Source organism: Oceanospirillum linum, from assembly GCF_001995095.2.
Taxonomy (GTDB): Bacteria; Pseudomonadota; Gammaproteobacteria; order Pseudomonadales; family Halomonadaceae; genus Oceanospirillum; species Oceanospirillum linum.
On record NZ_MTSD02000001.1, the window covers coordinates 576,715 to 807,400 of the forward strand.

Below are 230,686 nucleotides of genomic sequence, written 5' to 3' on the forward strand. Positions count from 1 at the left end.
GATACGACTAAAAATAGGCGCCGCCACTTCACCACCATGGTATTCACGCCCTGAAGGGCTATCGACCCAAATAACGGCAACAACCTTAGGGTCCGATACAGGAGCAATACCAGCAAAAACAGCCATATACTCATACTCGTAGCCGGTTGAACCTACCTTGTGAACCGTACCGGTTTTACCAGCAACCCGGTAACCCGGAATAACAGCCCTTGTTCCGGTTCCGCCTGGAAGCGTCACGGTCTCCATCATTTCCACGACACGATTGGCGGTTGATGCTGACAAAATTTGTTCGTCCGGCAGCCTGTCTCCTCCTTTAATCAGAGAGACATATTTTTTCAAACCATGATTGGCTAAGACCTGATAAGCCTGTGCCAGCTGCAGTGACGTAACAGCCAATCCGTAACCATAAGCCATCGTTGCAATCTTAGCCTTCTGTCCTTCCCTGGGAGCGACAAGAGTACCCACTGCCTCACCGGGGAACCCAATACCCGTTCCCTGCCCCAAACCCAACTGCTGCAGAAATGACCACACCGTATCAATGGGCATCGAAAGCGCAATTTTAGCCACACCCACGTTACTGGACTTCGTAATAATTTTCGTCAGATCCATTGCGCCATAATTACGAAAATCACGAATACTCTGATTACCCAACCGCAGATAGCCAGGGGAAGTATTAACGACGTCATCCGCCTTATAATGGCCACTATTGATAGCCGCAGCCACCGTTAGGGGTTTAATAGGCGACCCTGGCTCAAACAAATCAATCAGAGCCCGGTTACGCAGCGCCCTCAAATCAAGCGAACTACGATCATTTGGGTTATAGGAAGGCTGATTGACCATTGCCAGCACATCACCGGACTCTGCATCCAGCAGAACAACCGAACCGGATTTTGCACCATGCTGCTCAACGGCTGCTTTCAGTTCACGATAAGCCATAAACTGCAGCTTAAGGTCGATCGTTAGCTGAATATTCTGTCCGGGTTGCGGCTCTTTCAAAATCTGAAGATCGCGAAAAACATGACCACGTCGGTCTTTCAGTACACGCTTTTCACCAGGCTCCCCTTTTAGTGCCTCATTAAAAGCCAGCTCTAAGCCTTCTTGCCCCTGATCATCAATATTGGTAAAGCCAATCAGGTGGGCTGCCATTTCATGGGCCGGGTAATAACGCTTATATTCCGGTAAGCCATAGACACCTGAAATATTCAGGGCTAAAGCACGGTTAGCATCCTCGGGAACCATATGTCGCCGCAGGTATATAAAGCCTTTCCCCTCCGCCGATTTCAGACGCGCCCTCAACTTTGGCAATGGTATCTGTATCGCATCCGCCAAAAGCGCTAATTGCTCCTCAGAAGCATCAAAGTGCTTTGGGTTTACCCAGAGCGTGGTCACCGGCGTACTGACGGCAAGAGGCTCGCCATTGCGATCCTGAATCATACCGCGGTAACCGGGAATGGGCTCAGTACGCACGCTACGGGCATCCCCCTGCTCCTGCAAAAACTCCCGATCAGATATATGCAGATGTACCATCCGTCCGGCTAACAGCAAACCAGCAACCAGAAGAACAATCAGAGCAATTGGGTAGCGGTAGCCAATAAGAGCTGACTTTTTTCTGTCATCCATCAGTTATCAGCCTTCACAGAGGAATCTGTCGCAAGGGGTGAGGTAACAGCTTTTGAAGCAAGTGAACCCGTCGTAACAGATCTGGATTGCTCTGCACGTATTTGCGAGGCATTAAGTACCTGAATACTCTCTGGCTGTATCTGGCGCATCTGTAGAGATTTTCGGGCAATACTTTCAATACGGCTTGGAGATGCCAAAGTGCTTCGCTCCAGCAGCAGCTGCCCCCACTCAACATCATAGTGCCGCTGACGCTTTTCCAGATTCTGAAGCGCAGCATAAGCAAGGCGATTCTCATAGGCGGCATAAACCACAAGCAGAGAGGAGATCAGTGTCAGAAGACTGAAGCCGATAAAGAGACGAGCGGAGTAGGAAAGAGTCTCCGGCAAAAGTGCCAGAAGCTCTGAACGAACCTGAAGAAACAGCGGCTGACGGGGCTCTGCCCGCCGGGTAGCCCCTTTACCGGATACATCCTTACGTGATGTTACTGGTTCCGAACTCATGGCATTGTGTTCTCTCTAAAGCCTGTGCTCAGTGCAACATAAATCAAAGCGAGCCTATAATCAGGCAACGCGCTCAGCAACCCGCATAACAGCGCTGCGGGAGCGTGGATTAGCCTGAACTTCCTGTTTGGACGGTTTAATTGCTTTGCTCAGCAGTTTCAGGCGAATATTCAGCTGTTCCTGAGTAAAAGGAACACCCGGCGGCAAATGCGTATCACCTTTGGCCATATCCCGCATAAAGCGCTTAACCAAACGATCTTCCAGTGAGTGAAAACTGATCACCACCAGACGGCCACCAACTTTGAGTAGATCCAGTGATTGCTGAAGACAAATTTCAAGGTCTTCCAACTCACGATTGATATGGATCCGAATTCCCTGAAAAGCACGGGTCGCAGGATGCTTACCCTTCTCCCACGCCGGATTCGCTTCTTTAACAATCTGTGCTAAACGGCCCGTTCGGGTAATGGGCTCAATTTTACGTTCCGCAATAATGGCACAAGCCATACGACGGGCAAAGCGTTCTTCACCATAGTCTTTCATCACGCGAATCAGCTCTGCTTCAGGCGCAGAGTTTACCCAGTCTGCAGCAGACTCACCTGCATCAGGGTTCATACGCATATCCAGAGGACCATCCTTCATAAAACTGAAACCACGTTCCGGATCATCCAGCTGCGGGGAAGAAACACCTAAATCCAACAAGATACCATCCAGTTGACCTGAAACGCCTTCTTCTGCAGCAAACTGATCCAACTCCGCAAAGGAGCCACGGAACACTTTGAAACGACTGTCTTCCGCTTCAAGCACTTTGGCTGTTTCCAGAGCCCTGGGGTCTTTATCAATACCGAAAAGCTTTCCCTGCTCGTCCAGATTCTCTAAAAGGAGACGCGAGTGGCCACCCCGACCAAAGGTGCCATCTACATAGGTGCCGGATGGCGTATGAACTAAAGCCTCTACGGCTTCATTCAACAAAACGGTCAGGTGCTGAAAAGCTTGAGTCATGATGAGATCTGATTGTTGATTTGCGGTTAAACCGGACCACCGCCCTGCCAGAAAATGATCTGACAGGGCGGTGTAAATGATGTGGAGTCGGCCGTAAGCCGGGTTCTGTCGTGGACAGTCATTCATCTAGGGCCTGCGTTGCCACAGGCCTCAAGCAACCTACCCGAACCCAGTGCGGGCCGCACCTGTAGGGTTCCTATTTGGTCTTGCTCCGAGTGGGGTTTACCATGCCATGAACTGTTGCCAGTCATGCGGTGCGCTCTTACCGCACCCTTTCACCCTTACCTGTGCTCCGGGGAGCCATCGGCGGTTTACTCTCTGCTGCACTTTCCGTAGGCTCGCGCCCCCCAGGCGTTACCTGGCACCCTGCCCTATGGAGCCCGGACTTTCCTCCCCTTTTACGGCGAACCGTAAAAGCAGCGACTGCCTGGCCAACTCCAAGCGAGCTAGGATATAAGGATCAAAGCCTGCAGACAACCAGTTTTTAAGCAAAAAAAGTTGAAAAGGGTCTCAAATCCTGGGAACCGGCCGCCTACACAAAAAAAACAGGTTAACAATTAACCCCGTCCCGGATGCAAGCCGGGATCACAACTTAATTATTCAGCTTTTTGTAGCTCAAGAGCCTGTTGATAAAGTGCATTCTTTTTCTGGCCGGTGATCTTAGCGCACAGAGCTGCCGCCTGTTTAACAGGTAACTCATCAAGCAATACCTTAAGCACCTTCTCTGCAGAAACCGCTGCCGCTTCTTCATCCTCTTTAGCCGGAGCTCCGGCAACAACAAGAACAAACTCTCCCCGCTGCTGATTAGCATCAGCTTGAATCCAGACCAAAACCTCATCCAGCGACCCTGTATAAAAAGTCTCAAAAGTCTTGGTAATTTCACGGGCAACGGTGATCCTACGATGACCGCCCAACACGTCAGCCATATCAGTTAAAGAATCAACAATCCGATGTGGCGATTCATAAAACACCAGGGTTCTCGTTTCTTCTTCCACCTGAAGCAGCTGCTTTTTACGACCACTGCTTTTAGCTGGCAAAAAACCCTCAAAGCAAAAACGATCCGTTGGCATACCCGCTGCGGATAATGCGGTTACCAATGCACAAGGTCCGGGAACAGGCACCACCTGAAAACCAGCTTGCCGAACCGCTTGAACTACATGAAACCCCGGATCAGAAATCAAAGGTGTTCCCGCGTCAGAAACCAGCGCAATACTCTGCCCCGCTGACAGCTCTGCAATGACCTTCTCAATACGCTGCTGCTCATTGTGATCATGCACTGAAAACAGAGGTTTATTGATCGTGAAGTGCATCAGTAACTGCCGGGTGTGCCGGGTGTCCTCAGCCGCAATCAGGTCAACAGACCGCAGCACCTTAAGTGCACGCTCGGAAATATCGGCAAGATTACCAATCGGCGTAGCAACCACGTACAATATGGACTCAGACATCCTGAAACCCTCTGTTAACGGTTTTGAAAAAGAAATATCGGTTTCTGAACGTAATACCGATCATCATGATTTGCGAAATAAGAGTTTGCCTATGCCAGCCAGTGAACAGCGATACCCTAACCTAACTCCTAAAACATCTATAAAACGTTATCGCTGGCTTGCTGTACCTGTCATTGCTCTACTGGCAGCCTGCTCAGGCGTACAAAAAAATCAGTCAACGTCAGATACCGGAATCGCAGGCTCACAGGAAGTTCAGCTTACTGCAGAAGACCTTTTACTGCTGGCTCAGCAATCCAGCTTTGATCAATCTCAGATCTACCAGCTTCGCGCCGCGGAGATTCTAGCACAGGAAGGCAAGCCAAACGCAGCTCTCGGTATTCTGGCTAAAATCCATGCCTATCGCTTGCCTTTCAGCCTGCAGAAGCGCTTTGTCTTTCTATCTGCCGAATTAAGCCTTGGCACTGGCGAAGGCTGGCAGGCACTTATTGCACTGAACAACACTGGCAGCCTGATTTATGACCGCCTTACCCCTGCAGAACAGATGTCTCTGACAGCTTATCGTGCCCACGCCTACGGCATATTGGGTTACCACGAATCCAGTGCACGTGAGTACCTTGTTCTGGCACGGCAACAAACAGGCCTTCCGGCTCAGCAGGCCTATGAGCAGCTCTGGCAATCGCTTTTGAATATAACCCTGGACGATATTCGTACACTGATGGACAGTGAAGAGGACAGAGAGCTACTCGGGTGGCTTGATCTGGCCCGCGTTCGTAAAGAGGCTGCTAATAATCTGGATCAGTTCAACACGGAACTGAACCGCTGGCTTGGACAGTGGAGCGATCACCAGGGCGCGCAAGCTCTGCCGAAAGATATGGCTTTTCTTGTAGAAATCAGCCGCAACCCTATTCAGCATATTGCCGTTTTCCTGCCTCAATCCGGCTCACTCGCTCGCGCAGGCAACGCCATTCGTGACGGTATTATCGCCACATCAGTAGATGCAAGAGCCCAATCAGCCGCCACGCCCAAGCTAAGCTTTTTTGACAGCAACACCATGAGCCTGGATGAACTTTATCGCTCAGCAATGGCAGCGGGAGCCGAAGTTGTCATCGGCCCGCTCTCCAAGAGTAAAGTCAGCGAGCTACAAAAGCGTGAATCGCTTGCACTGCCAACACTGGCACTCAACTATGGCACCCACGAAAAGACAGTAAATCCACATCTTTTCCAATACGCAATTTCAGCCGAGGATGAGGCATCACAGGCCGCAGTAACCGCCTGGCAAGACGGCAAGAAACGAGCACTGACTCTTACTCCGGGAAGCGACTGGGGAGGACGTGCACTAACTGCCTTTGAAACAACCTGGTCTGAGCAGGGTGGTACGGTGGCGGAAACAGCTATGTACTCCAATAAGACCAACCTTGGTCTCACTATTGAAAAGATGTTGGAAGTCGACAAGAGCGAACGTCGGTGGCGTCGCATAAGCCAGATCCTTGATCAGAAAATAGAGTTTGAACCCCGTCGTCGCCAGGATGTTGATATGATGTTTCTGGTCGCAACCCCTGCCACCGCACGTCAGGTCAAACCTGCACTGGCTTTTTACTACGCAGCAGATCTGCCGGTCTATGCCACCTCACATTTATATAACGGCAAGGCCTCACCATCCCGAGATCAGGATCTTAACGGAATCAACTTCTGTGATATCCCCTGGTTTCTGGAAAACAGCTCCAACCTGAAACATCAGATCACCAAAGCCTGGCCTGAGGAAACAAACCATTACGGCCGACTATTTGCCATGGGGAGTGATGCGCTGCAGCTGGCAGGCCGGTTAAGAATGCTGCAGGCTTTACCCGACAGCAAAGTATACGGAGCAACAGGTGCTCTTTCCATGGGCGCTGATCAGAGAGTTCAACGCCAGCTGGAATGGGCCACCTTTGTCCGGGGCAAACCTGTAATGCGCCAATACCTCGCGTCACCCAGCACAAAAAATGACGGTTAAAGCGGCCCTCTCAAAAAGCTGATAAAAACACTATAGCAAGGATGCTTCCCATGAATTCACCGACACAGAAAATAGGCCAAACCACTGAAGAGATCGCAGAGCATTACCTCATGCAACAGGGGCTCGTCCCCCTAGAGCGTAATGTTCATTTTAAAACAGGGGAGATCGACCTTGTTATGCTCGACAAAGATACTTTGGTGTTTGTTGAGGTTCGCTTTCGTAAAAGCAGTAATTTTGGCAGCGCAGCAGAAACAGTAACCCGAAGCAAACAGGATAAATTGATTCGCACCGCGCTGCTTTACTGTCAGAAAAACAAAATAGGTACGCCCTGGCGCATTGATGTTGTCGCAATGACCCACAACCCGAAAACAGCGCTTGAGATTAACTGGATACCATCGGCCATCACAGCCTGAATTTTGAGAAACCACCATGGACTTACAAGACCGTATCATCGCAAACTTTCATAGCAGTATCGACTCTCAGGCCACTGCCAGCGAGATTCTGCCACCATTACTCGAACACGCCAGTGCACTAATGGTGAACTGTCTGATCAATGACAATAAGATACTAGCCTGTGGTAATGGCGGCTCTGCAGCACTGGCCCAGCACTTTGCTTCAGAGATGCTCAATCGTTATGAGAAAGATCGCCCCAGTCTGCCTGCAATGGCTCTCTCAACAGACAGCTCAACCCTGACCGCTATCGCCAATAGCGGCAGCTTTAATGAGATCTTCTCCAAACAGGTTCTGGCACTGGGTCAACCCGGCGACATCCTGCTGGTCATCACATCCAGCTGCAAGTCCAACAATGTTGTCCAGGCCGTACAGGCTGCCCATGAGCGCGGTATGACCGTTATCGCTCTAACAGGTAGTGACGGCGGTGACGTAGCATCTTTGCTCAGCAGTGAAGATTTCGAGATTCGCATCCCAGCAAGCCAGCCAAGTCGTATTCAGGAGGTTCAGTTACTGGCAATGCATTGCTTGTGCGATCTGATCGACTACCAATTGTTTGGCGCGATGGAGGGTTGATCTAACACCTCTCCGGACTCAATCACTGGATACAAAAAAAGGCGTCTGACGACGCCTTTTTCATTCTTAGTCTGTCAAAGCCAACTTAGCCTGAAAACTATTTAACCACCCGTAGCGATGGCCGCTTACTTTCAGACTCTTTCTCTTCCCTGACAGACTCTGTTTCAACTGCAACAGGCCCTTTTGGCTCCGGGTCCGGTAATTCCGGCTCATGTCCGAAAGCCATTCCCTGACCATTTTCTTTTGCATAAATCGCCAATACCGCTGCAGCAGGCACATAAACCTGCTGCGGCACACCACCGAAACGGGCAGAGAAAGTAACGGCTTCATTAGAGATATCCAACTCTCGCACAGCACTCATAGCAATATTAAGAACAATCTGGCCATCCTGAATATGCTGAGAAGGCACCATCACATTTTCAATGGTGGCATCCACAGCCAGGTAAGGCGTCAAATCATTATCAGCAAGCCATTCGTATAGCGCACGAATCAGATATGGACGACTGGAAGACATAACAAATCCAATTAATTACAGACGCATATCGCGTTCTGCTTCAGAAAGACTTGCCTGAAACGCTTCGCGATTAAAAAGGCGGTTATTCATATAAGAGATCAGTGGTTTAACCTGCTGCTCAGGCAAATCAATCCCCAAAGCAGGCAAGCGCCATAAGATTGGAGCGATGCAGCAATCCACGATTGTGAACTCTTCATTCATGAAGTATGGCAGCTCTTCAAAAATAGGACTGATGCCAATTAAACCTTCACGCAGTTCTTTACGGGCCTGTTCAACCGACTTTTCATCTTTATTAGCGGTAATGATATCCACGTGAACACACCATTCGCGCTGAATGCGGTGCATCCATAAACGACTCTGAGCACGCGCCACAGGATAAACCGGTAATAGTGGTGGATGTGGAAAACGCTCGTCCAGGTATTCCATCATCACATTCGGCTCATAAAGAACCAGATCGCGATCTACCAGAGTGGGCAGGCTGTTATAAGGATTGATATCGGCCAGCTCAGCAGGCTTATTGGCTTCAAGACAATCCAGAATATCAACAGCAACTCCCTTTTCTGCTAGCACAATACGCACACGATGGCTGTAATGATCTTCACCGTTGGAATAAAACGTCATCGAAGAACGCTTGGCTGCTACACCCATTGTCTAACCCCTATCAAATTTTCAGGCTCAATATAAAAGCATATCTTTGCTCTCAGAGCAAAAAAAGCGCGCAACCGCAAAGGGCTGCACGCTCTTCATATCCCTGGCGGACGATTAGTGAATATCGCGCCAGTACTCTTTCTTCAGCAGATATGCGAAGAAGAACAGAATAACGATGAAACCTAACACCCAAGGTGCAATACGGTTGCTTTCCAGCTTGGAAGGCTCACCTGCATATACCAGGAAGTTCGTCAGATCGTAGACCGCTTTATCAAACTCGGCCTTGCTCATCGCACCCTCTTTGGTAATTTTCAGGCAGCTTTCACCAACCTGGTTACCCGTCAGAGGATCGAGTTCTGCTACATGATGGTTCGGATCACAAACCTTCTCCTGAATCCCCTGTAGAGGAGCCAGAACGTTTGGCATACCTACATCAGGGAATACAGTGTTATTTACACCCCATGGACGACTGTCATCGACATAGAAGCTACGCAGATATGTGTAGATCCAGTCCGCACCACGCAGACGCGCTTCCAGACTCAGGTCCGGCGGTGCAGCGCCGAACCAAACGGCTGCATCTTCTTTCTGCATGGAGATACGCATCTGATCGTTATATTTCAGAGAACTGCTAAAAATCAGGTTTTCTTCGATAACATCCTGAGGAATACCCAGATCTTCGGCAGTACGCGCATAACGCTGGAACTGTGCAGAGTGACAACCCATGCAGTAGTTCGTGAACAATTTAGCACCATTCTGCAGTGACGCCTTGTCATACAGGTCAGGTTCCATCTTATCCAGGTGGACATGACCGCCACCTGCTGCAAGCGCCGTAAACGGTACCAGCGCTAAAATCAGTGCAATCAGTTGCTTTTTCATTAGCCTGTCACCCTCTCTGGCACTGGTTTAGTGGATTCAAACTTGGTGTACCAAGGCATCAGAATGAAGTATGCGAAATAGATCGCAGTACACAGCTGTGCCAGTGCGGTTCTGCCCGGAGTAGAAGGCAGTGCACCCAGAACACCCAAAATGACGAAGCTGATTGCGAAAAGAACCAGGAAAATCTTACTGATCCAGCCTTTGTAGCGCATTGAGCGTACAGGGCTCTTGTCCAGCCATGGCAGAACAAACAGAATTGCAATCGCACCACCCATAACAACCACACCCCAGAACTTAGCATCTAAGCCGAACATTGGGAATGTAATCGCACGCAGCATGGCGTAGAACGGCGTGAAGTACCATACAGGAGCAATGTGATCAGGTGTCTTCAATGCATTAGCCGGCTCAAAGTTTGGCGCTTCAATGAAGTAGCCACCCATGGTCGGTGCATAGAAAATAATGGAGCAGAACACAAACAGGAACACCGCCACACCAACAATATCTTTCAAGGTGTAGTAAGGGTGGAATGGAATACCATCCAGCGGTATACCGTTTTCATCCTTGTGTTTCTTAATATCGTTACCGTCCGGGTTGTTAGAGCCCACTTCATGCAGAGCAATGATGTGCAGAACAACCAGAGCCAGCAGAACGATAGGCAAAGCAACAACGTGCAGAGCGAAGAAACGGTTCAGCGTGATACCAGAGATCAGGAAGTCACCACGCACCCACTGAGCCAGGTCAGGCCCGATGGCCGGAATCGCAGTGAACAGGGAGATAATAACCTGTGCTCCCCAGTAAGACATCTGACCCCATGGCAGCAGATAGCCCATGAATGCTTCAGCCATCAGCGCCAGATAGATCGCCATACCAAAGATCCAGATCAACTCACGAGGCGCCTTATACGAGCCGTACATCATGCCACGGAACATATGCAGGTAAACCACTACGAAGAACGCAGAGGCTCCTGTGGAGTGCATATAGCGCAGCAGCCAACCGTATTCCACATCACGCATGATGTACTCAACGGAAGCAAATGCACCTTCAGCGCTTGGGTTAAAGCTCATCGTCAGCCAGATACCTGTCAGGATCTGGTTAACCAGTACCAACAGGGCCAGAGAGCCGAAGAAGTACCAGAAGTTAAAGTTTTTCGGAGCATAGTACTTGCTCAGGTGATCTTCCCACATCGCCGTTGCCGGGAAGCGATCATCAATCCAACCCATCAGGCCTGGATTACCCTTATTACGGTTACCAGCCATTATGCTTTCTCCTGATCCACACCGATGACAATAATATCATCAGACTCGTATTTATAGGGAGGCACTTCAAGGTTTACAGGGGCAGGTACACCCTTATAAACACGGCCGGACAGGTCAAACCGGGAACCGTGGCACGGACAGAAGAAGCCACCTAACCAGTCTTCACCCAGATCAGCTGGAGCTACTTCCGGACGATAGGTAGGAGAACAGCCCAGGTGAGTACAGATACCGATCATTACTGCGTACTCTGGCTTAATAGAGCGTAATACGCCTGTAATATACTCAGGTTGCTGAGGAACTTCTGAATTCGGATCAGCAACCTGATCATTCAGTTTTTCCAGATTCGCCATCATCTCAGGCGTGCGGTTAATAACCCATACAGGTTTACCACGCCATTCAATGGTCATTTGCTGACCCGGTTGCAGCTTAGAAATATCAGCTTTAGCCGGAGCACCCGCCGCCCGTGCTTTCGCACTGGGGTTCCAGGATGCTACAAAGGGAACCGCTACCCCCACAACGCCCACTGCACCAACTGCAGATGTCGCGCCAAGAAGGAAACGGCGACGCCCTTTGTTTACGCCGTCATTACTCATCGTAAGGTCTCTCCCATCAACCAACCCGTTAAATTTCAAAGGGTTATGCAACTTAAATTAAGCAACTTAACCCGTTGCCATTTTTCACGGAAAATAAATGGCACAAATAGTAAAAAAATCAGCACCGCAACACAAGTGAATATAACCCTGTAAAAATAATGCCTTAGTTGCATACCTGCGCGAAGGCTGCAAGATTAAACCCTACTTTCAAAAGCCTCTTGAGCCAGATCAACTTAGAGGTAGATAGTTGTGTTCCGGGCAAAAAAAACGCCCAGACGCAAAGGCCTGAGCGCTTTTTGATAACAAACCCAAAAGGTCTGTAAGCGAATTAACGCTTGGAGAACTGAGGACGCTTACGTGCTTTACGCAGACCCACTTTCTTACGCTCAACCTTACGAGCGTCACGGGTTACGTAGCCAGCTTCACGCAGAGCTTTACGCAGAGTCTCATCATACTCCATCAGTGCACGGGTAACACCGTGACGGATAGCACCAGCCTGACCAAAATCACCACCGCCTTTAACGGTAATATTCAGATCAAACTTTTCAGTGTTCTCTGTCAGCTCAAGAGGCTGACGCACTACGATACGTGCAGTAACACGACCGAAGTATTCATCCAGAGGCAGACCGTTTACAACGATGTTGCCAGAACCCGCGCGCATAAATACACGAGCTGTAGAGGTCTTACGACGACCGGTACCGTAATACTGAGTTGCAGACATGTTTATCTTCCTATTAAAGTTTCAGTTCTTGCGGCTGTTGTGCTGCGTGTGGGTGATTTTCACCAGCGTACACTTTCAGCTTCGCCTGCATTGCACGACCCAGAGGGCCTTTTGGAAGCATGCCTTTAACGGCCAGTTGGATAACGCGCTCAGGAGCGTGATCGATCATCTGGTTGAAAGACATAGACTTGATACCGCCGATGTAACCGGTGTGACGGTAGTACATTTTGTCTTTTGCTTTATTACCAGTAACCTTCACTTTCTCAGCATTAACAACAACCAGGTAGTCACCGGTGTCAACGTGAGGTGTGTACTCAGCCTTATGTTTACCGCGCAGGCGACGAGCCAGCTCAGTAGCCAAACGACCCAGTGTAAGACCTTCTGCGTCGACAACATACCAGTCGCGCTTTACGGTCTCTGGTTTTGCACTAAAAGTTTTCATAATTAATAGCCTATATCGGTCTTACGATCAGAGATTCATTCCCGTCCCGATGGACCCGTTGCCTATTTTTATTGGTTGCAGATCCGTTGCAACGTTGATTACCTTAAAAAAGGAGCGCGAAGTATAGCGACTTCACCTGCTAAAGTTAAGACCCAGGCAGACAAAATATAGAAAATTTATACCGTGACGGCCTTCATTTACGGAAAAATGATTTTCCGTAAACGTTAGCTATGGGCGATGTTCACGGGAGAGATATTCATGGGACTGCATCTCCAGCAACCGGGAAACAGTACGATCAAACTCGAAGCTCAGATTGCCCCCCAAATAAAGATCCGGGATAGCCGCTTCAGCTGAGATAATCAATTTCACATTCCGGTCATAGAACTCATCAACCAGATTGATAAAACGGCGGGCCTGATCATCTGTATCCCGTTTCATTTGAGGTACATCACTCAGGAAAACGGTCTGAAACTCTTTTGCCAGTTCAATATAGTCATTTTGGCTCCGGGGGCCATCGCATAATTCATCAAAGCTGAACCAAACGACATCATCATGCATCCGCTCAGTGGTCATCTGTCGATGATTAACTTCAATTACCTCGGCCAAACGCCCCTCAGACAGAGCAATATTCTTAAAACTTTTCAACAGGCTTTCGTTAGCACTTGCATCCAGCGGATAATGAAAAATCTCCGCTTGCTCCAGCGCCCGCAAACGGTAATCAACACCGCTGTCTACATTCACCACCTCGGTATACTGCTTCAGCAGATCGATCGCAGGTAAAAAGCGTGCACGCTGTAATCCGTTTTCGTACAAACCATCCGGTACAATATTTGAGGTAGTGACCAGCGCAACACCATTTCTGAACAGTTCACCCAGCAGGCCGGCCAGAATCATAGCATCAGTGATATCTTTGACGAAAAACTCATCCAAGCAAAGCACCCGGATTTCAGAAGCCAGATTTGCTGCCACCAGGGTCAGTGGATTTTTCTCGCCATCATATTTGCGCAAATCATCATGTACGCGCTGCATAAAGCGATGAAAGTGCACTCGCATTTTTTCATCAAATGGCAGACTGTCAAAGAACGTATCAACAAGATATGTTTTACCTCGGCCAACCCCTCCCCAAAAATAAAGCCCCATGGCCGGCTCTCTGGTTTCAGGTTTACCAAACAGGCTCTTCAACAGCGACTTTTTAGGAGGCTGATACGCTACCAGGTCATCATATAGACGCTGCAGATGCTTAACAGCCATCTCCTGTGCCGGATCATAACTGAAGTCATCGCGTTCAAGATCTTGTTTGTAGCGTTCTAAAGGTGTCATATGCCTGCTTCCGAGAGAGTTACAGAAAGGGTCGAATATCATCACAATAACCGACAGGTAATACTGTTTACGTTTTTAGTGCTGTTTAGAATTTTCCCTTTTCGGTTCGAAAGAGGATGACAGCGATGACCCAAAAATGTGGGCGGCATTATACCGGTTTGAGTCGCAACCCCCAAACACCAACCTTCGACCTAGCCTAAAGTCACATGTTTTTTTAATTACACCTAAAAATAACGAGTGTGCTGATACGTTTTTAATGAATAAGCGGTTGCCCTCCCCAACCTGTTACCCTGTATAATAATCAGAACGTTAAGACATCTCTGATTTTTTGCTGATGTCATTCAAGTAGTTAAGGAGTCATTTATGGAAGCCAATATCGACTGGACCCTTATTATCCTCACTTTTATCGTGGGCTGTGGTGTTGGTGCGCTTATTTATCACCTACTGAATACAAATACCGGTGAAAACTCGGATCTTAAACAGCGCATGAATCAGAAAGAGATGGAGTTTGTGCGGCTGAATGAGAACGTCAGTGAGCATTTTGCCCGGACCGATGAGCTGCTGGCGGGTATGGAAAAAAATTATCAGAATTTGGTGAGCCATCTGCAAAGTGGCGCCGAGAGCTTTTGTGATGACGCATCTCTGTACAAGCGTATCAGTAAAAAAAGTCGTCAGAACGATAAACAGCAGAATGATTATATGAAAGAAGATCATCATGCCCCAATGGATTACGCGCCCAAGACATCAGGTACCTTATCTGAAGACTTTGGTCTGGAGCGCGAAGAAATACCTGAGCCCCCCTAAAGGCCTCTGAGGCAAACAGCTATGCCTCAGCTCTCAGACAACCCGGTTTTAAACCGGGTTGTTTTCATCCAGAGCAAGATGCTCAATACCAAACTGATCCTGTAACCACCGGCCGAGTGCGAGAACACCGTAACGCTCTGTTGCATGATGCCCGGCAGCAATATAAGCAATCCCCAGTTCTCTTGCAGCATGTACCGTATTTTCAGAAATTTCGCCACTAACATAAAGATCACAACCCGCTTCAGCCGCCCCTTCAATAAACCCTTGTGCAGCCCCTGAACACCAGCCGATTTTGCGAATCTCTTTTGCAGCATCTCCGATCACCAACGGTTCGCGATCCAGCTCGCGGTGAATCCGAGCAGCAATCTCACCCACGGTTTTATCTGTCTTTGCCGTACCAACCAACCCAATACTTCTCGGGTTACCAGCCTCAAGGCCATCGCTGATCTCCCAATCTAAAATACGGGCAAGCTCGACATTATTGCCCAGCTCACTATGCGCGTCCAAAGGCAGGTGGTAAGCCAGTAAGCTAATATCATTTTTAATCAGTGTAGAAAGCCTGCGGTACTTCATACCTGTAACTGTCTGGGATTCATTTTTCCAAAAGTAGCCATGATGCACCAGAAGCGCATCAGCGCCAGCGGCAACGGCCTGATCCAGAATATTCTGGCTGGCAGTGACAGCTGTAGCAACCCTGAGAATCTGACTCCGACCCTCAACCTGAAGTCCGTTTGGGCAATAATCTTTATAGGCCTGTGGTTCCAGCAAGATATCCAGATGTTTCACCAGATCGGTCAATGTCAGCATCAAAAGCTCCTAAATCGAAGAGTAAAGTTAAATCACGTCTCAGCGGGAAACACTCTAACTTCAAAAAACGAAAACACAACGGTCTATAAAGCGACGGGATTAATATGCAGCTGTCGCAACGCCCCCAGTGCTTCCGGACTTATATAGCCTGATAATGAGCATCGCGGATTGAATTTTATGACCGAAACACCATATAGTCAGAACCCTGTCTGAATCCGCAATGAGTTTTGCATGAAAAAAATATTCCACTATCTGTCATGGCCCGTTCTCGCTGGTGTTGTGATCGGTCTCACTATTAATCAGCAACATTCAAACTCTGAGCAGAGTAATACCAAACCGCAGCCCGTCTTTGTGGAGGCTGCTCAGGCAGACAGCACGCCTAAACTCAGTGGCCCCTACAGCTATTCCTCTGCGGTAAAACAAGCATCCCCTGCGGTCGTTAATATCTACACCAGTAAAATTATAGAGCAACGCGCGCACCCCTTGCTTCAGGATCCATCTTTCAGGCAGTTTTTTGGTTATAACGGCGTGCCGCGCCAGCAAAGATTACAATCCAGCCTGGGTTCTGGTGTTATCGTCAGCACTGATGGCTACGTACTGACTAACAACCATGTTATTACCGGAGCCGATGAGATTAAGGTCGCCCTTAAAGATGGCAGAGAAACAATTGCTCAGGTGGTTGGCACGGACCCGGAAACGGATTTAGCCGTTCTTCGCATTCAACTACCAGATCTGCCTGTGATCACTATCGCCCCATCTGATGGTATTGAAGTCGGTGATGTCGTTCTGGCAATCGGCAATCCCTTTGGCGTTGGGCAAACCGTTACCATGGGCATCGTCAGTGCCACGGGTCGCGATCAGTTAGGGATCAATACTTTTGAGGATTTCATTCAGACCGATGCCGCAATCAACCCGGGCAACTCAGGCGGGGCACTTATCAACCCCCGGGGGGAATTATTAGGTATTAATACGGCTATTTTCAGCAAGTCCGGCGGCTCTCAGGGAATAGGCTTTGCAATACCCTCAAATCTTAGCCGACAGATTATGATCGATATTATCCGCGAAGGTAGTGTCGTTCGCGGCTGGCTTGGTGTTGAAGTTCAGGAGCTAACACCGGCTCTGGCCAGCTCATTTGGTTACAGAGAAGAGCGTGGCATTCTGATCGCCGGGTTACTTCGAAATGGACCTGCCCACCTGGCGGGTATGCAGCCGGGGGATATCATTGTTAAAGTCGAAGGTGAGCAGATTATCAGTGGGCGCAGCACGATGAACCGAATAGCCCAGAAGCGGCCCGGAGAAAAAATAAAAATCACCGTCTATCGCTCAGGGCAGGAGATCACACTCGAGGCCGAAGTCGGACGTCGCCCTACTCCGCCCCAAAGCTAAAGACCGTTTAAAGCTGGAGCGCTCAAGTAATAAACAAAACTTGGCGCTTTTCCCATCTTAATCAGAAGTGAACTGTAGCGCTGGCATACCAACCGCTTGCTGTCAGATCAGCATCCAGACCATCAACGTCATCCAGCTCCATATTAAAACGGCGATACCCTAACTCACCACCAACCTCAACGACCCATGGCGCTGCAGCGGCGACATACAGGCGATGGTCAGAAATGGTAGCCCCGCCTACACTTAAATAGTTTATCATTCCGCCGACAGCAAGCGGAAAGGGTGCCATAGGAATATCAAACTGCCCCTTGCCGTATAAAAGGGGCACAGGTACATCAAGTGTTACCGACTCATTAGCACTTCCGGATCTCTCTTTAATACTAATCTCACCATCAAACTGGCGGACCGTGAGCCCGATGTCTGCACTCAACCAGCCAAGCCCATCCAAAATTTCATAATAACCCGTGTAATCGGTATGGCTCAGATCAAGTTTACTATCAACCTCTGCACTTGCCGTATAGGTCTGCCCCTCAAATGAAATCGACTGACTTAAGGTATTCATGCGACTTTCAGATAAGCTGGTGCGTTCCAGACGAAAGTTCGGCAGGAAAGGAACCGGATGCTCGACAGCCACATAGAAGTTATTAGCGGTTGTATCTGTGAACCCGAGATCACGCTCCATATCAACACCGGTCGCCGAAGAATCCTCAGACTGAAAGCTACCACTCAGATCAGGTTGCCACATGCCTGCACCAGCCTGCAGACCAATGAAATCTGCCTGTGCATTTATGGCAACCAATGCCAAGCTTAATGGTGCTAATTTTCTGAACATATTAAAAACCCCTTTCCATGTAGAACGACAAGCAACTGTGCCCACAATGAATTCAGCACTGCTTTGGTATGTGTTTCGTTTCAACCGGATAACCGGAAAACCTGTATTTCTCAATGACGCGCTTACAAAATTTCAATTATCAGAAACCCAGCTTTTTGTACCAAGGTACGGAAACCTCATGGCCATCCACCTTCAAAGTACCTATCGCTTTACGCTGGCCTGTCGGCAAATTAAATACCTGCCGTGCAGAATGACCATCCTGAGCCTCAAAGCTGACCTCAACGCCCGTATCCGGTAAACCACGACCACGCCATCCGGTCAGGTCAAAGTTAAACTCTTCACCGGACTCAGAGCGGATGACCCCTTCCTGAATACCTACATCAAATGAAATGATAACGCCTTGCATAAGAGAGTTCCTGAAAAGAGGCCGACCGGATATAAATTAACAAATACAATAGTCGCCATAAGAGAAAGGGAGGCTCTGGCCTTACAACTCAGACCAAAATGCCAGAGGACGTTCAATGTGTTCCTCCAGCAAACTCAGATTGATATGCCTGAGCTGGCGAGACAGCTCCTGCCCGTCTAACCGGACAACCAGAGTCGGCACAGAAAGCACCTGAAACCGACTGCAGGCTTCAGGAAAGCGTTCAAGATCGAGCCATACGAAACGGGCCCTGTACCCCAATTGTTCAGACCATCCAGGCAGCTTAAGCTTAAGAGACTCGCATACACCACAACCCGGTGTGGAAAAAAGTATAAATACCAGCCCTGATACAAGATCTATTACATCAGGATCACTCATCTCTGTGAAATGCCCCACCCAAACTAATCCCTGTGATCTGACAGTGTTATGGAGACAGAATCAGAGAAACGCAGCGCATGAGGTTTATCCACTTCAACCTGAGCAACCTGAACCTGCTCATAAGACATTGTAATATCCAGAATCTCACGGGTCAGACGCTCAAGCAGCGCAAAACGGTTACTCTCAACATGGGCAATAACAGCTTTAGTAATCGTACGATAGTTGAGCGCTTCGTCAATATGATTAAAACTTACGGCACGATCAGCAAAGTACTGAATCGTAATATTGACGATAATATCCTGTTTATTGACGATCTCATCTTCATTAATACCGATATAAGTTCGCAGCCGCAGATTCTTAATCTGAATCGTCGCCAGATTATGACCGGCGTGAGCATTGCTTACCGCATGTAATGGCATTATAGATCCTTATCCAGCTTTAAAACCCCAAACAAACAGCTAACAGCTCTTTAGTTGCTGATAAGCTGCAGGTATTCCATTCGGGTCGATTGCGACTCACGGAAGGCACCCAGCATAACAGAGGACTTCATCACAGAGTTCTGCTTCTCAACCCCACGCATCATCATACACATATGTTTAGCTTCAATAGTAACAGCAACCCCACGAGCCCCGGTCACCTGCATCACCGCATCAGCGATCTGCTTAGTCAGGTTTTCCTGTATCTGGAGGCGGCGAGCATACATATCCACAATACGGGCAAATTTTGACAAGCCCAGTACTTTACCCGTTGGCAGGTAAGCGATGTGGCACTTGCCAATAAAAGGCAGAATATGGTGCTCACACATAGAATACAGTTCAATGTCTTTAACAATGACCATTTCATCCGTTTCTGATTCAAAAACAGCGCCATTGGTCACGCTTTCTAATGTTTCGTTATACCCCTTGGTAAGGTATTGCATCGCTTTTGCTGCACGCTTAGGCGTATCCGTTAAACCTTCACGTTCCGGGTTTTCACCCAGTTCAGCCAGAATAGTTTCGTAAAGACCGGTCAGTTTTTCTGTCATGGCAATGCCTTAGTGTTAATCAAAATCAAGGTATATAAAATCTAACTGATATAAAGTCTGCCTAAGCCTGATATTCAGGCGCTTATTAAAACTGCAGAAGTCATACAAGGTAGAGATAAGCTGCATACTGAAAAAAAGCAGCAATGATAGCGCATTTTAAAGATTATCCGGGTGCGACAATTTGTCCATTTTACCTGACCGTTACAGTCAAGCATAATCTTTGCGCGCAAAATCCAGCCTTTAACAGTCAAACCTATCGCGGATATCCAAATCCGGTTCAGGCTAAGACGCAAAAGATAAATCAGCCGGATCTGTTATACTGCGCACGCGTTAAGCCAGATCATCAGGTTGTGAGTGTTTGCTTACAGCCAAAATATGCTGACTTATCACTGATAAATCAGCGCTGAACAGCCTTGAATATCTTGTGCAGCCTGACATTGTGAATCCAACCTGTGGTTATACGTTTTAATCTAACCACAGAGATCAGATAACTCTGTACCCATAGGTGTTTAAAGCCGGGTACAAAACCTGTACTGAAGAGACGGTGAGCTATGAAACGATTACTGACATCTGTTGCCCTGCTAGGAGCCTGCCTACCCACGTTTGCTGACACATCCCCCGCGGAAGGTTATCAACTGCCCACAGACACGGTTCTGAAAGTACAGGTTCTGATGGATAAGAACATCTCTCAAGGTGAAACTGTGTCGCACCTGCTGCTGAAATCTACCGGATCAGAAACCGGCGCTACGCTACCCGAGCGCTGCCTGCTTTCTGCGGATGCAGCAATTGATCAGGGTAAACTGTCCCTGCATGTCAATCGTGCTTTATGCGTGGAGCCCAACGGTCATATTTTTGATGGTGTGATGGACGCTGTGATCATCAGTGATTCCGGCAACCAGGGGGTTACAACTCCCTGCGTTGGCTCTTCCTGTAATCAGGCTGTACTACAAGCTGGTGTTGACTACCGCCTGAAGCTGAATAAGTCTGCGGATATCGCCTTGGGTGTGAACCAAACTGAGCAGATTAATATTCAGCGACGCAACCACACACCGGACGCTGCCGCAGCTCAATAGACGAGAAATAACACTCGGATTTAACGAATGAACCATTAAAAAGAGCCCTGGGATCACTTTATTCCAGGGCTCTTTTTGATTTGCTGCTTATAAGTTTTCCCTGTCGGCCTACTCGTTCTGCGCAACAGCCATAGCATCATACTTTTGCTTTGCTTTTACGACTTTCTCGATATATTTACGCGACTCCGCACTGGGGTGACTATGATTTAGTTTCACGTAAACCTGCTGCGGCGTCAGGCTATTAATGACATCGACGGCATGCTTACGATCGCTGGAAAAAGTTTTCAGCACATTACCGGCTCCACCGTTATAAGCCGAGATCACGCAGTACTCACGGGCCAGAGGATGCGTCACGTCTTTCAGGTAAATGTCATCCAGAATACTCAGATAAGCTGTACCGGTATCAATGTTGTTGGTTGGATTGAACAGATAACTCCGGTCTGGCTGGTCATTGCGCTTTTTGATGCGTTCAAATACATCCCGCCCCGCGGTGCTCGGTACAACCTGCATCAACCCATAAGCAGGAATATGACTCGTCGCATACGGGTTAAAATGACTCTCTGTCTCCATAATGCTATAGATCAGTGACTCTGAAATCCCGTACTGCTGCGCTGACTTACGAACCAGAGCTTCATACTTCTGGCCTCGTACCTGCTGGTGGTTTTCCTCCATCGGAATCTCAACGCGATAAACCGTGTGACCATCAGAGCTGACTTTTTGTAGCTTATTTTCGACCAGCCAATCAGCATATCGATTTGCCCGCCACTCCCACTTCACAATAACCCCATCATGATCACGTACCTGCCCCTCTAAGACAGAAGGACCCACGTAACTAATGCCCTGATCAGAGAAAAGGTTCGGATCCCGTGCGTTATCCGGTGTCAGCAATGTTGTCACGATCGCATTCTGCAGCCGCTCTTTATGATTTTGTTCTTCAACAGTTTCCACCACAATATTACCGTTAACAAAATCCACCTCGCCACGGCTTGTGTAGCCAGTACCATACTTCACATACGTATCTGAGTCTGATTCATGAACATTGCCGGCTCCCCAATAGCGGCTGGCCTCCTGCTTCAGATTCTGAACTTTTTGCTCATACTGCCGATACTCTTTTTCCAGCTCCGCCCGATATTGCTCATATTCTTTAGCTAAAGCCGGAAAACGGGATATCCAGGTTGCAGCTTCAGAGCTCTGTACCGGTTCCACCGTTGGAGTGCTTCCCACCGCTGGAATAGACTCCACCACTGAGATATTCTCCACTTTTGGGACACTCTCTTTTGTGATACCTGAACTGATAACAGGAGATGGCGTCGGTATTGCCGGAGCAACCGTTGCAACCGTTGCAACCGGCACAGATGGAACCGCAGGTGGCGACACAACAGCAGGTTGAGACTTTGGCTGAACAACTGAGGCTGAACTTGTATTAAAGAGCGGGCTAAAGCCTCCCGGAGGTGGTTGAGGTACCAGGCTTTTCGGGGGAGTGATCTGGGATGTATCCTGCTGAGCCACCTGATGTCCCGAAGTATTAACACAGGCAGACAGCAATACGACAGAAGACAACAGAGCTGCCGGATGCCAATGATCGGCAATCAACGCCTTAGCCGTCAAAAAAACCGAATGTAAATTCCGCTTACTGACCAATGACATACCCATCCCTGTTTTGTACCTCTGATACAGCTGAATAAAAATATTGGCGGCAAAGTTTAAAGAGATTCATACATTTGTCTATACAGTGATTCGATACCATTACCGGCTGCATATAAATAACGACCAGCTACATATAAGAAGCTAATGTAATCGATGGCTGCCTGAGCAGTATTTTTTGCTGTTCAAGGGCATTTAAATGCTCCAGCCACCAGCTCTCTCCACCAAAGTGACTGAAAGCAGTCATAAAAGCTGGGTCCTTACGGCGCTGCGCCAACCAACCACTGTAATAGATCATACGAAGAGTACGCAAAGGCTCTATCAAAGCCAGCTCACGACGTGGAAATTCCCGATACTCCTCATACCCTTCAACGACCTCCGAGAGCCACTGCTGCTGTTGAGCCCGATCACCGGAAAGCAACATCCAGATATCCTGCATTGCCGGAGCCATACGGCAATCATCAAAATCCAGCAGCATCAATTCACCATCCCGCCAAAGCATATTACCGCTATGGCAATCCCCCTGAACCCTTATTAAAGGAGCGCTAACCTGTTTGAGACGATGGTCACACTCAGTCAGCAGCTCGTCAGTCAAAGCCTGATAGCGGGACTGATAGGATTCCAGTAATCCGCTTTTCAGCACTTCCTGTTGTCCATGACGGGCATAGTCTGCCACATTCAGTTCCGGGCGATGCATAAAGGGTTTCACCTCACCGATACTGTGCATGCGGCCCAAAAAGCGCCCTAGCTCATACAGGTGTTCTTCATTATCCAGTTCCGGGGCATGGCCACCTTTGCGGGAGAAAAGAGCAAAGCGATACCCTTCAAAATAATGCAGGCTCTGATCTTTGCCAGCCCCCTCTGCCGGGCACAATAGAGGGGGAATCGCATTGACACCCAACGCAGCCAACTCCAGAGCAAACTGATGTTCTTCTAAAATCTGAGCATCACTCCAGCGGCCCGGACGATAAAACTTAGCAATCAACGGCTGCGCCTGCTCAATACCAACCTGAAAGACCCGGTTTTCATAGCTGTTCAGTGCCATAACCCGACCATCACAGCAGAAGCCTAGAGACTCAACAGCATCCATTACCCGATCAGGGTTCAACTGGTAGTATGGCGTCACATCCGCCGAATTGTCTTTATCTGTCATCACTGAAGCTTTTACTCCTGATAGATCTATCGCCGTTGATTAGGTGTTCGGGCAATAGCCCAGACTTGCACCGAAGCAGCACCATTATCCCTTAACAGCGATGCAATAACATCTGCTGTGGAGCCTGTGGTGACAACATCATCAACCACTGCTATCTCTCGGCCCTGTACCTCTGTCCCATCCCGTAAAGCAAAACTCTGGTCGAGGTTTTTCAACCGCTGCGCCCGGTTCAAATCATGCTGAGAATGCGTCATCACCGGCTTACGTAAGACCGACATATTTACCGGTATTGCCAGCTGCCGCCCAACAGCATCAGCCAGGCAGGCTGCAGGGTTAAAACCTCGCTGTAATCTTGTACGCCAATGGGTAGGGACAGGCAGAAGAATATCCGGCCGTTTAATCATTTCCGCATCAAGCTGCCCCATCAGATAATCTGACAACAGATCACTCAATAAACGATTCAGAAGCATATGATCCTGGCTCTTAAAACGCTGGATCAGCTCACTCACGGGGTAACAGTAAAGGTAAGGCGCTAAAATCTGATGAAACGCCGGAGGCTTTTTCTGACAACGCCCGCAAAGTAAAGTGCCTGATACAGGCTCAGTCTGAGTCATGGGCTCGGCACAACGGTGGCATGCCTTAGGGTTACATTCAAAATCTCCAAGGCAGTCATTACATAGCAGTCTGCTAACCATCTCATCCCCATCAAGCCTCCCACGACACAACAGGCAGGTGCGGGGAAAAAGCGCATCCTGTATCTGCCGCCAAAATCCTTTATCCATCTGAAGCTCCTTTTCTTTATATCAATTATCTCCCGCTTACCAGCACACCCATCATAGCCGGAAAAAATCGTTATCCATCACCTGTAAACAACCCATACTGTAAACCATTAACAAAATACAAGGTTGACAGGATTTCACTGCTCGCTATGATCTTGGCAACGCTTCTACAGCAACAGGTTTTTTGAATTTAGCACAGGAATTTCCATGACAGTATCTATGGCGCCCTCCCCAACATCCCCCCGTTACAACTGGTCTCTCGAAGAAGTTGAGGCGTTGTTCGCCTTACCACTGAATGATCTTTTGTTTAAGGCTCACAGCATCCATCGGGAAAACTTCGATCCCAACGCAGTTCAGGTCAGCACCCTGCTATCAATCAAAACCGGAGCCTGCCCGGAAGATTGTAAGTACTGCCCGCAGTCCGGGCACTACAACACAGGCCTTGCCAAAGAACAGCTGATGGAGGTTCAAAAAGTATTGCAGCAGGCCAAAGCTGCCAAAGATACCGGTGCCAGCCGTTTTTGTATGGGAGCCGCATGGAAATCCCCCAGCAAAAAAGATTTCCCGGCCGTTCTGGAAATGGTGAAAGGGGTTAAATCCCTGGGGCTGGAAACCTGTATGACTCTGGGTATGTTGGATAAGGATCAGGCCAAGGAGCTCTCCTCTGCAGGGCTTGATTACTATAATCACAACCTGGACACCTCTCCGGAGTATTACGACCAAATCATCACTACCCGCAGTTATCAGGATCGCCTGGATACACTGTCCCATGTGCGTGATGCAGGTATGAAAATTTGTTCCGGTGGTATTCTGGGCATGGGAGAGCAGGAAACAGATCGCGCCAAAATGCTGATCCAGCTGTCCAGACTGGCCCCCCATCCGGAAAGTGTTCCGATCAATATGCTGGTCAAAGTAGAGGGTACCCCGATGGATCAGGTTGAAGACCTCGATCCGATCGATTTTGTCCGCACGATAGCCGTTGCCCGTATCATGATGCCGGAATCCCATGTACGTCTGTCTGCCGGTCGCGAAGAGATGAGCGATGAGATGCAGGCGATGACCTTCTTTGCCGGTGCAAACTCCATCTTCTACGGCGAGCGCCTACTGACCACGGCCAATCCTCAGGCAGATAAAGATCGTCAACTGTTCTCCCGTCTAGGCATTCACCCGGAACGTCGTGAAGCGCCGGTGGATGAAGCCACCCATGAAGCTGCTCTGAAAGAGGCGATCACCGAACAGAAAAACGGTGAGATGTTCTACGATGCGTCACAAACGAATCTCTCGGAAGCAGGCCGTGAGCGCAAGCCCTGCGGTCTGGTGGTTTAAGGCCTCTGTCTGTGTCTGAAATCACAGCCGACCTGCTCACGGAAGCCCTGAGCCCTGAGCTGGAGGCCCGTCGTGCGGCGCACCTCTATCGCTCCCGCCGTACCCTTAACGGGCCACAGCAGCCGCAGACTCAGGTGGATGGCCGCGACCTGCTCACCTTCTGTAGCAACGACTATCTAGGGCTGGCCAACGACCCCCGTGTTATTGAGCGCTTTCAGCAGGCCGCCAGCCGTTACGGTGCTGGCAGTGGTGCGTCACATCTGGTGAGCGGTCACAGTGCCGAACACCACGGGCTGGAAGAGGAACTGGCCGCGTTTACCGGACGGGATCGGGCGCTACTGTTTTCCACCGGTTTTATGGCCAATCTGGGGACGATCCAGGCTCTGGTCGGTAAAGGTGATGTGGTATTTCAGGATCGTCTGAACCACGCCTCCCTGCTGGATGGCGGCCTGCACTCCGGTGCCCGCTTTAAGCGCTATCAGCATAACGATGCCGGACATCTGAATCGTTTGCTGGAGAAAACCAGCCCAGCCGCTTCGGTTAATCATCATAACCGCCGCAAGCTGGTGGTCACCGATGGCGTATTCAGCATGGATGGCGACTGTGCCCCCATGCAGCCATTAATTGAAACCTGCCAACAACACAACGCCTGGCTAATGGTGGATGACGCCCATGGTTTTGGCTGTCTAGGTGATAATGGACAGGGTCTTGGTGCCGGTTTCAGCCAGAATGAGATTCCCATCCTGATGGGAACCCTAGGCAAGGCGATCGGCACCAGTGGTGCCTTTATTGCCGGCTCTGATGCCCTGATCGAAACCCTGATTCAGTTTGCCCGCCCCTATATTTATACCACCGCGATTCCACCGGCGATCGCCGCAGCAACACGCACAAGCCTTAACATCGTGCAGCAGGAACCGGAGCGCCGTCAGCACCTAAACACCCTTATTGCACAATTCCGCACCGGTGCTCAGCAGCTGGGCCTGACACTTATGGATTCGCCAACCGCGATTCAGCCGATTCTGATCGGCGATGACGCAGAAACCCTGAGCTGGAGTCATAAGCTGGAAAACGCCGGACTTCTGGTGACGGCGATCCGGCCACCGACCGTACCTAAAGGCAGCGCCCGTCTTCGGGTGACCCTGAGCGCCAGCCATAGGGCAGAGCAGATCGACCGCCTGTTAGCGGTACTTGCGGATATCGCACAGCAACGGGGTGTGCCTGAGGTCGTTTTGCCATGAGCCGCCTGATAACAAACAAACCGCTTATTCTGCTGCACGGCTGGGGCGCGACACCGGCTATCTGGCAGCCACTGACCGATGCGCTGAACACACTGAATCCCGGGCGGAAGGTTCTGACACCGGCTCTGCCCGGTTATCAATCGGACCAAACAATCTCAGATTGGGCCGGTGATCAGGCACAGCTGCCACAGGTGATCGATCAGCTGCAACTGCCCACCGATGCCCATTGGCTTGGCTGGTCACTGGGCGGTAATCTGCTGCTGGAGATCGCACATTTTCTGGCGGAACAGCATCAGCCACTGCCCCATAGCCTGACACTGTTATGCAGCAACCCCTCGTTTCAACAGCGTGGCGATCACACCGCAGCCATGCCGGAAGAAACCCTGAGCCAGTTCCGATCCGGTTTTGATCTGCAGCCAGAAAAAACCCTGAAGCGTTTTCAGCGGTTACAACAGCAGGGCGAAAGCGATCTGCGGGCAGTCAAAAAACTGTTGGCTGAGCTATCCCCTAAAAAACGATCCCTTAAAGAGCAGTCCCCTAAAAGGCTGCCTGCATCTGCAGAAACACTGGCTAACGGTCTGACCGCGCTATCCGTCCTGGATCAGAGAGCTTATACCAACCTTGCCGAAAGCGGCTGCCCAACCCTTTGGCTGCTGGCTGAAAACGACCCTCTGGTTCCTGCTGCCACGGCTGAGCAGCTGAATCATAAGCTACTGACCGATTGCGGCCATCTGCCGATGCTGAGCCAACCGGAACCTCTGGCACGGCTGATTCACGATACTCTGACCCGGCTTGAATCGACCCACAGGGCATCTCAGCCATGAAGACAATGGCAGCACTGGCGGCTACACCCGCAGCTCCCCCGACGCCCAGAGACAAAAGCAAAATAGCCGATGCTTTCAGCAAAGCTGCCGCTGACTACGATCAGCTGGCCCAGGCGCAAAAGCGTATCGCACAAAAGGTGTTGGATCTCTGCCCGACATCCACCTCAGCCGAAAGCCGCATCGGCCATGCACTGGATATCGGCTGCGGCACCGGCTACTGGACACGCAGGCTGCGGGATCATAGCCAGGCTCAGCAAATCACTGGGTTGGATCTGGCGGAGGGCATGCTTCGCTTTGCTGACGAGCAGCCCGACAACCAGCGTATCCAATGGCTCTGCGCCGATGCTGAGCAGCTGCCGTTACCGGCTGAAAATCTTGATCTGGTGTTTTCCAGTCTGGCGATCCAATGGTGTAACGATTATCACGCCCTCTTTGGCAGTATCGCCAGAACACTGAAACCGGGCGGCGAAGCCCATATCGCCACCCTGCTTCCCGGAACCCTCTGCGAACTGGAACAAAGCTGGGCGAAGGTGGATAACAAAACCCATATCAACCGCTTTACTGACGCACAGATACTGATACACGCGATCCGAAAGGCGGGACTAACCCTAAGCGCAACGGACGCATATTGCGAGACGATGTTTTATCCTGACCTGCGCGCGGTCTTTGATTCCATCAAGGGCGTTGGTGCTCACCATACCGAAGGTGAGGCCGGTCTGACCGGACGACGCAGTCTGCTGAAGCTGAAACAGGCCTACGAAACAAGACGCACCTCCGAGGGCTTACCGGTCAGTTACCAGGTTTTGATTTTATCCCTCAGAAAACCCTGAAACGGCACATCATCTGATCGATTTTCTGAACCGAATTTTGTAGCATCCGGATCAAACTTATCTAACCTCCATCTCAGGCGAAGAGTCTATGAAGACCTATTTTATTACCGGAACCGACACCGATGCAGGCAAAACATTTGCCAGCTGCGCACTTCTCCATGCAGCAGGTAAGCTGGGCTTTAAAACACTGGCACATAAACCTGTTGCAGCCGGTTGTGAGCAAACGCCTGACGGCCTGCGTAACAGCGATGCTATAAATCTGATGAGCGCGATGAATCAGGATGAAGGGTATGACATGGTTAACCCCATCGCGCTCGAACCTGGCATAGCACCTCATCTGGCAGCCCATGATGCTGGCGTACAACTCAGTGTATCCCGCAGTGCGGGTTTTGCCCGGGGGATCATGATGGCCCGGGCTGACCTGCTGCTCATCGAGGGTGCCGGGGGGTGGCGCGTACCGTTAAACAACCGCGAGACCCTGGCGGACCTGGCAAAGAACCTCAACAAACCGGTTATCCTGGTGGTTGGCATGAAGCTGGGTTGTATCAACCACGCCCTTTTAACCGCCGAAGCGATTAAAGCAGATGGCTTGGAGATTGCTGGCTGGATCGCGAACGGGATCGACCCAGAGATGAATCACTACCGGGAAAACCTAACCACACTGGCACAGATGATTCAGGCACCACTTCTGGCTGAGATACCGCCTATACGGAGTGGCAGCTGGAAAGACGCTGCAGAACATATACCTGATGCCGCTGTAAAATTTATCCTAGGCAAAAACTAATATTGCCAAAACATCAATGTGGCTACTGATGCCGCTATAAAAGGGCTCAGAGCTTAGTGAAGCAGCGAGCCATTTTTGTCGCGAAACCCTACAATAAAATGTTATGTTGCAACATATCTTTATTGGAGTTAAAACCGTGACCAGCCTAAACCCACATCCACTAACCGATACGAAATACCCCGCCAGCCACCAGAGCTACTCTGATCTAGCGCAATGTACTTTCTATCCGGTCAAACCCGATCAGGAAACCTTGTACCCAACAGGGGATGACCCGGATGTACTCACTGAAATCTATCAACCCGGAGTTCGCTTAACCTGCTGGCAGCGTACTCCAGGTACCAAAGCGATGCACTACGTTAACTGGCTGACGGAAAGAGGTCACTTACTCCCTTTACGTCTTGTGGCTGCACCAGAGGCGCTGACAGAGCAACTGCAGAAAGACTTGCCAAATCACCCCGACCGGGCAAGCTTTATTGCCGATATTGTCTATCTGACAGAGATGTTCACATGCTTATTTGATATGGAGGAAGTAGGGCTGCGTCTATCTTTACTGACCCAGGCGATGTGCCCCCGATTCCATGTGGATCGTATCGGTGCAAGAATGGTATGCACCTATTCAGGCCAGGGTACTGAATGGCTTCCGAATGAGGCTATTGACCGTACAAAACTTGGCAGGGGCAGTCAGGGACTGACTGACGATCAATCCGGCTTATATCCACTGGAAATAACGCCAAACCAGGTTGATACCGGTGATGTGGTTATTATGAAAGGCGATGCCTGGCCTGGTCACGAAGGACAAGGACTGGTGCACCGGTCTCCTGCATGCAGCCCTGATGAACCACGCTTATTTGTTAGTATGGATGTGATGTGATCAGCATCCGTTTTTTACTTTATCCTATTGATGAACAATAATTTTTTGCTTTTTTCAGGCTTTTGGCTTGACCCCGATAAACACTTAACTATAATACGCTCCGTGCTGCGGGAGTGGTGAAATTGGTAGACACGCCAGATTTAGGTTCTGGTGCCGTAAGGTGTGAGAGTTCGAGTCTCTCCTTCCGCACCATCTTCTCTTCCCTCCGACTTGCTTTCTAATAAAGCAATCAATGAAGATGGCCCAGCACGGTTTTACCGTTTTAGTTAAAACGCTGTAAAACAACAATTGCCCGATCAATGAGATCACCTCCTCAGATCAGCGGCATACGAAAAGATGCGGGAGTGGTGAAATTGGTAGACACGCCAGATTTAGGTTCTGGTGCCGTAAGGTGTGAGAGTTCGAGTCTCTCCTTCCGCACCATCTTTTCTTTTTAATCCCCACCAAAAAATCAATCGTAATCAGATATAAAATCCACATCATGGCCTTTATTTCAGCTGCCTCTACTGGATTCACTCACCGCAATATTAAATCTTATTCACAACCAGGTACTCAATTTTAGCCTGTGGATATCTCAACCCAAACCTTTGCACTTTTGCCGTACAAGCAAAAGCAGCCGTCAGTGAAAATCCAAACACGCATAGTACAAGCCAAAATCAAAAAACCGGCCAGGGTTTTCACCCAAGCCGGTTCTGTAGATCGATCAGAAGATCAGTATCTGTCTAGCAGTTATTACTCACCGTAGAACAGCTCTTCTTCCAAGTCCATCAGGGTTTCTGCGCCAGCATTTACCTGTGCAGCCAGTGCTGCTGCCTTAGGCAGTACACGGGCGTAGAAGAAATTAGCAACCTTCACTTTAGAGCTGTAGAAGCCGCTGGTGTCTTCCGCTGCTTTAGGGGCTGCAACAGCAACCATACGAGCCCACATATAGGCGTATGTCACCAAACCAAACAGGTCCAGATAATCCTGAGATGCGGCACCGATCTCTTCCGGATTAGCTGCAGCCTTCTCAATAACACCTTCGGTCACCTGAACCAGGGTATCCACAGCAGCCGCTAGCTTCGCAAGGTAAGGCTGAACCTGTGCGTTATCAGCATTCGCCTCGATAAAGCTACGGATATCCTGTTCGAACAGTTTTACATACTCACCCTTATTAGAAACCACTTTACGACCCATCAGATCAAGCGCCTGAATACCGTTAGTGCCTTCGTAGATCTGTGCAATACGGGCATCACGAACATACTGTTCTGCGCCCCATTCACGGATATAACCCTGACCACCGTAGATCTGCTGAGCAGAGATCGTGCAATCCAGGCCACGGTCTGTCAGATAGGACTTAGCGACCGGTGTCATTAACGCCACAAGTGCTGCCGCCTTCTTACGAACATCAGCATCTTCATGGAACTTAGACATATCCAGCTGCATGCCCACGTATGACGCAAACGCACGACCCGCTTCGTTGAAAGCACGTACATTCAGAGCCATGCGACGCACATCAGGGTGAACCAGAATGTTGTCTGCGGCTTTCTCAGGGTACTTGGCACCACCCGGCGCACGGGACTGAATACGCTCCTGAGCAAAGTCCATGGCACTCTGATAAGCAACTTCACCGAGCCCCAGCCCCTGAATACCGATAGACAGACGCTCGTAGTTCATCATAGTGAACATGCAGGCCAAACCTTTGTTCGGCTCTCCGATCATCCAGCCCTGAGCACCGTCAAAGTTCATCACGCAGGTCGCAGAACCTTTAATACCCATTTTGTGCTCAATAGAGCCACAGAATGCCGGGTTACGCTCGCCCAGTGAGCCATCTTCATTGATCAGGAATTTGGGCACCATAAACAGGGAGATACCCCGGGAACCAGCCGGCGCATCCGGCAACTTAGCCAGTACCAGATGAATAATGTTCTCGGACAGGTCATGCTCACCACCGGTGATAAAGATCTTAGTACCTGTAATATTATAAGAGCCATCAGTATTAGGCTCTGCTTTTGTGCGGATCAATCCAAGATCTGTACCGGAATGCGGCTCGGTCAGGCACATAGTACCCATCCAGCGGCCTTCGTACATTGCAGGTAGCAGCTGCTCTTTCATTTCATCACTGGCGTGATTATCAAGGCACAGCGTAGCACCTGAGTTCAGCGCCGGGTAGAGAGCAAAAGAAGCGTTTGAAGCATACAGCATCTCTTCAAACAACACGGTCAGCATCTTAGGCATGCCCTGACCGCCAAATTCGATATTACCACCAAGGCCCATCCAGCCACTCTCAGCCATCAGCTGGAACGCTTCTTTAAAGCCTTTCGGAGTGGTTACTTCACCATCATTGAACTGACAGCCTTCTTCATCACCAGTACGGTTCAGAGGAAACAGTTCATTTTCGTTAACCTTGGCGCCTTCTTCAAGAATCGCATCAACCAGGTCAGGTGTCACTTCCTGAGTTGCCGGCATGGTAGACCAAAGCTTGTCAGCTTCAAAAACTTCATTCAGAACAAAACGCATATCGCGTAAAGGAGCTTTATACTTTGCCATGGGGCGTACTTCCTCGATTCTTTATCGTTAATTCCAGCCTGCACAGTGAGCTAATAAGATAACTCAAACTGCATTGCGTCCTGTTACAGGTGCTATTTTCACATAGGATATAGACAGCCTGAAAAGATTCGACCAGATTCTGGTTTTCAGTCATATTACTGAATGAAACGTTAGGCTACCAGCCCACTGCGTGACTTGCGGGTTCAGTTTATACGCAGGCTTCAGCCATTGTGCATCGCAGGGTAGAGCCAGTGCAAACTGCAGGAAAGTCAAGAGATGAGCGCTTTATAGTAAGACCTATAAAACGCTATTAAAAAACGGGCCCTCCATGGCCCGTATCAATCATCAGAACAAATGATCACAAAATAAAATCAGATCTCGAAACCAGCACCAAACTGATCCGCATCCATCGCCATCAGCGAGTCTCCGCCCTCTGCAATCGTCGCCACCAACGATTTGGTGCGCGGTAGTAACTTGCTGAAGTAGAACTCTGCCGTTGCCAGCTTACCTTTATAAAAGGAGGTTTCCGTTGTGCCATTAGCCAGTGCTTCCTGAGCAACCTTAGCGGCTTGCGCCCAGAAATATGCCAGCGTGACATAACCTGAGTACATCAGGTAGTCCACAGATGCAGCACCAACCTCTTCACGATTCTGCATCGCCTTCATACCGATCTGCATCGTGATATCGCCCCACTCCTTGTTCAACTTCGCAAGAGGAGCAACAAATTTCACCATATCGGAATTACCTTCCTCGGTCTGACAGAACTTATGCACCTGCTTAGTGAACTTGCGCAGACTTTCACCCTGGTTCATCAGAATCTTACGACCCAGAAGATCCAGCGCCTGAATACCTGTTGTGCCCTCGTACAAACGAGTGATACGTGCATCGCGTACAAACTGCTCCATACCCCACTCATGGATAAAGCCATGACCACCAAAGATCTGAATACCTTCATTGGTGGCTTCAAAGCCCGCTTCCGTCAGGAAGGCTTTAACAATCGGTGTCAGCAGACCTAATAACTCATCGGCTTCTTTACCCGTCTCACCACCAGCAGATACCTGATCGATCAGTTGTGCAGTGTAATAGATAAGTGCACGACCGCCTTCGGCAAATGCTTTCTGTGTCAGCAGCATGCGGCGTACATCAGGATGGACAATAATAGGGTCAGCCGCTTTCTCAGGTGCTTTAGGGCCGCTCAGAGCACGCATCTGCAAACGATCACGGGCATAAGCCAGGGCATTCTGGAATGAAACCTCAGTCAGTCCCAGCCCCTGAATACCAACACCAATACGGGCAGCATTCATCATCACAAACATGTAGGACAAGCCTTTGTTCGGCTCACCAATCAGATAACCTTTGGCATTATCAAAGTTCATTACGCAGGTGCTGTTACCATGGATACCCATTTTATGCTCGATGGAACCACACTGCACACCGTTACGCTCGCCTGCTTCACCGCTCGCATCCGGAGTAAATTTCGGCACGATAAATAGCGAAATACCCTTAGAACCTTCCGGAGCCCCAGGCAACTTTGCCAGTACCAGGTGCACAATATTGTCAGACATATCGTGCTCGCCGGCCGAGATGAAGATCTTAGTTCCACTGATTGCATAGCTATCACCATCCAGCGGCTCAGCTTTAGTACGAATCAGACCCAGATCGGTACCACAGTGAGGCTCCGTCAGACACATGGTGCCAGTCCAGCTACCTTCAATCATCTTAGTCAGGTAAAGTTCTTTCTGTTCTTCAGTACCATGGTGCAGCAGGGCATCCATAGCTCCGTGTGACAGCCCTGGATACATACCCCATGACAGGTTAGATGAGCAGATCATCTCATTCAGAACCATACCCAGAGACTGTGGTAAGCCCTGACCACCATAACGAGTGTCTTGGGTCATGGAAGGCCAACCACCTTCAACGTACTGCTTATAAGCTTCTTTAAAGCCTTTAGGTGTAACAACCTCGCCATCGTTAAACTGGCAGCCTTCAGCATCACCGCTTTGATTCAGAGGTGTCAAAACTTCTTCAGTAAACTTTGCCCCCTCTTCCAAAATGGCATTCACAATTTCCGGAGATGCCTCATCCCCATTTGGCAGCTGTGCGTAGTGGGCAGGAAAATCCAGCATCTCGTCCATTACAAAACGGATATCACGCAGGGGAGCTTTATATGTTGGCATATTGACCTCGGCTTAACTGTTCTTGTTGTACCAGCCTGTAGCTTCTCAGGAGAATGTCACCCAAGACGCCAGACAGTGTAAATAGAGAAATCTAATTCAAACGTATGTTTGAAACTTAAGTCAGACGAAGATCAGGGTCAAGTGGTATTTTACTTAAATTGATGCCCAGACGGTCGGGCCAGGATATTAGACGTGCAAAAAAAGCCTGTAGCGTGATGCTTCAGCAATTAGAACCGGCTATCAAATCAACACTATAAACCATATAAATCAAACAGTTACTGCAACCTGCTGACCCAATGGCTGAGGTGGAAAACTCAACCCCATGGTGTCAAATCGATCTTTCAGCTGCTGAGCAACCGTCATGCCTGTTGCACTCTCTTGACCACCCACAAAACTCTGAGGAAAGTTCAGACCAAAAGAAAAACTCTTAGGTTCTTTATATATTCCGGAAGGAAACTGAGGGTAGAGTTCATCGGGCTCGTTCTGCGAGGGTTCATCTGTCAAACCGGTATCGTTGGAATCTTTGGTGTTCTCAGATTCTGTAACACGCTCATGAAAGTCCCTCTCCAGAATCTCTACCCGTGCTTCATTCCCCATTGCCCGAGCTTCAGCGGCAACTTTCAGGTCTTGCTCAGACGGCTGCGCCGGGGCCAAAGCAGCCCGCTCAACAACCTGGGATTTATCCAAAGTTGCCTCAGGATCATCGGGAACCGGAGAAGTATCTATTGTCACCTGACCACCAACTGCATACTCACGACCATCAGGGCCTTCTGTCATATCATACGAGGGTGCAGAAGCATAACGACCACCCACCGAAGCATGGGCTTCTTCGTGGGCCCGAACCTCCTGATCACGCTTGCTCAGTTCGGAAATAACCTGATTTTTTTCCCGCTCAAGAAGCGCCTTCTCACTATCAATATCAGCTTGCTCAGCAGCATCGGCATTCACAGTCTCAGCCGCCCGCTCTTTCTCACGGTAATCCTGGACAAGGCGAGTATATCGAGTTGAACTGCTGACAGAAGGCGTTTCCATAAAAATAACCTTTAATGAATGATTAGCCAGATATTAACCAATCGAGTGTTCTATTCATTATGGCGAACTTCTCAGTTTTTTTCATAACCTAATATTGTGAAACAGTTCTGACTTATAACAATTCATTTTAATACAAGAAAAAAACATGTTATTAGTGCATTGATATATCAGGAGTTTTATAAAATTTTATCCAGAAATGGGAAAAGCACCGCTTCATTGATTTTTATTCACAAAAAAGCCTCGCAAATAGCGAGGCTTTCATGTTCATGCAAAGTGACGGCCCTGAAACGTTCGGTCATCACTTTTACTGAGTAATAAATCTACTCATCAATAAAGCTACGAAGGTGCTCAGAGCGCGTAGGATGACGCAATTTACGTAGCGCTTTCGCCTCAATCTGGCGAATACGCTCACGGGTTACATCAAACTGCTTACCCACTTCCTCCAGCGTATGGTCGGTATTCATATCAATACCAAAACGCATACGCAGAACTTTGGCTTCACGACCTGTAAGCCCACCCAGAACAGAACGGGTAGCTTCAATTAAGCCTTCGCCTGTTGCTGTGTCAATCGGTGAATCAGTGCCTACATCTTCAATGAAATCACCCAGATGTGAATCTTCATCATCACCGATCGGCGTTTCCATAGAGATCGGCTCTTTAGCGATTTTCAGCACTTTGCGTACTTTATCTTCCGGCATCTCCATACGCTCACCCAGCTCTTCTGGAGTAGGCTCGCGCCCCATCTCCTGAAGCATCTGGCGTGAAACACGGTTCAGCTTGTTGATCGTTTCGATCATATGCACCGGAATACGGATAGTACGCGCCTGGTCAGCAATGGAACGGGTAATTGCCTGACGAATCCACCAAGTCGCATACGTCGAGAACTTATAACCCCGACGGTATTCAAACTTATCTACCGCTTTCATCAGACCGATATTGCCTTCCTGAATCAGATCCAGGAACTGCAAACCACGGTTGGTGTACTTCTTAGCGATGGAGATAACAAGACGCAGGTTAGCTTCAACCATCTCTTTCTTCGCACGGCGAGCTTTGGCTTCACCAATCGACATGCGACGATTAACTTCTTTAATCTCACTAAGGTTCAGGCTGACATCTTTTTCCACAGCCAGAATTTTGCGTTGACATCGCAAAATTTCAATACGCAAAGCTTCCAGCTTTTCAGCATACTTTGGCTTATCAGCCAGTACATTATCTAACCATTCAAGATTCGTTTCATTGCCTGGGAAAGAGGTAATAAACTCTTTACGCGTCATTTTAGCTTTACGAACACAAAGCTGCATGACCCGACGCTCCTGACGACGAATTTCATCCATACTGTTACGCACACGAGCAACCATGGCGTCAAAGTTTTTAGGCGTCAGCTTGATAGGCGCAAAATAATCAGCAAGCTCCATCTGAGCAGCTTTATATTCGGCGCTGTCAGTACCTTTCGTCTCTGATGCATTCAGAACTGCATCGTGCAGCTCCTGCAGACGGGTGAAGCGAATACGGGCCTCTTCCGGATCCGGGCCACTTTCTGCTTCTTCCTCATCATCAAGATCATCGTCACTTTTGGCACTGGCAACCGGACCTGGCGTTACTTCGCCGTCATCCGGATCAATATAGCCAATAAGCAGATCACTCAGACGACCTTCTTCTGTCTGAGTTTGCTCATAGGTGTCCAGAACCTTCTGAATGGTTCCGGGCAGATACGATACGGCGTGCATAACCTCGCGCAGACCTTCCTCAATGCGCTTGGCGATCACAATTTCGCCTTCACGTGTCAGAAGCTCTACAGTACCCATCTCACGCATATACATGCGAACAGGGTCGGTGGTACGACCAACATCAGACTCCACTGCCGCCAATGCAGCAACAGCTTCTTCGGCGACAACTTCATCCGTTGAGGAATCACCATCGGTCATCAACAGGGTTTCTGCATCAGGTGCTTCCTCAGAAACACTGATACCCATGTCGTTAATCATACGAATAATATCTTCAACCTGATCAGGGTCTGAAATATCTTCCGGGAGGTGATCATTTACTTCTGCGTAGGTGAGGTAGCCCTGTTCCTTTCCGCGGGCGATCAATTCCTTCAAGCGCGACTGTTGCTGCTCATTTCCAGCCATAGATACCCTATCTCAAATGTAGTGCAAAGAACGAGGTGGGAAAAATGCTAAGCGTTCAAATTTAGCACAATTCGGCCTTGACTTCCACCAGATTCTAAATTATTGCGAAACTTAAGTACTATTACCATCTGGTTGGCTTTTCTTATTAGCCAGCAGATTCAGTAACATCACCAACTCTTCATTTTCATTTTTGGTCAGCTTCTGACCAGAACGGCTTTTTCTCGTCAACTCATCAAAACGTTGATTGTGCTGATATTCACGCCGTTTAAGCTCCAGAGACCGGAGCCATTCTTTAAATTCTGAGACAATAAATTCTTCAGCGAGCACTTCTTCCAATGCAATTTGATCTAACAAACGGCCCGTTTCCGTACCATACCAGTGCGCCTGTAGTGAGGAGGTGGTGGCACCTGGAGTACATTTCAAGTACTCGAAGACGAGATCGAAGACCTTTCCCCAGAAAAAATCCTTGTTTTCTTCGATGATCTCTTTTAATTGCTGCTGCTCAACATCGGATAAAGCCTGGCAAATATGGGGGTAGCGTACAGCCCACACAAGCAGTTTATAAGCATATGTGGTGGACAGTTTTACCTCAGGATTCTTGTCGGCCGGTGCGCCGGTTTCTACAGCATAATCCGGAATAATATCAACAGGCTGACTCTGTACTGGCTCATGTGAAGCAGCCACCAGAGAGTTATCAATCTGAGCACGAACGCCATCAGCATCCACACCGACGATCTCTGCCAGCTTCTGAATGAGTAGCGTACGCAGAATGCCTGCGGGAATTTTCTTAAAGTAAGGTATCGCCTTCTGTATCAGCAGCGCCTTACCTTCCGGCTCCAGAGGGTTCAAACTCTGCTGAAGAAAGCGGAACAGGTACTCAGAGAGTGAGTCCGCGCGAACAATACGCTGTTCGAACAGATTCTTACCGTTTGCCCGCACAAGCGTGTCAGGGTCCTGCCCCTCAGGCAGAAACATAAAACGGGCCTGACGACCGTCAATCATATGAGGCAATACGTTATCTAAAGCTCTCTCTGCCGCACGCTTACCCGCTTTGTCACCATCAAAACAAAACACCACTTCAGGAACGACTTTAAACAAGCGCTCCATATGCTCAGAAGTTGCGGATGTACCCAGCGTTGCTACGGCATACGAAATGCCCGCTTCTGCCAGCGCCACCACATCCATATAACCTTCAACAACCAACAGACGCTCTAACTGGCCCGGTGATGTTTTTGCCTCATAAAGACCGTAAAGTTCACGCCCTTTCTGAAAAACCGGCGTTTCCGGGGAATTCAGGTATTTAGGTTTTTCATCGCCAAGAACACGGCCACCAAAGGCGATCACTTTGCCGCGCCAGTCCCGAATCGGAAACATGATACGGTTACGAAAGCGATCATAACTGCGCCCGGTGTCTTCTTTCTGAACCAGAAGACCCAGACTAACCTGCTCGCCCTCACTTATACTCTGACCTGCAAGATATTTTTTAAGTAGCTCCCAACCATCCGGTGCATACCCAATACCAAAACGTTCAACAGTTTCCGGCTTCAGGCCACGATGCTGAAGATAAGCCTGGGCTCGCTGACAACCCTCGGCTACCTGGAGAGAGTTACGATAAAACTGAGCGGCTAACTCAAGAGTTTCAGCTGATTTTTTTGCCGCCTGACGTTTTTTAGCTTCAGCGGGATTCTCATCCCTAGGCACTTCCATGCCCAACTGTTTGGCAAGATCTTCGATGGCTTCAACATAGCCTAAGCCATCATGCTCCATAAGGAAGCCGATAGCATTGCCATGAGCTCCGCAGCCAAAGCAATGATAGAACTGCTTATCCTGACTAACAGTAAAGGAAGGCGTTTTTTCGTTGTGAAATGGGCACAGGCCGTGCCAGTTGCGACCACTTTTTTTAAGCTTAACCGCACTTCCCACTACATCAACGATGTCTGCGCGTGCGACAAGGTCATCGATAAAATATTGAGGAATCCGACCGGCCATAAGGGCACTAACTACCTAACGAAAATAGAATTCAGACAAGAAGCTGCCAGAAAAAAGCAGCTATGATTTTGCAGGCAATGCAAAATGAAAAACGGCCGCCGGTTAAGGCAGCCGTTTTTACCCCTAAAAAGACAACCGTGCAGACCAAGGTCTGCAGAGAGGTTGCTTAGTACAGACGCTCGAAACGTTTCTGCTCGCGCTGTACCTTTTTAGCGTGACGCTTAACAGCAGCAGCTGCCTTACGCTTACGAACCCAAGTTGGCTTTTCGTAAAATTCACGACGACGAACTTCGGCTAAGATTCCAGCTTTCTCACAAGAACGTTTGAAACGACGCAGAGCAACGTCAAACGGCTCATTGTCTTTAACTTTAACAGCAGGCATTAAAGACTCACCACCTTAAAAAGTAATAGGATTGAAATTAGAGATGTCACCAAAAACGGTGACATGCCTTAGGGGACGCATGATTCTATAGGCTTTGATCACCCCATGCAAACGGCTTTAGGGGCTGTGCTTATGCTTTTTTTACCTAATCCTCGGCTTTTAGTGCCATTTTCAGACTCACATAGGTAGAATTGCCCCTAATCTTTCAAGTAGTTAGTGAACCTCATGCGCGTACTCGGAATCGAAACATCCTGTGATGAAACAGGTTTAGCTATTTATGACTCAGAGCTTGGTTTATTAGCCCACGCCCTGTTCAGTCAGATTGATATGCATATCCCATATGGTGGCGTAGTCCCTGAACTAGCGTCCCGTGACCATGTGCGCAAACTGCTCCCCCTGACAAAGCAAGTAATGGCTGAAGCTGACAGTAAAGCTGAAGATATTGATGCGATCTGCTATACCTCCGGCCCCGGCCTTATTGGCGCATTGATGGTTGGCGCCTCTACAGCTCAGGCATTAGCGCTGGCCTGGGACAAACCTTGCCTTGGTGTGCACCATATGGAAGGGCATTTGCTGGCCCCTATGCTGGAAAAAACGCCTCCGGAATTTCCATTTGTCGCGCTTCTTGTTTCCGGTGGGCATACTCAGTTGATCGACGTGCAGGGTATTGGACAATATGAAATGCTGGGTGAAAGCATTGATGATGCAGCAGGTGAGGCCTTTGACAAAGCGGCTAAAATGATGGGGCTCCCTTACCCCGGAGGACCTCATATCGCTCGTTTTGCAGAAAGAGGCACCCCTGGCCGCTATCTTTTCCCGCGCCCGATGACCAATCGCCCAGGTTTGGATTTCAGTTTCAGCGGCCTGAAAACCTTCACCCTGAACACCGTGGAAGCCGCGAAAAAAGCCAATAGTGACGAACTGACTGATGAAGCGCGCGCGGACATAGCATTAGCATTTCAGGATGCCGTTGTTGACACACTGGTGATCAAATGCAAACGGGCGCTCAAGCAAACAGGCCGAAAAAAACTGGTGATCGCTGGCGGTGTTAGTGCTAATAAAGACCTGCGTGAAAAACTTGAAGCTATAATGACCGGCATGGGTGGCCAGGTGTACTACCCTCGAAATGAATTTTGTACCGACAATGGCGCTATGATCGCCTATGCAGGCTGCCAACGTCTGATGGCAGGTCATCAAAATGACAGGCAGATCAAGGTGCAGCCTCGCTGGCCATTAACAGACTTACCTCCGTTAGCGTCATCAGCCAAACAGTGAACGAGCGTCAGTTAACACTACATCAATAATCAGCAGTAAACATAGGTGATGGTTTGGACCGGGTTTTTATTGAAGGCTTGAAAGTTGACGCCCTGATCGGGGTGTACGACTGGGAACGTGAAATTTTACAGCCACTGGAGTTCGATATCGAGATGGCTACAGACATACGCCCTGCAGCAGCATCTGATGAACTGTCACTGACATTGGATTATTTTTCAATCAGCCAGGCCATTACGACACTCGTGAAAAACGCCTCATTCAAGCTGATAGAGTCTCTGGCTGAAGCTGTTAGCCAGCTGATCCGCGAGAAGTTCGGTGTTTGCTGGGTAAAAGTAAAAGTCAGCAAACCTGGTGCAGTACCCAATACCCGGAATGTAGCGGTTCAAATCGAAAGAGGTTCACTGAGCAGCTCTGCAGACCAAATAGTTTCCGGAGTCGCACAATGAGTCGCGTCTATCTGAGTCTCGGCAGCAATATCAACCCCAAACACAATATCCGGGAGGGCATCGCAACCCTTAACCTGCGCTTCGGGCAGATGCAGCTATCTCCCATCATTGAAAGCGAGCCTGTAGGCTTTATCGGTGACCCCTTTATCAACCTGATCACGACCCTTGAAACCGAACTACCCATTTCAGAGCTCAGCAGCCAGCTGCGTTTGATTGAATATGACTTTGGCCGAGAGGATAATGCTCCCAAATTTAGCGGGCGCACACTGGATATCGATATTGTTCTGGTGGATCAGCTTGAAGGGGAACACTTCGGTTTAACACTCCCTCGAAAAGACCTGTTTGAGCATGGCTATATGCTTTACCCCCTGTCTTTGATGGAGCCTGAACTGATTCCACCGGGTCAGGAGAAAACAGTCCAAGAGCTTTGGCAGCAATTCCCCTTCCCGGAACAAAAACTTTGGCTTACAGAGCTCTGAAGGCCTGATCAATCAATTTAAGGCGCTGCGCCTTAATTGCAGCGCCGATTGCCGGTCCTTTTAATCCCTGTTGAACAAATTTTTTAGCGGTGACATTTTCCATTGCCTCAGCCAAGGACTGCCACCACTCTTTTATATCATTTTTATCAGGCTGCCAGAGAGACAACCAGGCTTCAAAAAAACCTCCCTGTCTAAACGCACCGGAACTCTCAAGCAGAGACAAACAAAGCAGGGCATCCTGCTCTGGCTCAGTATTAAGAAGTGACCAGAATTTCTGTACCAGCAAAGCAAAACCAAGATAATGCTTAGGTGCCTTTATCCGGTGACAAAGTGATTCAATCGCATCCGGCGTCAACTCATGCAGTAACCATCCCCAGTTCAGCAACCCGCGCTCAGTTTTATCTTTCTCTGACAAATGCTCAGGCAAGTAAAAATGCTGGCTTGATAGCTCTTTGAACCAATAATTGAGCCCACCAACCCTCTGAAGTGCTGCCAGATATTGCTCAGGATTTCTCTCCTGAAGCGCTTTCTCTGTTTCCGACCAGACACGCTCAGCAGAAAGTTGCTCCAACTCCTCTGCCGCAACCAACTCTGCCATTAATTGCAACGTCTCGGGAGCAATTGAAAACCCCAGCCTATAAAAGCGAGCCAAAAATCTTGCGCCGCGCAATACTCTTAAAGGATCTTCAGCAAATGCAGGAGAGACATGCCGCAAAAGCTTCAGCTCCAAGTCTTTCAGCCCCCCGTAAGGGTCGTGGATATTCCCGTTTATATCCTTTGCCATAGCGTTAATCGTAAAATCCCGCCGCATCAGATCTTCTTCGAGTGTCACATCAGGTGATGTATGGCAAACAAACCCCTGATAACCTTTACCGGTTTTGCGCTCTGTCCTGGCTAATGCATACTCCTCTTTTGTATCCGGGTGCAGAAAAACAGGAAAGTCTTTGCCGACCTGAACAAAGCCTGCCGCTTTTAGCTCCTCTGGTATAGCACCAACAACCAGCCAGTCCCTGTCATAAGCTTCCACCCCCAGCAGCTCATCTCTTACCGGACCACCAACAAGGTACACCTCACCACTTAAAAAAGAAGAATCATCATCAGAAGATAAAAACTGGCTCATTTTTTGCTAAACCTTAGTTATTAAACGAATTAAAGTTTAATTTTCTGCAGGTTAACCTTCAGTCACACTAAACTTTGCGGAAGTGTTGCCGATAATCATCGGTATAGTTTTCGACTCAACTCACATTATAAAGCTGCAAAGCAGAATGTTTGGTTGAATTCGTATCAAAATGTCAGGAAGAACCGATGCTTAAAACTGTAAAAATTATCACAGGGACTTTTTTTCTGCTTCTGATGTCTGCTTGTACCATGCCGTACTACGGCTATCAGCAAAACACTCAGGCACAGGGAAATTATGTCCGCATACCGCCGGCAAAACCTCAACCCCAGCGGCGGGTGATTATCAGAACAGAAACGCACCGGGTTCTGACGCCAAAAATCGTTATGGAGCCCTGCTGTAAAATGCAGTCCAACGTAATCTATAGGCGTTACTAACCTGCCCCTAGATACGTATTTGAATCCATTTTATCTATTTGTGACGGACATCAGGAGTGATGATAATGAAACTTAAACTGGCTTCTCTGGCTATTGCCGGTGCTGTTGTAACTGCTGGCTGTGCGCCAATGAATCAGCATGCTATGAACAATCAAAACAACAATGATTATGTTGTTTACCAACAGGTTGAGCATACTTACAGCCCGAAAGTAGAGCCCATTATTGTTCGTGTGACAGGTTACGGGGCTTACAAAGAAAATCCTCGCCTGTCTCAGGGACAAAATCAGCTGATGGCAATGCGGGCATCCAAACTTGATGCTTACCGTGCAATTGCTGAACGCGTATACGGTACTCGGGTAAGTGGTGGCTCTAACGTAGAAGCAATGGTTCTTCGTGATGACCGTTTCCGCACCTATGTGGATAGCGTCATTCGTGGTGCTAAAGTGGTATCTACATATGAGCTAGCTCACAATAATTACGAGACTACTATGGAGCTGGTTCTGGAACCTACGTTCTATGACTGCATGGGATCAACTGATGCCCTTCAGTCGCCAAGCTGTACAGCGCCCACAGTTCATGGTGAATCGCCGGAGACTCGTGCCATTGCCCGACCTCTGGTTAAAGTTCAGCCAGGACAGTATTATCTGAACTAATCCACTGACTGGATTATCTATGTCAGTTGCCATTAACAGATAAAATGAAAGGAGTGGTCGGTTGTTAAACACCATATTCCGTCACAAGGTGTTGTGGATTTTGTGTCTACTGATTGCTGGACTTCAAATACCACAATCAGAAGCCAAATGGCTAGAAGCAACCGGCCAGGCCAGAATTATGCACCAGGACCTGGTCAGTGCCCGTCGTACCGCGATTAGAGATGCGATCCAGCAGCTCAGTCTTCGCGCCGGGGCTGACGTCAGCAGCTTTCAGCAAATGACCGACGGAGCCATTACCGCTGATAATCTGCGGGTGAGTTCTAACGGTACTGTTCAGGATATCAATATTCTGGATGAAGTGGTTCAGGGTAATATACTTACCCTGACCATTGAGGCTGATGTATTGGTTGACGCTCAGTCCTGTGGGCATGAATCCAGTAATGCTTACCTGAGAAGCGCTGCTGTTGCTTCTTTTTACCTGGAAGATCCTCAGTCGGCATCTTTTGGAGGCTTCTATGATATCAGTCAGAAACTTCCTGCAGATCTTTCCCAGCGCTTAAATAACTTTGAGCATGTTAAAGCTCTGGATGCTTCAGGTTTTCAGGTTTATACATCACCAAAAACCATCCCTACTTCCGTTACGACGACAGGTACGCTTACAACCGCAATTACTGCATCCAATCAGCTTGGCGTGCAATACGTGATAAGCGGTGTTATTCGTGATATTTCCATGGCCCGCCCGGATCTCCTGCGTACTAAATCTTATTTTAGTCAGGTCAAAGATAAGATGGAGCATGGCGACAACCGCTTTGAACGCCGTTTCCAAATGGATATCTATGTCCATGATGGTTTTAGTGGCGCAATGGTCTACAGTCGTCGCTATGAAACTCTTGGTAACTGGAATGTACCTCTTGAAGAGAAACCGGGCTTCGGCTCTGTTGCTTTTTGGAAAAGTGATTACGGCCAAAAAGTCAGCGATGTTTTTGATCGTGTGGTTGACGACTTAAATTCATCTCTGAGCTGCCAGCCATTCATGGCAAAAGTCACCCGTACTGAAGGTAAGAAAATCTATCTTGATGCAGGAGCCGGTGATGGTTTACGCCCGGGCGATACCCTTAACCTCTACCGCCTAAGCACCTTCTACGATGCGAACCAAAATGCTTATACCGAGTTAGAAAATACTAAGATTGTCGTTACTCTGAAAAAGGTACAACCCTTCTTTTCACGAGGTGTTGTCAGTACAGAAACAGACAAGCTGGGTATTCAGCAGGGCGATATTGTCATCGCGTGGTAAGACTCTCTTCGCTTAATAAAAAAGGAGCCAACGGGCTCCTTTTTTATTGCTGTATGACAGGTTTATTAGTGACAGTACTCAGGGCATACCGTTTTCCAAAGCTCATACCCCCCCTGAAGACTATAAGTATCATTAAAGCCTTGCTCCGCCAGAAACTGTGCCGCTGACTGGCTGCTGTTACCATGATAGCAGCAAACAATGACCGGCCTGGATTTATCTGTCTGCTCAATAAATAACTGAACATTATCATTGCTTAATAGCAGGGAGCCTTTAATCGACCCTGCAGCAAAACTACCTGGATCTCGGATATCAACAACAACAATCTCTTCACCGGCTTCAATTTTTGCTTTAAGTTCATCCGGGTTCATAAACTGAAAATTCATAAAACTACCTTCTGTCAGAGTCACTGGATGTCAGTCGCTCCTCCCTGACAAAACCAGCCAAATGTTTAAAAACAGCTACTGATATATTGGTTTCTGTAAACTGTTAACTGAGGTTCGCTCACCACTTTCGAGATGAAGCGCTGTCAGCCGTCCACCCCATACACAGCCCGTATCCAACCCATAGATACCATGAGCATCGACATCACCCTCAAGTGCAGCCCAGTGGCCAAAGATTATTTTTTCTTTGACCTGACGCGGGTAGCTAAACCATGGCGCATACCCTTTCGGGCATTGATCTAAACCCTCTTTACTATCAAAGTCGAGTTTGCCTTTCACAGTACAAAAGCGCATACGGGTAAAATAGTTAGTTATTACTCGCAACCGGTCAACACCACTAAGGCTATCCGACCACTTAGAGGGTTTGTTGCCGTACATATTCTCAAAGTAGTTTCTGTAGGCATCGCCCTGCAGGACAGCCTCAACCTCACCCGCATAGCTGAGCGCCTGTTGAAGATCCCAGATGGGGGGGATCCCAGCATGACTCATCACAAAGCCAAGTTTTTGATCATAGTGGAATAAGGGCTGATGGCGCAGCCAGTCCAGCAGTCGCTCACGGTCCGGGGCATCCAGAACCTTTTGCAGGGTATCGGAGCGCTTAAGGCGCGCACCGGAATACGCGACAGCAAGTAAATGCAGATCATGATTACCCAGTACGCAGCGAACCCTGTCACCCATCCCGGAAGCAAAACGAAGTACTTCCAAGGATTCAGGGCCACGATTAACCAGATCGCCAGCCAACCAGAGCTGATCCTTTTCCGGATTAAAACTTACGGCCTCCAGCAATTGCATCAGTTCACTGAAGCAACCCTGAAGATCACCAACGGCGTACGTACCCATAGCAATACTTTTACCCAGAAATAAATAAGTTCAGGAATTTTGCATCAAAGTATGCAATATCAATGCAGAACATCCTCTTTTGCAAGGCGGAACGCCGGAATATCGACCTGCAACGGACAGTCAAACTCGATATCCTGCAACTCATAATGTCCTTGCATAAATCCAAGAGGCGTCGGAAAAATAGCACCTGAAGTGTAGCTGTAAGATTCACCGGGAGCGATCACTGGCTGCTGGCCAACAACACCTTTCCCTTTCACTTCGTTGACCTTGCCATTACCGTCAGTAACCACCCAGAAGCGGCTCTTAAGCTTCACACTGGTTCGGTTATTATTAGTAATGGTTACCCTATAGCTGAAAACATACTGATCACGCTCTTCAGTGGTGCCATGCTTAATAAACTTGGGCTCTACCTTCAACTCAATCAGATCTGCTATTGCAGGCTTATCCTGATCATTTATTTCAGTCATGCTTACCCAACCTGTCCGCCAAACAATCACTTAACGCAACGACTTCCTGAAGGCTCAGCGTTTCAGGTCGTCGCTGAGGGTCAATCCCAAGGGCTTCAATCTCAGAAACCTCTACCAGGCCTTTCAGGTTGTTGCGCAGCGTTTTGCGGCGTTGAGCAAACGCAGTTCTTACCAGATTATCCAGGCATTCTGCTGACTTTGCCGGATAAGGCAGCTCTTTATGAGGTGTCAAACGCACAATAGCGGAATCAACCTTAGGCATAGGGTCAAAGGCTTCCGGCGGTACAATAAACAAGGCTTCAACATCACAAAGGTACTGCGCCATAATGCCTAAACGGCCCCAGTCGTTCGTGGCAGGAGCAGCCGCCAAACGTTCAACCACCTCTTTTTGCAGCATAAAATGCATATCCTGAATATTCTGGCGCTGCTCTAACAGGTGAAAAATCAGAGGGGTTGAAATATTGTAAGGTAGATTACCGGCAACCCGTAGAGGCTGACCATCATCGATCAGTTCCGCAAAATCAAACTTCAAGGCATCCGCCTGGTGAATATTAAAGCCAGGGGCGTTAAAGAATTTCACCTTAAGTCCCGGAATTAAATCACGGTCTAATTCAATGACATCGAGACGCTCTGCCGATTCTAAAATAATCTCCGTCAGCGCCCCCATACCAGGGCCAATTTCAACCAAATGCTGACCTTTTTGTGGGGCGATGCTGCGCACAATACGTCGAATAATACCTTCATCCTGAAGAAAGTTTTGTCCGAAGCGCTTACGGGCGCGGTGTTGCTGAGGCTTCTTAGCCATTAATTCCTCTCAGTTCTTCAGGTGTTATCGAGTTCTGGCATCTGCCATTAAGGCAGCATAACCTAATGCCGTCCATAGGCTGCCTTCATGGGCGTTGCCTGTGCCAGCCAGATCTAAAGCGGTGCCATGATCCACCGAAGTCCGCACAATTGGCATTCCCAGCGTGATATTGGCCGCACGGCCAAAGCCGGCATGTTTTAAAACCGGCAAACCTTGATCGTGATACATCGCCAAGACTGCATCGGCATTTTTTAAATGGTGCTGCGCAAATAGCGTATCAGCGGGTAAGGGGCCTATTAACGGGATTCCCTCTTGGGCTAAAGCCTTTAATGTTGGGATAATCACATCAAGCTCTTCCCGGCCTAAATGCCCGTCTTCACCGGCATGAGGGTTTAACCCGCAGACGAGTATTCTGGGCTGGCTCAAACCAAAGTCACGCTCCAGTGCACGATATAAAACCCGACTGACTCGGGCAATACGCTCAGGAGTAATCGCATCAGCCACCTCTTTTAATGGCAGATGGGTTGTCACCAGGGCAACTCTCAGACCTTCTGTTGCCAACATCATAACCACTTGTTCAGTCTGTGTTCGCGCTTGCAAGAATTCAGTATGTCCGGTGAAAGGAACCCCTGCCTCGTTAATAACGCCTTTATGAACCGGAGCCGTTACCATACCCTGCCACTGACCTGACAAGCAGCCATCCACGGCAATCTCTAAGGTCTTTAAGACGTAAGCCGCATTAGCTGCATTTAACTGTCCTGCTCTTTCAGGCTCTGCCAAAGCCACAGGAATAACCGCCAAATGGCCCGCCTGCATAATGGGTAAAGACTCATTGGGCAGAACCTGTGTTAGCGCTATCTCCAGGCCAAGCTGTTCCGCTCGCCGTTGCAGTAAATCCGGGTCAGCAATAACCCCTAAGCGAAGTTCACTGCAATCAACCTGACTCCATGCTAAATACTCTTCAGCATGGCCCCAGTCCGCTGCAACTTTTAAAATAACATCCGGACCAATGCCCGATGACTCACCTGCAGTAACAACCAGAGATTGACTCAAACCCAGAACCTCTTTCTGAATAAAGCTCTATACTAGCGAATTTCGATATAAGCAGCTGCTTTCTGTTCCCGTAGCCAGTTATCCAGCTCAGTATCAAACTTACGTTTAAACAGCTGCTGACGTGCCTGGTCACGAGCCACCTGGTCGCCAATATCCTGGCTACGCCGCCCTTCAACCCGAAGAATATGCCAGCCAAACTGCGAACGAAAAGCCGGGCTTATGCCGTTCACCGATGTATTACTGATAGCCGCCTCAAACTGAGGTACGTACTTACCAGGTTTCGCCCAGCCCAGGTTACCCCCTTCTCCCGCTGAAGCCTTATCATCGGAGTAAGTTCGAGCCAACTCAGCAAAATCCTCTCCATCCTGGATACGCTGACGCAGTTTATTAATCAGTACGCGGGCCTGAGCTTCGGTTCTCAGTGCTGTCGGTTTAATCAGTATATGACGCGCAAGGGTTTCCGTTACCAGCTTCGTTGGCCCACCACGTTTCTCCAGTAAACGGATAATGTGGAAACCAGATGGACTCCGCAGAGGGACGGAGGTCTCATTAATACCCATAGCCGGCACCTGGTCAGCTAAAATCACAGGTAACTCACTACCTCGTCGCCAGTCCATCTCACCACCCTGAAGAGCATACTCATCATCAGAGAGGCGTATCGCCAACTGGCTGAAATCAGCGCCCTTTACCAGCTGCTGATAAATATCCTGGGCTTTCTCATCAGCTTCAGCCACCTGCTGTGGCGTCGCTTTTTCAGGAATAGACACTGTAATCTGCTGCAGACGGTAGTCTGTATTGCTAAGCTCTGTTTTCTCCTGAGCCAGAAAATTATCCACTTCCTGATCGGATATACGAATTCGCTCACCCACACGGCGCTGACGCAGTTGGCTTATCAGAAGCTCACGGCTTATCTGCTCCTGAACACTACTAAATGGAACACCCTGACGCTCCAGCACCTGACGAAACTGCTGCAAAGTCATCTTATTTTGCCGGGCAACATTCGTCAGTGCATTGTTCAGCTCCACATCAGACACCCGCATACCAGACTCTTCTGCCTGCTGGATCTGAATGGTATCCAAAATCAGGCGGTCTAATACCTGTCTGCGCAGCGTATCCCGTGATGGTGGTGCAATATTTCTCTGGCGCAAATTCTGATAAACAGAATCAAGCTTAGCTTCCAGCTCAGACTGCATCAGAGCCTCCTGATTGACAACAGCAACCACCTGATCCAAAGACTCCCGACTGGCCTGAGCAGGCAAGATCATACTTACACTGCAGATAGCGCCTATAAAAAATGCAATAAACTGTTTCATAAAATTCTCAATTGATATCACTAATAACCGGCACGAAAACCTGGAATAAATCCGGCAGCCCGCTTATAAGGTTCACCCTGACCAATACCACCAAAGCCTTTCAGTAACAGCTCAATACGTACGCTATTATCAAAGGCCTCAGGGTCATCGTAGTCATCACCTTTATAGTATTGGTGCCGAGCCAGACGGACGGACCAACAACAACTCTCATACTCAATCCCGGCAATACGCTCCAGGTGTCGCCCTTGCTCAATATCCCTTCGAATAACGCCAAACGCTCTCCAGTTTGTGCTCAATGGTGCAATCAGACCAAGATCTGCTGTTTCTTCATAAGACTCCCCACTACCCTCGGCACAGCTAAAATTCAGGCTGCAATCTGTATAGCTTTTAGTATGCCGTAATAAAAAAGACACTCCGGACGGGTGATTCCCTATGATCTTACTCTCTCTTTTTTCCAGAAAAAATAATGTGTTATCAGTATTCCATTGTGTGGAAACATCTAATGTCAGCCAGTCTAAAGGATAATAACTGACTGCAGCAACCAAAGGAGAGACCAGGCGGGTGTGCTGGTAGTCAAGCTCAGCCTGAGGGTCAGCCGAGAGCGTAACAGTACGCTCCTGAGCATAGAAAGCCTGCCCCAGAGAAAGATTTAAAACTTCACGACCAGAAACATCGTCGATGAATCGCGATGTAATACCCAGAGCGAGTTTTTGCAGATCCCCCTGCCGGTCAATTCCTGAGAAACGGGTATCACGAAATAACTGGTTACGATCAAAATCATACTCGGAGGTATCAAAAAGAGGGATATCATGCTGATCCTCAGTCGGAGCGTAAACCAGTTTTACCCTAGGTTCTAAGGTTTGAATATACCCCTTACCGAAGGCGTTCATATCACGTTCAAAAAGCAGGCCGGAATCCACGGAAAAAGTCGGGATAAATCGTTGCTGACGATCACTGATATCATCAGGCTGACCTTCCAGAGCGTATTGGCTGTACCCTCCCCGAAGATCCAGCTGGCTATATCCCCAGAGCGCGTCTGCACGATAACTAAGATAAGGCTCCAGATGCGTACGCTGAGCTGTCAGGTCACTCCCCCAGCTGATCTCACCGGTATCCGGATTAACACTGCCGGTATAATCACTGCCATCATGAATATCCCTCTCAAACCAAACGGCCTGATTACGACTGCCATAACTTAGAGCAGCGTTTCCTGAGGCATAGTTTGCCTGCAACTCCGGTAATTTATAATACTCACGATCAGCATCAGCAAGATCCGAATCAAGCTCCTGAAACCCCTGCAATCGAGCAATATAATGCCAGTTTCCCTGCCGGTACTGAGTTTCCGCTAATTGATCCAGCGACTCGGTATTAGCGTCATCAAAGTTAGCTTCAAACGCATGAAAATAATCATCATCAGAGGCATGGGCATAATCGATACGGTAAATCCAATTATCCGCTAGGTAGCCTTTCGCTTCGTAGGCAAATAGCTCACGCTTTTTATTCTCATAGAGAGGGTCTGAGGCAAGAAAATCATACGTGATCATGCCGAAATGGTTTTCAGGTAAAAGGTAACGCCACTCCGTCCCCAAATGAGTTCCACGCTCCTGATACCAGTGCGGCGTTAAGGTCGCATCATAGTTCGGAGCCAGATTCAGATACAGGGACTGCTTATACTCCTCAACCCCCTCACCACCAACTGAGAAAGTAGGCATCAGCAAGCCCGTATGTCGGCGGTCATCGATAGGAAATCTGAGATAAGGCCAATAGAAAACAGGAATATCAGCCAGCTCAAGACGGGCATGACTGGCAGTACCAAACCCGGACTCATGGTCCAGCTCTATTTCAGAGCCCACCAGTTGCCAGCTGTTATCTCCGGGGGTACAGGAGGTATAGCTCCCATTATCAATAACAACTAAACCCTCATCGGTTCGATGCATACGCTGAGCAACTCCCCGGGCATTATTCTGAAAAATCAGATACTCAGCCTTTTTAAGGTCAAAGGTTTTGGTATTGTTATTCAGTATACCTGACTGGCCATAGATCAGACCTGAAGACTGGCGAACAACAACGTGACCCGATGCTGATATCTGCGTTCGATCAGCACTAATCGTTGCCTGCTCCGCCGTTAAAAATCCATTCGCTGTATCGGCTTTAACATCACCTTCCAATATGACTTTGCCATCGGCCTCATAGCTGGCCTTTCTGGCTGTAATCTCATGATTAGGCTGGTCAATAATATCCGGGTGGACATACAGCCCCTGGCACATCCCTTTTGTCGATTTTCTTTGCTCAGCCGTTAGCTGATGATAGGGCACCCAGTCCAGATAATAACCTTGCTGCCCGATAGGCTCTGCCGCCCGCAACGGCGAAAGTGAGAGACCTATAGCCCATACAAACATACAACCTTTTACCGCCATCCACACCTCAGGTGTCAGAGGCTGCCCAGATAAAAAGGCAGAGCGTACGGCAAGATCTGAAGATGAAGCTGACAATTTCAAACAAGATCCTTACTGTAGAGTTGTTTTCCCGCATGGGCCTTAAAGTTGTTTTCCCGCATGGGCCGTTGGATGAAGCTAAAGGCGAAGTATTATAGCGACTTTAAATAGTCACGGCTTGCGGAGTTTACTTCATTGCCATCGGTAGCCCAACGGGCTCAGCTAAAAGCTTTTCTTTGCCGACGCCGCCCTTTAAATTTTCTGCCCGGGGCGATTCAGGGAAAATAATCAGAATGCCAAGTGTTTACTATTGCGTAATAGCCAACTCAATTCTATGGGCAGCGGCAGGTGCATTTGACATAATACGATGTCAATAAGGAGACCCCATGAACGCACGCTATACTCAGCTTTGCCAATGGCTGACTCAAGTATCGAATATCAATCAACCAGAGCTTGAGAAAGTTGCCGGTGATGCCAGCTTCCGTAGCTACTACCGACTGTCTGAAAAAAACGGGCTCCACTCCGGCAAAGACACCTCTTATATCGTAATGGACGCACCGCCACCAGAAGAGGATTGCGCTCCGTTTGTCCGTATTGCGCAACATTGGTTCCAACAAAACGTCCGTGTCCCTGAAATTATTGCTCAGGATATTGAACAAGGCTTTCTGCTTCTGGAAGATTTTGGCGATAACCAGTTACTCAGCAACCTGACATCGGATACCCAGGCTGCAGGCAGTCTGTACCAGGACGCCTTTGAGGCTTTAATCGCGATTCAGAAAACAACCACACCAGTACTCCCTGATTACAACTATGAGCTGCTGATGCAGGAGATGGAACTGTTTAAAGAGTGGTTCTGCAAACAATGGTTATCGTTAGAACTCGATGAAGAAGAGATCAGTTTACTGGATCAGACCTTCGGGCACCTCTGTCATAGCGCACTGCAACAACCCCAGGTTCCCGTTCATCGGGATTACCACGCCCGAAACCTGATGCTTACGCCGGAACGCCATATCGGTATTATCGATTTTCAGGATGCCGTTCAGGGCCCAATCACCTATGACCTGGTCTCTCTGTTAAAAGACTGTTATCTGCACTGGCCAGCCAGCGCCGTCAACCAATGGCGAAACCTTTATCTGCAACAGGTTAAATCCGAAGGTTTACTATCCCGGGATTATCCTGAGGAACAATTCCGGCAAGAGTTCGACCTCATGGGCGCTCAACGCCATATCAAAGTACTGGGTATATTTTCCCGCCTCTGGTTACGGGATGGAAAAGCAGGTTATCTGAACGATATACCACGCACTCTTCAGCACCTGTTAGAGGCAACCGGTGAGCACCAGAGCCTGAGTCAATTCAACCAATGGCTGCTTGATCGCATTGTGCCAGCGCTCAATGAGAAACAACACAGATCACACAAAACATGGCTACCCGAGGAAAACACCTAGCATGCAAGCGATGATTCTGGCCGCAGGGCTGGGCAGCCGTATGCGCCCGCTCACCGATCACACACCTAAACCTTTGCTCCCTGTGGCCGGGAAGCCTTTACTGGAGTATCAGATTGAGCGCCTGGTTAATGCCGGCGTTGACTCTATTCTGATTAACGTCAGCTACCTCGCCAACCAGATAGATGACTTTATCCATTCCCGGGACTGGCCTATTCCCATTGGCCTCTCCCATGAAGAGCATCCACTGGAAACCGCAGGAGGCATTCAGAAAGCACTTGAGCAGGGAAATCTTGACCCGGGCAAACCGATCCTCCTGATCAATGGTGATATCTGGTGTGATTACAATTTCAGTAACCTTTCTGAACTCCCTCCCCATTCCTCAGGCCACCTGATTCTGACCCACAACCCGCAGCATAACCCTGACGGTGACTTTTTACTGGCAGGCGATGGCACCGTACATCCAAAACGAGCCCAGATCCCATCTCAAGTCGACTCAATGATCCCATTAACATTTAGTGGTATTAGCTTGCTGGCTCCAGAGCTTATCCCTTCCAGCCAACAGCAACCACCGCCATTGGCTCTGGGGCCAATATTAAGATCTGCGGCAGAGTTGGGACTGATTACCGGGGAGCACTTCGAAGGTTACTGGCTGGATGTCGGCACACCCGAGAGGCTGCAGGAGCTGGAAGAAAAAATCCTTAAGGGCAGGGAGTAAACAATATGAAATACCGGTTTCCATTCTCATTAAAAATCACCGGTCTTCTGACTGGAATGCTGACCTGGGGATGGAAAGGAATGATCATAGGTTTTCTGCTTGGCTATCTGCTGGATAGAAAGCTGACAAAGTATTTCAGTAAAAACACGCAGCCCCCTTATGGCAAACGCTATCGTAGCAAAGATGAACAGCTCTTTTTTCAGATCACCTTCCAGATGCTGGGTTACCTGGCTAAAGCTAATGGCAAGGTTTCACAGCAGGAGATCAGCATCACAGAACATATCATGTCATCAATGGCACTATCAGGGGATGAACGTCTGGCAGCCATTACTGCGTTCAACATAGGCAAAAACCAGCAGAGCCCCCCTAACCACCTTCTTAAACTATTCAGAAAACGCTTTAAGCACCGCACGGGCAAAAAAGCGGAATGGTTGCACTACCAGTTTCAGCTACTTTATGCCGAAGGCAGAGCCGAGGTGCGATTAGTGGAAACCCTGGGAATGAGTGCTTTTTACGCAGGAATATCACCGGAACAGTTTCAAACACTACGGCAGCAATACCGAATGGCCTGGCAGGAAAGCCAGCGTCGCCCCTATAACACTTCATTTACCGGCAGCAACACATATCAAGCCGGTGCTGATAAAAGCCGTGAACACAGAGAGCACAAATACCAATACAGGCATCAGGCTTTCAACAACGACGTGTCCCCCGGCGCAGAGCTTGCGGCAGCTTATCATTTGCTTGGGATATCACCTGACGCCGACTCTGCCAGCCTGAAGAAAGCCTTTCGCCAGAAAATATCCAAAGTACATCCGGATAAGCTGGCTGGCAGAAATGCCAGCCCAGAGGAGCAAACCCAGGCCAAAGAGCTATCTCAGCAGCTCCAGTCCGCTTATCAGCGGATTAAAGAAAGTCGCAAGGCTTTGTGACAGTCCACCTTTTGACAGCCCGTTTCAAACCGTTCACTTTTACGATGATCAATAGCGCGAGCGCTCCATACGCTCCTCATACAAGGAGCGAATTGGCCCTTTAATATAGGAATCTTCAGGCTCTCGCTCATCTCCTTCAAACTGATACAGATAATCCAACCATCCCCTCAGGGACTGAACAACCCGACGGTCTTTCGCTTGAGTTTGACCAGACTGTAAGCCTAAACCGCCCAAGCGGGTCTGACGATAGTAGGGGTTCCCCGACCGGCGGGCAAAATTCGCCCTCTCTTCCGCAAAGAGCTTATCGAAACGATTATCATCATAGTAGAGATCCAGTATCGGCCGTTGTTGCGCCAAAAGGAGTGAGGGCAGATCCACCTCAATATTATGCTGAGGCATATGGGGCTGAATCATAACGACCGCCTGCTCTGGTGGTGCAGGATTATCTTTCAGATAATCCATAATCCAGACGGCGCCTACACCATGCCCCACATAAACAATCTGCTCATAGCCCTGGCCTTGCAGATGAGCTACTGCGGCTCGAATTCGTGCATCAATACGATCAGCAAGAGGGCCTTTATCTTCAACCGGTACAAAAGTCGGCTTAGGTGGTGGCCAGTCAGCTTTCGTACCTCCCTCACCTTCTTCTGAATCACCTAACTCATCACCTTCCTCATCAGGCGCAGTTTCCGGCTCAGCAGTATCTTCCACGCCCTCTTCATTAAAGTCGTCGTCACCCTCTGAAGCATCACTCTCTTCTTCGTCTTCCTCACCTTCAGGGAGCCCCATAAAAACCTGGGTAGCCGGTAGCGTTCGCTCCGGAATCTCCGCCGGGCCAGGGCTTGGAATCGCAACCGAAAGCGTTGCCCAACCAAAGTCTGGCATCTGAGTCCGGACAGGGTTAACCACCATAGGCCAGTCAGGATGTCCGTCCTCTATATGAAGAATGACCAGGGCACCATGAGCTTTTGGCGTATTCTCAGGGTGGTAGAGTGCTAAAAACTCTTCCTGGTTTGCCGTCAGCTTCAGCACCTCTCTTGGGTCGGCCTGCTGTGCCAATACCTCAAAACGGGTTTTCTCAGCATCGGGAACCACATAAGGCTTCGGTGGTTCCTTCGGTTTTGCCGGCTCCTCCTGAGCATCTTCACCATCAAAAGGCTCCTCTTCTGCCGCATAAGCAAAAGGGTTCAGAGCAAGAGATGCCAACCCCAGCATCAACAGACTGTAACGCAGAGCTTTAACAGGCTTTATCAGCCTGACTCCTGCCAGCTTTTCAGAGACGCCACCTATCCATCCCGATTGAACCATGCCTTTTTCCTGTTCCGCTATAATTCTCTAACGATAACGCTGGCAATATCAGACACAGTCTGTGTAAAAAAACAGAGTCGTCAGCCAACGATGATAACTGCAGTATAAATAACATCCTGACGATTAAGAACCCGCATCACCAGCAAGGCAACAAAAAGACACGACATACAACATTGGATAAATGTTAATGGTACAGCACGCAATACAACAAGATTGGCAGATAGCACTGACGATCACCTTTCGTTAAAATGGCGCCACCTGAACCTCAGCCCTACGGCTGGCCCGAATATTTAAGACCGATGAGAGTAACTGATGTCTGATTTCAAAATCGCACCCTCCATTTTATCCGCTGACTTTGCCCGCCTGGGTGAAGAAGTCGATAACGTTCTGGCCAGCGGTGCCGACGTGGTTCACTTTGATGTGATGGATAACCACTACGTTCCAAATCTGACGATCGGCCCTATGGTCTGTAAAGCTCTGCGCAACCACGGCGTTACCGCTCCCATCGATGTACATCTGATGGTCTCTCCGGTTGATCGCATGATCAGTGACTTTATTGATGCCGGCGCCAGCTGGATCACCTTCCACCCGGAAGCATCCGATCATATTGACCGCTCTCTCTCAATGATCCGCGATGGCGGCTGCAAATCCGGTCTTGTTTTTAACCCAGCGACACCATTGCACTATCTGGATTACGTACTGGACAAAGTCGATATGATTCTCTTGATGTCGGTAAACCCGGGTTTTGGCGGTCAGAAGTTTATCCCCGGCACACTGGATAAGCTGCGTCAGGCACGAAAAATCATCGACGAGAGCGGCTACGATATTCGCCTTGAGATCGATGGCGGCGTGGGCATTCAGAATATCCGTGAAATCGCTGAAGCGGGTGCTGACACCTTTGTTGCCGGTTCTGCCATTTTCAACACCGATGATTACAAAGCCACCATCGACGCCATGCGGGCTGAGCTGGCCAAAGTAGAACGCTAATTTCCGGCAGATTAAAAAGCATTCCGTTGAGTGCTTTTTTACATTTGCACCATCAGGCGAATCAACCCCAGGTAACCCTATGCACTCTCTACTTTCTGATATTCAGCTACTGGCCTTTGATCTTGATGGTACTTTGATTGATTCCGTACCGGATTTAACCGATGCGATTGATCAAATGCTTATCGGACTGGATCGCCCCAAGGCAGGTCAGGATAAGGTGCGCAGTTGGGTCGGCCAGGGTGCAGTGGTTCTGGTCAAGCGGGCACTGGCAGACGGCTTGGAGATCGACCGGATCGACGAAACCTCAGAGCTGTTTATGCAGGCCCATGGCGCATTCATGACCGCTTACGGTGCCAACAAGGGTGCAAAAACCCGCTGCTATGACGGTATTTTCACGCTACTGGATCATGCCAAAGCCCGGAATATCCCCATGGCACTGATCACGAACAAGCCCTATCGCTTTGTCCCTGAGATCCTTGAGCAACTTAATCTGGATCGCTATTTCAGTCTGGTTTTAGGCGGTGATTCTCTTGAAGAGAAAAAACCATCGCCTCTGCCTCTGCTGTTCGCCGCTGAGCAGCTGAAGGCCGACCCCGCCCAAAGCCTTATGATCGGCGACTCAATTACCGATATCTCTGCCGGACAAAAGGCAGGCTTTAAAACCGTTGCGGTCCGATACGGTTATGACCATGGATTACCAGTAGACCAATGTGGGGCTGATCTTGTGGTTGATTCATTAGCTGAGCTGGTATAACTTAGGCGCTTTAATAGCAAGAATATATAGCTTATCAAGCTGTTAGCGCGTCTGGTTATATAAGCGCGGCAGACTCTCAACATTAACATCCTCTATAAAACGGGCCTGATATGTTTCCTGACAAATCACTGGGATTGATGCGCGAGGTAAAACGCTGGCGATGGTGAAGCTCACACGGCGTGTGTTAGTGCCACTCTTTTTTGCAGAGTTCAGGCCTGCCATACCGCTGCTTTCACAGATATTCGTTTGCGCTTTATTTCCCATTTATACCGTGACAGGAAGAAAAAATCATGACCCCGGAACGCTTCTCTGAGCTGGCCGAGCAAGGCTACAACCGCATCCCTCTGGTACGTGAAGTACTGGCTGACCTCGACACACCATTAAGCACCTATCTGAAACTGGCCGACCAGGCCTACAGCTATCTGCTGGAATCCGTCGAAGGTGGAGAGAAGTGGGGCCGCTATTCCATTATTGGTCTGCCCTGCCAACGCCGCCTCCAGGTTCGGGGCCACGAGGTCACACTATATGAGGGCAATACGGTTCTGGAACAGAGTCACCAGGATGATCCCCTGACTTATATCGAAGAGTTCCAGAAACGTTTCTCCGTGCCGGAGCTGGATAACCTGCCACTGTTTACCGGAGGCCTTGTGGGCTACTTCGGTTACGACACCGTACGTTACGTGGAAAAGCGTCTGGTTAATATTCCGGAAAATGATCCTATCGACGTACCGGATATTCTGCTGCTGATCTCAGAGGAGGTTGTTGTTTTCGACAACCTGAGCGGCAAGTTGTACCTGATTGTTCACGCCAATACAGAACACAAACGCCCGCTGGAGAAAGCTCGCCAGCGCCTGAACGAACTGGAGCGCCAGCTGCGCTCACTTGCCGTTTCCTCCTACAGCGTTGGCACCGGTCGAACAACACTGGAAAGCGACTTTAAATCCGGTTTTACCGAAGAAAAATTCAAAGAAGCGGTCAGCAAAATCAAAGAGTACGTACTGGCCGGCGACATCATGCAATGCGTTATTTCTCAGCGTATGTCGACACCCTTTGAAGCCCAACCGCTGGAACTGTACCGCGCCCTGCGCTGCCTGAACCCTTCCCCTTATATGTTCTTCTTTAATCTGGATGACTTCCATGTGGTGGGCTCCTCGCCAGAGATCCTCGCCCGTGTTGAAGACAATCTGGTTACCGTGCGCCCCATCGCCGGCACCCGCAAACGCGGCGCTACCGAAGCGGAAGACAAGGCACTGGAAGAGGAGCTGCTGGCCGATCCGAAAGAACTGGCCGAGCACCTGATGCTGATCGATCTGGGCCGCAACGATGTGGGTCGTATCGCTCAGACCGGTAGTGTCACCCTGACCGACAAGATGGTGATCGAGCGCTATTCCCACGTGATGCATATCGTCTCCAGCGTCACCGGTCAGCTGAAAGAAGGCATGAGCGCCATGGATGTATTGAAGGCCACGCTGCCCGCAGGAACCTTAAGTGGCGCGCCCAAAGTGCGCGCTATGGAAATTATTGACGAAATGGAACCTGTGAAACGAGGCGTCTATGGTGGTGCCGTGGGTTACCTTTCCTGGAACGGAAATATGGATACAGCCATTGCGATCCGTACCGCTGTAATCAAAGATCAGATACTGCATATCCAGGCAGGAGCGGGTGTCGTAGCAGACTCCGAACCCCGTTTAGAGTGGAAAGAGACCATGAACAAGGGACGGGCAATCTTTAAAGCCGTTGCGATGGCGGAAAAAGGACTCGACAACCCGGATTAGCCCCAGAACCAGACGCTTTATCAGAAACGGTTCTCATATAAACGCTATTCAAAGACTTAAGATAATTCTGACGACCAATAGGTAGCCAGAATACAGGTACAGACCATGCTGTTAATGATCGATAACTACGACTCTTTCACTTATAACGTTGTGCAATATTTTGCCGAACTCGGTGCAGATGTTCAGGTCTACCGTAACGACGAAATTACCATCGAACAGATCGAGGCCCTGAAACCGGATCATCTGGTGATCTCCCCTGGCCCCTGCACACCCAACGAAGCGGGTATCTCTGTAGCAGCCATCAAGCATTTTGCCGGTAAGCTGCCCATCCTTGGAATCTGCCTTGGCCACCAGAGTATCGGGCAGGCCTTTGGCGGTAAGGTGATTCGCGCCCATGAAGTCATGCATGGAAAAACGTCCCCTGTTCACCATATTAATGAGGGTGTTTTCACCAAGCTGGATAACCCGTTCCGGGCTACCCGCTACCACTCTCTGGTAGTCGAGCGGGACAGTCTGCCGGAGTGCCTTGAAGTCACTGCCTGGGTGAATAACGAAGATGGTACTCCCGGTGAGATTATGGGCCTGCGTCATAAAACCCTGGCAATTGAAGGTGTGCAATTCCACCCTGAGTCGATTCTGACTGAACATGGCCATGATATGCTGCAGAACTTTCTGCATCAGACCTTGTGATACGAACAGTCTTAACCTGATTTAAAGACAGAAGCAGCCCAAAGAGGCTGCTCTGAAAGCTGACAGTAATACGGCCTACAAGCCGCGCTATTACAGGACCCTGGAACATGAATATTCAAGATGCCCTGAACAAGGTAGTTGAGAAGCTGGATCTGAGTCGTGACGAGATGCGTGATGTTATGCGCCAGATCATGACCGGCCAGTGTACCGATGCTCAGATTGGAGGCTTTCTCGTAGCACTTCGCATGAAAAGCGAAAGCATTGAGGAGCTCACCGCAGCCGTAGAAGTCATGCGTGAACTGGCAACCCCTGTAGCGCTGGAAATCCCGAATGCGGTTGATACCTGTGGTACCGGTGGTGATGGCTCAAATCTGTTTAATGTTTCCACTGCCTCCGCCTTTGTAATCGCAGCAGCAGGAGGCCATGTCGCCAAACACGGAAACCGCTCTGTTTCATCATCCAGTGGCAGCTCGGACCTGCTTGAAACAGCGGGTATCAACCTGAATCTGAAGCCAGAGCAGATCGGACGAGCGATCAGCGAAGTCGGGGTCGGCTTTATGTTTGCCCCTAACCATCATAGTGCCATGAAGTATGCTATCGGCCCGCGCAAAGAGCTGGGCATGCGGACTCTGTTTAATATGCTCGGCCCAATGACTAATCCTGCAGGTGTAAAGCATCAGGTTATCGGTGTTTTTACCGAAACACTTTGCCGCCCCATGGCCGAGGTGCTCAAGGCTCTTGGCAGCAAACATGTCCTTGTCGTACATGCCAAAGATGGTTTAGATGAGTTCTCGCTCGCCACCAGTACCCACGTGGCCGAGCTTAAAAATGGTGTGGTAACGGAGTACAAAGTTACGCCGGAAGACCTAGGTCTATCCAGTCAAAGCCTGGTCGGACTGGATATTAAAAGTTCGGATGACTCCCTCAATCTGATCAGAGATGCTCTGGGTAAACAAAGCTCAGAGACTGCGGAAAAAGCAGCCGATATGATCGCCCTTAATGCTGGGGCCGCGCTTTATGCTGCAGATATAGCGGACAACCTGAAAGAGGGCGTTGCCATGGCGCAGGACGCGATAGCCAGCGGTCTTGCCGGTGAAAAAATGAAAGAGCTGGCCAGCTTTACCCACGTCTTTACCAATAACCCGTCGTTGTAAACTAATTAGCCAAAGCGATCTCAGGAGACCTCCTTTGAACACCCCGACTATTCTGAAAAAAATTGTTGATCGTAAATGGGAAGAGATCAAAACACGGAAACAGGATATCTCACTGGAAGCTATGCGGGATCTGGCATTCGCTAATCAGGATGCCCCCCGGGGGTTTGCTGATGCACTGGCCCGAAGTCTGAAAGCCGGTCGCTCAGCTGTCATTGCCGAGATCAAAAAGGCCTCCCCCAGTAAAGGCATCCTAAGAGAAGATTTCCATCCGGCAGATATCGCCATCAGCTACGAAGAGGGTGGCGCCAGCTGCCTGTCAATTCTGACCGACCATGATTTCTTTCAGGGCCATGAGGATTACCTGAAGGAGGGTCGCGCAGCCTGTGACCTTCCTGTCATCCGCAAAGACTTTATTGTAGACCCGTACCAGGTATTTGAGGCCCGGGCTATTGGTGCCGACTGTATTTTGCTGATCGCCGCCTGCCTGGATGATGACACCCTACGGGAGCTTAACCTCCTGGCCCATGAACTGGATATGGATGTGCTGATTGAGGTTCACGATGAGGAGGAGCTTATGCGCGCGCTAAAACTCCCCAACCGGCTGATCGGTATTAACAACCGGAACCTTCACACCTTTGATGTCAGCCTTCAGACCACCTTTGATCTGCTGGAGAAAATCCCTGAGGATCGTATTGTTGTCACTGAAAGCGGCATTCTGAAAAAAGCAGATGTCGATGCAATGCGCGACCATAACGTTAATAGTTTCCTTGTCGGAGAAGCCTTTATGCGCACTGACAATCCGGGTGAGACATTAGCAGAATTTTTTGCCTGACCCCGTGGCAAATTAGCTGGAGAGAACGCCATTGGGCATAACTCGCCTATCGTTTTTTCTCCAGCTTCTGCTCATCGGATACCCAACCCACACCCCGTCCCCTCAACACCTAATATCCGGTCTGTCATAGTATCGTCGTGCAGAGTTCATAAACTTTTCAGATGAAAAGACACAACTGCAAAAGTATAAACTACTTGCCTGTTGTGCCTCGGTTTCGCATACTGGGTTCCATATTTGAGGCATTCACCTATCTGAAACAACCTACTCTTTACGAGTTACAGGCCTTGCAGATTTCATGCAATAACGGATGTTTGATTTGAAAAAATCAGCACTACACAAACGGCTCTCATACAGACAGGCTAAGTTTACTGTCATTGTCGCCCTGTTATTGGGTCTGATATTCAGCGGTATTCAAATTGCGATCGATATCAGTCATAGCCGTGAAAGCATGGATGACAAAGTTCAACAGGTCATTTATCTGGTAGAGGAGTCTGCCGTACAGGCCGCCTACAACATTGATAAGGACCTGGCTGAACGCGTTGTAAAAGGCCTGATCAATCATGCTTATATACACTTCGCTCAGATTCGCCTGGATGATAACAGTGTATTAGCGACTTCAGATACACCGACCTATGATGACAGCGTTATGTCTCAAATCATGGAGAAAGACCGCCGCTCTTATGCTGTTCCTCTGGTCACTGTTTTTGAAGAGTCCCCCGTCGGCACCCTGATCGTGGAAACCGACCCGGAAGCATTAAGCCATGATATCTTCGACAGAGGTGTCGTGATCCTCTCTACTGGCTTTCTGCGTAATGTCCTTCTGGCAGTCTGCCTATTCTTTGTCTTCCATACACTCATTAGCCGCCCTCTGACACGCTTGTCTGACAGCCTGATACTGCTCAAAAAAAAGCACCATGCGGATCAACAGATACCCAGACTGAAGGGGCATACCGATGACGAGCTGGGCTTTCTGGTTGACAGTTTTAATGAACTCTGGAATTCACGAAATCAGGCGGAAGAAGCCCTCAGAAGCAGTGAGCAGTTCAATCGGGATGTGATGAACAGTATTGGTGATATGCTGATCATATGTGAAGCCGATTTCTGCATTTACAATGCCAACCATAATGCGTTCCAAACCCTGGGTTTTAGTAAAGAAGACCTGGTCGGCAGCAATATGAGGAACCTGTTCAGCACAGCACAGCTCCCTAAACCCCTAGCAGCACTAACATCCGATACAGATTTAATCCATGAGGTCTCTCTGGAGGGGCAACTTGTCAGCCTCAAGGGCCACCTAATACCTGTTGAAATCAAAGCGCGCCGTATTGAGCTGAATGGTAAAACCTATATTCTGGCTTTATCACGGGATATCTCTCTGCGCAAAGAGCAGGAAGCCCGTATTCATCATTTAGCTTATTTTGACTCTTTGACCAGCCTGCCGAACCGTAGCCACTTCCTCGACCGAATGCATCAGGTTCAATCAAAAAGTCTGCAGCATAATATGTACAGTGCCCTGCTGTTTATCGATCTGGACCGTTTCAAAAACATCAATGACTCTCTGGGCCATGATGTTGGCGATAAACTTCTTATTGTCGTTGCGTCCCGATTAAAAGAGATGATGCGGGAGGAAGATACAGTTGCAAGATTGGGGGGTGATGAATTCGTTGTCGTTCTGCCGGAGTTAGCAGAACAGCAGGAACCAGCGGCACTGAGTGCCCAACGCATCACTAACCGCATTCTGGAAGTGATGGCTAAGCCTTTTCATATCGACCAGCATATTCTGCATATTTCAGCCAGCATCGGTATTCGCTTGTTCCCGGATGATGATAACGACATAAAGAATATTGTGAAGCAGGCAGATACTGCCCTTTACCGGGCAAAATCCAATGGTAAGAACACCTTCCATTTCTACCGTCCCAGCATGCAACTGTTAGCAGATCAGCATCTTGCGATGGAGCGGGCTTTGCACACAGCACTGGAGCACAACGAATTCTACCTGCATTACCAGCCTCAGGTTGACCACAATTTCAGCATTATCGGGACCGAAGCATTAATTCGCTGGCAACACCCGGAGCAAGGGTTTGTACCTCCGGATCAGTTTATAGGGCTGACAGAAGAAACCGGCCTTATCATTCCCATCGGATGCTGGGTACTACAGCAGGCCTGCACACAGCTGGCTCAGTGGCAGGAACAGAAACTATGCCCACCTCACTTCCGCATGGCGGTTAATATCAGTGCCAAACAGTTTGACCACCCTCAATTCCTCAATATGCTTTCTGATGTCATTAACAGAACCGGAGTTGATCCAAATAAGTTGGAGCTTGAGTTAACCGAGAGCTTACTGGTAAAAAATATGGACGCCACCATCATTCGTATGGATGCCATTCGTGCCATGGGGATCGCGCTTTCTATTGACGACTTTGGTACAGGTTACTCCTCGTTGAAATACCTTAAGCAGATGCCGATCAATCAGCTTAAAATCGACAAATCTTTCGTAATGGACCTGCTTACCGATGCAAATGACCGAGCAATTACAGAAACGATTATAGCCATGGCTTCCCATCTGCAGATGGATATCATCGCAGAAGGGGTAGAGGATGCTGCGATTATGGACTTACTTGTCAGGCTGGGCTGTAAACACTTCCAGGGTTATTACTTCAGTCGCCCGGTTAGTGCTGAAAATTGCTCTCAACTGCTTCAGGTTCAAAAGTTACCTTTAGGTAGCTAAGCCTCGTAAAAGATCTTATAGCAGATAGCACCCTGATAGCTTTGATACTGACAGGATACGGCCCTTATCACCGAGTCCCGTACACCACCATTGTTTTACCACTTGCTGTGACCAGCCCCTTTTCTTCAAGGTCTTTGAGCACACGCCCAACCATCTCACGTGAGCAACCCACAATGCGGGCGATCTCCTGGCGGGTTACTTTAATCTGCATACCATCAGGATGCGTCATAGCGTCTGGCTCTTTGCATAGATCCAACAATGTGCGGGCAACCCGGCCGGTAACATCCATAAAAGCCAGATCTCCGACTTTACGGGTCGTATTACGCAAACGGACAGCAACCTGGTTACCCAACACATACAGCAGGCTCGGATCTGTTTTTGTCAGCTCTTTAAAACGGCTATAGCTAACCTCTGCGACCTCAACATCGGTCTTCGCCTTAACCCAGGCACTTCGACGACTGATCTCATCAAAAAGCCCCATTTCACCAAAGAAAGAACCCTCATTAAGATAGGCAACCACCATCTCATGGCCATCTTCATCTTCGATCGATACAGTGACAGAGCCTTTAATCAGATAGAAGAGAGAATTACTCTCATCCCCTGCAGATATCAGTGTTGAGCGTTTAGCGAAACTTCGTCTGTGACTGATCACCAAAAAGTCACTTAGGCCTGAAATCTCCTTTTTTATGGCAGGTAACATAGCAAAAACCCTTTTTTTCTTGCATATATATAATTATGGAGCATGACAATACCCGATCTTTCCTGAAACAACAAAAGCCATTTCCAATAAAGCTGCACTAGTATGCTTTTTTAACGGTAAAACTTGCGCCACCCGGATAGATCAGCGATATTGCCCGTCAACGTTTACCTAAAATGTTAAACCGTAAGCAGGAGAAAACAACAGCATGAAAGCAGTCGTAAAATGGACAGATGGTGTTCAATTTCTGGCGGAATCCGGTTCAGGGCACGCTATTGTAGTTGATGGACCACCGGAAAAGGGTGGGCGAAACACAGGCCCCCGTCCAATGGAACTACTCCTGATGGGCCTTGGTTCATGCAGTTCATTCGATGTTATCGGTATTCTGCAGAAATCCAGACAGGATATTAGTGACTGCTACGTAGAGATTGCCGCAGAAAGGGCAGATACTGTTCCCTCTTTATTTACTAAGATTCACCTGCACTTCGTTATCAAGGGTCGTAGCGTTAAAGAAGCCCATGTAAAGCGAGCCGTGGAACTATCCGCTGAGAAGTACTGCTCAGCGTCCATTATGCTGGCCGCTGGCGGTGTGGAAATCAGCCACGATTACGAAATTATTGAACTGTAAAAGTCTACGAAAACTGCCCTGACTATTTGTATGTTTAAGGGCATTTTTTTTGTGCAATAGGCATTTTTTATAGGCATAATACGCGCCTTTCAAAAATGGCTAGCTCTAGGGTTAGTGGGTACTTAACGAATTTGCACAATGCGAGGTCTCGGGCATGAAGGACAATATTAGGCTTCATGGGTTTAACAACCTTACCAGTTCCCTGAGCTTTAACATCTATGACATCTGCTATGCTAAAACAGAGCAACAGCGTGAAGAATATATCGACTATATTGATGAGCTTTACAATGCTGAACGACTTACGCAGATACTAAAAGATGTAACCAATATTATCGGCGCCCACATCCTGAATATCGCCCGTCAGGATTATGACCCCCACGGTGCCAGTGTCACTGTTTTAATTGCCGAACATGAATTAACCGATGAGTCGGAAAATGAGGTCGGACCAGGGCCACTACCGGAAACGGTTGTTGCCCACCTTGATAAAAGCCATGTCACCGTCCATACCTACCCTGAGAGCCACCCGGACGGCGGTATCAGTACTTTTCGCCTGGATATTGACGTGTCTACCTGCGGTATGATTTCACCGCTGAAAGCCCTGAACTACCTAATTCATAGCTTTGACTCTGATATTGTCACTATGGACTACCGCGTTCGAGGCTTTACCCGGGATGAATCCGGCCGAAAATTATTTATTGACCATCCAATAACATCTATTCAGGACTATCTGTCAGAAGACACCAAGAATGCCTACCAGATGATTGATGTGAATGTTTACCAGGAAAATATGTTCCACACCAAGATGCTACTCAAAGATTTTGCTCTGGATAACTACCTGTTTGGTATCGACAAAAATAAGCTGACCTTTGAGGAGGCGGCAGATATCGAAGCCCGCCTGCGAAAAGAGATGCTGGAGATATTCTATTCCCGGAATATTGAGTAAACGTAACCCCCTCCTCTATACCGGAAACTGTATACGATGGAGGGGATGCTTCCGTTTAATAGCGGTATAGAACACTGTATAAAGAAGTATTAAAGAAAGGATATACCGATTACGCACCTGGCTAACATCAGGCTCGCCATATAAGATCCAGAACGTGAGGCGCCAACAGCATAATCATCAGCCCCGATAAGATAACACCGATAACACAGCCGGTTGCCATAGCTTTACTTCCGGGAAACAAAATTTCCGTTACCCTACCGGCAATGCTGGCCATAACCTGTGAGAAAAAGATCGCGCCATACATCAGTATACTGATCACAACGAACAGGTTGACTGTACTCAGGGCCTGCCACCAAATGCCTTCCGGCTGACTGAAACGGATAAGTGCTTTCACCACTGCCAGGATAATCAGAAAAACACAGCCAACTACAGCATGGTGACGTAACGATAGGGATGCATAAGCGGTTAAGAACGCAGCGATACTGCCGGATACTGATTTATTTAACGAAGCCGTCATCTTAGTTCTCCTTATGAATCAGCACCACATCCTTGCCCATGATGCCAGGGCTGCAGGAGTCAACCGACCTGATAGATCAACGACCCTCCTGCCTTATCTTTAGGACTCTAACCCGAAAAAATCAGAGGTCCGCTAAATCCGGTACACTGACTTCGTCATCACCTTTGACATAAGCTTCATCGCCATCTTAACCGGAACCGGGAAACGTACACCGCCGGCATTCAAAGCCTGGTCCGCGTGCTGTTCTTCATCAATATACATTTGTTCGAGAATAACCCGACTTTTCTGGTCAGCTGAAGGCAACTCCTGCAGGTGGGACTCAAGGTGCTTACACACCTGTTGCTCAGTTGCCGCAACAAAACCAAGGCTGTACTTGTCACCTGCGGCGCCCGCTGCGGCACCAATACCAAACGACAACCCATAAAATACAGGATTCAATAAACTGGGGCGACTACCCAGTTGGCGTATGCGCTGCTCACACCAAGCCAGGTGATCTATCTCTTCCCGGGCAGCCTCTTCCATCTGCTCCCGCACTTCCGGTAGTTTAGCCGTCACCGATTGCCCCTGATAAAGCGCCTGAGCGCAGACCTCACCCGTATGATTGATACGCATCAGTCCCGCCGCGTGTTTCCGCTCAACAGGCGTCATATCCTGCTCTGCTTCAGCCCGAGCTGGGTTTGGGCGATAAGGTTCAGCAGCACCGGGAATCAGTGTTTTCAGAACGGTATCAGCACCAATCAGAATTTTATCCAAAGGTGTATGTTGACGAATATTTTGCATGGGTAAAACCTCACCTGTATCTGCAGAGCATGTTAGCGAATGCCTGCTCGTTCGGCTACGGCTTTATGCGCCCTTTTTAAAAAGCTAATGAGATAAATCAAAATAGATTCAGATGGGATATATCCGAGAAAGCCTGATTATCCGGATAAAAAAGGCATACAGGTGATAACCCTGTATGCCGTACTAAAACAAATTAACAGACTTGTTAGCGCAACAGATAAGACGTGTGCCGGGCAATCATCAACTCTTCATTCGTTGGGATAGCAAACACCTTTACTTTGCTGTCATCAGCACTGATCAGGTACTCATTTGCCATGTTGCGCTCAGGGTCCAGTTTCATTCCTAACCACTCGTTCTGATGAGCCACCAAAGCTCGCACCTCGGCATCATTTTCACCCACACCACCGGTAAAAACGAAAGAATCAACGCCCCCCATCGAAGCAACAAGAGAGCCTGTTTCACGGGCGATTCGATATACAAACATATCAATAGCCTCATGGGCATGCCCTGACCCATTTTTATGCAGCGTCAACATATCACTACTAATACCTGAGACTCCCAGCCAACCGCTTTTTTTGTAAAGCAAACTCTCAATAGCATCAGCATCCATCTTGTGCTCACGCATAAGATACAAGAGAACACCGGGATCAATCTGGCCACAACGACTCCCCATCGGCAGACCATCAAGAGCAGTAAACCCCATGGTTGAAGCCAGGCTTTCCCCGTTCTCAATGGCGCACATACTGGCACCAGCACCAAGGTGAGCAACAACCAACCGCCCCTGAGCAAGGTCACTATCCAGTTGGGCCAGTTTATTATGGATATACTGATAGGAAAGGCCGTGGAAGCCATACCGCCGAACCCCTTCCCGGGTCAGCGTCCGTGGAATGGCAAAATTACGGGCAACATCGGGAATAGTACTGTGAAACGCCGTGTCAAAGCAGGCAACCTGAGGCAAACCAGGTAACAGGTCCTGGCATACCCGAATCAGTTTCAGATTATAGGGCTGATGCAAAGGAGCCAATGGAATCAGAGTCTCAAGTTTATTAAGCACGTCATCCGTAACCACAACGGGCTCAGAATAAAAATCACCTCCGTGCACAACCCGATGACCAACCTGAGTGACTTTAAACTTAGTATTACGCTCTAGCCAGCTCATCACCACTGAAAGCGCCTGGTGGTGCGCCTGACTATGCGCTACATCCAGCTCTTCTGCGGAAAGATCCATCTTATCCACCAAAATACCATCAGTCTTTTCACTATGGTCATAGATTTCAAGATGAGCCGGGCCTGCTAAATTTGCAACTTTCACCCGGAAGTGCTGACGAACCTCACCGGCATCCTCATCAAAAATTGAACATTTCAGGCTGGATGAGCCAGCATTAACAATCAAAATAGAGTTCATGTATTTATATTCCGTTTACAACTGACAACCGGCACCCTTTTAAAGAGTGAGTCCCTGCTTATGAGCAACCAATGATGCCACTGCACAGGAACTTAAGCGTTCCAGTGGTTTCGCTGCCCGGCTGGTCAGTATCACCGGAACCTTAGCCCCCAGGACAATACCAGCTGACTTAGCTCCAGCCAGATACTGCAGTTGTTTCGCCAGAATATTACCTGCCTCCAGATCCGGCACCAAAAGAATATCAACATCACCACTGACATCAGAATCAAGCCCTTTATCCCGCGCGGCCTCTTTTGAGATTGCATTATCGAATGCCAGAGGGCCATCCAGAAGTCCACCGGTGATCTGCTTACGATCAGACATTTTACAGAGCGCTGCCGCATCCAATGTGCTCTGCATTCCGGGTTTTACCTTCTCCACTGCCGCCAGAATGGCCACCTTAGGCTGTTCAATTCCTAAGGCATGGGCACAGTTAATCGCATTCTGAGTAATATCCTTCTTGGTCATCAGGTCAGGATCCACATTAATAGCAGCATCTGTCACTATCAGGGTTTTGTGGTAACTGGGGACATCCATTACAAAGACATGGCTCAGGCGAAACTCGGTACGCAAACCTGCTTTCTTATTAATAATGGCTGCCAACAATTCAGAAGACCCCAGACTCCCTTTCATCAGGGCCTGTACCTCACCTTTACCGGCCATTTCTGCCGCAAGCTCGGCGGACTCATGACTATGGGCTGTTGGCACTATCGTATACTTGCTCAGATCAACACCACACTCCTGTGCCACAGCATGAATTCTGGCTTCAGGCCCCACCAGGTAGGGAATAATCAACCCTTCTTCAGCAGCCTCTATAGCCCCAAGAAGACTGTTTGCGTCACCAGGATGCACGACAGCAGTGGTAATGGGCTCATAAGTTTTAGCTTGCTCCAGAAAAGCATTGAGCTGTTCATGATGGTGATCTTCTACCTTGGGCGCGCCTGGCACCAATATTTCGCGAATAACCTGATCCATAATGCTTTGTTCCTCCATCAATACTGAAGTCTGACAGGCTTCCCGCCTGAACTCAGTATCCCTACTGAATATGACGTTTTACTGATTTCCAGTAAAAACGGCCCTTCCAACATGACGCATGAGTCAAATCAAAATTCTTACAATTTATTTCATCCAACGAAAAACGGGTGTCTTGCGACACCCGTTTGGCAGTAACTTAACCTGGAGGCCAGGCCATTCCCCTGCCTCCAAGAAGGTGCATATGAATATGGTAAACCGTTTGCCCACCATCTTCATTACAGTTCATAACCACCCGATAACCATCATCCGCAATGCCAACTTCTTTGGCAATCTTCTGAGCTGTAAACTGAAGGCGGCCAACCAGAGCGCAATCCTCTTCGGTCAAGTCATTCAATGTAGAGATATGACGCTTGGGAATAATCAGAATATGCGTGGGAGCCTGAGGGGCAATATCACGAAAAGCGATAACATCGTCGTCTTCGAAAACGATATCAGCGGGAATCTCCCGGGCAACTAACTTACAAAACAGACAATCCATAGTATCTTCCGCTTAAGCTGGTAGTAGGTATACTCTTGTTCTTAAAAGAGCATTGTAAACCTCAGCCTGACCGCTTCCTAGTCCAGTACGACTTATGGCTGAGCAGGTCAGGAAGCCCGATAACGCTGAACTCTATCCTGTAACCCTGAAATCGCCTCAAAAAGAGACTTTGAGGCTTGCTCTGCTGCGCAGGCATCCTGCTGAGTTTCAGAAACCATTAGCTGCAATGACTGCATCTGAGTCACTACTTTTTCTGCAGAATCGCTATAAGCATTGGCAGTACGGCTGATATCTGAATTCATTTCGGCAATATCAATCACCGCCTGAGTAATGCTCTCCAGTGCTTCACCGGTCTCTTTTATCTGATCAACACTGGACTGGGCACTGCTTTACCCATGACTCATTGCAGCTACCGCGTCCCTTGATTGCCCTTGCAAACGGTCAATCATACCGTGAATATCTTCCGTCGCCTGACGGGAGCGACTTGCCAAAGTGCGTACTTCATCAGCCACCACAGCAAAACCGCGCCCTTGCTCACCGGCCCGGGCCGCTTCAATCGCCGCATTGAGTGCCAACAGGTTGGTTTGCTCTGCAATACCTTCGATGATGTCCAGCACCTCGCCAATATTCTCTGCCTCACGGGCCAGCCCATGAAGAGTATTACTGACAGTATTCACATCCTCAATCAGCTGGCTAATCCCGGTAATACCTTGCTGAACAACAGTGTTGCCATTTCGGGCATCTTTTTCTGTATGCTGAGCAACACCGGCTGTCGACTGTGCATGAGATGCAATACTTACAACTGCATCCGCCATACTGGCAACAGTCTCATTGATGTGGGCAAGACTCTGATTTTGATTTTCCACATCAGCACGGGTACGCTCGGTTTGGCGATTAAGCGCCTGCATCGAGGTCTGGATAATATCACCACTGGCCTGAATCGCTTCTACCAGCTCCCGCTGGTTCTGATTCATCTGATTAAAATACTGAATAATCTCGCCAAAAACATCATCACTCTGAACCGTACACTGCTGGCTCAGGTCTCCGGCAGCAGCGATCCGAAATACCTGCGCAAGCTGTTCCAGCCGGCTCAGAACCAAGCGTCTGAACAACCAGTAGTTAAAAAGCCCGATGATCAACCCCACACTGAGGCATCCCGGAACAAACCAGGATTGCCCTCCCTCATGCAAAGCCAGGCTACTCTGAGCAAAGAGAGAGAAAGCCCCTCCTATAAGTAGGCCAGCCCCAATAAAGGAGTAAAGTAGCCGCTGCTGAATACTTTGCGTCATGCAACTGTCCTCTGCTCAGGTGTGCGCCGCTTCAATTTAGATGACTTAATAATGCGGCAATAAAAAACCTCCGTCAAAGGAGGTCTTATCATTATTATCTGTTATTTGCAGCAGATCACAGATACAGGTCGAAAGTAAATCAAAAACCAGAGACCTGCTAACGAAAACGCCTGTTTTCCAATAACTCATGGATCCGTGGAGTCAAAATCAACTCCATCGCTAAACTCATTTTTCCTCCGGGTATCACCAATGTATCCGGGCGGGTCATAAAAGAGTCTTTCACCATTGCCAACAGATAAGGAAAGTCCGTGGATAAGCGATCTTTAAAGCGAATAATAACCATGCTCTCGTCATTGGACGGGACATCCTGCAAAGCCAGAGGATTGGAAGTATCCACCGTCGGAATGCGCTGAAAGTTGATATGAGTGCGGCTGAACTGAGGTAAAATATACTGCATATAATCTGACATACGGCTTTGAATCGTATCGATTACCGCCTCTTGAGAATAGCCTCTGAGGTTAGTATCCCGTTCAATTTTCTGAATCCATTCAAGATTGATCGTTGGGGCGACCCCTACCAGTAAATCTACATACTGAGCAATGTTAAACTCATCCGTAACAAGTCCGCCATGCAGCCCTTCATAAAGCAGAAGATCAGTCCCTTCCGGCAGCTCAGTCCAGGGCGTAAATGTCCCTACCCGAAACCCCAGCTCCAGCATCTCTGTATCTTCCGCATGGATATAGTGACGGTAAATACCCGTGCCGTTATCCGCATAAGAGCCAAACAGCCGATCCAGCTCATCCAACATATTTGCTTCAACAGCAAAGTGGCTAAGGGATTTTTTGCGCTCAGGGGCTTCCAGTAATATCTTGTTCATTTCCTCACGGGAATAGCGGTGAAAACTGTCGCCATGGACAAACGCCGCTTCAATTTTTTCCCGGTTGAACATACGCTCAAAGGCATCTTTAATTGTCGTAGTGCCTGCGCCGGAAGACCCTGTTACCGCAATGATCGGATACTCTCTAGACATACTCGTCCCTTAGGAATTACCTGAGTTGGCCAGAGATACCATTTTCTTGAAGGCTTCAGGTACATTTACTGCAGCCCGTACCTGATAATCAAAAAATACGATACCCGTTTTTGCCAGTGCTACCAGACCGCCATCAGATGTCTTGGTCACCCGATAAATAAGGTCTGCCCCTTTGCGGGATAGCTCATCCACTGCAATCTCAATAATCAGTGTGTCGGGATAAAAAACTTCTGCCCGATAACTGATTGCAAGATCAGCAACCACAATGCCGACACCCTCTATATCAATCTCTTTATGTCCATGTGCGATGAACATTTTGGATCTCGCCTCATGTATCAGAGAGATCAGGGTGTCATGGGCCAGGTGGTTACCGTAGTTCATATCGGTAATACGCAGCTCGATTGTCTGAGTATGTAATGGATTAGCTTCCGGGTATTCAATGCGGATCCGGGCCATGATACAGCTCCTAATTTTGTTATTTTTAACCACGGGGTTAGCGACCTTGCGACAGAAAATAAACTTCCTGCCCGCATCATCAGCCAACGGCTGTCATCACTACTTTCACCGGTTAAGGCCAGATAATCTGTAAATCCGGGAAATACTTAAACCGAAAATGGGAAGGCATTGATGACAAACGATGGAAACAGACCGAAAAAGCCGGAGGGTTACTCCGGCCTTGTCAGATCTATGAAGGCTTATTCAGGCTAAACCTGAAAAAATTACGCTTCACCCTGCTCACGGGCGATGGCACGATAACCGATATCCGTACGGTAGAAAGAGCCCTTCCAGCTAATGCCTTCTGCTAGTTTGTAGGCGTTGGCCTGAGCTTCACTAACCGTATGACCTAAAGCTGTCGCACACAGAACACGGCCTCCACTGGTCGCAACCTGACCATCAACCAGTTGTGTACCTGCATGGAATACCTTCATACCATCCTGCTCTAATTCAGGCAGACCGGAAATCAAGTCACCTTTATCATAACTGCCGGGGTAGCCCCCTGCAGCCAAAACCACACCCAAAGCCCGACGCTCATCCCACTCAGCGGTGATTGTATCCAGCGATTCATCAATCGCCGCCTGACATAACCCCACTAAGTCGGACTTCAGGCGCAACATAATAGGCTGAGTTTCCGGATCACCAAAGCGGCAGTTATATTCAATAACCTTAGGCGTACCATCAGCCATAATCATCAGCCCGGCATACAGGAAGCCAGTATAATCATTACCTTCAGCGGCCATTCCTTCAACAGTCGGCATAATGACATCTGCCATCACCCGGTCATGAATTTCAGGTGTCACAACCGGAGCCGGAGAGTACGCTCCCATACCACCAGTATTAGGACCGGTATCTTTGTTGCCCACACGCTTATGATCCTGACTGGTCGCCATTGGCAGAACGTTTTTGCCATCAACCATCACAATAAAGCTAGCTTCTTCACCGTCCAGGAACTCTTCAATAACCACACGGCTACCTGCGTCGCCAAAAGCGTTGCCAGCAAGCATATCTTTAACCGCATCTTCAGCTTCCTGCAGTGTCATCGCAACAATAACACCTTTGCCTGCGGCCAGACCGTCGGCCTTGATTACGATAGGCGCACCTTTTTCTTTCAGGTAGGCCAGAGCAGGCTCAATCTCAGTAAAGTTCTGATATTCAGCAGTAGGGATTTTCTGGCGAGCCAGAAAATCTTTCGTAAAGGCTTTAGAGCCTTCCAGTTGAGCCGCGCCTTTAGATGGACCAAAAATACGCAGGCCTTCATCACGGAAACGATCGACAACACCCTCAACCAGCGGGGCTTCAGGGCCAACAATGGTCAGGCCAATATTGTTGGCTTTGGCAAAGGCCACCAAACCATCAAAGTCCAGCACGTCCAGAGCAACATTTTCCAGCTTAGGTTCAATAGCTGTCCCTGCATTACCCGGCGCAACAAATACCTGTGTTACGGATTCTGACTGTGCTGCTTTCCAGGCCAATGCGTGCTCACGACCGCCACTACCGATGATTAAAACCTTCATCTTTGCCTCATCTCACTGTAAATATTGATGTGCTAAACCGAACTGAATGTCCCGTTTGCTAAAAAATTGGAGGGCATTATCGCAAAAAAAGCGGCAAAGTGGGAGAAACTTCCCTATACCCCCAAGGGGAATCGTCAACTGAGAAGTAAAGTCTAGGGTGAAATTTGGATACTCTGACCCAAGAAACAAAATAAAAGAAAAAACTAATAAACCCAAAAAAGCCCCAGCAAGGGGCTTAACTTACTTTTATCTGAAAGAGGGAGGAAAAAGCAGACAAAAGCAAAAACTGACTATATCAGGCCTACGGCCAGACAGGGAGCAACCTATGTTTAGCGTGTAAAGGCAGTATTGACCTTTTCTGTCATCAACTCACGAGCCTCACCCATAAGGTCCAGGACTGAAAGGTACTGACTGCTGGCCTTAACCTGTTGATCGCAAAAAAAGCTGTAATGGGCCTCTGCGGCGACAACAGGGTCTGTTTTCGACATCATATCCATCATATGTTTACTGAACTGACTCACGGAATCACTGATATACCGGCTTTGCTGATGAACCAGTTTTTCCGCAATTTTTGCTTCAGAGGAAGCCAAATCCCCCATGACTTCAGCCGGCTTCCAATTCGCTGACTCTGACAAGCTTTTAAATGTTTTCTGCAGATCGGATGACCATTGATCGAATAAGCTCATAACGCCTCCATACCGAGTACCCGGTAGTTTTATTGCACCGCAACATTCAGTATCAATATAGTGCAGCGCACAATAAGCTGTCAAACATATTTATTCGCTACCGCAGCATTCATGCGAATGCATGATTGATCAATAACTCACCGCCGCCCTCAAGGTAAAAAAAACCAACCTGACGGCTGGTTTTCTCTTAATAAGGCAACAGACTACTCATCATCTTTAGGAGGCTTGTTCGGCTGAAAACTTTGCCAAAGTTTCATATTTTGCTCAGCAACTCTGCGCATCAACTCCATTGGAGTCGCGGTCATCGCTGTTTGCATCTGCTCACGTAAAGCTTTCTGCTGCTCGAGGAAAGTGTTAATACTCTCCTCGAGGTAATTGCTCATCGTGCCCTGCATACTGTCGCCATAAAAACGGATCAGCTGCTGCAGCACTTGATTACTGAACATAGGATTACCGCCAGCGGTATGCCCGTTCTCCTGATCGGTAATAATCTGCAGCAAAATATTGCGGGTTAAGTCTTCGCCACTTTTAGAGTCTTCCACCCGAAACTCTTCCTTGTTAATCACCAAAAGCTTGATATCTTCAAGGGTGACGTAACGGCTTTCTGACGTGTCGTATAGACGGCGGTTGGCGTATTTTCTGATAACTCGCAAAATTATGACTCTCTCTTCCGGCCTAATGATTGGCTCTTCTCGCCTGCAATATCTATTGTAATCGGTTTAAATGGCTGCACAATGACCCAGTCGTGTTGTTCTGTAAACATCTTGCGAGAAAATTACTTTACCAGACTTATTTTCATAGACCTTGATCAGGCTCATAAAATTTATGCTGCACAACAGGATAACCACTATGCTTAACATGCAAGGGAGGAGTACTGTCACAAAAATATCACACCACTGACTTATTCTCCTTGGAGCCATCAGTACCTGATCGGACAATACCCTTGAACAGGCACTTGAGACTTCGTTTCTGACGTGACAAACAGGAAGAAAAATATGTTTCTGAAGGTTCGTAAAAACTGCGGCATCTACATGCAAAACAATGAAAGCGGTAAAAAAGTTATCGCCCCGGTATCAAGCCACTTTTACATAAACCTGAACCTGGTGACCGAAATATCATCGTATAGCCTGAAAGACCCAAAGGAGAAACAATTGCTGGATGGCAATACGCTGCCTATCCCACCAGGCTCTCGGGTTTTGCACTTCACCATGAGCAGTAATTTCAGCAGCTCTAAAGAAAAAATCAAAGGAGAAGATGGCAAACGGGCCCTTTTTGAAAAGATGTTCTACACGCTGTTTTTTTTGCCCGACAACTATGTCGAGTTTGAACGCCTGAAAAATGCTATTGATCAAAGTACGTTAAATCGGGACTAAGTATTTAAAGCTAATTTTCGACAGCAGATACGGGGCGCTTAATCTAGGACCTTAAAGCGGATTCGCCCCTGACCTGATTGCTGCAACCTTTCAGCTAACAGGTCAGGCTCTTCAACTTCCGCCGTTAACGAAACGAACTGACTGTACTGACAATCAACTTTACGTGCCGAAAGCTCCTTCAGCCAGTGCCGGATATCCGACTCAAAAGCATAGTCAGCCTCAATCTCCACGGCATAATGTGGTCGAACCTCCTCTGTATCCAAGGCGTCCAGGACCATTTGAGTCGCCTGTGAATAAGCCTTTACCAAACCACCGGTGCCCAGTTTAATCCCGCCGAAGTAGCGTACAATCACAACCACTATCTCGCCCAGGCCACTATGCATCAACACATTAAACATTGGTTTTCCGGCTGTACCTGAAGGCTCTCCATCATCGCTCATACCATAGCACTGACTATTGTTCGGCGCTCCGGCAATAAACGCCGTGCAGTGATGCCGGGCATCAGGAAATTCATCCTTCACCGACTGAATAAATGCCTGGCACTCCGCCGTATCAGATACTGGAGCGGCAATAGAAATAAAGCGGCTGCGTTTAATTTCAAGCTCTGTACGGGCTTCACCGGCAGGTTTGTGATAGATACTCATTCGTCCACGCTTCACTCGAATAAAAGCTTTATTGTAACGAATGAGAGCGCTTCAGACCCATAACAATTCCTAACACCTGCACATCTTCATTTTTGAGTGTGATGGGGGACATGCTACTGTTGGCCGGGTCAAGCCTGACACCAGTACGGTCGATATAAAGACGTTTGAGTGTGACATACTGGTTATTGATCATCACAACGCAGGTCTCACCATTTTCAACAGTTTGGCTCTGTTCAATCACAATGATGTCACCATCATGGATATTGGCTTCTACCATTGAATTCCCACGAACTTTCAACGCATAAGTATTCTTTTTAACCAACTGCTTAGGCACTTGTATCTGTTCATGGTTCTCACAGATCTCCATAGGCATGCCCGCAGTCACCCAACCTAAAAGCGGGATCTCACTGAATAAATTGGGGGCAATATCGCCATCATAAACCGCATCCTGCCAAAGCAGATTGTGATTCTGACTATCGATCGCCCGCAACAAAAAAAGAGTTTCATGCTTCTGTTTGCCTGTATCCATAACCGCTCTCTTTATTGGCCTATGGTGCCTGGCACCAAATCTATATATTTATACAGTATTCTATACAGGTAAAAAACTTTTTTTAGCCAGGAAATTAAAGATGTTGCAGGGCAAACAGAGCCCCCTGAAACAGAAACAGATGAAAAGAGTTTATCTTTACGAGAGAGTCCCGGGGCAAACTTCGCCTGAAGCGGAACCAAACTACAATCAACCGTGCATAAACGGCATAATAGTTTCAATAACCAGCGGCTGTTTCATCAGATAAAACAGCTTTTGATAAGCTCTTAAAGCCTTAGGATCAAACGATGACTGTAGAACTGAACCAACCCGTACCCGATTTCACCGCAGAAGCTACGAGTGATGTAACCGTTACCCTGACAGAATTGAAAGGCAAAAATGTCATCATCTACTTTTACCCGAAAGATAATACGCCAGGCTGCACCAACGAAGGCAAAGATTTCCGGGACTTCTATACCGACTTCTCCGCAGCCAATACCGTCATTTTTGGTGTCTCAAGGGACAGCATACGCGTTCATACAAACTTTAAAGCTAAGCATGAGTTTCCCTTTGAACTGATCTCAGACCCTGAGGAAACGCTCTGCAGACACTTTGACGTCATTAAACTAAAGAAGAATTACGGTCGTGAATATATGGGGATTGAGCGCAGCACATTTTTAATTAATGCTGAAGGGGTATTAGTTCAGGAGTGGCGCAAGGTAAAGGTAAAGGGTCATGTGGAAGAGGTGCTTGAAGCAGTCCGTGCACTTTAAATAGGCGTCAGTCATTCCAGATAGAGACAAAAGATCCCGCTGAAAGCGGGATCTCTTTTTGTGACAGGAATAACCAAAAGACTATTTCGCGCGATAAATAATCCCTGGACGACACTGCACCATTTCATAAAGTTCCGGCATATTACTCAATGCCTCAGAAGCCCCCAGAAACAGATAACCACCGGGTTTAAGAACACCATGGATGCGGGTAAGAATATCTTTCTTAAGATCCGCTGAAAAATAGATGAGTACATTACGGCAGAAAACGATATCAAACTTGCCCAGCATCGAATAGCTATGCAGAAGATTCATTGGCCGGAAATCAACTCGCTGTTTAATCGGTGCTTTCACGGCCCAACGACCATCCCCGGTCTGCAGGAAAAACTTCGTCAAACGATCCTGAGAAAGGCCACGGCCAAGGGCCAGCATTTCGTATTCACCGCTTCGGGCAGAATTCAGAACCGTAGAGGAGATATCCGTGGCGACAATACGCTCACCTGCACGGAATGAGCCTGGATTTCTTTGCTTAAACTCATCCAGCACCATGCTAATGGAGTAGGGTTCCTGGCCTGTTGAACAAGCAGCAGACCAGATTTTTAGCTGCTGAGCACCCAACGTTTTACTCAGTTCAGGCAGCAACTGATTCTGCAGGATATTAAATGGATGAATATCACGAAACCACAGAGTCTCATTGGTCGTCATCGCATCAACAACCGCTTCTTTCAGTCCCGAGCGAGGGTTCGAGGTAATCGCCTTAATGAGTTCACCAAGAGTGGTCATTCCATGCTGAGCCATGATCTTATTCAGACGACTGGTGACAAGGTATTGCTTGTTATCACCCAGCAAAATGCCACAAGCATCCTGAAGAAACTTGCGAAAGGCATTGTAGTCTTTGATATCAATGGTTCTGACTGTTGACATTCTATGAACTCACTCAAACAGCGTTACGTTTCTAACAGCTTATCACAAATTAGCAAAAGACAAGTCTTTATCTATTGTTAAGCTGGCTCAACCTGCTGCAACGAATTGATTCTGTTAACAACTTTTCGGGCCAACTCATCAGCGTCATATTTTGCCAAAAAGTCATTTGCACCTACTTTTTTAACCATGGCCTCATTAAAGATACCGCTTAAAGAGGTGTGCAACAGTATCTGTATACGACTCAGATCAGGATCAGATCTTATCTCTGTTGTCAGAGTATACCCGTCCATTTCAGGCATCTCGATATCAGAAATGATCATCAGTACTTCGTCTTCCACTTCTTTACCGGAATCAGCAATACTTCTCAGATATCTGAGCGCCTCAAGGCCGTTTGTCAGACCCGTTGTCTGTACCCCTACCTCATCCAGACAACGAATCACCTGGTTTCGGGCAACACCAGAGTCATCCACAACCACAACATGATACTTAGACGAAATCAACTTCAGGGTATCATCAACAACACCTTTACTGACACGCTCATTCACTGGATGCACTTTAGAGATAACCTTCTCAACATCAATGATCTCAATCATGGTTCCGTTAAGTTCAGTTACCGCAGTCAGATAATTATCTTTACCTGTTGCCTTAGGAGGTGGATGAACATCCTTCCAGTTGAGGTTAACGATTTTATCAACCTTAGATACGAGAAACCCCTGAGTGACACGATTGTACTCAGTAACAATCACAACACTGTCGTCCAGACTCTTAACCGGTGGCAGGCCGATGGCCATCCCCAGGTCAACCACCGAAATTGTTTCACCACGAATACTGGCTACGCCACGAACAATCGCCCCATGATGTGGCAGGTTCGTCAGTTGAGGACAAGGAAGAATCTCCTTAACTTTAAATACATTGATACCATAACTCTGGCGCCCCCTGAGATGAAACAGGAGCAGCTCCATACGGTTACCACCAACAAGTTGCGCCCGCTCTGCAAGGCGGCCTGCTTGCTCATTCATAAAGTCATCCGCTGATAGGAATTCAATTCAGAATGTGTAGACTACCCTTTTATAGATCTGTGGTGAACTGGGGATTTCCCCTTCTTGGATAGTTTAACAATTTCCTACACGATAATTACGAGGCAGTTACATTGGTTTTTTTCCGCTCTATCAGCAACAGCCTAACTCAGACAGGAATTATACGATTTATCGTATGCTCGTTACTGGTCTGGATCACGCCTCCGCTGAGCATTGCTGCAGACCTAGAAACTAAAGAAAGCCTTCAGGCAGCTGTTACCGCCTACCTGAAACCTAAACTGGACGCACTTAACACCAGTCGCATCAATATTGATGTCGGCAGCATTGACCCCCGCCTACGCCTGAAAAAATGCCCGGAACCCCTGGAGCTTGACCAGCTGGGAAACAAAAGCCTGTCAGGCAAAGTCAATATTCGCGTACGCTGCCCATCGGCCAGCTGGGGTATTTTTATTCCCGTTGATATCCAGATCTTTGAACCGGTTGTCATTAGTCGTGTATCTCTTCCCCGTGGCTCAGTTATAAGTCGCGAGCTGCTTGCACTTCGGGAAGTTGAAAGCTCCTCACTCAATTATAGCTACTTCAGAGATATTGATCAGGTAGCAGGTACAGAAGTTGTTCGACCCATCCAGGCGAACAGCGTCATTTTTACCAACATGGTTCAGGCTGCAGATGCTATCCGCAAAGGTGATGATGTAATTATTAAAGCCCAGGTTGGCGGCCTCAGTGTTCGCATCAAAGGCCAGGCACTGCAGGATGGAGCTCTGGGTGAACAAATTCAGGTGCGAAATACACAATCCAGACGTATAATCAGAGCCGTGGTTACAGGGCCAGGTCATGTGCTTGTCCCTATGTAGACGGAAGAATTACCTTTGGAAGATCCTTTTCTGAATGTGAATCTCAGATATTTTGCATTTTTTGTTATACTTGCCTGTAAATCCGTTAATTTTTATTAAAGCTTTCAGAAGAAGTGCCGATAACCAATCCAAGTTATTGATATTTCTCAAAGAGGTCAGTCAAAATGGCTATCGATCTTAACAGCCTGTCCAGCAGCTTAGCAGGGAATCGCGTTCGTACTTCCGGACAGACTTCCGAAAAAAATGAGGTCTCTAAAAATGAGGCTCATTCTGCTGCTTCACAGACAAGCACCAAGAGCGACAGCGTACAGCTGAGTGATGAGGCTCTTCGCCTGAACAGCCGTGCACAGTCTGCTCCCGACATTGATGAAAGCAAAGTAAATGCTATTCAGTCTTCTATCGAAGATGGCACTTACAAAATTGACTATCAGGCACTGGCAAAAAGTATTATTCAGTTTGAAAATAAACTGTAAGGTCAGCCCGTGAGTGAAGCCCTTTCACAAACAGTCAAAAAGCACCTGCTTAACAGCATTCAACATATGAAAGCTGTTAAGCAGTGCATCGAAAATGAAAAAGAAGCACTGAAGATCCGTGATATTAAACAGATTCAAATGATTACGCTTGAGAAGCAGAAACTTCTCAATCAGGTTGAAGCTGATATCAATGATCGACAGGAACTTCTGACGTCCCAAAATCTTGAACTCGATGATGAGAGCATGCTTGCGCTTATTGCCGGTTTTCCTGAAAAAGTGTCAGCCTCACTATCTCAAGGGTGGCAGCAACTTATTTCGTTGCATGACGATGTTAAAGAAATCAACCAGGCAAACGGCATGATCATCAATAAAGGTTTGCAACAAGTCGATGCTATGCTGAGTATTCTTCAATACAATACTGAAGCACGAACTGCACGAACCTATAACGCCAAGGGTCGTTCCATCGCTCAATCATCACGTGATCTCGGCCAGGCCTGAGTCAATTTTTAGCATGTACAGGGTTTCTTTATGACTGGCACTGTTGATTCAGATACCGAAGCCAAGCCACAGGCAACGGCACAAAGAGAGGATAACCGGAAACACCTGGTTACCCGCCAAGCCAGTATTTTTGCTGTACTCCGATCATTACAAAAGCATCGCTCCCCTCTTACCATTGTTTTTCAGGGCCACAACAAGCAGAGCTTTACCAGTATTGTTCTGAAAGTTGACCTGGAAGAAGGCTATTTCATTCTGGATGAAATAGCACCGCCAAGCGGCCATAAAAGAGCCCTGGAAGGCGGTGTTTTCAGTATTCAGGCAAATGATAAGGGTGTGCAGGTTGCATTCGGCAACAACACCGTTGTTGGTGCCGGACGTAATGAAGGAGCCGCTATCTATAAAGTATCAATGCCTAAACAGCTACTTTATAAACAGCGTCGTGATGCCTATCGTGCTCATATTGCAATTGCCGATCAGGAAGATATTAAACTTACGTCCTATAAGCGCCAAAAACCTCTGGTTGGGAAAATTATTGATATCTCTTCTACTGGCTGTAAAGTTGAATTCCCGTATCTGGTAGAGCCAGCCTTTGAGGATATGGAAGTATTTGATGAGGTCAGTTTTGATCTGCCAGAATCCGAGCTTGATACGTCAGTACTCTGCGCAGCAGAAGCTCGACGGGCCGTTTATTTTGAAGATAAAAAAACAACGCAATGCGGTTTCCAGTTTCTGAATCCCGACGGACGCAACCAGAGAGAGATTGATCGTTTTGTTGCCTATCTGCAGCGTGAAGCACGCCGCAAAGGTCTCGAATAGAGCCGATATCAGGCGATTTTCTCCTGCCAACGGCGCCAGCGGGATACATCTTCAGGGTAATCCACATCCCAAAGCTCCGGTAACAGCCCCACTTGTAAGCCTAAAGACGCAGCATTTGACAATGTTTCTGACAGAACCGTTTTGGTTCCCCAATTAACCTGGTCAAACAAAGCATCCGGCAGTCTGTGATTACAACCAATTAATACATAGCCCCCATCTTCTGCCGGGTTTAGAACTAAATGGCACTCGTTATCCAGTGCGGAAAAAGCATTCTCAATAATCACCGGAGAAATAGCCGGGCAATCACTACCAACCAAAATAACCTGCTCAAACTCTTCAAGCCCCTTATTAAGGGCTGCCAGCATTTTCTGACCGAGATCACCTTCAACCTGCTGAATAAGAGTAAAACCCTGAGTTTCAAAAGGAGCCAGAAACGGATGCTCCAGATTACCTGCAATATGCAACTGCCGCGCCTCAGCCTCTGAAGACAGCAAGGCTTCAGCGGTAACTGAGACCAGCTCACAATGCAGGTCAACGGTTTCAGCCGGCTTAAAGCCACCTAACAATCGTGTTTTTACCTTTCCTTCCACCGGCTCTTTAGCAAACTGAATAATTAGCCGTCTTCTTTCTGAACCTTGCATAAAGCATCACCTGTATCGATATCAGAGAGGTTTTCGGAAGAAACGTCCTGCACTCTGACACCTGATTTCAATTCATAGTCGGGATAATAGGAGGCAGCAAGAGTTTCAGCCGGAGTACCCAGAAAATAAGCCAGGCGAAACTGCCACATAAGAAAAATAGTACGCCACACCCCTTTACTCTGCCAACGCCGGGAAGAGGTCAGTACTTTGTCCTTGATACAGACCGGTGAAGCTTTTTTTTCAGCCTCACGCTAAGCTCAATATCTTCCATCAGGGGCTGCAATGGAAAGCCATTAACCTGATCAAAAAGGTCTCGACTGACAAAAATGCTCTGATCCCCAGTAGCGATGCCTGTTACGCGTGACCGAATATTCATCAAACCAGCGATCACCGGAAACATCCAATGACCCGGAGAGAGGCAAACATCAAAGCGCCCCCAGCAGGATCGCGCCCCCAGAGAAGATAAAGTACAAACAGCAGAATCAGGCAGTATTGTATCGACATGCTGAAACAACAGCATATTACCCTTTGCCACAGCAGCCCCTGCATTCATCTGCTGCGCACGACCAGCAGCGGACACCAGCACCCGATCAACCCAGGGAGCAGCAAGGCTGAGGGTAGAATCAGTACTCCCCCCATCCACCAAAATCAACTCATGACCAGATTCACGAAAAGGCTGTAAATGCCTGAGAAAAGACTCAACATTATCCGCCTCATTCAGAACAGGAATAATCACACTAATCATATCGGTCAAATCTGCTAATCACCTAGAGCGCCACCACAGCTACTCCCCTGTCCAGCAGTACAGCCATAGCAATGTTCACCAATGAAAACCTCATCGCCCTCCAGGTCTTCATTTAAAAGATCCGCCAGGTATGTTTCCTTTCGATCCGAAGCAATCAAAGGCATATCCAACATCTGATTAAAATCACAGTCATAAACCCGCCCCTGCCAGTCAATACTGACCAGACTGCGGCACATCAGCCCCGCAAGGTTTTGCTCAGAGAAGTTATCCTTCAGCAACTGCATATAGTCAGCAAACTGACCCTTAGAAAGCAGCATACTACCAAAACGACTAATCGGCATATTCGTGATTGTCAGTAATTCATTGAAAACAATGCCATGGGATTCTTTCAACTCGCGCTGATAATCAGCCTGTAAACCGGCTTGTGCAGGGGGCAGAAAAGGCCCACCGGGGTTATAAACAAGGTTCAGGCTCAGGCCGCTCCCAGGCATGCCAAAGCCCAAATCATTAAGTTTCTGCAGTGCAATAATGCTCTCAGCAAATACCCCTTTGCCCCTTTGCTGCTCCACATTCTGCTCAGAGTAACAAGGCAAGGATGCGGTAACCACTACCTTTTGATCCGCCAAAAACTGCGCCAAATCCTCATAGCCAGGCTCATTCAGAATGGTCAGGTTGCAGCGATCAATCACCTCAACACCACGCTTACGGGCCTCTGTGACCAGATAGCGAAATTCAGGATTCATTTCCGGAGCACCACCGGTCAGATCCAGCACCCTGATTCCCTGACGATCTATAAACTCAAGTACCTGATCAATGGATTCACGGCTCATCAGCTCAGTTCTTTTCGGCCCTGCATTCACATGACAATGCACACAGCTCAAATTGCACAGATAACCCAAATTAACCTGCAGGATAGAAAGTTTCCCCCGGAAAATTCTTGGGAAATCAGTCTCTTCCAGAAGGGGGCGGGTATCAAGCATGATAGATCCTCAGTTTGGTTTTTTTGTTAGAACTCATTATAATGTCAGCACTTTCAAAGTCAGTGCCTCAATAGCTCAGCTGGATAGAGCGTCCCCCTCCTAAGGGGAAGGTCGTAGGTTCGAATCCTACTTGGGGCACCAATCAAATCAAAGACTTACAGGCAAACAGGTGTTTTGCTACATCTCTAATTTTGCCTCATCCTCAACGCTATCCCCAACAAATTGCAGAACTCGCAATCACTCAATATACGCGCCAGCCATCAAGACAGATTCAGCAAAATTTAAAAATCGTCTCGGGATCATTTTACCTGCTGCGTTTTGCTGTACTGCGTACTCGGTACAGCTCTATGATTTGCACCAGCTCTCAGGTAAGCGTGATCTGTTTAACGATTTCTGCTGTGGTCATCATGACCGTAACTGTCCCCCCTTATTTTGAGGGGGTTTTTACTCTCGTTTTGAGGGTATTACCCTTGTTTTGAGAGTGTTTTGTCGTTGGCCTTTACGTTGCTGGTTGATCGGCTCCGGGCTGATCTGGTGGGGGCTTGGGGGCTCGCACTGTTTTGGCACTGCAATAAAACAAGCCGAACCCATTGGTTTTACTAAGAGTAAAAGGTTATCGTAGCTTCTCTGATGCTTAGCAATGGAAATATAACCTAGGAGTAAATATGAACAGCATCTCAGCAGAAGATTTACAAACCGTCACTTGTTCTAAAATAGGCTTAGACTCGGATGATTTGCTACAAATGGCTAATGAGCTGTGGCGATCATTTGAGCCTGAAAAAGTGGATAAAAATGATTTCATCAAGAAATTTAGAGAAGTACTTAAGGATGAAGATGGTTCACTGGAGCTTGTTCAGCCAGCGGCTCTTTTTAGAGCAATCCATAGGAGATTGATAGACAGCGGCATCCATAATTGGAATAGATCCCACTCAGAAAATTTTTCTTATTTCTCACGTAAAAAATAGCTTTAAGGGTGCGATCATTCAGATTATGTAAACCTCAGACTTTCAACCTGCCCCTGCCGTGCTGTTCGCCCAGAATAGAGGGAATGCCTTTGGCATACTGCCTTGGAAGTCTGAAACTCCAGAGAAGATGATGTGAATGCGTAACAGAAAATTTTAGAAAACATCAAAAAAACTGGTTGGCTTGAACAGTTATTACCGTTCATCATCTAACCATCTCGAAAAGCTCAGAATAAAGCTTATCAATTAGTTTTATAATCTAAAATTGCATAGAGGGAAGTATGCTTAAATCAACGTCGAAGTCTGCCTATGGCGAAGGGACATTACTTGGTTTAATTAAGTTTTTCAGTAAGGAAGAACATTATCTGGCATTCCAAGCTGGGATGTCCCTTTTTAGACCCCCTCACTATTACAGAAGCCTAGACACTCCGGGTAGAGGCGACCGTTATGATTCATGTCTTGGATATTGGAATAGATCGCTTGGAGACACCCTACCAGAATTGATCGATCAAAATAGCTTCCCATTAGAGATTGATCTTAAAAATGCTGAAAGCCTTCTTATCCATCCAGTAGAAGAAAAACACGACTCTTGGGTTCAATGCTGGTCAGCTATCGGCTCTCACAATGAGTTTGAAAACTCCTTAGAGAGAATGATAAACGAATTTGGTAAATACTTTGTCATTCTCCCTCCCCAAAATATCGAAGCCTACGCAAAGATCATGGGATGCAGTCGATATGGCTTAGTTAATTACTCTAGTGATCCCCTTAAGCGCTCCTTAATCACCAAAGACTCAAGCTTCAGTTACCAAAAAGAGTTCCGCTTCTTTGTCGGTCAGTGTGCGAAAGAAGAAGTCACAGATAAACTGATTAAAGACTCAAGTATCAAGAGCCTGCTGTGTGCAAATGCTACGACAATAAAATTATCCTGCCCAAGTACTGGCAAGGATTACTTCTTTTCTCAAGGTCAAGAAAAGATCATTATACGACCAAGAATAGCCACACCACCAATAACCCAGTTTTTACGTGACAATGATTAACTCATTGTCCCTAATATAACTTCAGCAGTGTCGGCACTGTAAAACCGCTCTATAATGCGGGTTTGACTGGGGTCCTGCTGACGACGCTAAAGCATCGAAATTTAGCCAAACTCCAGGGTTCTGCATCTCCGTTGCATTGAATACCCTCTTTTTTGCTGCTCCTCTATTGAGTTACCGCCCAAAGAAATGACAGATCCACAGCAGATTTCAAAAATACTCCGACGACTGCCCATAAACAAAAAAACCCAAACCGGCAATCGCTGATCTGGGCTTCTCTTTTATTCACTGATCTATATTGGCGTAACAGCCACAACTGAAACCTATTTATCACTCTCTGCGACAGCAGGGTCAGCAATTCTTCTCAGCCATTCTTCACTGTTTGGGCCAATAACACACTCATTATTTTCCCGCATGGCTAAACGCAGAACACAGCGGGAAGAGACTTCAGCAAAATTACTTTCAGGGAGTGTACGTACCGACTCAACCAGGGCGATCCAATGAGGCTGCTGCTGTTCTGCCAAGGTGTAATAAACCCACTTGCCGCTTTTTTGCTGAGTCAGCAAACCGGATTTATATAACATTTTCAGGTTTCGGGACACGTTATACTGCGTCTCTCCGGTAACATCCATCGCCTCTGCAACAGTCACTCGCTGATCAACATGGATAAGTAACCAAAAAAGACGCAATCTATGCGGTTCTGCAAGAGCTTTTAAAGCATCTATATATTGTTCATTATTCATCAATTCTGCTTTTTTTCTTTAGGCTTACGGCCATTATAGCGACTCCGATCAGGAAAACGATACCCGAATGGGTCCCATGAAAAATAAGCGTTGATCGATCTGCTCCGGATAAAAAGTAGTACCAGAAAATCGGGCAAAAAATGCCAAGCAAGGCGATCTGGCGACCTGCTTTAGTCTGCTCAGACAGGTCACCTCCTTTAATAAGGATCTGAATAATCTGATAGATATAGTGATAGGCACACCATTTCATCAGTTTTCCTGCAGATCTCTTTAGGCTACATACCGTCTTTTCTGTTTTTAACATACAACCTCCGGAGCAGAGTCAGGCTAACGCCCCTAGATTACATACTGAAAGAGAAGGCCACCGATAATCGCGGTAGTTAACACAATCATCACGAAAGCGACAACGGCCTTTGGTTTAAGTACAGCAGATACCAATGCAATCTCAGGCAAACTGGCCCCTGTTCCGCCAATAATAAGCGCCATAGCAGGCCCCATACCCATACCTTTAACAATCAGTACATTAAGCAGCGGGATCGCCATTTCAATACGCAGATACAGGGGAACCCCAATGACAGCCGCGATAATGATAGATAGTACATTGTCACCACCAACGTATTTCTCCACCAGTTCCGACGACAAATAAGCTGCCGATAAGCCACTGATTAATGCGCCAAGCAAAACATAAGGCATGATTTTTTTAAATAACGCCATGGCAAAGCGAAGTGCATTCTGAGCTTTGCTTGACTCAGCACCGGCAGGAGCTGATCCGCATATAGCCGTAGAGTGAGCACCACATAGATCCACTGCTGCTGCATCATTGGCTACTGTAGCCATAGGTTGAGCTTCACAGGCCGATACCGGTTGAGCACCACAATCTGATACAGGCTTAACATCACCACAGCCTGAAACCGGAGCCGCTGCGGAACAGGTAGGTGCTGCCTTTCCGCCCTCCAACTCATCCCCGCGTTTTATCTCATTTCTCCAGGGTGTTTTGGTAATAAACCAGCCACCAACAACAGCCGCAATAAATGTGATCGCAAGATATATCGAGGTTACTTTTAACCCGAAAGTGGCATATATCATCGCCAACACAACAAAGTTACATAAAGGTGCTGAGATCAAAAAACTCAGCACGGTTCCCAGAGAAACCCCCATGGTCGCCATTCCCATTGTGACCGGCACAACGGAGGCACTGCAAAACGGAGTTAACATCCCAATCAGGGCACCAATCAGCGGCCCTTGTTTCTCATGTTTTGTCAGTTTCTGCTGTAGCTTATCCTGGGGTATATATTCCCGCATAAAGCCTGTTAAAACAGAAACCGCTGCAATCACAATGGCAAGTGCGCCACCAACATGCAGAAATTCATTTAGTGCAATCGTAAGTTTGTCCATGCTCTCCCAACCATCTTATTCAGTTGTTAAACGTCGAATTATGGAGGCAATATATTCATAAAAGCACAATCATGCAAGTATGTATTTTGTAAAACACCGAGATCCACCATGGAGATTGCAGATTTTACCGGCATTTTTATGCGACAATATGAATAAAGCTTTCTGCAGAAAAGGATTCTCGTGTCAAAGCAGCGTATATTCCGAACGCCCCCACTCAGATGTCTGACCACAGGATTGCTCTATCTCATCTGTGCTAACTTAGCTTTCCCAGTCTCGACAGCACTAGCAGAAAGCATAGCGGTTTCAGGCCCTGATACCGTAAAAGAAGCGCCTTCTGTTTATCAGGCATATCTGCATTGGATGTTTTTTGTTACAGCTCTGATTGTAGTGGTGGTTTACTGGAACCGCCGCCTCTCTGCGGAGATTGAGACCCGAAAAACGGCCAATCATCTGGCACAGTCCTATCTGGAAATCATCAATCGCTACGTAATCACTTCACGTACCGACCTCAACGGCATCATTATTGATGTCAGCAAGGCCTTCTGTGATATTTCCGGCTATTCCCGGGATGAATTAATCGGCCATCGTCATGGAGTTATTCGTCATCCACAAACGGATAACAAAGTCTATCAGGAGCTTTGGGAAACATTAGGTCAAGGCAGAAGCTGGACTGGAGAGATGTGTAACCGCCGCAAGGATGGCACCACTTACTGGGTATCAGCGACTATAGCTGCGGACTACGACCAGCACGGGAAAAAGATCGGCTATATAGCGGTTCATCAGGATATAACCGATCACAGAATTGTTCGTGAGCTTTCTCTGCGAGACCCGTTGACCGGCCTGTACAACCGGCGACATTTTAATGAACTGTTTGATAAATTCCTGTCATGCAAATTACATTATGAGTCTCAGGCTGGACTGATTTTAGTTGATATTGACCACTTTAAAAAATTCAATGATACCTACGGACATCAAAAAGGAGATACAGCCCTGGCTCAGGTTGCCTTCTGTCTTGAAGAGATCTGTATCCGCCTGAATAAAGAGGCACCCTCAGCTCAGGCCCATGCTTTTCGTTTAGGTGGTGAAGAGTTTGCCCTTCTTGCTTTACTGGATGAGAAAAAAACGGAAGACGCCGCGGAAATGATTCGCCAGCAGGTATTTGACCTACAGCTTGAGCACGTGAACAATGAGGATTTCGGCGTGATGACCTGCTCTCTTGGCAGCTATAGTTTCAGGGTCAATTCCGAGCATAGCAACGAGGTCGATGAGCTGTTCCGCATCGCTGACCAGGCACTTTACCGGGCAAAAGAACAAGGCCGGAATCAGTGCCAGTCCGCTAATAATCAAACCGCAGATATTGAGCTATTCTGAAAAAGTGCTCTGCTATCAGAGCACCTCTTTTTCTGGCTCAGAAGCATCCACAGCCCGGGGCCAGGCATAAAGAATTGCCTTAAGCAGTGTTGCCAATGGAATTGCAAAAAAGATCCCCCAAAACCCCCAGATACCACCAAAAGCCAGTACTGCCACAATAATCGCTACCGGGTGTAGATTCACGGCTTCAGAGAACAGTAAAGGAACCAGTACATTGCCATCCAGCGCCTGAATAACGCCGTAAACCATCAGCATATAGAAGAATGTATCGTTCAGGCCAAACTGAAACATGCCAATCAATACCACAGGTACTGTTACTACGGCAGCGCCAATGTAAGGGACTAATACAGACAAGCCAACTAATACAGCCAAGAGAGCAGAATACTGCACGCCAAAGGAGATTAACCCGATGTAGGTAGCAACGCCCACAATCGCAATCTCAATAAACTTCCCCCGAATATAGTTCGCTAACTGCTGATCCATTTCCCGCCAGATACCGGTCATAAAAACCCTTTTTTCCGGCAGATGGCTGACAAACCAGTTGATCAGAAGATCTCTGTCCTTCAACAAAAAGAAGACCAAAATCGGTACCAGAACCAGATAAATCATCAAACCAAACAGGTTCGGCACAGAAGAGAGTGAAAGCGATACCAGCTTCTGCCCCACCAGACCAATCTCACCGGCAGCAACACCAATTAGCTCCTGCATCTGCCCCTGACTGATCAAATTAGGATACTGCTCCGGCAACAGAAGTAGCAGTTGCTGCCCGGCAGCCAGCATCCCGGGAAGTTCATCAATCAGGGTCATTAGCTGTCGCCAGACCAGAGGGAAAACCACCAGAACCAAAGCTGAAAGCAGGCTGACGAAAATAAGAAACACGAGAACGACAGCCAGCTGAAAAGGTACACGCACCTCTTCAAGCTTTCTTACAATTCCTGCTAACAGATAAGCTAAAACAACACTGGACAGAAAAGGTGCCAGCATGGCCCCCATAAAAATCACAATACTGAAACCGCCAATCAGCAGCAGAAAGAAAATGACCGCTTCTTCATCCGAAAAATATCTCTGAGCCCAATAGCGGGCCACATCCTTCATTGCCATGGCGCTACCTATTCCCCTTTGCGGATACAGTATATAAATTCATCACCCTGTTGTTCCCGATCAAGTAATTCGTGGGGGCTCTGGCGGATAAAAACATCGAAGTCATCCCATGATCCGGCATCGGTCGCCACAACCCTCACAACATCACCTACTGCCATAGAATTAAGTACTAACTTCGCCTTCAGCAGTGGCATCGGGCAGTGCAGGCCTTTAGTGTCCAGTTCTTGGTCGATTGCGTATGCCATCTATTTCCTCGGATTAACTCACTGTTTTTATGGGATTGAATCAGACAAAAATCAACGACTGATTAAAGGGGATGTCAGCATAAAGTGCAAGATAAAAGCCAAAACAGCCCTCCCTCTGCCGGCCGTATAGTTTACCTTATCTGTGCATCTGCTTTTGGATCAGAAACTGATGCTTTATCCTGTTGTCTCAGCAACAGGCAGTACAGCGACAGAATGCTCTCTCGGTTAAATATTTACTTGCTCTCAAGGTAACAGAGTTTCAGACACAGCTGCTGTTTTTCATGACTCACAACAGGGATTCAATGTGCCTCTCTTATCAACATCATCCCGAATCATATCTTTCGGACAATACGGGCTGAAATTTGTTCGGACCGCCACCACAGCCCTGCTGCTGGTAATATCGTCCTTACTGACCCCTTCTGTAATTGCTGACACAGATAAACTGCCAAGTATCGGCAGCGATCAGCCTGATCGGCTGACAATGCATCAGGAGTACAGGTTAGGGCGGGCATGGCTACGTCAGTATCGCGCTGCCAGCCCTGTGATCTATGATCCTATCATGCAAAATTACCTGGAAACTCTGGTCAATAAGCTGGCTGTAGAGGCAGAACTTTATGAGCGCCGCTTAAATCTTATTGCGATCAATGCCAAAACAATTAATGCCTTTGCTGTACCCGGGGGAGTCATAGGGGTTCACAGTGCACTGCTACTGAAAGCCAAAGATGAAGATATGGTCGCATCAGTACTCGCCCATGAATTGGCACACCTTAGCCAACGCCATTACGCCAGACGAAAAGACAATGCTGAAGGTCAGCAACTCTCTCTGCTGACCGCCATGCTGACGGGACTGGTATTGAGTGCGAACGGGCACAGCCAGGCTGGCGTGGCAGCTATTGCCAGCTCTCAGGCCGCAGCCATTCAAAGCCAACTTCAATTCAGCCGACTCCATGAACAGGAAGCCGATGCGGTAGGCTTTCGTGTGCTGAAAGATGCCGGTTTTGACAGTAGTGGCATGGCGCGTATGTTTGAGCTGCTGCAGGCAGAGGCCCGCACGAACGGAGGCAGTGCACCGGAATTTTTACTGACTCACCCGCTGACTCAAAGTCGAATCGCCTTTGCAAAGGAGCGCGAGATAAAAGATGGTACCGAAGCCTTTTACAGCAACCTTGAGTTTCAGTTGATCAGGGTTCGTGCAATGCTGCAGCAAACCCCGATTAAAGAACGTCCTGTAGTGCTGACCGCATTGTTAAAAAGCGTATCAGATAGCATAAAAGAGCCCGTCAAACTCTACGCTGATATTCTGAGTGCCCTTGACCAAGACAAAACCCAAAAAGCCCGGGAGCTTACAGAGCAACTGGCCCTACAGCCGGACCACCTCTACTTTCGCCTGCTCACCGCCAGAGTTTTAGTCATGACAGGTCAAAGTGATCAGGCATTCAGTCTGCTTAAGACACAGCTTAAAGAAACACCTGATAATATGGCAGTCAAAGCTTTTACCGCCCAGACTTATCTGAACGCAGGACAAACACCCCAGGCGATGGAGGCCTTTAAGAAACTCAGTCGGGAGCGCCCGGAAGACCCCTGGGTTTGGCAACAATTGGCAAAAACCGCTGCGGATGGTAAAGATCTGCTGACCGTTTATAAAGCCAATGCGGAGTATCATCAGCTAACCGGCGATATTCCTCAGGGCATTAAAGAGTTGAAGTTAGCCCGGGAGTACGCCAGTAATGATCCTATCGAATTCGCCCGTATCGACCATCGCATTAAAGATCTGGAAAAGCTATTTAAAGAGCTGAACTTTCAATAACTAAAAAACCCGATATTCAGCCGAATATCGGGTTTCATTAATCAGTAACGGCCAACTCAGAAACCGCTCTACCTGGAGGCAGTGAACTGCAGCATCCGGGTCAAAGGTCGCATCGCTTTTTCGCCCAATTCCGCATCGACAAAAACCTCCTGATCACCGGTTTCCAGTACATGTACCAGTGATTCCAGCTCATTCATTGCCATCCAGGGGCAGTGTGCGCAACTACGGCATGTGGCACCATTGCCAGCTGTAGGAGCTTCCAGAAAGGTTTTTTCCGGGCATAACTGCTGCATTTTGTAGAAGATGCCCCGGTCTGTGGCCACGATAAACGTCTGATTCGCCATATCTTTAGCAGCATTGATCAACTGAGATGTTGACCCGACTACATCTGCCAGCTCCACGACAGCCGCCGGGGATTCAGGATGCACAAGAATAGCCGCATCCGGGTACACTTTCTTCAGATCCAGCACACCCTTAGCTTTAAACTCTTCATGAACGATACAGGCACTATCCCAAAGGATCATATCCGCACCGGTCTTCTGCTGCACATAACCCCCAAGGTGCTTATCAGGGGCCCAGATAATTTTTTCACCTTTATCTTTCAGGTGCTCGACAACCTGAAGCGCAATGCTTGATGTTACAACCCAATCAGCACGGGCTTTGACTGCGGCAGAGGTATTCGCATAAACCACAACGGTACGGTCAGGGTGCTGATCACAGAAAGCACTGAACTCATCTACAGGGCAACCCAGATCCAGAGAGCAGGTCGCCTCCAGCGTTGGCATTAGCACCCGCTTTTCAGGACTCAGGATTTTAGACGTTTCACCCATAAACTTAACACCAGCCACCACCAGCGTTTTAGCATCATGGTTAGCACCAAAGCGTGCCATCTCCAGAGAGTCTGCCACACAGCCGCCGGTCTCTTCGGCCAAAGCCTGTATATCGTGACTACAATAGTAGTGCGCAACAAGAACTGCATCCTGCGCTTTCAGAAGCTGCTTGATACGAGCCGTAAGCTCTGCTTTCTTCTTAGCGTTCAGTTCTTCCGGTGTTCCCAGATTGGACAGGTGTTCCCGAACCAGTGCCTGGTCTGCTTGCATAGTCATGGGCTGAATTCAACTCATAGTAAAGATTTCAGCAACCTCGCAAACCCTCGACTTGTCACACCATACATAAAGCTGCGGACAGAGATCAGTCAGGCGAAGCTGCAATCAAACAAAAAGATGGCCGTAAATTTTAGCACAAAACTCTGACAACAGATGAAGCTTTCAGCTGCTATCGGGTGCTTATTTAAGAAAAGTATCTGTGGATAACGTAAAAAGAAGAATAAATTTCAGGCAAAAAAAATCCCGCATGCAGATGCGGGATTTTTTAGAATCTGGTGGGTCGTATAGGATTCGAACCTATGACCAATTGGTTAAAAGCCAACTGCTCTACCGACTGAGCTAACGACCCGATACTCATGACTTTGATAAATACGTGACAACGCAGGATACCAAGCCAGTAAGTAAAATGGTGGGTCGTATAGGATTCGAACCTATGACCAATTGGTTAAAAGCCAACTGCTCTACCAACTGAGCTAACGACCCACGCCTTACTGAAAATAAATGATTAACTATCAGTAAGATAGATAAGTTGAATTGGTGGGTCGTATAGGATTCGAACCTATGACCAATTGGTTAAAAGCCAACTGCTCTACCAACTGAGCTAACGACCCATTCAACTTGGGGCGCATTATACGCAGCTTTTTAGGATGCGCAACCCCTTTTTTAAACTCTTTTTTGTTTTTTATCAGAAACTTAATTCGGCCGGTGGTTTTTATTCACACTCCGAATAGCGCGAGTCTTTTTACGCTGGCGTTCGATGCGGTCATGGCTATCAATACTGCCTTTAACACGACGTTTCTCCAGACCCGCCATCTCAGACAGCTGATCGATCTCCTGCTGAGTCAGCTCGATCCACTCACCGGCACGGGCGCGTTTGTCCAGGAAAATACTGCCATAACGCACACGCTTCAGGCGGCTTACAGTTAACCCCTGAGATTCCCACAAACGGCGAACCTCTCGGTTGCGGCCTTCCATAATCACCACATGAAACCAGGTATTAATACCTTCACCACCAAACTCCTGGACATCGGTAAAGTTTGCCATGCCATCCTCCAGCATAACGCCCTCTACCATCGCTTTAACATGTTCAGGTTTTACATCGCCCATAACACGCACAGCGTACTCACGCTCAACCTGCTGAGACGGGTGCATCAGTCGGTTTGCCAACTCGCCATCGGTTGTAAACAGCAGCAGACCACTGGTGTTAATATCCAAACGACCAATGGAGATCCAGCGCTCACCTTTCAACTTCGGCAGGCGATCAAAAACCGTGCGGCGTCCCTGTGGATCATGTCGGGTACAAAGCTCACCTTCCGGTTTGCTGTACATAATGACCCGGCGCGGCACTTCCTCTTCCGCCACCAGTTTTACCAGACGGCCATGTACGGTCACACGATCATTGATAGAGACACGATCACCCAACTTAGCGGTCTGACCATTAATCGCCACTTCTCCCGTCTCAATCAGGCGCTCCATCTCCCGACGGGAGCCCATACCGGTACGGGCCAGAACTTTTTGTAATTTCTCAGTTTTTACTTCGTTGATATCTTTCACAGAATTAACCTTTTATTCACTATCCGGTATCAGCGGCGATTCATCCGCCGATACAACTTGTTCTGTTTTATCATGGGGTGTTGTTTCAGTAACAGCACCCTCTGAATACGTTGGCTCACCGGGCATATTATTATCAGACATGCCAGTCTGACTTTCCTGTAATGCCCTCTGACTGAGGCGCTCATCAAAACGTTGACTCAGCTCTGAGAAGGTCAGTACCTCCGGCAGATCATCAAGATCCACATCCTGAGTATCATCGGCCTCATCATCGTCATACTCAGCAACCACACCTTGTGCTTCCATCTCAGCCTGGGCTTCTTCCATCATCTGACGACGTTTTTCTTCCTGAGCAGCCAGCATCTGTGCTTCTTCATCGGCGATCGCCTGTTGCTGCTCTTCCTGCATTTTGTCACCAAGCTCCCGAATGACATTAAGAGTAGGCAACTCATCCAGTGTTTTAAGATTAAAGTAATCCAGAAAGTGCCGGGTCGTGGCGTACATCGCAGGACGGCCCGGAGCATCCCGATAACCCACAATCCGTACCCATTCACGCTCCAGCAGTGTCTTCATAATAGAACTACTGACGCTGACACCCCGGATCTCTTCGATATCTCCCCGGGTTACGGGCTGACGATAAGCGATCAATGCCAACGTTTCCAGTAACGCACGGGAATACTTCTGAGGGCGCTCAGTCCAAAGCCGTGCAATGCGGTTTGCATGTTCCTTACGGGCCTGGATACGCCAACCACTGGCCACTTCAATCAGTTCAATACCGCGCCCCAGATAATCGGCACTTAATTGCTGCAGGACATCTCTCAGCAGGCTTTTTGAAGGCCGCTCATAGTCGTCGAACAGCTCGGCAATCTGATCCAGCATCAGAGGCTGATCTGACACCATTAAAATAGCCTCAATAACCGGTTTCAGCTGATCAGTTTTCATCTGCTACCTCTTCAGGCGTCTGGCTGTCCAAGCCCGCATCGCCTTCTTCAAGTTCACCGTCAATCGCCAGGAGACCGTGAGACTCAGCCCCATTCAGAATACGGGGGCGAACATGAATCGGGCTGAACGGCTCATTCTGTACCAACTCAATAGAGCGCGCTTTGATCAGCTCCATCATAGCGAGGAAGGTCACGACAACCCCCGTACGCCCCTCTTCCACAGTAAAGAGGCTTTCGAAAGGGTAAAAACGATCTTCCGTAAGACTGTCCAGAATCTGACTCATCCGCTCACGGGTGGATAGTGGCTCCAGCTCAATATGGTGGTGGGTCTGCAACTCAGCACGCTGAACCACCTGCGCCATCGCCATCAGAATCTCCTGCAGATCGACTTCCGGCGGCGCGCGATAAACCTCAAATTCAGGCGCGGCCAGCTGAACCGGCGTCACATCCCGCTCAACCCGAGGTAGAGCATCCAGCTTCTCAGAAGCCTCTTTCAGCTGCTCATATTCCTGCAGGCGACGCAATAGAGTTGCTGTCGGATCATCCTCATCCTCCAGCTCTTCATGCTGCCGGGGCAGTAAGCTGCGGGATTTAATCTCTGCCAACAGTGCCGCCATAACCAAATATTCACCCGCCAGCTCGATCTGCAGATCACGCATCAGATCCACATATTCCATGTACTGACGTGTTATCTCCGCGACGTTTACGCTGAGAATATCCAGGTTCTGACGACGGATCAGATAAAGGAGCAGATCCAGCGGTCCTTCAAAAGCTTCCAGGAAAACCCGCAACGCTTCCGGAGGAATATAAAGATCCTGTGGCGGCTCGGTTACTGTTTCATCACCAATACGCGCCCAGAAATCAAGCTGTTCAGGTTCAACGGCTATGGACAAAGGCTAAACACTCCGTATTTGCAGATGTTCCATTTTGATCAGAAAGCCAGCTTACGACACAGAGAGAAACGCTCAGAGCTGACCGGAGAGATCTAAAACTACAGACACCATAACACCTCAGCAAATTCAGCTGATAAGTCATCAGAGCTAGCGAGGGTACATATCTGCTGCAGTCAACCATCTCGGCCGTCTGTCTCCCGGTGATGTACTGTCCTCCCGATCATGAATACTCCAGGCCGGAAAGCAGTTTAAAGAAGTGAGTGTGATAATAAATTATAGCGCATTCTAACATACAAAAAGACTCCGGCCAGATCGCCGGAGCCCATCATAGATGAAATAGCCCCAAGACCTGAAATCAAGTGGCACAGGGCTTTTACGCCAGAGTACAGAGATTACTCAAAGACGCTAACATCCCCTTTACCCACACGGATAATCTCCGGCGGCATTTCACGAACATCAACAACAGAGGTCACTTCCATAGAACAGGCTCCACCATCAATAATCAGATCCAATGCATGCTCCAGGTGATCACGAATCTCGTAGGGATCAGTCTGCGGGTGCTCATCATCCGGCAGAATCAATGTCGTACTCATAATCGGTTCACCAAGGTGTTCCAGCAGCGCCAACGTGATTGCATGCTCAGGGATACGTACACCAATAGAGCGGCGTTTAGGATGCAACAACAGTCGCGGTACCTCCGTCGTGGCGCTCAGAATAAAAGTGTAAGGCCCGGGAGTATGCGATTTCAGTAAACGGTACAGGGTATTATCTACCTTCGCGTACGTGGAAATATCTGACAGGTCGCCGCAAACCAGCGTGAAATTATGCTTCTGATCCAGCTGACGAATACGCTTAATGCGCTCAACCGCTTTTTTATCTCCTAAATGGCAACCCAGTGCATACCCGGAATCCGTAGGATAGGCGATAACGCCCCCTTTGCGAATAATCTCGACAGCCTGACGGATCAGGCGCTCCTGAGGATTATCCGGATGAATCTGGAAAAACTGGCTCATGATCATATCCTCATCTTTCGTTGTACTCACACATGTAATCGGCTTAATCCACTCAACCCCATTACACGCCTTACTTCACTAAAACACATTGCACTGTTTTTTTGCTGGCTAAGGGCATAGTTTTTTGCTGGCGAAGGGCATAGCAAAGCGAGCAGCTATTATTTTCTCAAGCAAACCTATGCTCAGATTCTTACTCAGCTTTATTCTGTGCATTTTGCCAAAGCAGCCAAACGGGGTTAACGGTTTCCGGCAGGTGATTCATTTTCCCCGGCTTCTGCCATTGGGTCTGAAAATGAAAGTCGCTGCCCGCACTGGCCGCTAAGTCATACTCTTTCGCCAGTTGCGCCATGTAGTTTGTCTGATCCCTGGATTGTTGAGCACCAGATACCACCTCCATGGCCTCCCCTCCCGCCTCTTTAAAGGCTTTCAGTAAGGCCCGGCGTTTCATATTTGTCATTTTATAGTGTAATGGGTGGGCAACCACAGCAACACCACCGGCAGCTTTAATCCACTCAACAGCCTTATCCACCGTCGGCCAAAGGCTTTTCACATCACCTTTTTTACCAGCCCCCAGATACTTTTTAAAGGCTTCCGGCATGGTGGAAACCACACCTTCATCCACCAGCACCTGAGCAAAATGAGGTCGCCCCAGTTCAGCGCCGTTTGCCTTTGCCTCAGCCTTACCCAGAAAATCCTCCACCCCCAATGCACCGAGTTTTTCAGCGATAATCTCTGCTCTTTTGCGCCGCGCAGACTGCTGTTCTTTTAAACCGGCCATCAGAACAGGGTGATCAATATCCAGATTCAAACCCACAATATGGACGTTACAACCACTCCAGGTAGTGGATATCTCAACGCCTGCGATCAGATCAATACCTGCTTTTAAAGCAGCTTGACGGGCCTCAGGAATTCCCTGCACCGTATCATGGTCAGTCAGGGACAAAGTATGTACACCTTCACTGGAAGCCAGCTGCACCAACTCCGTTGGCGAGAGCCGACCGTCAGAACAGGTAGAATGGCTGTGCAGATCAAATCCGGACCAATATGCGTTCATGGAAAACCTTTTTCAGAAAAAATACTCAAAACGCTCCTGCACCTGATAATAAGTCATTCGAAGACACAAGCGGAACAGCCTTTATTTGAGGGCATTACTGTAAAATAACAGCTCAACGTGCGAAGATTGCTCAAACTTAAACCCTTAGAGATCTGATAAGTGAATCCTTCAGATCTCTTCCTAACTGAGTATGAAAGACTCTCGTCTATAACACCATGAAATTACTCTTAGATTTTTTCCCAATTGCCATTTTCTTTGGTGTTTACCACTACACCAAGGATATGATTCTGGCCACCGCCGTTCTGATTCCTGCAACCATTATTCAGATCGCCATCTCCTGGTTTAAAACCCGTAAGATCGAAAAGATGCACGTAGTGACTTTAGTTCTTATTATTGTGATGGGTGGAGCAACCGTGCTACTACAGGATAAAAGTTTTATACAGTGGAAACCCACCGTCGTTAACTGGCTGTTTGCCGGTGCTTTTCTCGGTAGTTATGTGATCGGCAAAAAGCCGCTGATTCAACGTATGATGGAGAGCCAGATTAGCTTACCTGTAGCCCAGTGGAATACTCTGAATGCCTACTGGATCATCTTCTTTCTGGCTATGGGTGCAATTAATATTGCCGTATTTACCTTTTACAGTGAAGAAACCTGGGTCAATTTTAAACTATTCGGTATGTTAGGACTGACACTGGTGTTCATTATTATTCAGGGCATTTGGCTGACCCGGCATATTAAAACCGACGATCAGCCCGACGGTGAAAAAAATAAAGAACTCCCCTAAAGCCGAACTCAAAAGATTTGGCGGCACTGCAAGCGACAGAGGAATACAAACTATGCTTTACGCATTTATTTGCCAGGATAAAGAAGGCACTCAGGCACAACGGCTGGAAGCTCGTCCAGCTCACCTTGAGCGCCTGCAACAACTGCAGAATGAAGGCAGACTGATTCTGGCAGGGCCACACCCGGCTATCGACAGTAACGACCCCGGTGATGCAGGTTTTACCGGCAGCCTGGTTGTTGCAGAGTTTGCGACACTGGAAGATGCTCAGGAATGGGCGAGCGCAGACCCTTACTTTGCTGCCGGTGTTTATGAACAAGTCACCGTTAAGCCATTCCGCAAAGTTCTCCCTTAACAAAAGACACCTCAGCCTGTGACTAACTGGCTGAAAAAGTAAAGAAGTTTCAAAAACGGGTTTGCTTTTTGCGCCCGTTTTTGCATTCCAGAACCACGAGTTAACCACATGAATTTCTGAACTTTTTTAACTTTTCCAACAGTTTCTGTGGATAACTTTGTGGATCTAAGCAGGATAGGAAGCGCAAACGGTTGTGCGGTATAGCAGAGGCTCAGATTGTCTATTTTTTAACCAACACTCACTGCTTTAATCCTCGCGACGACTCCTGAATTAAGACCTGCTTTTCGCTTATTGAACAAAACGACAGACTCCAACCCGGATCACACATCTATGGCGAATAATCACTACCAAACTCTGAACCAAGCCAAGCTTCACTGGGACGAAAGCCAACGGCCAATCTCTCAGGCTTTCGATGATGTTTATTTTTCCAAAGCCAGTGGTCTGGATGAAACCCGCTATGTTTTTCTGCAACACAATGGATTGCCGGAACGCTGGCAGAAAACGACATTCATACACCGTCCTTTTGTTATAGCCGAAACCGGCTTTGGCACAGGCCTGAATTTCCTCTGTACCTGGCAGGCGTTTATACAACACGCTCCAGAGGACGCTCGCCTGCACTTTGTTTCTGTCGAGAAATTCCCCCTAAACATTAACGACCTTGAGCAGTCCCTTGCCCTTTGGCCTGAGCTAAAGCCTCTTGCAGACCAGTTAATCGCGGCTTATCCACTCCCGATCCCAGGGTTCCACCGTCGCCACTTTGATCAGGGCCGTGTACAACTGACTCTGATCCAGGGTGATGCCAGCGAATGCTTTTCCAGCCTTGAATCCCGGGTCGATGCCTGGTTTCTGGATGGCTTCGCCCCAGCCAAAAACCCAGATATGTGGACACCAGAGCTCTTTCAGTCTATCCGTCGTTTAAGTGACAAGGGCACAACTGTCGCGACATTTACAGCCGCAGGTATTGTACGTAACGGTTTGAAGGCTGCAGGTTTTGAGGTCAAAAAGGTAAAAGGGTTTGGTCATAAGCGCCATATGGTCTGCGGTGAACTTATTCTTGATGCCGAAGGCCAGGCAGTGCAAACGGTTAATCCTGCGCCGGATGTTGTTCCCGTGGAACCCTTGCCACTGGCAAAACCCTGGATGAAAACCCCATGGTTTAAACCGCCCTGCACCGTCAATCACTCCAATAAGCAACATATCGCTATTATTGGTGCCGGTATTGCGGGCACAACCACCGCTCAGGCACTGGCAAGGCATGGTTTTAACATTACACTCATTGAACAGCATGATCAGGCTGGAAAGGAGGGCTCAGGCAACCGGCAAGGCGTGCTTTATATCAAACTGGGCACCGAACCCTCCAGCCACAGTCGTTTCTATCTCAGTGGTTTTGAGTTCTCCCGTCACTATTTTAACAATCTTCAAAAACAGCTCAGCAGAACCGACTTTAAAGAGCTGATCTGGCAGGCCTGTGGCGTTTTACAGCTGGCCTATACGGAGAAAGAGGTGAAACGCCAAAAGCGCTTTATCGAGCGAAACAATTTTCCTGACATGCTGCTAAAAGCTGTTACAGCCGAGCAAGCATCTGAACTGAGTGGCACCCCTCTGCAACAAAGCGGCCTTTGGTTTCCACAGGCGGGTTGGGCACGGCCAGATATTATTTGTCAGCAGCTAAGCCAGCATAGCAATATCAAACGGGTGACCGGCCAGTTTGTGGATAAATTGCAACCGGCAGATAGCGGCTGGTCACTACTGGATAAAGACGGCAAAACCCTTCTCAAAGCAGATCAGGTGATTATTGCCTGTGCTGCCAGCACAAAGCACTTTGCCCAAACGGCATGGTTACCGACTAAAGCGATTCGGGGGCAGACCACCTATCTGCAGACAACAGCGCAAACACCGGAACTTAAAACTGTAGTTTGCCATGAGGGTTATATCGCCCCTGCCCTGGATAATACGCTTTGCCTTGGCGCCAGCTTTAATCTGAAAGATGATGAGAAAGAGCTACGAGAGAGCGATCAGCAACATAATCTGAATCTGCTGTCAGAGGCTATGCCAACCTTTGCCGGACAGTTGAATCACAGTGGTGTGGATACCGGAACGCTATCAGGAAAAGTTGGGTTTCGGTGTGCCAGCCCGGACTATGTTCCTCTGACAGGCCCTGCGCCGGTTTACAAGGAAATGCTGGAGCGCTTTGCTCTGCTACGCCATGACGCAACCAAGGTGCCGGATGCAGCACCAGCATACTACCCGGGCCTATGGCTGAATACCGGCCATGGCTCCCGAGGCTTAGCCAGTGCCCCCTTATGTGCCGAGGTACTGGCCGCTTACATCGCAGAACAACCTATGCCTCTGGAACGGGAGCTGGTCAACGCTCTGCAACCCAGCCGCTTTATAATTCGCGGCCTGATTCGCGACAAGCTTTAATCACCCGTGTCTCTGGTGGTTTTGCAACTGGGGCTTATAGTGCTGGCGATTACCGCTGTACTGAGCATTCTGATCGGGAGTTTACGGGCGGGTATCAGCCCTATGCCCAGCTCCCGAAAGGCTCACAGAGCTGTATTTGAAATGCTGGAGCGGACAACACCGGATAACCAACAAACACTCACGCTGATCGATTGTGGCTCCGGCTGGGGACACTTGCTGTTTAAACTCGCTAACCGCTACCCCAACGCCCGGGTAATCGGTTACGAAATGTCATTTATACCTTGGGTAACAAGCTATCTGCTTGCTCATTTTTTCCTTTTGAGAAACGTGACAATCTACCGGAAAAACTTTTTGTCCCAAGCCCTTCCGGTGTCGTTACAGGAGGGTGATATTTTATTCACCTACCTTTACCCTAAAGGAATGGAAAAACTGGCCAAGCAGCTGGCAGCAGAGCATCAAAACACAGCCCTGAGCAGCACGAATCAAAGTGGCCCATGGCCGCTGCAATTGATCAGTATCTGCTTTGCCTTGCCAGGTTTTGAGGCTACCGAGCAAAAAAACCTGACAGATCTGTACCGTACAAAGGTCTATCGCTATTCACTGGAAAAAGATCCCTCAATCATCCCTGATCGGAACCGATAACCAGCACGTCTGCCGGTCATATCAGACTATGGCAGATTAACGACCTCTAAAAACCGAATGGGCTGACCACTCGGTTCACCCACAAGCTTTTCATTGTGGACAACGACCTGCCCTGCAATAACCGTATGAATTGGCCAGCCTGTCACGGTCTTTCCATCGTATGGGCTCCAACCGCTGCGGCTGGCAATCCAGTCATTACGGATCGTCCGCTTAGCGCTCAGGTCAACCAAGGTCAGATCCGCATCATAACCTAAGGCAATACGCCCCTTACCTTCGATACCAAAAACCCGGGCAGGGCCAGCACTGGTCAGATCTACCAGACGCTGCAGCGTCAGACGGCCGGCATTCACATGATCCAGCATCACCGGAAGCAGTGTTTGTACACTGGTCATACCGCTGGGGGAATCAGGGTAAGCCTTAGCCTTCTCTTCACGGGTATGGGGCGCATGATCGCTACCGATCACATCAACAACACCGCTGCTTATGCCTTGCCATAAAGCATCCTGATGTCTTTTATCCCTAACCGGCGGGTTCATCTGTGCAAAACTTCCCAACTGCTGGTAGCAGTCGGGTGCCTGCAGTGTCAGATGGTGTGGCGTGACCTCTACCGTCACGCGCTGTTTGTGATGGGCCAGAAATGACATCTCCTCAGCCGTGGAGATATGCAGCAGATGCAAACGTCGTCCGACCTCTTCCGCCATTGCAACAATACGCCGGGTAGCATTTAAGGCACTGGTTACATCGCGCCAAAGTGGGTGGTGGCAAACATCCCGGCTCTCTTCCACCAGAGCCTTTCTTGCCCGAAGGCGCGCCTCATCTTCTGCATGTACCGCCATGCGACGCTGCCCATGGGCCAGAATACTCTTTAAGACGGCATCTTCATCAGCCAACAGGTCACCAAATGAGCTTCCCATAAAAACCTTAACACCTGCGCAACCGGGCAACCGCTCTAAGTCCGCCAACTGTTCGGCGTTGATACCGGAGCCTCCGATATAGAACGCATAATGACACCAGGCGCGCCCCTCTGCTGCATTCAGTTTTGCCTGAAGGTCCTCCGGCCACAGCGTCAAAGGATGGGTATTCGGCATCTCAAAAACGGATGTGACACCCCCAAGAACAGCACCGCGGGTGCCCGCCTTAAGATCCTCTTTATGGGTTAATCCCGGCTCCCTGAAATGAACCTGACTGTCAATCACTCCAGGCAGTACATGCAGCCCTTTCGCCTGTATTTCGCTATCGGCCTGCCATTGAGCATCCAATTTGCCCAATGCCACAATACGCCCTTTACGGCACGCAATATCAATCTGCTCTTCACCGTTGGGAGTGATAGCGGTACCACCCAGAATCAGCAGATCAGCCTGAAACGGCAAGCCTGCATCGCCCCCGCTGTCGCCACTTGTCAGCTTATCAGAACCCATACATACTCCTTAAAAGCCTTTGGTGTAGGCCACCGCATCATGGGGATGCAGGCTCTCTAAGTGTCGGACACTCACCTCAACCCCCTGATACCCTTCGGAAAGCGCTTCCTGTATACGGCGGGCAGCATCTTCAACGTACATCAGGTTCTGACCGTTCAATAGTGCAAAAGCCTGCTCATCAGCCCGTTTAACCGCAGTTTGCACCGCGGTCGCCAAAGCCTGCTCCGTCCGGTCGATCAGAGGCATCAGTCCAAAGCCTCCCTCGTTAGCGCCTAACGACACCTGAACAGAAGCAACGCTGCGCTGACTATGGGGGGTTGCGTAAGTTGCATGGGTCTCCAGCCAATCAGAAACCACTTCCGTTGTCAGCTGCTCTCCGGAGAAATGCTCCCTGAAGTGACTGGCAATCAGCTGTCGGGCCAGGGCGGCAGAACAAGGGCAGGTGGAGGAGTATTCAACCTGAACCGCAGCACTGAGCTGCAACACGCCCTGCTGCAGAACCGCTTCGATTTTAACCGGATAGGCTTTCCAACCTGCAAGCCCAGGCGTACTGAGTGCCGACCGCCGGGCAAGCATTTTAAACTCGATCACCAACCGCGCACTATCTGTACCACAGTCGCTATGACTGATGACCATCTGTTCCAGTACCGCTTTCAAATCTACAGGGGTCACGCTGTCTTGCTGTGATAATCCATCCAGCATCCTGTAGATACGTGACATATGGATACCTTTCACCGTCACATCCGGCAGATTCACCTGAGCTTCAACAGAAGCATGAAGCGGTGCAGAGCCCTCCGGCTCGGAGAGACTCAATGGGATATCAATACCACTCATACCGACCCACTCAAGGGGGGTACGTATATTTGAAACCTGATGACGCGCTACATCGGGCAATTCCTGATTCATGTTATGCCTTATAGGTTAAAAAGGATTACTTTGATTGACACTGTTCAAGTGCCGCCATCAGTCGTGTTAATAGTTTGAAGTAATGTTCAGCAGGATCATCAAGATCAACGCCCAGAGGATCCATGACCCCAGTTGTTTCTACAGTAGAGCCTTCAAAAACAGTGCTCACCATCCGGGGATTGTATTGAGGTTCCGTAAAAGCACAGCGTACGCCCCACTCTGCAACCCGGTTTTGGATCTCCCGGATCCGGGCCGGACTGGGGTCTGATGCATCGGACAGAGAGATAGCTCCAGCGGCCATTAGGCCAAAGCGACGCTCAAAGTACTGATAAGCATCATGAAAAACGATAAAGCGAATCCCCTTAAGCTGCTCTGCCCGTTTATTCATGGACACGATCAGCTGATCTAAAGCGGTCACGAGTTCTGCGGCATTACGCTGATAAAGACCGGCATGCTCGGGGTCAATCTCGGCCAGATTTCGGGCAATCTCCTGGGCCCATACTTTAGCATTGACCGGGTCAAGCCAGGCATGGGGATCATATTGGCCATGATGATGCTCATGGTGCGCTTCATCATCATGATGTTCATCAGCTTCGTGGTGAGCCTTATCATCGTGATGGTCGTCATGCGCCCCATCCGAATGATGATCTTCATCTCCATCATCATGGTGGCTGTGAGACTCAAACGTTGCCCCCTGTCTGAATTCATGCCTGATGGTCTCAGACAGCGCCAGCATCTCAACTTTGTGGGCTGAAGGTGCAAGATTCTGCAGCGAGCTTTCCAGCCAGGGTGTAAGATCTTCGCTGATCCAAAAAACGACGTCGGCCTCTGACAGTGCCTTCGCTTCCGAAGGTCTCAGGCTATATCGATGGGGTGATGCTTCAGGCTGAATCAACAACTCAGGTTGCTCAACCCCTTTCATCACCTGACTGACCAATGAATGGAGCGGGGCAATATCAACAACAACGTTCGGAGCTGAGGCCCAGCTGCTAAAAGATATAAGGCTCAAAAAAAAGCCCGCAATAAAAGATGAACGAGACATCAGAAAAGTTCTCCGGTGAACAATATCGAGGGTTAAAACGTGAAACCATTAATGTTATGTTATAACATAACTTAAGAATTAAAAACCGGATGATCTCCTCTTCTTCCGAGAGAACTGAAAAGGTCTTAGATAACTTAAGAAAAAACTGATATATAAAACGTTAAGGGGAAACACTTTAGGCCGCCCTTCAGATCCCCAATAAGACCCTAAACTGAAACCCTCAAACCTAAGCCAAAGGATCATAGATGCTGATTGAAGCCTGTAATATTGATGTTCAAATTGGCAAAAAAATGATTCTGAAATCGATCAGCCTTCAGATTGAAAAAGGGCGCATCATCACGGTTATTGGCCCTAATGGCTCCGGGAAATCCACCTTACTTAAAACACTGATCGGGGCAATAACACCCGTAACAGGTACTCTGATAAAAGCCCCGGAGTTATCCGTTGGCTATGTCCCACAACGTCTGCATATTGACGAAACGCTGCCCATGACCGTCAAACGATTTCTGCAGTTACCCCATAAAATGCCAGCAAAGTGCCTGCAAAATGCGCTGTCAGAAGCGGGGGCTTCAAATCTGATGAATCAACAGCTAAACAGCCTGTCCGGCGGTCAGCTACAGCGGGTATTACTGGCGCGAGCTCTGCTAACGACCCCGAATCTATTATTACTGGATGAGCCGACCCAAGGGCTGGATCGCAAAGGTACTGCGGACTTTTACCGCCAGCTGAATCAACTACGTCAGAAACTTAACTGCGCCATTTTACTGGTTAGCCATGATCTTCAGGTTGTTATGCGCCAATCAGACCAGGTGATCTGTCTGAACGGACAGATCTGCTGCCAGGGTAAGCCAGAAGATGTTGGTAATTCAGACACCTTCAAGACACTCTTCGGCTTAGATGGCGATGGCGACACACTGGCTCTCTATCGGCATCACTCCCACTCCCGAACGACGTATTCCCAGCCTTCAGCCAACCAGGAGATCCATCATGCTGGATGATTTTATCATCAGAGCTGCGCTGGCCGGTATCGGAGTCTCTCTGGCCGCTGCCCCCCTTGGTTGTTTTGTTGTTTGGCGACGTATGGCGTACTTTGGCGATGCCACCGCCCATGCCGCCATGTTAGGTGTTGCCCTTTCACTGGCTCTTTCCACACCGGTTTTTGCCGGCGTACTGCTGGTTACCTTATTGATGGCCGTTACCGTGTCGCTGCTCAGTGGCCGCAGTTATGCCATGGACACCTTACTGGGAGTGATGGCGCACTCAGCATTGGCCATCGGTTTGGTCGCCGTTTCCTTTCTGGAAGGAATACGTATTGACCTGATGGCCTATCTGTTTGGTGATATCCTGGCGGTGGGTAAGCAAGATCTGGCCATTATCTGGGGGGGCGCACTCCTGGTGCTTATCATGGTGGGCTATCGTTGGTCAGCCCTTCTACTCGCCACTTTAAACCCTGACCTGGCCAGAGCCAGCGGCATTTCACCACAGCGGGAGCAGCTCGTGCTGACCCTCGCTCTTGCCATCGTTGTTGCCGTTGCCATCAAAGTCGTTGGCGTTCTTCTGATCGCAGCCCTGTTAATTATTCCGGCGGCCACCGCACGCCCTTTCAGTCAAACACCTGAAGCGATGGCACTGATCGCTGCACTGATCGGTATTTTCGCAAATATAGCCGGACTAGCGGGTTCTTATCACCTGGATACCCCCACAGGCCCAACCATCGTCTGTGTGATCGCTGCTCTTTTTGTTCTGCTAAACCTACTTAAAAGCCTGATCCAAAAGACAGACGCTCTGTTAGCCCGTATGATTCCATCTCGTACATCAGAGCAACCCGGCCTCACTGACACAAGCAAGGATTAGAGCCCGCTATGATCTTCAACAGAGTTCCGTTTTTTACATCACTGCATAAAGTTCTACTTGTCATCGTATGCCTTATGCTGGCACTGGCCGCCATAGCACCATCAGACCCAACAGCCATAACCCTGACCCCCGGTTTATCTGTGAGCACTGACAAAGCTGTCAACGAACCACTCAGCCCACCGGAAAATAAACCAGCTCTTCAGGACGAAACAAAAGCTCAATGGCTGGTGAAGCCCGGGGACAATCTAAGCTATATTTTTCAGCAAAACGGCATACCTGCGTCAGTGCTGCACAACGTTATGCAGGCAGACACCCAGTATCTGGATCTGGAAACGCTGCAACCAGGTGTTCGCCTTGGCCTGGACCTGACCGATGACGGCACCCTGGCCCAGCTAACACTCTATCGCGACCCCGCCCGAAAAATCACGTATACCCGACAAATTGACGGCACTTACCAGCATCAGGAACAGCAAGCGAAAACCTACTGGGTGTCAGAGGTTTACCGGGGAGATATCAAAGGTAGCTTTTATCTTTCTGCAAGAGGTGTCGGGCTGGAGCAATCTCAGATCGCTCTGATCAGCCAGCTATTAAGCTATCAGCTTAACTTCAGACGCGACCTTAGGGCGGGAGATCATTTTACAGCCGTTATCGGGCGGGAGATGACCGGCCAGGTTGAAACCGGCCAAACCCGAATAGAATCCGTATCCTTACAGCGCCGTCAACGCACCCATTACGTTTTCCAGTTTAAAGGCCACTACTATGATGAGAAAGGGGAAAGTATTACTCCGGCATTTCTACGCTGGCCAACCTCAAAAAGATACCGCATCAGCTCAGCCTTTAATAAAAATCGTCTGCACCCGATAACCAAACGCCGAGCACCGCACCATGGCGTTGATCTGGCAACCCCAACAGGGACACCGATTCTCAGTACAGGTGATGGTGTTGTAGCACGTATCGGCAATCACCCTTTCGCGGGTAAATATATCGATATTGACCATGGTGGCAGTTATAAAACCCGCTACCTGCACCTGAGCCGTATACAGGTAAAAAGAGGCTCACAGGTAAAAAGAGGTCAGCGAATTGCACTATCCGGTAATACCGGTCGCAGTACAGGCCCCCATCTTCATTTTGAACTGCATATTGATGGTCGCCCTGTTAACCCCGTGACCGCCAAAATACCAACAGCGGCCGCCATCAAGCCTCAGGATATGGCTGAATTCTCAGCACTACGTGAACAGAAAATGGCGGTTATGGAGCAAGCGGCCAGCATGTCAGAGCTGCAAACGGCGGAGAACAGCCGGGATTTTTGATCCCGGCCAACGGGCAAAGATCATGATATTGCCCAGCACCACCAACCCAAAGCCCACCCGTGAGAGCTCTGTCCACTGATAGCCTTCATAGAAGGTTGAAATGGTCAGGGCCACCGCCGGAAACATCACGGTACTGTAGGCCGCTTTATCCGCACCAATACGCCCAACCAGAATCAGATAGGCCGTGAAACCGATCACAGTACCGGGAATCGCCAGATACAATAACGAGCCGATATAGCGGGTGTCCCAACTGAAGGTCAAAGGCACACCCTGCAGCAAAATAATCACACTCATCATCAATACGCCGTAGAACATACTCCAGGCGTTAGTGGTTGTGGTTTTAAGTCCTTTTTTCTGGTGGCGAACCGATACCATATTGCCACTGGAAAAAAACCAGGTACCCAGTGCGGCAAGCCCCATACCCAACAGCACATCCGCATTAAAGCCTCCGTCTGTGATCTGTGGCCAAAATAGTGCCGCCACTCCCCCAAGCCCGAGGCAAGACCCCAACACCGTACGCAATGCAGGACGCAGGCCAAACCAAAGACGGTTGTTGATCACATTCATCACCGTAGCCATGGAGAAAATCACAGAGGCAAGGCCACTACTGATATAACCTGTGGCGGTATAGATACAGAAGAAGTTAAAACAGAACAGACAACAGCCCTGAATAAAACAGAACAGATGGTCGCTGCGTTCGATCTTCTGTAAACGGCGACTCAACAGCAGCACCGCAAACAGCACCAAGGCCGCCACTGAAAAGCGATAGAGAATCGAGGCCTGAACAGCCACCTCACCTAACTGGAGTTTGATCGCAATCCAGGTCGTTCCCCAGATCAGAACCGTCAGCAGATATAAGCCCGTGTTTACCATAAATGTTACCTGTCAGGTGCTTGCACCGGTTATTAAAGCATGAGTATCTGCGATATCCCTGCCGGAAGATTGCAGATTACTGCGCCTTTATCGGATTCTTGCGCTTTATTATCAAAACCGTAGGATTTCGCCTGACAAGTACGGTCTAAGGCTTGCCCGCCCATAAGGCCGCGAGTAGCATGTCCTGCCAGCAATCAGTATCCCCATAGGCTTTTTGTGTCCGAAAAAATCGATCCAGACACGCTTTCTCTCTCCCAGCCGGTATTCCAGTGCCTGTCCAATACTCAGGCCCGGTTGGAAAACCATACCGAGCTAGGCAATGGTTCCAGTGCCGCCATCTGGCGTCGGGAAGAAAGTGATCTTACCCGCTATCAGCATCCGGGCCACCACACACTGAGTTGTTATTTGGGTGGCGGCCATGCCATTCGCCGCATATTTGCCCACCATACGCAGGGCGGTGGTGGCCCCGGCCGTATCTGTCTGATGCCTGGGGATGGTGATTCTCACTGGGATGTAAATGGCCCGATCCACTTTATGCACCTCTATTTTTCCGAGCAGCAGCTAAAGGCGCTGGCGGGCAGGATTCAAGATAAAAGTAGTGATCATCTGCAGCTGCAGGATATGACCTTTATGGAAGACTGCTGGATCAGCAGCCTGTGCCAGCAGGTGATACGTCCGCTGAACTGGCAGGACAACGCCGACCGCATCGCCCTCAGTAGCGCTAGCGATATGCTGATGGTACATCTACTGAAAAACTATTGTGGGGATTACATCCGTCTGCCGGAAAGTAAGGGCGGGCTATCCCCTTACCTACAGCGACAACTTTTGGACTATATCGAACAGCACCTCGATCATCCGTTAACACTGCAGGAGTTAGCGGCTTTCGCGCAACTGAGCGAGTATCACTTTGCCCGTATGTTTAAGGTGAGCTTCGGGCAGGCTCCCCATCAGTACGTCACCGAACGACGGCTCAACCGCGCCGCCGATCTGATACGGGATAAAAGTCTGTCACTGGCAGAGATCGCCCTGCGGTGCGGCTTCTCCAGCCAAAGTCATTTTAGTCAGCGGTTTAAACAGTATTATCATGTGACACCGGCGCAATATCGGAAGGGGCATTGAAGGAAAGTGCTCACAAGGCAGATCCGGCGAGGATTTTCTGAACTGTTTAAAAAAAAAGTGTTTTATAGCTGATGTAGTGATGCAGTTCAGCCCACGGCTGAGAGTTACCGTCTTCGAAATGACCTTGGACAATCCCAGAGAGCATATCAGAAAACTGGACATTCAAATTTGATGCGCTGTCTTCAGGCTTAGTCGTCAATATGGTAGAAGTCTGTTGTTCAAACCAAAGCTGTGTTTGCAGATAGTCATGTAAGCTATTGCCGCTTTCTACTTTGACACTTCTCGGATCGGGCACAAACAAAACATCTTCGTGACGGGCCATTTCGTCCAGCAAAGAAAGGCTTATCATGTAGTTATACAGCTTATTCGCATCTCTGCGAATATAGGGCTGAACGTTTTCTTTTCGGACAGTGATAGAAATATATCGTATATCCTGAGGATGTTCTTCACGAAGAACAGCTGCTTTCTTTGCGAAAAAAATACGCTCCTCAACAGACATATCAGACCACTTTTTCTCTGAGTCTGATGGCCAGTTAAATTTCTTATAAAGTTTCTTAACAAGACGTTTAGGAAGATGTCTTTTTGAAGGAGATACGACCAAACTAGCAATTGTTATATATCTACTGGAGCCGCCTTTACGATAAGGAGCAGTGAACTTCCATCCCAGGTCGCCACTTTCATCCAGATAAATAATCATGCAACATCACTGTTATTTAGAGTAAAAAAAAGCGTGACCCCTAAGTCCGACGCCTTTACAAGACGCTTACGATACACAAATGTGCGTCGCGGATTCCCTAGGATTTACTCACGCCTCACAATTCTAGCGGTCTATACGCCACATGGCAAGTTTGCCCTCAGGAAATCACCCCCGCTTCCAGCGGTGATATTTCTCCACCCATGCCAGCAGTTTTTCTGGGGCGTGGGCTTTTTTCCACTCCCCTGCAGCAAACTTATTGGCTTCTGCCAAGGTCGGGTAGGTATGAATGGTGCCGAGAATTTTGCTCAGCCCTAAGCCATGCTTCATCGCTAACACATACTCGGCCAGCAGGTCTCCGGCGTGGGTGCCAACGATGGTCACCCCCAGGATTTTATCCTTACCGGGTACGGTGAGCACTTTAACAAAACCTTCGGTACTGCCATCAGCAATGGCCCGATCCAGATCATCCAGTCCGTAGCGGGTGACTTCGAAGGGAATATTTTTCTCCCGAGCTTCGGTTTCCGACAAACCAACCCGCGCCACTTCAGGGTCGATAAAGGTGGCCCAGGGAATCACAGAATAATCCGCTTTAAAGGACTTCCACTCCCCAAACAAAGCGTTAACAGCCGCGTACCACGCCTGATGGGCCGCGGTGTGGGTAAACTGAAACGGCCCAGCCACATCCCCTGCCGCGTAGATATTCGGGTACAGGGTTTCCAGATACTCATTGGTGACAACGGTGCGCTCGGTCTGAATCCCCAGATTCTCCAGCCCGTAACCGGTAAGACGGGCTGTTCGGCCTACGGCACAGATCAGGCGATCAAAGGCAATAATCTCCTCTTCGCCATCGGGATTCTTTACGATCAGCTGTTTTTCGCTCTGGTTTTCACCACCAAGCTGACAGCGAATCGCTTCGTAACCGGTCAGCAGATCGACGCCACTTTTACGCAGGGCATTAGCAGCCAGGACAGAAACCTCAGGGTCTTCACGCATCATAACGCGGTCATTACGCTCCACCTGAATCACGTTACTGCCTAAGCGAGCAAAACTTTGCGCCAGCTCACAGCCGATAGGGCCGCCACCCAGTAAGACCATGCGCGGTGGAATATCATCTTCTTTCGCCAACTCTTCCCATAGGGTATCACTGGTGAGATAGCCCACTTGATCCAGCCCTGGAATCTCCGGCACAAAGGGTTTGGCTCCGGCGGCAACCACAATACTACGGGCGGTTAACCTTTGACTGCTGCCATCATTCAGCTGAATTTCTACCGTCCACGGATCGATAATTTTGCCGTAACCCTGTAAAACCTCTACCCCCAGACTGGTATAACGCTCAACACTATCGTGGGGCTCAATGGCCGCGATCACATCATGGATACGCTGCATCACCTTTTTAAAACTGAATTGAGGCTCTGCGCCTTCTAAGCCGTATTGATCCCCATGGCGCATCTGTTCAGCCACTTTGGCGCTTTTGATCAGAGCTTTACTGGGTACACAGCCGTAGTTCAGGCAATCCCCCCCCATCTTATTGGCTTCGACCAGGGTTACCTTGGCTTTCACCGCTGCGGCGATATAAGCACTGACCAACCCTGCTGCACCACCACCGATCACAATTAAGTTACGGTCAAATTTAGCCGGTTTTTGAAAGCCTTTGTAAACCCGACGCTTTTTCACTGCAGCGACTATTTTCTTAGCAATCAAAGGGAAAACACCAAGCAGCGCAAAGGAGAGCAGGATTTCAGGGGAAACAATACCGGACAGAGAGTCCAACTGACCCAGCTGCGTACCTGCATTCACATAAATCAACGTACCTGGCAACATACCCAGCTGGCTGACCCAGTAATAAGTACGGGTTTTGATCGGCGTTAACCCCATCAAAAGATTGATCAGAAAAAACGGAAACACCGGCACCAAACGCAGGGTAAAGAGGTAAAAGGCTCCCTCTTGCTCTACTCCCTGATTAAAGGCTTTTAACCGATCACCAAAGCGCGCTTGCACACTGTCACGCAGAACAAAGCGCGCCACCAGAAAGGCCAGCGTAGCTCCGATGGTTGACGCGAAGCTCACCAGAATCAAGCCTTCAGCCAGCCCATAAACAGCGCCAATCGCCAGAGTCATAATCGTTGCACCGGGCAGCGAAAGCGCCGTTGCCGCCACATAGATCACAAAGAATACAGCCACCGTAATAACGGGGCTTTGGCTCTGCCAAAGGGCCAGTTGTTCCTGACTATTCTTCAGACTGTCCAGTGTCAGATACTGGTTCAGATCAAAGGTAAAAAAAGCGGCAATCACCGCAGCGATAGTACCCAGTAAGACTAATTTTTTCATAGGTCTATTTATATCCTTGTCATTGTCTGAATCCGATACGTCACCCGCAAGCAGACGGTGATGCAAAATTGCTTTCGTGTATCGATATACGCACCAGTCCATGAATAGGATTCAACCTTAATTAGGTTTCTTAGTTTGATATCTGCACTGTGGAAATCACGACAATGGGGAGCCCCAGACGTAGCTTTATTACTACTGATCCAAGTGGAGAAATTGACTCTTTAGGTAAGAAAAAGGAGTGCTCATCATTAGTAGCACGATAGAGGTCCTGCCACTACTGGCCATGGTCTATAGAGGTACCATGCTAACAGCTTAACTGTCTCGCTGAGATGCCGTTGTGAATAAGAGCCTCAAGCCCCACCCACCCTAATATTGGGTATCCAACTATCGGGGGAAAGGCATTTCATGATCTGAAGGCATTGTTTACTTACCTTGCCTCAAGAACTTTGAAAAAACTCTGGGCTATTGTCTGAGCCATCAAAGGAGGAACAGCGTTACCTACTTGCTTGGCTCGGTCTGCCAAGCTTCCGCAAAACCTATACGAGCGAGGGAAAGTCTGCAAACACGCAGCTTCACGAAGTGACAGCGCTCTATCTTGCTCTGGATGACCAAAACGTCCATTCGAAAGGCTAATACAGCGAGTTGTCAAGCCACTTGCAGGGCGCTTCCAATGGAGGCGGCCATACACATCCGTATGACCTTTATGCTTCTTGTGACAATCGAGAAGCAAATGTTCAGGCCAAGAGTCCCGACTACCACCCTCAGGCGTCGACCTAATCCGCTCAAGATTTAAAGCTGACAGTTTAGCCGCTTGATGATCAGGATCAGACTTGCAAACCTCCCCTGCAGCTATTTCAGGTAAATCTTTGATCCACTCTTCAACTGTTGAATATGGTTGCCCAGCCTCTGGGCCATGAGTAAATTCAGGGAAAGAAATTGAACCCAGTCGTGACGCAAGTAGAACCAGGCGCTCCCTTTTTTGAGGGACACCAAAACTTCTTGCTGGGACAATATTGAAATCGAAAGAGTATCCAGACTTGTGGAGCATTTGAGTAAAGCTCTCAAATGCTCCACCCATGCCTACTTTCTGAATTCCGGGAACATTCTCGATCATCACAAACTCGGGTAGCCAGTACTCGATAAAACGAGAAAACTCACTAAGAAGGTTTCGTCTAGGATCTTCTGCAGACTTATTACCATTCTGTTTTGAGAATGGCTGACAGGGGGCACACCCACAAAACAACAGAGGACTTTGCTTTCTATCCTGAGCCTCTATTAATGGGGACAAAATTGAAGATTCAGTCACACAAATATCACGAGCAACACTCTCCACTTCTGGAAAGTTAACTTGATATGTCTCAATTGCCACAGGGTCATTATCTAAGGCAAACACAATGTCCATTCCAGCATTGCGTAACCCAAGACTTGTCCCGCCACAACCTGAGAAAAAGTCAAAAACTCGTATACTCACTACTGTTTACCTAAAAAGTTATCTATCGCTTCAGTTATCGGTTCAAAATGAACATTGTCTAACTTAGCTAAGTACATTTTCTGAGTACTAAAAATTTCACTCGAACTTACATCTTCAAAGTCTTCTTTGCCTAATAAATGCTGAGTCAACTGCCTAAATTTGGCTTTTGCATCTGGGTCAGGGGAAATTCCCGTCCCTTCAAATGGGTCTTCTTTCAGGTTTTCAAGGATAAATTGTTCCGGCGTACCGTTGCCGGGCAAAAAGGACATGTATTCTAAGAAAAATTTACAAAACTGCCTCTTATATTTTGTTAGATTTTTTTCAATATCAGGATCATTGCCCCCATCCTTAGGAAACTTGATCTGCTGCCCATTAGACAAATCCTGAATAACTTGGTCGAGCTGATTATCAGGAATATCCTGCATTTTGCTCTGACATATATTAGTTCTCGATCCTTCATCTCCGTCCAAAATGAAAAGTGATTTGCACCCATTTGAAAGCGCTTCAGGAAGTACGAATGACTGCCGAAGATCACCAGCACCACCCGGCATAAAAACAACCTCAAACAACTTAAATGTGGCTTCTCCCTTCAAACGGAGTGCTCTAAGCACAAATTCAGCAGCAAGAGCATCTTCGACAAAAATGCGATATTTAGCGTCCGAAGAGCTGCCTAAATGAAAAAAAGCTTCCTCTGGATGGGTTTCTCTCAACGACCTGACTTTTCCTGTTTCATTATCGTTAAACAGAGTTTTAATTGCTTTTTTCGGCAACCCTTTGACAATAAATGGAGAGTGCGTGCCCACCACAATCTGGTGCTTATTTTTTCGGATTTCATCTATTAAAAAGGCAACTAGACGTGTCTGTGCACCCGGATGAAGGGATACCTCAGGTTCATCCAAAATAATCAACGACATTTGTGGGGCTGAAAGTATTTTTTGTACAAGCATTACAACAGCAAACTCACCACTTCCTGCGAAGGCCTCACTATATTGCAGAGCATTTGATTGGAGAATTACAGAGCTGCCATCCATCCCAAAAAAACAATGTTCCACGAGCCGAATAGAAACATAGTCTCTTCCAAGTATTTCAGAAATCACTGCACACTTAGCAGGAGACAACTCTTCATTTTTGCTAACTTGCTCCTTCTTTCCACGATAAAGAGTTTTCGACTGTAAGTTTTGATCAACCACTTTCTTGAGGAAAACTGACTTTTTCCTGATGAAGTCCTGCTTTGACTTAAAGCTGATCCGGCGACCTAGCTCCCCATGATAAAAAAACTTGTCATACGAGCTGATTTCACTCCTAAAATCCAAAAAAACTACATTCTTAACCATCAGTTCCCAACGGGTTTTACTTCTCCCAATGAGATTATCCTCATCTTCGACAGGAGGCATGGCCTCCATGCCATCAGAAATCCGTGGTCGATCAGGCTCCCAATAGTCTGGGTTTATTTCTTTAGAGTTTGGATAGGCCCTTCTAGCTCTCTTTTTAATAACTTCAACATCTCTTTTCGCATCTCCCTGAAAATATCCATAGATATATCGAGGCTGATTTTCCCCTTCACCTGAAATGGGATCCAGATCTGTCGAGAACCAAAAGCTCCCTAAACTGTAATCTTTTGGGCAACCCTGTATCGCTCTGAGAACAGAACTCTTGTTAGTTCCATTCTGGCCAACAATAACTGTTAACGGAAAATCAAAATCTATTCTTGTCCCTGCCTCTAGGTTCTTAAAACATGGGAACCGAATGTAGTTGATATATGGCTCTAACTTTTTGCTTTTCTTCAACTGCTCCAAGGCAGTAATATCCTTTGCCTGCATGCAAAATCCTTATCAATATTAATTACAGATCAGCTTCCTGAACCCGCTTGCGGTATTCCGGCTTGGTAAGAATCGTCACCGACTCAGTTACAGGATCAAATACAATGGTCAGCTCGCCTTTAACCAGCTGCTGACGCACCTGCTGTACCCAGTCTTCAAGACCCACATCAACCTCTGTGGTGTCGTAGCCCTGACGGGTGACAAAATCTTCCAGCAATCCCTGCAGCGCATCCGGTGAAATATCCCGATAGGGAACATCGATCATAAGGTCTCTCTTTTTCGGTTGTCTCTTTCAGGAGCAGGCGTTTATCCGGTGCTTGTCCGGTTTTGCCTGAAATCAGAACACCCACCAGCTAGCTCCACGATCAAGGGTTGACCGGCAACTCTCCAGTTGTTTGTGGTACTCGATTGCACGGTTAGCAACTTTGGTAGAGACATCTTTCAGCCAGGATTTACTCTGCCATTTTTTTTCAGCGTAACCACCATGCCCCTCATGGTAAGCAATGTACATATAGTAGGTATTATTACGCTCAATTCCGTTTCTTAAATACCCCTGATAGTTGTACCAGCCAATAAAGTCCACTGCGTCATGGAAGCGGCCACGACTGGCACGCCGATTACCGGTTTTGTCCTGATATTCCTTCCAGGTGGAATCCAAAGCCTGAGTGTAGCCATAGGATGAGGACTTGCGGGGTCCGGGTATAATTCCCAAAAAGGCGGTTCGTTCCGGTTGAGCATCCGGTTTAAAGGAAGATTCCTGGTGGATAAAAGCGAGCAAAATGGGTACAGCTGTTCCCCACTTTTCTTCCGATTGTTTAGCAGAAATATACCAATCGGGGTACTGACGAAAGATCTCGCAGGCATTGTCCGGCTTTTGCGGCGGAGCAACAGCACACCCTGCCAGTATAAAGGTGATCAACCCCAACAGTGACAGACGTAGTATGCCGCCTTTCCCCTTAACCTGATGTTTACATCCTTTAATCATCTCACTCACAATATCTTATCCATTTCAGTCTTTATCTGCCTAATACCGGTTTGCGTTACAATTTGCCATGCTCATGCAGCAATGCCAGCAAACCCTCTTCATCGGTGATATCAATACCCAACTCCTGTGCCTTAGTGAGCTTAGATCCAGCGGCTTCACCGGCAATGACCAGCTGGGTTTTTTTAGAAACACTGCCGGACACCTTGGCACCAAGTGCTTCCAAAGCAGCTTTAGCATCATTACGTTTCAGCTGATTCAGGGTGCCTGTCAGTACCAGTGTTTGCCCCGCTAGAGGTAGCTCTTCCGCTGATGGCTGCGCTTCAATCTCAGGCCATTCAATACCTTCAGCTAACAGAGCATCCAGCATTTCCAAATTGTGTGCTTGACGGAAGAAAGTAACAATATGATGCGCAACGATGGGGCCTACATCCGGCACTTCCAGCAGTTGCTCTTCGGTGGCGTTACGGATCACGGCCAGGTCACAAAAGTGTTGCGCCAGCTGCTTCGCGGTCACCTCACCCACTTCACGAATACCTAATGCATAAATAAAACGGGGGAGGGTCGTATGCTTTGCCTGCTGAAGTGCATCCAGCAAATTTTGTGCAGACTTAGGCCCCATTCGCTCCAAGGCCGCAACATCATCCACATTCAGGTGAAAAAGATCGGTCAGGCTGCTGACCAGCCCTTTATCAACCAGAGCTTCTACCAGCTTATCACCCAAGCCATCCACATCCAGTGCCTTTCGGGAGGCAAAGTGCTTAATGCCCTCTTTCCGCTGAGCGGCACACACCAGACCGCCGGAACAGCGAACCACCGCTTCTCCCTCAGCCCGTTCTGTTTCCGAGCCGCAAACAGGACATGTCGCAGGAAAAATAATATCCTTCAGATCATGATTCCCTTCACGGCGCTCCAAAACAACAGAAACAATCTGAGGAATGACATCACCGGCACGGCGGACAATAACTGTATCGCCGATCTTAACCCCAAGACGGGCTACTTCATCTGCATTATGCAGGGTTGCATTGGAGACGGTTACACCACCAACATAAACCGGCTCAAGACGGGCCACCGGCGTTATAGCACCAGTGCGCCCCACCTGAAATTCAACATCACGCAGTTTTGTGATCTCTTCCTGTGCAGGGAATTTATAAGCAATTGCCCAGCGTGGCGCACGAGAGACAAAACCCAATGCCGACTGTATCTCCATACGATTGGTTTTGAAAACGATACCGTCGATTTCAAAGGCCAGCTGATCGCGGCGTAACCCAAGATCGCGATAATAATCCAGACAGCCCTGCACACCTGTCACTACTTTTAACTCTGGGTTCAGCCGGAAACCGAGGCCGCTCAGTTTTTGCAGCACATCACTATGGCGCTCAGGCATAAAACCATCGCTGACTTCGCCCACACTGTATGCACAAAACTCCAGAGGACGTTTGGCCGTGATGCGGCTGTCCAGTTGACGCAGGCTTCCGGCGGCTGCATTACGTGGGTTCACAAAGACTTTTTCATCCGCTTCAGCCGCTGCTTTGTTTAGCTTTTCAAAGCCCGCTTTCGGCATATAAACTTCGCCACGAACCTCCAGTACGTCCGGTAGCCCACCTTCAATATCTGCGTCCTTAAGGCGCAGAGGCACTGAGCCAATCGTTTTTACATTCTGGGTAATATCTTCACCTGTGCTGCCGTCACCACGGGTGGCAGCCTGAACCAGAAGCCCTCGCTCGTAGCGAATACTTAGCGCGATACCATCCAGTTTAGGCTCACAGGCGTATTCAATCTCATCCTCAGTTTTCAGACGCTCTTTAACCCTTTGATTAAAGCGCCTGAACTCTTCATCGTCAAAGGCGTTATCCAGAGAGAGCATCGGCACCCGGTGCGTGACCTGAGTAAAAGCGGGCAGAGGTGCGGCTCCTACTCTCTGGCTTGGAGAGTCCGGTGACTGAAGTTCAGGATAACGAGCTTCCAGCTCCTGAAGCTGGCGCATCAGGCGATCGTACTCCGCATCAGGAATACTCGGATCATCCTCCACATAATAACGATAGTTATGGTCGTTAAGTTGCTGGCGCAGACTCTCAATCTGCTGTTCAGAGGATAGTGATTCAGAAGAGGAGCCGGACAATAGAGGCATAACAATCTCGATACAGGGTTTAAAAAATGATCATTGGTATGAGTCGTATCAGAGGTACAAACCAAAAGCAGCAAAACCACCCTCATCGGTGGTTTTGAAACCGGTTGCAGCCACAAGCTGCAACCCAGGTTAGTTGAACCTTAAGGCCATTAAGAAAGAGCTTTCCCCACTCATTCTCTCAGGCCGCTATCACAACGTCAGCGCATACGCGCCAACTGCTTACGGCGCTCAAACTCCTGAATCCGCTGCTTGTAGTGTTCGATAGTCTGCGGTGTCATCACACTACGGTTTTCATCCCTTAGCTCACCACTCATGTGCCGCACAATGACTTTTGCGGTTTCCAGCATCATAGTAAAGCACTCCTGGCTGTTACCAGGGGCCGGTAAGCCCATTACAAAAGAAACGCTCGGAATATAGAGATCATCAAGCTGATCAATATCAAAAACACCTGGCTCCACAGAGCTAAGCATCGAGAACTGAATCTGAGGGCCATCTTCTGTTTTAACAAAACGATGGAATACCCCCATGGCACCTATCTGCATACCGCACTGCATGACGATATGTAAAAGAGCAGCGCCATGGAAACCACGCTCATCCTTACATTTAACATGCATCATCAATAGCTCATCAGCATCCGCAATCTGACCACGCTCTTCGTCAGCACTCAACAGGAACTTACGATTAGCCGACGCACTCTTCTTGCCACTGCCCGGCTCTGCGGGTTGCTCATCAGCAACAGGAGCTTGCTGTGCATTGGCCTGCTCCTGCTTTCGCTTAAGGACATCGGCTTTATGGGCCATTTCCTGCTGCTGTCGATACTGTCGTTCAGCCAAACTCATCTCATCTGCAACCGGTGCCCGCTGCTTCATTCGTTCTAGTGGCCGAGGTCCTGTATGCTTGCCCTGAATACGACGTACTGCTGCCTTAACAGGGTCAGACTCTTCCAGAGCTGCAGCCTCTACTTCAGCTTCTTCCCGTTTCTGCTGTTCCAGCTTGTGCTCTTCTTCCAGGCGGCGGGCTTTAGCAGCCGCAAAGCGCTTCTCTAAAGGCTCAAGAGGCTCCAGATCGCTCAGGTCATCATCAACCGGATCAAATGCCGTTATATGCAGATTATTGTCATCAGATACTGAATCTTCTGTTGATTCGGATTCAAATGAGGCAGCAGGCTCAGCTTCGGCCGGAGAGGCCTCTGCATCAGAGATATTATCTGCCGATGAATAATCTAACTCGGAGTCAGCGGTTGACTCAGGGGTATAAAGAGACGTATCAGGCACATCACTGATATCTGCCAGATCAGACTCCGGAGAAAAATCCGGCTCTTGGTAAATATCTGCTTCTTCATCTTCTGAGGCTTGCAAATAAGTCTCAGCAGCATCAGAGTCGGAAGAGTAGTCATTATCTTCAGCGAAATGCTCCGCCTCAGGCGTTTGTTCATCAAAGAATGGAGTCGAGTCCTGATCATAGGTCTCGTCATGCAATGAGATATCTGAATCAGTGTCAGACTCTGTTTCAATCTCAACTTCGTGGCGCAGGACGGGAATCGGGTCATCATCAAAAACTTCAACATCATGACTCTTTACCACCCGAGCACCACCCGAAGGCAGCTCCCTGCGCAACTGCTCTTGCCGGGCGCGCTCTTCTTCATCGACATTCTCACCTTGAGCATCAGCTTTGCGCATACGCCGGATACCATCGGCTATAATCAGCAACAAAATCAGACCACCCAAAACCATCAGCCACTCACGTAAGCCCATGCAGTTAAAACCCTGTGTAAAATAGTTAATTATTGACTCAGATTCATTGACTTTAGCTATTTTACGCTACAAAAGAGAACATTTATACGTCTACAAGCGCTGTTGCTTCATCAATATCAACGGCCACAATTCGGGATACCCCAGGCTCCTGCATTGTTACGCCCATTAAATGGTCTGCCATCTCCATAGCGATTTTATTGTGACTGATATAGATAAACTGAAGATGCTCTGACATCTCTTTCACAATATTGGCATATCGACCAACATTGGCATCATCTAAAGGTGCATCCACTTCATCCAACATACAGAAGGGGGCGGGGTTGAGCTGAAAAATAGAAAAAACCAACGCAATGGCCGTCAGGGCTTTTTCACCACCAGAGAGCAGATGAATCGTACTGTTTTTCTTTCCCGGTGGGCGCGCCATGATCGAAACCCCGGTTTCCAACAGGTCATCCCCGGTGAGTGCCAGCCAGGCACTACCACCACCAAACACTTTCGGGAAAAGCCGCTGTAGCCAACTATTAACCTCATCAAAGGTTTGCTTGAAACGTTGGCGGGTTTCTTTATCGATCTTACGGATCGCACTTTCTAGCATGCCCAGCGCCTGGGTCAGCTCATCATGTTGCGCATCCAGATACTGCTTACGCTCCAGCTGTGTTTCATACTCTTCGATTGCCGCTAGGTTAATTGCCCCCAGACGTTTAATTTTCTCACTCACCTGGTTCTGTCGCTCCTGCCAGTGATTGGCCGTCGCATCTTCCGGTAAACCACTGAGCAGGTCATCCAGGTCTCCACCGATCTCATCCAGTTGCTCATTAATACCTTCACGCTGAACTGACAGAGCTTGCTGCTGCATGCGCATTTTTTCCAGCTCGGTTCTCGCTCGCTCAAGATCGCGCTCATGCTCGGCCCGGCTTTTTTCCAATTGACGCATGGCATCATTCAGCTGATGTGCTTTTTCACGCACACTTATCAGCTTCTGCTCTTCTTCTGCTTTACGGTCAATCAGCTCATCAAGGAGTAATTCACTACCTTCCTTCGGTTCCTGCGCTTCTTCAAGAGTCATCAGCAACTCTTCACGCTTTTCTCTCAAACGCTCCAGCTGCTGCTCTATTCGCTCAACACCTTTTTCCGCCAGTTGTTTTTGACCCGATAACTCCTGCCGACGAAGTGCTAATTGATGTAACTTATCCCGTTCAAGACGTGCTGACTGACGTTTTTGCTCATAAACTTCTTTTGTCTGGCTACGGTCTGCCTGTAAGTGCTCACGTTCTTCGGAGAATGCTTCAACTTGCTCCAGTGCCAGCTGCCAGTTCTCCCGGGCTTCTTCCAGAAGATTTTGTTCTTCTTCTTCACGGGCCCGGATCTGCGCCAACTCTTCATTCAGGTGCCGTTGACGTTCCTTAAACTGCTCCTGTTTCAATTGGCGGGTACGGATCTGACCATCCCATTCACTTTTCTGCCGCTGAACTGACATACGCTGATCCGCCAACTGACCCGCACGGTTTTCCAGCTCCTGCTGTCGGCTCTTCAGCTGACTCAGTGTTTCGTCCAGCTCTGCCAGACGCTCACGACCGACCTCCAGATCCTGTTCCAACTGTTCAATGTCACGGGCACGATTGAGCACACCGGCAGCCTCGGTATTACCCTTGTGGTAACGCAGCCAGCCATGACCAAGCCAGACACCTTCCGCTGTAATTACCGAATACCCCAGTGGTAACCGGGCCAACCGCCCTACACCTTCCTCCACGGATTCAACAATAATCACCTGTAGCAGACGCTCCGGCAGCTGCCCCTGGCCTATCGATACCTGGGCGGCAAGGGTTTCACTTTCACTGACATTACCGGTCAGCTGGGGCTGTGGATAATCCGATGCGATAAAAGTGAAATCCGCTTTGTCACGCTCAGGCAGCCCCTTGGCCAGTTCCGGCAGTTGTAGCTGCTTGCAGGTTAAGCCCTGCAGCTGAGCTTCCAGTACGGTTTCCACTGCCTGCGCCCAGCGGGGGGCGACCTCAAGATGTTCTGCAAGCTTCGGGGCTTCAGATAAGCCATGACGGGCCAACCAACTCTGTTGGGCGGGATCATCCTCAGCTAAAGCAGCATCCTGCAGAGCCTGTAGTGATGACAGACGACCTGAACTAACCTGCAGCTGTTCCTGGAGGTTTTCACGCTCTTTCTGACGCTCCGCCAGCTGTTCACGACAGGTCTGCAAGGATTCTTTCTGGGATTCGGCGTCCTCCTCCAGAGATTCCAACTGAAGTTCAAACTCCAGTGCAGTTTCCTGCATCAGTTCCAGTTCTTCATCATTCTCTTCCGGTGCTTCCAGACCATTAAGCTGATCATGAACACGGGCATGTCGCTGTTTCAGGTCGTTCAGGGAGCGCTCGTGCTGCTGAATATTGGATTGTGCCAACTCCGCATCACGACGGTACTGCTGGTCTTTCTGGTTGAAGCTGTCCCAGCGGTGCTGCCACTGCTGGACGTTCTCTTCCGCTTCTTCCAGAGCCATCTCCAGAGCTTCACTGGCTTCCTGCTGCATCTCAAACTCAGGCTCCAGCTCTTCCAGCAGCAGCACAACATCCTGCAAGCGTTCTTTATCCTGCTGCTGCTCCTGATGGTTTTCCTGAATCTGCCGATCCACATCCAGGAGATCTGCATGTAGCTGCTGCCCACGCTGTTTCTGATGCGTCATCTGCTGTTCAAGACGGGAGATCTGGTTGCCCAGCTCATAGAAGCTGGCCTGAAACTGCTCCAGCTGTTCATTAGCTTCCTGGTGCTGCTGGCGACTCTCTTCGATCTCGCTTTCCGCTCGGCGCAGGGCAAAGAGATGTTTCTCGGAGCGGATCTCAAGATCGCTGATCACAGCAGCATATTGGCGAACCTGAACATCGAGGTCACGCCAACGAATCGCTCGTAACTGTCCTTTTAAGCGACGCTCCTGAGCTTTCAGCTCACGGTATCGATGGGCGGCTTCAGCCTGGCGTTGCAAGCGCTGTAACTGACGTTCCAGCTCGTCACGAATATCCTGCAGACGCTCCAGATTATCGTGGGTACGGCGCATCCGGTTTTCTGTTTCCCGGCGACGCTCTTTATACTTTGAGATACCGGCAGCTTCTTCGATGGTGTTACGCAGTTCCTCCGGTTTCGCCTCAATAAGACGGGAGATCATGCCTTGTTCAATAATGGCATAACTTCGGGAACCGAGACCGGTACCAAGGAAAATTTCGGTAATATCTTTACGGCGGCATTTGGTGCCGTTCAAGTAATAGCTGGACTGTCCCTCACGGGTCACCTGGCGCTTGAGAGCGATCTCAGCATATTGGCCGTACTGACCTTTCAGAGTACCATCGCTGTTATCAAACACCAGTTCGATAGAGGCCTGTCCCACAGGCTTACGGGCGGTGGAGCCGTTGAAGATCACATCGGTCATTGACTCACCACGCAAGTGTTTGGCGGAGCTCTCCCCCATCACCCAGCGTACGGCATCAATAATATTGGATTTACCACAGCCGTTAGGACCAACGACGCAGGTCATATTTTTAGTGAAAGGTACTGTGGTGGGGTCGACAAAGGATTTAAATCCTGCCAGTCGAATACATTTTAGCCGCATAACCTTCCGTTGCCCGAGACCTTATAACATCTTCTTCTGAATACAAAACAGGGCTAAAAAGCCCTGCTTTGTATCATGCTATTTTCTACTGTCCGACAGCTCTCTCTATGGCAGAGCTAATCAGCCACTTAGATTACTGAATCTGATCTGTGATGACCAGCTTCACAACCTCTTTATGATTGACAGGATAAGGACCACTCACTCCTTGCCAGTCTCCGGGCTGAGGCTCAGGCGTACCAGCTTTAGCAATTCTGGCCGCCAGATTCACCTCTGTTGCACTGGAAAGGCGAACCATAGGCGCCACGGCCATAGAGTCATCCAGAGTAATCGTCACCGGCAGATCCGCAACACTCAATCTTGCCGCAGCCAAAGGCATTGGAGGCCCTCCCTGAGGCGCACGGGCAAAGACAAAGACAGTATCTGCGGGGTTAGCTGCAGCTTTTGCGGCATCGCTCAGGTCGACCTGTATCTTAATCGATGATCCTGCGCTTGCGGTATCAACGCTTTCCCCCTGAGCTTCCAGTCGCCTTGCAGCTTCACTGACACCGGCACGAATCGCATTTGCGCTGTTCGGGTCACCGATAAACTGTAATGCCTGCTGCCAGTAGCCTATCGCTTCACGATAAGCACCCGATTCAAAAGCAGAGATACCACGAAGCCCTAATGCAGCAGCTTCATTTGGGTCTGCCTGCAGCGCTTCATCCAGCAGAGTATCAATCTCAGGCGTCATCACATTCTGATTCGCAAAATAAAGAGCCTGTGCATACTGGGCCAATGCAACGGCGGTACGACCATCGATGCGGATCACTTCTTTGATCGCATCTGCTGCGTCGGCAAAACGTCCCATATTCATATAGGTACGCGCGAGCAGAAACCAACCATCCGCACTATCAGGGTTTTGCTTAAGGCTCTGTTCAAGACGGCCAACCAGCTCTTCCACAGAAGGCATATCACCATTTTGCCGCTCTAAAGCCAGGGCAACACCACCACTATTACCTTTAACAAAATACCAGCCTACAGAGCTCACCAGAATCAGGCTGATCAATACCAGGCTCAGCAGAATACCGGGGCGGGTAGACCTTAGCACTGGGATCTCTTTATCACCCACATCATCCAGCAGGGTCTGTTCCAGCTCGGACTTCATCTGTTCAAACTGTTCCGGCAACAAATTGCCCTGAGCCAGCTCCTGATTCAGCTCTTCCAGGCGCTGGCGGAACATCGCCACATTGTGTTCACTTAATTCCGCTTCGGTCAGACTTTGTGCCTGATTGCGGTTTCTTACCAGCGGCAGCAGTACAAAGATGGCTGCTAAAGCAGACATTGCTGCTATACCGATCCAGAGAGGTGTCATATCTCTAAAACTCAACTATCGGTGAACGAAAGCCGGCATGCCGGCTGCTTGTTTAATACAGGGACTAGTCTGACTTCTTATTCAGAAGTTTATTCAGACGCTCCCGGTCATCTTCATTGATTTGCTGTGCTGCCTGGGCCGCTGAGCGATTACCACGTAACAGGAAGAAAACCACTATCCCGGCCAGAAACAACAGGACAAACGGGCCATACCAGAGAAGATAGGTCAGAGAGTTAACCGGAGGCTCATAGAGTACAAAGTTACCGTAGCGGGCGACCATAAAATCAAGAATCTCATCATCGGTATAGCCCTCGTTCAACAAGCGGTAAACCTGCTGACGGAGATCCGCAGCAATGCCGGCATCAGAGTCAATGATGTTCTGGTTCTGACATTTAGGGCAGCGCAAAACTGCCGCAAGATCCTGATATCGGGTGCGCAGCTCATCATTTTTAAACTCGAAGGCATCGATGGTCGCCTGAGCCGTCGGCGCGTAGGTAAACGCAGCGCCGATGGATACCACAATCAACAGCACGAACCAGAGAGTATTTATCCTGTACCAGGCTATCTGTTTACCTATCTCCATTTGTTAACCTCTGGCAGCAGCTCATTCAACCAAACCTGACGATCAATCACACCAACAAAACGGTAACGGACGATACCGTCTTTATCCACAATATAGGTTTCCGGTGCACCATAGACGCCCAGGTCCAGGCCGACACGACCATCTTCGTCGAACAGGCTGAACTGATACGGATCCATATATTCATCCAGCCAGCGAATCGCTTCAGGGCGGGTGTCTTTATAATTCAGACCAAAAATTTTTAGGCCACTTTCCTGGGCAATACGTACCAACTCAGGATGCTCCTGTCGGCAGGCGACACACCAGGTTGCCCAAACATTGACCAAAGATACCTGTCCCTTCAGGGCATTCTCTGTTATCGCTGCACTTTCATCCTTAACTGTACTCAGTGTAAACGTCGGGAATGGCTTACCAACCAAAGCTGATGGTAGCTCTCTTGGATCAAGCTTCAGCCCCTGCCAAAGGAACAGCCCCATAACAAAAAAAATAACTAATGGAATAAACAGCATCAGACGGCGCTTCATGCAGTCGCTCCTTCTGTAGATAAGTCGCTATGATCAGTCGTTTGTTTGGCTTTCGCATCACGGGCGGCCATACGGCGGTAACGCTTATCCACAGCAGCCAGCAAGCCACCAAGCGTCATCACAACACCACCGATCCAGAGCCAGCGCACATAGGGTTTATGTTGAACGCGCATGGCCCAGGCGCCACCCTCCAGCGGCTCACCCATCGCAACATAGATATCCCGGAAAATCCCCCAATCGATAGCAGCCTCCGTCATCACCTGGTTGCGGGCAATATAACGGCGCTTTTGCGGAAACATAGTCGCCTCGACTGTGCTGTCTTTGTAGACACGGATTTCAGCCTGCTCGGCAGTCCAGTTAGGACCATCAACATGCTTCACCTCTACCATTTCGAAGCGATAATCCCCTGCTTCAGCGCTACCACCGGGTACTAAACGAACGTCACGCTCCAGGGTGTAGTTAGACACCATGGCCATACCAACAACCGTAATTGCCGCTCCCATGTGCCCCAGCACCATACCCCAATAGCTACGCCCTAAGCCTTTAAGACCGGTGTAGTTCCAGCCCTTATTTTTCAGCTTCTCATTCATATCACGCAACTGAGAGAAGGTAATCCAGAACGCCAGTGTCATGCCGATGAAAACATAGGTGTTCCACTCACCGCCTGCGATAAAGGGCAAGGCTATACCCAAGCTTAAGCTCAGTACACCTGACAACCAAATACGCTGCCGCAGTACTCGCCAGCTAATATCTTTCCAGCGGGATACCGGCCCAAGCCCCATAAAGATACCCAGCACACTCATCAGGGGCACAAACACGGCATTAAAATACGGAGGGCCAACCGATATTTTACCCAACCCTAGAGCATCCAGTAGCAGCGGGTACAACGTACCTAACAGTACGGTCACCATGACAATGACCAGCAGGATATTATTCATCAGCAGGAAAAATTCCCGAGACATCCAGCTGAAGCCAATCTTTGCTTTAACATCCGGTGCCCGCAAGGCGTAAAGCACAAAAGAACCGCCGATACAGATCGCCAACAGCGCAAGAATGTAATACCCCCGCTCCGGATCAGTGGCAAAAGCATGCACCGATGTCAGTACACCGGAGCGTACCAGGAAGGTTCCCAGCAAGCTTAGAGAAAATGCGATAATCGCAAGCAGCACCGTCCAGTTCTTAAACACACCACGCTTTTCCGTCACCGCCAAGGAGTGCATCAGAGCAGTACCCACCAACCAAGGCATAAAGGATGCGTTTTCTACCGGATCCCAAAACCACCAGCCACCCCAGCCAAGCTCGTAATAAGCCCACCAGCTACCCAGAGCAATACCTAGTGTCAGAAACGCCCAGGCCACAGAGGTCCATGGACGGGACCAGCGAGCCCAAGCCGTATCCAAACGACCACCAATCAGGGCAGCAATAGCGAAAGCAAAAGCCACCGAAAAACCTACATACCCCATATAGAGCATTGGCGGATGAACAATCAGACCAAAATCCTGCAGCAGTGGATTCAGATCGCCACCATCGGAAGGAAACTGGGGCAGAAAACGATCAAAAGGGTTCGAAGTCAGCAAGACGAAAGAGATAAAGCCAACACTAATCATCCCTAGCACCGAGATCACCCGAGCCAGCATATCGTCGGGTAAGCTGCGACTAAACAGGGTTACGGCAAAACTCCATGCCGCTAATATCCAGACCCAGAGCAGCAGAGAACCTTCGTGCCCCCCCCAAACCGCACTGATTTTATACGCTGTTGGCAGCGCACTATTCGAGTTATTCGCCACATAGGCAACAGAAAAATCATCAGACACAAAAGCATAGGCAAGGATAACCAGAGCCAATGAGACAAAGAAAAACTGCCCCCAAACCATAGGAGAACCGTAACTCATCCAGCCTGTCATTCTCAGCTGAGCGCCAAGTAAAGGAACAACAGACTGAACCAGCGCCATAACAAGCGCAAGAATCAGCGCATAGTGCCCTAGCTCAGGGAACATTAGTGCGGTCATAGTAACCTCAGTAATTTAAAAAGATCTTCTTTGCTGCTGCCGGCCCATTGCTTAAGGACATAGGCAGATTTCAGATAGAACAAGGCCCGAATCAATCGGGCCCGCTCATTATTGTGTTATTGAGCCGAAACAGCAGACTCGCCAGAGACAGTTTTTCCACTGGCTTTAAGCGCTGCCTCCACCTCCGGCGGCATGTAGTTTTCATCATGCTTTGCCAGCACTTCAGAAGCTTCAAACTGGCCGTCAGCATTCATGGCGCCCATGGTGACAATGCCTTGTCCTTCACGAAACAGGTCTGGCAGGATGCCGCTGTATTTGACAACAACCTCATGCTCAAAGTCAGTAACCATAAACTCAACATCCAGGCTATCGGGAGCCCGCTTAATACTGCCCTCAACAACCATACCGCCAGCACGAATACGCTGACCAACAGGCGCTTCTCCTTCAGCAATCTGTGTTGGCGTATAGAACAGGTTGATATTTTCAGACAGAGCGAAAAGCACCAGACCAACCGCTACGGCCACGGCAGCTACCATAGAACTTAACAGGACAAGCTTCTTTTTACGCTTTGGATTCATGATGTTTTTTGCTCCCGGCGCAGTTTGCGCATCTGCTCTTTGATCAGCTGACGTTTGTGCATGACCGGTTGCACAACATTAATAATCAGCAGTACAGCACTTAATCCGTAGGCCATCCAGACATAAAGTCCATGACCACCCATATTTAAAAACTCAGAAAAAGAATCGAAGTACATGACGTTCACTCACCAGTCTTTTGACGCACTAAACTATTTATCCGACAAATTATCCGACAAACTTTACTCAACTTTCTTTACTGAGCAGCCCTTGCACCCAGTGGGTACGCTTCTCACGTTCAAGAATCTCATTGCGGGTCCGCAGCATCAGAATCACAGCAAAGAGACAATAAAAGCCAACCACCATGACCAGTAAAGGCATCCACATCTCAGCAGGCATCGCAGGTTTCTCTGTCAGTTTAAACGTTGCAGGCTGATGTAAAGTATTCCACCACTCAACGGAATACTTAATAATCGGAATATTCACAATGCCGACCAGTGACAAAATCGCACTGGCTCGGGCTGCAGACTGTTTACTATCAAAAGCTGACTGCAGCGCAATTACACCAAAATAGAGAAAAAGCAGGATCAGCATTGAGGTCAGGCGGGCATCCCATACCCACCAGGCTCCCCAGGTTGGTTTACCCCAGATGGCACCGGTAAACAGTGCAATAAAAGTCATGGTTGCGCCAAAAGGTGCACAGGATTTAGCAACCATATCAGCTACTTTCATCTTCCAGATCAGCCCAATTCCCCCGGCAATAGCCATCAGGAAGAAGATAGACTGGGCCAGAATTGCCGCCGGAACATGAATATAGATAATCCGAAAACTATTACCCTGCTGATAGTCAGCAGGGGCAAATGCCAGCCCCCAAACGGTTCCCACAGCAATCAAAAGAACAGCTGCAGCGGCAAACCAGGGAATCCAGCGACCGGAAATCTCATAAAACCATTTTGGCGAGCCCATTCGGTGAAACCAGGCGACAAATGTTTTCCACATGATGCTAACTCAAACTCTCTTTTTTTGATTAACCGTTCAGGCTGATCCGCAATGCAGCCCCGGCTGCCAGAGGAGCCATCACCAGCGCTGTCATCAACATAGCGCCCATAATAGCCAAATGACCAGCCACCGCCATACCATTCACCGCAGAGACCACCGCCCCTGTCCCGAAAATCAGAACAGGAATATACAGCGGCAAAATCAACAGCGTCATAAGCACCCCGGTGCGACGCAGCCCCACGGTTAGGGCTGCGCCAATAGCCCCTACCAGACTCAGGGTGGGAGTTCCCAATAATAAAGTCAGGAACAGGGTGCTGTAGCCCTCTTCCGGCAAAAACATCATCACCGCCAGCATGGGCGCTAATAAGGTCAGCGGCAAACCTGTTACAAGCCAGTGCACCAATACTTTTGCCAGAACCATAACCGCTAATGGATGAGGGCTGATAACCAACTGTTCTAATGAGCCATCAGCCATATCCTGCTGAAACAAGCTATCGAGTGACAAAAGAGTTGCCAGAAGAGCAGACACCCAAAGCACACCGGCAGCGATCTGAGCCAGAAAATCTGGTTCCGGACTAATGCCCAGAGGGAATAGAGTCACGGCTATGGAAAAAAACAGTAAAGGATTCACCACATCGGAGCGGCGCCGAAATACTAATAAAAGATCTCGCTTCAGAGTTCCGGTAAATGCATGCCAGCTGCTGACCTGCATACCCTCTTCACGCCGAATAATATGCTGTTTTTTCTGAGCAAGCCGAGGAGTCGCATCATTCATCATCAAGCTTGCTCCGTTTCAGATTGGTGACTCTGACCCAGTTGAATCACGTTAAGTTCCACTGGAAGGGAAAGATTGTGGTGGGTGGTAAGAATCACGCTACCGCCCTGCTGCGCATGGTCGGCAATTAACTGCTCTATCTCTTTAACGCCGCCCTGATCAATCGCCGTAAAGGGTTCGTCAAGAATCCATAAGGGAGCGGCATGCAGAAAGAGGCGCGCCAACGCTACTCGACGGTGCTGTCCGGCAGATAGTGTATAACAAGGGACATCTTCGAAACCGGTCAGCTTCACCTGAGCCAACGCCTGATAGATCTGGTCAGTATCTGCCGGATGATAAAGAGATTGATACCAGCGCAGATTCTCTTCCGGAGTCAGGTTTAATTTAATACCTGGCTGATGACCGATAAAGAGTAAGTTCTCACGAAAATGGTCTGAGTCAGACTGAACAGGCTTCCCCTGAAAAAACAGCGTTCCATCAAAATCCGGCAATAAGCCCGCAAGAATACGCAGCAATGACGTTTTACCCGACCCATTAGGCCCTGCAATCTGCAGCACCTCACCGCAGTGCAGTTTAAAATCAAGCTTACTGAACAGTAAACGATCATCTCGTTCACATGCCAAATTTTGCCCGGATAGCAATTCCTGCACGAATCTAACCTTTTCTCTGGATCTGCCGATAATGAAACAGATGAAACGAAGAGTACCCAAAAGAAGGTACTCAGCCTAAACTTAGGCAATGAAAACATGGATGGATTTTGCTGTATCTGACCGCACCCTATACTCAGGCAAAATCGCAAAAGAGCGCACTTTACTACGATTCATTCTATTGCGCTACAGACCTACATCAAGGTCTGGTAAGCCACAGTGCCTTATTAACATGCTGAAAAACAGGTTGCTATGCTAGATCAAGTTTTACAGACACGGGTTGACCAGCAGATGGCAGCGCTTATGGGAGCGATCCGAGCGGCTGTCAGTGGCAATACCGGACTCAGTCAGGGCCAGACCGCATTAGCCGTAGTGCAGGCCGCCGTCAATGCCGGGGTTCAGAATCAGTACTCCGGTAATCAGTCACCACAGCCTCCTGCTGACGGGGCGGGCAAGCAAGGCAACCCGTCTCCAGCCACTACAGGAACGCCCCAAGCGACGGCAACGGCAACGGCAAATGGAGCAACCAGCGCAGGGGCAAGCATAGCCCAAGCTGCGGCCAACCTTACAACGCAGGCTACGGCAGCTCAACTTGCATCAGCAGCCCAGTCTGTAGCTCTTGCAGCCCAGCAAACCAGTACTGGCCAGTCAGCACTACAAACGCAAGCAACACTACAAGCTCAAGCAACACTACAGACTCAAGCCACGCCACAAAGTACCAATCAGGCACAAGCTCAGGCTTTAGTAAATCAGGTACAGGCTCAAACATCCTCCGCTATGATTGCAGCTCTTGCCAATACGACATCAAGCGCTGGGGCAGCTCAGCCTGGAGCCGGGATACAAAACACCCTATCGAGCGGACAAAATTTAACCTCAACACTCTCACAAAATCCGACAACACCTCAGAATACGGCAGCGACTCAAGGCACGCCCGCCCAAAGTAAGGGTCAGGGAGCTAGTCAATCTCTTGCCGCAACAGGAGCAAGAACAGGGACAACACCAACAACGCAACCGGGAGCAGTCGCCAATCAGCTTCCCGGCACTCAAACCGCTGTGAATTCAGCAGCTACGGCTCAACCCTTACATCAGCCATCAACCTCACCATCAGCTGTTCGGGTTCTCATTCCACAAACAGGCCAGAGCATTGAACTACCGCAACTCAAACCTTTGCCTGCAGGCACTCAGATTACATTGCGCCAGGCCAGTTCTACACATGTTGATATCCTAAAGGTACAGTTACCGCAAAACCAGCAAACCAACCAGAGTCAAAGCACACAAGCACATCAACTAACACAAACACAGGCAAATAGCGCTGCTGCAAACCAGGTAGCACAAAAAGTTGCATTGCAACAAACAGTAATGTCTGCCCTGAGGGAGGCGTTACCCGCTCAGCAGCCTGTAAGCGATACAATCAGTCGTGTCCAATCTCTTGTATCACAGCTCAGCCCGGCTGTTCGGGACAATCCGGCGTTACAGCAAGCCCTGCAGATAATTGATAAAGCAACACTCAAACTATCTTCAGAAACCGCTCCAACTGCCCAGGCAGTGAAACAGAGCATCCAGCGCAGTGGTGTCTTTCATGAAGCGGTAATGATGCAAGCATTGCAGCAAACAACAATGCCTGCAGGAACCCCAATTACTCCGGTAGGCGATGACCTCAAAGGAGCTTTTTTTCAGATTTTCCGGCAGTTAACCCGCGGCGGCCGATCAGATGGGGCCCAGGAGAAAACTTCTCCAAATAATGCAAGAGCCGGTACAGAGGCAGCGGCAGACAGCAGGCAAAGCAGCCAGGCTCAGCTATCCCGTGCTCTCAATGAAGGTCTGGCCCGCATGCGAAGTAACCAACTACAAAGCAGCCCAGCCATGCGCGGTGCAGAAGCAACCGCCAGTAGTCCGATACAAACAGATGTTCCCGTCACGTTCAACGGACAGCTATCCGAGGTTAAGGTTAAAATCGACCAGGAAATCTGGCCAGAAGACCAGTCACCTGATAATGGCGAAGAATATCAGCGCCGCTGGGTTATTAATCTCAGCTTTTCTCCTCCGGAGCTGGGTAACTTACATGCAAGGCTGCTGTATCAGAATGAAAAACTGAAAACTCATCTTTGGGTCGAGCAGGATGAAAACCTGCCGGGCGTCAGCAAACAGCTCCACGAGCTGAAAGATCGCTTAGCAGCGCTAGGCATAGAGATAGAGGAAGTTCGCTGTCAGGCAGGCAAGCCAGAGACAATTCCAGACCCTACAGTTTTGAGTCTTAAAGCATGAAACCTTCAGTGATTCAGGAAACGCCCCAGTCAAAACCCTCAAACAAAAAAGCAGTAGCTCTGCAGTACGAGGGATTCAGTACTCCCAGGGTAACGGCAAAAGGCGAACACCTGTTAGCCGAACAAATAGTTCATCTTGCCCGTGAAAATAATATTCCTGTTTATGAGGATAGCGGACTGGTTCAGGCCCTTGCTCAGGTTGAGCTGGGTGAGGAGATCCCTGAGCTGCTCTATATGGCCATTGCTGAAATCATTGCGTTTATCTACCAGCTCGAAAGAACTCAGAGTGGTACTGAAAAAATCCGCAAAGATGTAATCTCCCGACGGGATATGCTGAAAAACAAGTACAAAAACTAAAAAGCACCCAAGTGGGTGCTTTTGATTCATCAAGGCCTCAAATAGTCAATGCTCAAGGCTTTTACGATATCTCAGAAATTGTCATAACTGATATCATTCTGGTGCCGCTTCTTTAACTCAGCATGCACTAAAGCTATCAGGTCAGCCTCAACACGTGCTAAACCACAGTTTTCCACCAAATCATCTGCAGAAGCTCCCATCTCAACCAATCTAATAGCATAGTTGTACGGCAGGCTTCCTGCGTCTTTCTGCTCCAGATCGACCTGTCGCTCCATCGTTTGGTTGAGTTTTTTCTCAACCTCCAATAGACGCTGCCCCACACCAATAGAGCCGCTGCCCATAGCGTGAGTCTCATTGCGAAGCGACTGCACCAACATCTGTGTCTCGTGTTTACTACGGTCCAGAAGGCGACGAAGTGTCATCACCTGCATAACACCATAAACAGCAACAAGAACAGCAATGATCACAGTTGCCCAAAGTATGAGGTTTGCTAATGAATCCTGCATAAAACTCCCAAAAGTCACAAGTTAAAGCGCTGCGACTTCCGCCCACTCTTCATCACTCATCAGTTTGTTAAGCTCAACCAAAATAAGTAACTGATTGTTCTTATTGCATACGCCCTGAATAAACTTAGCACTCTCTTCATTACCAACATTTGGCGTGGTTTCGATTTCTGACTGACGCAGATAAACAACCTCAGATACAGAATCAACCATGATACCAACAACCTGCTGGTCAACTTCGATGATGACGATACGGGTTGAGTCCGTTGTTTCAGCTGTCATCAAGCCAAAGCGCTGGCGGGTATCAATAACGGTCACAACATTACCGCGCAAATTGATAATACCCAATACATAGGAAGGAGCTCCCGGAACCGGTGCAATTTCAGTATAGCGCAGTACTTCCTGAACCTGTATCACATTGATACCATAGGTTTCATCAGCCAGCCGGAAAGTTACATACTGCAGAATCGGATCATCAGAACCTGCTGCGTTTTTAGCTTGAACAACATTTGCCATGCGAATGCTCCATCTAAATCGGTTAGTTTTGCTTTATCAAAACTAAACTCTGTTCATAACCGGAAAACCGGCCAGTTATTCTTCATCAGCCATCAGGGCCTGCAGATCGACAGGAACTTTATCACTATCAAGTAACCGGGCAAATGCCGCCACATCAATAAGAGCACACATGTGATCCACCACTGTACCTGCAAGCCACGGCCTTCTGCCTAAAGATGTACGCCACCTTACTTCATCAGGGTCCAGCGAGATCGCTTCAGCTACTGTGTGACAGGCCAGACCCCACTCACTGTCATGGATACGAATAGCGAATCCAAAGTCAGGTTTGTGTTTGTCATTAATATGTTCAGGCATTACCCATTGAGCCGTGTCAACAAGCCCTATATTCATATTATTAGTCCGAACAATACCCAAAAACCAGCCTGGTTGACCAAAAAGCGGGGTAGGTTCTTTCTCAAGCTTATGGATGCCACCTAACTCTGCTAATGGCACCGCAAGCTTTAGTCCTTTTACAACAAATAGCAGGCACTCGAAACGTCCCTGAGCCCAATCAGGGCGGCCATTGCTCCACCCCTCATTTTCTTTGCTCTCCAAAGATACTGCAGGCTGATCAAGCTCCTGGGGCTCTTCTGAAACCTCTGTTGCAACACTAGCAACAGGTTCACTGACCTCAATCTCAACCTCTCTGGTTTCAACTTCAGCTACCTGAACATCAACCTGAGGCGCTGCTGTGGGAAGATCACTATTTTCTTCAGCTATCTGAACATCAACCTGAGGTTCTGCCACTTTAAGTTCTGGCATAACAACCGGAGGTGTATCCTGAAAAACAGTCTCAACTGGCTTTGGCTCTTGAGACTCAGTAACTTTGTGTCGCTGACGAATCTCTGCGGCAACTTCTCTGGCATACTCCCTGGCTGAAGGCGGTGCAAAAACACGCGCTGGGACTTCCTCCGGAACACTTGTCTCCGAAGAACCTGTGTCAACGTCCCCAGTAATACTTTCAGCCCTGAAACCTGCCGCAATCTCAGGTGAACCTGCAGAAACTGTTGCTTCTGCGTGAGATTTAATCGCTGGTTCAGCTATAACTTCAGGCTCATCATACTCAGATACATCCTGAAGCAACGCCTCAAGATAGCCTTCAATAGCTTCCTGTGGAGATAAATCCTGAGAGTCGTGAGCCATTTTACTGTGCCCCCGGTTTTTGTCTGTGGTCAGTTTGCTTCTCTAAGAGGTGTTTTAGCAACACATTGTAAGCATGCACACCTCTACTCTGAGCATCCAGCATTGAAGGCGGCATTCCAGCCATACTTGCATCACGGAACTTAGTATCAACCGGAATCATAGAGTTCCAGATATTATCCGGGTATGTATTGCGCAGCAGGCGAAGGCTTTGGACAGAAGCCTGTGTCCGCCGATCATATAGTGTCGGTACAACCGTGTAAGGCAGCTCATTTTTACGTGCACGCGTGACCATACTCAGAGTCCGCATCATACGCTCAAGGCCTTTAATAGCCAGAAACTCGGTTTGCACAGGAATAATAAGATGCTGGGCTGAAGCAAGGGCGTTGATCATCAATAAGCCAAGCACTGGGGGGCTGTCGATCAATACATAGTCAAAGCGGTTCCAGAGTAGTGCAAGGGCTCTGGATATTACCAGTCCCATACCTCCCTGTGAGCTGACCTGGCGCTCCAGGGTGGCCAATGCAGTAGAGGCAGGAATAAGCTTCAGACGATCATGGCCTGTATCCATTAACAGGCTTTCCGGCAAATCAGACGGAATATCTTTACCCTGCTGAAACAGGTCATATGCGCTTCTCTGAAGACCGTCAGGATCATACTTAAAATAACTGGTCAGAGAACCATGCGGATCCAAGTCAAGCAGCAGCACCTGATGCCCCTGATCAGCCAACAGGCCACCAAGGGTTACAGTTGATGTCGTTTTACCGACGCCACCTTTCTGATTGGCAACTGCCCAAACATGCATGAAAGTATCCCTTATATGCCAGTTATTATTGCTTTAGTTATCTTAGTCTTATCGTGAGACATCAGTCGACAAGCGATACCCTAGATCATTCAGGCTAAGCACTTCATCAGATAAACCAGCCTTTGCCACAGCCATAGGCATCCCATATATCACAGAACTGTCTTCATCCTGAGACCAAATGGTTGCTCCATGCTCTTTCAGCATACGACAGCCATCACGCCCATCAGCACCCATTCCAGTCATGATGACACCAAGAATATTCCCTTTTACAGCATTTGCAGCAGAGCCGAAGGTGACATCAACACAAGGTTTATAGTTTAAGCGCTCATCACCCGCTAAAATACGAACACTGCTACCGCGTTTATCGACGACCATCTGTTTACCACCTGGTGCTAATAACGCCAACCCTGGTTTTAGCACATCACCATCCTGTGCTTCTTTTACCTGGATTTTACACAGGCTATTCAGGCGTTCCGCAAATGCTCCTGTAAATGCAGCTGGCATATGTTGAACCAGAAGCAAAGGTGCTGGGAAATTTTCAGGCAACTGCGTTAAAACAGTCTGCAAAGCCATTGGCCCACCGGTTGATGTTCCGATGGCAACCAAATCAAAATGCCTTGGTTGCGGCTTACTGTTTTTTGCAGGTGAAACTCGTTTTGGTGCTTCGCTCTGTGTCGGTGTAAGAGAAGGTCTGGACGCAGGCCGAACAGAACTCAGTGAACTCCGTCGCTCAGGTCTCGCAATATGCTTTGCAGAAGAAGCCAAAGCTCCGCGTTTACTGCGTGATACCTCAATTACTTTGTCACAAAGTGCTTTAGCTAACTCATCAGGTCTGCGGGAGATGTCTTCAAAGTTTTTCGGCAAATAGTCTACAGCACCAGCTTCAAGTGCACCCAGTGTGATTCTGGCACCTTCATGCGTCAGAGAAGAAAACATCAGCACAGGTACAGGAGCTTTTTGCATGATTTCACGTACAGCGGAAATGCCATCCAGCACCGGCATCTCATAATCCATCGTGATAACATCAGGCTTAAGCTCAATTGCCTTTTCAACAGCCTCACGGCCATTGCTTGCGGTTCCAATCGGTTTAATGCGCGCATCGGTACTTAACAGTTCACAAACTCGACGTCGAAAAAAACCAGAATCATCAACCACTAAAACCGTTATTGGCATATCAGGTCCTTAAACCCCTTATCGTGCGCTTTTGGCATAATGCTTCAGCACTCCGGGAATATCCAGAATCAAAGCAATACGACCGTCACCAGTAATTGTGGCACCCGCCATACCCGGAGTTCCGTGCAGCATCTCACCCAGGGGCTTAATAACAACCTCTTCCTGGCCAATTAACTGATCAACAACAAACCCTACTTTCTGAGTACCGACAGACACAACAACAACATGGGCGTTTTTAAGTTCACGACTTACATCAGAACCCTGAACTAACCATTCTTTCAGGTAGAACAGAGGTAACGTTTTTTCACGGATAACCAAAACTTCCTGGCCATCAACAATGTTAGCGCGCGAGATATCAAGCTGAAAAATCTCATTCACATTAACCAGCGGCAGAGCAAAGGTCTGCTGCCCCAGCATAACCATAAGAGTCGGCATAATTGCCAATGTCAGGGGCACCTTAATAATAATCTTGGAGCCCTTGCCCTCTTCTGACCAGACATTGATAGTGCCGTTTAGCTGTGAAATTTTGGTTTTCACAACATCCATACCAACCCCACGACCAGATACATCTGATATCTCTTCTTTAGTAGAGAGACCAGCGGCAAAAATCAGGTTAAAAGCTTCCTGATCCGTAAGGCGGTCTGCAGCGTCTTGGTCCAGCCGGCCTTTTTCTACAGCTTTGTTACGAAGTACCTGAGGATTCATACCGGCACCATCATCACTGATAGTGAGCAAAATATGATCCCCTTCCTGTTCTGCAGATAAGACAACTTCGCCAACACGTGGCTTGCCTTTCTGTTCACGGTCATCAGGATTCTCAATACCATGATCCACCGCATTACGTACCAAGTGAATCAGGGGATCAGCAAGTGCCTCAACAAGGTTTTTATCAAGATCTGTATCTTCACCTATCAGTCGAAGATTAATCTCTTTCTTCAGTTTACGCGACAGGTCACGTACAACCCTTGGAAAGCGACCAAACACTTTCTTGATCGGCTGCATACGTGTCTTCATCACCGAGGTCTGAAGATCAGCTGTCACAACATCAAGGTTGGAAACTGCCTTGGCAACTTCTGAGTCAGAGCTTTGACCACCAAGACGAACCAGGCGATTTCGTACCAATACGAGTTCACCGACCATATTCATAATATCGTCAAGCCGACTTGTATCGACACGAACTGTGGTTTCTGCAGCAGGCGCAGTTTCTTTCTTAGGTGCGACTTTTTTCTCTGCAGCTGGTGCGGGCGGCTTTGCCGGTGCTGCAGGTTTTGGTGCTGCCGCAACTTTCTTCGGAGCTTGCTCGGCGCTTTTCTCAGGCTTTTTAGCGCCATCCTTGCTTAAATCCGGCTGAGTAGGGGAGCTACTTTTGCCATGTAACTGATCAAGCAGGGCTTCAAATTCATCATCGGTGATAAGGTCATCACCACCTGCTGCGACAGGCGCTTCAGGTTTAGATTCTTCAACTGCCGGAGCCGGCGGCTTTCCTGACCCGTGTAACTGGTCTAAAAGCGCCTCAAACTCATCTTCTGTGATATCGTCACCGCCAGAGGCAGTATCAGCCAAAGGCGCTTTAGGCTCTGCTGGTGTGCTATCCGCTACTGGCGAAGCAGCAGTCGGAGCCCCACCGTCATGCAGTGCATCAAGAAGAGATTCAAATTCAGCATCAGTAATGTCACCTTCCGCATCCTGAACAGCAGATATTGGTGGCTCCACAGGCTGGGCTGGTTCAGGCTCGGGCTCAGAGACAGCCGCTTCAACTTCAGGAGCGGCGTCTTCAGTTTCCGCCTCAGGCTTAGCAAAGAACTCCAACTGTAAAATCAGTTCAGGATCAGCGTTCTCTGGCATCTGGCCTGCACGGACTTCGTCAAACATTTCATTAACGGTATCCAGTGCACTAAGCACAGTATCCATCAATTCAGGTGTCACCGTCCGCTGATGCTTTCTTAAAGTATCAAAAACGTTTTCCGCAACGTGGCAACAATCAACCAAGGGTGTGAGCTGGAGGAAACCCGCACCACCTTTGACGGTATGAAACCCCCGAAAAATGGCATTCAGGAGATCAGGATCGTCAGGAGACTGCTCCAGATCGACTAACTGCTCGGATAGCAACTCTAGGATTTCGCCAGCTTCAATTAAGAAATCCTGCAAAATATCCTGATCGACTTCAAAGCTCATCCATACTTCTCCTTAAAAGCCGAGACTCGACAGCAGGTCATCAACTTCATCCTGCCCGGAAACAACATCTTTCCGCTGTTCTGCATTAATAATCGGCCCTTCAGGAGCATGTGCTTCCTCAGTAATCCGATCACTCGTGTCACGCTGAATACCGGTAATCTGATCAACCTGGCCTGCCATGCAAACCAAATTCACAAGATTTTCTTCTATTTCCTGCACAAGGGTGATGACTTTAATAAGCACCTGACCTGTCAGATCCTGATACCCCTGAGCCAGAAGAATATCGTTAAAGTTAGAAGATAAAGTACCTGCCTGGTCTTCCGCTTCCTTCAGAAAATCATCGATCTTACGGTACAGACCTCGAAATTCATCAGGTTTCATCTCTCTCCTGACAAGTCGCGCCCAGTCCTTGCGTAGCGAAGAAGCCTGTTCGCTTAATCGCTCCGCAACCGGGGCGCTTTCATCAACCTTGTCCATTGTTTGATTCGCGGCATCCTGAGTCATTCTGATGACGTAATTCAGACGGTCCGTCGCATTTGCCATTTGTGACATTTTTTCAGAAGCAGGATTTCCAGCACCAACATCAATGTGGAAGTTAGTAATAGCATCATGTAAAGCACGAGTCAGACGACCCACTTCCAGGTACAAATTTCTGTTTCGTTCGTCATTAATCCGCTGGATCAGATTCACGGCGTCACTAAGCTGACCGCTTTCCACTTTCTCCAGAAGCTCAGAAGTACTTTCTTTCAGTATCTGTTCGAACTCACTAACTTGTTCTTCACCTGGGCTTTTCAGAGCCATATCCTGAAACCTTCTTCGTAATAAATGTCTTTTCTGGCCGCGTCAAAACAATAGTTTACTGCTGCTCAATGCGCTCAAAAATTTTCTCAATCTTTTCCTTGAGAACAGCTGCAGTAAACGGTTTAACAATATAACCATTAACCCCAGCCTGAGCGGCAGCAACAATCTGCTCACGTTTTGCTTCCGCTGTAACCATGAGAATAGGCAGATCTTTTAGTTTAGGATCAGCACGACAAGTCTTGAGCAGGTCGAAACCTGTCATACCCGGCATATTCCAATCCGTCACCAAAAAATCAAAGTTGCCCGTTTCCAACAAAGGAATAGCGGTCAGACCATCATCTGCTTCATGCGTATTAGTAAAACCTAAGTCACGAAGCAGGTTTTTGACAATCCGTCTCATGGTGGAAAAATCATCCACAATGAGAATTTTCATATTCTTATCCAAGGCAACCTCCACTCACCCAATTTGCCACTACTAGAATACTACAATTATTCATTTATCAAATATATATAATGTGATTACTTCCACTCAGATAATCTTGATCTGAGCCGTAATGCAGCCTGACTGTGTATCTGGCTGACTCTTGACTCACTTACATTCAGGACTACCCCAATTTCTTTAAGGTTGAGCCCTTCTGTGTAATACAGCGCCAAAACCATTTGCTCCCGCTCTGGCAGCCCTGCTATAGCTTCTGCAAGCGCCTCCTGAAACGCACCACCTTCTACGGCAGCTTCAGGTATCGGGGAACTCTCATCCGGTAACTCAAAACTATTGTCTTCGTTACCTGTAATTTCATCAAAACTAAACAGCTTAGTCCCTGCAGTGTCCTGTATATAGTGATTATACTCTTCAACAGTAACGCCCATCTCTGCAGCGATCTCGTGATCTCTGGCATCTCTGCCTGTTCTGATCTCAACTTGTTTAATTGCATCTGTTACACGGCGACTATTCCGATGCACTGAACGGGGAGCCCAGTCATACCGGCGAACCTCATCCAGCATCGCACCACGAATCCGTATCGACGCATAGGTTTCAAAGCTGGCACCCTTCGAGTCATCGAATTTCTGCGACGCTTCGATCAAACCAATCATCCCGGCCTGAATAAGATCATCAAGCATTACAGTCTGGGGTAATCGCCCCAGAAGATGCTGGGCAACTTTTTTAACCAGGGGTGCATACTTATCCACTAAGTCGCTTGCTACCACTTTACCCGCATAGTACGTACCCGAACTCATCACCAAAGCCATAGATAGTGACCTCCTGCCTCTATCGGTCTGGGGCTTCGTTAGTCTCAGCCCTCTCCAGCAGCTCAAGAGCTTTACTGAGCAAGGCACCTGAATCACCAACACGAAGGTCATCAGGTATTTTCTGCCCACTTGACAGGTAAGCGAGAGGCAAGCGGTTATCGGCAATAAGGCTGATCACCTCCCCGCCGCTACTTGCTTCATCCAGCTTCGTAACCACACAGCCATTTAGCCCATGATTTCTATAGGTGTCATATGTAGCCTGTAGCACCTGCTGCTGGCTGGTCGCACTAAAAACCAAATATTTGCGAATACGCACAGACGCAGTTTCCAGCAGTGAAAACTGCTCCTGCATATTTGGATCCTTAACACTCAGGCCTGCAGTATCAATCAGCACCAGCGCCTTACTTTTAAGGGACTTAAGCGTAGCATCAAGTGTGTTTTTCTCGTCGACAACTCTTACAGGGACACCCAAAATACGACCAAAAGTGCGTAACTGTTCATACGCTGCAACCCGATAACAATCTGTAGTAACAAGTGCCAGGCTGTCAGGCCCATATTTTAAAACATATCGCGCTGCAAGCTTACCAATTGTTGTTGTCTTACCAACACCCGTGGGCCCCATCAAAGCAACAATCCCGCCCTGGTCGACAACATCAGACCCTGTCGTAAGGATTCCAGCCCGAACCTGCTCAACAGCTTCATCCCAAGCTGATGAAAACTCAGCATCTTCCGAAAGATCAGCACCCTCAACAATTCGCGCAGAGAAGTGCTCGGAGAGCCCCATCCTTCTGAGGCGTTTATACATCATGGCCTCAACCGGTTTACGCTCTGCTATTGAGTCTTTCATCTGCTCGCGAAGAAGCTCGCGCAGCCCCTGAATTTCTGACTGCATCGCTCTCATCGCGGCATCTTCAGGGCTTTGACGCCGGGTTTTAGGTTCAAGTGTATCAACCAAAGCTTCAGCCTGATCAAACTGGCGCTCTTTTGCTTTAGCCTGGAAAGCATTCTCAAGGCGCTCCGGGCTTTGCCCTCCGCTAGCACTCTCAATAACATCTTTCGCTTTAGCTAGCGCACCTGCCAATGAATCTGTCAGCGCATCACTGTTTTCCGGATCAATACGCTCACTTGGCTCACGTAGAATACTGGCGTCGTAATCGACAGCCGTTACAATCTCAACACCACCAGCTACTTTGTTATTCGACAGAATAGCGGCGTCAGCACCGAATTCATCACGCACCAACTTCATGGCTTGACGCATATCAGGAGCAAAGAAACGTTTAACCTTCATAAATCCCCGTATCCTTCGTTATTCTCGTAGCCATGGAGCATATCCCAACCACATAAAAGACAAGTTTATTGCTGTCCTACAGTAGCGACAATAGTGATCTGTTTATTATCAGGAATTTCCTGATATGAAAGAACATGAACAGATTGGGCACTGTATCGGACAAATCTGGCAAGGACTTGCCGTATCGGTGCAGCCACTACTAATACCGCTGGATTACCCATCATCTCTTGTTGCTGTGATACCTCAGCCAGCGATTGCTGCAACCTTTCAGCCATTGCCGGCTCCAGAATCAGATTATCATCAACATTTGATTGCGCTGCCTGCTGCACTGACTGAAGCAAAATCTGTTCCAACTGCGGTTCAAGAGTAATAACAGGGAGATCAGTACTAGGCCCGCAAATAGACTGAACAATAGACCGGGATAAGGCTATACGAACAGCAGAAGTCATCTGCCCAATATCCCGGGTTGACTGAGCCGTCTCAATCAATGACTGCGCAATTGTCCTGAAATCCCGGATAGAAACACTTTCCTGTAACAAGCTCTGAATAATTTTCAGTAACTGATTCAAACTAACGCAATCCGGCACAAGCTGTTCCGCAAGTTTCGGAGAATGACTGGAAAGCGCATCCATCAGATGCTGAATATCATCATGCCCAATTAACTCATGGGCATAATTCTGCATAATCTGATTCAACTGAGTTGCAATAACGGTACTAGAATCAACAACCGTATACCCTAAAGCCTGAGCCTCATCTCGCTCCTGAGCCTCAACCCAGACCGCATCCAAACCAAAGGCAGGATCTTTACCTTCAATACCCGAGATTTCCCCAAAAACCTGACCGGGATTAATAGCCATCTCACGATCGGGATAGACCTCAGCCTCGGCAACGACAACGCCTTTCAGCAGAATACGGTAAATTGTCGGAGAAAGCTCCAAATTATCCCGAATATGAACAGATGGCACCAGGAACCCCAGCTCCTGAGATAATTTTTTACGAATACCCTTAATACGCCCTAACAGCTGCCCCCCCTGGTTCTTATCCACCAGAGGAATTAGGCGGTAACCCACTTCAAGACCTAAAAGGTCTATCATAGGAACATCACTCCAACCCAGCTCTTTCTGATTAACAGCCGCTTCATCGGGCAAAGGCATATCTGGAGCCTTTTGCTTAGAAGCAAGCTCATAGGCAACTTTTTTCTCAGTATAATACTTAATCCCATACGCCCCTAAGCCAGCTGCTGCTGCCAGCCCCAGGAATGCAAGGTGTGGCATACCGGGAATAATACCCATCAACGTCAAAATAATAGCGGTAACCGTCAGGGCCTGAGGCGTAGCAAACATCTGCCCACCAACCTGCTGCCCGATACTCTGATCACTATTGACACGCGTCACCATAATAGCAGCCGCCACAGAGAGCAGCAGTGACGGAATTTGAGCAACCAGACCATCACCAATGGTCAGAAGCACATACTTCTCAAGCGCGTCAGAGAACTCAAGATCATGCTGCATCATACCGATGCCTAAACCACCGATTACGTTAATAACCAGAATTAAAATACCTGCAACAGCATCACCACGGACGAACTTACTGGCACCATCCATTGCACCATAAAAGTCAGCTTCATTGGCAACATCTGCTCGCCGCTGCTTTGCCTCTTCCTGATTAATCAGACCTGCATTCAAATCTGCATCAATTGCCATCTGTTTACCCGGCATCGCGTCCAGAGTGAAACGGGCGCTCACTTCCGAAATACGTCCAGCACCTTTGGTGATTACCACAAAGTTAATAATCATCAGGATAAGGAATACCACAAGACCAACAACATAATTGCCGCCAATCAGAACAGCCCCAAAAGCTTCAATCACCTTACCAGCAGCGTCACCGCCTTCATGACCATTAAGCAGGACAATACGTGTGGATGCCACATTCAATGCCAACCTTAAAAGAGTGGCGACCAAAAGAATGGTGGGGAAAACGGCAAAATCTAATGGCCGTAAAGAATAAACAGCCACTAAAAGAATAATAATTGATAGGGCAATATTAAAAGTAAACAACATGTCCAGCAAAAGTACCGGAACAGGAAGTGTCATCATCCCAAGCAACACAAGGATAAGTACGGGAATCCCTAGTCCCGTCAACGGCAAGCTTTTCAACCTGTCTATTATTTGAGTACGTTCCATTATTGCCCTTGTCTGCTGGCATTCTACAATTAAAATTTTTGGCTATGCTACCAACAATACTATAACAGTCAAAGCGTTAAGCAACTGCTTAAATTTCTTTACTTTTTGTACTCAGAAGGTATCTCAGGAGATGGAGCCTTTCCGGGATGACCCGCTTTACCACTCTTAGACTGTTTTAATTGGTAAACATAGGCCAATACCTGGGCAACAGCCATATAAAGTCCTTCGGGTATAACATCGCCAATTTCTGTACTGTAATAAATCGCCCGTGAAAGAGGTGGGATTTGTAACACAGGTATGTCATTTGCCTCTGCTATCTCACGAATCTTCATTGCTAGCTCATCCCCACCTTTGGCCAACAACTCCGGTGCCCCTATTTCACCTGCATCATCGTATTTTAAAGCAACCGCGTAGTGAGTTGGGTTGGTAATAATAACATCAGCCTGCGGCACATCTGACATCATCCTTCGGTTTGCCATCTCCCGTTGCAACTGCCGGATTCGGCCTTTCACCTCAGGTTTACCTTCTGTATTCTTCATCTCATCTTTAACTTCCTGCAACGTCATCCTCATCTTCTCGTTGTACTGATGAAGCTGAAAAGGAACGTCAATAAGAACGATCAGAATTAACGAAGAACTCACCCAGATAGCAACCCATGCCAAAATTTCAACCATCCTGCCAAAGGCGTACTCAGGTGCCATCCAGGCCAGATAAGGTAACTCCATTCGATAAGCTAAAAAAACAAGAACCGCTGAAACGCCAACAACGGAGACCTTAGCAATTGACTTAAAAAGCTCAACCAGAGAGTTGAGTGAAAATAGGCGCTTAATGCCCTCGATAGGGTTCAGGCGACTAAATTTGGGAGCCAGAGCCTTGGTACTGAAGTTCCACCCCCCCAAAGAGATGGGTGCAATAAGCGTCGCCAGAACCAGTACAGCCATTGTAGGCAACATACCCATCAAACTTTCTTTAGCAGAATGCGTCAGATGACGAAACATCCCCTGAGTATCAAACAGATCGACTCTGTCAATAGAAAAATTATACCGAAACACATCTTTTAATGCTTCAGCAATAATAGGCCCCAGTGTTAGCAAAGCAGCCGCTGCAACAAGTGTCAGCAGCATCGTATTCAGGTCTTTTGATCGGGGTACATCCCCTTTCTCGCGAGCCTCCTGAATTCGTTTGGGGGTGGGGTCTTCTGTTTTTTCCTGTCCGTCTTCGTTCTCTTTTGCCATCAGGCCCTCGACTCTATCCAGTCGTTAAGAAACGATAATCCAAATTCAAAGACATTCTCAAAATGAGGCGTCAATGTTGTCAGTCCTATCCAGGCAATCAGCAGGCTAAACGTCATCATAAACGGAAAACCTAATGAGAAAATATTCAACTGAGGTGCGGCTCTGGTCACAATACCCAACCCGGCCTGAACCATAAGCAACGCCGTCACGCCGGGTATAACAATCAGAAATGCGGAAGCAAACATCCATCCCCCCAGGTTGACTAACGCCCAGAAAAACTCCCGATCGATGCCAGAAAAACCGATGGGTATCATACGAAAGCTATCTGCCAGAATCTGAATTAGTGCCAAATGACCATTCATTGTGACAAAAAGCAAATTCGCCCCAATGACAAGAAATTGGGCAACAACAGTCGTATTTACCCCATTAGCCGGATCGGCCATAGAGGCGAAGCCAAGGCCTGCTTGCATTGCATACATCTGCCCTGCCAGTGCAAAAACCTGGTAAACAACCTGAACAACAAAACCAAAAGCAACACCAACCAAAACCTGCTGTGCGATCACCAAAAACGCCTCAAGAGAAATCAGATCAATCTGAGGGACATCCGGCACCATAGGTAAGATAGCCAGGGTTACGACCAGTGAAAGAAGCAGACGGATATTAGAAGGTAAGGTCTGAGAGCCGATCAGAGGCACAGCCATGAAAAAACCGGCCACACGAAAAAAAGGCCAAAGAAAACCAGCCACCCACTGCACGATCATTGCATCCGTGATCTGAGCTGGCATGAATCAACCTATAAGAAAGGGAATATTGGCGTAAAGGCGCGTAGCAAATTCAACCAAAGAACGCACCATCCAGGGACCAGCGATAACAATCGCAAGCAAGGTAGCAAACAAACGAGGCAGGAAGCTCAATGTCTGCTCGTTAATCTGGGTTGCCGCCTGAAACACACTGATAACAAGACCAACAAGTAAACTGGGAACAACCATGACAGCGACGATGAGCATAATCAGAAACATCGCTTCACGCAGAATATCAACAACAACGGAAGGAGTCATAGCTACCCGGCTCCAAAACTTGAGGCCAAAGTCCCCATCACCAGAGCCCAGCCATCAATAAGAACAAAAAGCATAATTTTAAAGGGCAGAGAGATAATAATCGGCGACAGCATCATCATACCCATAGCCATCAAAATACTTGCAATAACAAGGTCGATCACCAGAAAGGGAATAAAAACAATAAACCCGATCTGAAATGCCGTTTTCAATTCACTGGTCATAAAGGCCGGTACAAGCACACTAAAAGGGATATCGTCGGTGGATTTAATAACATCATAACCGGCTATTCTGGCAAAAAGATCTACATGGTCTTCCCGTGTCTGAGCCAGCATAAACTCAGTTACCGGTTGCCGGGCCAACTGAACCGCTTCCAAAGCCGTTACCTCTTCAGCTAAGTATGGCTGCAAAGCATTAACATTAACTTCTTCCCAAACCGGGGTCATAATAAAAAAAGTCAGAAACAATGCGAGGCCAACTAAAATCTGATTTGATGGCGACTGCTGCAAGCCTATCGCCTGGCGCAAAATAGCAAAAACAATAATAATCCGGGTGAATGAGGTCATCATGATCAAAGCTGCCGGAATAAAGGTCAGCGCCGTCATAATGGCCAGAATCTGAATCGTTACCGTATAACTCTGAGAGCCACCCTCCCCGGTAACCAGGGTCAGCGCAGGGATTCCGGGCTCGGCGTAAGCACCCGCACTAAATGACAAACCGAATGTAAGAAGTAATAAAATCCTTAACATCAACCCTTTTCCCTACCCGTTTTAAAGCCTTGCAATATATTTGCAAAACTTGCGTTTTCACCGGTATCTGCAGATAGCTTAATGACGGCATCAGGAAATACATGAAGACACTCTACGCGCTCTGAAGAAATACCGAGCACCATTTGAGTCCCTGCAATATCAACCAACACAAGCCTCTCCTTACCCTCTAAGGGCAAAGTAGATAACACCTGCATATGTTTGGAGCCTACACGACCTGCTCCGGGAGCAAAACGCTTAACCAGCCAAGCCAGTACAAAAATAAGAATGAGGACAATGGCCAGCGACAAGGCAACATCTTCAATACCTGAGGCCGGACTTCCCGTACTATAGCCCACTGTTTTCTCTGAACCGCTAACAGTAGATTCCGCAGAATTCAGTGCTTTCCCGGTATCAGATACAGTTTGAGCCCGCAATTGCGAGCTCAAACCGAAACCCAGAATACCCACCAGCAAAAAGGCATACACCTTCCATTCAGCGATGAATTTATTCTTAAGATTTTGCAAGATAAAAACCATTAACGAAGCTTACGAATACGCTCTGATGGACTCACAACGTCAGTCAGTCGGATACCAAACTTTTCGTTTACCATCACAACCTCACCATGAGCAATAAGAGTGCCATTGACCTTCACATCGAGAGGCTCACCAGCCAAACGATCCAGTTCAATAACAGAGCCCTGGTTCAACTGCAGTAAGTTACGAATCGCAATTTCAGTGCTTCCGACTTCCATCGCAATAGTAACAGGAATATCCATGATGACATCCAGGTTCGGATTATCATCATCCATACTGGCAACACTGTCATCTTCGAGATATTCCAGAGGTGCAGATTCAATATCATCTTCCGTGATATCATTTTCAGATTCCTGCTCCGAAAGGGCGTCCGCCCACTCGTCTTCCCCTGCGCTCTCTGAACCACCTTGCTCATCCATTGCTGAAGCCCAGTCATCTGTTGATTCAGGATCAGCCTGCTCATCCATTGCCGCAGCCCAATCATCACCCATCTCTTCGGGGTTCAGTTCATTATTTTCGTCACTCATAACTCACCGCCAGTCCTGTTGTTATCGCTGCAGCTTAACCTGCTCTACAATTTTTAATGCTAAATTCTCACCGGATCGCCCCAGTTTACACTTGAAGGTCGGGACATTATTTGCAAGAAGGGTTACATTTTCCGGCATTTCAACAGGAATAATATCTCCTGCCTCCAGCCCCATAATCTCGCCCAGGTTGATCTGGCGCTCTACCACCTTAACATTTAAGGGAATGTTCGCTTCCATCACATCCTGGCGCAACGCACGAACCCAACGTTCATCGACATCATCGACATCACTCTGTACACCTGAGTCCAGCTCTTCCCGAACCGGCTCAATCATGGAGTAGGGGATAGTGATATGCATATCACCACCACCACCATCCAGCTCGACATGGAAAGTACTGACTACGACCACCTCACTAGGGCTCACAATGTTTGCCATAGAGGGGTTAACTTCAAAGCCAATATATTCAAAATTAAGTGGTAAAACAGTACTCCAGGCTTCCTTCAGGTCGACAAATACCTGTTCCAGTACTTTTTGCACAATACGAATTTCTGTTGGTGTAAATTCACGCCCTTCGATCTTGGCATGACGGCCATCACCACCAAAAAAGTTATCAACCAGTTTAAAAACCAGCTTCGCATCCAAAACAAAAAGAGCTGATCCCCTTAAGGGCCGCATCTTCACAAGATTAAGACTGGTAGGCACGAATAAAGTATGTACGTACTCACCAAATTTCATAATCTGCACGCCACCAGCTGTCACGTGAGAGCTGCGGCGAAGAAGGTTGAATAAGCTGATTCGTGTATAACGTGCAAAACGCTCGTTAATCATCTCAAGCGTAGGCATCCGCCCACGTACAATACGATCCTGACTGGTAATATCATATGACTGGACATCACTGCCATCAGCGTCATCATCTGCGCCGGCTGGTAGTTCGTCATCCTCTACACCATGCAGAAGGACGTCAATTTCGTCTTGAGAAAGTAAGTCCTGCATAAAAAAGTCCGTCCTTACTGCATAACCAAGTTCGTAAACAGAACCTGATCAATTGTTTCACCATTACCATATTTTGCCAGAACATCCTGAACAGCCTGTGTAGCTGCCTGGCGCATCTCTTCCTTACCTTCAGGGGTTTGGATGCTTTCAAAGTCCTGCTTGGCAAATAGCTGGTTCAAATTATTGCGAATAACAGGTGCATGCTGAGAGACCTGAGCTACAGCATCTTCAGTCTGAGCCTTCACTGCAACATAAACCTGCATAAAACGCTGTTTTCTACCGGCATTAAAGTTAATCACAAATGCAGGCTCCATTTCATAATATACAGAATTGCTAGGAGTGATTTGAGGCCCTGATGGAGCACTTACCTGTTCAACAGCACCACCCAAACCCGGAACCTTGCCTAAGAAAAACAGCGTTCCGCCAACAGCCGCAGCAATAGAAAGCAAGACAACAGTAACAATAATGATGATTGTTTTTTTATTGCTTTTCTTCTGTTCGTTTAAGTCTTCCATTCCAAGCCTCTTGCTTTCAATTGATTAATGCCCATATAAAATTAATGAACTAATTACGACTGAGGATAATGCAAGCCCTAAGCAAAGTAGTCAACCAGTCCTAAAGCTGATTGCTGTTTACTACTAAGCAGAGCATCCTCCTGGGTCTCGTCATCACCGCCAACAGAGCCACGATTACCGCCGGATGCGGTATCAGAAGAAGCAAAAGAGTCATCCGGGCGCTCGGATAATGATTGATCAGAAACATCAACCTGCCCCAGATTTATCCCTGCACTCTCCATCATCTCACGCAGCCGACTCACTTGGGCTTCAAGTGCTTCCCTTACACCAGAATTAGAGCTATGGAACTGAATTGTTGTGGTATCTCCCGACACACGAACACGAACCTCAAGACTCCCGAGGTCTGGTGGATCTAAGCGAATTTCTGCGGTCTGTATTCCCTTTGAACGCATCATCATAATGCGTTCATTCAGAGCTTCAGTGGCTCCTGGTTGCCCTGGCAATCCTCTCAGAACAGGTAATTGCGGCAAATTCTGAGTAGCGACTGAAACCCCGGCTCGTTGAGCTAAACCCTGTAAACTCTCTGCTCCGGAGACAGCGCCTGAACCGGCTGCAGCTAAGGATAAGCCTTGCCCGACACTACTTCCCATCCCATCTTTTAGAACCAAACCTGCAAACCCTGAAATTTTTCCAGAGTTCTCACTTCCTTTTTGAGTCAGCAGTTGTTCAAAAAGTTTATCTTTGTCAAAACCTGACTCGGCATCCTTTCCTGCCCCCTGCTCCTGAAGCAGCTGGCTAACAAGGCGTCCAGCCTCCTGAACAGCAGTACCTTCTGCTTTCAGAACGTCAGCAAACCTTGGGGCAGACGTTTGATTGGTGCGAGAATCAAATGTCGCTGCAAGGCGAGCAATAATATCAGCCCCCCCCATCTCTTTAAGGTAAGCACTGAATTCAGTATTACTTTGTACAAGCTGCTGAAGTAGCGCAATCAATTCTTCCGGATCGCTCAAAAGCTGATCAAACTCTGACGATGACAGGATTTCATTCTTCTCCAGAAAATCCCTGATGTCATCTAAAGATACTCCCTCAGCATCCAAAGTCTGTTCCAGCTTGGACAGTAATACCGAAGCATCCAAATCACCTTTTTGGATATCTTGTATTAATTGATCCAGGCCTGCTTCTTCGATTGACAAGGTATTGGGTAGCTCTGAAACAGTAGCATCAACAGAGTCGTCCATCGCACCTGAATCTGTCTCAGATTCAGACAGCAGCTTAAGCGTTAAATCATCTGCAGTATCTTGCTCTTGCTCTTGCTCTACGACCTCAGTTTCTGCACCGTCTTTCGGGCTCGAAGCAGTGACCGCATCCTCATCAGCTGTGTCATTCTCAGCAGTAGTGCTTCTATCAGAAGAATGATTATCAGCTGATGACTGTTTATCATCAGATAGCGCACTTTCCTCAGAAGAGTCCTCCCCATTCGATGAGGCACCACTATCTGAAGCTTTATTTTCATTTACATCAGATGCCTGCCCTGATGCCACCTTGGACTGAGGTGCTTTATCGGAGGTAGACCAAGCATCCTTTTCAGGAATCTCTTTGCCGTTTTGCGGAACAGACTTGCCATTATCTTCTGCTTTACTGCTAGCAACATCCTGTTTAGAAAGCGTTTCATTCCCTGAGGCCTGAGGCACGGCAGCAGACGCACTCTTTAAGGCAACATCAAACATAGCCTGGTTAGTACTATTTTGATTCCGCTTAATACCAGCGGAGCCTGAGGCGGGTAGTAGATCAAGAACTGACTGTGACTGACTGACACCCATGTTGTAACCTCTCTATTTAATTCTAAAGAAGATACAGCAAAGACCATGCCATAGTCATTTGTCAGAATACTTTCTTCTAAGATATGCCAGAGCTGCAAACTCATCCAAGGCCTTTTGCTCTAGCTTGTCAGCTTCTGCAGCTTCCTGTGCTTCAGCCCTTTCAACCAGGCTTTCAAACGCCCTCAGCTTACCCCGAGCTTTAAACCAATACTGCTGAACCTGATCAACCTGCTGTTCCAGCTCGGCGATATGGCCAACTTGCTGGTTAGCGGCATGGCTGAGCTTATCCATGAAGCCAAAGTAGGTACGCAAAGTAGCGCCATTAATCCCGGTGCGGCCTGTTTCAATAATCTTCTCATGATATTCCAACTCATACTCAAGCAGTTGTTTTTGCTTAAGCTCTTCATTAGAAACCTTCGTATTCAGATAACCAAGAGCATTAACAGCATCCCGCTCCTTTTTTTCGGCCATTGTCATAATATTTTTTAGGCGTTCTGAGCGTTTCATTAACCGGCCCCTTGAGCCTGTTCAGCAGTCGCGCCGGAAGGCGCCATATTCAGCGCTTGGTACATCTGCTGATAGCTTGAAACAATATCAACATTGTCTTTCAATCCCTGCTGCAGGAATTGCTTAATACCAGGCATTAACGCGATGGCCTGATCAATAGCCGGATCAGCCCCGGAGCTATAAGCCCCTACACTGATCAGATCTTTATTCTGCTGATAAAGCGCATAGAGCTGCTTAACGGAGTAAGCCAATTTTAAGTGATCACCCGAAACAACCTGAGGCATGACACGACTAATGGAAGCCTCTACATCGATGGCAGGGTAATGCCCTTCTTCAGCCAGGCGCCGGGACAGTACAATATGACCGTCTAAAATAGCTCGCGTGGCATCAGCGATTGGATCCTGCTGATCATCACCTTCAGTTAAAACTGTATAAAAAGCTGTAATCGAGCCGCCCGTACCTTCATTTCCGTTACCCGCACGCTCAACCAACTGAGGAATTTTAGCAAACACCGAGGGCGGATAACCCTTGGTAGCTGGCGGCTCACCAACAGCCAGAGCAATTTCACGTTGCGCCTGTGCAAAACGAGTCAGTGAATCCATGAGTAAAAGAACTTTCTTACCCTGATCGCGAAAATACTCCGCAACGCTTGTCGTCAACATGGCGGCCCGCAGGCGCATCAAAGGAGCATCATCAGCAGGCGACGCTACAACTACAGAGCGAGCCATCCCTTCCTGCCCCAGAATCTCCTCAATAAACTCTTTTACCTCTCGTCCACGCTCGCCAACCAGGCCTACAACAATAATGTCAGCCTCAGTAAACCGGGTCATCATCCCCAGCAACATACTTTTACCAACACCACTGCCTGCAAACAGACCGATTCGCTGCCCCTGACCAACTGTAAAAAGCGCATTAATCGCTTTTATGCCGACATCAAGTGTCTCTTTAATAGGTTTTCGGGCAAGGGGGTTGATGATTTTCCCATGCAGGCTTGTCGTATCTTTAGCAGCAATCGGCCCCCGACCATCCAATGGCTCGCCAATACCATTCAGAACCCGCCCCAACAGTCCTGGACCAACAGGGATATTCAACGCTTTTTCATTCGGTGTTACACGTCCACCAGGCTTGAGTCCTTCAGCCATCCCAACCGGCATTAAAAAAGTTCGATCAGAAGAAAAGCCCACAACCTCAGCTTCAACAAAGCCTCCATCAGCGGTTTCAACATTACAGTAGCTGCCGACGGGCATATCACAACCAACAGCCTCAAGAGTCAACCCAACCATACGCACCAGACGACCTTCGGTCCGAATACGAGGCTGAAGTTTTTTCTCTGGCTTATACTGGCTAAGCCTTTTTGCCAAATTATCCATTGATTATTCTCGCTGGCTGCTGAAAGTTACTCTGTTGGGGGCGACCCGGGCTCTGAGGGTTCATCATGTTCCTCAGCTGAAACCTCAGGCTGAGCTACAGAAGACACTGAAGCATAACGTTCCGCAACAACCTGGGTCAGAAGGTCCTCTAAGCGAGTCTCTACACTGCTATCAATCAGAGAACTAAGAGTCTCAACCCGACATCCACCTCTGGAAACACTTTCATCAGAAAAGACCTGCCAGGGGTCGATTTGGCGGCTGGCCTGCTCATGAGAAACCTCATAATCATCGGGATTAACAAAAACACGAATACGGTCACTGTTTCTCGGTAGTGCTGATAAGGAGTCCTGTATAATCTGAGTAACGACAGATGAATCAATACTTAGCTCTTTATGCGTCATAATAGTCACGAGATGCGTAACAAGATCATACAGAACAGATTCTAATTCTTCGTGTTGTACCGCTATAGGTTCATGCAGAAGTGCAAGAATACTGTTTAACCGAGAGAGAACATCATTGACCTCCCGCTCGCCTTGCTGCAGACCATCCGCATAGCCTTTATCAGAACCTTCCTCATAGCCCTCAGCCTTACCCTTGAGAAAACCATCTTCCCGCCCCCGTTCAAAACCATCATGACGCCCTTGCTCCATACCCTCAGCATAGGCTGCGTCATAAGCTTCTTTTCGGATCGCCTCGACTTCCTCAAGCGTTGGCAGCTGAATTTCTTCCTCAACCTCTTCTTCAGCTACTTCTGCATCTACGATTTCATCAGAGATTTTTCCCCGCCCCAAACTACGAAGGGAGACACCAGTAAGATCTGGCATCTCCCAACGTTCAAAGGCTTCAATCTCTTCACTCGACCATAAGTGTCGTTTATCCAGAGACATATTTCCCACTCATATAAAAGTAATAATGAGGTATCAGATTCCTCACAAAGTAAGGTCTACACCATCTGGTCAGCGCCGCCGCCCAACGTAATCTCGCCGTCTTCGGCCAGACGCCTGGCAATCGCAAGAATTTCTTTCTGGGATTGCTCAACCTCACTCACACGAACAGGGCCTTTGGCCTCAAGGTCATCACGTAGCAACTCACTGGCTCGTTTAGACATATTCTTAAAGATTTTCTCCTGCACCCTTGTATCAGCACCTTTAAGCGCCAGTACCAGGCTATCCGGATTAACTTCACGAAGCAGAACCTGGATATCACGGTCATCAATATCCACCAGGTTATCGAAGACAAACATCAGGTCTTCAATTTCCTCACCCAGCTGCTCATCCACTTCCTTGATTGCTTCCATGAGTTCACCTTCAAGGGCGCTTTCAAGGTTGTTCATGATATTAGCAGCGACCTTAACACCACCCATGCTCGTGGTCTGGGTACCCGTGCTACCAGAGAACTGCTTCTCAAGAATATCATTCAGCTCCTGCAGAGCCTGAGGCTGAACAGACTCCAATGAAGCCACGCGCAAGATCACATCCAGCCGAACCTTGGAGTCGAAAAAAGATAGCACTTCAGCAGATTGGTCAGAATCAAGATATGACAGAACAATAGCCTGAATCTGAGGGTGCTCATACCGAATAATATCGGCAATCGCTCTCGGTTCCATCCACTTCAGGGTATCAAGCCCTGTCGTATTACCGCCAAGCAGAATACGATCAATAAGGCCATTTGCCTTATCCTCACCAAGTGCTTCGGTCAACATACGGCGGATATAGCTGTCTGCACCAACACCAAGCCCTGTCACATTACCGGCAGAATCCAGAAACTCAGATAAAACCTCTTCAACCTGGTCTTTTGACACATGCTGCATCTGCGACATCGCCATACCAACTTTCTGAACCTCTTTAGGGCCCATATGGCGCAAAATCTGAGCTGCATCAGACTCACCTAGAGTCATCAAAAGGATCGCCGCCCGCTGGACAGAACTCAAGCTCTGATAATCTTCATCACTCATCTGAAATTACCCATTGTCTAACCACCTGAGCCACACGCCCCGGGTCTTCTGCAATCATTGCACGAATAGCGTTCAGCTGACGCTCATAAGCTTCATTCGGCCCTGCAAGCAACGGATCATCCGCAGCAGACAGAGTGACCTGATCATCGCCTAGGTCTTCCAGAGGTGTCAGCATCTCATCTTCAGCATCAGCGCCATCATTGGCATCACGAGCAGTAGCAAGATTCCTGAGGATAGGACGCAAAACACCAAAGATCAGAATAAGAACAAAGAGGCCTGCCAGCACCTGTTTGGCGATTTCCCAGAACCAAGGTTCCTGATAGAAAGGGAGCTTCTCAATCATATCCCCACCGCCATCAGCAAACGGTGAGTTAACAACATTAACACTATCGCCACGCAATGCATTAAAGCCGACAGCATCCCGAACCAACACTTCGAGCCGCTTCAGTTCATTCTCATCCCAGGCACGGCGGACAACTTCACCGCTATCAGGCTCTCGGATAATAATATCGTCGACAACAACCGCCACTGTCAGCCTGTCTACACGCCCTAAATTATTACGGGAGTAACTTACCGTCCGGTCCAGTTCAAAATTCCGTGTAGCCTGTTTACGGCTGTTAAGTGGTGAGCCACCTATAGGATTACCATTCTGATCAAAAGCTTGCTCAGGTACATCTGTAGGGGTCGGAGGCTGATTAGAAAGGGCTCCGGGAATCCCGCCCTGATTCATATCACCAACCCGCTGCTCATTCAAAACCTGTTCGCTACGCAAGGCGGGCAAATCAGGGTTATAGATCTCTTCAGTTTGCTCCGTCTCGGTAAAGTCGACCTCGGCAGAGACTGCAGCCTGATAGCGCCCAGCACCGAGCACAGGTTCCAGGATGCTACGAACACGCTCAGTCAACACACGCTCAAGCTTACGAGAGTACTCAAACTGCCGTTGAATCTGTTTGTCAGACTCTTTCGTCTCGGTCTGAGACAGTAACCGGCCACGCTGATCAACAATAGTAACGTCTTTGGGGTCAAGCTCTGCAATACTGGTAGCCACAAGATTCACAATGGCATTAGCCTGACTTGAATCGAGTGCAGCACCACTATGCAGATTCAGAAATACAGAGGCAGATGGTTTGCGATAATCTCGCACAAAAACAGATTGCTTAGGCATTGCCAAATGAACACGTGCGCCGCGAACAGGCTGTAGACTGGAAATCGTTCGTGCCAATTCGCCTTCTATACTACGACGATAACGGGCAGACTCCATAAACTGGCTGGTGCCCAACCCCTGCTCTTGGTCAAGCAACTCGTAACCGACTGTATTGCTACCAGCCACATCAGAAGCTGCAATTTTCATACGAGCTTCATAAATGCGATCAGAAAGCACGAGCAAGGCACCCGACTTAGGATCAACTTTATAATTGATACCGTTTCGCTCAAGAATATCGACAACAGCAGGTGAATCATACTCACCAATACTGCTCAGCAAGGGACGATAGTCCTCTTCCTGCGACCAGAGAACAATAGCAAAGCCTATGGCTATACTTGCAGCAAAACCCGCAAGCAACCCTAACTGACGAAGCATATCAAGGCTGTTAAACCCATCCATAACCCCATTGATTCCACCTCGGCCTTTTGACTTATCTGTCGTTACCTGAGGCTCTGTCATCTGGTCTTGCGCTGCACCCGGAGTCTCAGTAACTCCAGTATTTGCATCAGCAGAAGAGTTATCCATTCATCAAGTTCCTAGTCCAATTTCGCCCTAAAATGAGGACTCAAATATTCAAATTTTGAATTATAATGGCATGCGCATGATTTCTTGATAAGCGGACACCAGCTTATTACGCACCTGGCTCATAGCCTCAAATGCTACTGTCGACTTCTGGGAAGCAATCATTACCTGAGTAATATCTACTTCAGGATCCCCCATTTCGTATGACTCCCGCAAAGCGCTGGCCGTCTTTTGCGTCTCATTAACCTTATCGATAGCAGCTTTCAGCATTTCTGAAAAATCAGGAGCCCCTGCAGCGTTTACAGACTTGCCATCTTCTAAGGGCTTGACGGCAGGCGCAACACGGCTTGCCTGATGTATTTCAGATTGCATAGACCGAATCTGATCCAGCACACCTGATATATCAGCTCTATCCACCATGGTTCACCTCATACTGTTAACTAAGATCGTATTCAATTCTATAACTTAACGCCGGCCTATTACCAGCGTAATGAATTATGCAATTTCGATCTCTCTTTCAACATCTATGCCACTATCCCTCATCTTGGCCAATTTATAGCGCAATGTCCGGGGGCTGATACCTAATTGTTCCGCAGCTTTATTCTTACGGCCTCTGCATTCGCGCAACACAGCAATAATCATTTCAAACTCTTTCATTTGCAGATCGTCACCCAAACGACCAGAGATGACAGATGGCGCGAGTGCTTCGACAGATGCCAGTGAAGTATCTTTCTCAGGTACCAGCGAATCAAGGCAAACATTATCCGCCAGGGCCGTCGGTTCTATGCAAAGATCTGCCGCATAGACAGTATCACCCACCTGAAGAATAAGTGCGCGCTGTACAACATTTTCCAGCTCACGCACATTACCTGGCCAGGAGTACCCCTCCAGCGCTGACTTGGCATCATCTGAGAGAGTAACGACTGAGCGGTTCATTTTACCAGCATGCTTAGCGAACAGCTTTTCTGCCAGCGGAACGATATCAGCGACCCTCTCCCGTAACGGTACAATATTCACTGGAAATACATTCAAACGGTAATAAAGATCTTCCCTGAATCGCCCCTCTGAAATAAACTCATGCATATTCCGGTTAGTCGTTGCAATGACACGAACATCCAGCTTTATAACCTTTCGTCCGCCGACCCGCTCTACTTCCTGCTCCTGAAGCACCCTCAGTAACTTAGACTGAAGGTCAATCGCCATTTCAGATATCTCATCAAGAAGTAATGTACCGCCATTCGCCTGTTCAAATTTACCTGGAGCACTGGTATGAGCCCCTGTAAAAGCCCCCTTTTCGTGACCAAAAAGCGTAGCCTCCAGCATTGTTTCGGGGATTGCAGCACAATTTATGGCAACAAATGGCTTATCACGACGCTGAGAATGACGGTGTATATACTGAGCAATCACCTCTTTACCTGATCCACTTTCACCTGCAATCAGAACCGTAGAATCTGTGACCGCAACTCTTTTTGCCAGCCCAAACGCCTGACGGCTTTTCTCGCTTACCATAATAGGTTCATCGGGCGAGACTGAAACCACCTTCGAACAGTACTTACCGACCAGCTCCACCAGCTTCTCCGGTTCAAATGGCTTCACCAGGTAATCAACCGCACCTTGCCTCATGGCATCAACTGCGTCAGAAATAGAACCATAGGCCGTGATCATTAAAAAACTTAACCCAGGGTACTTATTAACTACATGATCCAGCAGTTGATGACCGTCAATACCAGGCATATTGACATCTGAAACAACCATATCAAAAGTATCTTTAGATAGCTTTACAATGGCCGCCTCACCGCAATCAGCATCAACGACCTCGTAGCCTGCTAACTCTAACGTATCGACCAAAGCCTCACGAAGAGCCGCATCATCCTCAACAACTAATAGCTTTCCATTATGCATAATAACTATCCGCTAACGCCCTAAGACCGGCAAAGATATAACAAAGCAACACCCGCCCCCGAGCGGGGAGTCGACACTTAACTGCCCTTTATGAGCATTAACAACAGACTGGACAATCGATAAACCAAGCCCCGTCCCCTGACTCTTAGTTGTAAAGAAAGGCTCAAGGACTTTATCCAATTGCTCCTGCGGGATACCCGGACCATCATCCTTAACATCCACTGACAAAGTATTCACTGTCGCCAAAGATAAGGAGACAACAATCTTCCCGGCTCCTGCCTGTACAGCGTTATTCACCAGGTTCAGAATAGCGCCCGAAAGAGAATCAAGGTGACCTAAGAGATCTGCATCTACATCAGAAGCCACCTGAACGTCGACTCCTGTAGCCATTTTTATACTCTCAGTTTCAGACCTGACAGAGTTCACCAGAGATTCAACAGAGAAAGGCTCTGCAACTGTGCTGCCTCCACGAGCAAACTGGAGCATATCACCAATTTGTTGCTCAAGATTCTGTAAACGATCAACCAGCTTCGCCGAGAACTTCTCCCTTTTATCTTCCGGCAATGATCCCGACTGCAAATGCCCAGCATAGAGCATTGCTGCGGAAAGAGGCGTACGAATCTGATGAGCGAGCGAAGCAACCATGCGTCCCATTTCTGTTAGCCGCTCTCCCCGGCTTACCTGCTCCTGAAGCCGGCGGGTTTCAGTCATATCATTAATGACAATCATCTGCCCGGGTTCTTTCTCTAAGGAACGAGTGGAAATCGAGACCAGTCGCCCATCTTTAAGAGAAATTTCATAGCCATCGTCCTGCCGTGGCGAAAAACAGCGCTCAATAACATCGACCCAGTTATCACCAACAAGCTCTCCTGACAATAAGTCTCTGGCGCTAGGATTTGCGCTTGCGACTCTCCCACTGCCATCAATCACGACAACGCCTACCGGTAGCAAAAACAGCAGATGCTCCAATTTCTCAGCCACCTGCTGTTTCTTCGTCAACTCTTCCGAACGCTGCCTCTTTACGTCTTCCAGCTCCGAGGTAAGCGATACAATCTTTGTCTGAAGCTGATCATATGAAGTTGTTAACTGCTCGGACAGAGCAGAAAATTCAAGAAAAGCAGCCTGTAACTCTTGGGCAGATGCACTCATGCGATACCTTAAGTGTTCTTAATGGCAGAAAAGCCTTGCCTACCATCGATATACTATCAGCTTAAAAAAAGATCTTCTTTTTTTCTTGTTGTGATTTATAAAAACAGATGTAACAGCCTGTTACATCAACGGGTTCTCCGTAACCAAGGATTTTACCACGCCCACCTGACGGCACGTAACAAAAGCCCTCTTGTCCAACCAAGCCAAATTTAAGGTATAGATCCAGACGATACGGGCTAATATATTTAAATAACACTACTTAACCTTTTAACAGCACTATTGCTAGAATCCACAACTAGTCAATTTTTTCACATTAGTTTAGAGTTCTCTTGCTAATGAGAGCAGGAACCAGCTGATATAATTACTTTGCACTCCAGACATTAAGGACATACAAAATGTTTACCGGTCAAACAATCCTCATCACCGGCGGCACAGGCTCTTTCGGTAACACCTTTGTTCCCATGACCCTGGAGAAATACAATCCAAAAAAAATCATCATTTTTTCCCGGGATGAAATGAAGCAATGGGAGATGGCCAAAGGCTATCAAAATGACCCTAGAGTGCGGTTTTTCATTGGAGATGTACGCGACAGAGACCGCCTTTATCGAGCCCTAGATCGTGTTGATTATGTTGTACATGCCGCTGCTACCAAGATCGTACCAACAGCCGAATACAACCCGTTTGAGTGTATAAAAACCAACATCGATGGTGCCATGAATCTGATTGATGCCTGCATCGACAAAAAGGTTAAAGGTGTTGTTGCCCTTTCTACCGATAAAGCGAGTAGCCCAATCAACCTGTATGGAGCTACCAAACTGGCGTCAGATAAACTATTTGTTGCCGGCAACCATTACGCCGGAGGTAAAGGAACTCATTTTTCCGTAGTACGCTACGGTAATGTTATGGGTTCCCGGGGCTCAGTGATTCCATTCTTTATGTCCATCAAGGACAAAGGGGTTTTACCGATCACAGATGACCGTATGACCCGGTTTATGATCTCCCTGGAAGAAGGCGTAGAGTTAGTCTGGCATGCATTTGAAGACATGGTCGGCGGTGAGATCTACGTCAAAAAGATCCCTTCAATGAAAGTAACCGACCTTGCCCGAGTCGTCGCACCTGAAGCCAAGCAGGAAGTCGTTGGCATACGTCCCGGGGAAAAACTTCACGAGCAAATGATCGGCCCTGAAGATGCCTACTTCACCTACGAATATCCTGAACACTACAAAATTCTACCGCAGATAAACAACTGGGATAAGGATTCAAACCGTATCAAAGACGGCAAAAAAGTCCCGGAGGGCTTCGTCTATGCAAGTGATAACAATACAGAATGGATGACGGATGCTGAGCTGCAAAGCTGGATTGAGGCAAATAGAGAGAAAATCGGGAAAATCTGATGATTCCATACGGCAAGCAGGATATTAATCAAGCTGATATTGACTCGGTTCTTGAAGTATTGAATTCCGATTTTCTCACCCAAGGCCCGAAAGTACCGCTATTTGAGCAAACGCTGGCAAAGAAGGTCGGTGCAAAGCATGCACTCGCAACAAACAGTGCTACCAGTGCACTGCACATCGCCTGCTTAGCTCTCGACCTGGGAAAAGATGACTGGCTTTGGACAACACCTGTCACTTTTGTTGCTTCGGCCAATTGCGGTCTTTATTGCGGAGCTCAGGTAGACTTTGTTGATATCGACCCTGACACCTATAACCTCAGCCCTAAAGCACTGGAAGCCAAACTCGTCACAGCCAAGCAGGAAGGAAAGTTACCCAAAGTACTGGTTGCCGTTCACCTCTGTGGACAACCATGCGATATGCAGGCGATTCATACTCTGTCACAACGTTATGGTTTCAAGGTTATTGAAGATGCATCACACGCCGTCGGAGGCCGATATCAGGGCGACTATATCGGTAATAGCCGTTACAGTGACATTACAGTCTTCAGTTTTCACCCGGTAAAAATCATCACCACTGCCGAAGGCGGTATGGCACTGACCAATGATGACCACCTGGCCGAGAAAATGAACCTGTTCCGCAGTCATGGTGTCACAAGAGACCAGACTCTGATGACCCATGAACCGGATGGCCCCTGGTATTATCAACAGGTAACATTAGGTTTTAACTACCGTATGACCGAGCTACAGGCTGCATTAGGTATCAGCCAGTCTCAGCGACTGGATAGCTTTGTTGCACGCCGCCATCAACTTGCTCAGCGCTACAATGAACTATTACAAAACCTACCGCTCACGCTGCCCTGGCAACACCCGGACAGCTACTCAGGCTTGCATCTGTACGTTGTTCGGCTGCAGTTAAGCAAAATCAGCAAAAACCATCGACAAGTATTTGAAGGCCTGCGAGAGAAAGGTATCGGCGTTAACCTGCATTATATCCCGGTGCATACACAACCTTACTATCAGGATATGGGATTCCGTCCGGGAGACTTCCCTGAAGCGGAAAAATACTATAGTGAAGCAATCAGTCTGCCGATGTATCAGGGATTAACAGATCAACAGCAATCAGACGTTGTGTTGGCTTTAAAGGCTCTGCTGGAGGAGTAAAACGAATGCGTCTTGCTATAATTCCTGCCCGCGGTGGTAGTAAACGAATTCCCCGGAAGAATATCAAAGTCTTCGGAAACAAGCCTATGATAGCCTGGTCCATAGAAGCTGCATTAAAAAGCGACTGCTTTGATCGCGTTATCGTCTCAACTGATGATCAGGAAATTGCAAATACTGCACAGAAATACGGTGCAGAAGTGCCCTTTATACGCCCGGCAGAGCTGGCAGATGACTATGCAGGCACGATTCCTGTAATCCGCCACGCCATTGAGCAACTCCAGACTGAAGAACAAACCAAGATCAGTTACGCCTGCTGCATTTATGCAACCGCACCTTTTGTATCCGCACAGGATATCCGATCCGGTTTGGAGTCTATCGAAAAAAGTGCTGCTGACTACGCCTTTACTGTCACCAGCTACCCCTTCCCTATCCAGCGGGCAATAAAGCTCACGGAACAGGGTAGAATTCACATGTTTAACCCTGAGCATTTTACGACCCGCTCTCAGGATCTTGAAGAAGCTTGGCATGACGCCGGGCAATTTTACTGGGGTACAGCCAGCGCCTGGCTTCAGGAAAAACCTCTGTTCGCAGAAGGCTCCATCCCCATAAAGCTTCCGCGTCATAGGGTTCAGGATATTGATACACCAGAAGACTGGCAGCGTGCCGAATGGCTATTCAAAGCGATGCAAGTCAGTCAGGAGGCACCATGAAAGTCGCTTTCCGCACCGATGCTTCCATACAGATCGGTACCGGCCATGTAATGCGCTGCCTGACGCTCGCCACTGAACTGCAGCAGCGTGGACATACCTGTAGCTTTATCTGCCGGGATCATCCGGGGCACCTTGCTGAGTTGATTGCCAGTAAAGGCTTTGCAGTTGAACGGCTCCCCCCTGCAGCCCCTGATACAGAAACCTCTGACCTGAACTGGAATGCTCATGCTTCCTGGTTGGGTGCTTCCTGGCAACAGGATGCGGAACAGACGCGAAGCCTACTTCAAGATCAGCCAGTTGACTGGCTGGTGGTGGATCATTACGCCCTTGACGCACGCTGGGAGCAAGCACTTAAACTCAATTATAAAAAGCTAATGGTGATAGACGATTTAGGTGATAGAGAACATTTAGCTGATTTACTGCTAGAGCAAAACTATGGCTCTACAGCAGAAAAATACCAAGGCTTAGTTCCAGATAACTGTAAAATTTTAGCCGGCACCCAATATGCGTTGTTAAGACCCGAATTTGCCCAATGGCGAGAATATAGTCTTAAACGTCGTAAGAATATATCTGAAATAAATAGTATTTTAATCACGATGGGTGGTGTCGACCCAGATAACTACACAGGTAAAATTCTTGAGCAACTGGCCAAAACTGAACTAAACCCAAAAAACAAAATTACCGTGGTGATGGGCGCAACAGCTCCACACTTAGCCACGGTTAAACAACAAGCCGCCGCGATGCCAGTCACCACTCAAGTAAAAGCCAATGTAAGCAATATGGCAGAACTAATGAGTAATGCAGACCTAGCCATAGGCGCAGCCGGGGCAACTACTTGGGAACGTTGCTGTTTGGGTTTGCCAACCATTCAACTAGTGATTGCAGAAAATCAGCGACAAATAGCCAATGCTTTAGCAAAAGAAAATATGATTATTCTCTTAGAAAAGTTAGAAGTACTACCTAGTTTGGTGGTTGAAGCAAAATCAAGAATTGATGAGTTAAGTCAACTGAGCGCAAGTAGCTGTGATGGTAAGGGTTCACTTAGAATCGGCCGTATTATCCTAGAGGGTGAAAAATGAAAATAGCAATTTTAACTTCACCGGGGCAATGGTTTGAACACTATGCTCAAGTACTGTCTGAAAAACTTAACAACGCCCCTGTATATTTAGATCATAAAGAAATTGGTTCACCTTTTGATGTGGTATTTATTTTAAGCTACCACAAAATAATTGACTCAAACTACCTAGAAAAGCATAAGCACAATATTGTTATCCACGAAAGCGATTTACCCAAAGGAAAGGGTTGGGCACCTTTGTTTTGGCAAGTTTTGGAAGGCAATAAAGAAATTGTTTTTACCATGTTTGAAGCGGCTGACGGTGTAGACAAGGGTGATGTTTACATGAAAAAAACATTACAACTTACTGGTTCAGAACTTAATAAAGAGTTAAGAAAAAAGCAAGCAGAGTTAACCCTACAAATGTGCCAAGAATTTATTAATGAATATGACACTTTCAAGCAGCCAACACCGCAAACTGGGAGTGAAAGCTTTTATCCTAAAAGAACAGCCCAAGACAGCAAGTTAGATGTTAATAAAACGATCAAAGAACAGTTTAATTTATTAAGAATTGTTGATAATAATAGTTATCCTGCCTTTTTTGAACTGGATGATTGCCGTTATCGCTTGACTATTGAACTAGATAACAATAAGGAGGAGGGCAGCTAATTGACTTGGTTGACCTCAACCTTGAAGAAAAGCTAAACATATTGGCAATGAGAAACCACCCTAAGGTGCCTGAATGGATGTACACACAAGAATAAATACAAGCTGAACAGCACTTTAGTTTTATTAAAAGCTTAATTAACAATAAGCAAAGTCAATACCTTGCAGTAAGGCAGGATAAAAAGTTAGTGGGTGTTATTTATTTTAACCAAATCGACCTTGAAGAAAAGACAGAATATTTTGGGCTTTATGCTAGATTATTTAAACCAGCAAGAGACGTAGATCGATTATTGGAAGAGATGAGTATGTTTTATGCTAAAAATATTTAGCAATTGAAGGCATTAAATTTAGAAGCATTTATAAATAATACGAGAGCAATAAATTTGTATATTAATCCCGAGCTTATTGAAACAGACCGTTTGCAAAAAAATGGTATTTAAATATTATCTATGAGTAAGAGTTTATAATAAAGATGGATTATTTAGTTGCTGCTGTAGGTGAGTGGAATAAAAGCCTTTTTGAACTAAATTCAAAAAAATTAGAAGGTAGTTGGTATTTTGTATCGACACCTGATGAGCTTAATAGTAAGTTAGAAAAAGGATTGAAACCTCGCTATATATTTTTCCCCCATTGGCGTTGGATAGTACCTGAAAACATACTCAATCAATACGAGTGTGTGTGTTTTCATATGACTGATGTTCCTTATGGTCGTGGCGGTTCACCTTTACAAAACCTTATTATTAGAGGCCACCAAGAGACAATTTTAACAGCCCTAAAAATGGAAAAAAGCTTAGATACAGGGCCAGTTTACTTTAAGAAACCATTAACACTAGCTGGTACAGCTCACGAAATTTATGTTAGAGCATCTAAACTAACCTGGGAAATAATCAAAGAAATGGTTCTGCATGAACCCTTACCCAAGCCACAAGCAGGTGATCCTGTAGTTTTCAATCGAAGAAAACCTAGCCAGAGTGAAATTGAACCAAACTTATCTCTTGAGCAACTCTATGACCATATTCGTATGCTAGACGCACCGAACTATCCCAAAGCATTTCTTAATAAAGATAGCTATTACCTAGAGTTTCAAGATGCCAAACTGGAAGGCAATGAACTAGTCGCAACGGTAAAAATTCAAATTAAAAGGTAGATGTATGTCTTATATTGAAATTGATGATCGAAAAATAGGTCAAGGCTATCAGCCCTATATTCTGGCAGAGTTATCTGCTAACCATAATGGTGTTCTACAAAAAGCTCTAGATACGATTACACAAGCTAAAAATTGTGGTGCTGATGCAATTAAACTTCAAACCTATTCAGCAGATACCATGACCATAGATTGTGACTCAGAAGAATTTATGATTAAAGGCGGTTTATGGGGTGGTTGTAAGTTATATGACTTATATAAATGGGCACAAACACCTTTTGAGTGGCACAAGGCAATGTTTGACCATGCACGTAATATAGGTATTACCTGCTTTTCAACACCTTTTGACGAAACAGCGGTTGATTTACTGGAAGATATGAATGTACCTGCATACAAAGTTGCATCCTTTGAAGCAACAGATTTACCACTCATTCGCTATATAGCTTCGACAAAAAAGCCCATGATTATGTCAACGGGTATGGCTAATTTTGAAGAAATATCTGAAATGGTAGCCACTGCAAAAGAGGCAGGATGCCAAGATTTAATTGTATTGCACTGTTTAAGCAGTTATCCAGCACCGGTAGAGCAGTCAAACTTATTAACCATTCCAGACTTACGTAAAAAGCTTAATGTTCAAATAGGTTTGTCAGATCACACCATTACAAACACAGCATCAATTGCGGCTACTGCCTTGGGTGCTACGCTGATTGAAAAACACTTTATTCTTGATAGAAATGATAAGGGACCAGATTCTGAGTTTTCAATAGAACCTGCTGAGTTAACATCATTAGTTGAACAAACCAAAGATGCTTGGCTATCGCTTGGAGAAGCTGGCTACGAAAGAAAGCCAGCAGAAGAAGCGAATGTTAAATTCAGGCGATCAGTATATTTTGTTAAAGATATGCAAGCTGGTGAACCTATTACCCCCGATTCAATTCGCCGTATTCGTCCTGGCTTTGGCTTAGCCCCTAAGTATGAGCAGGATATTATTGGTAAGCACTTAAAAATAGCCGTTACCCGTGGCACCCCCACCAGTTGGGATTTATTTGATGAGTAAAACAGTGTTAGTAGTCGCCGCCCACACTGACGATGAAGCTCTTGGCTGTGGTGGAGCAATTGCTAGGCATGTTGCAGAAGGCGAGCAAGTACACCTACTATTTATGACCGATGGCGTAGGCTCACGTGAGGTTATAGCAGCAGAAGCAACGGAAAGATTAACAGCAGCACAACAAGCTGCCAAAGTTTTAGGTGTTAGCTCTTTTACTAACCTAAACTTTCCAGATAATCGAATGGACTCAGTGTCACTTCTTGATATCGTGCAAAAACTAGAAGCTGTAATCAATGAAGTTCAGCCTGAGGTTATCTATACCCACCATAATGGCGACCTGAATATTGATCACAGAATAACACATCAAGCCGTTATGACAGCCTGCCGTCCTGTTCCAGGCAGTCCAATTAAAGAAATCTATGCCTTTGAAGTGTTGTCTGCGACTGAATGGAATACTCCGGGCTTTGCTCCATTCATTCCAAATGTCTTTATTGATATATCAGGTTATATTGATATAAAAATGCAGTCTATTGAGGCATATTCTCTTGAGATGCGACCCGCTCCACACTCTCGTTCGATAGAAAATGTCAAAAGGTTAGCAGAGTTCCGTGGTAGCTCAGTCGGAATTGAAGCCGCTGAGGCGATGATGGCAGTTAGGCTAGTTGTTGGCTGATATTATGTGGCGCCACATGCCTTGTACAGGTTTGACTAATCTAGGGCTAGCAGCCAATTCTGAGTGCAACACCTAATCCAATATCGGATAAGGTGTTGTTATGACTTACAAAGAACTCAACATAGAGGAGCGCGCCACTCTTCAAGTTGGCTTGCTCAATAATCTCAGCCTGCGGCGTATTGCTCGTCTCATGGGTCGAAGTCCGTCTACTATCAGTCGAGAGATTCGTCGGAATCAGCTCCCTGATGGACGATATGAAGCACCAAAAGCTCAGGTTAACCGCTTGGCTCGAAGAGCTGCTTGCTGCCCGAGTAAAAAGCTTATTCAGGGTGAGGGGCTGTTTGAACTGGTCATTTTAATGCTGCGCAAGAAGTTCTCTCCACAGCAGATTGCGGGTAACCTTAGACACATGAAACTACCCGGATATGAAGACAGCTACGTCTGTCGAGAGACGATTTACAACCCAATTTATGCATTGCCTGTTGGTGAGCTGCGCAAAGAGCTGATTCATTGTTTACGGCAAGGAAAAACGACACGGAGGCGTTGATCGCAGAGGTCAGATTCCTGAAGTGGTCAGTATTCACTAGACCGCCAGAAATTGAAGATCGCCTGATGCCAGGTCATTGGGAGCGCGATCTCATCAAAGGTAAAAACAACGCTTCTGCTGTCGGAACACTGGTTGAACGCACCAGCGGTTATCTCATATTGGTCAAAATGAACGATGCAACAGCCACATCAGCTGTTAAGGGCTTCAGTGCCGCCTTAAATGGTATGCCTCTGAAACTCCGTAAAAGTATGACCTATGACCAAGGTAAAGAAATGGCCAAGCATGCGGAAATCACGCAACGTACGGGTGTGGCGATCTATTTTTGTGATCCACACAGTCCATGGCAACGGGGTAGCAATGAGAATATCAATGGCCTGATCCGCCAATATTTACCGAAAGGAACAGATCTGACAGTGCATAGCCAGGAGCAATTGGATGCGATTGCTTATGAGTTGAACATTAGGCCTCGGCAGCGTTTTGAATACCGTTGCCCAATTGAAGTGATAAGTGATGTGATGGCTCAGGAATATAATGACACCACATCAGTGCAATAGCGTGTTGCACTCAGAGTCTGCAACTGCCCATTTAAAATACTTATCAGCTATTGTAAATGGCCAAGCGGCGGGAGAAGCTGGGCCTCTTTCTTATTTTCTCCCGTTTTCAAATCGAAGGATACCCCAGATATAAGTAACTTCTGCGCTACTTTCAGTGGCAGTATTAAATATACACCCCGGGAGCCATCCTCCGTATATAGACATTACGTCAAACTTTCTTATAGGCCGAAATACCCCGATTTCCCCTGGCAAGTTTGCCAGTCTCATCGGCTAAAGCACTCCGCTTCTTTTTGGCCATTTTAAGGATATCCATGATATCAGAAACCAGGTGATCACCTTCTTCTTTTACCAAGGCCTTATCAACATCACTCATCTGCGTAAGTGTCTCAGAAAAAAAGACCTGTAAGTCTCTTTCAAGTTTATCACCACTTGTGGAGACAGCATCCCAATCATCCTTTTCAGCGAGAGCATGAATTTCCTGTGCAGCATCTCTTAGCTGCCGCCAGTCATCTAACCCCATAGCTTAGCTCCTCCTAGTCGAACATGTCATACCGGGATTCTTGATCCCAGTCCAAACAATGATCCCTGAAGTCAACTTTAACATCCTCAAAAAATAACTTGAGTTGCTCAAACTGGCCATTTAATGACTCCAGAACAGCGTCTTTAGGCCCGGGAAGCATAGCCGTTGACGTAATCAGGCTTAACATGTAGAGCAGAGAACCATCAAATAATGAGTATAGCCATGCATGTTGATCATCCAACACTTGATCACTATGAAACTCTTGTATAAAACGATCTGTTAACACAAAAGCCTGTGGTATCTCCGTGACAGGCGATATCATATTAATAGCATAGTCACAGGCCTGATCTACCCGATCCTTAACCAACTCCAGATTTTCTAACAAATGATCTGTATGTGACTCAGGACTAAAGCTGAAAAAAGCAGCAAAAACATCATCCATAAGCTTCTGCTTTTCAGAAGGAACGCTCAGAGAATCAAGCTCAATATCCTCACTACGAAGAGGCGTAGTACCTTCAATCAGGGCACCATCACTACAGTTATGAAAGTTCAGGGTACCTTGCATAGTGTAGTTCCAGCCTGAAAGAACAGCTTCCAACTCCCTCTTAAACATCGGGTAAAAGCCAGAAGAATAAACTTCTTTATCATCAAAGTTTGACTCATACACTTCCGAGTTTTTCTTAAACTTAAAGTTCTCAGCTACATCTTTCTTAAGATATTGATAGCTACTATCTTTAGAGTGGTGTTTCGTTATATCAACCGACCCCATATCTGTGCCAAAGAAATAAAAATCTTTGAACCCCATAACAACCAGAGAGGTCACCGCAGAGTGGACACAACTCGGTGCCAGTCGAGGAAGAATAGCAAGACCTTTATTGGGCAAGGCGTAATTAAGGAATGAAGAACCTGTTTCAATGTCCTTTAAGACCATCCCTTTTTTCTTAAATAATTCAGCAACACCCGGGTGAACCTGAGATACTTGAATGAGGGTAATGTCCTTCAGCGCATCAGAGAAATTTTCAATGCCATCAGAAGATTTTTTGATCCAGCATGTAACACTAGCTGTACGTTCTAACTCTACATGAAAATCAGGCTTTACTTTATTTTTAAGCAGTGTTCTTAGAGAAGAACCACAACTAACGACAACAAACCTATCTTGATGACTCCTAATAAACTCAAGATCCAGATCCAAGGAGGGGCCATTGCCTATGATCATAACGGGCAAATCACTCTGATCTAGAGTTTTCTTCAACTCTCTATTAGAAGCCAGAATAGGTATATTCGCTTTGAAGTTACCAATAGTATGCGCCAAGCTGTAACGCGAGTCGTCGTAAAAGCCAAAGCCTGACAGATAACTATAGCTGATAGCCTCTTTTAGGTTTTTAAAAAGATCTTTATAAGCATCTTTATAAAAAGCCGAGTATAAGTATGCACCGGCTACATTGTGGCGACCACTAGCTGAAACCAAAGAAGACACTTCATTAAGAAGTAATTTATGGTCTTTTTCGACAATGACATGCAACCGGAAATCATTATCTACTGCTTTTTCTAATATCGACTTCCAGTCCAGAAGTTGCAATGAAGCATAAAAAACATCAGGATCAGGCTCAATAACATAGAAATGCTTAATATCATGACTGGCATACAGCTTTTCAATATCAAAGCCCATACCAACAGAAAAGCAAAACATAGCATTCACAAAACCAGGCAACTGGTGATCAATATTAACTTCTGATTCAGCTAATTCTTTGTTATCTTTTGACTGTGAACTTATCAGATTAAGTAACTTTTCACCAATAGTACTTAATGCTGAGAATTGAAATTTAGCCAGTTTCTTAAGATGAGAAGAATGAATATAGTTAACCTTATCACCAACAGCCTTCTTTTCATCTCCAGGCAAAATAAAGAAAGGCCGCTGAACAGGAGCCTTAACATACCCACTAAGATTTTCTAAGCATTGTTGAACAGGGTTCTGCCCATATAACAGAATTTCAGATGGTCGGTCAAAAAGATTAATATTTCCATCAGCATCATAAATCAGGAATATATTTTCTTCTTTGTAGTCAGAGAATTTGGTGTAAATACTCGGAAGATATTGCTTAAACGCCTCCAGATTATCGGTAAGCCGCTTTTCAATAAAAGCGGCTACTAACTCCTGATCTGAAAACGAGTTAGTTTTATCCTGCATCAATACTCACCATTGGCTCATTAGATCTCTGGTTCTCTGCTTCAATCACAGCATCCGCCGGTATTGAATCCCATCCAGCTTTAATTTCACCCATAACTTTCTCTGCAGCTTCAACTTTTTCAATACTCATCTCAGCAGATGCTGAAATAAGCTGATTCAGGCAGAAGTCATATAAAGCTAAAAGATTATCGGAAACTTCTTTATTCTTGTCCGACTGCAGGCTTGCGGCCAATGTTGTGATAATCGCCTGCGCCTTGGATATATGGAACGATTTCTTCTCATAATCTTTATTTTCAATTGCGACTTTCGCCTGCTTAAGGAAAATCATACAGCCGTCAATTAACTTCTTAGTCACTTGGTAAGGGGAAGCCCCCTCTAAACCACTTTCCACACTAACATTTTTATACTTACTGATTGCCCTGTTCATACAAAACTCCTTTAACTTGAGGATATACCAGATAACGCTGCTAGTTGCGGCTGAATTTGAGCCATAATAGCATTCATTTGAGCCATAGATGTATCCAGAGCTGTAAACTGTTGTTGCAGAGTCTCTCTGTAGCTTTCAATATACCGGGCATGGGCTTCGTACTGCTCTTCAAGATCATCCAGCTGTTCCTGGAAAGAGTCTTCCTGGCCTTTGATAATTCCAGTGATACCGACATAATTGTCAATCTGATCACTGATCAGATCACCAATCCCCTCACTTGAAACCGCTCCGGCACCGGCAAAAAGCTTCTGCATGCCATCAAGATTATTCAACGCATCATCAAGTCGGTCACTGTCCGTAGCTAAGGTGCCATCAGCTTCAATCTCAAGGCCGATGGAGTAAAGAGTATCCATCCCCGGATCTGCACCATCAACCTGCTGAGTAATCAAACCGTTTAACACCGACTCAACATTACGCACAATAGGGTCATTTGAAAGCTTACCAGCGGTGTAGTTCCCATCTTCATCCACCGTACCTTTCAGCTCATTCATTGTTTCCCGAAGCTTGTTATAAGCACTGGCGAAGGCCTGAACTTTAGATTTCACATCACCGGTATTTTCACCTACGGTAACACCTGCAGTTTCTACATCAGTAGTCCCTGTACCAGGTGACTGCTTCAGGGCAGTAATCGTCAGTCCTGCGACAGCACTGTCAAATTCATTACTATCATTGGTAATAGAGACACCGTCTACTTTAATCTCGGCATCCGTCGCAAGAGACGTCATGCTCATATCACCCGTAGTGGCAAGCTCTGTAATCCCAGTAACACTAAGGTCGTTACCAGTACCGGTTACTGAAGACTGATACACCAAACGGCCATCGATGATATTGGCAATAACACCAAAATTGTCATCTGCACTGTTAACGGCTGCAACAATATCATCCAGCGTTTCATCGCCCGTCAGGGAGACATCAAACGTTTTGCCATCTGCCGCAAAAGAAAGTGTGCCACTCAGGTTGGCATCTTTTGCACTCGCAGCTTTCTCAGACATAGAGCCTGCGGTCGTAAAACTGCTCATATCTGCATCACCACTGGTGACTGTTAGTGCCTCACCAGTACCTTCCGCATAGTACTCCAGGCGCCCATCAGTAATTCTCGCGCCAATACCAGAGAGAGCCGCAATACTATCTTTAATATCACTCAACGAATCACCGGCACCGACTGTAATATCAACCGCCGTACCACTGTCAATCTGAAAAGATAGCGTTCCGGACTTACCCAGCGCTGAAGAGGTATCCGCGAAACTGTCACTTTGGTACATAACCGAGCGCCAGTCAGATGTTACTTTGCTTCCACTGGCCAGACTGACAACTTCAATATCATAGGATGAAGCAACAGCGTTAGTATCAGACTCTACCTTAACAAGATCGCCGCTACTGGGCTGAGTTAAAGTAGGTGTCATTGTGGTAAACAATGATGCATCTTTAAGATCATCTGCGGCAGTTTGAAAGTCAGACATCATACTCTTAAGAATGCCCAAACCCGATAGCGAATCTTCTGCCAGAATCTCACGTGTCCCCAGCTGCTCTACTTTGGACTGGGATGCAACATTAACCAGCCCTTCAAGCATTGTTGACAAATCAAGCCCGGAACCAATTCCTAAAAAGTTCATGTCGATCTCCTAATGACGCCATACGCCATTTTAATACGCCAGTGAATTAAACTTCATCCGAAAACAAGCTAAATGATTGAGCTGCTGCGCCTGATAAAAACTCTTTCATCACTTCATCAAGACGTTTAGCAATCTCTATCGTCTGCTCTGAAGGAATCTGCCGAATCACTTCGTCAGTATCCTTATCTACAACCTTAACAACAACCTGTTGTAGCTCTTTTTCCACCTGAAGACGCAGACTAACCTGCTGAATTTCAGCATATTGATTAACCTTGTCAACAGCATCCTGAAGCTCTTTCTCCCGATCACTATTGCCACCTTGGCCCGCCATAGCAGACTTCAGGTCATCAACAGCTGATGTTCGGGCATTATCGAGCTTAGCTCCTGCCTCTGTTGTTGCTCTACTGACATCAACACCGGCAGTTTTTTGCCGCAATTCATAGCCTTGTGCAAAGGCATCATTAGAACCATCAACTTTCATGCCAATTCCTCCTAAGCCTTTCGGCTAAAAACTTCATTAATATAACTATCGGCCAGCAAGGGCAAAACTTAAACACCCACCCACAAACAAGAAGAATATTTACCAGGACAAAAAAATCCCGCCGAAGCGGGATTCTTTGATCTTGCTGGCGTTATATCTATTAACGCAGCAGCGACAGTGCGGTCTGCGGCAGCTGGTTCGCCTGAGACAGAATAGTCGTTGATGCCTGCTGGATGATCTGATTACGAGTCAGCTCAGCGGTTTCAGCAGCAAAGTCGGTATCCTGAATACGGGAACGGGAGTCCGACACGTTTACAACAGCTGTGGTGTTGTTACGTACCGTTGAGGTCAGACCGTTCTGCTCTGCACCCAGCTTAGCACGCTGAGAGTCAACCTGAGTGATCAGGCCGCTCATGGCATCCAGCAGAGTATCTGTGAGGTGGCCTGTGATCTTGTCAAGTTGCGCATCACTGAAGCCACCAACTGAATCAATATTGGCGGCAGTATCAATAGTGAAAGCACCTGCAATCGCTGTCGCAACATGGGAAGCATTACCGCCAGATACACGGCCAGGCTCTTCAGTAAGCAGCTTAGTCAGGTTATCGATATTGATCTCAGCGCCTTGGTCAGTCTTGGTACCATAGTCTGCCACTGTGATCGAATCGCCTGTGCCAAAACCAAACAGCGCCTGGTTAGCAGCAGAAATATTGGAAGTACCTGTCACTGCAGCATAAGCTGCTACCATATCACCCAGTGCACCGTACTGGCCGATATTCCCAACTGACATTGCTGACATTTTCAGAGTAGCGGTTGCGCCACTGCTACGGCCATACTCACCGAATAAAGCAGTAAGTTCAGCATTACCTGTGGTTACAGTATCCTGTTCACCAGCCTGGGCACCGGATTGAATCTGGAAACCGGACTCAGGGGAGTCACCGTTCAGAATCTTCAGTGTGCCGTAAGCAGTACGATCTGCAATGTCATTATTTACATTCAGCAGCTTAGTAAACTCCTGACCCAGTGCACTGCGGTCATCAGAAGACAGAGTACGGTTACCGCCTTGTACGACCAGCTGACGCATACGCTGGATGTTATTGGTCACTTCGCCCAGAGCACCTTCAGCAATCTGCGCAATAGAGATACCATCATTGGCGTTACGGCTTGCCTGGTTCAGACCGGTGATCTGAGTGGTCAGACGATCAGAAATCTGCAGGCCTGCTGCATCATCACGAGCACTGTTGATACGGCTACCGGAAGACAGCTTCTCAAAGGAGCTGTTCATGCGATCCGTTACGTTAGACAGGTTTTTCTGACCGTTCAGTGCAGAAACGTTAGTATTTACATATAAAGCCATGGGTACACCCCTTAAACTTCCATTAAAAAATAAAAAACTAATGCAATCCTAAAATCCAGACCACTTAAGCTTCTGTGAATACTATATCGACCCTGTTCAGCATTCCTTGAATAAATTCATCCCTTTTAAAACAAAAAAATCCCGCCGAAGCGGGATTCTTTAATCTTACCGGCGTTAAATCGATTAACGCAGCAGCGATAGTGCCGTTTGTGGCAGCTGGTTCGCCTGAGACAGAATAGTCGTTGATGCCTGCTGGATGATCTGGTTACGAGTCAGCTCAGCAGTTTCAGCAGCAAAGTCGGTATCCTGAATACGAGAACGGGAATCCGACACGTTTACAACAGCCGTGGTGTTGTTACGTACCGTTGAAGTCAGACCGTTCTGCTCTGCACCCAGCTTAGCACGCTGAGAGTCAACCTGAGTGATCAAGCCACTCATGGCATCCAGCAGAGTATCCGTAACAAAGCCGTGGGCAGTATTGACTTGAGCATCCGTTAAACCACCATCAGATGCATCAGCGATTGCGGCCATGTTCGTTAGCCCCATAGCGGCAAGCATATTATTACCCAGACCCGCAGCGATGTTGCTCACATTTGCCAGTCCGGAGCCCGCTTCCGTTTCGGCTTCCAGAAGTTTAGCGAAATTGGCAACATTAACCTCAATACCACCGCCCTGATTCGTGCCTATTTCATTGGCTTGAATTGAGCCAGTCGTTGTACCAAACAACTCAGTTGCAGCCGTCGTAATGTTCGACTGCCCCGTAACAACAGCATAAGCTGCAACAATCTTACCTAAGGTGCCATAGTTTTGCAGGTTACCACTCATAGCGGACATGTTCAGAGTAATATTTTCTTTCTTGGCGATCTCTCCAAACAGCGCCGTTAACTCAGCATTACCTGTAGTCACTGTATCCTGTTCACCTGCCTGGGCACCGGACTGGATCTGGAAACCAGACTCAGGGGAGTCACCGTTCAGGATTTTCAGTGTGCCGTAAGCGGTACGATCTGCAATATCGTTGTTTACATTCAGCAGCTTAGTAAATTCCTGACTTAGGGCACTGCGGTCATCTTCAGACAGCGTACGGTTACCGCCTTGCACGACCAGCTGACGCATACGCTGGATATTATTGGTCACTTCACCCAGAGCACCTTCAGCAATCTGCGCAATAGAGATACCATCGTTGGCGTTACGGCTTGCCTGGTTCAGGCCGGTGATCTGAGTGGTCAGACGATCAGAAATCTGCAGACCTGCTGCATCATCACGGGCACTATTGATGCGGCTACCGGAAGACAGCTTCTCAAAGGAGCTGTTCATACGATCCGTTACATTAGACAGGTTTTTCTGACCATTCAGTGCAGAAACGTTAGTATTTACATATAAAGCCATGGGTATCCCCTTAAACTTCCATTAAAAAATCACTAAAAACCATGCGTGATCCATAAAACTACAACCACATTAGTTTCTGTAAATACTATATCGACCCTCTGCCCAAATCCTTTAATTAATTTACCTTTTAAAAAAAATCCCGCCGGAGCGGGATTTTTATTTTACTGGCGTTAAATCGATTAACGCAGCAGAGACAGTGCTGTCTGTGGCAGCTGGTTCGCCTGAGACAGAATAGTCGTTGATGCCTGCTGAATGATCTGATTACGAGTCAGCTCAGCGGTTTCAGCAGCAAAATCGGTATCCTGAATACGGGAACGGGAGTCCGACACGTTTACAACAGCCGTGGTGTTGTTACGTACCGTTGACGTCAGACCGTTCTGCTCTGCACCCAGCTTAGCACGCTGCTTATCAACCTGAGTGATCAGGCCGCTCATAGCATCCAGCATAGTATCCGTTGCAAAGCTGTTAATGCTATTAACTTGGGCATCAGAGAAGCCAGTAGAAATTGCACCTACACCACTCATACCTACCAAGGCACCAAATGCAGTAGCAGTATTAGAGTTACCATCTGCAGCAACAGCCTGATCGGACAAGATCTTAGTCAGCTCATCGATATCAACTTTAGCAGTACCGCCATTGTTAGTACCCAGTTCATTCGCTGCAACAGAGCCTGTACGGGTACCAAAGATAGCATCAGCAGCTGCGGCCATATCAGACTCACCAGTTACTGCAGCATAAGCGATAACCAGCTTACCTAAAGTACCGAAACTGGTTGCTGTGGTCGTACTAATTGCAGACAGCTTACCAGTGATACCTTCATCATCTGCAATTTTACCAAACAGCGCACTTAGCTGAGCATTACCGGTAGTTACAGTATCCTGTTCACCCGCCTGAGCACCGGATTGAATCTGGAAACCGGACTCAGGGGAGTCACCGTTCAGGATCTTCAGCGTGCCGTAAGCGGTACGATCTGCAATATCATTATTCACGCCCAGAAGCTTAGTAAACTCCTGACCCAGTGCACTACGATCATCTTCCGACAACGTGCGGTTACCGCCTTGGACAACCAGCTGACGCATACGTTGGATGTTATTGGTCACTTCACCCAGAGCACCTTCAGCAATCTGTGCAATAGAGATACCATCATTGGCGTTACGGCTTGCCTGGTTCAGACCGGTGATCTGAGTGGTCAGACGATCAGAAATCTGCAGACCTGCTGCATCATCACGAGCACTGTTGATACGGCTACCGGAAGACAGCTTCTCAAAGGAGCTGTTCATGCGATCCGTTACGTTAGACAGGTTTTTCTGGCCGTTCAGTGCAGAAACGTTAGTATTTACATATAAAGCCATGGGTACACCCCTTAAACTTCCATTAAAAATTAAAAAACTAATGCAATCCTAAAATTAAGACCGCTTAAGCTTCTGTGAATACTATATCGACCCTGTTCAGCATTCCTTGAGTAAATTCATCACTTTTAAAACAAAAAAATCCCGCCGAAGCGGGATTCTTTAATCTTACTGGCGTTAAATCGATTAACCCAGCAGCGACAGTGCTGTCTGTGGCAGCTGGTTTGCCTGAGACAGAATAGTCGTTGATGCCTGCTGGATGATCTGATTACGAGTCAGCTCAGCGGTTTCAGCAGCAAAGTCGGTATCCTGAATACGGGAACGGGAGTCCGACACGTTTACAACAGCTGTGGTGTTGTTACGTACCGTTGAGGTCAGACCGTTCTGCTCTGCACCCAGCTTAGCACGCTGAGAGTCAACCTGAGTGATCAGGCCGCTCATGGCATCCAGCAGAGTATCTGTGAGGTGGCCTGTGATCTTGTCAAGTTGCGCATCACTGAAGCCACCAACTGAATCAATATTGGCGGCAGTATCAATAGTGAAAGCACCTGCAATCGCTGTCGCAACATGGGAAGCATTACCGCCAGATACACGGCCAGGCTCTTCAGTAAGCAGCTTAGTCAGGTTATCGATATTGATCTCAGCGCCTTGGTCAGTCTTGGTACCATAGTCTGCCACTGTGATCGAATCGCCTGTGCCAAAACCAAACAGCGCCTGGTTAGCAGCAGAAATATTGGAAGTACCTGTCACTGCAGCATAAGCTGCTACCATATCACCCAGTGCACCGTACTGGCCGATATTCCCAACTGACATTGCTGACATTTTCAGAGTAGCGGTTGCGCCACTGCTACGGCCATACTCACCGAATAAAGCAGTAAGTTCAGCATTACCTGTGGTTACAGTATCCTGTTCACCAGCCTGGGCACCGGATTGAATCTGGAAACCGGACTCAGGGGAGTCACCGTTCAGAATCTTCAGTGTGCCGTAAGCAGTACGATCTGCAATGTCATTATTTACATTCAGCAGCTTAGTAAACTCCTGACCCAGTGCACTGCGGTCATCAGAAGACAGAGTACGGTTACCGCCTTGTACGACCAGCTGACGCATACGCTGGATGTTATTGGTCACTTCGCCCAGAGCACCTTCAGCAATCTGCGCAATAGAGATACCATCATTGGCGTTACGGCTTGCCTGGTTCAGACCGGTGATCTGAGTGGTCAGACGATCAGAAATCTGCAGGCCTGCTGCATCATCACGAGCACTGTTGATACGGCTACCGGAAGACAGCTTCTCAAAGGAGCTGTTCATGCGATCCGTTACGTTAGACAGGTTTTTCTGACCGTTCAGTGCAGAAACGTTAGTATTTACATATAAAGCCATGGGTACACCCCTTAAACTTCCATTAAAAAATAAAAAACTAATGCAATCCTAAAATCCAGACCACTTAAGCTTCTGTGAATACTATATCGACCCTGTTCAGCATTCCTTGAATAAATTCATCCCTTTTAAAACAAAAAAATCCCGCCGAAGCGGGATTCTTTAATCTTACCGGCGTTAAATCGATTAACGCAGCAGCGATAGTGCCGTTTGTGGCAGCTGGTTCGCCTGAGACAGAATAGTCGTTGATGCCTGCTGGATGATCTGGTTACGAGTCAGCTCAGCAGTTTCAGCAGCAAAGTCGGTATCCTGAATACGAGAACGGGAATCCGACACGTTTACAACAGCCGTGGTGTTGTTACGTACCGTTGAAGTCAGACCGTTCTGCTCTGCACCCAGCTTAGCACGCTGAGAGTCAACCTGAGTGATCAAGCCACTCATGGCATCCAGCAGAGTATCCGTAACAAAGCCGTGGGCAGTATTGACTTGAGCATCCGTTAAACCACCATCAGATGCATCAGCGATTGCGGCCATGTTCGTTAGCCCCATAGCGGCAAGCATATTATTACCCAGACCCGCAGCGATGTTGCTCACATTTGCCAGTCCGGAGCCCGCTTCCGTTTCGGCTTCCAGAAGTTTAGCGAAATTGGCAACATTAACCTCAATACCACCGCCCTGATTCGTGCCTATTTCATTGGCTTGAATTGAGCCAGTCGTTGTACCAAACAACTCAGTTGCAGCCGTCGTAATGTTCGACTGCCCCGTAACAACAGCATAAGCTGCAACAATCTTACCTAAGGTGCCATAGTTTTGCAGGTTACCACTCATAGCGGACATGTTCAGAGTAATATTTTCTTTCTTGGCGATCTCTCCAAACAGCGCCGTTAACTCAGCATTACCTGTAGTCACTGTATCCTGTTCACCTGCCTGGGCACCGGACTGGATCTGGAAACCAGACTCAGGGGAGTCACCGTTCAGGATTTTCAGTGTGCCGTAAGCGGTACGATCTGCAATATCGTTGTTTACATTCAGCAGCTTAGTAAATTCCTGACTTAGGGCACTGCGGTCATCTTCAGACAGCGTACGGTTACCGCCTTGCACGACCAGCTGACGCATACGCTGGATATTATTGGTCACTTCACCCAGAGCACCTTCAGCAATCTGCGCAATAGAGATACCATCGTTGGCGTTACGGCTTGCCTGGTTCAGGCCGGTGATCTGAGTGGTCAGACGATCAGAAATCTGCAGACCTGCTGCATCATCACGGGCACTATTGATGCGGCTACCGGAAGACAGCTTCTCAAAGGAGCTGTTCATACGATCCGTTACATTAGACAGGTTTTTCTGACCATTCAGTGCAGAAACGTTAGTATTTACATATAAAGCCATGGGTATCCCCTTAAACTTCCATTAAAAAATCACTAAAAACCATGCGTGATCCATAAAACTACAACCACATTAGTTTCTGTAAATACTATATCGACCCTCTGCCCAAATCCTTTAATTAATTTACCTTTTAAAAAAAATCCCGCCGGAGCGGGATTTTTATTTTACTGGCGTTAAATCGATTAACGCAGCAGAGACAGTGCTGTCTGTGGCAGCTGGTTCGCCTGAGACAGAATAGTCGTTGATGCCTGCTGAATGATCTGATTACGAGTCAGCTCAGCGGTTTCAGCAGCAAAATCGGTATCCTGAATACGGGAACGGGAGTCCGACACGTTTACAACAGCCGTGGTGTTGTTACGTACCGTTGACGTCAGACCGTTCTGCTCTGCACCCAGCTTAGCACGCTGCTTATCAACCTGAGTGATCAGGCCGCTCATAGCATCCAGCATAGTATCCGTTGCAAAGCTGTTAATGCTATTAACTTGGGCATCAGAGAAGCCAGTAGAAATTGCACCTACACCACTCATACCTACCAAGGCACCAAATGCAGTAGCAGTATTAGAGTTACCATCTGCAGCAACAGCCTGATCGGACAAGATCTTAGTCAGCTCATCGATATCAACTTTAGCAGTACCGCCATTGTTAGTACCCAGTTCATTCGCTGCAACAGAGCCTGTACGGGTACCAAAGATAGCATCAGCAGCTGCGGCCATATCAGACTCACCAGTTACTGCAGCATAAGCGATAACCAGCTTACCTAAAGTACCGAAACTGGTTGCTGTGGTCGTACTAATTGCAGACAGCTTACCAGTGATACCTTCATCATCTGCAATTTTACCAAACAGCGCACTTAGCTGAGCATTACCGGTAGTTACAGTATCCTGTTCACCCGCCTGAGCACCGGATTGAATCTGGAAACCGGACTCAGGGGAGTCACCGTTCAGGATCTTCAGCGTGCCGTAAGCGGTACGATCTGCAATATCATTATTCACGCCCAGAAGCTTAGTAAACTCCTGACCCAGTGCACTACGATCATCTTCCGACAACGTGCGGTTACCGCCTTGGACAACCAGCTGACGCATACGTTGGATGTTATTGGTCACTTCACCCAGAGCACCTTCAGCAATCTGTGCAATAGAGATACCATCATTGGCGTTACGGCTTGCCTGGTTCAGACCGGTGATCTGAGTGGTCAGACGATCAGAAATCTGCAGACCTGCTGCATCATCACGAGCACTGTTGATACGGCTACCGGAAGACAGCTTCTCAAAGGAGCTGTTCATGCGATCCGTTACGTTAGACAGGTTTTTCTGGCCGTTCAGTGCAGAAACGTTAGTATTTACATATAAAGCCATGGGTACACCCCTTAAACTTCCATTAAAAATTAAAAAACTAATGCAATCCTAAAATTAAGACCGCTTAAGCTTCTGTGAATACTATATCGACCCTGTTCAGCATTCCTTGAGTAAATTCATCACTTTTAAAACAAAAAAATCCCGCCGAAGCGGGATTCTTTAATCTTACTGGCGTTAAATCGATTAACCCAGCAGCGACAGTGCTGTCTGTGGCAGCTGGTTTGCCTGAGACAGAATAGTCGTTGATGCCTGCTGAATAATCTGGTTACGAGTCAGCTCAGCGGTTTCAGCAGCAAAGTCGGTATCCTGAATACGGGAACGGGAATCCGACACGTTTACAACAGCTGTGGTGTTGTTACGTACTGTTGAAGTCAAACCGTTCTGCTCTGCACCCAGCTTAGCGCGCTGAGAGTCAACCTGAGTAATCAGGCCACTCATCGCATCCAGCAGAGTATCTGTTGCGAAGCCATGAACTTCATTAAGCTGTGCATCAGTATAGCCTTCACTCACCGTACCAGTGATGCCAACTGTAGTTTGCACATTGGCAATAGCCATAATGTTTGACGCTGTAGCAGAAGAGGACGTTGCCTCACCTTCAAGAATCGTAGCCAGTGCAGCAATATTCACTACACCAGACACACCATTCTTGCCAAGCTCTGCGATTTTACCTTCACGGTTAGAGCCAAACAGAGCATCAGTAGCTACACCAGTACTCACATTGTTAATAACGGCGTAAGCTGCAACCATCTTACCTAGAGTACCTGCAGTATTAAAGCCTGTACTTAGTGTAGACAGATCACCCGTTACACCTTCAGCTTCTGCAACTCCACCAAACAGGGCTGCAAGTTCAGCATTACCTGTAGTTACCACATCCTGCTCACCCGCCTGAGCACCGGACTGGATCTGGAAACCCGATTCAGGAGAATCACCGTTCAGGATCTTCAGCGTGCCGTAAGCAGTACGATCTGCAATATCGTTGTTTACCTCCAGCAGCTTAGTAAATTCCTGGCTCAATGCTGAACGATCATCAGCAGACAGAGTACGGTTACCGCCCTGGACAACCAGCTGACGCATACGCTGGATATTATTGGTCACTTCACCCAGAGCACCTTCAGCGATCTGTGCAATAGAGATACCATCGTTGGCGTTACGGCTAGCCTGGTTCAGACCGGTGATCTGAGTGGTCAGGCGATCAGAAATCTGCAGACCTGCTGCATCATCACGCGCACTGTTAATACGGCTACCGGAAGACAGCTTCTCAAAGGAGCTATTCATACGGTCCGTTACATTCGACAGGTTTTTCTGGCCGTTCAGTGCAGAAACGTTAGTATTTACATATAAAGCCATGGGTATCACCTTAAACTTTTATAATAAGATCATAAATCAGCATGCTATGCGGCATATAATGGTATACATCAACCACATTAGCTTTGTGATATTTATTATCGGCTCCGCTAAAAAAAACTTTAGTATTTTTTACTCCAGAATAAAAAAACCCTGACTCATAAGAATCAGGGTTTTAATTCAGATCACAGGCAAAGATTTGCCGCAATATGCAAACCTTTGTCAGTAGCCGACCTGCAAAGCAAGATTAGCCTAACAGAGTCAATGCAGTCTGTGGCAACTGATTTGCCTGAGACAAAATAGTCGTTGATGCCTGCTGAATAATCTGATTACGGGTCAGCTCAGCGGTTTCAGCAGCAAAGTCAGTATCCTGAATACGCGAGCGGGAATCAGAAACATTTACTACGGCTGTAGTGTTATTACGAATCACAGAGGTCAGGCCATTCTGCTCCGCACCTAACTTAGCACGCTGCTTATCAACCTGAGTGATCAGGTTGCTCATAGAATCAAGCAGGGTATCGGTTGCAAAAGCGTGGATGGTATTCAGTTCATCACCGGTCAGGACATCTGACCCGGTGCTTACCAGCCCCATAAAGCCAAGAGCAGCACTAATTGTGGACAGAGTAGTAAAACCACCACTACCGGCAGCTTCCTGAGTCAGAACTTTAGTTAGCTCTTCAACGTTAATGGTTGCAGTACCACGCTCCCCAAGATTGTTTGCAGCAGAAACATTGGCTCGTGGACCAACAATAGCGCTGGCTGCCACAGCAATATCCGACTCACCGGTAACGGCCATGTAGGCACCAATGATCTCACCCAGAGTACCGTATTGTGACAAGCCATTGGCACTCATATCAGACAGAACACCCGTGATACCTTCATCAGTCAACACACCACCAAACAAAGCAGTCAGCTTAGCATTACCGGTTGTAATGGTATCCTGCTCACCGGCATGGGCACCGGTCTGAATCTGAAAACCTGCATCAGGAGAGTCTTCGTTCAGCAGTTTCTGTGTACCATATGAAGTCCGTTCTGCAATGCCATTATTAACATCTAACAGCTTAGCAAACTCCTGCCCAAGAGCATCACGATCCTCGGTTGCCAAAGTCCGGTTACCACCTTGCACCACCAACTGACGCATACGTTGAATATTATTGGTGACTTCACCGAGAGCACCCTCAGCAATCTGAGCAATAGAAATACCATCATTAGCATTTCGTGTAGCCTGCTCCAAACCAATCACCTGCGTGGTCAGACGGTCTGAAATCTGAAGACCTGCCGCATCATCCTTTGCACTGTTAATACGACTACCGGAGGACAGCTTCTCAAAAGAACTGTTCATCCGTGCAGTAACATCACTCAGATTCTTCTGACCATTCAGTGCGGCCACGTTAGTATTTACAAATAGAGCCATATTCAGTCCCTTCCGTTTTTTCAGGTATTGGACACGCAGCCTTAAAAAGCCGCAAATCAATTTAATGTCAGGCGCAGCTACCTGCGGTAAAACGCCTGAGCTTGCCTTACAAAAATAAAAGCAAACTACGTGCCAACTAAAAACCCATTTAAATTCAATAAGTTATATAATCCTACTTAAACAAACCAAGCAATCAGTGCCTTTAAAATGAGCTAAGCGGCAAGACCGGACAGCAATAGGGAAAAAATTAGCCGGTATAGATGCAAAAAGGCCGCTCATTTGAGCGGCCTTCTTAGATCCGGCAATATAAATCCGCAAACATATTCCCTAAGACAGGGTGCGGGGTTATCCAGCCCCAAGAATTAACTAATATAGTTAAACAAACTCATCGAGGCTGTCTTACTGAAGGTTTGCTGGGATGCCTGCAAAGCTGTTTGCTCGAGAACAAATCGACCAATGGCTTCGGCGTAATCCAGATCCTCCAGGTTGCTCACCTGCTCCTTCAGATAAAGTTCAACACTGACATTATTGCCACCGATTGCATCAATACTGTTACGGCGAGTACCGTGCTCTGTGCGGGCAACTTCTACACTGTTTAGCCAGCTATCTATATCATTGAGCGATGCGGCCAGCATATCCGTGTCTTTTTCTGCGCCAGTAAAATCTTCCAGTGTTTCAGCCAAACGCTGCATACCCGTCAGCATATCCTGTTTTTCATTATTGACGCGCAGGGTGAAGCTCTCACCAGCAACAGGTGTAGGGTCAGCGGGAGGTCCAGGGTTAGCAGGGATACTAAGATCAAGATTGCCTACAGAAGCATCAGCGCCACTGTTCAAATGATTTTCAAGATCCGCTAAGGTGCCGCCTGTAATAATAGGCGTTCCAGTGGGATCCGTGACATTAATAGTCACCGGGTACTCTGGCGGCGCACCAGCCGCAGCACCAACGGCAGTAATTTCAATCTGATAGTCACCAATCTGACTCCCTTTCAGAAAAGCCTGCGTGCCAGCAACGGCAAAGTCGGCACCACTGGCATTAGCTGCATCTGGATAGCTGCTGACCGGGCTATTAGCAAAAAGCGCTGACTCAATATCCTCGAAAATCTCTTTACCGGTCATATTCAGTGGCGACCGAACACTATCAGAGATCTGCACGGAGCGCTCCTGATCATCGCCCTGATATTCATAACTGCCATCAGCTTGCTTAGCAAAAGGAGCCGTATCTACTTTACTACCAGAAAAAATATAATTACCTTGCTCATCCTTGGTATTAACCAGTTTTTCAAGCTGGTCGGTAATCTCCCGAATCTCCAGACCGATAGTCTTACGACCATCATCACCAAGCGTATCATTATTTGCCTGGATCATTAACTGGCGAACACGCTGCAAACGGTTATGGATCGTATCCAGTGTTGACTCACTGATCTGCAGACTTTTCTCAGCATAATCGATATTTTTGCCATACTGCTCGATATTCGCCAGCTTATTTTTAGCATTAAATGCCAGCGTGCTGGCAACGGGGTCATCGGAAGGTGTCAGTACACGCTTCCCCGTACCTAACTGCTGCGACGTATAAAACATGTCCGTCTGCTTCTGCAGAATACTGTTGGTATTGTTATAATTGATCAAAGAGGTTGATACACGCATTTTAATTATCTCCCTACCGCACTAATCAGAGTTGAGAACAGTTGCTGAGAAACTGCTATCAACTGAGCAGAAGCACTATAAGCCTGCTGAAATTTCACAAGATTTGCTGCTTCTTCATCCAAGTTAACGCCTGCCACACTTTCCCGTAGTGATATGCTTTGCTCCAAAATAGCAGCACCGGATTCGGCATTAATATTCGCTTCTGCAGTCTGAATACCTACAAACTCAACGGTATTAGCATAAGCATCCTGATAGGTTACCTTGCCATCATCAATAACGCCTTCAGATTGAAGATCGGAGATAGCAGCGCCGTTGGTGTTATCACCAAAGCCATCACGGTTAAACTCAACCAAAACCGCATCACCATTCGCAGGTATCCCCCCAAGATCCATACTGAACCCCCAGGTATCCGGAATAACATTCTGTGTCTTGCCTAACTCGAATGCATCGGCACCTGTTGCAGAATACAAAACGGTCCCTGTGCTTGCATCTACAATGTCATATTCCATTGAAGCATCACCGGCTGCATAGGTATTACCCGGGTCAAAGTCAATTTTAATCCCATCCGGCAGGTCGGAGACAGTTGGTACTGCACCACTATCATAAAAACGTAGCTGACCATCTTTCTGGTCAAAGAAAACACTTTGGTCTGCAGGTGTGCCCAAGCTGGTAACAATAGAGCCTGTATTTGATGTTTTGAATGTAGCTGTAACCTCACGGGAAGCAACAGCAATGGAACCCGTATTATAAGAAGCGGTGGTTGCTCGCATCGGTGATGCCAAGGCAATTTCATCGCCATCGGTAATTTCGCGCTGAATATCCTGCGCACCATTACGGGTAGGAGAGATCGTAAAATCATCCCCCTGATATACTTTGTTAGTGGCTGATGCTGGCAGTTTAAGTCGCACACCGTCAACTTCAATCCGTATATTAGGATCTTTCAGCTCTGCCATGGTAACAACAGATTTGTTAACTGTAGTACCGGATGCATCGGTGTACTCAAAGCGCAGTGCATTACCATCAGAATCACGTAAACTGAAAGTAGCATTCGCCGGATTGGCATCATCACCCGCAGACAGCGCTGACAAGCGATAGTCTTTATTTGTCAATTGACTTGAATCTACAATCTCAACCTGAAGCCCTAAGCTGCCGCTCTTATTGTTATCCTGGTAAGGTGTAACACGCTCTTCCATCAATTCACGTTCATTCATATCCCGGAAGAAATTCCCCCCAATCTCATTATTGAGATTCATCCCCAGACTATGCTGATCATTGAATGTCTCAGAAATAGTGATCGCCAACCGGCCCAGCTCATTCACTGCAGGGGTCAAGACTTCCTCTCTGAAGCGAAGTAAGCCTCCCATTTCCCCACCGGTGATCAGCTCAGTGATCATCTTATCGCCTTCTTTCGGGTCAGAGTAGAAGACATCCAGCTCTCTTTGCTCAGCACGCCCTGGGGCAGCTTTCAGGGTAAAGGACTCCTGATTAATGACCAAAGGAAAGCCATCACCGATGAAAACAGATACAGTACCATCAGCAACATCTGTGGTTTTAACACCGACATATTCACTCAGTTCACGGAGTTTTTCATCACGCATGTCCAACAAGTCATTTGGCGGCAAACCACCTGTTCGGCCACTGGCTGACGCGATCTCCTTATTAAGCTCAGCAATCGCAGTTGAAATGCGGTTAATATCCTGAATGTTAGTGGCTAACTGAGTGTTCAGGTTATCACTGGTATTTTCGTAGCGATCATCAATCAGGTTAAAACGCTCAACCAGCGTATTCGCCTCAGCTAATACCAAACTGCGCAAAGGTTGCGAGTCGGGCTCATCATTCAGGGATTCCATCGCCGCAAAGAACTCATTCAGAGCAGCACCAGGACTGGAAGAAGTATCAGACAAAAGGTTATCCAGCTCCTTGGCATAACCCAAAACAGTCTCATACTCTTTAGCAAGGCTGGTATCATTACGCACTTGCTGGGTCAGAAAAGTTTCGGAGATACGACGCACAGTGGTGGTCATAGCGCCCATCCCGAAATACCCCTCACCTGTCGCAAAGGCTGGTGCCGTTTGCTGAATCGCCTGCTGTCGGCTATATCCAGGGGTATCAACATTGGCAATATTATGCCCGGTGGTATTCAGTGCATTCTGGTGCACACTGGTACCGGAATAACCGAGTTTAAGAAGATCTGTCATAGTTCTGCTCCAAGATTAAGCCCAGTGCTCAGCATAGCTGGCAAAGTCCCTAACACGTTGAATAACCCGGCATCACCCCTGGCTATTTTGGTCACTTTTAACAGCAAGCGTCATATTGCTGCTATTGATAATACGTTGAATTTTCTGTGCATAAGCAGGGTCAGTTGCGTAACCTGCATCCTGCAGACCTTTAGTAAACAAAACGGGATCAGAAGCGCGCTTAAGGGCTTCCGTATAGCGTGGGTTACTCTGCAGAAAATTCGCATAATCTTTAAGGCTTTCTTCATAGCTGCCATAGGCACGAAAAGCAGCCTGCTCCCGCTGAGCCACACCCCCACGGTACTCTAAGGTAGAAACAACGGCAGACTCACCATCCCAGCGACTATCGGCTTTGATACCAAACAGGTTAAAGCTGTTTTTACCTGATTCATCACGAATCATGTAGCGGCCCCAACCTGTTTCCAGTGCTGCCTGAGACAGCATCACTTTGGGATCGAGCCCCAGAGCTTCAGCCGCTTTTTCTGCGGCAGGGTATAAGGATGTTATAAAGTCCTGCGGTGAATCAAAGCCCTGCTCTATCATGTTAGCTTCCGCAAGGGCTGCTTTTTCTTCAGCACGCTCGGCCGCAAACTTATCACGCCAGCTCTGCATTAACTCGGGATCATAACGGCTGGCCGGGAAGCGACTACCTCGATCAAGCATCTCCTGAATCGACTTCGGATTGCGGGTCTCATCAGCCTCAGTTTCCAGGCCATAGTCTTTACTTAACTGACGAACAAGCACATCAGCCAGACCAAAAGTACCGCCCTCAGTGATGGTAACGGCCATTTGCTCATCAAACATCTGCTGATAAAAGCGTACCTGCTCACTATCAAAAATACCGTCTTTGGAAAGTAGTTCATTGGATTGACGGGCATTTTTCATAATCATCTGAACCATCATGGCTTCAAACTGACGAGCAACCTCTTTCAAAGCTTCAGGGTCATCCTCCCGGGCACCCTTGCGCAAGGATTCCAAACCCTGCACATCGGTAACGACTCTGGCCTGATCGTATTTGCTGTTAATCATGCTGATACCCTTCCACTGTTGCTCGCCACACCTGCCCCGCTACGGGGTTGCTTTCAGCCGGTAAACGGCTCATCAATCTGTACACCCGCTCAACCCATAAAGTATTTTGCCGGTTTTATACCCAATGACAGTTACAGCAAAGTATGTGCCACAAAACAAAAGACCTTAAATAACAACTAAATCAGCTTTCAGAGCGCCTGCCTGTTTTAAAGCCTCAAGGATTGCCATCAGATCTCCGGGAGCAGCGCCAACCTGGTTCACAGCCCGAACAATCTCGTCAAGGGTTACCCCTGGAGCAAACTTGAACATCGTCGAATCATCCTGACGAATATCAATAGCAGTATTTTCCTGAACCGCCGTTTCTCCGTTAGCCAGCGGGTTGGGCTGCACCACTTCCGGGGCCTCCTGAATGGTAACCGTCAGGCTGCCATGGGTAACGGCTGCAGGGGCCACACGTACATTTTGACCAATAACAATGGTGCCGGTGCGGGAGTTAATAATAATTTTCGCTGAAGCCTCCCCCGGCTGGACTTCAAGATTCTCCAGAACCGAGAGATAACTTACTCGCTGAGAAGGGTCCCGTGGTGCCCGAACACGAATAGAAACAGCATCATATGCCTGAGCAACATTATCACCCAGCAAGTCATTAACCCGCTCCGCAACGCGCTTTGCAGTGGTAAAGTCCGGGCGATGCAGGTTAAAGGTAATACTGTCGCCACCGTAAAAGTTATGAACCACAGCTCGCTCCACAGTAGCCCCATTGGGAATACGCCCTACGCTTGGCACATTAACCTGAATCCGTGAACCATCGGCACCCTCCGCACCTAAGCCGCCAACCACAAGGCTACCCTGAGCCACAGCATAGGTGTTGCCATCCGCACCTTTCAGGGGGGTCATTAACAGCGTACCGCCGCGCAAGCTGTCTGCATTACCAATGGAGCTTACCGTTACATCAATACGCTGGCCTGGCTTGGTAAAAGGAGGCAACTCTGCATGAATGGTAACAGCGGCAATGTTTTCTGACTTAGGGTCAACACCCGCCGGCAATGTAATGCCGAACTGACTCATCATATTGGCAAAGGTCTGGTTAGTGAACGGTGCTTTATCACCTGTTCCACTCAAACCAACGATCAGACCATAACCAATCAACTGATTTGTTCTGACCCCATCAACATTCGTGATATCTTTCAGACGATCAGCATGGGCAAGAGAAGCCATTAATACAAAAGCAATAGAAAGTAAAATACGCATGGATACAAGCTCCTAGAAAGGCCACCAGCTGCTATTAAAGAATCGGGTCAACCACCCCTGACGCGTTGAGTCTGCCAGATCACCGGTACCACTATAGGTTAAGCGTGCATCCGCCATCTTTGTTGACATCGCTGTATTTTCAGGAGATACATCTTCTGGGCGCAGCAGGCCACTTACGCGAATAACCTCGGAACCATTGGTCAGATTCAACCACTTCTCGCCCTTTACCAGCATCAGTCCATTTGGGTAAATCTGATGCACCGTCACCGTGATACTCCCCTCAAGACTATTACTCTGCCCTGTAGAGCCCTTCCCGGAAAAAGAGGTGTCGTTTTCAATATTCGTAGCCAGATCCAGGGGCTGCTGACCGAGAATCGTTGGATTCAGCAGATCAACCTCGGTTGACTTTGATAGCGATGCATTTGTCGACTTATTAGAGCTGGTCGTCTCAGTCAGCAAAATCGTAATAACATCACCCACACGATAAGCCTTGCGATCTCCGTACAGTGTCATGCTGTAGTTTTGCTGATAAAGCGAGCCATTCGCTGCCGGAGGTGGCGCAATATGGCTTGGCTGAACAGGGGCGTAAAAGGGATCGTCGGGCTTTACCATCCCTTCTTTGGACTGACAACCTGCCAAAACCAAGGCCAATACAAGTCCTGCAACACGTTTCATATTAAACACCACCCTCAACTCTCGACTATCGACCTTAACTATCAACTGAACCAAACTTTAAAAAATTATAAAGTTTGGGTCAGGTTACGCAGCATGCCATCCGCAGCAGATACTACTTTTGAGTTCATCTCATAAGCACGCTGAGTCGAAATCATATTGACCAGCTCTTCAACGGCATTAACATTTGAGTTTTCCAGCATCTTATGCTCTATTGAGGCAAAACCATCCTCATTCGGCACACCAACAATTGGAGCCCCGGATGCTGCCGTCTCTTTGAACAGGTTACCGCCTACAGACTGCAAGCCGGTCGGGTTAACAAAGTCAGCAATAGTAATCTGACCAACTTCATCCTCTTCAGGCTGCCCTGGCAGCTTTACAGAAACGATACCATCCTTACTGATACTGACCGACTGAGCATCTTCAGGAATTTCTATCACAGGCTCCAAAAGAAAACCGGTAGCCGTTACCATCTCGCCTTCAGCATTCACCTGGAACTGGCCATTGCGGGTATAGCCCAGCGTACCATCAGGCATCTGGATCTGGAAAAAACCTCTGCCATCCAAAGCCATATCAAACGGTGCTTCAGTAATCTGCAGGCTGGTGGTTGTATGTATTTTCTGCGTAGCAACAGTCCGCACACCAGTACCCAGCTGCAACCCGGATGGTAGCTGAGTATTCAAAGAGGATTGGGCACCAGGCTGACGCACTTGTTGATACAGAAGATCCTGAAAGATCGCCCGTTCTTTTTTGAAACCAACCGTGCTCACATTCGCCAGGTTATTAGAAATGGTACGCAGTTGAGTATCCTGTGCACTTAAACCTGTTTTACTTACCCATAAAGCTGCATGCATTGTCTTGTCCTCAATTCGGTTTTAGTTAGCTCATGCGCATAACAGAAGCGGCCGCAGCCGAGTTTTCATCAACGGTTTTCATCATTTTAGTCTGCATCTCGTACTGACGCGTCAGTGAAAGAATACTAATTAATTCCTGAGCCGCATTCACATTACTCGACTCAAGAAAACCGGACTCTACTGTTACAAAAGCATCAGTCTCAGCGGGCTCACCCGAGCGCAAACGCATCAGGCCATCCAAGCCCTTCTCCATCTGCTGCTTATCCGGGTTGACCAGCTTAATACGGTCCACCTGAACCAGCTCATTCGCTTCCGCTCCCTGAGCCTGAACAGAGATAACCCCATCCACACCAATCTCAACATGAGACGCCGGAGGAATCACAACCGGCCCCCCTTCACCCATTACCGGAAGACCTTTTCCGGTACGCAGAATTCCATTCGGATCAACAACCATCTCACCTGATCGCGTATAAGCTTCATCACCGGTATTAGACTGCACAGCAATCCAACCATCACCCTGAATAGCAATATCCAGAGCACGGTCAGTCTGAATAAAAGCACCACTTTGCATATCCGTGGCGGGACGCTCTGTCAGAGCGTAAACACGAGTTGGAAAATGCTCACCAAATACCGGCATAGCCCGTGACTGTTCAAAGTCGGCTTTAAAGCCCGTCGTATTAGCATTAGCCAGATTATTTGCCCGAGCCGTTTGCGCCATCATGTTATGTTTGGCACCGGTCATCGCAATATAAAGCGCTTTATCCATAGTGGGTTACCTCATTATTATCCATTTGACTAAGCGTCATGGGACAACATCAATAGGGTGAGCCTTTGCCGCTTTTTCTTTTCCGCACTCTGTTTGAGGCGCCAAAAACGGCAAAGGGCTTACAATTACCTAAGTAAATGCAAGCCCTATGCCAGAAGTGACTTTCATGAGGTCAAGCAGGGAAAATTAAAAAAGCCTCTCCTGGGAGAGGCTTATAAAGTTACGAAACGCTGCTTATCGCAGGTTGATAATCGTCTGAGTCAGCGTATCAGCTGTTTGCAGAGTTTTAGCATTTGCCTGGTAATCACGCTGAGCAATAATCATCTCAACCAGCTCTTCTGAAAGATCAACATTTGAATCTTCAAGAGCTTTAGATGTAATGTTACCGGCAATCCCCACACCAGGGGCATTAACAACCGGATCACCCGACTTAGTGGACTCAGCCCACATGGTACCGCCAACCGGGGTCAGACCTTGCTGGTTACGGAAGTTAGCCAAAGCAACCTGTCCTACCAGTTTCGTCTGGCTGTTGGTATAACTGGCAATGATCATGCCCGCATCATCAATATCCAGCCCTGCCAACTCACCTGTTGCATAGCCATCCTGAGCCAGAGAGGTTGCTCCAAAAGAGCCCGCAAACTGGGTAGTCCCGGTCAGATCAATTTCAAAGATCTGAGGTTCATCAGAACCATTCTGATTACCGGTACCATCTTTAGGCACCCAGTCTTTGATCGCCATAGTTTTCAACGGCTCATCCAAAACACCGAACTCCGTGAAGTTAAAAGAGAAATAGTCCGGAGTATTTTCGTTGGCATCCGTCACCTTTTCACCATCAACCGTTACATGCATATGCCAGCGGTTATCTGCTGCTTCAGATTCAAAAGCAGACATTACTTTAACCATGGACTCCTGAGCCGAAGCAAGGTCAAACCAATCCAGCTCTACATCTTGCAATACGTTCAGTGCCAACTGATAAACACCACCTTCTTCTGTACCGGTGTTGGCATCTCGCTCTACTTCAAGCGCATCCAGCATTTGACGGTAAACATCCTCATAGTCTGAAGCCGCCGCAGGCAAAGGCACATTAGTCATATTGATTTCTGCCGTCAGAGGGTCGGCAGGAGGTACAAGCGTTGTCATAACCGCCATACGCAAATCACCAGCAATGGTATCAATACCCGCGTAAGCCCGTTGGCCGCCAGAGATCACGCCATTAAGCTCTGTCAGTGCATCTTCAAAAACAGCATTAGACACACCTGAGCTTGGGACGACCGGAAGAAAGTCATCAAGAGCCTTGTAGGCATCCTCATAAAACTCTTTGGTACGTCCTGTGCTAGCATCAACCATATCCTGAAGAGCTGTTTTTATTTGCTCCAAACGAGTTCCACGATCTTGATCCGCCGCCAGAGTGGTGTCAGTCGCCAATGGCGGAGCAGCTGCAAAGTCTGCTGAAAACGTTGGTGGCAATATAGCCGCAATATCAGCATCCAGGACACCATCCCCCGTATTGCCCGGAGAGCCCACACCTGCAGCCGCGGTATCATCCTGACCGTCCGCATCACCTGGAAACCGATAACCATCGTCAGATACAGGATAACTAACAGGATTCAGCGCACCCGTCAGGCCATGTTTGGCAGCACCAATCAGGGTTTGAATCGCCCGGGTTGGCTCACCATACTCCGGCAGATAAGGCGGCTGCTTGACGAAGTACTGGGTCATTGTATGGGAGTTACCCAAGGTGTCATAAACGACCGACGGATACAGATGGGTATAAGTATCTGAATCATTCGGGTCAAAAATATAGTTAGTCGGCGCATCTGCACGGGAGTCCAGATTAAAGGCAACATCAACTTCAGAGGTCGCATTCGGCGAGATGTTCGCCTGTGGGATAAAGATATCATCAATAGCACCAACAGCAATACCATCACCATTGGCATTAGCAGGGTATCCCTGAAGCTTATAATCCGTATTGGTTACAACATAACCATCTTTATCTACACCAAACATACCTGCCCGGGTGTAATTGATTTCACCGTTACCCGCCTCAACAACAAAGAAGCCGTTACCATCAATCGCCATATCAAGGCTTCTCTGGGTAAAGGATGTCCCGCCCTGAGAAAACTGTTGCGAGATATTGGTAACCTGGACACCATTACCTGTCTGATTTGATGTAGACCCCATACCAGATGTTGCGTAAACATCCGCAAACTCTGCACGGGATTTTTTAAAACCTACTGTACTGGCGTTAGCAATATTATTACCAACGGTATCCAAGTGTTTTTTAGCCGCTGACAGGCCAGAAATACCAAGACTGAATGTGCTCATAATCCTTAATCCTTACTTTCTAAATTTAGAAAAATTCATTCACTTCGCTTAATGCGATCGAGCCTTCACCGGCAAGGTTTAGCCACACTTCACCGCCATTAGCGATAGTGACGCTGTTCACATTAGCGTTGGTATAGGTTGTAAGACCGAGTGACTGACCATTAATCTCAGCACTTGAAATCACCTGATACAAACCCGGTTGAGCTGGCTCACCATTATCCATGACGCCATCCCATTCAAAATCAATCCGGCCTTCTGAAAAAACACCTGATTCATTACGGTACTGACTGGTATCGACGGTCTTTAGCACCTGGCCATTATTATCCACAATCATCATATCCAGGTTATTCGCACTGGAAGATAGGAAAACACTGCCTGTGAAACTTCCACCCTCAACAAGATTACCGATATTAGATTGAATCTGAACTTTTCGCCCCACCAAAGCAGAAGCCTGTAGCGCCTGAGAGGACTGCAGCGAGGTGATAAAGCCTTCAGTTACGGTATTCAGGTTCTGAATACCCTCAACCATCGAAAGTTGAGATAACTGCGCCATATATTCCGCATTACCCTGGGGCTCTAACGGATCCTGGTTATTCATTTGTGCAATCATGAGTTTCATAAACTCATCTTTACCCATCTCATTACTTTTAGCTGCATTAGCTGCTGCTTCGGCCTGCTTAACAGCATCAATGCTATTATTTGCCCAGAACTCACTATTCGTATTTACCGCCATGATCCGCTACCTCGCTTACTGGCCTAACGTCAGAACACGCTGCATCATTGTTTTTGCAGTATTCATGACTTCAACATTGGTTTGAAATGAGCGAGAAGCAGACAGCATATCCGCCATCTCTTCCACAACATTAACGTTAGGGTAGAACACATAACCTTCTTCGTTAGCCATCGGATGATCCGGTTCAAAACGGCGCTGAAGCGGGGCATCACTTTCTACGATACCGCGAACTAAAACACCTTCACCGGCACTATCTCTGGGGTCAAAACTGGTCACGGGATTACCTAACTCACCCTGCTTATAATTTTCCAGCATAGGAGCAAAAACTGCCTTACGGGCCCGGTAAGTCTCATCAACACTACTGCTGACACTTTGCGCGTTCGCCATATTACTGGCGGTGGTATTCAGACGAAGTGTCTGAGCACTCATTCCGCTACCTGCGATATTAAAAACCTTGCCTAAAGACATAATTATTCACTCCTCAGCGCTTTGCTTAACCCTTTGAACTTACTATTCAAAAAGGTAAAGCTTGACTGAAATTCAAGAGAGTTACGGGCATATTGTGCCTGCTCAATATCAGTTTCTACCGTATTGCCATCAACAGCAGGCTGAGTCGGAATCCGATACTTCAGCGAGCTCTCTGTCACAACGGCTTCGGCAGGTATATGACGCGCATTGGTACGATTCAGCTCCATGCGATCACGACTCTCATATTCGCCGCGCAGAATTCCTTTAAAATCCAGATCCCGCGCTTTAAAACCCGGTGTATCTGAGTTGGCAATATTGTTTGCCAGAATCTCAGAGCGTTCCGTGCGCACACGAAGAGCATCGGGATGAATACCCAGAGCGTTTTTAAAACTGATTGCGGTCATAATTTGCCCTACCTGTTTGCTTTGCCCTTATAGATACAAACATCGTGCCAAATAAAAAAAACCTTAAAAAACAAATAGATAAATATTTAAAAAAAACATAAAACAGAAAGAAGTACTTTAAAAGGAAGTAGTTTGCCGCTTTTCCCAGGCATAAAAAAACCGCCCGAAGGCGGTCAATGGTACACGTTAATGATTGAGCTCCGGGTTCAACCCAGCTCCTTCAGAATTTCCCTTGCGATAATCACTCGTTGGATTTCGCTAGTACCTTCATAAATAGTGGTGACACGGGCGTCCCGGGCAAAGCGCTCCAGTGGGTACTCTTTGACGTAGCCGTTGCCACCCATAAGCTGTAGAGCACTGTAGCAGGCGGTATTGGCTTTTTCAGTGGCATAGAGTTTGGCCATCGAGGCTTCTTTGGCAAAAGGTAGACCTTGCTCTTTTTTCCAGGCCGCACTCATCAGCAACAAACGCGCTGCTTCCAATTCGGTATAATGATCCGCCATCATCCACTGTAATCCCTGAAAAGCAGCCAGTGGCTTACCAAACTGTTCCCGTTCTTTGGTGTAGCGCGCCGCGTAGTCTATAGCTGCACTGCCGATGCCTAGCGCCAGAGAACCGATACCAATGCGCCCCCCTGCCAGTTCTGCCACGGCAATACGGAAACCATCATTCAACTTGCCCATAATGGCAGAGTCCGGTACACGGCAGTTATCAAATACAACCTCGTTGGTAGCGGAGGCCTTTTGGCCCATTTTATCCTCTGCTTTGCTGATGGTAATACCAGGATTATCTGCATCAACCAAAAAGCAGGAGATGCCCTTACCTTTAGGAGCATCTTTATCTGTCACCGCCCAGACCACAAAAACACCGGCATATTCAGCGCTACTGATCCACTGCTTAGCACCGTTGATCACCCAGTCTTCGCCATCTTTAATGGCACTGGCACGCATACCGGAAGGATCTGATCCCGCATTAGCTTCACTTAAACAGAAGCTACCTGCAGCAAATTCGCCACTGCATATTTTAGGAATATACTTCTGGCGCTGCTCTTCGTTACCCACTTCCTGAATCACTTCGGCCACCATATTGGTTACCGACATGGTAACGGCGGTGGAGGCACAGGCCCGGGCAATTTCTGTCATCGCAACGCTAAAAGCAACCACACCGGCTTCAGAGCCGCCATATTCCGCTTTTACATTCAGCCCCATGAAGCCCAGATCTGAAAGCTTTTTCAGGTTGGATAACAGAGTCTCTCTATTGCCAGTCTGATCCAGTTCTGCAGCCACTGGCTCCAGTTCTGTTTCGGCGAATTTACGCGCCATATCCTGAATCATCTGCTGCTCTTCGGTTAATGCCATCTGCATCGCGGTCTTCCTCAATTCTTCAAATTAAGCGGCATATTCAATATGGTTCAAACCATACGAATGGCACCATCCAAGCGGATCACCTCGCCGTTCAGCATGGTATTTTCAATAATATGACAGGCCATTGCTGCAAACTCTGCAGGCTTACCTAAGCGTTTAGGGAAAGGTACTGAGTTACCCAAAGCCTCAACAGCTTCGTCGGGAATATCGCTCATCATTGGTGTTTCAAATACCCCCGGTGCCAGTGTCATCACCCGGATACCATGACGGGAGAGTTCACGGGCTAGAGGCAGCGCCATACCGGCAACACCCGCTTTAGATGAGGCGTAAGAGGCCTGACCAACCTGACCATCAAAGGCGGCAATAGAAGCTGTGTTGATAATAATGCCGCGTTCGTTATCCGCCAGAGGCTCATTTTTAGCCATCGCCTGAGCAGCCAGTCGGTTCACATTAAATGTACCCACTAAGTTGATATTCACGCCTTTAGCAAACAGCTCAAGAGAGGCTGGATTCAACTCACGATCCAACAGTTTTTGTACAACAACAATACCGGCGCAGTGAACAACACCGTGCAGGGCACCGTATGACTCAACGGCTAAATTAACGGCGTTTTGCACATCCTCTTCCGAGGTAATATCAGTGGCGATAAAACTTGCCGCCTGACCCAGCTCCGCTGCTAGCTCGACACCGGCCTTGTTGATATCAGCCAGTACCACATTAGCTCCCTGCTCGATCAGACTGCGGGTTGTCGCTTCGCCTAAACCTGAAGCAGCGCCAGTGACCAGAAAGGTTTTTCCTGAAATTTTCATGGAGTTTCTCTCACGTTTACGTTGCCACGTCGGGCGTGGGAACGAGTTGACTCTTAACAGGCTCCCACGCTCGGCATGGTAGCCAAAATAGTTTGTCTTTGCCGCGATAGCATGTCGGGCTAAAGCCCGACCTACAAAACGATGAATGCAAAAGTTACGAGCCGTAAAGCTATAAGCTATGCAGTTGCCGCTTCATCTTCAGCCTGTTTGCGAAGTATAAAGCGCTGAATCTTGCCACTTGGAGTCTTGGGCAGCTCATCAACAAACTCAATTTCCCGCGGGAAGGCGTGAGTCGACAGCCGCTCACGAACCAGATTCTGAATATCCTGCACCAGTTCAGCTGAAGGCTCATAACCATCACGCAGCACAACAAAAGATTTGATGATATGACCACGCTTAGCATCAGGTTTACCCACGGCAGCACTTTCTGCTACAGCCTCATGCTCCAGTACTGTACCTTCGACATCAGCTGGCCCGACGCGATAGCCGGCAGTGGTAATGATGTCGTCATCTCGACCGCTAAACTGGAAACAACCATCACGGTTTTCAAAGACCATATCGCCGGTTAAGTAATACTTGCCATGGAAGGGTTTCTTCTCCTGCCAGGTGTAGCCTTGGAAGAAAAATGCCGGTGAATTTTCCATATCCACTGCAAACTGCCCCTCTTCGCCAGCACTGACTTCATTGTAGTCCGCATCCAGAGCCACAACACGATAACCCGGCAGTGCATATCCCATCGCACCAATATGCACATTGTGCTCCAAAGCATGGTGGTTACAGCAGGTCATGCCAGTTTCAGTCTGACCATAGTGATCCATAACAGGACAACCCAGTACATCACCCACCCAGTTAACAACCTCCGGGCTTAGCGGCTCACCAGCAGAGCTGGCACGGCGCAATAACAGCTTAGGCTTCATCTCATTATGTGCATCACTGGCCATCATCATGCGGTAAGCCGTCGGTGCCGCCGCAAGGTTCGTGATCTGATATTTTTCCAGCATTTCGTAGGTATTTTCGGTGGTAAAGCCTGCCTCATTGAAATGCGTTGCCACCCCCATGCATAACGGACCGGTAATGGCATAATAAAGACCATAAGCCCAGCCGGGATCAGCCACATTCCAGTACTTATCATCCTGATCCAGGCCGATGGCGTATTTCATATAAATATAGAAACCCAACAGCGCTTTTAACGGCACAGCAACGCCTTTGGATTTGCCGACAGTACCTGAGGTGAACATCTGCAGAAAGGGTTGATCAGCATTCAGAACAACAGGCTCAAACTGATTGCTTTGCGCTGCCATGACTGTAGCAAAATGCAGATCACCTTTAGTTTTAGCTTCTGCTTCACTCCCACAAACCTGGACAACAGTTGGTAACCCCTTCACCTGGTCAAACTTATGACGATTAGCCGCATCAGTGACCACTACTTTTGCATCACACTGAGTAATGCGATATTCAATTGCTTCATAGCCAAAAGCGGTAAATAACGGCTGATAAACCGCGCCGATACGCCATGTGCCCAACACCACAACCAAAAGGTCCGCAGTTCGGGGAAGCATACAGGAGATGCGATCTCCTGCTTTTACGCCCTGAGATGCCAGAAAATTTGCAAACTGAGCTGATTTAGCCTGCAACTCAGCCCAGGTATGAGTCGAACCGGAACCGTCTGCAGCTTCACAGAAAAGGCCAACTTCATCGCCGCGCCCTGCCAGAACCTGCTTATCGCAGCACTCTATGCAGGCATTAAATCCCTCTTTGAGACTCCCAATAAACTGAGTCTCAATCTGATCCATAGAAAAATCAGCCATAAAGGCGGCAAAATGCTGCTTCTCAGCAGCAGAACTTATCATAGGGTTTATTTTTTGATCTTTGTTAGCTGTCATGACGGATCTCCGAATATCCAATGCCTGATTATTTTTATTCGTGGCGAGCAACCGGTTTTTATTTACAGGTATCATTTTTTATGGAAAAACGACAACTTCACAGTTTACGTAAACGTAACCTAGTCACTTCAAAAAAAGCGCTCAACTATTAACTAGCAAGCGCTCGGTTTTATAACAATTTAGCGATCCTGAAGCAGTCGCGCAAGCCCTTAAAATGCATTTTTCTGTTAAGGGGTGGATTAAAAGCAGGACTCTGTTTTTCTAGAGCACCTTAAAACGCTGGCAAGACTCTGATCTGCAAACAAAAACAGGCGACGGAGTCAGCCTCACCCCAGACCAATCAGCTCACCTAAGGCCTGAGCAAGATCATCTGGTGTCTTTTCACCGTCAGCATCGTACCACTGAACCGTCCAGTTTAAGGCTCCCAGGGCAAAGCGACGAATCAGCGGCTGATCACCTTTGATCAGACCTGTCTCGACACAATCATCTATAACCTGCTGCCACAGCTGCTCATACCGATCACGCATATCAATCAATACGCTCAGAGACTCATCTGTCAGGCTGCGCCACTCATACAGAGCAACGACATGGGCATTTCTGTCATTCAACAAGGTACTAAGGTGCGCTCTGGCCAGAGCTTTAAACCGCTCTTTCGGCTGAGTAAGACCCTCCAGTGCCTGATCCGCAATGGTCATGGCGCTTTCCATACCATCCTGTATAACCGCACACAATATTTCCTGTTTGTCGTTAAAGTGATGAAAAAGACTGCCGGACTTAATGCCCATGGCATCAGCCAACATACGCACCGTTGTTCGTTCGTAGCCTTGCTCACAGAACAGACGAGCGGCGATGGCTACCAGTTCCTTGCGTCGTTTTGAATTATTAGTTAGAGTCATTTCAAATCTAGCGCTTGCTTGGTTTTTGGTTAATGGCTACCAAATTAACCACAATCCCCCTAAAGCGGTCAAATATTAGGGAGATAAAATCACAGAGCAATGCGCACCTGTCTCAGGATCAATAACAAAAAGAGGTTCAAGCATGAAAGAAGATGCAGTGGTAATCGTTTCCGGGGCACGCACCCCAATGGGTGGCATGATGGGCAGCCTGAGCTCTCTGACAGCACCTCAACTTGGCAGTGTTGCTATCGCCGATGCGGTTGATCGCGCCAACCTTAAGCCTGAAGATATTCAGGAAGTGATTATGGGTTGTGTTCTTCCGGCAAGTCTTGGCCAGGGGCCTGCCCGTCAGGCCATGATGGGGGCTGATATTCCTGTTTCCACTGGTGCGACCACTGTCAATAAACTGTGCGGTTCAGGTATGAAAGCCGCTATGCTGGCACATGACCTGATTAAAGCAGGCAGCAACGATATTATGGTTGCCGGTGGTATGGAGAGCATGAGTAATGCGCCTTACCTGATGACAAAAGCCCGCAGCGGTATGCGCCTGGGTCATGGCGAGGTTAAAGACCATATGTTCCTTGATGGTCTGGAAGATGCCCGCACCGGCAAGCTGATGGGCGTATTTGCTCAGGAGATCGCCGATGATCGTGGCTACACCCGTGAGGCGATGGATAATTTTGCCATTGCATCCCTTAAGAAAGCCATGGCGGCGATTGATAACGGTAAACTGAAAGCGGAAACGGCTCCCGTCACGGTATCCAGCCGTAAAGGCGAAACAGTCATTGCTGATGATGAACAGCCCCATAACGCGAATATTGATAAAATTCCTTCTCTGCGACCCGCATTTACGAAAGACGGTACGGTAACAGCAGCTAATTCCAGCTCGATCTCAGACGGTGCATCTGCTCTGGTACTCATGCGTGAGTCCGAAGCTGAAAAGCGTGGCCTGAAACCTATGGCACGCTTTGTTGCCCATGCTACTCACTCGATGCAACCATCAGAGTTTACCCTAGCGCCTATCGGCTCCATTCAGAAGGTTCTGGATAAAGCGGGCTGGTCGATCGATGATGTAGACCTGTTCGAGATCAACGAGGCCTTTGCCATCGTCACCATGCTGGCGATTGATGGCCTTAATATCCCGTCAGAAAAGGTGAATATCTATGGTGGAGCCTGTGCTCAAGGCCACCCGATTGGCTCCACTGGCTCCCGTATTCTGGTTACTCTGATGCATGCCTTGCAACAGGAAGGCAAAAAACGTGGTATCGCTTCGCTGTGTATTGGCGGCGGCGAAGCAACAGCGGTCGCTGTTGAGCTACTGTAATCATCAGATAGCACAATACCGCTGATTAAAGATAAAAAAGCCGCTACTTCTGATAAGAATGCAGCGGCTTTTTAATGCTATTCTCGGTTAAAACCGATGCTAAACCTTGAAACGCTCTACCTTTTGGTCCAGTTCATTCACCAGGGACTCAAGCTCTCTACTGGTTGCTGCAGCATGATCGACAACCTCAAAAGTCATTTTAGCTTCAGCTACAATCTGCTCCAGCGCATGGGTCATGCTCTGAGCACGTGACGACTGATCCGATGTCATATCCGTGATCTCTTCAAACATACGGTGCAAGTTATCCACAGAGGCACTGACCGTTGCCAGACGTTCATCAGACTGACGCATGCCTTCAATGCTGTTCCGGGCAATTTCACTGGCATTATTGATCGCCTGAACTGCTTTTTGAGTGCCGGATTGAAGCTCGATGATCTGCTGTTCAATATCTTCTGTTGATTGCTGGGTTTTACTGGCCAGCATACGAACCTCATCTGCAACAACCGCAAAACCACGCCCGGTTTCCCCCGCCCGGGCTGCTTCAATAGCAGCGTTCAGCGCCAAAAGATTGGTTTGCTCTGCGATAGATTTAATCATATCCAGTACATCGCCAATCTGGTCACTTTGCGAGGCCAAACTATTGATTACTTCCGCAGTGTTCTCAACATCTGTTACCAAAACCTCAATATCATGGCGCACCTGCCGGGAAATCACCGAGCTCTGAGTCGTTTCCTCACGAATTCTGTCAACGTTTTTAAGTGTTTCGGCAACACTTTTACTCTCCTCAGAAACACTCTCGGCAATATAAGCCACAGACGATGATGCGTCGGAAGCGGCTCCCTGCTGTCTTTCGGTAGCCTCAGAAGCCTGTAGCGTGCCTTTATGCATCGTCGAAACGACATCAGTGGTATGACGGGATAGCTGCTGTACATCATTGATGATCATTTGTATCGCTACAACAAAGTGATTCACCTTATCCGCCATCTCAGTAATTTCATCATTGCCCGACACTTTGATCCTACGGGTAAGGTCCCCCTCTCCGGCGGATAGATCCTCCAAGGCATCGGTCAGTACATTAACCCGGCGTAATAAGCGAACGGAAAGTACAATCACCAGTACAACCACAAGTACCAGCGCACTGATCACAGACACTAATGTCATATGAGTCACCAACTCATCGGAAGAGCTCTCAATGCTCTTGCCAATACTTTCCCGGGCCGAGTCGTTATTTCTCTGAATGCTGTCCAGGCGTTTCAAAAGCTCAGCTACAGACTGGGCACCACCACTATCAATACTTGCCTTTACCGAAGAAATACTCTGATCTATCAAGGCATTGAAGCCCGACTCCATTTTCTGAGTACCCTGAATCACCGAGTCACGGCTCACACCCAAAACAAGCTGGCCAATGACCGCTCCGTTCGGATTAATAGGCTGCTCAATCACAATCAGGCGTTCATGTTTCTTTGCCGCATCTACAATCCGGCTCAGTGTATTATCGCCATCACCTGTTTTCATCAGCTCTTTAACCAGATCGCTTTTGCGGTTCAAGTAGCGAGTCAGACGTTTACCATAGCCGTCATAAAAACCGGCAAAAACCACATGTTCACTTTCATGTGCCATTTTCACGTATTGCGTTAACTGCGGTGTATCACGATCCCAGATCGCCTGAGGTGAGACAGCTGCCAGCAGCACCGCCATATTCCGGGATGTCTCCATAAGCGAAGATTCAAGTAAAGCCACTGTCGCCTTCTTTTCCTGCTCCAGTTGCAGCTGCAACTTTGCAGAAAGATCATCGGAGACACTTTGTGTCATACGGGATATTTGCGCCTGCACGCCTTCACTCGCAGCCTGGAGCTCATCAGAAACTTTGCCATTTTCAACACTCAGACGACTGCGAATATCCGAGATAAGGTTTTTACCACCAGAGGTAGTCAAAAAAATAGTCAGCAGGGTCTGTATACCTGCGAGAAATATAATAGCGATGATTACCGGGCGCAGTAATCGACTATTTAATGCAAATGACTGCTTCGACATAACAGCACCTAATTTTAAAGCAACTTGTGATTGCCTACCCTTTGGTCATATTATTTATGCCGTGGGCGTATTTATTATTTTTCTGAGCTTCAGATCCTTAAAGCGTCAGACCCTGACAAAGAATAATACTTTCGTCTCACAATAAAAACCGCTTTATTGTGCTTTTAACCCAAAAAAACACTACTTTTTGCTGAAAAACCGATTAAAACCCGCCATTTTTATAAAAAGTCCGATAAGTGACGCCCCTACCGGCTCCTGTTATATTCACACACTTTTTTCATGCTCATTGCTGTAGCAAATGGTTGTTATCTCTTGGCAGGCTCACCATAATTGAGCTAGTTTTAAGTCCTCATTTACTCAATAGCCTGCCCATGGTGTTTGCGATGCGATCCAGAAGTAAGAACAGTGCACACTTTTTTATCAATGCCGCCACCGTTGCAGCAGAGTTAAGCGAAGTTCTCACCGAAGCAAAGAATATTTCTCTGGAAGCGATGAATGCAAAGGCATTAGTTGCCAGGGCTGGTGACAATGTCCGTACTTTTAAGCCCATCACTGATTTCATGGTTGAATTAGCAAACGACACCATTTTGCTGGTCAAGGAAATCAATCGGGAGGCACTGGTTTTATCCAGAACCTCCCTGAACGAGCTACACAGCTCCGATGCTAATATCCGTTTTGCCAAAGCCCAACAAAAAGCTTCAACTGCGCTTTATGTGGAAACCCTTGACCCGATGGCAAGAGAAGCGTCCAACCAGCACCACCAGCAGGCTGTTCAGTTAAAGCGCCATATGAGAAAGCTGTTCGAGCTGCTTGATGAGATTGAGTCCCGTATGCTGGCCGCAAATGTTGTCACGGCAACCTCCCGGCTTGAAGCTGCTACCGCCGCTGACAGCTACCAGGCAAGCCTTGAAGGCATTGTTGTGAAGCTGGAAAAAGCCGCTAATCGAATTAAACATATAGCAACCAAATGCCGGCGTTCACTGGAACGTTAAGGCAGTAAATCATCCACATTTTTACGCGGCCCTTCTCCAGGGAAGCAATAAAGTAAAACGGATTCAAATATGAAAGTTGTAAAGCTTCACGAAGGACGTAGCCATGAATGGTTGGTTTTTGGGCGGGATGAAGAGCGTCCGAGTAAAATCATTGATACCAACCAATATATGATCAAGACCACTAACCATACCATTATGCTGGACCCGGGTGGTATTGAGTTATTTTCTGCTATGCTGGCGGCCGTTGTTCATCATGTTCCGGTTAACCAAATTACCCACTTGTTTGCCTCCCATCAGGATCCGGATATTATCTCTTCCCTCGGGTTATGGGATAAAACATTACCCCACGCCGAGCTATACGCCCCCTGGCTATGGGAAGGCTTCCTTCGTCATTTCGGCTGCAACAGCATTCGCTACAACCCATTACCGGACGAAGGTAAAAGTATTCGGCTGGATGATATTGAGCTGCAGTTTATTCCAGCGCATTACATGCATTCCTCCGGCAATTTCAGCGTGTATGACCCCCAGGCAAAAATCCTGATGAGCGGAGATATTGGTGCCGCGCTTCTGCCCGACGGTGCTCCGTTATTTGTTGAAGACTTCGACGCTCATGTTGAAAAAATGCGCCTGTTCCACCAGCGCTGGATGCCATCTAATCGGGCAAAGAAGGATTGGGTTCGCCGCGTGCGCCAGCTTGATATTGAGTATATGGCACCTCAGCATGGAGCCATATTCAAAGGGCGCGATGTTCAGCGCTTTCTCGACTGGCTTGATGAGCTTGAAGTCGGTACAGGCATACACCAATAAATTGTGCAATGTTTGCTAAAAAAGCAACCCTGTGCCCAGTGGACTAACAAAAAGTCACTGGGCTTCACACTTAGCTAATAATTTATCCTCCCAGGCCTCTGGCCCGTAACTTTTTCCATACAGCTATTATAGCCTGAGCATGCGTGCTGCAAACTCTCTCCCCTGCCGTATAAAATAATTTACAGGCTTACTGGATTTAACCCGATTACTCTCATTACTCGACACCTAAAATCAATCGAAAAAGACGTTAATATCAAGCTGTTATATTGAGCCTTCACGTCTGTGCTCACGGATCAAAACAAAAATATTGTTATACCCTTTCTGCTTTGGAGCCCTCCATGTTTGAAAATGTAAAAGCCATTCCCGGTGATGCCTTGCTGGCACTCATGATGGAATTTAAGAAAGACCCCACACCTGCAAAAATTGATCTTGGCGTTGGCGTATACAAGGATGATGCAGGCCTGACACCGATTCTGCCAGCTGTAAAAAAAGCAGAAGCACTGATTCTGGAAAACGAACAAAGCAAGGGCTATATCGGCCCGGCAGGAGCCCCTGAGTTAGCGCCACTCCTGCAATCTCTGATGCTAGGTGACCAGCATAATCTGATCCGTGAAAAGCGCATTGCAACGACTCAGACACCTGGCGGGACAGGTGCTCTTCGGGTAGCTGGCGACCTGATCAACGCACTGAATCCAAACGCAAAAATCTGGGTGAGTGACCCTACATGGTCCAACCATTTTCACGTCTTCGCCGGAGCAGGTATTGAAGTACGTACCTACCCTTATTATGACGCTCAGCAAAACGCCCTTGCTTTTGAGAATATGCTGGCTGCAATCCATGAAATACCATCCGGCGATGTGATTTTGCTCCACGCCAGCTGTCATAACCCAACAGGAATCGATCCGACTCTGGAGCAATGGCAGCAAATCAGCGATCTTGTCGCAGAGCGCGCTCTGCTTCCGTTAATTGATTGCGCATACCAGGGCTTTGGTGACGGTTTAGAAGAAGATGTACAGGGTTTAAAACTGATTCTGGAAAAGTCTCCCGAAGCTCTGATCACCACATCCTGTTCGAAAAATTTTGGCCTTTATAACGAGCGTATCGGGGCTTTGAGCGTAGTCGCAGCCGAGCCTGAACATTGCAATAATGTTTTCTCCCAGGCGTGTAATTGCATTAGAGCAAACTATTCAAACCCTCCGGCCCACGGAGCTGCCATTGTGACCACCATCCTGTCTGATCAGGCTTTGCGCCAGCAGTGGGAGACTGAGTTATCAGAGATGCGTACCCGTATTCATCGCATGCGTACAGAACTGGTTAAAAATCTGAGCGCCCTGTCCGATGAACGCGACTTCAGCTTTATTGCGGCCCAGAAAGGTATGTTTTCATATTCGGGGCTGAGCAGAGACGAAGTAAAATACCTGAAGGACAAGTACGCCATCTACGCAGTAGACTCAGGCCGGATCAATATTGCCGGCATTAATGACGGTAACCTTGGAAGGCTGAGCCAGGCCATTGCGGAAGCCATTGACCGTTAAGTCGAACATTTTAACAACAATAGATTATAAGGGCTGCAAATCGTCAGCAGCCCTTATACTTACTTCTGGCACAAGGAAGTAACCTTGTAGGCTAATGTGCTTTAACCTCAGTGCTGGCGGACTCAGCTGGTTGCGGCAAAATACCGTATGATTCCACATCGTGCACAAAGGTACCGAAGTCTGAGGCCATCATGGGCTTAGCAAAGAGATATCCCTGACCCTCATCGCACCCCTTTTCCCTTAACCAATCGAACTGGGCAAAGGTCTCAATGCCTTCAGCGATCACAGGTATATTAAGATTCTTGCCCAGCTGCAAAGCAGCAGCAACAACCGCTTCATTTTGTCCCTGTGAACCAGAGGAAAGAAGTGTATCCCGCACAAACTCCTGAGCCAGTTTCAGTCGACCGATTGGCAATCGTTGCAGATACAGTAATGATGAATAGCCAGTACCAAAGTCATCAATAGAAAAGCGAATACCCAAAGCACGAAGTTGATTCATCACTAATTCTGCCTGATGGATATCCTGGACCAGTACGGTTTCTGTAATCTCAAGTTCCAGTAAGCTCCCCGGAAGCTGATGCAGCTCCAAAGCATCCTTAACCTGTTCAAAAAAACCCTGCGCCAATAGCTGCAAAGAAGAAATATTAACCCCGACACCACCAAAACTGATGCCCTGATCCAACCAGCTTCTTGCCTGACGACAGGATTCATATAAAACCCAGCGTCCAACCTGATGAATCAGGCCTCGTTCTTCTGCAAGAGGGATAAAAACTGCCGGAGAAATTACCCCTCGGTCCGGGTGCCGCCAGCGAAGCAAAGCTTCACAACCGATAACCGTCTGCCGTTGTAGGGCAACCTGCGGCTGGAATACCAGAAAAAGTTCATCGTTATGCGGGGCTTTCTCAAGATCTTTAGCCAGCAAGGTGTTTTCATAAATACGCTGGCTCATACGGTTTTCATGAAAACGGTAGCTGCCTCGCTGCTTGCGTTTTACTTCTGACAAGGCAATATCTGCATACTCCATCGCCTGCTCAATCGTAGCTGCCCCCTCCGTCCAGTATGAGATCCCGATACTGGCAGAGAGTCTAAGATCATGTCCATCAAGCGCCATTGGCTGGCTCAGCGCTTTCAGGAGATGCTCAACCCTATCGATGACTTCAACATCATCAACAGGGGTATCCAGCAATACAGCAAACTCATCACCATCCAGTCGGCCAAGGTGACTAGAAGAAGGTAAAGCAGCTTTAATCAGCTCTGCGACACGACAAAGAAGCATATCTCCGATTCGATGTCCTAGTGAATCATTAACCTGCTTGAAGTGATCCAAGTCCACGAGCATAACAGCAAAGGGCCCTCCTTGGGTGTTCAGCTTATGCACAGCTCTTTGCAGGATAAGTTTGAACTGCTCACGATTGGCCACACCAGTCAATTGGTCGAAATAAGCCAGGCGTCGCACTTCATCCTCGGAACGCTTGCTTTCAGTAATATCCATGATAGAGCCACAAATACGGATTGCGCGCCCTGCCGAGTTCCACTGAGCCTGACCACGCATCCTGATCCACAACCAGTTCTCATGCTGTCCCCGAACACGATAACGAATATCCAGTAATTCATGGTTTTTAATATGTTCCCGCACTGCGGAGCGAACCTTTTGCTGGTCTTTTGGATGAATACGTTCCAGCCAGGTTTCCGTACCGCGCCACTCCAGGCCATCATCAGGGGCCCTGTATCCCAGGATTTCCAGAAAGCGAGGAGCTAAATAAAGTGCATCAGTTTCGGTATTCCAGTCCCAGATACCATCATTGGTACCTCGTATCGCCAATTCGAATCTCTCTTCACTAATTCTCAAGGCGGCCTCTACTTCCTGTCGTTGAGCCACCTCACGGCGTAAGCGTCGGATAGAGAAAAAACCGAATAACAGAAGAGCAACAATTAAAACCGCAAAAATAATACTTCCGTAGCGATACACCAAATCCTTATTGATAACACCCGATCGTTCAGGATGCAGCCAGCGACGATGAATATCGTCTTTCTCATTACTGCTAATGCTGTAAAGACCTTTTTCCAGCACATCGACCAGAAGAGGCAGTGCATCATTGACTCCAAAGCGTACAGCGTAACTGAAATCCGTATCACCGCTGACATCCAGATTGCTGATACCTTCACGTTTTATATGCCACCAGGCACTTGCCACTACAGAGATCGCAGCATCGACATTACCCGATGATAGTGCCAGCATCAGGTCACGGGAGTTTTTTAACTCCAACGTCTTAATATCCGGTTTAAAAAGGCGCAGATGCTCTGCAACTGCAGTCCCCTGAATAACAGCAACAAGCTTACCTGACAAATCATCTAGGGTTTTATAGCTCTGACTGGTTTTTCTTACAAAAATCTTATTGGACAAAAAGGTATAAGGCGAAGTAAACAGCAGGTATTTTTGTCGCTCCGGCGTTGAGGACGCAGCAAAAACCATATCCACTTCTCCCGCTTCAGCGCCCTTTAATAAAGCACCATAAGAAGGGTAAAACTGAGTTTTGAACTCTAACGGCAACCTATCTTCAAGCAACGACAAAAAGTCCATCGCAACCCCGTGATAATCGCCATTTCCATCCTGAGTCAGCGTATGGGGAGGGACAAATGCAATCCCCACAGTAATCAAACTATCCCTTTGTTGCAGCCACTGACGTTCTGGCTCTGTAAGCGTGATATGGGCATTAGCAGAGTCATGAGCAAACGCGGTTAAAGGTAGTAATAGCAATAATAGTTGTCCAACCGCCTTGAGTAATCTCTCACGAAATAAACACCCCTTTGGATACATATTGCCTACCTCGTCAGATAAAACAAAGCATATAAAAAATTACAAAAAGACACACAATAAAACTCTGGAGAAAATCATGCCTATATTATACCTTTAATAATTAAAAAATAGCAAAACTAAGAAAAAGCAATAACCCACTCTAAACAAAGAAAGCATAATATTGTCTGATTACTAGGAAAAAATAATATTTACTAATACTGATATTTTTTCAGAAAAAAATAAATTTAAACAAAGGGAAATTCAGATGATAAAACCAGGTGCAGCCTCAAAAACCAGATAACATAGCAAGGCCTTAGACTATAAGGTATAAAACATTCGGAATATTTAAGATTACTAATACCTTAGTTCAACCCATACAACCATCTATAAAGCAGAGGCTTATAAAGCCATGGAAAGCTAGCTCTATTTAGCTTTCCTGATTGATAAAGCGATACCAGATGAGTAACCGATTTATCTCCAAAGCTGCCCTCTATCAATTATTAATACTAATAATTTTATTTCAGAATTCCTAAGCCATGACTAATTGGCTCAATAACAGATGAGAGCCTCTGGAAAGAGGGGGGCAAGGCTACACAGCAAGATGCAGGCAGCCTTAAAACGACTAGCTCTTAGGCAGGATGATTTGATGCATAAACTTAAGCAGGACTCCATCGGGTCTGGATCTGCTGGATCATCACGTCAGCATCTTTATAGTCCAAACCGATCTCAAACCACTGACCCTCTTGCTTCAAAATCAAAGTCGGAAAGCTACGTACACCTAATTGATGATTAAATGCCAACTCATCCTCCAGTGCTTTATTCGTCTTCTCACTGAGTAGTGCTTCCTCAAATGCTACAGGATCCATACCGATCTCCTGGGCGCAGGTAACCAGGGTATCCGTATCTGAAGGATTCTTTGCCTCCAGATAATAAGCCTGCTGGATGGCCGCAATCATTGCATCCTCTTTTTTCTCATGACGGGCAAGTATAAGCGCCCTACAAGCTGGATAGGTCGAACGCCTGGGCTGACACTGCTGCCAGAAATCATGATTGAATGTAGTGCCAACAGTAGATTCAATCTTTCGCCATATCCCGGAGATCTGTTCTTTCTGAGAAGCCGACATAGGCTCATTACTATCAGGGGCCAATCCCCCGGCAAGGGTGTAATAACCCAGTTGCGGAAACGCTGCACGGATTTCAGCCAGCACGGGCTTGAATGCCCAGCACCAGCTGCACATTGGATCCATGACATAAACTAAAGCTGGCTTATCATCCTGAACCAGTTGCTGCAGATACTCACCCATAACGCTCTCTCTTTTATAATTATTTCTGGATACTTTAGCCTGTCAGTCAGGCCAGAATGCATCAGCGGCATTAACAGCCGCAGACCAGCAAACAGACTTGCATTGACGGTTAAGCAGATTATGATGCCTGCTTCTAACGCAGGGTATGATGATGAATTTAATCTTACTATATGAGTCAGACTTTATCAGTGAAGATAAAGTTCGCCTGAATGATTACAGAGCACAACACATACAAAAGGTTCACCGGGCGAACATCGGCGATCAGCTTAAGATTGGGCGCATGAACCAGTTGATGGGATCAGGGGTTGTTTTGCAGTCAGATGATAAAGGCGTTGTTCTGAGAACCACTTTTGATCAGCAACCGCCCGCCCCTCTGCCTCTGACGCTGATCCTGGCTTTGCCCCGGCCTCGCATGCTGGCCAGATCTCTGCAACATATCAGCACCCTGGGCGTGAAACGTCTGATTCTTCTGCACAGCCAGCGGGTAGAAAAGAGCTACTGGATGTCACCGGAGGTCAGCCCGGAGAAAATTCGTGACAATCTGATTCTGGGGCTTGAGCAGGCTAAAGATACCGTACTACCGGAGGTGCTTCTGGAGACCCAGTTTAAGCCCTTTGTCGAAGATCGTTTACCGGAAATGGTTACCGGAACCCGTGGTTTAGTTGCTCACCCTGGCAGCCCTGACGCCTGCCCCAGAGGGCTAACTGAGGAAACAACTCTTGCAATAGGCCCTGAGGGAGGATTCATTCCTTACGAAGTGGAAAAACTGACAGAGGCTGGCCTGCAACCTGTACACCTGGGTGAACGTATACTAAGGGTAGAGACAGCTGTTACCGCACTGCTTTCCCGGCTGTTTTGATTGAGCCATCATCAGACAAGCTATAGGCCTGTTACCTGTATACTCAAAAAAAGCTCCGATGCCCAATAGGCGACGGAGCTTTCTGTATATTCGGTCGTCAACAGAACCCTATACGGTGATCTTCTGCTGAATAAGATCCGCTAAAAAAGCAATGTGATCGTGTCTATCATTCAGCGCCGGAATATAACTCAGCTGCTCGCCTCCAGCTGTACAAAAAATATCCCGGTTCTCCACCTGAATCTCTTCCAGAGTTTCCAGACAATCCGCCGCAAAAGCCGGGCAGATCACATCAACCTGACGAATCTCTTTCCCCCACTGCTCCAAAGTCTTATCAGTATAAGGCTGCAGCCATTCCTCCCGGCCAAAACGGGACTGAAAGCTGCACAGCCACTCAGCCTCTTTCAGGCCAAGCCTTGCAGCCAACTGCTCAGCAGTATAATGACAATGCTGTGGATAAGGATCGCCATTATCAGCATAACGTTTTGGAATACCGTGGAAGGAGATCAGCAGTCGCTCCCCTCTACCATGCTCCTGCCAATGATCTTTCACTGATTGTGCCAATGCATCCAGATATCCTTCACGACGGTAATAGTCTCGGATAAAGCTGATCCCGGGAAATTCAGGTCGTTTAGCAATCACCCTCGCCAGCTTATCAAACACAGCCCCGGTCGTTGTCGCGGAATACTGCGGGTAGAGCGGCAGAACAATCACCTCCTCCACACCCTGATGATCCAGGGACTGCAGAGCGGAAGATATGGATGGGTTGCCATATGTCATGGCAAGCTCCACAGGCAAACCAAAACCACGATGGTTAAGCTCTTTCTGAACAGCGAGCTGCTGCTGACGACTGATCGCCAGTAATGGTGAGCCACTATCAGTCCAGACCTCTGCATAAGCTTTAGCCACTCGCTTAGGGCGCACCTGAAGAATTACACCATGCAGGATAGGGCACCATAACCAGCGCGTCAGATCGACGACACGATGATCATGTAAGAACTCAGCGAGGTAACGCTTAACAGCTGCAGGAGTAGGTGCATCAGGTGTACCCAAATTAACCAGAAGTACACCCTGTGAAAGGTTTGAATCACTGCCTGCAGAAGACTCAGTGGCAGCTGAAGGCGCTTTCGCAGCCAAGATAGCATCGGACATCGTTATTCCCTGTATCAACACATAAACCCTGCTCTATTGCCCTTTCTGTAAGCTCTGTTCGTAACCTAAGAAAGTCGCTCAGCATCTGAGGCTCTTATACGGTGCTGATATGATAACGTGTCCTGAGGAATAAAAAAAAATAGCTGGGAGGTTTATTTCGATACAACCCCGGAAGAAGGAGCTTCAGCCTCGAAATAATATGCTTCAGGCAATCTGCGCACGCCATCCCGAACTTACGACTGGTTGCGCCAGGGCTGAAAAGTGAGAAAGGATACGACGTGACTTAACATGCTCTATCCCGACTTGTTGCAACATATTGCGCGCTGATTCTTCATCACGAAAAACCAAAGGCTTATCTTTATGTCCATGCAGGCGGTAGGTTTCTTCGTTGTGGGAGATCTCTACTGTGAAGTACACACCTTCATGGTGAGACTGAATTTGGATCTCAGTTGCCGGATGCTGTTCCAGCAGATGGTGAAGTTCTGTCATTTTCATAATCATTATCTCGTTTCTGTCTTATCATTTTAGGGTTGGTTTTTTTACCAACAATCTTATTTTCGCTTTGCGTAAGCCTATTTATACCCCGGCTAAACGACAGTATTGCGACAAATTTATGACAGTCCCGTGACAACCTTCAGTTCATCTTGCACCAGAAGCATACTCTTCTGATTCTGAGAACAGGTTTACAACAGACCCCGCCAGCTGAGCAACCAGACTGTTGCCTTTGGCATGTTTAGCTTCGTGCTTAATATGACTAAGTTGTCCGGCAACTTCTTTAGCGGAACTAAAGTCTGCTGAATCTGAATCAATCGCAGCAACGGAGATACTCATCAGGTCAAAAAACCGCTTTTCACCAAAGCGGTCCTCTGCCCAGATACCACCATCACGCAAATGCTCAGCGCTGTAAAAGTTAAGGCGATGCTGGCTGAACTCATTTAAGATTGCCTGAACATGACGCTGCCAATCAGGGCTTTTGAAAATAACAACATAATCATCTCCCCCCACATGACCGACAAAATCACGCTGCAAATGACAGTGTTTTTTCAGAAGCAGAGACACATTAAGTAAGATCTCATCACCTTTAGCGTAACCATATTGATCGTTGTAAGCCTTGAAGTTGTCCAGATCGAAATAGCAGACCACAAAAGATGCCTGACTCTCAATTAACTGATCGATCCTTTCCTGAATCAGCACATTACCCGGGAGCCCGGTCAGAGGGTTTGAGCTCTGAGCACTCTTCAGCTGCATCTCTGTGATCTCTTTCAGCAGGTCAATGACCTGCCCAACACCGTAGTAATAGTTATTTCGGGTGATAATAAAGTCTTCTTCAAGCTGGTGACGGTTTCTTTGTGTCACCTGCTGGCTAACCGTTTCTAAGCGCATATGGTGTTCAACCGACATAAACTCCTGATCCAGAATCTGACTGACCGGTTTCTTACTGTACAGGTCACGACCAAAAGCTTTACTGAGTTTCTGCAGCAACCGTGAACGCATAATGATCCCCACTGGCACCCCGGCAGATACCACAGGAACAGAGAACCAATGTTCATTCTGCTCGAAGATATCCACGACATCCTCCACCAAGGTTTCAGGGGTCACCGGTGGAATATCAAGCTTTAAACGACCAATATGTCCATCGTCCTTGCACATTTCTCTGCTCTCCTTGCTTTGCTTCAGGACCACCCTGGCTGGCCGGGAAACACTCCTGACCGGCCGGGGATGCGGCCGGGCAAAGTAGTAGCCCTGAAAGAAATCAACACCAATATCGGTAAGAGTCTCAAACTCCTGGCGAGTCTCGATACCTTCTGCCACAACCTGGCTACCCACAGCACGGGCAATCTCAAGTATGGAACGCACGAAATCCCTTTTCACCTTGTCACGCTCAATACCGGAAACAAAATGCCGGTCGATTTTCACATATTCAGGTTGCAGCTCAGACCAGAGACGAAGGCTGGAGTAGCCAGCCCCCAGATCATCCAAGGCGATGGAAAAGCCCTCTCCCTGATAGTGGCGAACAGCGCAACACATTAACTCATAGTCATGGGTCGGAGAGTGTTCGGTAATTTCAATAACAACCTGATCCGGTTGCAAACCATAGTTATTCAGAAGGTCTAATGTTAAGCCTTTGTGGTGGTCCGCCTGCAAAAGCGTTTCAGGCGTCACATTCAGAAAAAGTTTTCCGGGAAGCTGCTGGCGGGTAAAGTTTTCAATGGCCCGGCGCCGACAGATACTTTCCAAAGCGAAGAGCTGGTGCTGCTGCTTGGCTTCCTCAAAAAGACGTACCGGGCTACAAAGATAGCTGTCAGAAGGGCCGCGGCTCAGGGCTTCATAGGCAAAAACAGATTCGCCACGGGCGCCAATGATAGGCTGGAAAAGTGTGTTGATAGTCTGGCTCGCAATAATCTCGGTCAGCTCGGAAGTATGGGGCATGGAACAGTCATCTCCGGTAAGGCGCGTGGGGTACGCCTCTGTTTATTACAAACAATTACACCAATGAAAAATGACAGAATTGCTACAAAGTCCCGTTATCTGGGTAAATGAGATAAAAGTCAGACTCCGGTCAATTTCCCTCCTCCTTATTTTATATTCAAAAAATCATCGCCCACAAAAAAGCCATGGCGAATTTTTAGGGTTCATTTCAAGCCATGGCTTTTCTGAAAACTTAATCTGCGCATGTGTTAGTCGGCAAAAACTGACTCAATCGATATACCTTGTTTCTCCATCATACGGCGTAGGCGACGCAGAGCTTCAACCTGAATCTGGCGAACCCGCTCCCGCGTTAAACCGATCTCTTCCCCTACCTGTTCAAGTGTAGACGGCTCATAGCCATGCAGACCAAAACGGCGAACAACGACTTCAGACTGCTTTTCAGTGAGTTCAGATAGCCAGAGATCCATATGCTGAGTAAAATCATCTTTCTGCAGCATGCTGGCAGGATCCATATCATCAGCATCGGCGATAGTTTCCACCAGAGGCTTATCCATATCCCCACCTATGGGGTAATCCATTGATGTGACCCTTTCATTCAACCCCAGCATTTTCTCCACAGCCTCCACCGGACGATCCAGTGCCACGGCAATATCCTCAGGCGTCGCTTCATGATCCAGTTTCTGAGTCAACTCACGGGCAGCTCTCAGATACACATTAAGCTCTTTAACCACATGAATTGGCAGCCGAATGGTCCGGGTCTGATTCATCAATCCACGCTCAATGGTCTGGCGAATCCACCAGGTCGCATAAGTGGAGAAACGAAACCCTCGCTCAGGATCAAATTTTTCTACAGCTCTGATCAGACCAAGGTTACCCTCTTCAATCAGATCCAACAGAGACAAACCCCGATTAAGATACCGGCGGGCAATCTTCACAACCAAGCGGAGATTACTTTCAATCATCCGTCGACGCCCTGCTTCATCACCTTTGCGGGCAAGGCGACCAAAATAAACTTCTTCTTCCGGAGAAAGAAGCGGAGAGAACCCGATTTCATTGAGATATAGCTGAGTGGCATCCAGACTTTTCTCAGTTTTGTCCTCTCGCTCAAGTGCCCGTTCAAAATCAGCCTCAGCCTGTTTTTCTATCGCTAAGGTATCAGAATGATTTGCTGTATCCGTTGCTACAGCATTTTCTTCTGTTGCAAACTCATGGCTTAAAATCGTCATAGCAGTATTCCCATGTCCCGTGGTGAAGTCTTTTCGTAAAAAGCATATTCACTATTATTTTTATCAATACAGGCCTGTGACTGGGTGTTGTGACTGCTCTACTTCCGCTGTACTAATGTCTATCACAACCGACCAAATTGGCCTTTGTTTCCTTACTTGAGCATATGCGCCCGGCAGATGATGCGTTCTTATGTAATCTGCAAAGAGCAGAATACAAGATTCCCAAAAAACTCTAACCAACTGATTTATAAGCTATTATTTTTATTTGGCCAGATTCCAATGCTATATGATTTTGCAGATAATCAAGAAGAGCACCTGCAAACCCACACTTAAGACGCTATATCTTTCGCGGTAGGGCCTGCAACTGTTTTTTAAATTCTTTCAGGAAACAGTGATGAAAAATTTTCACAGAAGAGAGGAAAGCTGCCTGAATAAATATCAAACAGCCTTGGAGATCAGTAACATACGGAAACAAACAAAACACATCAATTGATTAATTTATTTGTCCGCCTGCCGATAAAAAAACCAAACCAGAGCAAAGCCAAGAATCATAAGAATCAACGCCGGCACCATTTGGGAGCTCATACCGGTTAACTGCTCATAGACAGAGGGCAAAAGATTATCATGAGTAATGGGAGCAGCCCTGCCATGACTGTCAATTTTATAAGAAACCACCTGACGCCATGGCCAGATCTGAGACAGCGATCCGATCAGAACCCCAGTGAGCAGTGCAAGTGTTGTCTGATGAAAGCGATGAAGTAACCAGCTTAGGATCTGTGAGAAACCTAGAATTCCTGCAGCGCAACCACTTACAAACCACAGCATGGTCATCAGCTCAAAGCTTTTCACTGCATGCATAACATCACCATAAACCCCCATAATCAATAACAGAAAGCTCCCGGAGATACCCGGAAGGATCATGGCGCAGATAGCAATAGAGCCCGCCATAAAGATATGTAACGGATTACTGGTATCAAGTGTTGGCAGCAACTGGTTAACCAGTAGCATCAGAATCACACCTGCCAATAATGCGACGGTGGTTTTCCAGCTACGATCTGTAATCTCACCATAAATAGCCAGTACAGAAGCACTTACTAAACCAAAAAAAAACGCAGACAGCAGTACAGGCTGCGCCTCCAGCAGGTAGCTGATCACATGAGCCAACAGTAAAATACTGCTGATAATACCCGCCAGAAGAGTCAGTAAGAAATTTCCATCTATTTTTTGCCAGACGGCCTTAAAACCCTCTTTACGCCAGGTCAGCAACAAGCCTGGATTAATACTGCGAACCGACTCAATCAGCTGTTCATAGACCCCTGAAATAAAGGCAACAGTGCCTCCGGAAACCCCAGGAACAGCATCTGCTGCTCCCATAGCCATACCTTTGAAGAAAACACGAATGCCATACTGGCGCTTTTTAACCTGCTGTTTCCGGCTACTCTCGGTCTGCAGTTGATTGGAGGTGTTCAATCAGAGTACTCCCTATAAAATAACCAGACTACACAAGCCCTTGCTGTAGTGGTACAAAATGAACCGCTGCCAATACGTCCGATGTGTGGCCTGATGCGTTTAACGTCACCCGAGTCAGGGATTGCTCTTCTCCGCTGCCAACAGGCAGCACCATAACACCCGTATCACTCAACTGCTCCAGCAGTCGAGGCGGAATAACGTCTGGAGCAGCAGTTACCAGAATAGCATCGTAGGGTGCCTGAGCTTCCCAGCCGTCATGGCCATCAGCATGATGCAACTCCAGATTATCAAGACCTAAGGCCTGAAAGCATTTTTGAGCTTTAGCCTGAAAACTGCCAATGCGCTCAAGACTTACAACCCGCTCAAACAGGCTGGCCAGAATCGCTGACTGGTATCCGGACCCCGTACCAATCTCAAGCACCTTCCGGGGGCGCTCGGGCATCTCCAGCAACAATTCCGTCATTCTGGCCACCACCCAGGGCCGGGAGAGCGTCTGCTGATGGCCTATGGGTAAGGAGATATCTTCATATGCCCTGTGAGACAGCGCCTCATCCAGGAAAATATGCCGAGGCATACGTGACATCAGAGCTAATAGCTCTTCATGCTTGATCCCCTGCTCACGTAAGCGGTTTACCATACGATTTCGGGTTCTCTGGGAGGTCATCCCGATACCCTGAAGATTCCATGATCCGCCGGTATGACCCTCGGCCACTCTATAATCAGCCATCAATGCTCCTCAGTCTGCCACCAGCTCAGTTGCTGAGCTGACGGATGAAAGCCAGCTCGCCAGATTCTTTCTGGCACGATCCTGAGTCAGATCCACGTGTAAAGGCGTAATACTGATATACCCTTCAGCGACTGCATAAAAATCAGTATCGGGCCCGGCATCACGGGTGCCACCGGCAGCAGGAATCCAGTACCTCTGTCTGCCTCTTGGGTCA

At 47.9% G+C, this 230,686-nt stretch carries 219 protein-coding genes, 6 tRNA genes, 1 other RNA gene and 1 pseudogene (2 of these 227 running past the window's edge); 67 read left to right on the forward strand and 160 right to left on the reverse strand.

Annotation, left to right across the window (positions count from 1 at the left end; translation table 11 throughout):
• The 5 genes from BTA35_RS02660 to rsmI form a co-directional block, all read right to left on the reverse strand.
• Window positions 1–1,620 carry the 5' portion of a peptidoglycan D,D-transpeptidase FtsI family protein gene (locus tag BTA35_RS02660; RefSeq protein WP_077242866.1) on the reverse strand. It extends 72 nt beyond the left edge of the window, so only the first 1,620 of its 1,692 coding nucleotides appear in the window; the start codon lies at window positions 1,618–1,620; the stop codon falls past the left edge of the window.
• Window positions 1,620–2,120 (reverse strand): cell division protein FtsL, encoded by a 501-nt coding sequence (gene ftsL / locus BTA35_RS02665; RefSeq protein WP_077242867.1) that lies wholly within the window; start codon window positions 2,118–2,120, stop codon window positions 1,620–1,622. Before ftsL ends, BTA35_RS02660 begins: the two co-directional genes overlap by 1 nt.
• A 60-nt stretch (window positions 2,121–2,180) precedes the next feature.
• Window positions 2,181–3,119, reverse strand: a complete 939-nt coding sequence (gene rsmH, locus BTA35_RS02670) for a 16S rRNA (cytosine(1402)-N(4))-methyltransferase RsmH (protein ID WP_077242868.1) — start codon at window positions 3,117–3,119, stop codon at window positions 2,181–2,183.
• A 79-nt stretch (window positions 3,120–3,198) separates the two neighbouring features.
• Window positions 3,199–3,558, reverse strand: an RNA gene (gene rnpB / locus BTA35_RS02675) — RNase P RNA component class A.
• 157 nt (window positions 3,559–3,715) lie between these two features.
• Entirely contained in the window at window positions 3,716–4,564 is an 849-nt protein-coding gene (rsmI, locus tag BTA35_RS02680; RefSeq protein ID WP_077242869.1) for a 16S rRNA (cytidine(1402)-2'-O)-methyltransferase, read from the reverse strand.
• Here rsmI and BTA35_RS02685 point away from each other — a divergent pair.
• The 3 genes from BTA35_RS02685 to BTA35_RS02695 are packed head-to-tail and all read left to right on the forward strand — an operon-like array spanning window position 4,551 to window position 7,583.
• Window positions 4,551–6,557, forward strand: a complete 2,007-nt coding sequence (locus BTA35_RS02685; RefSeq protein WP_139363605.1) for a penicillin-binding protein activator — start codon at window positions 4,551–4,553, stop codon at window positions 6,555–6,557. The two genes, rsmI and BTA35_RS02685, sit on opposite strands and share 14 nt — an antisense overlap.
• Window positions 6,558–6,607: 50 nt before the next feature.
• Complete coding sequence (locus BTA35_RS02690) at window positions 6,608–6,970, forward strand: YraN family protein (protein ID WP_077242871.1); 363 nt, start codon at window positions 6,608–6,610, stop codon at window positions 6,968–6,970.
• 16 nt (window positions 6,971–6,986) lie between these two features.
• On the forward strand, window positions 6,987–7,583 hold the full coding sequence (locus BTA35_RS02695; protein ID WP_077242872.1) for a phosphoheptose isomerase: 597 nt from the start codon (window positions 6,987–6,989) through the stop codon (window positions 7,581–7,583).
• 97 nt (window positions 7,584–7,680) lie between these two features.
• Here BTA35_RS02695 and BTA35_RS02700 read toward each other — a convergent pair whose 3' ends face one another.
• The 8 genes from BTA35_RS02700 to zapE all read right to left on the reverse strand — a co-directional run bounded on the left by BTA35_RS02700 (window position 7,681) and on the right by zapE (window position 13,953).
• On the reverse strand, window positions 7,681–8,097 hold the full coding sequence (locus BTA35_RS02700; RefSeq protein WP_077242873.1) for a ClpXP protease specificity-enhancing factor: 417 nt from the start codon (window positions 8,095–8,097) through the stop codon (window positions 7,681–7,683).
• Between the two features lie 15 nt (window positions 8,098–8,112).
• Window positions 8,113–8,745, reverse strand: coding sequence for a glutathione S-transferase N-terminal domain-containing protein (locus BTA35_RS02705; RefSeq protein WP_077242874.1), 633 nt, complete (start codon window positions 8,743–8,745; stop codon window positions 8,113–8,115).
• A gap of 114 nt (window positions 8,746–8,859) precedes the next feature.
• Window positions 8,860–9,621: a cytochrome c1 gene (locus BTA35_RS02710; RefSeq protein WP_077242875.1), complete on the reverse strand. Its 762-nt coding sequence runs from the start codon at window positions 9,619–9,621 to the stop codon at window positions 8,860–8,862.
• Window positions 9,621–10,877 carry a cytochrome b gene (locus BTA35_RS02715; protein WP_077242876.1) on the reverse strand — a complete coding sequence of 419 codons (1,257 nt, stop codon included), beginning with the start codon at window positions 10,875–10,877 and terminating at the stop codon, window positions 9,621–9,623. Before BTA35_RS02715 ends, BTA35_RS02710 begins: the two co-directional genes overlap by 1 nt.
• The gene (gene petA, locus BTA35_RS02720; RefSeq protein ID WP_077242877.1) at window positions 10,877–11,470 is read right to left on the reverse strand and encodes a ubiquinol-cytochrome c reductase iron-sulfur subunit; all 594 of its coding nucleotides are present in this window, start codon (window positions 11,468–11,470) and stop codon (window positions 10,877–10,879) included. The genes BTA35_RS02715 and petA overlap by 1 nt, the downstream gene beginning before the upstream one ends.
• Before the next feature lie 328 nt (window positions 11,471–11,798).
• A complete protein-coding gene (gene rpsI / locus BTA35_RS02725) occupies window positions 11,799–12,191 on the reverse strand; it encodes a 30S ribosomal protein S9 (RefSeq protein WP_077242878.1) in 393 nt (130 codons plus the stop codon).
• A 13-nt stretch (window positions 12,192–12,204) separates the two neighbouring features.
• Window positions 12,205–12,633 (reverse strand): 50S ribosomal protein L13, encoded by a 429-nt coding sequence (rplM, locus tag BTA35_RS02730; RefSeq protein WP_077242879.1) that lies wholly within the window; start codon window positions 12,631–12,633, stop codon window positions 12,205–12,207.
• Window positions 12,634–12,861: 228 nt separating this feature from the next.
• Complete coding sequence (gene zapE / locus BTA35_RS02735; protein ID WP_077242880.1) at window positions 12,862–13,953, reverse strand: cell division protein ZapE; 1,092 nt, start codon at window positions 13,951–13,953, stop codon at window positions 12,862–12,864.
• Between the two features lie 363 nt (window positions 13,954–14,316).
• Here zapE and BTA35_RS02740 point away from each other — a divergent pair, with 363 nt between their 5' ends.
• Window positions 14,317–14,757 carry a Z-ring associated ZapG family protein gene (locus tag BTA35_RS02740; protein ID WP_077242881.1) on the forward strand — a complete coding sequence of 147 codons (441 nt, stop codon included), beginning with the start codon at window positions 14,317–14,319 and terminating at the stop codon, window positions 14,755–14,757.
• A 48-nt stretch (window positions 14,758–14,805) separates the two neighbouring features.
• On the opposite strand, the gene BTA35_RS02745 is transcribed toward BTA35_RS02740, so the two are convergent.
• Window positions 14,806–15,564: a Nif3-like dinuclear metal center hexameric protein gene (locus tag BTA35_RS02745; RefSeq protein WP_103989647.1), complete on the reverse strand. Its 759-nt coding sequence runs from the start codon at window positions 15,562–15,564 to the stop codon at window positions 14,806–14,808.
• Between the two features lie 231 nt (window positions 15,565–15,795).
• Here BTA35_RS02745 and BTA35_RS02750 point away from each other — a divergent pair, with 231 nt between their 5' ends.
• On the forward strand, window positions 15,796–16,950 hold the full coding sequence (locus tag BTA35_RS02750) for a Do family serine endopeptidase (protein ID WP_077242883.1): 1,155 nt from the start codon (window positions 15,796–15,798) through the stop codon (window positions 16,948–16,950).
• Window positions 16,951–17,011: 61 nt separating this feature from the next.
• On the opposite strand, the gene BTA35_RS02755 is transcribed toward BTA35_RS02750, so the two are convergent.
• The 5 genes from BTA35_RS02755 to folE form a co-directional block, all read right to left on the reverse strand.
• Window positions 17,012–17,782, reverse strand: coding sequence for a TIGR04219 family outer membrane beta-barrel protein (locus tag BTA35_RS02755; RefSeq protein WP_077242884.1), 771 nt, complete (start codon window positions 17,780–17,782; stop codon window positions 17,012–17,014).
• Between the two features lie 139 nt (window positions 17,783–17,921).
• Window positions 17,922–18,188 (reverse strand): hypothetical protein, encoded by a 267-nt coding sequence (locus tag BTA35_RS02760; protein ID WP_077242885.1) that lies wholly within the window; start codon window positions 18,186–18,188, stop codon window positions 17,922–17,924.
• Between the two features lie 81 nt (window positions 18,189–18,269).
• A complete protein-coding gene (locus tag BTA35_RS02765) occupies window positions 18,270–18,584 on the reverse strand; it encodes a thioredoxin family protein (protein ID WP_077242886.1) in 315 nt (104 codons plus the stop codon).
• Window positions 18,585–18,607: 23 nt separating this feature from the next.
• Window positions 18,608–19,003, reverse strand: coding sequence for a dihydroneopterin triphosphate 2'-epimerase (gene folX / locus BTA35_RS02770; RefSeq protein WP_077242887.1), 396 nt, complete (start codon window positions 19,001–19,003; stop codon window positions 18,608–18,610).
• Window positions 19,004–19,053: 50 nt separating this feature from the next.
• On the reverse strand, window positions 19,054–19,608 hold the full coding sequence (gene folE, locus BTA35_RS02775; RefSeq protein WP_077242888.1) for a GTP cyclohydrolase I FolE: 555 nt from the start codon (window positions 19,606–19,608) through the stop codon (window positions 19,054–19,056).
• 551 nt (window positions 19,609–20,159) lie between these two features.
• On the opposite strand from folE, the gene BTA35_RS02780 reads away from it, so the two are divergent.
• Window positions 20,160–20,681, forward strand: a complete 522-nt coding sequence (locus BTA35_RS02780; RefSeq protein WP_077242889.1) for a hypothetical protein — start codon at window positions 20,160–20,162, stop codon at window positions 20,679–20,681.
• 108 nt (window positions 20,682–20,789) lie between these two features.
• On the opposite strand, the gene BTA35_RS02785 is transcribed toward BTA35_RS02780, so the two are convergent.
• From BTA35_RS02785 to BTA35_RS02795, 3 genes are all read right to left on the reverse strand, one after another.
• Window positions 20,790–22,328, reverse strand: coding sequence for a murein transglycosylase domain-containing protein (locus BTA35_RS02785; RefSeq protein ID WP_160054925.1), 1,539 nt, complete (start codon window positions 22,326–22,328; stop codon window positions 20,790–20,792).
• 127 nt (window positions 22,329–22,455) lie between these two features.
• Entirely contained in the window at window positions 22,456–23,478 is a 1,023-nt protein-coding gene (locus BTA35_RS02790; protein ID WP_077242891.1) for a serine/threonine protein kinase, read from the reverse strand.
• Between the two features lie 26 nt (window positions 23,479–23,504).
• Complete coding sequence (locus tag BTA35_RS02795) at window positions 23,505–24,260, reverse strand: ComF family protein (RefSeq protein ID WP_077242892.1); 756 nt, start codon at window positions 24,258–24,260, stop codon at window positions 23,505–23,507.
• A gap of 204 nt (window positions 24,261–24,464) precedes the next feature.
• Here BTA35_RS02795 and bioB point away from each other — a divergent pair, with 204 nt between their 5' ends.
• The 8 genes from bioB to BTA35_RS02835 all read left to right on the forward strand — a co-directional run bounded on the left by bioB (window position 24,465) and on the right by BTA35_RS02835 (window position 30,553).
• Entirely contained in the window at window positions 24,465–25,583 is a 1,119-nt protein-coding gene (bioB, locus tag BTA35_RS02800) for a biotin synthase BioB (RefSeq protein ID WP_346828510.1), read from the forward strand.
• Window positions 25,584–25,594: 11 nt separating this feature from the next.
• Complete coding sequence (bioF, locus tag BTA35_RS02805) at window positions 25,595–26,821, forward strand: 8-amino-7-oxononanoate synthase (RefSeq protein WP_238377470.1); 1,227 nt, start codon at window positions 25,595–25,597, stop codon at window positions 26,819–26,821.
• Window positions 26,818–27,645, forward strand: a complete 828-nt coding sequence (locus tag BTA35_RS02810; protein WP_077242893.1) for an alpha/beta fold hydrolase — start codon at window positions 26,818–26,820, stop codon at window positions 27,643–27,645. The genes bioF and BTA35_RS02810 overlap by 4 nt, the downstream gene beginning before the upstream one ends.
• Window positions 27,642–28,475 (forward strand): malonyl-ACP O-methyltransferase BioC, encoded by an 834-nt coding sequence (gene bioC / locus BTA35_RS02815; protein ID WP_077242894.1) that lies wholly within the window; start codon window positions 27,642–27,644, stop codon window positions 28,473–28,475. Before BTA35_RS02810 ends, bioC begins: the two co-directional genes overlap by 4 nt.
• An 88-nt stretch (window positions 28,476–28,563) precedes the next feature.
• Complete coding sequence (gene bioD / locus BTA35_RS02820; protein WP_077242895.1) at window positions 28,564–29,259, forward strand: dethiobiotin synthase; 696 nt, start codon at window positions 28,564–28,566, stop codon at window positions 29,257–29,259.
• Between the two features lie 136 nt (window positions 29,260–29,395).
• A complete protein-coding gene (locus BTA35_RS02825; protein ID WP_160054928.1) occupies window positions 29,396–30,130 on the forward strand; it encodes a DUF1826 domain-containing protein in 735 nt (244 codons plus the stop codon).
• Window positions 30,131–30,237: 107 nt separating this feature from the next.
• Window positions 30,238–30,322: transfer RNA gene (locus BTA35_RS02830), tRNA-Leu, on the forward strand.
• A 146-nt stretch (window positions 30,323–30,468) separates the two neighbouring features.
• A tRNA-Leu gene (locus BTA35_RS02835) sits at window positions 30,469–30,553 on the forward strand.
• Between the two features lie 309 nt (window positions 30,554–30,862).
• Here BTA35_RS02835 and BTA35_RS02840 read toward each other — a convergent pair.
• The 6 genes from BTA35_RS02840 to rpsU form a co-directional block, all read right to left on the reverse strand.
• On the reverse strand, window positions 30,863–32,659 hold the full coding sequence (locus BTA35_RS02840) for an acyl-CoA dehydrogenase C-terminal domain-containing protein (RefSeq protein ID WP_077242897.1): 1,797 nt from the start codon (window positions 32,657–32,659) through the stop codon (window positions 30,863–30,865).
• A gap of 371 nt (window positions 32,660–33,030) precedes the next feature.
• Entirely contained in the window at window positions 33,031–34,836 is a 1,806-nt protein-coding gene (locus tag BTA35_RS02845) for an acyl-CoA dehydrogenase C-terminal domain-containing protein (protein WP_077242898.1), read from the reverse strand.
• Window positions 34,837–35,103: 267 nt separating this feature from the next.
• A complete protein-coding gene (locus tag BTA35_RS02850; protein WP_077242899.1) occupies window positions 35,104–35,868 on the reverse strand; it encodes a putative metalloprotease CJM1_0395 family protein in 765 nt (254 codons plus the stop codon).
• A 320-nt stretch (window positions 35,869–36,188) separates the two neighbouring features.
• Entirely contained in the window at window positions 36,189–37,997 is a 1,809-nt protein-coding gene (gene rpoD, locus BTA35_RS02855) for an RNA polymerase sigma factor RpoD (protein WP_077242900.1), read from the reverse strand.
• A gap of 111 nt (window positions 37,998–38,108) precedes the next feature.
• A complete protein-coding gene (gene dnaG / locus BTA35_RS02860; protein ID WP_077242901.1) occupies window positions 38,109–39,986 on the reverse strand; it encodes a DNA primase in 1,878 nt (625 codons plus the stop codon).
• Between the two features lie 166 nt (window positions 39,987–40,152).
• Window positions 40,153–40,368: a 30S ribosomal protein S21 gene (gene rpsU, locus BTA35_RS02865; RefSeq protein ID WP_028304873.1), complete on the reverse strand. Its 216-nt coding sequence runs from the start codon at window positions 40,366–40,368 to the stop codon at window positions 40,153–40,155.
• A 225-nt stretch (window positions 40,369–40,593) separates the two neighbouring features.
• On the opposite strand from rpsU, the gene tsaD reads away from it, so the two are divergent.
• Genes tsaD through folK form a run of 3 tightly spaced genes read left to right on the forward strand, consistent with a single transcriptional unit; the run spans window position 40,594 to window position 42,568 of the window.
• Window positions 40,594–41,643 (forward strand): tRNA (adenosine(37)-N6)-threonylcarbamoyltransferase complex transferase subunit TsaD, encoded by a 1,050-nt coding sequence (tsaD, locus tag BTA35_RS02870; RefSeq protein ID WP_077242902.1) that lies wholly within the window; start codon window positions 40,594–40,596, stop codon window positions 41,641–41,643.
• A 53-nt stretch (window positions 41,644–41,696) separates the two neighbouring features.
• The gene (gene folB / locus BTA35_RS02875) at window positions 41,697–42,089 is read left to right on the forward strand and encodes a dihydroneopterin aldolase (RefSeq protein WP_077242903.1); all 393 of its coding nucleotides are present in this window, start codon (window positions 41,697–41,699) and stop codon (window positions 42,087–42,089) included.
• On the forward strand, window positions 42,086–42,568 hold the full coding sequence (folK, locus tag BTA35_RS02880) for a 2-amino-4-hydroxy-6-hydroxymethyldihydropteridine diphosphokinase (protein WP_077242904.1): 483 nt from the start codon (window positions 42,086–42,088) through the stop codon (window positions 42,566–42,568). Before folB ends, folK begins: the two co-directional genes overlap by 4 nt.
• Here folK and BTA35_RS18655 read toward each other — a convergent pair.
• Window positions 42,555–43,688 (reverse strand): tRNA nucleotidyltransferase/poly(A) polymerase-related protein, encoded by a 1,134-nt coding sequence (locus BTA35_RS18655; RefSeq protein ID WP_077242905.1) that lies wholly within the window; start codon window positions 43,686–43,688, stop codon window positions 42,555–42,557. The genes folK and BTA35_RS18655 overlap by 14 nt on opposite strands.
• A 499-nt stretch (window positions 43,689–44,187) precedes the next feature.
• Between BTA35_RS18655 and BTA35_RS02895 the strand changes: the two genes are divergently transcribed.
• Both BTA35_RS02895 and BTA35_RS02900 read left to right on the forward strand, forming a co-directional pair.
• Window positions 44,188–44,775, forward strand: a complete 588-nt coding sequence (locus BTA35_RS02895; RefSeq protein ID WP_160054932.1) for an LPP20 family lipoprotein — start codon at window positions 44,188–44,190, stop codon at window positions 44,773–44,775.
• Window positions 44,776–44,836: 61 nt separating this feature from the next.
• On the forward strand, window positions 44,837–46,069 hold the full coding sequence (locus BTA35_RS02900; RefSeq protein WP_139363606.1) for a flagellar assembly protein T N-terminal domain-containing protein: 1,233 nt from the start codon (window positions 44,837–44,839) through the stop codon (window positions 46,067–46,069).
• 65 nt (window positions 46,070–46,134) lie between these two features.
• On the opposite strand, the gene glpE is transcribed toward BTA35_RS02900, so the two are convergent.
• From glpE to BTA35_RS02935, 7 genes are all read right to left on the reverse strand, one after another.
• A complete protein-coding gene (glpE, locus tag BTA35_RS02905) occupies window positions 46,135–46,452 on the reverse strand; it encodes a thiosulfate sulfurtransferase GlpE (RefSeq protein ID WP_077242909.1) in 318 nt (105 codons plus the stop codon).
• A 75-nt stretch (window positions 46,453–46,527) separates the two neighbouring features.
• Complete coding sequence (locus BTA35_RS02910) at window positions 46,528–47,349, reverse strand: symmetrical bis(5'-nucleosyl)-tetraphosphatase (protein ID WP_077242910.1); 822 nt, start codon at window positions 47,347–47,349, stop codon at window positions 46,528–46,530.
• A 59-nt stretch (window positions 47,350–47,408) separates the two neighbouring features.
• The gene (apaG, locus tag BTA35_RS02915) at window positions 47,409–47,816 is read right to left on the reverse strand and encodes a Co2+/Mg2+ efflux facilitator ApaG/CorD (RefSeq protein ID WP_077242911.1); all 408 of its coding nucleotides are present in this window, start codon (window positions 47,814–47,816) and stop codon (window positions 47,409–47,411) included.
• Window positions 47,809–48,621, reverse strand: coding sequence for a 16S rRNA (adenine(1518)-N(6)/adenine(1519)-N(6))-dimethyltransferase RsmA (gene rsmA, locus BTA35_RS02920; protein WP_077242912.1), 813 nt, complete (start codon window positions 48,619–48,621; stop codon window positions 47,809–47,811). The genes apaG and rsmA overlap by 8 nt, the downstream gene beginning before the upstream one ends.
• 24 nt (window positions 48,622–48,645) lie before the next feature.
• Window positions 48,646–49,674, reverse strand: coding sequence for a 4-hydroxythreonine-4-phosphate dehydrogenase PdxA (gene pdxA, locus BTA35_RS02925; protein WP_077242913.1), 1,029 nt, complete (start codon window positions 49,672–49,674; stop codon window positions 48,646–48,648).
• Between the two features lie 32 nt (window positions 49,675–49,706).
• Entirely contained in the window at window positions 49,707–50,987 is a 1,281-nt protein-coding gene (locus BTA35_RS02930; protein ID WP_078318772.1) for a peptidylprolyl isomerase, read from the reverse strand.
• A gap of 20 nt (window positions 50,988–51,007) precedes the next feature.
• A complete protein-coding gene (locus BTA35_RS02935) occupies window positions 51,008–53,485 on the reverse strand; it encodes an LPS-assembly protein LptD (protein ID WP_077242915.1) in 2,478 nt (825 codons plus the stop codon).
• A 323-nt stretch (window positions 53,486–53,808) separates the two neighbouring features.
• On the opposite strand from BTA35_RS02935, the gene BTA35_RS02940 reads away from it, so the two are divergent.
• The 3 genes from BTA35_RS02940 to djlA are packed head-to-tail and all read left to right on the forward strand — an operon-like array spanning window position 53,809 to window position 56,511.
• The gene (locus BTA35_RS02940; protein WP_077242916.1) at window positions 53,809–54,867 is read left to right on the forward strand and encodes an aminoglycoside phosphotransferase family protein; all 1,059 of its coding nucleotides are present in this window, start codon (window positions 53,809–53,811) and stop codon (window positions 54,865–54,867) included.
• 1 nt (window position 54,868) lies between these two features.
• Window positions 54,869–55,582, forward strand: a complete 714-nt coding sequence (locus BTA35_RS02945; protein ID WP_077242917.1) for a nucleotidyltransferase family protein — start codon at window positions 54,869–54,871, stop codon at window positions 55,580–55,582.
• Window positions 55,583–55,587: 5 nt separating this feature from the next.
• Window positions 55,588–56,511, forward strand: a complete 924-nt coding sequence (gene djlA, locus BTA35_RS02950; RefSeq protein ID WP_077242918.1) for a co-chaperone DjlA — start codon at window positions 55,588–55,590, stop codon at window positions 56,509–56,511.
• 48 nt (window positions 56,512–56,559) lie between these two features.
• Here the strand turns inward: djlA and BTA35_RS02955 are convergent, their stop codons facing one another.
• The gene (locus BTA35_RS02955) at window positions 56,560–57,819 is read right to left on the reverse strand and encodes a DUF3530 family protein (protein WP_077242919.1); all 1,260 of its coding nucleotides are present in this window, start codon (window positions 57,817–57,819) and stop codon (window positions 56,560–56,562) included.
• Window positions 57,820–58,131: 312 nt separating this feature from the next.
• Here BTA35_RS02955 and rpe point away from each other — a divergent pair, with 312 nt between their 5' ends.
• The 7 genes from rpe to BTA35_RS02995 all read left to right on the forward strand — a co-directional run bounded on the left by rpe (window position 58,132) and on the right by BTA35_RS02995 (window position 66,736).
• A complete protein-coding gene (gene rpe / locus BTA35_RS02960; protein WP_077242920.1) occupies window positions 58,132–58,806 on the forward strand; it encodes a ribulose-phosphate 3-epimerase in 675 nt (224 codons plus the stop codon).
• A 79-nt stretch (window positions 58,807–58,885) separates the two neighbouring features.
• Window positions 58,886–59,560, forward strand: a complete 675-nt coding sequence (locus BTA35_RS02965; protein WP_077242921.1) for a phosphoglycolate phosphatase — start codon at window positions 58,886–58,888, stop codon at window positions 59,558–59,560.
• Between the two features lie 290 nt (window positions 59,561–59,850).
• Window positions 59,851–61,335, forward strand: a complete 1,485-nt coding sequence (trpE, locus tag BTA35_RS02975; protein ID WP_077242923.1) for an anthranilate synthase component I — start codon at window positions 59,851–59,853, stop codon at window positions 61,333–61,335.
• 105 nt (window positions 61,336–61,440) lie between these two features.
• Entirely contained in the window at window positions 61,441–62,025 is a 585-nt protein-coding gene (locus BTA35_RS02980) for an aminodeoxychorismate/anthranilate synthase component II (protein WP_077242924.1), read from the forward strand.
• 107 nt (window positions 62,026–62,132) lie between these two features.
• The gene (gene trpD, locus BTA35_RS02985) at window positions 62,133–63,179 is read left to right on the forward strand and encodes an anthranilate phosphoribosyltransferase (RefSeq protein ID WP_077242925.1); all 1,047 of its coding nucleotides are present in this window, start codon (window positions 62,133–62,135) and stop codon (window positions 63,177–63,179) included.
• Window positions 63,180–63,213: 34 nt separating this feature from the next.
• Window positions 63,214–64,011, forward strand: coding sequence for an indole-3-glycerol phosphate synthase TrpC (gene trpC, locus BTA35_RS02990; protein ID WP_077242926.1), 798 nt, complete (start codon window positions 63,214–63,216; stop codon window positions 64,009–64,011).
• A gap of 316 nt (window positions 64,012–64,327) precedes the next feature.
• Window positions 64,328–66,736 carry an EAL domain-containing protein gene (locus BTA35_RS02995; protein WP_160054935.1) on the forward strand — a complete coding sequence of 803 codons (2,409 nt, stop codon included), beginning with the start codon at window positions 64,328–64,330 and terminating at the stop codon, window positions 66,734–66,736.
• A gap of 67 nt (window positions 66,737–66,803) precedes the next feature.
• Here the strand turns inward: BTA35_RS02995 and crp are convergent, their stop codons facing one another.
• Window positions 66,804–67,436, reverse strand: coding sequence for a cAMP-activated global transcriptional regulator CRP (gene crp, locus BTA35_RS03000; protein WP_077242928.1), 633 nt, complete (start codon window positions 67,434–67,436; stop codon window positions 66,804–66,806).
• A gap of 205 nt (window positions 67,437–67,641) precedes the next feature.
• On the opposite strand from crp, the gene BTA35_RS03005 reads away from it, so the two are divergent.
• Complete coding sequence (locus BTA35_RS03005) at window positions 67,642–68,061, forward strand: OsmC family protein (RefSeq protein ID WP_077242929.1); 420 nt, start codon at window positions 67,642–67,644, stop codon at window positions 68,059–68,061.
• A 154-nt stretch (window positions 68,062–68,215) separates the two neighbouring features.
• Complete coding sequence (gene speD, locus BTA35_RS03010) at window positions 68,216–69,004, forward strand: adenosylmethionine decarboxylase (RefSeq protein ID WP_077242930.1); 789 nt, start codon at window positions 68,216–68,218, stop codon at window positions 69,002–69,004.
• A gap of 127 nt (window positions 69,005–69,131) precedes the next feature.
• Here speD and BTA35_RS03015 read toward each other — a convergent pair whose 3' ends face one another.
• The 12 genes from BTA35_RS03015 to phaR all read right to left on the reverse strand — a co-directional run bounded on the left by BTA35_RS03015 (window position 69,132) and on the right by phaR (window position 78,928).
• Window positions 69,132–69,521: a hypothetical protein gene (locus tag BTA35_RS03015; protein ID WP_077242931.1), complete on the reverse strand. Its 390-nt coding sequence runs from the start codon at window positions 69,519–69,521 to the stop codon at window positions 69,132–69,134.
• Window positions 69,522–69,653: 132 nt separating this feature from the next.
• Entirely contained in the window at window positions 69,654–70,301 is a 648-nt protein-coding gene (gene coq7, locus BTA35_RS03020) for a 2-polyprenyl-3-methyl-6-methoxy-1,4-benzoquinone monooxygenase (RefSeq protein ID WP_077242932.1), read from the reverse strand.
• 205 nt (window positions 70,302–70,506) lie between these two features.
• On the reverse strand, window positions 70,507–71,706 hold the full coding sequence (locus tag BTA35_RS03025; protein ID WP_077242933.1) for an acetate/propionate family kinase: 1,200 nt from the start codon (window positions 71,704–71,706) through the stop codon (window positions 70,507–70,509).
• A gap of 39 nt (window positions 71,707–71,745) precedes the next feature.
• Entirely contained in the window at window positions 71,746–72,720 is a 975-nt protein-coding gene (locus BTA35_RS03030) for a bifunctional enoyl-CoA hydratase/phosphate acetyltransferase (protein WP_077243363.1), read from the reverse strand.
• Between the two features lie 196 nt (window positions 72,721–72,916).
• Window positions 72,917–73,258 (reverse strand): histidine triad nucleotide-binding protein, encoded by a 342-nt coding sequence (locus BTA35_RS03035; RefSeq protein WP_077242934.1) that lies wholly within the window; start codon window positions 73,256–73,258, stop codon window positions 72,917–72,919.
• 107 nt (window positions 73,259–73,365) lie between these two features.
• Entirely contained in the window at window positions 73,366–73,578 is a 213-nt protein-coding gene (locus BTA35_RS03040; RefSeq protein WP_077242935.1) for a hypothetical protein, read from the reverse strand.
• A 69-nt stretch (window positions 73,579–73,647) separates the two neighbouring features.
• Complete coding sequence (locus BTA35_RS03045) at window positions 73,648–74,547, reverse strand: methyl-accepting chemotaxis protein (protein ID WP_077242936.1); 900 nt, start codon at window positions 74,545–74,547, stop codon at window positions 73,648–73,650.
• A gap of 157 nt (window positions 74,548–74,704) precedes the next feature.
• Window positions 74,705–75,577: a phosphoribulokinase gene (locus tag BTA35_RS03050; protein ID WP_077242937.1), complete on the reverse strand. Its 873-nt coding sequence runs from the start codon at window positions 75,575–75,577 to the stop codon at window positions 74,705–74,707.
• A gap of 9 nt (window positions 75,578–75,586) precedes the next feature.
• Entirely contained in the window at window positions 75,587–76,033 is a 447-nt protein-coding gene (locus tag BTA35_RS03055; protein ID WP_077242938.1) for an acyl-CoA thioesterase, read from the reverse strand.
• 263 nt (window positions 76,034–76,296) lie between these two features.
• Window positions 76,297–77,589: a phosphoribosylamine--glycine ligase gene (gene purD, locus BTA35_RS03060; protein WP_077242939.1), complete on the reverse strand. Its 1,293-nt coding sequence runs from the start codon at window positions 77,587–77,589 to the stop codon at window positions 76,297–76,299.
• Window positions 77,590–77,918: 329 nt separating this feature from the next.
• The gene (locus BTA35_RS03065) at window positions 77,919–78,275 is read right to left on the reverse strand and encodes a hypothetical protein (protein ID WP_077242941.1); all 357 of its coding nucleotides are present in this window, start codon (window positions 78,273–78,275) and stop codon (window positions 77,919–77,921) included.
• A 203-nt stretch (window positions 78,276–78,478) separates the two neighbouring features.
• On the reverse strand, window positions 78,479–78,928 hold the full coding sequence (phaR, locus tag BTA35_RS03070) for a polyhydroxyalkanoate synthesis repressor PhaR (protein ID WP_077242942.1): 450 nt from the start codon (window positions 78,926–78,928) through the stop codon (window positions 78,479–78,481).
• A gap of 342 nt (window positions 78,929–79,270) precedes the next feature.
• Between phaR and BTA35_RS03075 the strand changes: the two genes are divergently transcribed.
• Window positions 79,271–79,648 carry a hypothetical protein gene (locus BTA35_RS03075; RefSeq protein WP_077242943.1) on the forward strand — a complete coding sequence of 126 codons (378 nt, stop codon included), beginning with the start codon at window positions 79,271–79,273 and terminating at the stop codon, window positions 79,646–79,648.
• A 38-nt stretch (window positions 79,649–79,686) separates the two neighbouring features.
• Here BTA35_RS03075 and BTA35_RS03080 read toward each other — a convergent pair whose 3' ends face one another.
• Entirely contained in the window at window positions 79,687–80,292 is a 606-nt protein-coding gene (locus BTA35_RS03080) for a YigZ family protein (RefSeq protein ID WP_077242944.1), read from the reverse strand.
• Window positions 80,293–80,320: 28 nt separating this feature from the next.
• Entirely contained in the window at window positions 80,321–80,821 is a 501-nt protein-coding gene (lexA, locus tag BTA35_RS03085; RefSeq protein ID WP_077242945.1) for a transcriptional repressor LexA, read from the reverse strand.
• 305 nt (window positions 80,822–81,126) lie between these two features.
• On the opposite strand from lexA, the gene BTA35_RS03090 reads away from it, so the two are divergent.
• Window positions 81,127–81,591, forward strand: a complete 465-nt coding sequence (locus BTA35_RS03090) for a peroxiredoxin (protein WP_077242946.1) — start codon at window positions 81,127–81,129, stop codon at window positions 81,589–81,591.
• Between the two features lie 81 nt (window positions 81,592–81,672).
• Here BTA35_RS03090 and BTA35_RS03095 read toward each other — a convergent pair whose 3' ends face one another.
• On the reverse strand, window positions 81,673–82,512 hold the full coding sequence (locus BTA35_RS03095) for a CheR family methyltransferase (protein ID WP_077242947.1): 840 nt from the start codon (window positions 82,510–82,512) through the stop codon (window positions 81,673–81,675).
• Between the two features lie 77 nt (window positions 82,513–82,589).
• A complete protein-coding gene (locus tag BTA35_RS03100) occupies window positions 82,590–83,531 on the reverse strand; it encodes a chemotaxis protein CheV (RefSeq protein WP_077242948.1) in 942 nt (313 codons plus the stop codon).
• A 131-nt stretch (window positions 83,532–83,662) separates the two neighbouring features.
• On the opposite strand from BTA35_RS03100, the gene flgA reads away from it, so the two are divergent.
• The 4 genes from flgA to BTA35_RS03120 all read left to right on the forward strand — a co-directional run bounded on the left by flgA (window position 83,663) and on the right by BTA35_RS03120 (window position 86,190).
• Window positions 83,663–84,403, forward strand: coding sequence for a flagellar basal body P-ring formation chaperone FlgA (flgA, locus tag BTA35_RS03105; RefSeq protein ID WP_077242949.1), 741 nt, complete (start codon window positions 83,663–83,665; stop codon window positions 84,401–84,403).
• A gap of 164 nt (window positions 84,404–84,567) precedes the next feature.
• Complete coding sequence (gene flgM, locus BTA35_RS03110) at window positions 84,568–84,876, forward strand: flagellar biosynthesis anti-sigma factor FlgM (protein WP_077242950.1); 309 nt, start codon at window positions 84,568–84,570, stop codon at window positions 84,874–84,876.
• Window positions 84,877–84,885: 9 nt separating this feature from the next.
• Window positions 84,886–85,374 carry a flagella synthesis protein FlgN gene (locus BTA35_RS03115; protein ID WP_077242951.1) on the forward strand — a complete coding sequence of 163 codons (489 nt, stop codon included), beginning with the start codon at window positions 84,886–84,888 and terminating at the stop codon, window positions 85,372–85,374.
• A 30-nt stretch (window positions 85,375–85,404) separates the two neighbouring features.
• A complete protein-coding gene (locus BTA35_RS03120; RefSeq protein ID WP_077242952.1) occupies window positions 85,405–86,190 on the forward strand; it encodes a flagellar brake protein in 786 nt (261 codons plus the stop codon).
• Between the two features lie 8 nt (window positions 86,191–86,198).
• Here BTA35_RS03120 and BTA35_RS03125 read toward each other — a convergent pair whose 3' ends face one another.
• The 4 genes from BTA35_RS03125 to arsS are packed head-to-tail and all read right to left on the reverse strand — an operon-like array spanning window position 86,199 to window position 88,556.
• Window positions 86,199–86,831 (reverse strand): TIGR04282 family arsenosugar biosynthesis glycosyltransferase, encoded by a 633-nt coding sequence (locus BTA35_RS03125; protein ID WP_077242953.1) that lies wholly within the window; start codon window positions 86,829–86,831, stop codon window positions 86,199–86,201.
• Window positions 86,804–87,001: a hypothetical protein gene (locus BTA35_RS18770; protein ID WP_338012994.1), complete on the reverse strand. Its 198-nt coding sequence runs from the start codon at window positions 86,999–87,001 to the stop codon at window positions 86,804–86,806. Before BTA35_RS18770 ends, BTA35_RS03125 begins: the two co-directional genes overlap by 28 nt.
• A gap of 29 nt (window positions 87,002–87,030) precedes the next feature.
• On the reverse strand, window positions 87,031–87,576 hold the full coding sequence (locus tag BTA35_RS03130) for a TIGR04283 family arsenosugar biosynthesis glycosyltransferase (RefSeq protein WP_338012997.1): 546 nt from the start codon (window positions 87,574–87,576) through the stop codon (window positions 87,031–87,033).
• Between the two features lie 14 nt (window positions 87,577–87,590).
• Window positions 87,591–88,556, reverse strand: coding sequence for an arsenosugar biosynthesis radical SAM (seleno)protein ArsS (gene arsS / locus BTA35_RS03135; protein ID WP_077242954.1), 966 nt, complete (start codon window positions 88,554–88,556; stop codon window positions 87,591–87,593).
• Between the two features lie 64 nt (window positions 88,557–88,620).
• Here arsS and BTA35_RS03140 point away from each other — a divergent pair.
• From BTA35_RS03140 to BTA35_RS03150, 3 genes are all read left to right on the forward strand, one after another.
• Window positions 88,621–88,697, forward strand: a tRNA-Arg gene (locus BTA35_RS03140).
• Between the two features lie 524 nt (window positions 88,698–89,221).
• Entirely contained in the window at window positions 89,222–89,521 is a 300-nt protein-coding gene (locus BTA35_RS03145; protein WP_077242955.1) for a hypothetical protein, read from the forward strand.
• A 278-nt stretch (window positions 89,522–89,799) separates the two neighbouring features.
• Window positions 89,800–90,555: a hypothetical protein gene (locus BTA35_RS03150; RefSeq protein WP_202931156.1), complete on the forward strand. Its 756-nt coding sequence runs from the start codon at window positions 89,800–89,802 to the stop codon at window positions 90,553–90,555.
• Between the two features lie 320 nt (window positions 90,556–90,875).
• Here BTA35_RS03150 and BTA35_RS03155 read toward each other — a convergent pair whose 3' ends face one another.
• The 3 genes from BTA35_RS03155 to BTA35_RS03165 all read right to left on the reverse strand — a co-directional run bounded on the left by BTA35_RS03155 (window position 90,876) and on the right by BTA35_RS03165 (window position 92,690).
• The gene (locus tag BTA35_RS03155; RefSeq protein WP_077242956.1) at window positions 90,876–91,295 is read right to left on the reverse strand and encodes an ArsR/SmtB family transcription factor; all 420 of its coding nucleotides are present in this window, start codon (window positions 91,293–91,295) and stop codon (window positions 90,876–90,878) included.
• Entirely contained in the window at window positions 91,288–91,545 is a 258-nt protein-coding gene (locus BTA35_RS03160) for a hypothetical protein (RefSeq protein ID WP_077242957.1), read from the reverse strand. Before BTA35_RS03160 ends, BTA35_RS03155 begins: the two co-directional genes overlap by 8 nt.
• Before the next feature lie 86 nt (window positions 91,546–91,631).
• Window positions 91,632–92,690, reverse strand: coding sequence for a permease (locus BTA35_RS03165; RefSeq protein WP_077242958.1), 1,059 nt, complete (start codon window positions 92,688–92,690; stop codon window positions 91,632–91,634).
• Window positions 92,691–93,050: 360 nt separating this feature from the next.
• Here BTA35_RS03165 and BTA35_RS03170 point away from each other — a divergent pair, with 360 nt between their 5' ends.
• Window positions 93,051–94,061: a sensor domain-containing diguanylate cyclase gene (locus BTA35_RS03170; protein WP_077242959.1), complete on the forward strand. Its 1,011-nt coding sequence runs from the start codon at window positions 93,051–93,053 to the stop codon at window positions 94,059–94,061.
• Window positions 94,062–94,076: 15 nt separating this feature from the next.
• Here BTA35_RS03170 and BTA35_RS03175 read toward each other — a convergent pair whose 3' ends face one another.
• Window positions 94,077–95,162 (reverse strand): AI-2E family transporter, encoded by a 1,086-nt coding sequence (locus tag BTA35_RS03175; protein WP_202931157.1) that lies wholly within the window; start codon window positions 95,160–95,162, stop codon window positions 94,077–94,079.
• A gap of 8 nt (window positions 95,163–95,170) precedes the next feature.
• Window positions 95,171–95,407 (reverse strand): sulfurtransferase TusA family protein, encoded by a 237-nt coding sequence (locus BTA35_RS03180; protein ID WP_077242960.1) that lies wholly within the window; start codon window positions 95,405–95,407, stop codon window positions 95,171–95,173.
• Between the two features lie 304 nt (window positions 95,408–95,711).
• Between BTA35_RS03180 and BTA35_RS03185 the strand changes: the two genes are divergently transcribed.
• Window positions 95,712–97,214: a M48 family metalloprotease gene (locus BTA35_RS03185; RefSeq protein ID WP_077242961.1), complete on the forward strand. Its 1,503-nt coding sequence runs from the start codon at window positions 95,712–95,714 to the stop codon at window positions 97,212–97,214.
• Window positions 97,215–97,282: 68 nt separating this feature from the next.
• Here BTA35_RS03185 and nadA read toward each other — a convergent pair whose 3' ends face one another.
• From nadA to BTA35_RS03230, 9 genes are all read right to left on the reverse strand, one after another.
• A complete protein-coding gene (nadA, locus tag BTA35_RS03190) occupies window positions 97,283–98,320 on the reverse strand; it encodes a quinolinate synthase NadA (protein WP_077242962.1) in 1,038 nt (345 codons plus the stop codon).
• Window positions 98,321–98,593: 273 nt separating this feature from the next.
• Window positions 98,594–98,669: transfer RNA gene (locus BTA35_RS03195), tRNA-Lys, on the reverse strand.
• A 58-nt stretch (window positions 98,670–98,727) separates the two neighbouring features.
• Window positions 98,728–98,803 (reverse strand) — tRNA-Lys (locus tag BTA35_RS03200).
• 52 nt (window positions 98,804–98,855) lie between these two features.
• A tRNA-Lys gene (locus BTA35_RS03205) sits at window positions 98,856–98,931 on the reverse strand.
• Between the two features lie 82 nt (window positions 98,932–99,013).
• Window positions 99,014–99,814: a 23S rRNA pseudouridine(2605) synthase RluB gene (gene rluB / locus BTA35_RS03210; RefSeq protein ID WP_077243365.1), complete on the reverse strand. Its 801-nt coding sequence runs from the start codon at window positions 99,812–99,814 to the stop codon at window positions 99,014–99,016.
• A 72-nt stretch (window positions 99,815–99,886) separates the two neighbouring features.
• The gene (gene scpB / locus BTA35_RS03215) at window positions 99,887–100,813 is read right to left on the reverse strand and encodes an SMC-Scp complex subunit ScpB (protein WP_077242963.1); all 927 of its coding nucleotides are present in this window, start codon (window positions 100,811–100,813) and stop codon (window positions 99,887–99,889) included.
• Window positions 100,803–101,705, reverse strand: a complete 903-nt coding sequence (locus tag BTA35_RS03220) for a segregation and condensation protein A (protein WP_077242964.1) — start codon at window positions 101,703–101,705, stop codon at window positions 100,803–100,805. The genes scpB and BTA35_RS03220 overlap by 11 nt, the downstream gene beginning before the upstream one ends.
• Before the next feature lie 392 nt (window positions 101,706–102,097).
• Window positions 102,098–102,718, reverse strand: coding sequence for an L-threonylcarbamoyladenylate synthase (locus tag BTA35_RS03225; RefSeq protein WP_077242965.1), 621 nt, complete (start codon window positions 102,716–102,718; stop codon window positions 102,098–102,100).
• Between the two features lie 190 nt (window positions 102,719–102,908).
• The gene (locus BTA35_RS03230) at window positions 102,909–103,772 is read right to left on the reverse strand and encodes a PHP domain-containing protein (protein WP_077242966.1); all 864 of its coding nucleotides are present in this window, start codon (window positions 103,770–103,772) and stop codon (window positions 102,909–102,911) included.
• Between the two features lie 215 nt (window positions 103,773–103,987).
• Between BTA35_RS03230 and BTA35_RS03235 the strand changes: the two genes are divergently transcribed.
• The 4 genes from BTA35_RS03235 (at window position 103,988) to BTA35_RS03250 (ending at window position 107,975) form a co-directional block, all read left to right on the forward strand.
• Window positions 103,988–104,557, forward strand: a complete 570-nt coding sequence (locus BTA35_RS03235; RefSeq protein WP_077242967.1) for a septation protein A — start codon at window positions 103,988–103,990, stop codon at window positions 104,555–104,557.
• Window positions 104,558–104,609: 52 nt separating this feature from the next.
• Window positions 104,610–104,909 (forward strand): YciI family protein, encoded by a 300-nt coding sequence (locus tag BTA35_RS03240; RefSeq protein ID WP_077242968.1) that lies wholly within the window; start codon window positions 104,610–104,612, stop codon window positions 104,907–104,909.
• A 330-nt stretch (window positions 104,910–105,239) separates the two neighbouring features.
• Entirely contained in the window at window positions 105,240–107,333 is a 2,094-nt protein-coding gene (gene mnmC, locus BTA35_RS03245) for a bifunctional tRNA (5-methylaminomethyl-2-thiouridine)(34)-methyltransferase MnmC2/FAD-dependent 5-carboxymethylaminomethyl-2-thiouridine(34) oxidoreductase MnmC1 (protein ID WP_077242969.1), read from the forward strand.
• A 6-nt stretch (window positions 107,334–107,339) separates the two neighbouring features.
• Window positions 107,340–107,975: a class I SAM-dependent methyltransferase gene (locus tag BTA35_RS03250; protein WP_139363607.1), complete on the forward strand. Its 636-nt coding sequence runs from the start codon at window positions 107,340–107,342 to the stop codon at window positions 107,973–107,975.
• A 26-nt stretch (window positions 107,976–108,001) separates the two neighbouring features.
• On the opposite strand, the gene BTA35_RS03255 is transcribed toward BTA35_RS03250, so the two are convergent.
• The 3 genes from BTA35_RS03255 to BTA35_RS03265 are packed head-to-tail and all read right to left on the reverse strand — an operon-like array spanning window position 108,002 to window position 111,341.
• Window positions 108,002–109,393 carry a dihydroorotase gene (locus BTA35_RS03255; protein ID WP_077242971.1) on the reverse strand — a complete coding sequence of 464 codons (1,392 nt, stop codon included), beginning with the start codon at window positions 109,391–109,393 and terminating at the stop codon, window positions 108,002–108,004.
• Between the two features lie 9 nt (window positions 109,394–109,402).
• Window positions 109,403–110,299, reverse strand: a complete 897-nt coding sequence (folE2, locus tag BTA35_RS03260; protein WP_077242972.1) for a GTP cyclohydrolase FolE2 — start codon at window positions 110,297–110,299, stop codon at window positions 109,403–109,405.
• Window positions 110,300–110,324: 25 nt separating this feature from the next.
• Complete coding sequence (locus tag BTA35_RS03265; RefSeq protein ID WP_077242973.1) at window positions 110,325–111,341, reverse strand: zinc ABC transporter substrate-binding protein; 1,017 nt, start codon at window positions 111,339–111,341, stop codon at window positions 110,325–110,327.
• A gap of 245 nt (window positions 111,342–111,586) precedes the next feature.
• On the opposite strand from BTA35_RS03265, the gene BTA35_RS03270 reads away from it, so the two are divergent.
• From BTA35_RS03270 to BTA35_RS03280, 3 genes are read left to right on the forward strand one after another with little or no spacing between them, the layout of a single operon-like run.
• The gene (locus BTA35_RS03270; protein WP_077242974.1) at window positions 111,587–112,339 is read left to right on the forward strand and encodes an ATP-binding cassette domain-containing protein; all 753 of its coding nucleotides are present in this window, start codon (window positions 111,587–111,589) and stop codon (window positions 112,337–112,339) included.
• On the forward strand, window positions 112,329–113,195 hold the full coding sequence (locus BTA35_RS03275) for an iron chelate uptake ABC transporter family permease subunit (protein WP_077242975.1): 867 nt from the start codon (window positions 112,329–112,331) through the stop codon (window positions 113,193–113,195). Before BTA35_RS03270 ends, BTA35_RS03275 begins: the two co-directional genes overlap by 11 nt.
• An 8-nt stretch (window positions 113,196–113,203) precedes the next feature.
• On the forward strand, window positions 113,204–114,505 hold the full coding sequence (locus BTA35_RS03280) for a peptidoglycan DD-metalloendopeptidase family protein (protein ID WP_077242976.1): 1,302 nt from the start codon (window positions 113,204–113,206) through the stop codon (window positions 114,503–114,505).
• On the opposite strand, the gene BTA35_RS03285 is transcribed toward BTA35_RS03280, so the two are convergent.
• Entirely contained in the window at window positions 114,467–115,378 is a 912-nt protein-coding gene (locus tag BTA35_RS03285) for a DMT family transporter (RefSeq protein WP_077242977.1), read from the reverse strand. The two genes, BTA35_RS03280 and BTA35_RS03285, sit on opposite strands and share 39 nt — an antisense overlap.
• 216 nt (window positions 115,379–115,594) lie before the next feature.
• Between BTA35_RS03285 and BTA35_RS03290 the strand changes: the two genes are divergently transcribed.
• Complete coding sequence (locus BTA35_RS03290) at window positions 115,595–116,497, forward strand: AraC family transcriptional regulator (RefSeq protein WP_077242978.1); 903 nt, start codon at window positions 115,595–115,597, stop codon at window positions 116,495–116,497.
• Window positions 116,498–116,543: 46 nt separating this feature from the next.
• Here the strand turns inward: BTA35_RS03290 and BTA35_RS03295 are convergent, their stop codons facing one another.
• The 18 genes from BTA35_RS03295 to ccmA all read right to left on the reverse strand — a co-directional run bounded on the left by BTA35_RS03295 (window position 116,544) and on the right by ccmA (window position 138,753).
• Entirely contained in the window at window positions 116,544–117,194 is a 651-nt protein-coding gene (locus BTA35_RS03295; protein WP_077242979.1) for a DUF3800 domain-containing protein, read from the reverse strand.
• 165 nt (window positions 117,195–117,359) lie between these two features.
• A complete protein-coding gene (locus BTA35_RS03300) occupies window positions 117,360–119,522 on the reverse strand; it encodes a dihydrolipoyl dehydrogenase family protein (RefSeq protein ID WP_077242980.1) in 2,163 nt (720 codons plus the stop codon).
• 427 nt (window positions 119,523–119,949) lie between these two features.
• Window positions 119,950–120,993, reverse strand: coding sequence for a DNA cytosine methyltransferase (locus tag BTA35_RS03305; protein ID WP_202931158.1), 1,044 nt, complete (start codon window positions 120,991–120,993; stop codon window positions 119,950–119,952).
• Complete coding sequence (locus tag BTA35_RS03310; RefSeq protein ID WP_077242981.1) at window positions 120,993–122,813, reverse strand: AAA family ATPase; 1,821 nt, start codon at window positions 122,811–122,813, stop codon at window positions 120,993–120,995. The genes BTA35_RS03305 and BTA35_RS03310 overlap by 1 nt, the downstream gene beginning before the upstream one ends.
• A 22-nt stretch (window positions 122,814–122,835) precedes the next feature.
• Window positions 122,836–123,078, reverse strand: a complete 243-nt coding sequence (locus tag BTA35_RS03315) for a YheU family protein (protein ID WP_202931159.1) — start codon at window positions 123,076–123,078, stop codon at window positions 122,836–122,838.
• Window positions 123,079–123,150: 72 nt separating this feature from the next.
• Window positions 123,151–123,798: a transglycosylase SLT domain-containing protein gene (locus BTA35_RS03320; protein WP_077243368.1), complete on the reverse strand. Its 648-nt coding sequence runs from the start codon at window positions 123,796–123,798 to the stop codon at window positions 123,151–123,153.
• 55 nt (window positions 123,799–123,853) lie between these two features.
• The gene (ligA, locus tag BTA35_RS03325; protein WP_077242982.1) at window positions 123,854–125,926 is read right to left on the reverse strand and encodes an NAD-dependent DNA ligase LigA; all 2,073 of its coding nucleotides are present in this window, start codon (window positions 125,924–125,926) and stop codon (window positions 123,854–123,856) included.
• Between the two features lie 197 nt (window positions 125,927–126,123).
• Window positions 126,124–127,680 (reverse strand): cell division protein ZipA, encoded by a 1,557-nt coding sequence (gene zipA, locus BTA35_RS03330; RefSeq protein WP_077242983.1) that lies wholly within the window; start codon window positions 127,678–127,680, stop codon window positions 126,124–126,126.
• Between the two features lie 82 nt (window positions 127,681–127,762).
• Window positions 127,763–131,290, reverse strand: coding sequence for a chromosome segregation protein SMC (smc, locus tag BTA35_RS03335; RefSeq protein WP_077242984.1), 3,528 nt, complete (start codon window positions 131,288–131,290; stop codon window positions 127,763–127,765).
• Window positions 131,291–131,423: 133 nt separating this feature from the next.
• Window positions 131,424–132,641, reverse strand: a complete 1,218-nt coding sequence (gene ccmI, locus BTA35_RS03340) for a c-type cytochrome biogenesis protein CcmI (protein ID WP_077242985.1) — start codon at window positions 132,639–132,641, stop codon at window positions 131,424–131,426.
• Window positions 132,642–132,705: 64 nt separating this feature from the next.
• Window positions 132,706–133,224, reverse strand: coding sequence for a cytochrome c-type biogenesis protein (locus tag BTA35_RS03345; RefSeq protein WP_077242986.1), 519 nt, complete (start codon window positions 133,222–133,224; stop codon window positions 132,706–132,708).
• Window positions 133,215–133,745 (reverse strand): DsbE family thiol:disulfide interchange protein, encoded by a 531-nt coding sequence (locus tag BTA35_RS03350; protein WP_077242987.1) that lies wholly within the window; start codon window positions 133,743–133,745, stop codon window positions 133,215–133,217. The genes BTA35_RS03345 and BTA35_RS03350 overlap by 10 nt, the downstream gene beginning before the upstream one ends.
• Window positions 133,742–135,742, reverse strand: coding sequence for a heme lyase CcmF/NrfE family subunit (locus BTA35_RS03355; protein WP_077243369.1), 2,001 nt, complete (start codon window positions 135,740–135,742; stop codon window positions 133,742–133,744). Before BTA35_RS03355 ends, BTA35_RS03350 begins: the two co-directional genes overlap by 4 nt.
• A 128-nt stretch (window positions 135,743–135,870) precedes the next feature.
• Complete coding sequence (ccmE, locus tag BTA35_RS03360) at window positions 135,871–136,332, reverse strand: cytochrome c maturation protein CcmE (RefSeq protein WP_077242988.1); 462 nt, start codon at window positions 136,330–136,332, stop codon at window positions 135,871–135,873.
• Complete coding sequence (gene ccmD / locus BTA35_RS03365) at window positions 136,329–136,508, reverse strand: heme exporter protein CcmD (RefSeq protein ID WP_077242989.1); 180 nt, start codon at window positions 136,506–136,508, stop codon at window positions 136,329–136,331. The genes ccmE and ccmD overlap by 4 nt, the downstream gene beginning before the upstream one ends.
• A 67-nt stretch (window positions 136,509–136,575) precedes the next feature.
• Complete coding sequence (locus BTA35_RS03370) at window positions 136,576–137,328, reverse strand: heme ABC transporter permease (RefSeq protein ID WP_077242990.1); 753 nt, start codon at window positions 137,326–137,328, stop codon at window positions 136,576–136,578.
• A 28-nt stretch (window positions 137,329–137,356) separates the two neighbouring features.
• Window positions 137,357–138,040, reverse strand: a complete 684-nt coding sequence (gene ccmB / locus BTA35_RS03375; RefSeq protein WP_077243370.1) for a heme exporter protein CcmB — start codon at window positions 138,038–138,040, stop codon at window positions 137,357–137,359.
• A gap of 65 nt (window positions 138,041–138,105) precedes the next feature.
• Entirely contained in the window at window positions 138,106–138,753 is a 648-nt protein-coding gene (gene ccmA, locus BTA35_RS03380) for a cytochrome c biogenesis heme-transporting ATPase CcmA (protein WP_077242991.1), read from the reverse strand.
• A gap of 249 nt (window positions 138,754–139,002) precedes the next feature.
• On the opposite strand from ccmA, the gene fliK reads away from it, so the two are divergent.
• Both fliK and BTA35_RS03390 read left to right on the forward strand, forming a co-directional pair.
• Window positions 139,003–141,015, forward strand: coding sequence for a flagellar hook-length control protein FliK (gene fliK, locus BTA35_RS03385; RefSeq protein WP_077242992.1), 2,013 nt, complete (start codon window positions 139,003–139,005; stop codon window positions 141,013–141,015).
• Window positions 141,012–141,371, forward strand: a complete 360-nt coding sequence (locus BTA35_RS03390; RefSeq protein ID WP_077242993.1) for an EscU/YscU/HrcU family type III secretion system export apparatus switch protein — start codon at window positions 141,012–141,014, stop codon at window positions 141,369–141,371. Before fliK ends, BTA35_RS03390 begins: the two co-directional genes overlap by 4 nt.
• 71 nt (window positions 141,372–141,442) lie before the next feature.
• Here BTA35_RS03390 and BTA35_RS03395 read toward each other — a convergent pair whose 3' ends face one another.
• From BTA35_RS03395 to BTA35_RS03530, 28 genes are all read right to left on the reverse strand, one after another.
• On the reverse strand, window positions 141,443–141,877 hold the full coding sequence (locus BTA35_RS03395; protein WP_077242994.1) for a DUF2802 domain-containing protein: 435 nt from the start codon (window positions 141,875–141,877) through the stop codon (window positions 141,443–141,445).
• Window positions 141,878–141,898: 21 nt separating this feature from the next.
• Complete coding sequence (locus BTA35_RS03400) at window positions 141,899–142,390, reverse strand: chemotaxis protein CheW (protein WP_077242995.1); 492 nt, start codon at window positions 142,388–142,390, stop codon at window positions 141,899–141,901.
• Window positions 142,391–142,465: 75 nt separating this feature from the next.
• Complete coding sequence (locus BTA35_RS03405) at window positions 142,466–143,572, reverse strand: chemotaxis protein CheW (protein WP_077242996.1); 1,107 nt, start codon at window positions 143,570–143,572, stop codon at window positions 142,466–142,468.
• A gap of 1 nt (window position 143,573) precedes the next feature.
• On the reverse strand, window positions 143,574–144,374 hold the full coding sequence (locus BTA35_RS03410) for a ParA family protein (RefSeq protein WP_077242997.1): 801 nt from the start codon (window positions 144,372–144,374) through the stop codon (window positions 143,574–143,576).
• Between the two features lie 48 nt (window positions 144,375–144,422).
• Window positions 144,423–145,547: a protein-glutamate methylesterase/protein-glutamine glutaminase gene (locus tag BTA35_RS03415; protein WP_077242998.1), complete on the reverse strand. Its 1,125-nt coding sequence runs from the start codon at window positions 145,545–145,547 to the stop codon at window positions 144,423–144,425.
• An 18-nt stretch (window positions 145,548–145,565) separates the two neighbouring features.
• The gene (locus BTA35_RS03420; RefSeq protein WP_077242999.1) at window positions 145,566–147,722 is read right to left on the reverse strand and encodes a chemotaxis protein CheA; all 2,157 of its coding nucleotides are present in this window, start codon (window positions 147,720–147,722) and stop codon (window positions 145,566–145,568) included.
• A 12-nt stretch (window positions 147,723–147,734) separates the two neighbouring features.
• Window positions 147,735–148,523 (reverse strand): protein phosphatase CheZ, encoded by a 789-nt coding sequence (locus BTA35_RS03425; RefSeq protein WP_077243000.1) that lies wholly within the window; start codon window positions 148,521–148,523, stop codon window positions 147,735–147,737.
• 55 nt (window positions 148,524–148,578) lie between these two features.
• Window positions 148,579–148,956: a chemotaxis response regulator CheY gene (locus BTA35_RS03430; RefSeq protein ID WP_202931181.1), complete on the reverse strand. Its 378-nt coding sequence runs from the start codon at window positions 148,954–148,956 to the stop codon at window positions 148,579–148,581.
• Window positions 148,957–149,042: 86 nt separating this feature from the next.
• The gene (locus tag BTA35_RS03435) at window positions 149,043–149,771 is read right to left on the reverse strand and encodes an RNA polymerase sigma factor FliA (protein ID WP_238377471.1); all 729 of its coding nucleotides are present in this window, start codon (window positions 149,769–149,771) and stop codon (window positions 149,043–149,045) included.
• A 19-nt stretch (window positions 149,772–149,790) separates the two neighbouring features.
• On the reverse strand, window positions 149,791–151,059 hold the full coding sequence (gene flhF / locus BTA35_RS03440) for a flagellar biosynthesis GTPase FlhF (protein WP_077243001.1): 1,269 nt from the start codon (window positions 151,057–151,059) through the stop codon (window positions 149,791–149,793).
• 65 nt (window positions 151,060–151,124) lie between these two features.
• A complete protein-coding gene (gene flhA, locus BTA35_RS03445) occupies window positions 151,125–153,242 on the reverse strand; it encodes a flagellar biosynthesis protein FlhA (protein ID WP_077243002.1) in 2,118 nt (705 codons plus the stop codon).
• Between the two features lie 98 nt (window positions 153,243–153,340).
• Window positions 153,341–154,477, reverse strand: coding sequence for a flagellar biosynthesis protein FlhB (flhB, locus tag BTA35_RS03450; protein WP_077243003.1), 1,137 nt, complete (start codon window positions 154,475–154,477; stop codon window positions 153,341–153,343).
• The gene (gene fliR / locus BTA35_RS03455; RefSeq protein WP_103989654.1) at window positions 154,477–155,262 is read right to left on the reverse strand and encodes a flagellar biosynthetic protein FliR; all 786 of its coding nucleotides are present in this window, start codon (window positions 155,260–155,262) and stop codon (window positions 154,477–154,479) included. Before fliR ends, flhB begins: the two co-directional genes overlap by 1 nt.
• A gap of 3 nt (window positions 155,263–155,265) precedes the next feature.
• Window positions 155,266–155,535 (reverse strand): flagellar biosynthesis protein FliQ, encoded by a 270-nt coding sequence (fliQ, locus tag BTA35_RS03460; protein WP_077243004.1) that lies wholly within the window; start codon window positions 155,533–155,535, stop codon window positions 155,266–155,268.
• A gap of 2 nt (window positions 155,536–155,537) precedes the next feature.
• Window positions 155,538–156,281, reverse strand: a complete 744-nt coding sequence (gene fliP, locus BTA35_RS03465; protein ID WP_077243005.1) for a flagellar type III secretion system pore protein FliP — start codon at window positions 156,279–156,281, stop codon at window positions 155,538–155,540.
• Window positions 156,281–156,817 (reverse strand): flagellar biosynthetic protein FliO, encoded by a 537-nt coding sequence (fliO, locus tag BTA35_RS03470; protein WP_077243006.1) that lies wholly within the window; start codon window positions 156,815–156,817, stop codon window positions 156,281–156,283. The genes fliP and fliO overlap by 1 nt, the downstream gene beginning before the upstream one ends.
• Entirely contained in the window at window positions 156,817–157,341 is a 525-nt protein-coding gene (fliN, locus tag BTA35_RS03475; RefSeq protein ID WP_103989655.1) for a flagellar motor switch protein FliN, read from the reverse strand. The genes fliO and fliN overlap by 1 nt, the downstream gene beginning before the upstream one ends.
• Window positions 157,342–157,362: 21 nt before the next feature.
• Window positions 157,363–158,334, reverse strand: coding sequence for a flagellar motor switch protein FliM (gene fliM / locus BTA35_RS03480; protein ID WP_077243007.1), 972 nt, complete (start codon window positions 158,332–158,334; stop codon window positions 157,363–157,365).
• 14 nt (window positions 158,335–158,348) lie between these two features.
• Window positions 158,349–158,849 carry a flagellar basal body-associated FliL family protein gene (locus BTA35_RS03485; protein WP_077243008.1) on the reverse strand — a complete coding sequence of 167 codons (501 nt, stop codon included), beginning with the start codon at window positions 158,847–158,849 and terminating at the stop codon, window positions 158,349–158,351.
• Between the two features lie 77 nt (window positions 158,850–158,926).
• Window positions 158,927–160,669 (reverse strand): flagellar hook-length control protein FliK, encoded by a 1,743-nt coding sequence (locus BTA35_RS03490; RefSeq protein WP_077243009.1) that lies wholly within the window; start codon window positions 160,667–160,669, stop codon window positions 158,927–158,929.
• A gap of 54 nt (window positions 160,670–160,723) precedes the next feature.
• Window positions 160,724–161,176 carry a flagellar export protein FliJ gene (fliJ, locus tag BTA35_RS03495; protein ID WP_077243010.1) on the reverse strand — a complete coding sequence of 151 codons (453 nt, stop codon included), beginning with the start codon at window positions 161,174–161,176 and terminating at the stop codon, window positions 160,724–160,726.
• Entirely contained in the window at window positions 161,176–162,546 is a 1,371-nt protein-coding gene (gene fliI / locus BTA35_RS03500) for a flagellar protein export ATPase FliI (protein WP_077243011.1), read from the reverse strand. The genes fliJ and fliI overlap by 1 nt, the downstream gene beginning before the upstream one ends.
• A gap of 26 nt (window positions 162,547–162,572) precedes the next feature.
• Window positions 162,573–163,433, reverse strand: coding sequence for a flagellar assembly protein FliH (locus tag BTA35_RS03505; protein ID WP_077243012.1), 861 nt, complete (start codon window positions 163,431–163,433; stop codon window positions 162,573–162,575).
• A 56-nt stretch (window positions 163,434–163,489) separates the two neighbouring features.
• Window positions 163,490–164,500, reverse strand: a complete 1,011-nt coding sequence (gene fliG / locus BTA35_RS03510) for a flagellar motor switch protein FliG (protein WP_077243013.1) — start codon at window positions 164,498–164,500, stop codon at window positions 163,490–163,492.
• The gene (gene fliF / locus BTA35_RS03515) at window positions 164,493–166,229 is read right to left on the reverse strand and encodes a flagellar basal-body MS-ring/collar protein FliF (RefSeq protein ID WP_238377472.1); all 1,737 of its coding nucleotides are present in this window, start codon (window positions 166,227–166,229) and stop codon (window positions 164,493–164,495) included. The genes fliG and fliF overlap by 8 nt, the downstream gene beginning before the upstream one ends.
• A gap of 60 nt (window positions 166,230–166,289) precedes the next feature.
• Window positions 166,290–166,598, reverse strand: a complete 309-nt coding sequence (fliE, locus tag BTA35_RS03520; RefSeq protein ID WP_238377473.1) for a flagellar hook-basal body complex protein FliE — start codon at window positions 166,596–166,598, stop codon at window positions 166,290–166,292.
• A gap of 123 nt (window positions 166,599–166,721) precedes the next feature.
• Window positions 166,722–168,128 carry a sigma-54-dependent transcriptional regulator gene (locus BTA35_RS03525; RefSeq protein ID WP_077243015.1) on the reverse strand — a complete coding sequence of 469 codons (1,407 nt, stop codon included), beginning with the start codon at window positions 168,126–168,128 and terminating at the stop codon, window positions 166,722–166,724.
• 12 nt (window positions 168,129–168,140) lie between these two features.
• The gene (locus BTA35_RS03530) at window positions 168,141–169,277 is read right to left on the reverse strand and encodes a sensor histidine kinase (RefSeq protein ID WP_077243016.1); all 1,137 of its coding nucleotides are present in this window, start codon (window positions 169,275–169,277) and stop codon (window positions 168,141–168,143) included.
• A 395-nt stretch (window positions 169,278–169,672) separates the two neighbouring features.
• On the opposite strand from BTA35_RS03530, the gene pseB reads away from it, so the two are divergent.
• The 10 genes and pseudogenes from pseB (at window position 169,673) to BTA35_RS03580 (ending at window position 178,227) form a co-directional block, all read left to right on the forward strand.
• On the forward strand, window positions 169,673–170,671 hold the full coding sequence (gene pseB, locus BTA35_RS03540) for a UDP-N-acetylglucosamine 4,6-dehydratase (inverting) (RefSeq protein WP_077243018.1): 999 nt from the start codon (window positions 169,673–169,675) through the stop codon (window positions 170,669–170,671).
• Window positions 170,671–171,831 (forward strand): UDP-4-amino-4,6-dideoxy-N-acetyl-beta-L-altrosamine transaminase, encoded by a 1,161-nt coding sequence (pseC, locus tag BTA35_RS03545; protein WP_077243019.1) that lies wholly within the window; start codon window positions 170,671–170,673, stop codon window positions 171,829–171,831. The genes pseB and pseC overlap by 1 nt, the downstream gene beginning before the upstream one ends.
• Window positions 171,832–171,836: 5 nt before the next feature.
• Window positions 171,837–172,541: a pseudaminic acid cytidylyltransferase gene (gene pseF, locus BTA35_RS03550; RefSeq protein ID WP_077243020.1), complete on the forward strand. Its 705-nt coding sequence runs from the start codon at window positions 171,837–171,839 to the stop codon at window positions 172,539–172,541.
• Window positions 172,538–173,620, forward strand: coding sequence for a UDP-2,4-diacetamido-2,4,6-trideoxy-beta-L-altropyranose hydrolase (pseG, locus tag BTA35_RS03555; protein ID WP_077243021.1), 1,083 nt, complete (start codon window positions 172,538–172,540; stop codon window positions 173,618–173,620). Before pseF ends, pseG begins: the two co-directional genes overlap by 4 nt.
• Window positions 173,617–174,264, forward strand: a complete 648-nt coding sequence (locus tag BTA35_RS03560) for a formyltransferase family protein (protein WP_077243022.1) — start codon at window positions 173,617–173,619, stop codon at window positions 174,262–174,264. Before pseG ends, BTA35_RS03560 begins: the two co-directional genes overlap by 4 nt.
• A 185-nt stretch (window positions 174,265–174,449) precedes the next feature.
• Entirely contained in the window at window positions 174,450–174,590 is a 141-nt protein-coding gene (locus tag BTA35_RS17880) for a hypothetical protein (protein ID WP_161489872.1), read from the forward strand.
• 143 nt (window positions 174,591–174,733) lie between these two features.
• Window positions 174,734–175,408: a formyl transferase gene (locus BTA35_RS03565; RefSeq protein ID WP_077243023.1), complete on the forward strand. Its 675-nt coding sequence runs from the start codon at window positions 174,734–174,736 to the stop codon at window positions 175,406–175,408.
• 4 nt (window positions 175,409–175,412) lie between these two features.
• The gene (gene pseI, locus BTA35_RS03570) at window positions 175,413–176,462 is read left to right on the forward strand and encodes a pseudaminic acid synthase (RefSeq protein WP_077243024.1); all 1,050 of its coding nucleotides are present in this window, start codon (window positions 175,413–175,415) and stop codon (window positions 176,460–176,462) included.
• Window positions 176,455–177,126 carry a PIG-L deacetylase family protein gene (locus tag BTA35_RS03575; RefSeq protein ID WP_077243025.1) on the forward strand — a complete coding sequence of 224 codons (672 nt, stop codon included), beginning with the start codon at window positions 176,455–176,457 and terminating at the stop codon, window positions 177,124–177,126. The genes pseI and BTA35_RS03575 overlap by 8 nt, the downstream gene beginning before the upstream one ends.
• A 100-nt stretch (window positions 177,127–177,226) precedes the next feature.
• Window positions 177,227–178,227: pseudogene (locus BTA35_RS03580) on the forward strand (IS30 family transposase).
• A 208-nt stretch (window positions 178,228–178,435) separates the two neighbouring features.
• On the opposite strand, the gene BTA35_RS03585 reads toward BTA35_RS03580, so the two are convergent.
• The 28 genes from BTA35_RS03585 to BTA35_RS03715 all read right to left on the reverse strand — a co-directional run bounded on the left by BTA35_RS03585 (window position 178,436) and on the right by BTA35_RS03715 (window position 211,818).
• The gene (locus tag BTA35_RS03585; protein ID WP_077243026.1) at window positions 178,436–178,747 is read right to left on the reverse strand and encodes a hypothetical protein; all 312 of its coding nucleotides are present in this window, start codon (window positions 178,745–178,747) and stop codon (window positions 178,436–178,438) included.
• 13 nt (window positions 178,748–178,760) lie between these two features.
• The gene (locus BTA35_RS03590) at window positions 178,761–180,935 is read right to left on the reverse strand and encodes a motility associated factor glycosyltransferase family protein (protein WP_077243027.1); all 2,175 of its coding nucleotides are present in this window, start codon (window positions 180,933–180,935) and stop codon (window positions 178,761–178,763) included.
• Entirely contained in the window at window positions 180,925–181,362 is a 438-nt protein-coding gene (fliS, locus tag BTA35_RS03595) for a flagellar export chaperone FliS (protein WP_077243028.1), read from the reverse strand. The genes BTA35_RS03590 and fliS overlap by 11 nt, the downstream gene beginning before the upstream one ends.
• Window positions 181,363–181,373: 11 nt before the next feature.
• Window positions 181,374–183,035, reverse strand: a complete 1,662-nt coding sequence (fliD, locus tag BTA35_RS03600) for a flagellar filament capping protein FliD (RefSeq protein WP_077243029.1) — start codon at window positions 183,033–183,035, stop codon at window positions 181,374–181,376.
• Window positions 183,036–183,081: 46 nt separating this feature from the next.
• Window positions 183,082–183,516 (reverse strand): flagellar protein FlaG, encoded by a 435-nt coding sequence (locus BTA35_RS03605; protein WP_077243030.1) that lies wholly within the window; start codon window positions 183,514–183,516, stop codon window positions 183,082–183,084.
• A 160-nt stretch (window positions 183,517–183,676) separates the two neighbouring features.
• Window positions 183,677–184,870, reverse strand: coding sequence for a flagellin N-terminal helical domain-containing protein (locus BTA35_RS18660; protein ID WP_077243031.1), 1,194 nt, complete (start codon window positions 184,868–184,870; stop codon window positions 183,677–183,679).
• Window positions 184,871–185,053: 183 nt separating this feature from the next.
• Window positions 185,054–186,256 carry a flagellin N-terminal helical domain-containing protein gene (locus BTA35_RS18375; RefSeq protein ID WP_077243032.1) on the reverse strand — a complete coding sequence of 401 codons (1,203 nt, stop codon included), beginning with the start codon at window positions 186,254–186,256 and terminating at the stop codon, window positions 185,054–185,056.
• Between the two features lie 179 nt (window positions 186,257–186,435).
• Window positions 186,436–187,608 (reverse strand): flagellin N-terminal helical domain-containing protein, encoded by a 1,173-nt coding sequence (locus BTA35_RS18380; protein WP_077243033.1) that lies wholly within the window; start codon window positions 187,606–187,608, stop codon window positions 186,436–186,438.
• 183 nt (window positions 187,609–187,791) lie between these two features.
• Window positions 187,792–188,985 (reverse strand): flagellin N-terminal helical domain-containing protein, encoded by a 1,194-nt coding sequence (locus BTA35_RS18665; protein WP_077243034.1) that lies wholly within the window; start codon window positions 188,983–188,985, stop codon window positions 187,792–187,794.
• Window positions 188,986–189,168: 183 nt separating this feature from the next.
• On the reverse strand, window positions 189,169–190,371 hold the full coding sequence (locus tag BTA35_RS18390; protein WP_077243032.1) for a flagellin N-terminal helical domain-containing protein: 1,203 nt from the start codon (window positions 190,369–190,371) through the stop codon (window positions 189,169–189,171).
• A 179-nt stretch (window positions 190,372–190,550) separates the two neighbouring features.
• Entirely contained in the window at window positions 190,551–191,723 is a 1,173-nt protein-coding gene (locus BTA35_RS18395; protein WP_077243033.1) for a flagellin N-terminal helical domain-containing protein, read from the reverse strand.
• 183 nt (window positions 191,724–191,906) lie between these two features.
• A complete protein-coding gene (locus BTA35_RS03640) occupies window positions 191,907–193,070 on the reverse strand; it encodes a flagellin N-terminal helical domain-containing protein (RefSeq protein WP_077243035.1) in 1,164 nt (387 codons plus the stop codon).
• Window positions 193,071–193,314: 244 nt separating this feature from the next.
• Window positions 193,315–194,481 carry a flagellin N-terminal helical domain-containing protein gene (locus BTA35_RS03645; protein ID WP_077243036.1) on the reverse strand — a complete coding sequence of 389 codons (1,167 nt, stop codon included), beginning with the start codon at window positions 194,479–194,481 and terminating at the stop codon, window positions 193,315–193,317.
• 362 nt (window positions 194,482–194,843) lie between these two features.
• Window positions 194,844–196,127, reverse strand: a complete 1,284-nt coding sequence (gene flgL / locus BTA35_RS03650) for a flagellar hook-associated protein FlgL (protein ID WP_077243037.1) — start codon at window positions 196,125–196,127, stop codon at window positions 194,844–194,846.
• A gap of 5 nt (window positions 196,128–196,132) precedes the next feature.
• Entirely contained in the window at window positions 196,133–198,325 is a 2,193-nt protein-coding gene (gene flgK / locus BTA35_RS03655) for a flagellar hook-associated protein FlgK (RefSeq protein WP_077243038.1), read from the reverse strand.
• A 72-nt stretch (window positions 198,326–198,397) separates the two neighbouring features.
• Window positions 198,398–199,393 carry a flagellar assembly peptidoglycan hydrolase FlgJ gene (gene flgJ, locus BTA35_RS03660; RefSeq protein ID WP_077243039.1) on the reverse strand — a complete coding sequence of 332 codons (996 nt, stop codon included), beginning with the start codon at window positions 199,391–199,393 and terminating at the stop codon, window positions 198,398–198,400.
• A 165-nt stretch (window positions 199,394–199,558) separates the two neighbouring features.
• Window positions 199,559–200,644: a flagellar basal body P-ring protein FlgI gene (locus BTA35_RS17700; protein WP_103989706.1), complete on the reverse strand. Its 1,086-nt coding sequence runs from the start codon at window positions 200,642–200,644 to the stop codon at window positions 199,559–199,561.
• Between the two features lie 12 nt (window positions 200,645–200,656).
• Window positions 200,657–201,319, reverse strand: a complete 663-nt coding sequence (flgH, locus tag BTA35_RS17705; protein ID WP_103989705.1) for a flagellar basal body L-ring protein FlgH — start codon at window positions 201,317–201,319, stop codon at window positions 200,657–200,659.
• A gap of 65 nt (window positions 201,320–201,384) precedes the next feature.
• Complete coding sequence (gene flgG, locus BTA35_RS03670) at window positions 201,385–202,170, reverse strand: flagellar basal-body rod protein FlgG (RefSeq protein WP_077243040.1); 786 nt, start codon at window positions 202,168–202,170, stop codon at window positions 201,385–201,387.
• Between the two features lie 25 nt (window positions 202,171–202,195).
• Window positions 202,196–202,936 (reverse strand): flagellar basal body rod protein FlgF, encoded by a 741-nt coding sequence (locus BTA35_RS03675; protein ID WP_077243041.1) that lies wholly within the window; start codon window positions 202,934–202,936, stop codon window positions 202,196–202,198.
• Window positions 202,937–203,170: 234 nt separating this feature from the next.
• A complete protein-coding gene (locus BTA35_RS03680; protein ID WP_077243042.1) occupies window positions 203,171–205,261 on the reverse strand; it encodes a flagellar hook-basal body complex protein in 2,091 nt (696 codons plus the stop codon).
• 25 nt (window positions 205,262–205,286) lie between these two features.
• A complete protein-coding gene (locus BTA35_RS03685; protein WP_077243043.1) occupies window positions 205,287–205,994 on the reverse strand; it encodes a flagellar hook assembly protein FlgD in 708 nt (235 codons plus the stop codon).
• A 15-nt stretch (window positions 205,995–206,009) separates the two neighbouring features.
• Window positions 206,010–206,462 (reverse strand): flagellar basal body rod protein FlgC, encoded by a 453-nt coding sequence (gene flgC, locus BTA35_RS03690; RefSeq protein WP_077243044.1) that lies wholly within the window; start codon window positions 206,460–206,462, stop codon window positions 206,010–206,012.
• Window positions 206,463–206,464: 2 nt separating this feature from the next.
• Window positions 206,465–206,866, reverse strand: coding sequence for a flagellar basal body rod protein FlgB (gene flgB, locus BTA35_RS03695; protein ID WP_077243045.1), 402 nt, complete (start codon window positions 206,864–206,866; stop codon window positions 206,465–206,467).
• A gap of 206 nt (window positions 206,867–207,072) precedes the next feature.
• Window positions 207,073–208,230, reverse strand: a complete 1,158-nt coding sequence (locus BTA35_RS03700; RefSeq protein ID WP_077243046.1) for an acyl-CoA dehydrogenase family protein — start codon at window positions 208,228–208,230, stop codon at window positions 207,073–207,075.
• 47 nt (window positions 208,231–208,277) lie between these two features.
• On the reverse strand, window positions 208,278–209,039 hold the full coding sequence (locus BTA35_RS03705) for a 3-hydroxyacyl-CoA dehydrogenase (protein WP_077243047.1): 762 nt from the start codon (window positions 209,037–209,039) through the stop codon (window positions 208,278–208,280).
• Window positions 209,040–209,215: 176 nt separating this feature from the next.
• A complete protein-coding gene (locus BTA35_RS03710; RefSeq protein WP_430522264.1) occupies window positions 209,216–210,922 on the reverse strand; it encodes an AMP-binding protein in 1,707 nt (568 codons plus the stop codon).
• A gap of 326 nt (window positions 210,923–211,248) precedes the next feature.
• Entirely contained in the window at window positions 211,249–211,818 is a 570-nt protein-coding gene (locus BTA35_RS03715; protein WP_077243048.1) for a TetR/AcrR family transcriptional regulator, read from the reverse strand.
• A 142-nt stretch (window positions 211,819–211,960) separates the two neighbouring features.
• Between BTA35_RS03715 and BTA35_RS03720 the strand changes: the two genes are divergently transcribed.
• On the forward strand, window positions 211,961–213,142 hold the full coding sequence (locus tag BTA35_RS03720; RefSeq protein WP_077243049.1) for an acetyl-CoA C-acyltransferase: 1,182 nt from the start codon (window positions 211,961–211,963) through the stop codon (window positions 213,140–213,142).
• A gap of 99 nt (window positions 213,143–213,241) precedes the next feature.
• Here BTA35_RS03720 and BTA35_RS03725 read toward each other — a convergent pair whose 3' ends face one another.
• Complete coding sequence (locus BTA35_RS03725; RefSeq protein ID WP_077243050.1) at window positions 213,242–215,176, reverse strand: methyl-accepting chemotaxis protein; 1,935 nt, start codon at window positions 215,174–215,176, stop codon at window positions 213,242–213,244.
• Between the two features lie 383 nt (window positions 215,177–215,559).
• Here BTA35_RS03725 and BTA35_RS03730 point away from each other — a divergent pair, with 383 nt between their 5' ends.
• The 3 genes from BTA35_RS03730 to BTA35_RS03740 all read left to right on the forward strand — a co-directional run bounded on the left by BTA35_RS03730 (window position 215,560) and on the right by BTA35_RS03740 (window position 218,510).
• On the forward strand, window positions 215,560–216,168 hold the full coding sequence (locus tag BTA35_RS03730) for a hypothetical protein (protein WP_077243051.1): 609 nt from the start codon (window positions 215,560–215,562) through the stop codon (window positions 216,166–216,168).
• Between the two features lie 69 nt (window positions 216,169–216,237).
• Window positions 216,238–216,975: an oxygen-binding di-iron domain-containing protein gene (locus tag BTA35_RS03735; protein WP_077243052.1), complete on the forward strand. Its 738-nt coding sequence runs from the start codon at window positions 216,238–216,240 to the stop codon at window positions 216,973–216,975.
• A gap of 338 nt (window positions 216,976–217,313) precedes the next feature.
• Window positions 217,314–218,510 carry an amino acid aminotransferase gene (locus tag BTA35_RS03740; RefSeq protein ID WP_077243053.1) on the forward strand — a complete coding sequence of 399 codons (1,197 nt, stop codon included), beginning with the start codon at window positions 217,314–217,316 and terminating at the stop codon, window positions 218,508–218,510.
• Window positions 218,511–218,601: 91 nt separating this feature from the next.
• Here the strand turns inward: BTA35_RS03740 and BTA35_RS03745 are convergent, their stop codons facing one another.
• Window positions 218,602–221,328, reverse strand: coding sequence for an EAL domain-containing protein (locus BTA35_RS03745; RefSeq protein ID WP_077243054.1), 2,727 nt, complete (start codon window positions 221,326–221,328; stop codon window positions 218,602–218,604).
• Window positions 221,329–221,963: 635 nt separating this feature from the next.
• Window positions 221,964–222,611 carry a DsbA family protein gene (locus tag BTA35_RS03750; protein WP_077243055.1) on the reverse strand — a complete coding sequence of 216 codons (648 nt, stop codon included), beginning with the start codon at window positions 222,609–222,611 and terminating at the stop codon, window positions 221,964–221,966.
• Between the two features lie 151 nt (window positions 222,612–222,762).
• On the opposite strand from BTA35_RS03750, the gene BTA35_RS03755 reads away from it, so the two are divergent.
• Window positions 222,763–223,470: a 16S rRNA (uracil(1498)-N(3))-methyltransferase gene (locus BTA35_RS03755; protein ID WP_077243056.1), complete on the forward strand. Its 708-nt coding sequence runs from the start codon at window positions 222,763–222,765 to the stop codon at window positions 223,468–223,470.
• 108 nt (window positions 223,471–223,578) lie between these two features.
• On the opposite strand, the gene hemH is transcribed toward BTA35_RS03755, so the two are convergent.
• From hemH to surE, 7 genes are all read right to left on the reverse strand, one after another.
• Entirely contained in the window at window positions 223,579–224,619 is a 1,041-nt protein-coding gene (gene hemH / locus BTA35_RS03760) for a ferrochelatase (protein ID WP_077243057.1), read from the reverse strand.
• A gap of 204 nt (window positions 224,620–224,823) precedes the next feature.
• Window positions 224,824–225,108, reverse strand: coding sequence for a DUF6482 family protein (locus tag BTA35_RS03765; protein ID WP_139363608.1), 285 nt, complete (start codon window positions 225,106–225,108; stop codon window positions 224,824–224,826).
• Between the two features lie 150 nt (window positions 225,109–225,258).
• Entirely contained in the window at window positions 225,259–227,049 is a 1,791-nt protein-coding gene (locus tag BTA35_RS03770; protein WP_077243059.1) for a GGDEF domain-containing protein, read from the reverse strand.
• Window positions 227,050–227,297: 248 nt separating this feature from the next.
• A complete protein-coding gene (rpoS, locus tag BTA35_RS03775; protein ID WP_077243060.1) occupies window positions 227,298–228,275 on the reverse strand; it encodes an RNA polymerase sigma factor RpoS in 978 nt (325 codons plus the stop codon).
• 498 nt (window positions 228,276–228,773) lie between these two features.
• Window positions 228,774–229,745 carry a DUF368 domain-containing protein gene (locus BTA35_RS03780; RefSeq protein ID WP_077243061.1) on the reverse strand — a complete coding sequence of 324 codons (972 nt, stop codon included), beginning with the start codon at window positions 229,743–229,745 and terminating at the stop codon, window positions 228,774–228,776.
• A 28-nt stretch (window positions 229,746–229,773) separates the two neighbouring features.
• Complete coding sequence (locus tag BTA35_RS03785) at window positions 229,774–230,472, reverse strand: protein-L-isoaspartate(D-aspartate) O-methyltransferase (RefSeq protein WP_077243062.1); 699 nt, start codon at window positions 230,470–230,472, stop codon at window positions 229,774–229,776.
• Between the two features lie 9 nt (window positions 230,473–230,481).
• Window positions 230,482–230,686, reverse strand: the 3' end of a protein-coding gene (gene surE, locus BTA35_RS03790) for a 5'/3'-nucleotidase SurE (RefSeq protein WP_077243063.1). Its footprint extends 566 nt past the window's final position; the window shows 205 of its 771 coding nt (coding positions 567–771); its start codon lies off the right edge, out of view; it ends in the stop codon at window positions 230,482–230,484.

Coding starts and splice junctions, on each gene's coding strand:
- ftsL (WP_077242867.1), bottom strand. CDS start 2,120: ATGAGTTCGGAACCAGTAACATCACGTAAGGATGTATCCGGTAAAGGG.
- rsmH (WP_077242868.1), bottom strand. CDS start 3,119: ATGACTCAAGCTTTTCAGCACCTGACCGTTTTGTTGAATGAAGCCGTA.
- BTA35_RS02685 (WP_139363605.1), top strand. CDS start 4,551: ATGGACTCAGACATCCTGAAACCCTCTGTTAACGGTTTTGAAAAAGAA.
- rsmI (WP_077242869.1), bottom strand. CDS start 4,564: ATGTCTGAGTCCATATTGTACGTGGTTGCTACGCCGATTGGTAATCTT.
- BTA35_RS02690 (WP_077242871.1), top strand. CDS start 6,608: ATGAATTCACCGACACAGAAAATAGGCCAAACCACTGAAGAGATCGCA.
- BTA35_RS02695 (WP_077242872.1), top strand. CDS start 6,987: ATGGACTTACAAGACCGTATCATCGCAAACTTTCATAGCAGTATCGAC.
- BTA35_RS02700 (WP_077242873.1), bottom strand. CDS start 8,097: ATGTCTTCCAGTCGTCCATATCTGATTCGTGCGCTATACGAATGGCTT.
- BTA35_RS02705 (WP_077242874.1), bottom strand. CDS start 8,745: ATGGGTGTAGCAGCCAAGCGTTCTTCGATGACGTTTTATTCCAACGGT.
- BTA35_RS02710 (WP_077242875.1), bottom strand. CDS start 9,621: ATGAAAAAGCAACTGATTGCACTGATTTTAGCGCTGGTACCGTTTACG.
- BTA35_RS02715 (WP_077242876.1), bottom strand. CDS start 10,877: ATGGCTGGTAACCGTAATAAGGGTAATCCAGGCCTGATGGGTTGGATT.
- petA (WP_077242877.1), bottom strand. CDS start 11,470: ATGAGTAATGACGGCGTAAACAAAGGGCGTCGCCGTTTCCTTCTTGGC.
- rpsI (WP_077242878.1), bottom strand. CDS start 12,191: ATGTCTGCAACTCAGTATTACGGTACCGGTCGTCGTAAGACCTCTACA.
- rplM (WP_077242879.1), bottom strand. CDS start 12,633: ATGAAAACTTTTAGTGCAAAACCAGAGACCGTAAAGCGCGACTGGTAT.
- zapE (WP_077242880.1), bottom strand. CDS start 13,953: ATGACACCTTTAGAACGCTACAAACAAGATCTTGAACGCGATGACTTC.
- BTA35_RS02740 (WP_077242881.1), top strand. CDS start 14,317: ATGGAAGCCAATATCGACTGGACCCTTATTATCCTCACTTTTATCGTG.
- BTA35_RS02745 (WP_103989647.1), bottom strand. CDS start 15,564: ATGCTGACATTGACCGATCTGGTGAAACATCTGGATATCTTGCTGGAA.
- BTA35_RS02750 (WP_077242883.1), top strand. CDS start 15,796: ATGAAAAAAATATTCCACTATCTGTCATGGCCCGTTCTCGCTGGTGTT.
- BTA35_RS02755 (WP_077242884.1), bottom strand. CDS start 17,782: ATGTTCAGAAAATTAGCACCATTAAGCTTGGCATTGGTTGCCATAAAT.
- BTA35_RS02760 (WP_077242885.1), bottom strand. CDS start 18,188: ATGCAAGGCGTTATCATTTCATTTGATGTAGGTATTCAGGAAGGGGTC.
- BTA35_RS02765 (WP_077242886.1), bottom strand. CDS start 18,584: ATGAGTGATCCTGATGTAATAGATCTTGTATCAGGGCTGGTATTTATA.
- folX (WP_077242887.1), bottom strand. CDS start 19,003: ATGCCATTACATGCGGTAAGCAATGCTCACGCCGGTCATAATCTGGCG.
- folE (WP_077242888.1), bottom strand. CDS start 19,608: ATGACAGAAAAACTGACCGGTCTTTACGAAACTATTCTGGCTGAACTG.
- BTA35_RS02780 (WP_077242889.1), top strand. CDS start 20,160: ATGAAACGATTACTGACATCTGTTGCCCTGCTAGGAGCCTGCCTACCC.
- BTA35_RS02785 (WP_160054925.1), bottom strand. CDS start 22,328: ATGTCATTGGTCAGTAAGCGGAATTTACATTCGGTTTTTTTGACGGCT.
- BTA35_RS02790 (WP_077242891.1), bottom strand. CDS start 23,478: ATGACAGATAAAGACAATTCGGCGGATGTGACGCCATACTACCAGTTG.
- BTA35_RS02795 (WP_077242892.1), bottom strand. CDS start 24,260: ATGGATAAAGGATTTTGGCGGCAGATACAGGATGCGCTTTTTCCCCGC.
- bioB (WP_346828510.1), top strand. CDS start 24,465: ATGACAGTATCTATGGCGCCCTCCCCAACATCCCCCCGTTACAACTGG.
- BTA35_RS02810 (WP_077242893.1), top strand. CDS start 26,818: ATGAGCCGCCTGATAACAAACAAACCGCTTATTCTGCTGCACGGCTGG.
- bioC (WP_077242894.1), top strand. CDS start 27,642: ATGAAGACAATGGCAGCACTGGCGGCTACACCCGCAGCTCCCCCGACG.
- bioD (WP_077242895.1), top strand. CDS start 28,564: ATGAAGACCTATTTTATTACCGGAACCGACACCGATGCAGGCAAAACA.
- BTA35_RS02840 (WP_077242897.1), bottom strand. CDS start 32,659: ATGGCAAAGTATAAAGCTCCTTTACGCGATATGCGTTTTGTTCTGAAT.
- BTA35_RS02845 (WP_077242898.1), bottom strand. CDS start 34,836: ATGCCAACATATAAAGCTCCCCTGCGTGATATCCGTTTTGTAATGGAC.
- BTA35_RS02850 (WP_077242899.1), bottom strand. CDS start 35,868: ATGGAAACGCCTTCTGTCAGCAGTTCAACTCGATATACTCGCCTTGTC.
- rpoD (WP_077242900.1), bottom strand. CDS start 37,997: ATGGCTGGAAATGAGCAGCAACAGTCGCGCTTGAAGGAATTGATCGCC.
- dnaG (WP_077242901.1), bottom strand. CDS start 39,986: ATGGCCGGTCGGATTCCTCAATATTTTATCGATGACCTTGTCGCACGC.
- rpsU (WP_028304873.1), bottom strand. CDS start 40,368: ATGCCTGCTGTTAAAGTTAAAGACAATGAGCCGTTTGACGTTGCTCTG.
- tsaD (WP_077242902.1), top strand. CDS start 40,594: ATGCGCGTACTCGGAATCGAAACATCCTGTGATGAAACAGGTTTAGCT.
- folK (WP_077242904.1), top strand. CDS start 42,086: ATGAGTCGCGTCTATCTGAGTCTCGGCAGCAATATCAACCCCAAACAC.
- BTA35_RS18655 (WP_077242905.1), bottom strand. CDS start 43,688: ATGAGCCAGTTTTTATCTTCTGATGATGATTCTTCTTTTTTAAGTGGT.
- BTA35_RS02895 (WP_160054932.1), top strand. CDS start 44,188: ATGAAACTTAAACTGGCTTCTCTGGCTATTGCCGGTGCTGTTGTAACT.
- glpE (WP_077242909.1), bottom strand. CDS start 46,452: ATGAATTTTCAGTTTATGAACCCGGATGAACTTAAAGCAAAAATTGAA.
- BTA35_RS02910 (WP_077242910.1), bottom strand. CDS start 47,349: ATGGGTACGTACGCCGTTGGTGATCTTCAGGGTTGCTTCAGTGAACTG.
- apaG (WP_077242911.1), bottom strand. CDS start 47,816: ATGACTGAAATAAATGATCAGGATAAGCCTGCAATAGCAGATCTGATT.
- rsmA (WP_077242912.1), bottom strand. CDS start 48,621: ATGGCTAAGAAGCCTCAGCAACACCGCGCCCGTAAGCGCTTCGGACAA.
- BTA35_RS02930 (WP_078318772.1), bottom strand. CDS start 50,987: ATGAAACAGTTTATTGCATTTTTTATAGGCGCTATCTGCAGTGTAAGT.
- BTA35_RS02940 (WP_077242916.1), top strand. CDS start 53,809: ATGAACGCACGCTATACTCAGCTTTGCCAATGGCTGACTCAAGTATCG.
- BTA35_RS02945 (WP_077242917.1), top strand. CDS start 54,869: ATGCAAGCGATGATTCTGGCCGCAGGGCTGGGCAGCCGTATGCGCCCG.
- djlA (WP_077242918.1), top strand. CDS start 55,588: ATGAAATACCGGTTTCCATTCTCATTAAAAATCACCGGTCTTCTGACT.
- BTA35_RS02955 (WP_077242919.1), bottom strand. CDS start 57,819: ATGGTTCAATCGGGATGGATAGGTGGCGTCTCTGAAAAGCTGGCAGGA.
- rpe (WP_077242920.1), top strand. CDS start 58,132: ATGTCTGATTTCAAAATCGCACCCTCCATTTTATCCGCTGACTTTGCC.
- BTA35_RS02965 (WP_077242921.1), top strand. CDS start 58,886: ATGCACTCTCTACTTTCTGATATTCAGCTACTGGCCTTTGATCTTGAT.
- trpE (WP_077242923.1), top strand. CDS start 59,851: ATGACCCCGGAACGCTTCTCTGAGCTGGCCGAGCAAGGCTACAACCGC.
- BTA35_RS02980 (WP_077242924.1), top strand. CDS start 61,441: ATGCTGTTAATGATCGATAACTACGACTCTTTCACTTATAACGTTGTG.
- trpD (WP_077242925.1), top strand. CDS start 62,133: ATGAATATTCAAGATGCCCTGAACAAGGTAGTTGAGAAGCTGGATCTG.
- crp (WP_077242928.1), bottom strand. CDS start 67,436: ATGTTACCTGCCATAAAAAAGGAGATTTCAGGCCTAAGTGACTTTTTG.
- BTA35_RS03005 (WP_077242929.1), top strand. CDS start 67,642: ATGAAAGCAGTCGTAAAATGGACAGATGGTGTTCAATTTCTGGCGGAA.
- speD (WP_077242930.1), top strand. CDS start 68,216: ATGAAGGACAATATTAGGCTTCATGGGTTTAACAACCTTACCAGTTCC.
- BTA35_RS03015 (WP_077242931.1), bottom strand. CDS start 69,521: ATGACGGCTTCGTTAAATAAATCAGTATCCGGCAGTATCGCTGCGTTC.
- coq7 (WP_077242932.1), bottom strand. CDS start 70,301: ATGCAAAATATTCGTCAACATACACCTTTGGATAAAATTCTGATTGGT.
- BTA35_RS03025 (WP_077242933.1), bottom strand. CDS start 71,706: ATGAACTCTATTTTGATTGTTAATGCTGGCTCATCCAGCCTGAAATGT.
- BTA35_RS03030 (WP_077243363.1), bottom strand. CDS start 72,720: ATGGATCAGGTTATTCGCGAAATATTGGTGCCAGGCGCGCCCAAGGTA.
- BTA35_RS03035 (WP_077242934.1), bottom strand. CDS start 73,258: ATGGATTGTCTGTTTTGTAAGTTAGTTGCCCGGGAGATTCCCGCTGAT.
- BTA35_RS03045 (WP_077242936.1), bottom strand. CDS start 74,547: ATGACGCAAAGTATTCAGCAGCGGCTACTTTACTCCTTTATTGGGGCT.
- BTA35_RS03050 (WP_077242937.1), bottom strand. CDS start 75,577: ATGTCTAGAGAGTATCCGATCATTGCGGTAACAGGGTCTTCCGGCGCA.
- BTA35_RS03055 (WP_077242938.1), bottom strand. CDS start 76,033: ATGGCCCGGATCCGCATTGAATACCCGGAAGCTAATCCATTACATACT.
- purD (WP_077242939.1), bottom strand. CDS start 77,589: ATGAAGGTTTTAATCATCGGTAGTGGCGGTCGTGAGCACGCATTGGCC.
- BTA35_RS03065 (WP_077242941.1), bottom strand. CDS start 78,275: ATGAGCTTATTCGATCAATGGTCATCCGATCTGCAGAAAACATTTAAA.
- BTA35_RS03075 (WP_077242943.1), top strand. CDS start 79,271: ATGTTTCTGAAGGTTCGTAAAAACTGCGGCATCTACATGCAAAACAAT.
- BTA35_RS03080 (WP_077242944.1), bottom strand. CDS start 80,292: ATGAGTATCTATCACAAACCTGCCGGTGAAGCCCGTACAGAGCTTGAA.
- lexA (WP_077242945.1), bottom strand. CDS start 80,821: ATGGATACAGGCAAACAGAAGCATGAAACTCTTTTTTTGTTGCGGGCG.
- BTA35_RS03090 (WP_077242946.1), top strand. CDS start 81,127: ATGACTGTAGAACTGAACCAACCCGTACCCGATTTCACCGCAGAAGCT.
- BTA35_RS03095 (WP_077242947.1), bottom strand. CDS start 82,512: ATGTCAACAGTCAGAACCATTGATATCAAAGACTACAATGCCTTTCGC.
- BTA35_RS03100 (WP_077242948.1), bottom strand. CDS start 83,531: ATGAATGAGCAAGCAGGCCGCCTTGCAGAGCGGGCGCAACTTGTTGGT.
- flgM (WP_077242950.1), top strand. CDS start 84,568: ATGGCTATCGATCTTAACAGCCTGTCCAGCAGCTTAGCAGGGAATCGC.
- BTA35_RS03120 (WP_077242952.1), top strand. CDS start 85,405: ATGACTGGCACTGTTGATTCAGATACCGAAGCCAAGCCACAGGCAACG.
- BTA35_RS03125 (WP_077242953.1), bottom strand. CDS start 86,831: ATGCAAGGTTCAGAAAGAAGACGGCTAATTATTCAGTTTGCTAAAGAG.
- BTA35_RS03130 (WP_338012997.1), bottom strand. CDS start 87,576: ATGATTAGTGTGATTATTCCTGTTCTGAATGAGGCGGATAATGTTGAG.
- arsS (WP_077242954.1), bottom strand. CDS start 88,556: ATGCTTGATACCCGCCCCCTTCTGGAAGAGACTGATTTCCCAAGAATT.
- BTA35_RS03145 (WP_077242955.1), top strand. CDS start 89,222: ATGAACAGCATCTCAGCAGAAGATTTACAAACCGTCACTTGTTCTAAA.
- BTA35_RS03150 (WP_202931156.1), top strand. CDS start 89,800: ATGCTTAAATCAACGTCGAAGTCTGCCTATGGCGAAGGGACATTACTT.
- BTA35_RS03155 (WP_077242956.1), bottom strand. CDS start 91,295: ATGAATAATGAACAATATATAGATGCTTTAAAAGCTCTTGCAGAACCG.
- BTA35_RS03160 (WP_077242957.1), bottom strand. CDS start 91,545: ATGAAATGGTGTGCCTATCACTATATCTATCAGATTATTCAGATCCTT.
- BTA35_RS03165 (WP_077242958.1), bottom strand. CDS start 92,690: ATGGACAAACTTACGATTGCACTAAATGAATTTCTGCATGTTGGTGGC.
- BTA35_RS03170 (WP_077242959.1), top strand. CDS start 93,051: ATGTTTTTTGTTACAGCTCTGATTGTAGTGGTGGTTTACTGGAACCGC.
- BTA35_RS03175 (WP_202931157.1), bottom strand. CDS start 95,162: ATGGCAATGAAGGATGTGGCCCGCTATTGGGCTCAGAGATATTTTTCG.
- BTA35_RS03180 (WP_077242960.1), bottom strand. CDS start 95,407: ATGGCATACGCAATCGACCAAGAACTGGACACTAAAGGCCTGCACTGC.
- nadA (WP_077242962.1), bottom strand. CDS start 98,320: ATGACTATGCAAGCAGACCAGGCACTGGTTCGGGAACACCTGTCCAAT.
- rluB (WP_077243365.1), bottom strand. CDS start 99,814: ATGGGCTCCCGTCGGGAGATGGAGCGCCTGATTGAGACGGGAGAAGTG.
- scpB (WP_077242963.1), bottom strand. CDS start 100,813: ATGAAAACTGATCAGCTGAAACCGGTTATTGAGGCTATTTTAATGGTG.
- BTA35_RS03225 (WP_077242965.1), bottom strand. CDS start 102,718: ATGAGCCAGTTTTTCCAGATTCATCCGGATAATCCTCAGGAGCGCCTG.
- BTA35_RS03230 (WP_077242966.1), bottom strand. CDS start 103,772: ATGAACGCATATTGGTCCGGATTTGATCTGCACAGCCATTCTACCTGT.
- BTA35_RS03235 (WP_077242967.1), top strand. CDS start 103,988: ATGAAATTACTCTTAGATTTTTTCCCAATTGCCATTTTCTTTGGTGTT.
- BTA35_RS03240 (WP_077242968.1), top strand. CDS start 104,610: ATGCTTTACGCATTTATTTGCCAGGATAAAGAAGGCACTCAGGCACAA.
- mnmC (WP_077242969.1), top strand. CDS start 105,240: ATGGCGAATAATCACTACCAAACTCTGAACCAAGCCAAGCTTCACTGG.
- BTA35_RS03255 (WP_077242971.1), bottom strand. CDS start 109,393: ATGGGTTCTGATAAGCTGACAAGTGGCGACAGCGGGGGCGATGCAGGC.
- folE2 (WP_077242972.1), bottom strand. CDS start 110,299: ATGAATCAGGAATTGCCCGATGTAGCGCGTCATCAGGTTTCAAATATA.
- BTA35_RS03265 (WP_077242973.1), bottom strand. CDS start 111,341: ATGTCTCGTTCATCTTTTATTGCGGGCTTTTTTTTGAGCCTTATATCT.
- BTA35_RS03270 (WP_077242974.1), top strand. CDS start 111,587: ATGCTGATTGAAGCCTGTAATATTGATGTTCAAATTGGCAAAAAAATG.
- BTA35_RS03275 (WP_077242975.1), top strand. CDS start 112,329: ATGCTGGATGATTTTATCATCAGAGCTGCGCTGGCCGGTATCGGAGTC.
- BTA35_RS03280 (WP_077242976.1), top strand. CDS start 113,204: ATGATCTTCAACAGAGTTCCGTTTTTTACATCACTGCATAAAGTTCTA.
- BTA35_RS03285 (WP_077242977.1), bottom strand. CDS start 115,378: ATGGTAAACACGGGCTTATATCTGCTGACGGTTCTGATCTGGGGAACG.
- BTA35_RS03295 (WP_077242979.1), bottom strand. CDS start 117,194: ATGATTATTTATCTGGATGAAAGTGGCGACCTGGGATGGAAGTTCACT.
- BTA35_RS03300 (WP_077242980.1), bottom strand. CDS start 119,522: ATGAAAAAATTAGTCTTACTGGGTACTATCGCTGCGGTGATTGCCGCT.
- BTA35_RS03310 (WP_077242981.1), bottom strand. CDS start 122,813: ATGCAGGCAAAGGATATTACTGCCTTGGAGCAGTTGAAGAAAAGCAAA.
- BTA35_RS03315 (WP_202931159.1), bottom strand. CDS start 123,078: ATGATCGATGTTCCCTATCGGGATATTTCACCGGATGCGCTGCAGGGA.
- BTA35_RS03320 (WP_077243368.1), bottom strand. CDS start 123,798: ATGATTAAAGGATGTAAACATCAGGTTAAGGGGAAAGGCGGCATACTA.
- ligA (WP_077242982.1), bottom strand. CDS start 125,926: ATGCCTCTATTGTCCGGCTCCTCTTCTGAATCACTATCCTCTGAACAG.
- zipA (WP_077242983.1), bottom strand. CDS start 127,680: ATGGGCTTACGTGAGTGGCTGATGGTTTTGGGTGGTCTGATTTTGTTG.
- smc (WP_077242984.1), bottom strand. CDS start 131,290: ATGCGGCTAAAATGTATTCGACTGGCAGGATTTAAATCCTTTGTCGAC.
- ccmI (WP_077242985.1), bottom strand. CDS start 132,641: ATGACACCTCTCTGGATCGGTATAGCAGCAATGTCTGCTTTAGCAGCC.
- BTA35_RS03345 (WP_077242986.1), bottom strand. CDS start 133,224: ATGGAGATAGGTAAACAGATAGCCTGGTACAGGATAAATACTCTCTGG.
- BTA35_RS03350 (WP_077242987.1), bottom strand. CDS start 133,745: ATGAAGCGCCGTCTGATGCTGTTTATTCCATTAGTTATTTTTTTTGTT.
- BTA35_RS03355 (WP_077243369.1), bottom strand. CDS start 135,742: ATGTTCCCTGAGCTAGGGCACTATGCGCTGATTCTTGCGCTTGTTATG.
- ccmE (WP_077242988.1), bottom strand. CDS start 136,332: ATGAATCCAAAGCGTAAAAAGAAGCTTGTCCTGTTAAGTTCTATGGTA.
- ccmD (WP_077242989.1), bottom strand. CDS start 136,508: ATGTACTTCGATTCTTTTTCTGAGTTTTTAAATATGGGTGGTCATGGA.
- BTA35_RS03370 (WP_077242990.1), bottom strand. CDS start 137,328: ATGTGGAAAACATTTGTCGCCTGGTTTCACCGAATGGGCTCGCCAAAA.
- ccmB (WP_077243370.1), bottom strand. CDS start 138,040: ATGCAGGTCAGCAGCTGGCATGCATTTACCGGAACTCTGAAGCGAGAT.
- fliK (WP_077242992.1), top strand. CDS start 139,003: ATGCTAGATCAAGTTTTACAGACACGGGTTGACCAGCAGATGGCAGCG.
- BTA35_RS03390 (WP_077242993.1), top strand. CDS start 141,012: ATGAAACCTTCAGTGATTCAGGAAACGCCCCAGTCAAAACCCTCAAAC.
- BTA35_RS03395 (WP_077242994.1), bottom strand. CDS start 141,877: ATGCAGGATTCATTAGCAAACCTCATACTTTGGGCAACTGTGATCATT.
- BTA35_RS03400 (WP_077242995.1), bottom strand. CDS start 142,390: ATGGCAAATGTTGTTCAAGCTAAAAACGCAGCAGGTTCTGATGATCCG.
- BTA35_RS03405 (WP_077242996.1), bottom strand. CDS start 143,572: ATGGCTCACGACTCTCAGGATTTATCTCCACAGGAAGCTATTGAAGGC.
- BTA35_RS03410 (WP_077242997.1), bottom strand. CDS start 144,374: ATGCATGTTTGGGCAGTTGCCAATCAGAAAGGTGGCGTCGGTAAAACG.
- BTA35_RS03415 (WP_077242998.1), bottom strand. CDS start 145,547: ATGCCAATAACGGTTTTAGTGGTTGATGATTCTGGTTTTTTTCGACGT.
- BTA35_RS03420 (WP_077242999.1), bottom strand. CDS start 147,722: ATGAGCTTTGAAGTCGATCAGGATATTTTGCAGGATTTCTTAATTGAA.
- BTA35_RS03425 (WP_077243000.1), bottom strand. CDS start 148,523: ATGGCTCTGAAAAGCCCAGGTGAAGAACAAGTTAGTGAGTTCGAACAG.
- BTA35_RS03430 (WP_202931181.1), bottom strand. CDS start 148,956: ATGAAAATTCTCATTGTGGATGATTTTTCCACCATGAGACGGATTGTC.
- BTA35_RS03435 (WP_238377471.1), bottom strand. CDS start 149,771: ATGGCTTTGGTGATGAGTTCGGGTACGTACTATGCGGGTAAAGTGGTA.
- flhF (WP_077243001.1), bottom strand. CDS start 151,059: ATGAAGGTTAAACGTTTCTTTGCTCCTGATATGCGTCAAGCCATGAAG.
- flhA (WP_077243002.1), bottom strand. CDS start 153,242: ATGGAACGTACTCAAATAATAGACAGGTTGAAAAGCTTGCCGTTGACG.
- flhB (WP_077243003.1), bottom strand. CDS start 154,477: ATGGCAAAAGAGAACGAAGACGGACAGGAAAAAACAGAAGACCCCACC.
- fliR (WP_103989654.1), bottom strand. CDS start 155,262: ATGCCAGCTCAGATCACGGATGCAATGATCGTGCAGTGGGTGGCTGGT.
- fliQ (WP_077243004.1), bottom strand. CDS start 155,535: ATGACTCCTTCCGTTGTTGTTGATATTCTGCGTGAAGCGATGTTTCTG.
- fliP (WP_077243005.1), bottom strand. CDS start 156,281: ATGTTAAGGATTTTATTACTTCTTACATTCGGTTTGTCATTTAGTGCG.
- fliO (WP_077243006.1), bottom strand. CDS start 156,817: ATGGTTTTTATCTTGCAAAATCTTAAGAATAAATTCATCGCTGAATGG.
- fliN (WP_103989655.1), bottom strand. CDS start 157,341: ATGAGTGACGAAAATAATGAACTGAACCCCGAAGAGATGGGTGATGAT.
- fliM (WP_077243007.1), bottom strand. CDS start 158,334: ATGCAGGACTTACTTTCTCAAGACGAAATTGACGTCCTTCTGCATGGT.
- BTA35_RS03485 (WP_077243008.1), bottom strand. CDS start 158,849: ATGGAAGACTTAAACGAACAGAAGAAAAGCAATAAAAAAACAATCATC.
- BTA35_RS03490 (WP_077243009.1), bottom strand. CDS start 160,669: ATGGGTGTCAGTCAGTCACAGTCAGTTCTTGATCTACTACCCGCCTCA.
- fliJ (WP_077243010.1), bottom strand. CDS start 161,176: ATGAAACGCTCAGAACGCCTAAAAAATATTATGACAATGGCCGAAAAA.
- fliI (WP_077243011.1), bottom strand. CDS start 162,546: ATGGATAATTTGGCAAAAAGGCTTAGCCAGTATAAGCCAGAGAAAAAA.
- BTA35_RS03505 (WP_077243012.1), bottom strand. CDS start 163,433: ATGTCTCTGGATAAACGACACTTATGGTCGAGTGAAGAGATTGAAGCC.
- fliG (WP_077243013.1), bottom strand. CDS start 164,500: ATGAGTGATGAAGATTATCAGAGCTTGAGTTCTGTCCAGCGGGCGGCG.
- fliF (WP_238377472.1), bottom strand. CDS start 166,229: ATGGATAACTCTTCTGCTGATGCAAATACTGGAGTTACTGAGACTCCG.
- fliE (WP_238377473.1), bottom strand. CDS start 166,598: ATGCAATCTGAAATACATCAGGCAAGCCGTGTTGCGCCTGCCGTCAAG.
- BTA35_RS03525 (WP_077243015.1), bottom strand. CDS start 168,128: ATGCATAATGGAAAGCTATTAGTTGTTGAGGATGATGCGGCTCTTCGT.
- BTA35_RS03530 (WP_077243016.1), bottom strand. CDS start 169,277: ATGAGTGCATCTGCCCAAGAGTTACAGGCTGCTTTTCTTGAATTTTCT.
- pseB (WP_077243018.1), top strand. CDS start 169,673: ATGTTTACCGGTCAAACAATCCTCATCACCGGCGGCACAGGCTCTTTC.
- pseC (WP_077243019.1), top strand. CDS start 170,671: ATGATTCCATACGGCAAGCAGGATATTAATCAAGCTGATATTGACTCG.
- pseF (WP_077243020.1), top strand. CDS start 171,837: ATGCGTCTTGCTATAATTCCTGCCCGCGGTGGTAGTAAACGAATTCCC.
- pseG (WP_077243021.1), top strand. CDS start 172,538: ATGAAAGTCGCTTTCCGCACCGATGCTTCCATACAGATCGGTACCGGC.
- BTA35_RS03560 (WP_077243022.1), top strand. CDS start 173,617: ATGAAAATAGCAATTTTAACTTCACCGGGGCAATGGTTTGAACACTAT.
- BTA35_RS03565 (WP_077243023.1), top strand. CDS start 174,734: ATGGATTATTTAGTTGCTGCTGTAGGTGAGTGGAATAAAAGCCTTTTT.
- pseI (WP_077243024.1), top strand. CDS start 175,413: ATGTCTTATATTGAAATTGATGATCGAAAAATAGGTCAAGGCTATCAG.
- BTA35_RS03575 (WP_077243025.1), top strand. CDS start 176,455: ATGAGTAAAACAGTGTTAGTAGTCGCCGCCCACACTGACGATGAAGCT.
- BTA35_RS03585 (WP_077243026.1), bottom strand. CDS start 178,747: ATGGGGTTAGATGACTGGCGGCAGCTAAGAGATGCTGCACAGGAAATT.
- BTA35_RS03590 (WP_077243027.1), bottom strand. CDS start 180,935: ATGCAGGATAAAACTAACTCGTTTTCAGATCAGGAGTTAGTAGCCGCT.
- fliS (WP_077243028.1), bottom strand. CDS start 181,362: ATGAACAGGGCAATCAGTAAGTATAAAAATGTTAGTGTGGAAAGTGGT.
- fliD (WP_077243029.1), bottom strand. CDS start 183,035: ATGAACTTTTTAGGAATTGGTTCCGGGCTTGATTTGTCAACAATGCTT.
- BTA35_RS03605 (WP_077243030.1), bottom strand. CDS start 183,516: ATGAAAGTTGATGGTTCTAATGATGCCTTTGCACAAGGCTATGAATTG.
- BTA35_RS18660 (WP_077243031.1), bottom strand. CDS start 184,870: ATGGCTTTATATGTAAATACTAACGTTTCTGCACTGAACGGTCAGAAA.
- BTA35_RS18375 (WP_077243032.1), bottom strand. CDS start 186,256: ATGGCTTTATATGTAAATACTAACGTTTCTGCACTGAATGGTCAGAAA.
- BTA35_RS18380 (WP_077243033.1), bottom strand. CDS start 187,608: ATGGCTTTATATGTAAATACTAACGTTTCTGCACTGAACGGCCAGAAA.
- BTA35_RS18665 (WP_077243034.1), bottom strand. CDS start 188,985: ATGGCTTTATATGTAAATACTAACGTTTCTGCACTGAACGGTCAGAAA.
- BTA35_RS18390 (WP_077243032.1), bottom strand. CDS start 190,371: ATGGCTTTATATGTAAATACTAACGTTTCTGCACTGAATGGTCAGAAA.
- BTA35_RS18395 (WP_077243033.1), bottom strand. CDS start 191,723: ATGGCTTTATATGTAAATACTAACGTTTCTGCACTGAACGGCCAGAAA.
- BTA35_RS03640 (WP_077243035.1), bottom strand. CDS start 193,070: ATGGCTTTATATGTAAATACTAACGTTTCTGCACTGAACGGCCAGAAA.
- BTA35_RS03645 (WP_077243036.1), bottom strand. CDS start 194,481: ATGGCTCTATTTGTAAATACTAACGTGGCCGCACTGAATGGTCAGAAG.
- flgL (WP_077243037.1), bottom strand. CDS start 196,127: ATGCGTGTATCAACCTCTTTGATCAATTATAACAATACCAACAGTATT.
- flgK (WP_077243038.1), bottom strand. CDS start 198,325: ATGACAGATCTTCTTAAACTCGGTTATTCCGGTACCAGTGTGCACCAG.
- flgJ (WP_077243039.1), bottom strand. CDS start 199,393: ATGATTAACAGCAAATACGATCAGGCCAGAGTCGTTACCGATGTGCAG.
- BTA35_RS17700 (WP_103989706.1), bottom strand. CDS start 200,644: ATGCGTATTTTACTTTCTATTGCTTTTGTATTAATGGCTTCTCTTGCC.
- flgH (WP_103989705.1), bottom strand. CDS start 201,319: ATGAAACGTGTTGCAGGACTTGTATTGGCCTTGGTTTTGGCAGGTTGT.
- flgG (WP_077243040.1), bottom strand. CDS start 202,170: ATGCATGCAGCTTTATGGGTAAGTAAAACAGGTTTAAGTGCACAGGAT.
- BTA35_RS03675 (WP_077243041.1), bottom strand. CDS start 202,936: ATGGATAAAGCGCTTTATATTGCGATGACCGGTGCCAAACATAACATG.
- BTA35_RS03680 (WP_077243042.1), bottom strand. CDS start 205,261: ATGAGCACATTCAGTCTTGGTATTTCTGGCCTGTCAGCGGCTAAAAAA.
- BTA35_RS03685 (WP_077243043.1), bottom strand. CDS start 205,994: ATGGCGGTAAATACGAATAGTGAGTTCTGGGCAAATAATAGCATTGAT.
- flgC (WP_077243044.1), bottom strand. CDS start 206,462: ATGTCTTTAGGCAAGGTTTTTAATATCGCAGGTAGCGGAATGAGTGCT.
- flgB (WP_077243045.1), bottom strand. CDS start 206,866: ATGACCGCAATCAGTTTTAAAAACGCTCTGGGTATTCATCCCGATGCT.
- BTA35_RS03700 (WP_077243046.1), bottom strand. CDS start 208,230: ATGCAGATGGCATTAACCGAAGAGCAGCAGATGATTCAGGATATGGCG.
- BTA35_RS03705 (WP_077243047.1), bottom strand. CDS start 209,039: ATGAAAATTTCAGGAAAAACCTTTCTGGTCACTGGCGCTGCTTCAGGT.
- BTA35_RS03710 (WP_430522264.1), bottom strand. CDS start 210,922: ATGACAGCTAACAAAGATCAAAAAATAAACCCTATGATAAGTTCTGCT.
- BTA35_RS03715 (WP_077243048.1), bottom strand. CDS start 211,818: ATGACTCTAACTAATAATTCAAAACGACGCAAGGAACTGGTAGCCATC.
- BTA35_RS03720 (WP_077243049.1), top strand. CDS start 211,961: ATGAAAGAAGATGCAGTGGTAATCGTTTCCGGGGCACGCACCCCAATG.
- BTA35_RS03725 (WP_077243050.1), bottom strand. CDS start 215,176: ATGTCGAAGCAGTCATTTGCATTAAATAGTCGATTACTGCGCCCGGTA.
- BTA35_RS03730 (WP_077243051.1), top strand. CDS start 215,560: ATGCGATCCAGAAGTAAGAACAGTGCACACTTTTTTATCAATGCCGCC.
- BTA35_RS03735 (WP_077243052.1), top strand. CDS start 216,238: ATGAAAGTTGTAAAGCTTCACGAAGGACGTAGCCATGAATGGTTGGTT.
- BTA35_RS03740 (WP_077243053.1), top strand. CDS start 217,314: ATGTTTGAAAATGTAAAAGCCATTCCCGGTGATGCCTTGCTGGCACTC.
- BTA35_RS03745 (WP_077243054.1), bottom strand. CDS start 221,328: ATGTATCCAAAGGGGTGTTTATTTCGTGAGAGATTACTCAAGGCGGTT.
- BTA35_RS03750 (WP_077243055.1), bottom strand. CDS start 222,611: ATGGGTGAGTATCTGCAGCAACTGGTTCAGGATGATAAGCCAGCTTTA.
- BTA35_RS03755 (WP_077243056.1), top strand. CDS start 222,763: ATGAATTTAATCTTACTATATGAGTCAGACTTTATCAGTGAAGATAAA.
- hemH (WP_077243057.1), bottom strand. CDS start 224,619: ATGTCCGATGCTATCTTGGCTGCGAAAGCGCCTTCAGCTGCCACTGAG.
- BTA35_RS03765 (WP_139363608.1), bottom strand. CDS start 225,108: ATGACAGAACTTCACCATCTGCTGGAACAGCATCCGGCAACTGAGATC.
- BTA35_RS03770 (WP_077243059.1), bottom strand. CDS start 227,049: ATGCCCCATACTTCCGAGCTGACCGAGATTATTGCGAGCCAGACTATC.
- rpoS (WP_077243060.1), bottom strand. CDS start 228,275: ATGACGATTTTAAGCCATGAGTTTGCAACAGAAGAAAATGCTGTAGCA.
- BTA35_RS03785 (WP_077243062.1), bottom strand. CDS start 230,472: ATGGCTGATTATAGAGTGGCCGAGGGTCATACCGGCGGATCATGGAAT.